This is a genomic window from Candidatus Chlorobium masyuteum (assembly GCF_011601315.1).
GTDB classification, from domain to species: Bacteria; Bacteroidota; Chlorobiia; order Chlorobiales; family Chlorobiaceae; genus Chlorobium; species Chlorobium masyuteum.
On record NZ_JAAORA010000005.1, the window covers coordinates 1 to 168,770 of the forward strand.

At 49.6% G+C, this 168,770-nt stretch carries 160 protein-coding genes, 3 tRNA genes, 1 other RNA gene and 4 pseudogenes; 74 read left to right on the forward strand and 94 right to left on the reverse strand.

Annotation, left to right across the window (positions count from 1 at the left end):
* Window positions 1-342: 342 nt before the first annotated feature.
* Entirely contained in the window at window positions 343-1,107 is a 765-nt protein-coding gene (gene bshB1, locus G9409_RS08960) for a bacillithiol biosynthesis deacetylase BshB1 (RefSeq protein ID WP_166808443.1), read from the reverse strand.
* An 86-nt stretch (window positions 1,108-1,193) separates the two neighbouring features.
* Between bshB1 and dut the strand changes: the two genes are divergently transcribed.
* Window positions 1,194-1,640 (forward strand): dUTP diphosphatase, encoded by a 447-nt coding sequence (gene dut / locus G9409_RS08965; RefSeq protein WP_166808444.1) that lies wholly within the window; start codon window positions 1,194-1,196, stop codon window positions 1,638-1,640.
* Window positions 1,641-1,679: 39 nt separating this feature from the next.
* Here dut and G9409_RS08970 read toward each other — a convergent pair.
* The 8 genes and pseudogenes from G9409_RS08970 to G9409_RS09010 all read right to left on the reverse strand — a co-directional run bounded on the left by G9409_RS08970 (window position 1,680) and on the right by G9409_RS09010 (window position 11,881).
* Window positions 1,680-3,144, reverse strand: a pseudogene (locus G9409_RS08970) (sigma-54-dependent transcriptional regulator).
* 146 nt (window positions 3,145-3,290) lie between these two features.
* Window positions 3,291-4,004, reverse strand: a complete 714-nt coding sequence (gene csmH / locus G9409_RS08980) for a chlorosome envelope protein H (RefSeq protein ID WP_235923286.1) — start codon at window positions 4,002-4,004, stop codon at window positions 3,291-3,293.
* A 119-nt stretch (window positions 4,005-4,123) separates the two neighbouring features.
* A pseudogene (locus tag G9409_RS12050) lies at window positions 4,124-4,243 on the reverse strand (integrase core domain-containing protein); the annotation flags it as partial.
* A gap of 223 nt (window positions 4,244-4,466) precedes the next feature.
* The gene (locus tag G9409_RS08990) at window positions 4,467-5,219 is read right to left on the reverse strand and encodes a response regulator transcription factor (RefSeq protein WP_166808446.1); all 753 of its coding nucleotides are present in this window, start codon (window positions 5,217-5,219) and stop codon (window positions 4,467-4,469) included.
* A 74-nt stretch (window positions 5,220-5,293) separates the two neighbouring features.
* Entirely contained in the window at window positions 5,294-9,103 is a 3,810-nt protein-coding gene (locus tag G9409_RS08995) for a PAS domain-containing sensor histidine kinase (RefSeq protein ID WP_166808447.1), read from the reverse strand.
* Window positions 9,104-9,592: 489 nt separating this feature from the next.
* Window positions 9,593-10,987 (reverse strand): B12-binding domain-containing radical SAM protein, encoded by a 1,395-nt coding sequence (locus G9409_RS09000; protein ID WP_166808448.1) that lies wholly within the window; start codon window positions 10,985-10,987, stop codon window positions 9,593-9,595.
* 55 nt (window positions 10,988-11,042) lie between these two features.
* The gene (locus G9409_RS09005) at window positions 11,043-11,300 is read right to left on the reverse strand and encodes a bacteriochlorophyll c-binding family protein (protein ID WP_166808449.1); all 258 of its coding nucleotides are present in this window, start codon (window positions 11,298-11,300) and stop codon (window positions 11,043-11,045) included.
* 92 nt (window positions 11,301-11,392) lie between these two features.
* Window positions 11,393-11,881 (reverse strand): hypothetical protein, encoded by a 489-nt coding sequence (locus G9409_RS09010; protein ID WP_166808450.1) that lies wholly within the window; start codon window positions 11,879-11,881, stop codon window positions 11,393-11,395.
* A 527-nt stretch (window positions 11,882-12,408) separates the two neighbouring features.
* Between G9409_RS09010 and G9409_RS09015 the strand changes: the two genes are divergently transcribed.
* From G9409_RS09015 to G9409_RS09040, 6 genes are all read left to right on the forward strand, one after another.
* The gene (locus G9409_RS09015; RefSeq protein ID WP_166808451.1) at window positions 12,409-12,636 is read left to right on the forward strand and encodes a chlorosome envelope protein B; all 228 of its coding nucleotides are present in this window, start codon (window positions 12,409-12,411) and stop codon (window positions 12,634-12,636) included.
* Between the two features lie 142 nt (window positions 12,637-12,778).
* Window positions 12,779-13,015: a hypothetical protein gene (locus G9409_RS09020; protein WP_166808452.1), complete on the forward strand. Its 237-nt coding sequence runs from the start codon at window positions 12,779-12,781 to the stop codon at window positions 13,013-13,015.
* Between the two features lie 171 nt (window positions 13,016-13,186).
* Window positions 13,187-13,426 (forward strand): hypothetical protein, encoded by a 240-nt coding sequence (locus G9409_RS09025; protein ID WP_166808453.1) that lies wholly within the window; start codon window positions 13,187-13,189, stop codon window positions 13,424-13,426.
* Between the two features lie 358 nt (window positions 13,427-13,784).
* Window positions 13,785-13,964 carry a hypothetical protein gene (locus G9409_RS09030; protein ID WP_328700132.1) on the forward strand — a complete coding sequence of 60 codons (180 nt, stop codon included), beginning with the start codon at window positions 13,785-13,787 and terminating at the stop codon, window positions 13,962-13,964.
* A gap of 186 nt (window positions 13,965-14,150) precedes the next feature.
* Complete coding sequence (locus tag G9409_RS09035; RefSeq protein WP_166808455.1) at window positions 14,151-14,651, forward strand: hypothetical protein; 501 nt, start codon at window positions 14,151-14,153, stop codon at window positions 14,649-14,651.
* Between the two features lie 182 nt (window positions 14,652-14,833).
* Window positions 14,834-15,763 carry a phosphatidylglycerol lysyltransferase domain-containing protein gene (locus tag G9409_RS09040; RefSeq protein WP_166808456.1) on the forward strand — a complete coding sequence of 310 codons (930 nt, stop codon included), beginning with the start codon at window positions 14,834-14,836 and terminating at the stop codon, window positions 15,761-15,763.
* A 353-nt stretch (window positions 15,764-16,116) separates the two neighbouring features.
* Here G9409_RS09040 and G9409_RS09045 read toward each other — a convergent pair whose 3' ends face one another.
* Window positions 16,117-16,668 carry an AidA/PixA family protein gene (locus tag G9409_RS09045; protein WP_166808457.1) on the reverse strand — a complete coding sequence of 184 codons (552 nt, stop codon included), beginning with the start codon at window positions 16,666-16,668 and terminating at the stop codon, window positions 16,117-16,119.
* 127 nt (window positions 16,669-16,795) lie between these two features.
* Window positions 16,796-17,314, reverse strand: a complete 519-nt coding sequence (locus tag G9409_RS09050) for an AidA/PixA family protein (RefSeq protein WP_006366984.1) — start codon at window positions 17,312-17,314, stop codon at window positions 16,796-16,798.
* Between the two features lie 33 nt (window positions 17,315-17,347).
* Here G9409_RS09050 and G9409_RS12120 point away from each other — a divergent pair, with 33 nt between their 5' ends.
* Window positions 17,348-17,482 (forward strand): hypothetical protein, encoded by a 135-nt coding sequence (locus G9409_RS12120; protein ID WP_268896868.1) that lies wholly within the window; start codon window positions 17,348-17,350, stop codon window positions 17,480-17,482.
* A gap of 195 nt (window positions 17,483-17,677) precedes the next feature.
* Here G9409_RS12120 and G9409_RS09055 read toward each other — a convergent pair whose 3' ends face one another.
* From G9409_RS09055 to G9409_RS09075, 5 genes are all read right to left on the reverse strand, one after another.
* Complete coding sequence (locus tag G9409_RS09055) at window positions 17,678-18,370, reverse strand: TIGR04283 family arsenosugar biosynthesis glycosyltransferase (RefSeq protein WP_166808458.1); 693 nt, start codon at window positions 18,368-18,370, stop codon at window positions 17,678-17,680.
* Complete coding sequence (locus tag G9409_RS09060) at window positions 18,352-18,960, reverse strand: TIGR04282 family arsenosugar biosynthesis glycosyltransferase (RefSeq protein WP_166808459.1); 609 nt, start codon at window positions 18,958-18,960, stop codon at window positions 18,352-18,354. Before G9409_RS09060 ends, G9409_RS09055 begins: the two co-directional genes overlap by 19 nt.
* The gene (gene arsS / locus G9409_RS09065; protein WP_166808460.1) at window positions 18,957-20,012 is read right to left on the reverse strand and encodes an arsenosugar biosynthesis radical SAM (seleno)protein ArsS; all 1,056 of its coding nucleotides are present in this window, start codon (window positions 20,010-20,012) and stop codon (window positions 18,957-18,959) included. Before arsS ends, G9409_RS09060 begins: the two co-directional genes overlap by 4 nt.
* A gap of 12 nt (window positions 20,013-20,024) precedes the next feature.
* Entirely contained in the window at window positions 20,025-21,386 is a 1,362-nt protein-coding gene (locus G9409_RS09070; RefSeq protein ID WP_166808461.1) for an FAD-dependent oxidoreductase, read from the reverse strand.
* Window positions 21,387-21,512: 126 nt separating this feature from the next.
* Complete coding sequence (locus G9409_RS09075) at window positions 21,513-21,704, reverse strand: hypothetical protein (RefSeq protein ID WP_166808462.1); 192 nt, start codon at window positions 21,702-21,704, stop codon at window positions 21,513-21,515.
* Window positions 21,705-21,964: 260 nt separating this feature from the next.
* Here G9409_RS09075 and G9409_RS09080 point away from each other — a divergent pair, with 260 nt between their 5' ends.
* On the forward strand, window positions 21,965-22,492 hold the full coding sequence (locus tag G9409_RS09080; protein ID WP_166808463.1) for an Lrp/AsnC family transcriptional regulator: 528 nt from the start codon (window positions 21,965-21,967) through the stop codon (window positions 22,490-22,492).
* 59 nt (window positions 22,493-22,551) lie between these two features.
* Window positions 22,552-24,696 (forward strand): glutamine synthetase III family protein, encoded by a 2,145-nt coding sequence (locus tag G9409_RS09085; RefSeq protein ID WP_006366990.1) that lies wholly within the window; start codon window positions 22,552-22,554, stop codon window positions 24,694-24,696.
* Window positions 24,697-24,753: 57 nt separating this feature from the next.
* Here G9409_RS09085 and G9409_RS09090 read toward each other — a convergent pair whose 3' ends face one another.
* The 11 genes from G9409_RS09090 to G9409_RS09140 all read right to left on the reverse strand — a co-directional run bounded on the left by G9409_RS09090 (window position 24,754) and on the right by G9409_RS09140 (window position 36,070).
* A complete protein-coding gene (locus G9409_RS09090; RefSeq protein WP_166808464.1) occupies window positions 24,754-25,173 on the reverse strand; it encodes a secondary thiamine-phosphate synthase enzyme YjbQ in 420 nt (139 codons plus the stop codon).
* 291 nt (window positions 25,174-25,464) lie between these two features.
* Window positions 25,465-26,586, reverse strand: a complete 1,122-nt coding sequence (cfa, locus tag G9409_RS09095; protein WP_166808465.1) for a cyclopropane fatty acyl phospholipid synthase — start codon at window positions 26,584-26,586, stop codon at window positions 25,465-25,467.
* Between the two features lie 189 nt (window positions 26,587-26,775).
* Window positions 26,776-28,551, reverse strand: coding sequence for an arsenical pump-driving ATPase (gene arsA, locus G9409_RS09100; RefSeq protein ID WP_166808466.1), 1,776 nt, complete (start codon window positions 28,549-28,551; stop codon window positions 26,776-26,778).
* Between the two features lie 56 nt (window positions 28,552-28,607).
* On the reverse strand, window positions 28,608-28,955 hold the full coding sequence (arsD, locus tag G9409_RS09105; RefSeq protein ID WP_166808467.1) for an arsenite efflux transporter metallochaperone ArsD: 348 nt from the start codon (window positions 28,953-28,955) through the stop codon (window positions 28,608-28,610).
* A gap of 628 nt (window positions 28,956-29,583) precedes the next feature.
* Complete coding sequence (arsB, locus tag G9409_RS09110) at window positions 29,584-30,633, reverse strand: ACR3 family arsenite efflux transporter (RefSeq protein WP_166808468.1); 1,050 nt, start codon at window positions 30,631-30,633, stop codon at window positions 29,584-29,586.
* 2 nt (window positions 30,634-30,635) lie between these two features.
* Entirely contained in the window at window positions 30,636-31,064 is a 429-nt protein-coding gene (locus G9409_RS09115; RefSeq protein ID WP_166808469.1) for an arsenate reductase ArsC, read from the reverse strand.
* A gap of 172 nt (window positions 31,065-31,236) precedes the next feature.
* Window positions 31,237-32,298: a permease gene (locus G9409_RS09120; RefSeq protein ID WP_166808470.1), complete on the reverse strand. Its 1,062-nt coding sequence runs from the start codon at window positions 32,296-32,298 to the stop codon at window positions 31,237-31,239.
* A 26-nt stretch (window positions 32,299-32,324) separates the two neighbouring features.
* Complete coding sequence (locus G9409_RS09125; protein WP_166808471.1) at window positions 32,325-32,624, reverse strand: thioredoxin family protein; 300 nt, start codon at window positions 32,622-32,624, stop codon at window positions 32,325-32,327.
* A gap of 198 nt (window positions 32,625-32,822) precedes the next feature.
* Window positions 32,823-33,158 carry an ArsR/SmtB family transcription factor gene (locus tag G9409_RS09130; protein ID WP_166808472.1) on the reverse strand — a complete coding sequence of 112 codons (336 nt, stop codon included), beginning with the start codon at window positions 33,156-33,158 and terminating at the stop codon, window positions 32,823-32,825.
* A gap of 226 nt (window positions 33,159-33,384) precedes the next feature.
* A complete protein-coding gene (locus G9409_RS09135; RefSeq protein ID WP_166808473.1) occupies window positions 33,385-33,948 on the reverse strand; it encodes a molybdopterin-dependent oxidoreductase in 564 nt (187 codons plus the stop codon).
* A gap of 118 nt (window positions 33,949-34,066) precedes the next feature.
* Complete coding sequence (locus G9409_RS09140) at window positions 34,067-36,070, reverse strand: TonB-dependent receptor plug domain-containing protein (protein WP_166808474.1); 2,004 nt, start codon at window positions 36,068-36,070, stop codon at window positions 34,067-34,069.
* 526 nt (window positions 36,071-36,596) lie between these two features.
* On the opposite strand from G9409_RS09140, the gene G9409_RS09145 reads away from it, so the two are divergent.
* Both G9409_RS09145 and G9409_RS09150 read left to right on the forward strand, forming a co-directional pair.
* Window positions 36,597-37,103: a hypothetical protein gene (locus tag G9409_RS09145; RefSeq protein ID WP_166808475.1), complete on the forward strand. Its 507-nt coding sequence runs from the start codon at window positions 36,597-36,599 to the stop codon at window positions 37,101-37,103.
* A gap of 19 nt (window positions 37,104-37,122) precedes the next feature.
* A complete protein-coding gene (locus G9409_RS09150) occupies window positions 37,123-37,938 on the forward strand; it encodes a type III pantothenate kinase (RefSeq protein WP_166808476.1) in 816 nt (271 codons plus the stop codon).
* On the opposite strand, the gene aroB is transcribed toward G9409_RS09150, so the two are convergent.
* Together aroB and G9409_RS09160 are read right to left on the reverse strand one after the other, a co-directional pair.
* The gene (gene aroB / locus G9409_RS09155; RefSeq protein WP_166808477.1) at window positions 37,911-39,011 is read right to left on the reverse strand and encodes a 3-dehydroquinate synthase; all 1,101 of its coding nucleotides are present in this window, start codon (window positions 39,009-39,011) and stop codon (window positions 37,911-37,913) included. The two genes, G9409_RS09150 and aroB, sit on opposite strands and share 28 nt — an antisense overlap.
* A 27-nt stretch (window positions 39,012-39,038) precedes the next feature.
* Window positions 39,039-39,614: a shikimate kinase gene (locus tag G9409_RS09160; RefSeq protein WP_166808478.1), complete on the reverse strand. Its 576-nt coding sequence runs from the start codon at window positions 39,612-39,614 to the stop codon at window positions 39,039-39,041.
* A 425-nt stretch (window positions 39,615-40,039) separates the two neighbouring features.
* Here G9409_RS09160 and G9409_RS09165 point away from each other — a divergent pair, with 425 nt between their 5' ends.
* The 11 genes from G9409_RS09165 to cobA all read left to right on the forward strand — a co-directional run bounded on the left by G9409_RS09165 (window position 40,040) and on the right by cobA (window position 50,802).
* Window positions 40,040-40,795, forward strand: coding sequence for a glutamine amidotransferase (locus tag G9409_RS09165; protein WP_166808479.1), 756 nt, complete (start codon window positions 40,040-40,042; stop codon window positions 40,793-40,795).
* A gap of 2 nt (window positions 40,796-40,797) precedes the next feature.
* The gene (locus G9409_RS09170) at window positions 40,798-41,622 is read left to right on the forward strand and encodes a DUF3298 and DUF4163 domain-containing protein (protein WP_166808480.1); all 825 of its coding nucleotides are present in this window, start codon (window positions 40,798-40,800) and stop codon (window positions 41,620-41,622) included.
* Between the two features lie 702 nt (window positions 41,623-42,324).
* Window positions 42,325-43,410, forward strand: coding sequence for a porin (locus tag G9409_RS09175; protein ID WP_166808481.1), 1,086 nt, complete (start codon window positions 42,325-42,327; stop codon window positions 43,408-43,410).
* A gap of 259 nt (window positions 43,411-43,669) precedes the next feature.
* Window positions 43,670-43,743: transfer RNA gene (locus G9409_RS09180), tRNA-Cys, on the forward strand.
* 396 nt (window positions 43,744-44,139) lie between these two features.
* Window positions 44,140-45,018, forward strand: a complete 879-nt coding sequence (locus tag G9409_RS09185; RefSeq protein ID WP_166808482.1) for a 4Fe-4S dicluster domain-containing protein — start codon at window positions 44,140-44,142, stop codon at window positions 45,016-45,018.
* Window positions 45,005-45,244 carry a sulfurtransferase TusA family protein gene (locus G9409_RS09190; protein WP_166808483.1) on the forward strand — a complete coding sequence of 80 codons (240 nt, stop codon included), beginning with the start codon at window positions 45,005-45,007 and terminating at the stop codon, window positions 45,242-45,244. The genes G9409_RS09185 and G9409_RS09190 overlap by 14 nt, the downstream gene beginning before the upstream one ends.
* A gap of 29 nt (window positions 45,245-45,273) precedes the next feature.
* Window positions 45,274-45,987, forward strand: coding sequence for a phosphoadenylyl-sulfate reductase (locus G9409_RS09195; protein ID WP_166808484.1), 714 nt, complete (start codon window positions 45,274-45,276; stop codon window positions 45,985-45,987).
* Between the two features lie 19 nt (window positions 45,988-46,006).
* Window positions 46,007-46,888 carry a sulfate adenylyltransferase subunit CysD gene (gene cysD / locus G9409_RS09200; protein WP_166808585.1) on the forward strand — a complete coding sequence of 294 codons (882 nt, stop codon included), beginning with the start codon at window positions 46,007-46,009 and terminating at the stop codon, window positions 46,886-46,888.
* Between the two features lie 320 nt (window positions 46,889-47,208).
* A complete protein-coding gene (locus G9409_RS09205; protein ID WP_166808485.1) occupies window positions 47,209-49,008 on the forward strand; it encodes a GTP-binding protein in 1,800 nt (599 codons plus the stop codon).
* A 71-nt stretch (window positions 49,009-49,079) separates the two neighbouring features.
* Window positions 49,080-49,532, forward strand: coding sequence for a precorrin-2 dehydrogenase/sirohydrochlorin ferrochelatase family protein (locus tag G9409_RS09210; RefSeq protein WP_166808486.1), 453 nt, complete (start codon window positions 49,080-49,082; stop codon window positions 49,530-49,532).
* Window positions 49,516-50,802: a uroporphyrinogen-III C-methyltransferase gene (gene cobA, locus G9409_RS09215; protein ID WP_166808487.1), complete on the forward strand. Its 1,287-nt coding sequence runs from the start codon at window positions 49,516-49,518 to the stop codon at window positions 50,800-50,802. Before G9409_RS09210 ends, cobA begins: the two co-directional genes overlap by 17 nt.
* A gap of 18 nt (window positions 50,803-50,820) precedes the next feature.
* Here the strand turns inward: cobA and G9409_RS09220 are convergent, their stop codons facing one another.
* The 5 genes from G9409_RS09220 to G9409_RS09240 all read right to left on the reverse strand — a co-directional run bounded on the left by G9409_RS09220 (window position 50,821) and on the right by G9409_RS09240 (window position 56,130).
* Entirely contained in the window at window positions 50,821-51,894 is a 1,074-nt protein-coding gene (locus G9409_RS09220) for a sulfate/molybdate ABC transporter ATP-binding protein (RefSeq protein ID WP_166808488.1), read from the reverse strand.
* A gap of 9 nt (window positions 51,895-51,903) precedes the next feature.
* Window positions 51,904-52,773 (reverse strand): sulfate ABC transporter permease subunit CysW, encoded by an 870-nt coding sequence (gene cysW, locus G9409_RS09225; protein WP_166808489.1) that lies wholly within the window; start codon window positions 52,771-52,773, stop codon window positions 51,904-51,906.
* 7 nt (window positions 52,774-52,780) lie between these two features.
* Window positions 52,781-53,614: a sulfate ABC transporter permease subunit CysT gene (gene cysT / locus G9409_RS09230; RefSeq protein WP_166808490.1), complete on the reverse strand. Its 834-nt coding sequence runs from the start codon at window positions 53,612-53,614 to the stop codon at window positions 52,781-52,783.
* A gap of 98 nt (window positions 53,615-53,712) precedes the next feature.
* The gene (locus G9409_RS09235; RefSeq protein ID WP_166808491.1) at window positions 53,713-54,732 is read right to left on the reverse strand and encodes a sulfate ABC transporter substrate-binding protein; all 1,020 of its coding nucleotides are present in this window, start codon (window positions 54,730-54,732) and stop codon (window positions 53,713-53,715) included.
* A gap of 390 nt (window positions 54,733-55,122) precedes the next feature.
* Window positions 55,123-56,130 carry a carboxymuconolactone decarboxylase family protein gene (locus G9409_RS09240; protein ID WP_166808492.1) on the reverse strand — a complete coding sequence of 336 codons (1,008 nt, stop codon included), beginning with the start codon at window positions 56,128-56,130 and terminating at the stop codon, window positions 55,123-55,125.
* A gap of 191 nt (window positions 56,131-56,321) precedes the next feature.
* On the opposite strand from G9409_RS09240, the gene G9409_RS09245 reads away from it, so the two are divergent.
* Complete coding sequence (locus tag G9409_RS09245) at window positions 56,322-57,626, forward strand: DUF1598 domain-containing protein (protein WP_166808493.1); 1,305 nt, start codon at window positions 56,322-56,324, stop codon at window positions 57,624-57,626.
* 152 nt (window positions 57,627-57,778) lie between these two features.
* Here G9409_RS09245 and rimO read toward each other — a convergent pair whose 3' ends face one another.
* The 10 genes from rimO to rsgA all read right to left on the reverse strand — a co-directional run bounded on the left by rimO (window position 57,779) and on the right by rsgA (window position 69,046).
* On the reverse strand, window positions 57,779-59,074 hold the full coding sequence (rimO, locus tag G9409_RS09250) for a 30S ribosomal protein S12 methylthiotransferase RimO (RefSeq protein ID WP_166808494.1): 1,296 nt from the start codon (window positions 59,072-59,074) through the stop codon (window positions 57,779-57,781).
* Window positions 59,061-60,194 (reverse strand): tRNA guanosine(34) transglycosylase Tgt, encoded by a 1,134-nt coding sequence (tgt, locus tag G9409_RS09255; protein WP_166808495.1) that lies wholly within the window; start codon window positions 60,192-60,194, stop codon window positions 59,061-59,063. Before tgt ends, rimO begins: the two co-directional genes overlap by 14 nt.
* A gap of 299 nt (window positions 60,195-60,493) precedes the next feature.
* Window positions 60,494-61,090 (reverse strand): hypothetical protein, encoded by a 597-nt coding sequence (locus G9409_RS09260; protein ID WP_166808496.1) that lies wholly within the window; start codon window positions 61,088-61,090, stop codon window positions 60,494-60,496.
* Between the two features lie 476 nt (window positions 61,091-61,566).
* Window positions 61,567-61,764, reverse strand: coding sequence for a hypothetical protein (locus G9409_RS09265; protein WP_166808497.1), 198 nt, complete (start codon window positions 61,762-61,764; stop codon window positions 61,567-61,569).
* Window positions 61,754-61,993 carry a hypothetical protein gene (locus G9409_RS09270; protein WP_166808498.1) on the reverse strand — a complete coding sequence of 80 codons (240 nt, stop codon included), beginning with the start codon at window positions 61,991-61,993 and terminating at the stop codon, window positions 61,754-61,756. The genes G9409_RS09265 and G9409_RS09270 overlap by 11 nt, the downstream gene beginning before the upstream one ends.
* On the reverse strand, window positions 61,986-63,113 hold the full coding sequence (locus G9409_RS09275; RefSeq protein WP_166808499.1) for a glycosyl hydrolase family 8: 1,128 nt from the start codon (window positions 63,111-63,113) through the stop codon (window positions 61,986-61,988). Before G9409_RS09275 ends, G9409_RS09270 begins: the two co-directional genes overlap by 8 nt.
* Window positions 63,110-64,615 carry a glycosyltransferase family 2 protein gene (locus G9409_RS09280; protein ID WP_166808500.1) on the reverse strand — a complete coding sequence of 502 codons (1,506 nt, stop codon included), beginning with the start codon at window positions 64,613-64,615 and terminating at the stop codon, window positions 63,110-63,112. Before G9409_RS09280 ends, G9409_RS09275 begins: the two co-directional genes overlap by 4 nt.
* 27 nt (window positions 64,616-64,642) lie before the next feature.
* Complete coding sequence (locus G9409_RS09285; protein WP_166808501.1) at window positions 64,643-66,853, reverse strand: tetratricopeptide repeat protein; 2,211 nt, start codon at window positions 66,851-66,853, stop codon at window positions 64,643-64,645.
* Window positions 66,854-67,114: 261 nt separating this feature from the next.
* The gene (locus G9409_RS09290) at window positions 67,115-67,834 is read right to left on the reverse strand and encodes a CsgG/HfaB family protein (protein WP_166808502.1); all 720 of its coding nucleotides are present in this window, start codon (window positions 67,832-67,834) and stop codon (window positions 67,115-67,117) included.
* Between the two features lie 150 nt (window positions 67,835-67,984).
* Entirely contained in the window at window positions 67,985-69,046 is a 1,062-nt protein-coding gene (gene rsgA, locus G9409_RS09295; protein WP_166808503.1) for a ribosome small subunit-dependent GTPase A, read from the reverse strand.
* A gap of 188 nt (window positions 69,047-69,234) precedes the next feature.
* Between rsgA and G9409_RS09300 the strand changes: the two genes are divergently transcribed.
* The 6 genes from G9409_RS09300 (at window position 69,235) to G9409_RS09325 (ending at window position 73,797) form a co-directional block, all read left to right on the forward strand.
* The gene (locus tag G9409_RS09300) at window positions 69,235-70,026 is read left to right on the forward strand and encodes a penicillin-binding transpeptidase domain-containing protein (RefSeq protein ID WP_235923288.1); all 792 of its coding nucleotides are present in this window, start codon (window positions 69,235-69,237) and stop codon (window positions 70,024-70,026) included.
* 256 nt (window positions 70,027-70,282) lie between these two features.
* On the forward strand, window positions 70,283-70,498 hold the full coding sequence (locus G9409_RS09305; protein ID WP_166808504.1) for an addiction module protein: 216 nt from the start codon (window positions 70,283-70,285) through the stop codon (window positions 70,496-70,498).
* Between the two features lie 52 nt (window positions 70,499-70,550).
* On the forward strand, window positions 70,551-70,757 hold the full coding sequence (locus G9409_RS09310; RefSeq protein ID WP_166808505.1) for a DUF2283 domain-containing protein: 207 nt from the start codon (window positions 70,551-70,553) through the stop codon (window positions 70,755-70,757).
* 235 nt (window positions 70,758-70,992) lie between these two features.
* Entirely contained in the window at window positions 70,993-71,280 is a 288-nt protein-coding gene (gene nadS, locus G9409_RS09315) for a NadS family protein (protein WP_166808506.1), read from the forward strand.
* 634 nt (window positions 71,281-71,914) lie between these two features.
* Entirely contained in the window at window positions 71,915-73,183 is a 1,269-nt protein-coding gene (locus G9409_RS09320) for an AAA family ATPase (RefSeq protein ID WP_208019702.1), read from the forward strand.
* Between the two features lie 14 nt (window positions 73,184-73,197).
* Window positions 73,198-73,797, forward strand: a complete 600-nt coding sequence (locus G9409_RS09325; protein ID WP_166808508.1) for an RloB family protein — start codon at window positions 73,198-73,200, stop codon at window positions 73,795-73,797.
* Window positions 73,798-73,891: 94 nt separating this feature from the next.
* Here G9409_RS09325 and G9409_RS09330 read toward each other — a convergent pair.
* Window positions 73,892-74,140: pseudogene (locus tag G9409_RS09330) on the reverse strand (GNAT family N-acetyltransferase); the annotation flags it as partial.
* A 361-nt stretch (window positions 74,141-74,501) separates the two neighbouring features.
* On the opposite strand from G9409_RS09330, the gene G9409_RS09335 reads away from it, so the two are divergent.
* The gene (locus G9409_RS09335; protein WP_407926797.1) at window positions 74,502-74,888 is read left to right on the forward strand and encodes a type II TA system antitoxin MqsA family protein; all 387 of its coding nucleotides are present in this window, start codon (window positions 74,502-74,504) and stop codon (window positions 74,886-74,888) included.
* A gap of 138 nt (window positions 74,889-75,026) precedes the next feature.
* Here the strand turns inward: G9409_RS09335 and G9409_RS09340 are convergent, their stop codons facing one another.
* The 5 genes from G9409_RS09340 to G9409_RS09360 all read right to left on the reverse strand — a co-directional run bounded on the left by G9409_RS09340 (window position 75,027) and on the right by G9409_RS09360 (window position 80,198).
* Window positions 75,027-76,151: a radical SAM/SPASM domain-containing protein gene (locus G9409_RS09340; protein WP_166808510.1), complete on the reverse strand. Its 1,125-nt coding sequence runs from the start codon at window positions 76,149-76,151 to the stop codon at window positions 75,027-75,029.
* Window positions 76,152-76,242: 91 nt separating this feature from the next.
* Window positions 76,243-76,572 (reverse strand): hypothetical protein, encoded by a 330-nt coding sequence (locus G9409_RS09345; protein WP_166808511.1) that lies wholly within the window; start codon window positions 76,570-76,572, stop codon window positions 76,243-76,245.
* A 347-nt stretch (window positions 76,573-76,919) separates the two neighbouring features.
* Complete coding sequence (locus tag G9409_RS09350) at window positions 76,920-77,789, reverse strand: UbiA family prenyltransferase (protein ID WP_166808512.1); 870 nt, start codon at window positions 77,787-77,789, stop codon at window positions 76,920-76,922.
* Window positions 77,790-78,047: 258 nt separating this feature from the next.
* Complete coding sequence (locus G9409_RS09355) at window positions 78,048-79,241, reverse strand: calcium-binding protein (RefSeq protein WP_166808513.1); 1,194 nt, start codon at window positions 79,239-79,241, stop codon at window positions 78,048-78,050.
* Window positions 79,242-79,511: 270 nt separating this feature from the next.
* Entirely contained in the window at window positions 79,512-80,198 is a 687-nt protein-coding gene (locus G9409_RS09360; RefSeq protein ID WP_166808514.1) for a TetR/AcrR family transcriptional regulator, read from the reverse strand.
* A gap of 166 nt (window positions 80,199-80,364) precedes the next feature.
* Here G9409_RS09360 and arsM point away from each other — a divergent pair, with 166 nt between their 5' ends.
* Both arsM and arsN2 read left to right on the forward strand, forming a co-directional pair.
* The gene (arsM, locus tag G9409_RS09365; protein WP_166808515.1) at window positions 80,365-81,198 is read left to right on the forward strand and encodes an arsenite methyltransferase; all 834 of its coding nucleotides are present in this window, start codon (window positions 80,365-80,367) and stop codon (window positions 81,196-81,198) included.
* Window positions 81,199-81,307: 109 nt separating this feature from the next.
* Complete coding sequence (gene arsN2, locus G9409_RS09370) at window positions 81,308-81,805, forward strand: arsenic resistance N-acetyltransferase ArsN2 (RefSeq protein ID WP_166808516.1); 498 nt, start codon at window positions 81,308-81,310, stop codon at window positions 81,803-81,805.
* 13 nt (window positions 81,806-81,818) lie between these two features.
* On the opposite strand, the gene G9409_RS09375 is transcribed toward arsN2, so the two are convergent.
* From G9409_RS09375 to G9409_RS09390, 4 genes are all read right to left on the reverse strand, one after another.
* Window positions 81,819-82,148 (reverse strand): tetratricopeptide repeat protein, encoded by a 330-nt coding sequence (locus G9409_RS09375; RefSeq protein ID WP_166808517.1) that lies wholly within the window; start codon window positions 82,146-82,148, stop codon window positions 81,819-81,821.
* A 109-nt stretch (window positions 82,149-82,257) separates the two neighbouring features.
* Window positions 82,258-83,085: a transglutaminase family protein gene (locus G9409_RS09380; protein ID WP_166808518.1), complete on the reverse strand. Its 828-nt coding sequence runs from the start codon at window positions 83,083-83,085 to the stop codon at window positions 82,258-82,260.
* Window positions 83,086-83,106: 21 nt separating this feature from the next.
* Entirely contained in the window at window positions 83,107-84,207 is a 1,101-nt protein-coding gene (locus G9409_RS09385; protein WP_166808519.1) for an alpha-E domain-containing protein, read from the reverse strand.
* Between the two features lie 20 nt (window positions 84,208-84,227).
* A complete protein-coding gene (locus G9409_RS09390; protein ID WP_166808520.1) occupies window positions 84,228-85,676 on the reverse strand; it encodes a circularly permuted type 2 ATP-grasp protein in 1,449 nt (482 codons plus the stop codon).
* A 318-nt stretch (window positions 85,677-85,994) separates the two neighbouring features.
* On the opposite strand from G9409_RS09390, the gene G9409_RS09395 reads away from it, so the two are divergent.
* On the forward strand, window positions 85,995-87,008 hold the full coding sequence (locus G9409_RS09395; RefSeq protein ID WP_166808521.1) for an NAD-dependent epimerase: 1,014 nt from the start codon (window positions 85,995-85,997) through the stop codon (window positions 87,006-87,008).
* Between the two features lie 151 nt (window positions 87,009-87,159).
* On the opposite strand, the gene lysS is transcribed toward G9409_RS09395, so the two are convergent.
* Both lysS and G9409_RS09405 read right to left on the reverse strand, forming a co-directional pair.
* A complete protein-coding gene (gene lysS / locus G9409_RS09400) occupies window positions 87,160-88,704 on the reverse strand; it encodes a lysine--tRNA ligase (protein ID WP_166808522.1) in 1,545 nt (514 codons plus the stop codon).
* 63 nt (window positions 88,705-88,767) lie between these two features.
* Entirely contained in the window at window positions 88,768-89,700 is a 933-nt protein-coding gene (locus G9409_RS09405; RefSeq protein WP_166808523.1) for a phytoene/squalene synthase family protein, read from the reverse strand.
* A 207-nt stretch (window positions 89,701-89,907) separates the two neighbouring features.
* On the opposite strand from G9409_RS09405, the gene hflX reads away from it, so the two are divergent.
* The 7 genes from hflX (at window position 89,908) to G9409_RS09440 (ending at window position 94,894) form a co-directional block, all read left to right on the forward strand.
* Window positions 89,908-91,212 carry a GTPase HflX gene (gene hflX, locus G9409_RS09410; RefSeq protein WP_166808524.1) on the forward strand — a complete coding sequence of 435 codons (1,305 nt, stop codon included), beginning with the start codon at window positions 89,908-89,910 and terminating at the stop codon, window positions 91,210-91,212.
* On the forward strand, window positions 91,193-91,609 hold the full coding sequence (ybeY, locus tag G9409_RS09415) for an rRNA maturation RNase YbeY (protein WP_166808525.1): 417 nt from the start codon (window positions 91,193-91,195) through the stop codon (window positions 91,607-91,609). The genes hflX and ybeY overlap by 20 nt, the downstream gene beginning before the upstream one ends.
* Before the next feature lie 21 nt (window positions 91,610-91,630).
* Window positions 91,631-92,170, forward strand: coding sequence for a hypothetical protein (locus tag G9409_RS09420; protein WP_166808526.1), 540 nt, complete (start codon window positions 91,631-91,633; stop codon window positions 92,168-92,170).
* A 308-nt stretch (window positions 92,171-92,478) separates the two neighbouring features.
* Window positions 92,479-92,931, forward strand: a complete 453-nt coding sequence (gene pal / locus G9409_RS09425; RefSeq protein WP_166808527.1) for a peptidoglycan-associated lipoprotein Pal — start codon at window positions 92,479-92,481, stop codon at window positions 92,929-92,931.
* A 207-nt stretch (window positions 92,932-93,138) separates the two neighbouring features.
* Window positions 93,139-93,360: a hypothetical protein gene (locus G9409_RS09430; protein ID WP_166808528.1), complete on the forward strand. Its 222-nt coding sequence runs from the start codon at window positions 93,139-93,141 to the stop codon at window positions 93,358-93,360.
* A 38-nt stretch (window positions 93,361-93,398) separates the two neighbouring features.
* Complete coding sequence (locus G9409_RS09435; RefSeq protein ID WP_166808529.1) at window positions 93,399-94,556, forward strand: pyridoxal phosphate-dependent aminotransferase; 1,158 nt, start codon at window positions 93,399-93,401, stop codon at window positions 94,554-94,556.
* 149 nt (window positions 94,557-94,705) lie between these two features.
* Window positions 94,706-94,894: a CPXCG motif-containing cysteine-rich protein gene (locus tag G9409_RS09440; RefSeq protein WP_166808530.1), complete on the forward strand. Its 189-nt coding sequence runs from the start codon at window positions 94,706-94,708 to the stop codon at window positions 94,892-94,894.
* Between the two features lie 58 nt (window positions 94,895-94,952).
* Here the strand turns inward: G9409_RS09440 and rnpB are convergent.
* From rnpB to rpmG, 4 genes are all read right to left on the reverse strand, one after another.
* Window positions 94,953-95,353: RNase P RNA component class A (rnpB, locus tag G9409_RS09445), an RNA gene on the reverse strand.
* A gap of 63 nt (window positions 95,354-95,416) precedes the next feature.
* Window positions 95,417-96,217 (reverse strand): zinc ribbon domain-containing protein, encoded by an 801-nt coding sequence (locus G9409_RS09450; RefSeq protein WP_006367119.1) that lies wholly within the window; start codon window positions 96,215-96,217, stop codon window positions 95,417-95,419.
* Between the two features lie 157 nt (window positions 96,218-96,374).
* Window positions 96,375-96,456, reverse strand: a tRNA-Leu gene (locus G9409_RS09455).
* A 67-nt stretch (window positions 96,457-96,523) separates the two neighbouring features.
* Window positions 96,524-96,706, reverse strand: a complete 183-nt coding sequence (rpmG, locus tag G9409_RS09460) for a 50S ribosomal protein L33 (protein WP_076789353.1) — start codon at window positions 96,704-96,706, stop codon at window positions 96,524-96,526.
* A 192-nt stretch (window positions 96,707-96,898) separates the two neighbouring features.
* Between rpmG and lysA the strand changes: the two genes are divergently transcribed.
* Window positions 96,899-98,152 carry a diaminopimelate decarboxylase gene (gene lysA, locus G9409_RS09465; protein WP_166808531.1) on the forward strand — a complete coding sequence of 418 codons (1,254 nt, stop codon included), beginning with the start codon at window positions 96,899-96,901 and terminating at the stop codon, window positions 98,150-98,152.
* A gap of 31 nt (window positions 98,153-98,183) precedes the next feature.
* Here the strand turns inward: lysA and metF are convergent, their stop codons facing one another.
* Window positions 98,184-99,053 (reverse strand): methylenetetrahydrofolate reductase [NAD(P)H], encoded by an 870-nt coding sequence (gene metF, locus G9409_RS09470; protein ID WP_166808532.1) that lies wholly within the window; start codon window positions 99,051-99,053, stop codon window positions 98,184-98,186.
* Window positions 99,054-99,118: 65 nt separating this feature from the next.
* Here metF and G9409_RS09475 point away from each other — a divergent pair, with 65 nt between their 5' ends.
* Window positions 99,119-101,353 (forward strand): ComEC/Rec2 family competence protein, encoded by a 2,235-nt coding sequence (locus G9409_RS09475; RefSeq protein WP_166808533.1) that lies wholly within the window; start codon window positions 99,119-99,121, stop codon window positions 101,351-101,353.
* A 17-nt stretch (window positions 101,354-101,370) separates the two neighbouring features.
* Here the strand turns inward: G9409_RS09475 and G9409_RS09480 are convergent, their stop codons facing one another.
* From G9409_RS09480 to G9409_RS09500, 5 genes are all read right to left on the reverse strand, one after another.
* The gene (locus tag G9409_RS09480; protein ID WP_166808534.1) at window positions 101,371-101,646 is read right to left on the reverse strand and encodes a hypothetical protein; all 276 of its coding nucleotides are present in this window, start codon (window positions 101,644-101,646) and stop codon (window positions 101,371-101,373) included.
* 25 nt (window positions 101,647-101,671) lie between these two features.
* Entirely contained in the window at window positions 101,672-102,238 is a 567-nt protein-coding gene (locus G9409_RS09485) for an NUDIX hydrolase (RefSeq protein WP_166808587.1), read from the reverse strand.
* 2 nt (window positions 102,239-102,240) lie between these two features.
* On the reverse strand, window positions 102,241-103,734 hold the full coding sequence (locus G9409_RS09490) for an ABC transporter permease (protein ID WP_166808535.1): 1,494 nt from the start codon (window positions 103,732-103,734) through the stop codon (window positions 102,241-102,243).
* A gap of 210 nt (window positions 103,735-103,944) precedes the next feature.
* Complete coding sequence (locus G9409_RS09495) at window positions 103,945-104,544, reverse strand: 50S ribosomal protein L25/general stress protein Ctc (RefSeq protein WP_166808536.1); 600 nt, start codon at window positions 104,542-104,544, stop codon at window positions 103,945-103,947.
* A gap of 31 nt (window positions 104,545-104,575) precedes the next feature.
* On the reverse strand, window positions 104,576-105,547 hold the full coding sequence (locus G9409_RS09500; RefSeq protein WP_166808537.1) for a ribose-phosphate pyrophosphokinase: 972 nt from the start codon (window positions 105,545-105,547) through the stop codon (window positions 104,576-104,578).
* Window positions 105,548-105,727: 180 nt separating this feature from the next.
* Here G9409_RS09500 and lpxD point away from each other — a divergent pair, with 180 nt between their 5' ends.
* Complete coding sequence (gene lpxD, locus G9409_RS09505; RefSeq protein ID WP_166808588.1) at window positions 105,728-106,783, forward strand: UDP-3-O-(3-hydroxymyristoyl)glucosamine N-acyltransferase; 1,056 nt, start codon at window positions 105,728-105,730, stop codon at window positions 106,781-106,783.
* A gap of 34 nt (window positions 106,784-106,817) precedes the next feature.
* Here lpxD and G9409_RS09510 read toward each other — a convergent pair whose 3' ends face one another.
* The 7 genes from G9409_RS09510 to G9409_RS09540 form a co-directional block, all read right to left on the reverse strand.
* Window positions 106,818-109,487 carry a glycoside hydrolase family 15 protein gene (locus G9409_RS09510; protein ID WP_166808538.1) on the reverse strand — a complete coding sequence of 890 codons (2,670 nt, stop codon included), beginning with the start codon at window positions 109,485-109,487 and terminating at the stop codon, window positions 106,818-106,820.
* 122 nt (window positions 109,488-109,609) lie between these two features.
* On the reverse strand, window positions 109,610-110,005 hold the full coding sequence (locus G9409_RS09515) for a DUF4440 domain-containing protein (protein WP_076789372.1): 396 nt from the start codon (window positions 110,003-110,005) through the stop codon (window positions 109,610-109,612).
* Window positions 110,006-110,209: 204 nt separating this feature from the next.
* A complete protein-coding gene (locus tag G9409_RS09520; RefSeq protein WP_166808539.1) occupies window positions 110,210-110,896 on the reverse strand; it encodes an OmpA family protein in 687 nt (228 codons plus the stop codon).
* Between the two features lie 289 nt (window positions 110,897-111,185).
* A complete protein-coding gene (locus tag G9409_RS09525; protein ID WP_076790809.1) occupies window positions 111,186-111,596 on the reverse strand; it encodes a universal stress protein in 411 nt (136 codons plus the stop codon).
* 1 nt (window position 111,597) lies between these two features.
* Entirely contained in the window at window positions 111,598-112,848 is a 1,251-nt protein-coding gene (locus G9409_RS09530) for an Nramp family divalent metal transporter (RefSeq protein ID WP_208019705.1), read from the reverse strand.
* Window positions 112,845-113,198 (reverse strand): nuclear transport factor 2 family protein, encoded by a 354-nt coding sequence (locus G9409_RS09535; RefSeq protein WP_166808540.1) that lies wholly within the window; start codon window positions 113,196-113,198, stop codon window positions 112,845-112,847. Before G9409_RS09535 ends, G9409_RS09530 begins: the two co-directional genes overlap by 4 nt.
* A gap of 200 nt (window positions 113,199-113,398) precedes the next feature.
* Complete coding sequence (locus G9409_RS09540) at window positions 113,399-114,604, reverse strand: helix-turn-helix transcriptional regulator (protein WP_166808541.1); 1,206 nt, start codon at window positions 114,602-114,604, stop codon at window positions 113,399-113,401.
* 470 nt (window positions 114,605-115,074) lie between these two features.
* On the opposite strand from G9409_RS09540, the gene G9409_RS09545 reads away from it, so the two are divergent.
* Window positions 115,075-115,350 (forward strand): hypothetical protein, encoded by a 276-nt coding sequence (locus tag G9409_RS09545; RefSeq protein WP_166808542.1) that lies wholly within the window; start codon window positions 115,075-115,077, stop codon window positions 115,348-115,350.
* Between the two features lie 156 nt (window positions 115,351-115,506).
* Here the strand turns inward: G9409_RS09545 and G9409_RS09550 are convergent, their stop codons facing one another.
* The 3 genes from G9409_RS09550 to G9409_RS09560 all read right to left on the reverse strand — a co-directional run bounded on the left by G9409_RS09550 (window position 115,507) and on the right by G9409_RS09560 (window position 117,388).
* Window positions 115,507-116,328 (reverse strand): fimbrial biogenesis chaperone, encoded by an 822-nt coding sequence (locus tag G9409_RS09550; RefSeq protein WP_166808543.1) that lies wholly within the window; start codon window positions 116,326-116,328, stop codon window positions 115,507-115,509.
* 140 nt (window positions 116,329-116,468) lie between these two features.
* Window positions 116,469-116,996 carry a hypothetical protein gene (locus G9409_RS09555; protein WP_166808544.1) on the reverse strand — a complete coding sequence of 176 codons (528 nt, stop codon included), beginning with the start codon at window positions 116,994-116,996 and terminating at the stop codon, window positions 116,469-116,471.
* A 68-nt stretch (window positions 116,997-117,064) separates the two neighbouring features.
* The gene (locus G9409_RS09560) at window positions 117,065-117,388 is read right to left on the reverse strand and encodes a hypothetical protein (RefSeq protein WP_166808545.1); all 324 of its coding nucleotides are present in this window, start codon (window positions 117,386-117,388) and stop codon (window positions 117,065-117,067) included.
* Window positions 117,389-117,579: 191 nt separating this feature from the next.
* On the opposite strand from G9409_RS09560, the gene G9409_RS09565 reads away from it, so the two are divergent.
* The 3 genes from G9409_RS09565 (at window position 117,580) to msrB (ending at window position 121,481) form a co-directional block, all read left to right on the forward strand.
* Window positions 117,580-118,059, forward strand: a complete 480-nt coding sequence (locus tag G9409_RS09565; protein ID WP_166808546.1) for a hypothetical protein — start codon at window positions 117,580-117,582, stop codon at window positions 118,057-118,059.
* A gap of 137 nt (window positions 118,060-118,196) precedes the next feature.
* Window positions 118,197-120,875 (forward strand): hybrid sensor histidine kinase/response regulator, encoded by a 2,679-nt coding sequence (locus G9409_RS09570; protein WP_166808547.1) that lies wholly within the window; start codon window positions 118,197-118,199, stop codon window positions 120,873-120,875.
* Window positions 120,876-121,037: 162 nt separating this feature from the next.
* Complete coding sequence (msrB, locus tag G9409_RS09575) at window positions 121,038-121,481, forward strand: peptide-methionine (R)-S-oxide reductase MsrB (RefSeq protein WP_166808590.1); 444 nt, start codon at window positions 121,038-121,040, stop codon at window positions 121,479-121,481.
* Between the two features lie 27 nt (window positions 121,482-121,508).
* Here msrB and G9409_RS09580 read toward each other — a convergent pair whose 3' ends face one another.
* Entirely contained in the window at window positions 121,509-121,862 is a 354-nt protein-coding gene (locus tag G9409_RS09580; protein ID WP_166808548.1) for a GTPase, read from the reverse strand.
* Between the two features lie 109 nt (window positions 121,863-121,971).
* The gene (locus tag G9409_RS09585) at window positions 121,972-122,754 is read right to left on the reverse strand and encodes a YoaK family protein (RefSeq protein WP_166808549.1); all 783 of its coding nucleotides are present in this window, start codon (window positions 122,752-122,754) and stop codon (window positions 121,972-121,974) included.
* Window positions 122,755-123,284: 530 nt separating this feature from the next.
* Here G9409_RS09585 and G9409_RS09590 point away from each other — a divergent pair.
* Both G9409_RS09590 and G9409_RS09595 read left to right on the forward strand, forming a co-directional pair.
* Complete coding sequence (locus tag G9409_RS09590) at window positions 123,285-124,271, forward strand: phosphate acetyltransferase (protein ID WP_166808550.1); 987 nt, start codon at window positions 123,285-123,287, stop codon at window positions 124,269-124,271.
* Window positions 124,272-124,310: 39 nt separating this feature from the next.
* On the forward strand, window positions 124,311-125,519 hold the full coding sequence (locus tag G9409_RS09595; protein ID WP_166808551.1) for an acetate/propionate family kinase: 1,209 nt from the start codon (window positions 124,311-124,313) through the stop codon (window positions 125,517-125,519).
* Window positions 125,520-125,582: 63 nt separating this feature from the next.
* Here G9409_RS09595 and G9409_RS09600 read toward each other — a convergent pair whose 3' ends face one another.
* Window positions 125,583-126,446, reverse strand: coding sequence for a thiamine pyrophosphate-dependent enzyme (locus G9409_RS09600; RefSeq protein ID WP_166808552.1), 864 nt, complete (start codon window positions 126,444-126,446; stop codon window positions 125,583-125,585).
* 14 nt (window positions 126,447-126,460) lie between these two features.
* Window positions 126,461-128,167, reverse strand: coding sequence for a 2-oxoacid:acceptor oxidoreductase subunit alpha (locus tag G9409_RS09605; RefSeq protein ID WP_166808553.1), 1,707 nt, complete (start codon window positions 128,165-128,167; stop codon window positions 126,461-126,463).
* Window positions 128,168-128,416: 249 nt separating this feature from the next.
* Between G9409_RS09605 and ygiD the strand changes: the two genes are divergently transcribed.
* The 3 genes from ygiD to G9409_RS09620 all read left to right on the forward strand — a co-directional run bounded on the left by ygiD (window position 128,417) and on the right by G9409_RS09620 (window position 131,390).
* Window positions 128,417-129,199, forward strand: a complete 783-nt coding sequence (gene ygiD / locus G9409_RS09610) for a 4,5-DOPA-extradiol-dioxygenase (RefSeq protein WP_166808554.1) — start codon at window positions 128,417-128,419, stop codon at window positions 129,197-129,199.
* A gap of 51 nt (window positions 129,200-129,250) precedes the next feature.
* Window positions 129,251-129,808: an NADPH-dependent FMN reductase gene (locus tag G9409_RS09615; RefSeq protein ID WP_166808555.1), complete on the forward strand. Its 558-nt coding sequence runs from the start codon at window positions 129,251-129,253 to the stop codon at window positions 129,806-129,808.
* 106 nt (window positions 129,809-129,914) lie between these two features.
* The gene (locus tag G9409_RS09620; protein WP_166808556.1) at window positions 129,915-131,390 is read left to right on the forward strand and encodes an adenosine deaminase family protein; all 1,476 of its coding nucleotides are present in this window, start codon (window positions 129,915-129,917) and stop codon (window positions 131,388-131,390) included.
* Window positions 131,391-131,413: 23 nt separating this feature from the next.
* Here the strand turns inward: G9409_RS09620 and G9409_RS09625 are convergent, their stop codons facing one another.
* Together G9409_RS09625 and G9409_RS09630 are read right to left on the reverse strand one after the other, a co-directional pair.
* On the reverse strand, window positions 131,414-131,752 hold the full coding sequence (locus G9409_RS09625; protein WP_166808557.1) for a type II toxin-antitoxin system PemK/MazF family toxin: 339 nt from the start codon (window positions 131,750-131,752) through the stop codon (window positions 131,414-131,416).
* The gene (locus G9409_RS09630) at window positions 131,737-131,973 is read right to left on the reverse strand and encodes a ribbon-helix-helix domain-containing protein (RefSeq protein ID WP_166808558.1); all 237 of its coding nucleotides are present in this window, start codon (window positions 131,971-131,973) and stop codon (window positions 131,737-131,739) included. The genes G9409_RS09625 and G9409_RS09630 overlap by 16 nt, the downstream gene beginning before the upstream one ends.
* A gap of 198 nt (window positions 131,974-132,171) precedes the next feature.
* Here G9409_RS09630 and G9409_RS09635 point away from each other — a divergent pair, with 198 nt between their 5' ends.
* Window positions 132,172-132,981, forward strand: coding sequence for a bestrophin-like domain (locus tag G9409_RS09635; protein WP_166808559.1), 810 nt, complete (start codon window positions 132,172-132,174; stop codon window positions 132,979-132,981).
* Complete coding sequence (locus G9409_RS09640; protein WP_166808560.1) at window positions 132,978-133,391, forward strand: nuclear transport factor 2 family protein; 414 nt, start codon at window positions 132,978-132,980, stop codon at window positions 133,389-133,391. The genes G9409_RS09635 and G9409_RS09640 overlap by 4 nt, the downstream gene beginning before the upstream one ends.
* A 315-nt stretch (window positions 133,392-133,706) precedes the next feature.
* On the opposite strand, the pseudogene G9409_RS09645 reads toward G9409_RS09640, so the two are convergent.
* Window positions 133,707-133,990 (reverse strand): annotated as a pseudogene (locus tag G9409_RS09645) (type II toxin-antitoxin system RelE/ParE family toxin).
* Window positions 133,987-134,175 carry a hypothetical protein gene (locus tag G9409_RS09650; RefSeq protein WP_040433416.1) on the reverse strand — a complete coding sequence of 63 codons (189 nt, stop codon included), beginning with the start codon at window positions 134,173-134,175 and terminating at the stop codon, window positions 133,987-133,989. Before G9409_RS09650 ends, G9409_RS09645 begins: the two are co-directional and overlap by 4 nt.
* A 409-nt stretch (window positions 134,176-134,584) precedes the next feature.
* Here G9409_RS09650 and G9409_RS09655 point away from each other — a divergent pair, with 409 nt between their 5' ends.
* The 9 genes from G9409_RS09655 (at window position 134,585) to G9409_RS09695 (ending at window position 143,770) form a co-directional block, all read left to right on the forward strand.
* The gene (locus tag G9409_RS09655) at window positions 134,585-134,896 is read left to right on the forward strand and encodes a hypothetical protein (RefSeq protein WP_166808561.1); all 312 of its coding nucleotides are present in this window, start codon (window positions 134,585-134,587) and stop codon (window positions 134,894-134,896) included.
* A 408-nt stretch (window positions 134,897-135,304) separates the two neighbouring features.
* Window positions 135,305-136,582, forward strand: a complete 1,278-nt coding sequence (gene dcm, locus G9409_RS09660) for a DNA (cytosine-5-)-methyltransferase (protein ID WP_166808562.1) — start codon at window positions 135,305-135,307, stop codon at window positions 136,580-136,582.
* On the forward strand, window positions 136,575-137,105 hold the full coding sequence (locus G9409_RS09665; protein ID WP_166808563.1) for a very short patch repair endonuclease: 531 nt from the start codon (window positions 136,575-136,577) through the stop codon (window positions 137,103-137,105). The genes dcm and G9409_RS09665 overlap by 8 nt, the downstream gene beginning before the upstream one ends.
* Window positions 137,026-138,345 carry an MvaI/BcnI restriction endonuclease family protein gene (locus tag G9409_RS09670; RefSeq protein ID WP_235923291.1) on the forward strand — a complete coding sequence of 440 codons (1,320 nt, stop codon included), beginning with the start codon at window positions 137,026-137,028 and terminating at the stop codon, window positions 138,343-138,345. Before G9409_RS09665 ends, G9409_RS09670 begins: the two co-directional genes overlap by 80 nt.
* Before the next feature lie 277 nt (window positions 138,346-138,622).
* Entirely contained in the window at window positions 138,623-139,873 is a 1,251-nt protein-coding gene (locus G9409_RS09675; protein WP_166808592.1) for a DNA methyltransferase, read from the forward strand.
* Window positions 139,866-140,507, forward strand: a complete 642-nt coding sequence (locus tag G9409_RS09680) for an MjaI family restriction endonuclease (protein WP_166808564.1) — start codon at window positions 139,866-139,868, stop codon at window positions 140,505-140,507. The genes G9409_RS09675 and G9409_RS09680 overlap by 8 nt, the downstream gene beginning before the upstream one ends.
* A 626-nt stretch (window positions 140,508-141,133) precedes the next feature.
* Window positions 141,134-142,054: a retron St85 family effector protein gene (locus G9409_RS09685; protein WP_166808565.1), complete on the forward strand. Its 921-nt coding sequence runs from the start codon at window positions 141,134-141,136 to the stop codon at window positions 142,052-142,054.
* Complete coding sequence (locus G9409_RS09690; RefSeq protein WP_166808566.1) at window positions 142,041-142,982, forward strand: retron St85 family RNA-directed DNA polymerase; 942 nt, start codon at window positions 142,041-142,043, stop codon at window positions 142,980-142,982. Before G9409_RS09685 ends, G9409_RS09690 begins: the two co-directional genes overlap by 14 nt.
* A gap of 569 nt (window positions 142,983-143,551) precedes the next feature.
* Window positions 143,552-143,770: a type II toxin-antitoxin system Phd/YefM family antitoxin gene (locus tag G9409_RS09695; protein WP_208019706.1), complete on the forward strand. Its 219-nt coding sequence runs from the start codon at window positions 143,552-143,554 to the stop codon at window positions 143,768-143,770.
* 158 nt (window positions 143,771-143,928) lie between these two features.
* On the opposite strand, the gene G9409_RS09700 is transcribed toward G9409_RS09695, so the two are convergent.
* The 4 genes from G9409_RS09700 to G9409_RS09715 form a co-directional block, all read right to left on the reverse strand.
* On the reverse strand, window positions 143,929-144,141 hold the full coding sequence (locus tag G9409_RS09700) for an addiction module protein (protein WP_328700135.1): 213 nt from the start codon (window positions 144,139-144,141) through the stop codon (window positions 143,929-143,931).
* 164 nt (window positions 144,142-144,305) lie between these two features.
* Window positions 144,306-144,509: a hypothetical protein gene (locus tag G9409_RS09705; protein ID WP_166808568.1), complete on the reverse strand. Its 204-nt coding sequence runs from the start codon at window positions 144,507-144,509 to the stop codon at window positions 144,306-144,308.
* Complete coding sequence (locus G9409_RS09710) at window positions 144,506-144,877, reverse strand: PIN domain-containing protein (RefSeq protein WP_235923293.1); 372 nt, start codon at window positions 144,875-144,877, stop codon at window positions 144,506-144,508. Before G9409_RS09710 ends, G9409_RS09705 begins: the two co-directional genes overlap by 4 nt.
* Window positions 144,878-145,167: 290 nt before the next feature.
* A complete protein-coding gene (locus G9409_RS09715) occupies window positions 145,168-145,458 on the reverse strand; it encodes a DUF2442 domain-containing protein (protein ID WP_166808570.1) in 291 nt (96 codons plus the stop codon).
* Window positions 145,459-145,749: 291 nt separating this feature from the next.
* Between G9409_RS09715 and G9409_RS09720 the strand changes: the two genes are divergently transcribed.
* Together G9409_RS09720 and G9409_RS09725 are read left to right on the forward strand one after the other, a co-directional pair.
* Entirely contained in the window at window positions 145,750-146,007 is a 258-nt protein-coding gene (locus G9409_RS09720; protein ID WP_166808571.1) for a type II toxin-antitoxin system Phd/YefM family antitoxin, read from the forward strand.
* Between the two features lie 55 nt (window positions 146,008-146,062).
* Window positions 146,063-146,632 (forward strand): 3'-5' exonuclease, encoded by a 570-nt coding sequence (locus tag G9409_RS09725; protein WP_166808572.1) that lies wholly within the window; start codon window positions 146,063-146,065, stop codon window positions 146,630-146,632.
* 165 nt (window positions 146,633-146,797) lie between these two features.
* Here the strand turns inward: G9409_RS09725 and G9409_RS09730 are convergent, their stop codons facing one another.
* Window positions 146,798-148,168: a metallophosphoesterase gene (locus tag G9409_RS09730; protein ID WP_166808573.1), complete on the reverse strand. Its 1,371-nt coding sequence runs from the start codon at window positions 148,166-148,168 to the stop codon at window positions 146,798-146,800.
* A gap of 91 nt (window positions 148,169-148,259) precedes the next feature.
* Window positions 148,260-149,681 (reverse strand): amidohydrolase family protein, encoded by a 1,422-nt coding sequence (locus tag G9409_RS09735; protein WP_166808574.1) that lies wholly within the window; start codon window positions 149,679-149,681, stop codon window positions 148,260-148,262.
* A gap of 499 nt (window positions 149,682-150,180) precedes the next feature.
* Here G9409_RS09735 and G9409_RS09740 point away from each other — a divergent pair, with 499 nt between their 5' ends.
* Complete coding sequence (locus G9409_RS09740; RefSeq protein ID WP_006366394.1) at window positions 150,181-150,552, forward strand: c-type cytochrome; 372 nt, start codon at window positions 150,181-150,183, stop codon at window positions 150,550-150,552.
* Window positions 150,553-150,631: 79 nt separating this feature from the next.
* Here the strand turns inward: G9409_RS09740 and G9409_RS09745 are convergent, their stop codons facing one another.
* Entirely contained in the window at window positions 150,632-151,186 is a 555-nt protein-coding gene (locus tag G9409_RS09745; protein ID WP_166808575.1) for a hypothetical protein, read from the reverse strand.
* 264 nt (window positions 151,187-151,450) lie between these two features.
* Between G9409_RS09745 and G9409_RS09750 the strand changes: the two genes are divergently transcribed.
* Both G9409_RS09750 and G9409_RS09755 read left to right on the forward strand, forming a co-directional pair.
* Window positions 151,451-153,349 (forward strand): ABC transporter ATP-binding protein, encoded by a 1,899-nt coding sequence (locus G9409_RS09750; protein ID WP_166808576.1) that lies wholly within the window; start codon window positions 151,451-151,453, stop codon window positions 153,347-153,349.
* A 291-nt stretch (window positions 153,350-153,640) separates the two neighbouring features.
* Complete coding sequence (locus G9409_RS09755) at window positions 153,641-154,348, forward strand: DNA alkylation repair protein (RefSeq protein ID WP_166808577.1); 708 nt, start codon at window positions 153,641-153,643, stop codon at window positions 154,346-154,348.
* 1 nt (window position 154,349) lies between these two features.
* Here the strand turns inward: G9409_RS09755 and G9409_RS09760 are convergent, their stop codons facing one another.
* Entirely contained in the window at window positions 154,350-156,548 is a 2,199-nt protein-coding gene (locus G9409_RS09760) for a prolyl oligopeptidase family serine peptidase (RefSeq protein ID WP_166808578.1), read from the reverse strand.
* Window positions 156,549-156,728: 180 nt separating this feature from the next.
* Window positions 156,729-157,778: an RluA family pseudouridine synthase gene (locus G9409_RS09765; RefSeq protein ID WP_166808579.1), complete on the reverse strand. Its 1,050-nt coding sequence runs from the start codon at window positions 157,776-157,778 to the stop codon at window positions 156,729-156,731.
* A 141-nt stretch (window positions 157,779-157,919) separates the two neighbouring features.
* On the opposite strand from G9409_RS09765, the gene lpdA reads away from it, so the two are divergent.
* The 4 genes from lpdA (at window position 157,920) to bchH (ending at window position 166,560) form a co-directional block, all read left to right on the forward strand.
* Complete coding sequence (lpdA, locus tag G9409_RS09770; RefSeq protein ID WP_166808580.1) at window positions 157,920-159,335, forward strand: dihydrolipoyl dehydrogenase; 1,416 nt, start codon at window positions 157,920-157,922, stop codon at window positions 159,333-159,335.
* Between the two features lie 213 nt (window positions 159,336-159,548).
* Window positions 159,549-160,739 carry a magnesium chelatase ATPase subunit I gene (gene bchI / locus G9409_RS09775; RefSeq protein ID WP_166808581.1) on the forward strand — a complete coding sequence of 397 codons (1,191 nt, stop codon included), beginning with the start codon at window positions 159,549-159,551 and terminating at the stop codon, window positions 160,737-160,739.
* Complete coding sequence (gene bchD, locus G9409_RS09780) at window positions 160,739-162,592, forward strand: magnesium chelatase ATPase subunit D (protein WP_166808582.1); 1,854 nt, start codon at window positions 160,739-160,741, stop codon at window positions 162,590-162,592. Before bchI ends, bchD begins: the two co-directional genes overlap by 1 nt.
* 137 nt (window positions 162,593-162,729) lie before the next feature.
* The gene (gene bchH / locus G9409_RS09785; protein ID WP_166808583.1) at window positions 162,730-166,560 is read left to right on the forward strand and encodes a magnesium chelatase subunit H; all 3,831 of its coding nucleotides are present in this window, start codon (window positions 162,730-162,732) and stop codon (window positions 166,558-166,560) included.
* Window positions 166,561-166,627: 67 nt separating this feature from the next.
* On the opposite strand, the gene guaB is transcribed toward bchH, so the two are convergent.
* Window positions 166,628-168,121 (reverse strand): IMP dehydrogenase, encoded by a 1,494-nt coding sequence (gene guaB, locus G9409_RS09790; protein ID WP_166808584.1) that lies wholly within the window; start codon window positions 168,119-168,121, stop codon window positions 166,628-166,630.
* Window positions 168,122-168,331: 210 nt separating this feature from the next.
* Between guaB and G9409_RS09795 the strand changes: the two genes are divergently transcribed.
* Window positions 168,332-168,422: transfer RNA gene (locus G9409_RS09795), tRNA-Ser, on the forward strand.
* Window positions 168,423-168,770: the final 348 nt, after the last annotated feature.

A 168,770-nucleotide genomic window follows, 5' to 3' on the forward strand; every position in this document is an offset into this window, starting at 1 on the left:
CACCTTTCCATGTCAGATCGACAGCCTCGGCGTTACTGAATCCGAGGGCCGCTGCAAGACCGACCATCATTGCTATTTTTTTCATGCTCTTTTGGGTTGGTTGATGTTGTGAGTACACAAAACTTTTTCGCATCATTTTTGCTCTCCAAACATACCATTAGTAGTGTTAAGGAATTGTTACGGGAGTGTTGCAGGATTGTGAACAAAAAGCGGAGAAGGGTGGAGTGTGATGTAACTTTCTGGTGGATTCAGAAATCGCTGTGAATAAAGAGGGCAATGCCCTGCTGCCTGCCGGTTTTTTTATCTGGCAGTACGGGAGGATCCGGAGGGTGAAAGCTGGTTTTAAAAAGTGGTTTTCGGGGGGAATGCGTTGCTGAAGGAGTTGATTGCCATGGTAGAGGAGAGCCTGAACCCTTCGCCGTAGGTGACGCCGATCTGCTCGCCGAAATAGCGGGCTCGTGCTTCCAGTCCGGTAAGAAACTCCGGACGTTTGATCAAGGTTTCCGGCTCTCCGGTTGTTCCTTCACGGTGGAATTGCGATGCAAAGGCAAGAACACCTTTGCGTGAAGCGGTAAAGGTTTCCGAAACATCTACAATCAGTTGCGGTTCAAGGTGTTTGAACTGGATGTAATAGAGCAGATGGTGAGGGCGGTGAGCTTCCTGGAGTGATCCGTTCAGGCTGGTTTCAAGCTGTTTCAGCCCGGCATAGTAACAGGCGTCAGTGACCAGTTTTGATGATTTCGAGTGGTCGGGATGCCGTTCATCCGGAGGGTTGCAGAAAACCACCTCCGGTCTGAAGGCTCTGATGACCCGGATGATACCGGCAAGGTTCTCTTCGGTGTAGAAAAGTTTCGAGTCTCCAAGGTCGAGGGTTGTGCGGCACTGGTAACCCATTACGGCGGCAGCACGATCGGCCTCAGCGCGCCTTGTTTCAGGAGTTCCGGTTGTTCCCATCTCACCTCTTGTCAGGTCGCAGACTGCAACCTGACGGCCTTCGCCGATGATTTTCAGCAGGGTGGCTCCGCATGAGAGTTCCACATCATCAGGGTGGGCACCGAAAGCAAGTGCATAGACCTTTTGAGCTGCTCTATCCGGTTCTCTTCTCATAATTGTAGTTATATTCTGACGATCTCGATTTGCTTATTCTCCACTACCCGGCTTGTCTTCTGCCGATAACCAAGAAAATCCCAACAATGCTGAAAGTAAAGATAGTTCGCCTTAACAAACAAGCAGTTCTTCCGCTTTATGCAACTGCCCACGCTGCAGGAATGGATATTTCAGCCTGTATTGAAGAGCCCCTCACCATCGAGCCCTTGACAACAGCACTGATTCCTTCCGGTTTTGCCCTTGAACTTCCGGAGGGGTATGAGGCACAACTCCGGCCAAGAAGCGGTCTGGCACTTCGATCGATGATCTCGCTGCCGAACAGTCCGGCTACCATTGATGCCGATTACCGTGGAGAGGTCAAGGTTATTCTCATCAATTACGGACGGGAGCCGTTTATTGTCCGCAATGGTGACCGGATAGCACAGATGGTCGTGGCAAAAGTCGAGAAAGTCTCATTTGAAGAGGTCAGTGAGCTTTGTTCAACGGCAAGGGGTGACGGGGGGTTTGGGCATACGGGAACCGGCAGGCAGTGAAGATTATGGCGGCAGCCCCCGGCTCGGGTGGGGGTTTGATCAGCCTGTTTTCAGATACTCAAGACCAAACTTGTCAAGCTTTCTGTAGAGCGTTGCCCTGCCGATACCAAGCATGCGGGCGGTTTTTGTAAGGTTGCCCTGTGAAGCCTTGTAGGCCTTGATGATCGCATCCCTCTCATGCTCTTCGAGCGAATAGGATATCTTGCTTGCCGCTTTCTGATCAGATAAAACAGGTTCGGCCAATTTTTCCGGTACGGTTTTCTCTGTGGCGTGCGTTCCGGCTGAACCCGGAATAAGAGCAGAGCGCAATGTTTCGATCAGGTTGCCTTTTCTGGTTACAGCAGCCCGCTGTACGGCATTTTTAAGCTCCCGTATATTACCCGGCCACTGATAGCCGTCAATACTGTCAAGCGCATCCGGAGCCAGTTGAAGCGATTCCAGATTGTTGGCACTTGAAAACTCGTCGAGAAAATGGCGGATGAGAAGCGGAATATCTTCGGGACGTTCCCTGAGGGGGGGGGATATACAGGGGAAACTCCTCAATGCGGTAGTAGAGATCCTCCCTGAAAAGATTGTTTTTGATTGCCTGTGAGAAATCCCGGTTGGTTGCCGAGATGACCCTGAAATTGACACTCTTTTCGCTTTTTTCTCCAACGCGCCTGATTTTTCTCTCCTGGAGAGCACGAAGCACCTTTGCCTGTACGTCTGAATCCATGTCTCCGATCTCATCAAGAAAAATCGTGCCGTTGTCCGCCTGCTCAAAAAAACCGGTAGAATCAGTGTTTGCTCCGGTAAATGAGCCTTTGACATGGCCGAATAGCAGACTGTCGGCAAGATTGTTGGAGATCGCTGCGCAGTTAACCGAAACAAACGGACCTTTTTTTCGTTTGCTGCCGTAATGAATCGCCTCGGCAAACAACTCCTTGCCGGAACCGCTCTCTCCGATAATAAGTACGTTCAGGTCGGTCTCCATGACCTGAATGACCTGCTCCATGGTATGTTTTATTACCGGGCTGGAACCGATAATTTTTCTGAACAGGTTCTGACTTTTCAGCTCTTTCTGAAGCAGCTGCACCTGACTTTGCAGGGAGGACTCCGCCAGTGCATTGCGCATGACAATTTCAAGCCTGTCGATGCTCAGGGGTTTGGTCAGGTACTCGAAAGCTCCGAGTTTAATGCATTTGACTGCATGGGGGATATCGTGTGAAGCCGTAATCATAATGACAGGCGTCACAATATTGTGCGCCTTCATGTGCAGCATCACTTCAAAGCCATCTTTCTTGGGCATGTTGATGTCGAGCAGAATGACATTCGGAGCCTGCTCTGTCAGGCATCGAATGCACTCCTCACCGTCCTCTGCCACGATGGGAACATAGCCCATTTTCTGGACAAAATGGCTGAGAATCCGGCGCGATGTATTGTCATCGTCAGCAATGAGCACAACACTTTTTTTGGTTGCTGCAGTCTTGCTTCCGGTATAGCGATTATATTGACCCTCTTTCAATGCACCTTTCGTTTGCCTGCTTCAGGGGATCAGGTTATCGCTTTGCTGTGATAGCCTAACCCCCCTCAAACCATTATTCATCAGAGATTTCCAACTCTTTCTGTACAGTTTTTCCTGCTCTGTTGCCCGGTATTGAGTTTTCGCGGTCAGATTTTCGGTTTCAATACTGGTGAGGGTGTTGATACTGGTGCCGGAGGCTTTGCTGCTGCTACAGGAGCCGCGGCAGGAGCCGGAGCTGATACAGGAGCAGCTGAAATTGCAGGTGCCGATACCGGTGCCGGGTTTTTAACTTCAGGAACAACCTCTTTCTGGGTGAAATGAATCTCCTTGACCTCTTTTTTGTGGCGATCTTCACTGCTGCCGATTTTTGCAGATGACATGGCATTGCCGACAAGTTGTCCAAGACCTGCACTTACATTGTCAAACAGGTTCTGTACCTGGCCGGAGCTGACTGTCGAGACTGCTGAATTCAGATTATCGAGCAGGTTTTTAAACAGTTTACCGAGTTCCTGAAACGAGCTCTGTACCTGTTCGGAGTTCAGTGTGGCGGTCACACCATCAATCAACTGTCCTGATACCGTGTTGACGTTATCGATCAACTTGCCCGAAACCGAATTGACATTATTGATGATGCCCTGTACAGGTTCGGATTTGATGGTAGTGGTAACACCGTCAATCAGTTGTTCGGTCGCTGAGCTTACTGTGGTGATAATGCCCTGGACGGATTCAATGGTTGAGTCAATCAGAATGCCGACATTGCCGATCAGATTGGCCATATCGCCGTTGCCGACATTGGACTCACTGCTTTTCTGTACAGCCGGTTTTGGTGCGCCCGCAGGCGTGTTCAGTTCTTCTGCCATAGTGGTATCTTGTTATAGGTAGATAATTAATTGTAATTACCGGAATATAAGAAATCTATTTACCAAGTCCGCCACCGTTGGATGTATTTTGACCGGGATTATGACGGACGTGCCCCCGTCTATAAGACCACTTCTTCTTTGTAAAAATTCGTTTGCTGAACCTGAAATTCTTCCGGTGTCAGCTTCCCTAAAGAACTGTGCGGGCGGATCGAATTGTAATCCGCCTGCATAGATGAAATGAAGAGCGGTTAGGATCATTTTTGGCTTTTGCCACTCTCCTTTTGCAAAAGAACTCCCCCTCTCTTTTGCTCGAACCATAGACTACAAGAGGATGCGGCGTTACAGCTAATAGAAAAAAGACGAAAAAACTTTGATTCCTGGCAGTATGGCCCTTTGTGGCAAGGATGTTGTGCTTTCGAGAGGGAGAAGATGCGGCAGAGTCAGTTGGAATTTACTCCGGATTTATTCGACGATGATTGGAGCCGAAAAACAGTACCCTGAACCATGGACAGTTTTAACGGGACTTTTATAGTCAAGCTTATCATTTTTACGTCGCAGGCGATTCACCAGTGCAACAAGGGCACGATTACCGGAATCATTATTTTTATAGTCAAGGGCCTTCAAAAGATCTTGACGCAAGATGATCGAGTTATTGGATACAGCCAGCACTTGCATGAACTCAAACTCCTTTGAGGTGAGTTTTATTTCATCACCGGACGGGGAACACAGCGTAGAGCTTTTGCGTATAAGTTTCCAGTACTTTTGTGCACTTTCTCTTACCGGTTCGGATTTTTTTATCTCATGATTGTTGGAGTGTTGTGCGTCAACACGTCCAAGAATACTGTTTATAGTTGCTGTGAGCTCGGAGAAGTCGACCGGTTTAACCAGATAGATATCCGCTCCGGATTTGTATGCATTAATTTTGCTTGACTGAGATGAATCTGCAGTCAGCATAATAATGCGCATATCGGTATTGTTTCGAATGTATTCAGCAAGCACCAAACCGCTCTGGTCCGGCAGGCCGATATCGATAATTACCAGTTGAAAAAATTGCTGTGAGAGGATCTGATAAAATTCCAGGGCGGACGCTGAAGCTGTAACTTCAAAACCGGTCAGTTGAAGGTATTCTATAATACTTTCACGGAAATCATTATCGTCTTCGACAATGATAATTCGTTTACCGTTCACGGTGGATGCAGATGAGGTTGTTTCCATATGTTAATATATCATAAATCTTAACATTTTAATGCTTTATACGGCTCTGTGGGCCGCCGGGGCAGAGTGTACAGCTACTCATTTTCGTGCATAAGAGGGAGGCGGACGGTTATTTCAGTAACTTTGTCAATACATGATAATGAAATCTGCCCGTTGTGCTGATCGATGATGTTTTTGACCAACCACAATCCAAGCCCTGCCCCGGCAGTGCCAACGGCGTTGCTTCCTCGTTTGTACTTTTCGAAAACGGTGCCCTCTTCTGACGGGGAGATTCTGTCAGACCTGTTGCGTATGCTTATGACCACTGCATTGTCTTTAATATGGCTATCCATTTCGATTGCTGATGCAGGAGGAGAGTACTTGCGGGCATTATCAAGCAGATTGAAAATGGCCAGTTTGATTTGAGACGGATCGCAATAAATTTCAGCATTGTCGAGCTGTCCTGTGTAAAGGATAGTGCGGTTATCCCACATATTACGGAACGACTCAACTTGCGAATCAACAAGCGGAGCAACCGGGAAAGGGACGGGTTCTAATGTTGTTTTTGACCCAATAACGCGGTTCTCCTCTAAGGCGATTTCCATCACCTCTACAAGTCGGTTAATAGCATTGTCAATCTTCTTTATGTGGCGGATATTCGGGTTATCGTCGCTTTTATTTTTAAACTTTATGATGTTGAGCTGGCCACGGATAATTGCCAGGGGAGTTCGGTACTCGTGAGAGATCATGTTGATAAAGTGGCGCAGATGTTCCATCTCGTCATGAAGCTGCTCGGTGCGCTCAGCGACAATCTGCTCCAACCGCTCAATGCTTAGCTGTTGCAACTCCTGCATCGTGATATCAGTCATCATCACCAGAATACACTCTCTGCCCTCAAGAGTAAAGTGCTCTCCGGAATAGAGTGCATGAACTATCTCTCCGCTTTTTTTTCGGAATGAAAGCGGTTTATTTAAAATCTTCCCATGTTCATTGAGCGTGGTGACATTATTTTCATAATCTTCGTCCTGCATATACACGCGGAGCTCTTTTATGGTTTTACCTATAACTTCTTCTTTTGTATATCCGAAAATTCGCAGCCACGCATTATTGACATCGAATAATTTGCCATCGTGAACATCAATGATAGCAATAGCAACAGGGGAGTGATCAAAGATCGTTCTGAATTTGAGCTCACTCTCCCTGAGTGCACTCTGAACCTTTTTTTGACCGGTGATATCCTGTACAATTCCTAAAACATGACCTGTGTCGTTCTGATGGTCATACCTGAATGCACCGGTAACGCTTATCCATCGTAACTCACCCTCCGCAGAGTGAATCCGGCACTCAAAACTATAGTTATTCCGTTCTTCAATCGCGTTCAGGATAAGAGCCTGTTTATCGGCGCGCTCTTCGGGTATGATATGATCGAAAAAGTTCTCAAGTGACCATACCGGCGGTATTGTTTCATAGCCGAAAATATGAGCGTGTTCAAGTGTCCGGGCTGTGTTGCCATCCTGAAGATTAAGGTCCCAGACCCCGATATGACTGTTTTCAAGAATGAAATTCAGCCTTTCCTGACTTCTTCTCAGCTCCTCTTCTATCTCTTTTCTCTCGGTTATATCGATAATGGTGCCGATGAAGCGTTCAACGTTTCCATCCCGGTCAAACAGGGGCATGCCTCGCGACATGAGCCAGCGTATGGAGTTGTTATCATAATAGATACGATATTCGCTATAAAGCTCGGTTTTATTTTCAGCGGCACTGGCCGCGGCAAGGATTGCCATCTCCCGGTCATCAGGGTGAATCGTGCTCGCCCAGAATTCAAAAGATGGTTTCGGGTTGTCCAGTTTCATCCCGTGTAACAGGCGGGCCTCTTCCGACCAGGTGTTCTCTCCTGTAATCAGGTTCCACTCCCATGTTCCGGCCCGGGCAGCTTCCAGTGCCTGTTTGAGGAGGTTTCTGCTCTCAACGATCTCCCGGTCTCTCTCTTTTCGCTCGGTAATGTCCATAACAGTACCGATGTAATGAGCAACCTGACCATTCTCATCCAGCAGGGGCATTCCTCGACACATGAGCCAGTGAATTGAGCCGTCAAGGTGACAGACCCTGTACTCCATGTTTATATCGATCTCTTTCTGAACTGCCGACATGACGTTCTGAAATGTCACTTCCCGGTCATCAGGATGCACGGTACTTGCGCAGAGCTTGTGCGTCCTGGCCATACTGTTAGGCTCCAGTCCGTATAACGCCCATACATGATCCGACCAGATAATCTTGTCGGCAGTGACGTCCCACTCCCAGACACCTGCATGCGTTGCATCCAAAGCAAATGAGAACCTTGTCTTGTTGGCGCTGAGTGCAAGCTCTGTCAGTTTCTGATCGGTTATATCGATGATTGTCCCGATATACCGTATCGCCTGACCGTTGTCATTGCATATCGGCTTGCCTCTGGAGAGGAGCCAGTGAATTGAACAATCAGGGTACAAGACGCGATATTCAATATTCAGTTCGGTTTTGTTGCGTGCCGCATCGCTAACCATCTGAATTACCTTTTCCCGGTCATCGTTATGAATGGACTTTGCCCAGAGTTCAAAAGATGGTGAGCCATCAGTACATTCGAGTCCAAATAACGGCCAGATTTCATCCGACCATATATTCTCATTGGTAGTCAGGTTCCATTCCCAAACACCTGCAGAAGCGGCCTTCAGTGCCTGATTCAGCCTCGTCTTGCTTTCGCTGAGCGCAATCTCCGTCTCTTTGCGTTCGGTAATATCGATAATGGTTCCGATGTAGCGAGTGACTGCTCCATCAGCATCGTGCAGCGGCATGCCATGTGATGTTAGCCAGTGTACGGAACCATCAGGGTGAATGACTCGATATTCAAGAGAGGCTGCACTTCCTTTACTGACAGCGTTCCGTATAATCCAGGCTGCCATTTCGCGGTCATCGGCATGTACGGTATCAACACAGAGCTGATTATTCAAAGGGAGACTGTTTTCCTTCAATCCGTACAATCTCCAGACCTGTTCAGACCAGCTCAGTTCATCGTTTTTTACGTTCCATTCCCAGATTCCTGAATGCGAGGCGTCCAATGCATAGCTGTAACGCATCTTGCTTTCGCGGAGTGCAATCTCTGAACGTTTGCGCTCGGTGATATCAATGCCGATGCAGAGAACGCAGGGCTGCCCATCAATGAATATTCTGCTTGTTCTGCTCAACAGCCATAATGTATCACTGCTCCCATGAGGGTGAACCTCTATTTCTCTGGCGTCCTCAATTCCGGAATCGAGAATTTCCATGATTTTTTTTCTGAGCATACCCATTTCTTCAGGGCAAAAGAATTCGCTTGCCTCAATGCAGGACTTTTCAGATTCCGGTTTACTGAAAAGCATATTCTCTGCATATTGATTTCCGAAGATCATCTTGAGGCTGGCATCCAGGATGATGACGGAAAAGGGAATCGCATCAAGAAGGGTTGTTTTGATAGAGCGCTCTTTTTGCAACTCCCGGAAAATCTGCTTCTGTTCGGAAATATTCTGAATGGTGATGAGCAGCCGGGTAATGCCCTCTTCCTGTAACGCTAACGGTGCGATGGTAACCTTTCTTATATCCCTGTCATCAGCAAAAACGACGCGTTTGCCGGTTCTGAGAACCTCTTCACTCCTTTCTCGATGATATATCGCCAGTTCCGGCAGATGAGCCACGTTTTTGATCAGATCGTAGACACTGGTGCCAATACACTCCTGCGGCTGCATGTTGAATTGGGTGGCAAACAGGCTGTTGGTATCAAGAATAACCCCTTTTTCATCTATGATATAGACGGCATCAGGAAGGGCTTCCAGCAAGGCGGAGAAGCCCGTCTCATCGGAACGGGTCCTGTCGGAATGGATATTGTTCGTATGCATCAACAAAGCAAGGTATTGGATTATGTTCCTGCAGTAGACCCCGGTTTTGCAGGATGCAGGGAATAATCGTAAGTAATATAAATGAAGAGCCGTTCGGAAATCACAGCTTATTCTGCTTACAATTCATACAAAAAATCGCTTTTGTAATATAATAACTGTAACAGGAAATAATGATTGATCATTAACTGACCGTCATCGAGGATGGGATAGTCGGTGTGGTGAAAACAGGAGCAGATGCCGGGTTTCAGTTTCCCCCCCGGATTATTGCCGCATACGCAAGCTCACTCGGACTTTTTCTGAGCAGAACTGTTGCCAATAAATTTGTTTAACAGTATTACTATAAGAACCCCGCCAAGAAAAAAACCAACAGGCGCAAAAAATGTCGTGTATTTTAATATTTCGCTATTCATGATTGTGGAATACCCGTCTTAGGTTAAGTAAGGTTATCTGAGAGTATCAGAATGTTTTGGCGTATTTTTATGAAAATTTTCAGAGAAACAGCTCGGGTTTAAGTGTTTTGGTGAACCGGTTCATTGCGTAGTTGGCAAGCCAGACCCAGTTCATCGGTTTGCCTTTCATGCGCTGCATAATTGCTCGTCCTTTGTAAACCTCTTTCTGAAGTTTGACAAAGTTTTCGAGCAGTTTTTCGCCCTTCATCTTGTTTGGCTCGAACATGTAGTGGTAGGTGTCGTACTTGTCCCAGTCGAAGTGACGGATACGGGGCTTCATCTCGTCGAAATAGGGGGTGCCGGGGAATGGGGTTACAAGAGAGAAGACCGGGAACTCAATCCGGTTCTTCATAATGAAATCGTAGGTGAGCTGGAAGCTCTCTTCGGTATCGTTGTCGAAGCCGAACATGAAGTAGCCCTGGATGGCAATGCCGTTCTTGTGGAGATTGTTCACAACACTCTCATAGTTTCCCAGCCGGTTTGACCCTTTATGGACGCTTTTAATCGTTTCCGGATTGAGCGATTCAAAACCGATGCTCAAGAGATCGCAACCGGAGCGTCCGGCCAGTTCGGCGACCTCCGGCTTGTCAAGAAAGTTCATGGAGATATTGGCGTTCCAGTGCACGCCGAGTTTTGCCATCTCTTCGAGCAGAGTAAAGAAGTACTGTGGTCTGAAGCTGATGTTGTCATCCATGAAGGAGAAGTTGATCTTCTCCTTGTTGAGTCTCTTTTGGTGATAGCGCATTTCGTCAAGCACCAGATCAAGCTCGCGGTAGCGGTAATTCTTGCCGTAGATTGTAGGTGTGGTACAGAAGTTGCACCCTACCGGACACCCCTTTGTTGCAAGGATGGGAATTCGTGAACTGTATTTTTTTGCCGAGGGAGAAGAGAGGGCGTAACTGAAATCAGGGTGGATCATGCTGCCCATCGGCTTGAGCTCTTTGGCACGGTAGATTGGCTTCATTTCGCCGTTCAGTACATCGGCGGCCAGCTCCGTCCAGATCGACTCTATTTCGCCGTAGACCACGCTGGTGCAGTGCGAGGCGGCCTCATCATGCAGCATGGTGGGATGAACCCCTCCAAGGATAACTATCTTGCCCTGACGCAGTGCAGCGTCACCGATCCGGTAGGCCTGTGATGCATTCAGCGTGCGAGAGGTGATGGCGACAACGTCAAATCCGGAAAAATCTTCAGGCACTTTGTCGCCGAGACGTTCATCAATAAAGGTTACATCAAAGAATTTTCCGACAAGGGAGGCAACCATGATCAGATTCAACGGCATGCTGACCGTACCGGAATCCACCATCATACTGGTCTTGCTTACAGGTTGAACAAGAAGCCACTTTTTCCTTGTTTGTTTTTCTGTTGTAATACTTTCGCGTGATTGCACAGTATAATTTTTCCGGGGAAGTATCGTCTTTTCTTCTTTCAGCATGCTAATCTGCTCTCTCTTCGTAATAGTTAATTCTGATAAATGCGAAGGTCAATCTTCAGGCGCCGAATCGTCTCTGGATTTCCTTTGATGGTTTTGCATAACCTGATTTCAAAGGGGAACTTCCACGGTAACTGCTGCTCATGGAGTTTCCACCATACAGATAGGGATATGCATTGGCTCCGAGCCTTTTGGTGCACTTGCCAACGTTTTCGAGATAATCACCGACAATCCACCACGTACCGTCAATGAATACTTCAACAAGTCGGCCATAAGCTTCTGCTCCTTGTACAAATGCGCCCTGGGTTTTGTTCATGATTTTTGAGGATATCGGTTTATGTTTTTGATTGTTTGTACAGAATTGAAAACAACTGAAGCATTGCTTGACAGGCATGCTTCAATCGTTCGTCAGGCAATTTTGTTGCCCCATATTGATCGATTCCAGAAAGTGTTTATAGCGTATTTTTTGATATAGTTTTCAAGCATATCGATAAGTTCATGCGCTGAACAATTGATGCTTTTTGCCTCAACAATCGCCATACACTCCTCGATACTGTTAGATGTCAGAACTCTGACGCGAAACACTTCATCAGCTTCAAGCTTTTCAATCAAGCCATTTGACTCTTCTGGTGTCATAACGTTATTGTTTGATTGTCTGATATTGTTTTCTGTTCCGGTTGAAAATCCACAGTGAGTGCTCTGACGCAATCTCAATAACTCATCACCACCGTCCCGGTTCTCTTTCGGATGCGTCCACAGTTCCGCTTGCCCTGATATGCGGCAGCTGTCGGAAGTCGGCGGCTCTGTTGTTGTATCTGTAGATATTTTAATAGGGGAACGGGAGCAGCAGGCCGGCTCCTTTTTTTGCTTTTGCAGCCAATTGAAGGACATAATCACTTCATCTTATTTTTAGGGGGATCACAAAAGGGAACAGCTATCAGGAGTTGTCCTCTGCCAGCCATTTTCTTTTTGAATTTAAAAAATATATTATTTTTATTATAAATGTCACAATAAATATAAGACAGTGTTCAATGTCCTTTGCAGCCTCTCTTTGTTGGTGGTTCTGCTTTGTGAAGTAAAGTTTTAGGGCCGATAATCAGTTTTTTATTGTCCTCTCGCTTCGTGTATTTATCGTGTAATATGTTACAAATATTACGCGATAAATGATTGTTGGTGTCGGGAGTGGCGAGTAGAATGAGCGGCTCTCCCAGGAGAACTATTCAGCAGGATTTCGAAATAGGGTTACAATTACTATCAGCAATCAGCCGAAACCGGGCAAAGGAAGCCATGGTAAAAGCCCGTCAGAAAGGATTATCAAATACCTTGAACGTATCGATATAAGCGATTATGTATATGAAAAATAACTAGTTAGAATTTTTCTGCAAAGTGTGTTCATATTCATTAATCAAACAAAAATAAAAGTCATGGCAAATGAAACTACTAACGAGGCTGTTAACGTGGTTAACAACCTCATGGATGTGGTCGGAAAGCTTGCTCAGCAGCAGATTGAGCTGATCACATGCGGGATCAAATCCGTGTCTGAGGCTATTGAGCCTTTAAGCAAAAATACTGCCGAACTTGCCGGTAATGTTATCAATGCATGTAATCAGATGTTGACAAGCGTAACAGAGTCAATAACACCCAATAAGTAAGGTGTTCAATTGAGTGGAAAGCACAGCATACTCTGGTATGTGGTGCTTTCCGTTATACTCTCATCACTATTCCTCACAACCTATGTCCGGTACAGAAATTTTATCATTAAAACTCCCGTCCGAAAGAGTTACAGGTCTGTCAATGATGGCTCCTGTGATCGGCTTGCCTCTTTTTCTTCATGCATTAAGCGGAGCTTTCGTTGCAGGCCTTGGCGCCGCCGCGATATCAACCGTCATGGCTCCTTTTGCAGGAAAGATTTTGCAGGCAACAAAGGGTATGCCTCTTTTACCTTCTTTTGATATCAAGCCTGCAATGCTTGAAACATCACTTGTTGAACATGTTCCGATTACGATCTCTGTCCAGGAGTCGGTAATCTGAACGTGGTGAAACGCTTAATTCTTGTGTTTAAGGCTGAAACAGAAGCGGCATGGGTAAGCGCTTTTTAAGATTCATGCAATGGTGCAGATAATCATTTTTCTTGTCAGGTAAAACTGTTCAAAAGATTATTGATTGTTGAATTTCCGAACGCTAATTATTGAAATAATAGCCATGATGATAAGACTTTTATGGATGGGTGCTGTAAAGGAAGCATGGGATTCATACATAAGAAAGTTAAACAGGGATATAATGCCTCAACGTATGGATATTCATCTCAGTCAGCAGATTACTATGGGGGGAACTCTCGAAGAGTTCGCCGAGATGGTTTTTACAGAGGGATTTGCTGCAGGTGAAAAGTATACCAAGGCTTTGATTCCAGGCAGCGGGAAACACGATCCGAGTATCAACTGAACAATATTATGGACCAGAATGATATAAGGCAATAGTTGTTCCATTTCAATAATTGAACATTAATCATTCTCCTGCATCATGTTTTCAGATAGAAGAGTCATGCGACAGTTTTGGTTTAGCTGGTATTGCTTGAAATGGCTGTTAATGAAGAGAGATTATGTCTACCATTTATTTTCAAGCAGAGGCCGAAAAGGCGAGCTGTTGTAATCCACACTATACTTATTGTTTATGGGTCTCATTTTGTCTATGAGATAAAATTCCGGCCATTTGAAATAATTTTTATACACAACACAAAGGTATTACAAAGGAGGTTGTCCATATGATTCCATCTAATCCAGCAAACTTAGTTAAAACAGCTGTGGGTGTAGCTGGGGGGACAGTATTAATAGCTCCGGTTGCCCTGCCGGTCTTTTCCGGTCTTGCCGGAATTGCCGTTGTAGGAGTCGGGATTTTTGCTGTTGGCTCGCTTGCTGTCAAGGCTGCGGGAGCAATCAAAGAGATAGGCAATCCATTGCAAGCCAAGAGCCCGCAAAGTTAACACGGATACAATCCCATAAATTTTCTGAATGGTGATGGTGTATGCATGTGTCCGTCAACGTCAATATCAGAAAGAATGTATTGGTGACCCGGAAAAACGGGGAGCAAAACAGGGGTGTTTCGATTTGTCAGGTACCCGGATTTTTAATCAGGCTAAATAAATACGAAAATGATGTTTCAAGAGAGTATGGTACTGCCCTCCCTCTACTCAAGGGATGATCAAACGCTCATTGAACGCTGGATACATCAGGGCCCGGCATACAGGGAAAATGGTAACCTTGACGATTCAAACAGAGTCGCAGAGATTGCACTCTCTTCTGTTCAGGGCCGGCTTCCTCAAGCTTCACTCGTACAGGAAGATGGTATTGTGGTTAATGGACGCAAACACTGGGATTGTCCTGTTCAGATGCGAAATAATCTTTTTGCTCCAATTCATATCTTTGAAATTAACCGCGACAATGCTCATGCCGGATTGTCATGTGTAGAAGCCTATTATGCTACCCTTCTGCCAGGTTACAATATTTACGCAGTTACCATCTCGTATGGTTCAGAAGATCCTGAAGGATTTTTTGATTTAGCTATCGGTTTTTTCCATGTTGACAATGTCGAACAGATTACTGCTGAAGCATCAAGGGTTATCCTGTCATGGTGGCAGGTTCGGTATCAGGAATTGAGTTGCAGCAGGTAGGAGGAGTTGTTCAATACGCTTTGATTGATGTTCCAACAGCTATTCGGTTATGATACGAGGTTTCCAGTAAAGTGAAAACGCCTGATGGAGTTATCCGATAACCTGATTTCATCGATTGATGCCTGCAACTTATTGTTGTGCATTACGTTCTGCGATACAGGAAATATAAGGAGAAATTCAAGTTGCATGAGATTCTGCCGTTAAGCTGGATAAGGATCCATGGTATCCGTCCAGTTTATCGGGACATCGCACTGCCGTTTTCCCGTACCCGATGGATTTCCTGTGCTGACATACCCTACGACTACACACTTCAGATTCTCTACGAAGACCTCTCTCGTTCATATCCTGACGGGTATGTTTTACGAGGATGTACTCCCTCAACCGGAACATTTTTTTTAGAGCGAAACTGCATGACACTGAGAACCGGAGCTGAAGCAGTTCTGGAGCTGAACAGAGCGCATCTGGAGAGAAAAACTGTTCGGAGTTCGCTCGTGAGGGGAGCCAGGCAGGGGTATGTGGAGGAAATTCAGATGAATGAAGCAAATCAACAGCTTTTTGAGCAATTTCGGTGCGAGACAAAACATGCACATAAACCGCAGCTCCGGTATCTGTTCAGGGAAAAACCTTCAGGAGTATGTCGCTGTTTCGTTTTTCGCGCTTATTCCGGTGAGTGGCTTGGGGCAATAACCCTTACACTTCGGGGTGAAATGGAGGTACACACTGAACTGATGCTCAGGCACAGGAGTGCTCCCGGAGATATCATGGAGTCTCTTGTCGCTGGCATTTTTGAAATTCTTAAACGTGAAGGATTTCTTGAGTGGAGCCTTGGAGAGGTGCCGTTTATGATGTTGATGCAGAATCCGGAAGAGCCGCTCACTCCCATGGAGCAACTTATGGTCTCTCTGGTTTCAAACTGGAAACATGTATATGACTTTGAGGGTCTGTACCGTTTCAAAAACAAGTTTGCGCCGCTATGGCGTCCTGTGATGCTTTGTACCAACAGTAATCTGTCGCCGTTCATGCTTGCTCAACTTGCTGTATCTATGGGCTTTACTGATATATTGACCCATGAGTCCCTTGGCATATTCCGTCAGAGTCTGATATCAGCCTGAAACGGTCATTTGCATTATTCTGTATCAGACTTCTGTTGCCTGTCTCTTGTTCTTATTTCAGAATGCCTTACGCGGAGCTTGATGTCGATTATAGTGTCACGCATACTGAGGTCATACGTTTTATTATTTGTCGGAAAATCTCGGTTGCTTCAATTTGTTTTGTCCTGTAGACGAATGCGCCAACAACCGGGAGCGGATGTCGATGGAAACGGTTTTGATGATCTGCGTTCGGGGCATCTGCCGGTGAAGGGAGGGTTCATTCGGTAATGACCCTATGCAAAAGCATATACGGTAAGGCGATAACGGTTCGGTTCGACCGGAGCCAGTTATTGGAAAAGTGTTCTGTGTTGTATTTACCAATGTTTCATCAAATGAATTTTCCGGGGTTCCCAGGAGTAATACCCGACAGTTTTCAGCTTCCCGTCAACAGCATTCTGCTCAACGATGTAAAAGAGCAGTTGAAAGTGATGTTTCCCGTATTTTTTAATCGGGAGCTCCCAGCATACACTCAGGCGTTGCGATTCAGTATAGTGCGTCGGGTCCGTTATGTCGGGAACCGGGTATAAACGGGAGGTCAGAACACCTGTTGGCTTTGTTTTGAGCCCTTGATTACCGGCATTGACAGGAACGGCCCCCTTTTCATCAAGCAGAATAACCTTGTAGAGCATTACATAACGCATATCGATGGCCGTGGTGCTGACACGCCAGCGGAGCACATCCTCAGTTCCTGCATTCAGTTCCAGACTATCCGAACCATGTCCGCGATGCACACTCTGCAAGGGTGCTGCAACCATAAACGCATCTTTTTGTGCAATTGCCGTTGGCGCAATGGTATCCTGGCTCGGATGCGGGTAGTGTTGGCGAAGCATGCCGGTGTCTACTACCATTTTGATATCAATAATCATTGGTGTTTACTCCTTGTTATGCATCGATCACTGCTATGGATTGGATAAAAGAGCTCCTTCTGTTCAACCAACTCTTATTCGATAAACAGTTGGTCACTCACGCCGGGAAGGCGTGAGTGACCGGTTTTTATCCGATAACATTGATAGTCGGATCCCAGTAGTAGTATCCGAAGGTGCTCAGTTTTCCGGTATTCGGGTCTTTGTTCACAATATAGAACCAGACCTGATAACCCTCGGTGCCCTGTATCAGTACTTCACAACTGAGGAAGACATCCGCCTGGGTGCTCGACGGCTGATAACTCGTTGGATTTCCGGGGTCGGGGATGGGTGTCGGGGGATAGGATACCCGCATGGCCGGAACGGTCGTGACCTCTTTTCCGCTGAACTTGACGATTTTGTAGATGATAGCCGCCTGATCGGTGTTTCCGCTCAGGGATTCTGAACGCCACCGGATGGTGTCATTGACCAGTGCGTTGATACTGAGATCTGCCGTAGCCTGTCCACTGGCCACAACGGCCTTTTGTGTCACCATGAAAACGTCAGCATGCTGAATACCTATCGGATTGCTGGCACTGCCTCCCCCCTTGTACTTCTCTTCAATGGTTACGGTGTCGAACATGACATCAATGTTGATGGTTTTTGACATAGTGTTAACCCTCCTCAACGGTTATGGATTGATGTGGACTCCTTTGATCAGACAACAAAGAGGCGAATCATGCAGCCGAACGGCAGAGGGCCGTTTCTTGCCGCTCCGGGATCCGGCATGGAGCTGTGCCTGCTGCTTGGATTGCTCTTTACGGAATATAATACGTAATAAAAATATAAATAATACGGTTAAATTATCTTTTTGGTGCGGCTGATGATAAGGGTTTTTGTGCCTGATTGAATGCTGAATGAGTATTAACACACGTTAATAAGTGCATTTACAACATATTTATCAGGAGGATTGGCAGTTTGATCAACGGGATTGACGGGTAGATTGGTCAGAGCTGCAGGGAGCATGCAGATACTATCTGATATTCTCCCGGTAGTAGCGCTTCAGGCTCTCCTGATCGGCACCGAAGGCGTGCATGAGATGGATGGCGGCGAAGTTTATCTGGAGGGGGATGATGCCGTTTTGCTGAAACTTTCTGGCCGATGTGGTCACCTCTGTTTCGAGGATATGGACGGGAGTGTGCGCTTCAATGCGACGGACCATATCGTAATCCTCCATAATCTGCATCACTTCGTCAAACCCGCAGATCTTTTCAAAGAGGCTTCGCTCGATAAAGAGTGACTGGTCTCCGCCACGGCAGACCGGCAGCGGAAACTGCGTGAACCATCCGAAGAGGCTCATCAGCGGATTTTCATCATCAAACCGCATCCTGAAACAGCCCGCTCGCCTTCCCTCACTGGCCGCCCTGCGGATATCGTCAGGGAAGGTTGCGGGAGGCAGGGTATCGGCATGCAGAAAGTAGAGGATCGACCCTTTGGCATGCCGTGCTCCGGTGTTCATCTGCACGGCACGCCCTTTGGCACTTCTGCACACCCTTACCGGAAAGCTGGCAAGAATTTCGGGAGTCCGGTCACTGCTTGCATCACTGACAATAATTTCAATATCCTGAGCTTCCCTGACAAGATTCAGGAGTCCCTTCATGGAGTCAGCGATCCCGGCCTCTTCGTTAAAGGTCGGGATGATTATACTTATGGGCACGGGGACCATAAGGTGCTGTTTTTCAGATCCTCCAGCGTATCAATGTCCGACAGCTCCCTGAGCTGCTTGAAGCTGATATTGAGTCGCAGGAGAATGTCTACACTCTCCTGAAGCACATCCGGGTTGCTCCACTCCCGTTCCGAAAAGAGTTCCGGTATTGCTTTTTTCATTCCGATCAGGTAAAAGCCGCCATCTTTTGCCGGCCCGATAACGGTGTCGGCGTGATCAAGTGCCGAAAATGCCTCTTCGATGATCTCCGTACTCAGTTCATGGCAGTCTGTTCCAATGAGTACAATACGGCGTGCACCGGTTGCAAACCCGGAACTGAGAGCGTGATGCATGCGCTCGCCAAGATCCGATCCCTGTTGACGACGGGCAACGCTTTCTTTGGTGAGGAGAAGATCTTCAGTAGGGATAAAGTCTGAAAAAAACAGCGCTATTTTTGCGTTTACCGATTTGGTGATTAATGCGGTATGGCTTCTGAGGGTTTCATAGATCTCAAGGGCTTTGTTATCCCCGATGGCGGCAGCCAGCCGTGTCTTGACCTTGCCGGGGATCGGGTTGCGGGTGAAGATGATCAGCAGTCGTCCGTTATTCATAAGAGTGACCCCTGACAGCTCGATCCCGCACCTGCACTGCACCCGTAACAGTGCTGCCCGAGGGTTATGGTGCGGTTCCGGAGTTTGGTCTCACTGAACTCGCTGATATGCTGCGGAGCCGGTTTTCTGGTCGGCAGATGAAGCATCTGGTTGAAATCACAATCGTAAAGTGTTCCGTCCCAGCCAACGGAAACGGTGGTTCTGCACATCATCTTTTCCACTGCAAGCGGATTGTAGCTTTTTTCGAGGAGCGTCATGTACCTGCAATACTCACCGCTTTCAAGCAGGTCGCTGAGAAAGCGGCTGATCGGCATATTGGTGATGGTGTAGAGATGGCTGAACACAATACCGAACTCATCGGCAAGATGCTTGCGGTACTCCTGTTCAAGCGCGGCCTGGTGACCGGGCAGCACCCGGCCCGGAGGGTTATAGACAAGATTGAGTTCAAGACCGCTCTCCTCCAGGCCGTAGCCGAGGCTGTTGAGCAGTTTGAGTGCTTCGATGGAGCGGTCGAATACTCCCGTTCCTCTGACCTGATCTACAACTTCGCGTGTAAAGCAGGGGAGTGATGCGATGATGTTTACCCGCTGCTCTTTGAGAAAATGCGGCAGAGCGCGGTACGTTTCGGTTGTTGTAAAAAGCGTAAGGTTTGAGCGAACAAGGATCTTCCCCTCAGGCAGGCATGCTCTGATCTTCTCAATGAACCAGAGGAATTCCGGGTTCATTTCCGGGGCGCCACCGGTAATATCAACGGTTTTAATGCTGCTTCCCTTCAGGGCTTCAAGGCAGAGCTCCATGGTGTTGCGTGTCATCATCTCCCGTCGATCCGGACCTGCGTCAACATGGCAGTGGCGGCAGAGTAGGTTGCAGGTGTAGCCGGTATTGATCTGCAGTACCTCAATCTCAGCCGGACGAAGCGGCGTGTATCCTGACCGGGCAACTCTTTTGGCAAAAGGAGGAATACCGCACTCGGTCTCTTCGAGCAGTTTTACCTGTTCGGCTGGCGGGGTCGCTGTTCCCGGACGGTGACGGGGTGAGGGTGACTTGTCCATAAACGTCTCCAATCAGCCTCCCAGCTTGCTGAGAAGCTTTTCTGCGACCTGCTTTCCACTCAGTGCAGCCCCCTCCATGGAGGCGAGGTATCGCTGATCGGTGTAATCACCGGCGAGAAAAAAGTTTTTTATCGGGCTGATCTGGTCCGGGCGGTACTGATCGACATCGGGTACAGCCTTGTATACCGAACGGGGAATTTTGACCAGTGTTGATTTAAGCAGTTTTGCATCACGGGATTTCGGGAAGCGGTCGTGAATATCGTTCATAACCATGCTGATGATGACCTCGCCCGGCATATCCATCAGGTTGTGGGCCGGAGCAAGAACAAGGCTCATGACGCTTCCTCCGTTTGCTGTTCCCATGCCCTTCTGGAAATCATCGGGGCAGGTCAGCGAGACGTCGGCAAAGGTTGCAAAGGTGGTGCCCTGCGAAAACATCAGATTATCGGTATCGGTAATCTTTCGGTCAAACCAGAGCTGGCAGTTTGCTACCGGGCTCCCCTCGAACTGGTGCAGATTGCGGAAGTAGTCGTGGGCCAGCCACTCGACCGGCAGTACGGTTTTAATGTTATGTACCGGAAGTGCTGAAATATAGGCGTCAGCCGTGATGGTATGGCCGTCGCGAAGCACAGCATGTTTAATGGTTTCGTCGCTGTTGAGCTCGAAGCGTCCCAGTTTTGCATCAACAAAAATCCGCCCGCCCTTGCTTTGTATATACTGCCGCATCGGTTCGATCATCGAATCACCGGGGTTTTTGCGGAAAAAACCGAACTTGGTTGCCGCGTAATCGGTGCCGAAATATTTGAATATGGTAATCATCGGCCGGGCGCTGATCACATTGGGCTCAATGAAGTTCATGGCAAGGGCAATGGCGCGCCACAGTTTCTGCAGTGAGTGTTCCGAGGCGCCTCTCAGGTGGTGCCATTCGGAGTAGGTCATGTGGTCCTGGCTGCGGAAATACTCCTCATTTCCGGCCAGGGCGGGGAAGAGGCCCTTGATGAGGGATATCTTGTCCCACATGGTGAGAAAGTCCGCCTGCAAACCTCCGACAACCTCAGCCCAGGGGCTTGGAAGGTTGGCTTTTTTGAAAAAGGATTGTTTTCCGTCACTTTCGGCATAGATAAGAGCGTGCTCTTTCCAGCTGTAGTTGTTTTCAGCACCTACATGCTTGAGATAGTGCTGGAGTTGTGAGTATCCGCCAAAAACGATATGCAGTCCCGACTCTACCGAATCCCCGTCGCTATCCTTCCAGACAGAGACCTTCCCGCCGAGCACTTTGCGTTTTTCATAAATCTCTACCGAATGGCCCTTATCGACAAGTTCTATTGCTGCACTGAGCCCTGCAACCCCTGCTCCGAAAATTGCTATTTTCACCGATTAGCTATGATTTTTATTGGAAAGGTACGTGGATTGCCTGATTCAGGCCGGGTAATATACGTAAAGATAGACCGATAACGAAAATCGGATCATACCGGCATTCGACAGGAGGAATTAATTGAGTTACCCTTTCAGGGCTCTGAGTGCCTTGTCAATTTCTGACAGTATTCTCATTCCGAGCCGGAATGATTCACTGACGAGAAAGCGCAGATCCTGATTTGCCGGGCGGCGCGGAACAGGCGGAAATCCTCTTTTTTCTACAGGCTTTCCTTGTATCGCATTGGTTTCAACCTTATTGTTCTCTCTTTCAGCCATGGAATAAAACAATAACTGATAACGGGTTTGAAAAAACCACCTCTTCCTGTGGACTCTTGGGGTGATTTGGATAAATTGCAAAAACAACCAAAAGAAAACAACCCGCAACAGTCTGCCATCGCATAAGTAGTTCTGTAATCGCTATTAGCCCTAAATAATTTAAGATTTTCGATGAAAAGGTTGTGAAATTTAAAGAAAATGGTTGTTTATTTCTTACAATTGTGTAATTTTCACTAAATTTGATAAAACAAAAACCGCTTATGTCCGGACATCTTGATCTGATTGATCTGAAAATCATCGAGTCTCTTGGTGAAAATGGCAGGGTTCGGTTGAGTGAGCTTGCTGAAGTGGTGGGCCTTTCCATACCATCAGTCAGCGAGAGGCTCGACAAGCTGCAGAAGAACGGCATTATCAAAGGTTTTAGCATGGAGGTTGATGAGCGGCAGCTCGGTTTTGACATTCATGCGTTTGTACGGGTAAGAATTGATTCATCCAAGCACTATAAATCATTTATGGAGCATGTGATGAAGGAAGATGAGATTATGGAGTGTTTCTCCGTTACCGGTGAAGGGTCGCATATTCTGAAGGTTATGACCCACAACACTGCATCGCTTGAGCAGTTTCTTTCAAGAATACAGAGCTGGCCGGGAGTTCTCGGCACCAACACCAGTTTTGTGCTCTCCCAGCTCAAGAAGAACAAAAAAATAAGTGCAGAGATTGTCCGCAGCAATCTTCAGGATCGTCAGGTTCTGATCACCTTTGATGAGAAGAAATCAAGAAAATCATAAGGCAATTTTTCATTTTTTCAGTAACAGGCAGTATCCAGCAAATCAACAAGGAGGTTCTCTTGAGCAGTGAAAGTAAAATTCCGGTATCCACTTACTTTGGTGCGATGACCTTTGATCAGAAAGCCATGCGTGCAAGGCTTCCCAAAGAGGTATTCACGGCATTGCAGGGCACCATCAAGGCAGGTAAAAAAATAACTGAGGAGATTGCCGGTGTCGTTGCACACGGCATGAAAGAGTGGGCGATGGAGAAAGGCGCCACTCATTACACCCACTGGTTTCAGCCGATGACCGGCTCCACGGCAGAAAAGCATGATGCATTTTTGTCGATTGACCGTGACGGCACACCGATCGAGCGTTTTTCCGGCGAACAGTTGATCCAGGGTGAACCTGATGCATCAAGCTTTCCGTCCGGCGGCATGCGCACCACCTTTGAAGCCCGTGGCTACACCGCATGGGATCCTTCAAGTCCTGCATTCCTTATGAAGGGCGGCAAAGATCTGACTCTTTGTATTCCGACCGTCTTCATCTCCTATAATGGCGAAGCTCTTGATGCCAAAACGCCGCTTCTGCGTTCCATGGATGCTGTAAGCAAATCCTCCATCAGGCTTCTTGAGACCCTTGGTGTCAGCGGTGTTTCACGCGTTAAAACCTTTGCCGGTTGCGAACAGGAGTACTTCCTGATCGACAGAAAATACTATACCGAACGTCCTGACCTTGTCATGTGCGGCCGTACCCTGCTTGGCGCTCTCCCTCCGAAAGGCCAGCAGCTTGAGGACCACTATTTCGGATCGATTCCCGACCGTGTTCTTGAGTTCATGCAGGATGTTGAGCACGAGCTCTATCTGCTTGGTATTCCGGCAAAAACCCGTCACAATGAGGTTGCACCCCATCAGTTCGAGATTGCTCCGATTTTTGAAGAGGCCAACATTGCCGTTGATCACAACCTGCTTGTCATGGAAGTGATGAAAAAGATTGCCGAAAAGAAAGGCTTTGCTCTTCTTCTGGCTGAAAAACCGTTTGCCGGCATCAACGGCTCAGGCAAACACAACAACTGGTCAATCGGCACCGATACCGGCATCAACCTGCTTGATCCGGGTGATACTCCTGAAAAGAACATTCAGTTCCTTGTTTTCCTTGTTGCCGTTCTTGGCGGTATCTACAAGAGAGCTGATATTCTCAGAATGTCTATTGCAAGCATGGGCAACGACCATCGTCTCGGTGCCAACGAAGCTCCTCCTGCTGTGGTTACCGTCTTCCTCGGCGAGCTGCTTGAGCGTGTGCTTGATGCAATTGAGAGCGGCAAGGTAGACCTTAAAACCGAAAAACAGGTGCTCAACCTCGGTCTGGCACAGGTTCCCGAGGTCAACAAGGACTATACCGACCGCAACCGTACCTCACCGTTCGCCTTTACCGGCAACAAGTTCGAGTTCAGGGCTGTCGGTTCATCACAGGCCGCTTCTGTGCCGAACATGGTGCTCAACACCCTTATGGCCGAATCGGTTGACCAGATGGCTGATGCGATTCTTGCCAAAATCAAGGCAGGAAAAGAGAGGGATTCAGCAATTCTTGAGACCCTCCGCGAGCAGATCACCGCAACAAAGGCAATCCGCTACCAGGGAGATAACTACAGTGAAGCCCTTCAGCAGTATGCGAAGGATAACGGTCTGCCTAACCTGAAGAACACTCCTCAGTCTCTCAGGGTGCTCCTCAAGAAGGATGTTCAGGATGTGTTTATCAAGTATGGCGTCCTGACTGCCGAAGAGACCAATTCACGTCTGCACATCCGTCTCGAGCGCTATGTCAAGGGTATCGATATCGAAGCCCGCACGCTCCAGCTTATGCTGAAGACCTTTGTTATTCCTGATGTTTCCGAATATCAGGGTGATATCGGCAGCTCCTTCAACAACCTGCTTGCTGCGGCAGAGGCTATCGGGCTTTCCGACAAGGCAATCAAGAGCCAGGCCGATCATCTCAAAAAACTGGCCGAAAACCTTTCGACCCTGATTGATTTGACCGGTGAGTTTGATGAGGCCGTTGAAAAGCTTGAGACGCTTGACAGCGAGTTTGATAAAGCGGATTACTGCGCCGACGTCCTGCTCCCATTCATGGTTAAAGTCCGTGAAGTTTCGGACAGGCTTGAGCTGATGGTTGACCGCAGCCGCTGGCAGCTTCCGACCTACTCGGAAATGCTCTTCGAGCACTGAACACAATCAGCATGAACAAACAAAAAAGGTCCGCACTTGCGGGCCTTTTTTGTTTGTCTACTCTCCGATGATTTTGATGAGCACCCGCTTTTTTCTCTTGCCGTCAAACTCGCCGTAGAAGATCTGCTCCCAGGTTCCGAAATGGAGCCTCCCTCTGGTGACGGCAACCATAACCTCCCGCCCCATGATCTGGCGTTTGTGGTGGGCATCGCCGTTATCCTCTCCGGTTCGGTTATGCTGGTAGCGGCTGAGCGGTTCATGCGGAGCCAGCTCTTCAAGCCATTTTTTGTAGTCCTGATGCAGTCCCGGCTCGTCATCATTGATAAAGACCGATGCGGTAATGTGCATCGCGTTGACGAGGCAGAGCCCCTCCTGAATGCCGCTCTCCTCCAACGCTTGCTCAACTTCGCCGGTGATATTGACAAAATCCATTCGTGCAGGTATCTCAAGCCAGAGTTCCTTGTGGTATGATTTCATGTTTTAAGAGGTGGTTAATTGAGGTGCCATGATGGTATTGGCCGTACGCGTATTCATTTCATCCCGGAAGTTACCATTTTGATTTGAGATCAAGCGCTATTTGCGATCACCCATATACCGCACGCTTCGTCTGGTGTTCAGTTGATCATTGCTGTTTTGCTCAAGGTATTGAGTAAAACTATTATCCTCCTTGAAACGAGTTGAATCAGAAAACGCTCTCAGTTTCGATCCCTGTGAACTCTTTGCCTGAACGGCATTCCGCGCAGAAGGATGGATGCGTAACGACACCCGTTACCTCGGAATGGAGTAGCTCGCTCTGACCCCATTTTTTGAAAGCAGCAGTTGCCATAACTGGTTTGTTCTCGATCTGAACCCGCCCGTGCAGCTCAAGAGATAGTACCGCCACATGCGCTGAAACGCTTCGTCGTAACGGGGTGGCAGCATGGGCCACTGCTTCTCGATATTCTCATACCACGCCATCAGTGTCCGGGCGTAATCATCATGGGTAAAGACATGCCAGTCTTCCAGCGTAAACATTGCCTCATAGCCTGATGCGATCTGGCTCGCTGAAGGAATGTTTGCGTTGGGAAAGATGTACTTGTTTGCCCATGGTTCAACGCTTGTGCTTGAGGTGTTGCCTCCAATGGTGTGCAAGAGCATCAAGCCATCCTCTTTCAGACACTCATGAGAAATTTTGAAATACTCCCGATAGTTCTTGTATCCAACATGCTCGAACATGCCGATGGAGTAAATCCTGTCGTAACTGCCCGTCATTTTGCGGTAGTCGACAACTTCGATGGTAACCGGCAGACCGGCACAATTTTCGCGGGCTATGGCAGCCTGCTCGGTTGAGACCGTTATGCCATGAACGGAAACGCCGTAGTGTTCAGCCGCAAATTGTGCAGCTCCACCCCATCCGCATCCGATATCAAGCACCTTCATTCCCGGTTTGAGCTGCAGCTTCTGAAAAATCAGATGGAGCTTCTTCTCCTGTGCCTCTTCAAGGTTATTCGCCTCTTTCCAGTAACCGCAACTGTAGAGCATCCGCTTGTCAAGCATTGCTTTAAAGAGGTCATTGCCGATATTGTAGTGCTTCTCTGCAACCCTGAATGCTCTTGAAGGGCGCTGCATATTGTATAGCTTGCTGATTACCTTCCCGATGAGCATGACAGGAGGGGAGAGTTTATGCTCCGCCCTTGAATCGATAACCCGGTAAAAAAACTCTTCAAGCCGCTCACAATCCCACCACCCCTCCATGTAGGCCTCACCCAGGCCAAGATTCCCCTGGGAGACAACGCGGCGATAGATTGCCGGGTTATGGATCCGGATATCCCACGCTCTCTCTCCCCCTATTTTGATATCGGCATCATCAAGGATGCGCTCAAACACGCTTTTGTAAAAGTCATTCAGCATGATGCGATGATTTTAGGGTGGATGAGTGTAAGTACGATGAAACAACGGTTTATCATTTTAATACGTTCAAACGGGGGGTGTTGAGTCACTTCACCGCTGGCAGATTGTCAGCTCAAGCAAGGGGGGGATTTGGTATCAAACCGGTTTGACCAGCAGCATTTTTTGATGAAGCCTGACTCTCCGGTTTTATCACTCAGCAAGGGTGCGGGACTCGCTACGGGTAAGTGCGCGTAATCGCTCCTCTCCGACCGGTTCTTTTGTCAGTAACGGGACAACAGCATATCTTTGCGCATGTTGTTGAGCTACAGCTTCAATTTCAGTCAGCTCTTTCTCTGCGCGTTCTCTCAAAAGAGGGGAGTGTGTCACAGCTGCAGCTACACTGTTGTTGATAATCCATGCCCATGGTTCAATTGAGGCCCGCCGCAAATCCTCCTGCAGGTTGGCTGCTTCAAGTACGGGCGTGGTTTCAGCAAGGGTTACGATCAGAACCTTTGTCTGATTCCGGTCCTGCATCTGCATCATTGGCGTGATATTCTGTTCTTTACTGTGACCTGCCTGACGGGTGAATTCACGGTGATAGGCTCCCGTTGCATCGAGCAGCAGGAGGGTGTGGCCGGTCGGGGCAGTGTCCATTACGACGAATTTTTTGTCAGCCTCTCCGATGATTCGGGAGAATGCCTTGAAGACGGCAATCTCTTCGGTGCAGGGTGATCGCAAATCCTCTTCAAGCATTGCCCGTCCTTCGCTGTCAAGCCCTTTTCCTTTGGAATCAAGCACTTCACGGCGGTAACGCTCGATTTCAATTTTCGGGTCAATGCGGCTCACCTCGAGATTTTCGAGTGGACCGGTAACGGTCTCGATGAGATGAGCTGCCGGATCGGAGGTGGAGAGGTGTACCGCAAGACCCCGATGAGCCAGTTCAACGGCGAGGGCAGCGGCCAGGGTTGTTTTGCCGACACCGCCTTTGCCCATGAACATAATGAGGCCGTGACCGTCGTCAGCAATTTTATCAACAAGCACCGAAAGAGGTGGTGCGGTGAAGGTGGCGTGCTCTTTTGCCGAATCCTGGAGTTGAACGAGCGGCTCGTTGAAGAGGTTGCAGAGCGCGACAAGCCCGACCATATTGAACGGCTTGAGCGCTATCTGATCTGTTGGCAGGGCTTTGAGCCGTTCAGGCATAGCACTTAATGCGGCCTGTTCTCTCATGACGATTGCGTTTGCAAGTTCGTCTTTTGCTGCCTCACCTTCAGGCAGTATGCCATTCAGGACGAGATAGTGCTGCGAGATGCCGATTGCCGAAAGCTCATCGCAGGTTCTTGCAACTTCACCAATGGCTGCCTGCTGGGCCCGGGAGACGAGAACCATGCGGGTTCGCAGGGGGTCGGCGAGTGCGTCAACGGCCTCTTTGTACTGCGTGCGCTGCTTTGCAAGCCCGGCCAGCGGGCCGAGGCATGAAGCATCCCCTTTTGCCTCTTCAAGAAAGCCGCTCCAGGCACCGGGAAGCTGGAGCATCCGGATGGTGTGGCCGGTTGGTGCGGTGTCAAAAACGATGTGGTCGTAGTCAAGAGAGAGCGCCCGGTCGGTCAAAAGGGAGGTGAACTCATCGAATGCTGCTATCTCGGTTGTGCAGGCTCCGGAAAGCTGCTCATCGATGGTGTTGAGCACGCTCTCAGGGAGCAGCCCCCGAACCGGCCCTATGATGCGTTCCCGATACTCCGCTGCCGATGCCTGAGGGTCAATTTCCAGAGCGTAGAGATTGGCAACCGCCGTGACGGGGGTGACCCGGTTGCCGATGGTGATACCGAACACCTGCCCGACGTTCGAGGCCGGGTCGGTGCTCACAAGCAGTACCCGTTGGCCGGATTCCGCAAGCTTGATCGCCGATGCGCAGGCAATCGAGGTTTTTCCAACCCCGCCTTTTCCGGTGAAGAGGAGGAAGCGGGGGGGATGATCAAGAAATTTCATCTGGGCAATTCTATTCGATCTTTAAGCCCCGGAGGGGCGAAATATTGGTAGCGCATTTAGCCGCAGCACGTTCCTGAACAACACGACTTTTCTTCGGGCGGCGTGTGGCCTGCCCAGCTGGAAAGTTCCGAGCGATTGGGGTAGCGGCCAGCCAGAACAAGCTTGCCATCAACAAGAATCAGCGGAAGCGCTTCATGCCCTGCATCGGCAAGGAATGCCTTGACAACAGGGTTTTCTGCAAAGGAGAGCGGCTCCTTGGCCAGATTGAATCGCTCGACGACAATGCCGTTCTGTTTTGCCCAATCCACATCAGCAGCAAAGTTGACCAGTGCCTGATCGACATCACTGCCGCACACCCCCGAGCTGCAGCAAAGCGCCGGATCAAAAACCTGAATACCTTTCATACTATAATCCTCCTGAAAAATAGTGAGTTAATCATGTGATAATAAAACCAGCCAGTTAAAACCCCACGAAACAGACGAAATCACACGAAATTGGGCCCTCTTCGTCCTTGCTGTCCCTGAAATCCCTGAAGTCCTTGCTCTCTTTTCAGAGCACCGCCCAACGCAGCAATCGAATCGCGCAACAGATTTACCCATCTTTCCTCCCGTGCAGTGCTATATATCGTCGTGAGCGTTTTGAAGGCAAGGCGGACGGAGCACAGAAGCCGGAGTGTACACGAGAGTACATGAGGACTTCGAGCACCGCCCAACGCAGCATTCGAATCGCGCACCAAATTTACCCATCTTTCCTCCCGTGCAGTGCTATAAATCGTCGTGAGCGGTTTGAGGGCAAGACGGACGGAGCGCAGAAGCCGGAATGTACACGAGAGTACATGAGGACTTCGAGCAACGCCCAACGCAGCAATCGAATTGCGCAACAGATTTACCCATCTTTCCTCCCGTGCAGTGCTATAAATCGTCGTGAGCGGTTTGAGGGCAAGACGGACGGAGCGCAGAAGCCGGAGTGTACACGAGAGTACATGAGGACTTCGAGCACCGCCCAACGCAGCAATCGAATCGCGTAACAGATTTATAGCACTGCACTAAAATATTTACTTTTAAACCATAGCGACACATTAACCAGCGCAATCAGAGCCGGCACCTCCACCAGCGGCCCGATCACCGCAGCAAAAGCCTCTCCTGAATTAATACCGAATACCGCTACGGCAACCGCAATGGCAAGTTCGAAGTTGTTGCTTGCTGCGGTGAACGCAAGTGTTGCGGTTTTTGAGTAGCCTGCACCAAACTTGCGTCCCATGTAGAACGAGAGCAGGAACATGATCACAAAGTAGATCAGGAGCGGGATGGCAATACGCACCACATCCATGGGGATTTTTACGATATACTCGCCCTTCAGCGAAAACATCACAACAATGGTGAAGAGCAGCGCTATGAGTGTGAGCGGGCTGATGCGGGGGATAAATTCCGTTTCATACCACTCTTTTCCTTTCAGACGCAGCAGGCTGAAGCGGGTGAGGAAACCGGCGATAAAGGGAATACCGAGATAGATAAAGACTGACATGGCAATCTCACTGATTGAGATATCAACGGCAAAGGAGGTGATGCCGAGCCACTTCGGCAGCAGGGTCAAAAATATCCACGCATAGAGGGGGAAAAAGAGCACCTGGAAGATCGAGTTGAATGCAACCAGTCCCGCGGCATACTCGGTATCTCCCTTTGCAAGTTCATTCCAGACGATGACCATTGCGATGCAGCGTGCAAGGCCGATCATGATGAGCCCGGCCATGTAGTGCGGCATATCCGAAAGCAGGAGCACGGCAAGCACAAACATCAGAATCGGACCTATTATCCAGTTCTGCACCAGCGAAAGGGCCAGTACTTTTGTGTTGCGGAAGACATCACCCAACTCCTCATATTTAACCTTTGCAAGAGGGGGGTACATCATGACGATCAGCCCTGCGGCGATCAGCATGTTGGTTGTGCCCGACTGAAAGATGTTCCAGAAGCCCGGAATGCCGGGATAAAGATATCCTGAGAGTACCCCGATACCCATGGCAAGAAAGATCCAGAGTGTCAGATAGCGGTCAAGAAACGAGAGCTGTTTTGCTGCAATAGCCATGGTTACCTGGTGGTTAAATTCTCGTTATAGAACTGCCTGAACCGCACATTGATCTCGTCACGGACGCGGCGGAATACGGCGAGCATCTCCTCTTTTGTTCCTGTTGCCTCAGCAGGATCATCGAAGCCGATGTGCAGACGGTGTTCCACCTTACCGGTAAACATCGGGCAGGACTCATTGGCGCCGTCACATACGGTAATGACATAGTCAAAAGCTCTGTCGAGAAACTCATCAACACATTTCGGCTGGTTCAGACTGATATCTACCCACTCTTCGCGCATCACCTTGATTGCCATCGGATGAACCGCAGCGGCCGGTTTTGTTCCGGCGGAAAAAACCTCAAGATTGGTGTCGAACGAACGGAGAAACCCTTCAGCCATCTGGCTGCGGCAGGAGTTTCCGGTACAGAGAATGAGAACTGATTTTGTCATGGTCAGTAGTAACAATTGTTAATAAAAATGAACGAAGTAATAGAATCGCGGAAAACTATTTATCTAAAGTGACCGCTATAAATTGTGCCCGGGAAAACCATCCAGATATTCTCTTTGTCCTTGCAGCCCCTGAAGTCCTTGTTCTCCTTGCTTTACCTGAATTCACTTACTTCTAAAGGATCACGTTAAACACAAACCCCACCATCATAATCCCGGCAGCAACAATACCGGCGAACACCGCAATCAGTTGAGGCTTCAATACCTTGCGCAGAATGATCATCTCTGGAGCCGAGAGGGCGATGACACTCATCATGAAGGCCATTACCGTACCGAGAGCAGCACCTTTACCGATCAGAGCCTGCACAACAGGCAGAATACCCGCCGCATTGGAGTACATCGGTACGCCGATCAGCACGGCAACAGGAACCGACCACCAGACGCTTTTACCCATCAGTGCAGCCATGAAATTCTCGGGTACGTAACCATGAATGCCCGCTCCGAGACCGACACCGAGCACAATATAGAGCCACACTTTGCCGACTATCTCCCGAACATGACGCACTCCCTCCCTGATACGAAAGGCGGGGCTCATTACTTCAACTTCCATCTCCGGGGACACCCTGTTCTCCTGAAGTTTCTGTACCCACTCCTCCAGAAAGCGCTCCATTTTGAGCTTGCCGATCACTATGCCTGCAATGATGGCAACAGCAAGACCCATTCCGGAGTAGAGAAGGGCGACCTTCCACCCGAACATGCCAAAGAGGAGCGCAAGGGCCACCTCATTAATCATCGGTGCAGAGATCAGGAACGAGAAGGTTACCCCGAGCGGTACTCCCGCCTGGAGAAAGCCGATAAAGAGCGGTACTGCCGAGCATGAACAGAAGGGGGTGACAATGCCGAGCGAGGCGGCCATAACGTTGCCGACCCCGGTACGCTTTCCCGAAAGCAGTGCCCTGGTCCTCTCTGCAGAGATAAATGTGTGTACAACGCCCATCACAAACACCACTGCCGTAAGGAGCAGCAGCACTTTGGGTACCTCATAGATAAAAAAGTAGAGCGCCTCTCCAAGAGGGTTAGCCCTGCTCATTCCCGCAAGTTGGAGCGCGAAATCGGCAAACCACTCCAGATTACTGTACATCAGCATCCAGAGGAGTGCAACAGCAACTACAGAGGCAACCCATTTCAGGTTTTCTTTGCCGTCGGCTTTGCGGGGTTGTTGTTCAGGGCTTTCCATAAAGGTTTATGATTGAGGTTTGCCGCTTAACAGCAGCCGCCGCTCTTTTTCTCATGGCTGCCATGGGTTCCGCAGCAGCAACCTTTCGCTTTTTCGTTGAGCATCTCCTTGATCTCTTCACGGGATGGAATTCTGCCCTTGCAGACAACAACTTCATCAACAACAAGCGCCGGTGTCGAAATGACGTTGTAGGCCATGATCTGCTGAATATCCTCAACCTTTTCAACCGAAGCATCAATGCCCTCAGCGGCAATAACAGCCTTTACAGCATCAACAAGTTGATTGCAGCTTGCACAGCCGCTTCCAAGTATTTTTACCTTTTTCATAGTGGTCTCTTTTTTTATGGTTATCGCAAATGAACGATTATTAATAAAAGGTGCCTCTATTTATTGTCGTGAGAAGCCCGAGGACAAGGCGGATGGAGCACAGAAACCGGAGTGTACACGGAGTACATGAGGATTTCGAGCACCACCCAACGCAGTAATCGGGTTTCGGAATAAATAAATAGAGGTGCCCATAAACTATCAACCGCAGTCACAGTTGTACTCCCTGTCAGCAATGAAAAACTTTCCAAAGAGCGTTGATGCCTTCTGCCAGTTCTCCCGGTCAATACAGTATTTGACCTTCGGGGGGTTAATTTCGCCCCGGATAAGACCCGCACTCAGGAGCGCCTTGAGGTGCTGCGAAATGGTTGACTGCGCCATGGGAATAATTTCCGTCAACTCGCCGGTAAAGCAGCAGGTCTGGCTGGCAAGCAGTTGGAGTATCTTTACCCGCACAGGGTGGCTGATCGCCTTGGCAAGAGAGGCAATAACCTCCTCCTCACTACTGTAATCAACAGTCAACAACGTTCTCTGCATGACTTTCTTTTTTTGTTATTTGTTCATCGCAAATATACGATGATGTACTTGAATAATCAAGAAAAAAACTTCTGAGCCCTGACGCTTTGACAATTGTCATGATTTTTGTATCGCTTAAAACCGGAATTTTTATTCTGTACGAACTTAAAAAAATATATCCCGGCGTCGGAGAAACGCCGGGAAGGTGTAAAGAGGAAAGAACAGGTAATGCAAACTGAAAACGAGGTTACTTGCACTGTGCAGTCGATGGAGCGAGATTGATTTTTGAAACCTCAATTCTGTCCACCCATTTTACGAGACGGGGTCCGGTTACCTTGTCGCTGAGACAGAAGAGTACAAAACGGCCCTCTTTTTCAATAGGTTTGCCATCCTCTTCAAATACCAGCAGAATGTCGTCGCCTGCTGCACCAAAATAAAGTTCGTCATAGGAAAACAGAACATTGTAACTGTCCGACGAACGGACAAGAATCTGGTACTCACCACGCTCGCGGGAGTTCGGCATCACAATTTTCGCTGTATCAAGAATGTCACGAAGAAGCACCCCCTTGAACGATTGCATGGTCTGGCGGGTTTCACCGGAAACGCAAACAATTGCAGCGTTCTTGCGTTCAGAAACATTCATTTTTTTTAGACTTTCGATAGTAATGGTGAATGGCTTTTCCACCAGCCCTGAAACCCTGACCGCTTCAGATTCACGCCACACTGCCTTTGCATGGGCAGAAAAAGGAGAAAATGTTAAGAGTAAAAGAGAGAGAACAACTGCATGTGACAAGATTTCGAATTTTTTCATGATGATTGTATTGAATGATTAAGGTTGATGGTCTTCGATTAAAACAGAACAGTGCAAGCCGACATTCCGGAGGGTTCCCCCTTGTGAAGCAAGGGCCTTCCTCCGGCTCTATCTCTCTCTATAACGAGTAGGTAATTGAAAGCACACCCTGACGGCCGGGCTCCGGATATCCTTCTGCAATGGCATAGTTGCGGTCAAATAGATTTTCAACTGCCGCCTGAACGGTGAACGCCGGAGTAAGAGCGGTATTTGCCCGCACATTGAGTAAGCCATAGGGAGTGGCGCCATACTTTCCGTCACTGGTGCTGAACCGTTGTGAGTTATATTCGGTCTCAAGCATGGCCCAACTGCTTCTGTTCAGGAAAAACTGGAGATATCCTGAAATCTTGTGCTTTGGCACATCGGTAAAATGCAATGAAGGGTTGGTGTTGTTTTTTCGGTCGATATAGCTGTAATCGACAACACTTTTTAACCATGAAACCGGCAGCCAGTCAACGGAGCATTCAAATCCGCTATAGGTTGCCTTCCCTGAGTTTTGTGACTGATAAACCCATTTGTTGTTGACAAAGGCAACATTATCCACCTGCTGAATGACATCACTCAGCCTGCTCACAAATACCGAGCTCTTTATTTTCAGCTTCTCAAGCGGCCGTATGCTGTAGTCGACAACATAGTTCACACTCATTTCAGGATTCAGAGCCGGATTTGGAAGCGCATTTCCGAGCTTATACGAGTAGCGGTCTTTAAGCGTCGGAAATCTGGTTGTTCTTGCCACTGAAGCGGTCACTTCCTGGTGATCATCAAGGTGACCGACAACAGCGAGCTGGTAGTTTGTGGCATGGTTATCCTCAAGAGGAAATGAGGTAATAACATTGTTTACCAGATCCTCGGCTTTTTTTGTCTGGCGATTGTCATGCCGCACCCCGACAATGACCGTGATATCCTCCGAGGCTTTCCAGCTGTTTTCTGCCGCAAGGGAGAAGGTGTTGTCTTCATAATTTTTCGGTATGTCGCCGGTATTGCCGATTTCATTATGCATATCATACTTGTCATGCAAGGCAACTTTCAGTGTGTTGCCCTCGAAGAGCTCACTGCCTGATTCGACCGATGCACCAAAAGTTTTGTCGTCATAACGGCTCGAAAATGCTTTGGCAGTTTTTTGGGTCGTATACGAGCCATCATCATAACTTTTCAGTGCATTGTAATAGTTGTCGAAATAGCTCCTTGTTTTCAGATAACTCTTCGCTCCCAGAGTCTTGCGGGTGATCAGGTAGATGCTTGATTTATCCCAGTCGGAAAATCTCCAGTACCGGACAGCCTGTGACGGGTTTATCCCGGTATAGACAGGAATTCCCTTGACCGCGTGCTGGGTGTCAACCGTCAGTGAATATTCATCACCGCTGTTCGGAGTGTATCCGACCTTAACCGAGCCCTTGAAGTCTTTGGTAGGTGAATTGTCTCTTGCATCGCCATCTTCATATTTAGTCGGAGCAAACGATCCTGACAGCGGCCAGAATTTGGTGTCGAGGGTTGAAAGAGCGGTCTGAACATACCAGCTTCCCTGATTGGAGCCAAGATTCAGGGATGCAAATTTCGATGCAATCCGGTTATCGCCGGTTGTCATTCCGCTTTTCAATGTGCCTTCGAATTTCCCTGCCGGTTTGCGGCTTACCATGTTGATGGCTCCGCCAAGTGTATTTGGCCCGAACAGCACGGAGGAGTAACCTTTTGAAACGGTAATTTCCGACAGATCAAACGTTGTAAACCGGTTGGGATCGATATAGCCGTCATAGGGAACATAAAGCGGAATGCCATCCAGATAGAGGGGCACCTGTCGCATATCAAATCCCCGGACATAAATCATCCCCTCATTTCTTGCCCCGACACCTCCTTTGGTTATTCCCGGTAGCAGACCAACTGCCTGTGTAATGTTTTTTTTGTCGTGCTGTGCCATTTCCGCGGCTGTTACCTTTTCTTTACCATCGCCTTTTTTTCCTGTGACGGTAATTAATCCGGCAGAAAAAACTTTTGAACCGAACGATGTTGAGTCTGATGGTGCAGGAGCAGCATGAGTCAGCTCCGGAGTTGCAAGAAGAAAGAAAAGTAGTGTGACTTTTTTCATGTTATGGTATGGATTGCGTTATGTTATAGATTACATAACGATGGTTAAAAAAATCGGGCGGAGCTGTGCATGACGATAAATTGTCGGGCTCACTTTAACTGTTATAAAAAGTCGTTACCTGTTTGAAATGTTGGATGATGATCGTTATGTATCTCAGGTTATAGCGTTATAGATGCAAGATGCGTGCCGGAATTGGCGTTTTAGTGCATTGCATGAGATGAAGGGATGAAATAAAAGGGCTAAAAGCCTTGCTATCACTGGGTATCAGTGAGGGTTTGATATTAATTTATTTTTGATCTGGTGGTGAGATGTTGTGAGTCAGTTACAATTTGAGTTACAAAATAGTCAACAAATATGTGGATATTTTTCGGATGTTACATGGGTGTAGAAAATAATGCTGCCGATGCATCGGGTAGTATTGTGCAATAAGCAGAACAAAAATATTGCCGCTTCACTCTCGCGATATTCTACCGGCTTTTTTTATCTTGCGTTGAGCTATTTTCTATGCAAAACAACCCCGACCGACATGCCAGAGGTTTTTAACTACCCCATGACCTATCCCTCATGGTGGATGGATTACTACTATCTTTTCACCTGGGCATTCGGCATGCTGCTGCTTGCTCTCGGGTGGGCGGTGTTTTTCAGGTTCGGAAAATTCTCCTACGGAGTTGACCTTGGCTGTCTTTGGAAATCGATCGTTCTCGTTCTCATGACTACCGTATCGCTCGGAGTTCCCAACTACTATAATACCCGATTTGTGGGGGAGCACGGGCAGGATGGTGACTCTGTGAAGCTCTCTCTCGACAAGGTGCTCTATCTTGATCGCAAGGGAGTTGAAAAGCAGTTGAAGCTTGCTGATGTGACAGCAATCTATCAGGAGAGCATCACCTACAATCCTCCTCCGAAAATCTTCATTGTTGCTGCAAAAAGCGCTGACAGGGACTCGCTCTTTATAACCAAAAATCTTCCTGGTTATGAGCGTTTGATCTCGGAGTTGACAAAGCGAACCGGTGTTCCGGCCAAACTGCGCTGATCGGCTTTTTTTGGAAAACATGATTAACAATCCTTACGGCCAACCGCCCTTTTCCGACAGCTTGCTGCTTGTTGTTGAAATTGGCAATACAACCGCTTCATTTGTGGTATTCAATGGTGAAGAGCTTCTTGAGGTGCACAAGGTGCCTTCGGAAACCCTCTCCACTCCTGATGATATCGACGGAGTGATTAAACCGCTTCTTCTCTCTTATCCAGAACTTTCAGATGCCGCGCTTTGCAGTGTTGTTCCCGCTCTCGATCCAGTGGTCATGAGCGCGCTTCAGCGCCGACTCGGGGGCAGAATGGTTGCTGTTACCTCTTCGCTCCGCTTACCCTTCAGGCTCTCTTATGATGCACCGGAAACTTTCGGCGCGGATCGTATAGCACTCTGTGCACTCAGTCGCAGGCTCTATCCCGAAGATGCGGTTATTGCCCTTGATATCGGTACCGCCATAACCGTCGATGTGCTTGGTTCTGAAGGGCTCTATCTCGGAGGTCTCATCATGCCCGGTCTTGACCTCATGGCCAGGGCTCTGAATGAACGGACGGCACGCCTTCCGCTTGTCTGTATGGACACCCCGACTTCGCTGATCGGGAACTCGACCGCAGAGTGTATCAGAAACGGGATTATCTGGGGGTGTGTATCGGGTATAGAGGGGCTGATCGGGAAGATTAAAACCCTTTTGCGAGAAAAGAGTGAAGCAGGGGAGCCGAAGGTGATTGTGACGGGCGGCAGCGCACCGCTGATTTCCGGACTGCTTGAATCTGATACGCTGCTTGAAGAGCTTGCCGTACTCAGAGGTACCCGTTATCTCTTTACCGTTAACGCCGAATAGAAGCCCTGAGCCCTGCTGATTGCTGTGAGTACCTTACTATCCTCAATGGTTGCCTCCAGAAGAAACGCCTCTCCGAGATTTTTCAGCAGCACAAAACGGAGCTTTTTATCCAGTTTTTTCTTGTCGGAGAGCATGTTATCAAGCAGCGAATTGCTGTCGATGTCAAGAAAACGTCGTCTGATCACACCCCTTGGAAACCGGAATTTCCCGAGTATTGAGAGCCCCTTTTCAAGCGACTTCGCATCAAGATAGCCGAGTGTATTGGATAAAAAGAGCGCACAGACCATACCGATGGTGACCGCTTCGCCGTGGCGCAGGTGACGGTACTCTGCGAGCTTTTCAAGCCCGTGGGCAAAGGTGTGACCGAAGTTCAGCGTGGCCCGAAGTCCACCGGTCTCCCTGAAATCTTTTTTGACAACCGCAGCCTTGATACCGGCACTGGTTTTAACCGCCTTGGTGAGGAATGGCTCCTTGAGTGCGATAATATCACTGAAATGGTTATCGATATAGGTGAGAAATGAGAGATCAGAGATAAAGCCGTATTTGACCACCTCCGCCATGCCTGAATAGATCTCCCGTTCCGGCAGGGTTGCAAGGTATGAGGGGTCAATCAGCACCAGCTCAGGCAGATGGAAGAATCCGATCAGGTTTTTGCCTAGCGGGTGATTGATGGCAACCTTGCCTCCAATCGAACTGTCGGTCATAGCCAGGAGGGTTGTAGGTAGCTGGATAACCGGGATGCCCCGGTAGTAGCTTGCGGCAATAAATCCCCCGAGATCACCCACGACGCCTCCGCCAACAGCCAGCAGGTTCCAGCTCCGGTCAACATCCGCTTCGATCATTTTGCCGAACAGGCGGTAAGCTGAATTGAAGCTTTTTGATGCTTCACGGGCAGGCACAGTCATCTCTATCCATTGAAACCCCTCCTCATCAAGCGTTTTCAGAATCCTGTCGCCATAGAGGTTGCGTGTATTTGCGTCAAACAGAACAACGGTTTTCCTTGAAAGCCCGTGGCTTTTGAACAATTTGCCGAGTCCGAAAGTAACCGGGGTTCCTGTAATTATTTTGCTCACTGCTATCTGTTTGATTATTGGTCGCCTCTATTGATCATTCTTGGTTGCGGATGCTTTGCGTATATACCGCTCTATTTTGCGGGTCAGCTCTTCAACGGTTGACCCGATCCGTTTTATATCGGTAAGCACATGTATATTCGCACTCTCATAACGCGTTTCACGTCCAAGAAGGATGGAGCTGATTTTTTCCTCAATCTCGTCCCGTGAGAGCTTCCTGTCGTTCTCGCCTTTCAGCAGAGGGCGGTCAGTTTTATTGCAGAGTCTTCTTGCGAGCGTTTTTGGTGATGATTTCAGGTAGACCAGAGTTCCTGACTCCTTGACAAGAGCATAGGAGCGTTCGTTTTCAAGGACACCGCCTCCGAGTGAGATGACAAGATTTGTTTGATTGACAAGTTCCTGCAGCGTTTGCAGTTCAAGCTCTCTGAAGCAGGCTTCACCCTCCTCACTGAAAATCCGGGTAATGGCTTTTCCTGCCCTTTTTTCGATGGTCTGATCGAGATCAACAAACTCATAGCCGAGAGAATTGGCAAGGAGTGGTCCGATCGTGGATTTTCCTGAACCGCTGAACCCGGTTAAAAAGATTAGTGAGTAGTTTTTTGTCACAGCTTACGGTCTGTTATGGGCACCCTTCTGCGGGCAGCTCTCTTTATTTGTTCCGAAACCCGATTACTGCGTTTGGCGGTGCTCGAAATCCTCATGTACTCCGTGTACACTCCGGTTTCTGCGCTGCCTTGTTCTCGAGCTTCTCACTGCCAATTCATAGAGAGCCCTGATATGATGCCTTGAGAATCATGCAAACGAAAAAGAAAATAAAGAAAAATCCGAACCTGCCGTTTGATGATTGCGGCAAATATAGAAAAAAAGGCACAATTTTTTGTGGTCACCGGAGGTGAGGGCACTCTGGTCACCCTATCTTGCACTATACGGCAGCATATTTTATTTAACTACATTGCAGTGATAACCGGAGTCTTTACAAAAAGCAGTGAATCCCGACAGTCTGGAAGAAGAGCGTAATCATAGATTTTTTCATGCAGAAACTTTACATCATCAAAACAGGTACAACTTTTGCCTCAACCCTTGAAACACTCGGTGATTTCGAAGAGTGGATCAACAATGCGCTTGGCATGATTCCTGTTCCGGTTGAAGTTGTTGATGCAGCAGGGGGGAGCGCACTTCCTTTACCCGATACATGCAGTGGTGTCATTGTGACCGGATCACATGCAATGGTTACCGATAACCTGGCCTGGAGTCTCCGGCTTGAAGCATGGATTCCCCTGCTTGTAGAAGCTTCGGTCCCTTTTCTCGGGATCTGTTACGGCCATCAGCTGCTTGGTCGCGCCATGGACGGAGTGGTCGGTTATCACCCCCTCGGCAGTGAGATCGGTACGGTTGACATTATGCTTGCTTCTGAAGCTCTCCATGATCCGCTTTTCAATGCTCTGCCTGATCGTTTTGCCGCCCATGCCACGCATGCGCAAAGTGTGCTGACTCTTCCGCCGGGAGCGGTCTCACTTGCATCCAGTCAGCACGATCCCTTTCATGCATTCCGGGTCGGAAGGGCCGCCTGGGGCGTGCAGTTTCATCCGGAATACAGCGCTGCGGTCATGCAGACTTATATTGCCGCACAGGCAGAGAGTCTAAGGAAATCGGGGCGGAATGTTGAGCAGTTGCTTCATGATGCAGCCGAGACTCCTCACGCCCGGAAGGTGTTGACCAATTTTGCTTCAATGCTGCATCGCAGCAATAATTACCGGAGTGCTTCATTAACCGCAAAAACGGGGTGATCATGAAAAGCTTCAGATATGCCACTTTTGCAGTTGCAGCTTCTCTGTTTATGACAACGCTCATCTTTTCTCCGGCATCTTGTGTCGAGCGTTCCGGCGGGAAGCGAGAGCTGCCGCTTGACTATTCGATGAAACGTGTTGAAAAGAGCTACAGTAATCGAAACAGTCCGGAAAAATATCCCACATACTGCCGTGCGAGCTATCCGCACTTCTCCGGCGGAGCGAATGCTGATTCGATCAACCTCAAGGTTCACTCCTATATTGCCGACAGCACGGGACTCCGACTCGATGAAGCGAAGGGAGGCGCGCACTCCATTGAAGCTCTTTCTGAAGCATTTCTTCGAGGCTATGAAGCCTTTCGAATAGAGCGTGCTTCCGGAGAAATTCCCTGGCAGTTTGATCTCAATGGCGCCGTACTTCTGAACCGTTCCGGAATTCTGACGCTTGATATCACCTTTTACTCTTTTACCGGCGGTGCGCATGGCATGAGCCATACGGAATATCTGGTGTTCGATACAAATAGCGGCCGGCGTATGGGGCTTGCTGATGTTTTTCTTCCCGGCTACGAAGTCCGTCTCAACGAGCTGGTTGACGGCCGGTTCCGGCAGTTGAAAGGGCTTTCGAAAACCGACCCGCTTGATGGAGAGGAGGGTGGGCTGGTTGAGAATGTCATTCGCTTCAATAAAAACTTTGCGGTCACCGACAAGGGGGTGCTTTTTCTTTATAATGTCTATGAAATAGCACCCTACGTCAACGGCTCTACCGAACTCAGTCTCACCTGGCGTGACTTAAAGCCTCTTTTACAACCGAGGTTCAGAAACTTCTGACAGGCACCCTGATGCTATAACGGAGAGCACTCTCATTTACCTCTTTTGTCATCCCGATTTTCCGCATGTCATCCCGAACGAAGAGAGGGATCTCACTCGGCTCGTGCAATGCTCCATCCAACGAGATCTCTCTTCGCGACTACGCAGCTCATCGGGATGACAGGGAATCGAGTGTCATCCCGTATTTACGGTATTTTTATGGTATATGCTTGCATTTTATGGCGATAGAGGGTTTTATTAGCCTTTGTCAATTGTCGTTCGCGCCAGTATCTGTCGGTTGAGCAAGGGTTGGTTATTGAAAATTTTCTGAAAGGATTAATCCGGTTCAATCGGGAATTGTAAAGAGCAGGTTGAAGAGAGGGAGAAGGTCGCAATCCCTACCATATTCAGGGTATTTTTATGGTATATGCTTGCAGATAAAGGAGATAATGGGTTATTTGTTCACAATTGTTAACGAAACAGAAAGCTAATGAACACACTTGTTTTATCACACAACAGCGTTGCCGGTTCGTCATGCAACTGTTGTTGTCTCCTCGGAGGGAGTGTGCTGCACGCTTCCGGATTTCTGCCTTAGTGCCCATGTTCAATCAGGCATAAAAGATGAAAACCGGCCGTCAGCATCAGTGACGGCTTTTTTATTGAAGTTTTTTACGTGAACCAGAACACCAGAACAAAACACATAACAACAAAGGGAGTAAAAAAATGAAAAAAATGTTATCTCTTGCCGCCATGTTTGCTGTACTGTCGTACGCATCACCGGCATCGGCAGAACTGAAAATAAGCGGTGACGCTTCAACCCGTCTGAGAGACGACTTCGGCAAGGCCAAAACAGCTGCAGGCGTTACAACCAATACGCAGGACCAGTATTTCCAGTATCGTGTTCGACTGAAACCCTCTGCCGATCTTGGTGATGGTTACTTCTTCAAGGGCTTGATTCAGAATGAAGGTGTTGCCGGCGGCTGGCAGACTATTGCAGCATCCAATACCGAGCGCAACAGCCTTGAGGTTTCACAGTTCTACTTTGGACGCAATCTTGAAAACAGCCATTATTCTCTTGGCCGCCTTCCGCTTGGAAGTCTTGATAACCCGATTCTGGATCTGACGCTTTACGCTATCCCGGGAACCGGCCCACAGGGTTCAAAATTATATGCTGTGGATACACCGATCTCCACAAACCACTTTGACCGTCTTTTTGGATTCAACTACGGGGTTAAGCTCGGTGGAGGCGAACTCAATGCTGTTCTTGTCAACTTTGACAACCTTTCATCGACGGCTACAGTCAATAAGGGGCTTTTGAATGACGGCTATGGTATCACTGCGAACTACAAAACCACACTGGGCGATGTAACCGTGGTTCCGCAGGCGTACTATACGATTACCCGCATATCGGATGGTCGCAGGCCATACTCCTTTGGTGGACAGGCCTTCATTCCGGTCGGGAAATCCAAAGTTGCACTCAGCGGTTTCTATACTGCCGACAAGAACACCTACCAGGCCACTAACTGGGATTACAGCGGCTATATCTTCAGGGTCAAGGGAGAGTCCGGTCCTGTTACGGCATGGGTTGACTACAACAGAACCAAAGACAAGTCTGCTGCAACCACGGTTGATTACGACAACCTCTTTGTCTGGGGATCATACAAGGTTAACGTGCATGAAGCGGCTACCGGAACTTTCAGCATCACGCCTACCCTTCGCTACCGTGCAAGCGGATCGCAGGCCGTCGGTGCCTCAAAGGCGACGAATGATCTGCTCCGGACAGAAGTTTATGCAACCGTAACCTTCTAAATGGCATCTCTATAAATTTATTCCGCGATTCGATTGTGTCGTTGGGCGGTGCTCGAAATACTCATGTACTCCTGTGTACACTCCGGTTTCTGTGCGCCGTCCGCCTCGCCCTCAAACCGCTCACGACAATTTATAGAGATACCTTCTTGTATTCTTTCACTCCGGCATCCGGGCCTCTGTCGCGGCAAAGTCATGTGGGGACTTTAATGGTGTGTGTGTGCATCTTCTCTTCAGAATGGCCCGGATGTTTTTTTTACCCGGCGATGTGGGTGAGTGGTCTAAGCCAAGGGTCTGCAAAACCCTTTTTCACAAGTTCGAATCTTGTCATCGCCTCAAGGAAACCTCTATTTAAGACTCATAAATAAAGGGTCCTGTTTTAACGTTTTGTGTTGTGTCGTGTAGTTCCTTTGCGCATCCGGGTGAGTTCAGAAAAGTGTAATCGGGTACATCTTTTCTCTATCCTGACCCGGATGTTTTTTTCTTCCTTTCCGTCATACCCTCTTTTCGACTCTTTTCCGGAGAAATTTCATGAAAAACCGTATCATGATTTGATAAACCTCCCCTTTATACCATATTTGCGGTATTTCCCTGGGTCAGGTTTGGAGATATGCCCCCTCTTGGCGTTTATTAACAATCGTTACGCTTTGCTGTTTTTGTGACTTCAGCCGGAAGAAGGATGGTGAGCGACCGGAACTTGAAATATTATAAACAATTAGAATCTCTGATAGCATGTCTGAACATGAGCTTGACCTGGCGGCTTTAAGCAAGGTTGGAATGATGCGCCAGAAGCAGCCTGATTATTATGTCATGCGGCTTAAAGCGGTTGCCGGTGATATGACAGCAGCTCAGCTTGCCTGTGTTGCCGGAGTTGCTGAAAAATTTGGCAAAGGGTTTGTGCATCTCTCCACCCGTCAGGGTATAGAAATCCATTACGTCCATCGAGACAACCTTGAAACTGCCCGGCTTGAACTCCAGAGTGCGGGTATCGAAATGGGAGCCTGCGGTCCGAGAGTCCGGGTGATTGTTGCCTGTCCTGGAGAGGAGACCTGCCGATGGGGTTCCATTGATACCAAAAAGATTGCACGGGAACTTGATACAAGATATTTCAAGCAGGAGACCCCCTCAAAATTCAAACTGGCGGTAACCGGATGCTCCAATAACTGCACCAAGGCCAATGAAAACGATATCGGCGTCAGGGGCGCCATCGAGCCAAAATGGGTGGCTGACCATTGCAACGACTGCGGGCTCTGCATTTCGACCTGTCCGGTAAGTGCCATTGAACGCAAGGATAGTGACGAAGGATATAGCTATGTCATAGATGAGAAGCGCTGCATCAACTGCAGTGTCTGCACCTCACTCTGCCCCTCGAACTCCTGGGTTATCGGCAGGAAAGGGTATACTCTCTATATCGGCGGGACCATGGGCAGAGTGCCCCGTTTCGCTTCTGTACTGAAAAAAATGGTTGAGAGCGAGGAGGAGCTTTATCTACTGATTGATAAATCCATAGCCCTCTACAGGGAGAAAGGGCGGAAAAAGGAACGCTTTGGCCATATGATTGACCGGATTGGTCTGGACGCCGTAAAGGAGGAGCTTCTTGGCAAACCCTGAAATAACAAAAACCCTTGATGTGCAGGGGATCTCCTGCCCGGTCAATGCAGTTCGCGTCAGGGCTGCCGTTGCAGAATTGAAGGGTGATGAACTGCTTGAGGTGCTCGTAGATGAAGGGGAAGCGGTTCAGCGCGTTGCCCGCACACTCAAGGATTGCGGCCACCGGATCGTCAAGGTTGAAAATCGTGGCGAAGGCGTGAGCGTGATTGTCGGCAAAAAACAATAGTTGCGGTACCTTTATAAACGAACCGAGTTATGAGCCAGGAAAAGATCGAACAATTGAGCACTGAACTCTCCGGCAGTTCACCCGAAGAGATATTGCGTGCGGCCGTCGCCTGTTTTGGCGCAGCAAATATGGCATTTGCATCAAGTTTCGGGGCCGAGGATCAGGTACTTACCGATATGCTGCAGAGGGAAAAACTACCGGTTCCGGTTTTTACGCTTGATACCGGGCGGCTTCATCAGGAGACCTACGATGTTTTCGATGCCACCAGAAAGCATTACGGCATCGAGATTGAAGCGCTTTTTCCCGATACGGCCGCTGTTGAATCGATGCTGGTGCAGCATGGTCCGAATCTTTTTTATGACAGCATTGAAAAGAGGCGCGAGTGCTGCCGTATACGAAAGGTGCAGCCGCTCAAAAAAAAGCTTTCAACAGTGAAGGCCTGGATATGCGGTCTTCGCCGCGAGCAGTCGGTCACCAGAACCGCTGTAGCTCCGATTGAGTGGGATGCCGCGTTCGGCCTCTACAAGATAAACCCGCTTGCCGAAGTGTCGGAAGAGTGGGTGTGGGAGTATATCAAAACGCACAATGTTCCCTTCAACAGGCTGCATGAAGAGGGCTATCCGAGCATTGGATGCGCACCCTGTACCCGGGCGGTCAAGCCGGGAGAGGATCTCCGTGCAGGACGCTGGTGGTGGGAGATTGCCGAGCACCGGGAGTGCGGTCTGCATCGTGAAAAACAGTAACTCTATCGAAAGCGAATCAATGGATCATCTCGACAAACTCGAAGCCCAAAGCGTCTATATTCTCAGGGAGGCATACCGGGAGTTTAAAAGCCTCTGCATGCTCTGGTCGATCGGCAAGGACAGTACCGTCATGCTCTGGCTTGCCCGAAAGGCCTTTTTCGGTCACGTACCAATTCCCCTTGTACACGTTGACACGCACTACAAGATTCCTGAAATGATCGAGTACCGTGACCGTCTCGCGCTGGAGTGGAACCTCAATATGATCTACGGTGAAAACCGTGAGGCGCTTGATCAAAAACTCACCTTTCCCGATGGCAACACCGACCGGCTCACCTGCTGCAAATATCTGAAAAGCGAAGCATTGAAGCACACCCTTTCGGGTGAGTGGCCGCGCTATCGTATGGATCATGAGCTCAAGCACTATGTTCAGGATGAGGGTAAAGAGCCCTATACCGGCGTTATAGCGGGAGTCAGGGCGGACGAGGAGGGGAGTCGTTCCAAGGAGCGCTATTTCTCTCCAAGGGACAAGGATAATGTATGGGATGTCGGCGACCAGCCGCCCGAGTTCTGGAACCAGTTCAAGACCGATTTCGCTCCCGGCACCCATGTGCGCATTCACCCGCTTCTCGACTGGACCGAGCTGAATATCTGGGAGTATATCGAGCGCGAAAAGATCCCCGTGGTCTCGCTCTACTTCAATCAGGGAGCAGGCATACGATACCGTTCACTCGGTTGTTACCCCTGCACCAACCCGGTTGAATCCGAAGCGCGAACACTGCCTGAAATCATTGATGAGCTCAAGAGCGGCAAGTTTTCAAACATAGCCGAACGCTCCGGTAGAGCCCAGGACAGTGAAGATGGAGGGGGGTTGGAGACGCTCCGCCGCGACGGGTACATGTGAAGTCACAGCTCTTGATTTGTTTCGCGATTTGATTGTCGTGAGAGGAGATCTCTCTCTGCGTTCGAGATGACACAGCCGAGGGGGTTCTGAATTTTGGATTGTTTTTTTCGGTGTCATCCCGAACAATCCTCATTGTCATTCTGAACAGTCCCCACTGTCATCCCGAACTGAAAGGAGGGATCTGATTGTCGTAAAAGGAGATCTCTCACGTTGTTCGAGATGACATAACAAAGAAGGGATTTCCTGGATATTTCTCTTCGTCCTTGCTGTCCTTTTGGTCCTTTGCTTTTATCGTTAAAATATTTTGATCAGTTCTCTTTATGAATGGACGTTCGCAGATGAATATTGTTATAGTCGGTCATGTTGATCACGGCAAAAGTACCGTGATAGGCCGGCTGCTTGCCGATACGGGATCACTGCCACAGGGCAAGCTTGAATCGGTCAAGGAGAGCTGCCGCAAAAACTCGAAGCCTTTCGAGTATGCGTTTCTGCTTGATGCGCTCAAGGATGAGCAGGCTCAGGGCATTACCATCGATATGGCCCGCTGCTTTTTCAACACCGAAAAGCGTGACTATATCATTATTGACGCTCCAGGCCATATCGAGTTTCTGAAAAACATGATTACCGGCGCATCCCGGGCTGAAGCGGCTCTGCTTGTGATTGATGCCCATGAAGGGATACAGGAGAACTCCAAACGGCACGGCCATATGGTATCCATGCTCGGCGTGAAGCATGTTACGGTGCTGGTTAACAAGATGGATCTCGCCGGATACAGCGAGGAGGTTTTTGAGCAGCTTAAAAAGGAGTACACGGCTTTTCTTGCCCAGATCAAGGTGACGCCGGTCAGCTTTATACCGGTCAGTGCCCGTGAGGGTGACAATATCGCTTCGCTTTCCGACCGTATGGAGTGGTACAAGGGAGCAACGGTGCTTGAGCAGCTTGACCGCTTTGTCAGCAGCAAGGAGCTTCAGGAACTGCCGTTCCGCTTTCCCGTGCAGGATATCTACAAGTTTACCCGGAGTGATGACGACCGCCGGATTGTTGCCGGAAGTGTGGCGGCAGGTTCAGTGCAGGTGGGTGATGAGGTGCTCTTTCTCCCCTCCGGCAAGCAGTCGGTCATCCAGTCGGTAGAGTCATTCAACACGCAGCCAAAACAGCGGGCGACAGCCGGTGAGGCAGCCGGTTTTACCCTCACAACCCAGATCTATATCCGTCCGGGAGAGCTTATGGTCAAGCCCTCCGAGCCCCAGCCGGAAGTGGGCAGCCGGTTCCGGGTGAACATCTTCTGGGTCGGAAGGGCTCCGATGATCCGCCAGAAAGAGTACAAGCTCAAGCTGGGTTCCGCTCGCGCTTCGGTCAAGCTGGCAGAGATCAGCAATACGCTTGACGCTTCGGATTTGAGTTACAGCAAGAGCAAGCAGCAGCTTGACTGCCGTGATGTTGGCGAGTGCATACTTGAAACGGCCCGTCCCATAGCCTTTGATCCGGCCTCTGCCAGTGAAACAACAGGCAGGTTTGTGATTGTTGATAATTATGAAATTTGTGGTGGCGGTATTGTTCTTGAAAATCTTTCGGCGGGCGAAACCCTGCTCCAGCAGCATATCCGCGATCGGGAAAATAACTGGGAGCCCGGGCTGGTGCACGTTGAGGAGAGGGTTGCTGCAAACCGGCACAAGGCGAAGTTTATTGTTTTTACCGGTGCACAGGGTACCGGGAAGCGTGCCGTTGCCAAAGCTCTTGAACGGGGACTTTTTGAAAACAGCCTGAATGCCTACTATCTTGGAGTAGCCAATATTGATCGCGGTCTTGATGCCGATCTTGGAACTCATGCCGACAGTGCCGGCGAGCGGCTGCGGCGGATTGGTGAGCTTGCCCGTATTCTTACCGATGCAGGGCTGATCTTTATTACCACGATTGATGATGCTGATGATTACGATATCGAAACCCTGAAGCAGCTGAACGAACCCAATGATATTCTCGTCATCAACCTGGGCGAAAACGGTTTTTCCCGATATCAGCCTGATTTTGAGCTTCCTGCAGGAGTGAATGTCGCTGACGCTGTAAGTCAAGTGGCTGATATTCTGAAATCACGGGAGATCATTATCGACTACCAGATATGAAGGCAACTTCATAGATTGGCGTGAGTCCCGATTCCGATGCAGTCGGGAAGAATCAATTAATAGTGCTACCGATGAGCTGGTTGCCGATATGCCTTAAGGTTGAAAATAAACAGGTGCTCATTCTGGGCGGAGGAAAAGCCGCCCTTGAAAAAATTCAGATGCTTCTCCGGTGTGACGTTCCGGTTACGGTAGTCGGTGAAGAGATTGATGACTCCATTCTGCAAAGCGGCTGTAACTGCCATCTCCGACCATTCCTCAGTGGTGACCTTGAGGGAGTTCTTCTTGTTTACGCCTGCAACCGTGACCGGGAGGTGAACCGTCTTGTAAAAGAGGAGGCCAACGCCCGCGGTATTCTGGTCAATACACCCGACGATCCTGAACTGTGCGATTTTATTACCCCGGCACTCTTTATTGACGGCCCCATGATGGTTGCCGTTTCGTCGGGAGGCACGGATGTACGAAAGGCTGTAGAGTGGCGGAACAGGATAAAAACATACTTCAGCACCCATGACCCGATATCCTGAGCCTCTCCGCCGTATAGTTGAGCATCTTGAGCACTCTCCTCTTGAACCATCCTGGTTTGCTGTTGACCCCTTCAGTTGCCTTCCGGTTGAGGATGACCTTTTTCAGGTTCTCTTTGACGGGCGCGGGGATGCACTTTTTATGCCGGCTCCAACACTTCCGAAGCACATACCCGAAGATCTTGAAATTGCAGCGCTGCTCTCCATCAGCAGTGGAGCGGATAAGAACGCCTCGCATCCTCTCCACTCCATGAGCGCTCTTGTTGTACGAAAGGATCGTGCTGATCTCAAGGTGCTCTTTGCCCCGCTTGATCTTCGCCGCAGCTACGGCAAGGTCTATTTGACCGGTGCCGGTGCCGGGAGCCGTGACTATCTGACACTGAAGGCTGACAAGCTCCTTCGTTCAGCCGGGGTGATCTTCTACGATGACCTTATTGATACAAGTCTGCTTGATGCCTATACGGCAGAAAAGGTTTACGTCGGCAAGCGAAAGGGGCTTCATCATGCCGACCAGGATGCCATTAACCGTCAGCTTTATCTTGCAGCAGTAAAAAAACAGATTGTGGTACGTCTAAAAGGAGGCGATCCGCTTATTTTCGGAAGGGGAGGCGAAGAGCTGGCCTGGCTGTGTGAGCGTCAGATTGATGTCGAAGTTGTTCCCGGTGTCTCAGCGCTGCAGAGTGCTGCGGCGTCAGCAGGAATCCCGCTTACCCAGCGGGGTCTCAGCGGAGGGGTGACCCTGCAGAGCGCCCATAATGTTCTCGGCGGAGGCACTCCGCGAACCCTGGTTTACTTTATGTGTGCCAGCAGGTTGATAGAGCTGCAGGCAAAACTCATAGAGGATGGGGTAGATGAGGATATACCGGTTGCTCTGGTTTTCAAGGCAGGTTTTTTTGATGAAGCGCTGACCATGACAACCGTCAGTCAAATGCATAACGCAGAGCAGGCCTCTCCACTCCTTGCCATAATCGGCCGGACAGCCGCGCTTTACAGGAAACGGTCAAAAATTCTCCACACGGGTGGTGATCCATACCGCTCTTTGCTCCCCGGAAAAATTGTACCCCTCGCCGATATTACAACCGGAGGGAAAACAGTGGGTGAAGCTGACCTGTCACTCTTTTCAGGGATTGTTTTAACCGATGCGGCGATGGTTGATTCACTGATTGCCGCGTTCGGTGCGTTTCCTTCGCATCTCGTGCTCTATGCCGAGGGTTCTCCGACTGCCGAAGCACTTCGAAACCGGGGCTACGGCAGCAGAGTTATGGAGGTATGAACGAGGATTGTTTGACGATCAGATTTCGTAATCGCCCGCAAAGACCTTGACCTTGTTGAAGGTGACAAAGACCTTGTCTCCCTTTTTGAGCTGGAGGTTTACGTAGAGCTCTCTGGGTATTTCAGCATCAATCGGCTGATCAAACCCTTCGCAATCAATATTCAGACCGATCTGACCGCCAAGCAGGCGGATTTCACGGATGGTGCCCTCAAGATCGTTTCCTTCACTCCTGATTTTGCTGATTCCTATCTCGTGAGGGCGTACAAAGGTCTGGCTTGTTTTTTCGGCACTGTTTTTCAGCTCATCAGGAGCATCAACACTGTGACCGCCAAGTGTTACCATCCCTTCGTGAACACGTCCGTGGAAGACGTTGACGTTACCAAGGAAGTTGTAGACAAAAGCGTTTGCCGGATGGTCGTAGACCTCCTGCGGCGTTCCCTGCTGTTCGATTTTCCCCTTGTTGATTACAACAATTTTGTCGGCCAGCTCCAGAGCCTCCTCCTGGTCGTGGGTGACGAAAATACTGGTGACATGAATTTCATCATGCAGTTTGCGAAGCCATCGGCGAAGCTCCTGGCGTACCTTGGCATCAAGCGCCGAAAAAGGCTCATCAAGCAAAAGCACTCTCGGATTGACCGCCAGCGCCCTTGCGAGGGCTACACGCTGCCGCTGACCACCCGAGAGCTGTGAAGGGTAGCGTTTGAGCGCCCACTCCATCTGTACGAGTTTCAGAAGATGCTCGACCCGATCCTTGATTTCGCTCCGCCCAGGGCGTTTGCCGCGCGGAAGCACCTTGAGGCCGAAGGCTACATTTTCATAAACAGTGAGGCGCCGGAAGAGGGCATAGTGCTGAAAGACAAAACCTACATTTTTCTCCCGAGGCGGCAGGTTGGTTGTGTCCTTGCCTTCAAGGATGATCTTTCCTGAATCAGCGGTTTCCAGACCGGCAATAATGCGCAGCAGGGTTGTTTTTCCGCATCCCGATGGCCCAAGAAGCGCAATAAGATCTCCCGAAGCGATATTAAGGCTGATATTGTCAATCGCCGTATAACCGGTGAATTTTTTTGTGATGTTCTGAAGTTCAATACCCATTGTCAGATCTTAATGTTGTGAGCTGTTTTTCTGAAACCTGTTTTCCATGAAAGCCTTGACAATTACCGTAGTCAGGGCGAGAAACACAAGCAGTGAAGCCACGGCGAACGATGCCGTGAAGTTGTATTCGCTGTAGAGAATTTCCACATGCAGCGGAATTGTGTTGGTCTGTCCGCGGATATGACCTGATACTACTGATACCGCTCCGAACTCACCGATTGCGCGTGCGCTGCAGAGAATCATGCCGTAGAGCAGACCCCAGCGGATGTTCGGCAGGGTTATTTTGCCGAATATCTGCCATCCTTTTGCTCCGAGTGTCAAAGCTGCCTCCTCTTCGTCGCGCCCCTGGGCTTCCATAAGGGGAATCAGCTCCCTTGCCACAAAGGGAAAGGTTACAAAGAGGGTTGCAATGACAATACCGGGTGTAGAAAAGATGATTTTGATTCCCTGCTCGCCAAGCCACGAGCCGAAAGGGGTTCGGCTGCCGAGAAGCAGCACAAAGATAAGACCGGCGATGACCGGAGAGACGGCAAAGGGAAGATCGAGCAGGGTTTTCAGCGCTGCTTTACCGGGAAAGCTGAATTTTGTGATTGCCCATGCCGCCGACACTCCGAAAAATGCGTTGAGAGGTACGACAATAGCTACGGTTATCAGCGTCAGCTTGACTGCTTCAATCGTGTAGGGCTCTTTTATCGCTTCAACATAGAACTCCCATCCTTTCTGGAATGCCTGGGAGAAGACGAGGCCGAGGGGCAGAAAAACAAACCCGATAAAAAAGAGCAGGGTAAGGCCGATGAGTAATATCTGCACCGGTACCGGGTCGGATATCTTTTTTCGTAAAACGGGAGGGTTTACCTGTGATGGTTCTGGTTTTAACATGGTGTGCTTAGCGATATTCTTTCTGTTGCCACTCCTGCACTGCATTCAGCAGAAGAATCATGGAGAATGAGATGACGAGCAGTACCAGCGCTACGGCTGAAGCTCCGTTATAATCGTACTGATCAAGTTTTGACATGATCATCAGGGGTGCAATCTCGGTTTTCATCGGCAGATTTCCTGCAATGAAGATGACCGAGCCATACTCGCCGATACCCCGCGCAAATGCAAGGGTTGATCCTGTGAGCAGTGCCGGAAAGAGATGAGGCAGGAGGATCTTTCTGAAGGTCTGCATGCGCGTAGCCCCGAGGCAGTGTGCCGACTCCTCTATCTCCGGCTCAAGCTCTTCAAGCACCGGCTGAAGGGTACGGACTACAAAGGGAAAACCGATAAAAATAAGCGCTATGACTATGCCTGTTGGTGAGTTGATCACCTCAATGTTCCATTTTGCTGTTATATCGCCAAGCCATCCGACGGGCGAGTAGAGGGTGGCAAAGCAGATACCGGCAACTGCGGTTGGCAGGGCAAAGGGAATGTCCACAAGGGCATCAAGCACCGCTTTACCGGGGAAACGGTAGCGAACCAGCACCCATGCAGTAAGAAGGCCGGCAACAGCATCAAAAAGGGCTGCGAAAAAAGCGGTTGAAAAACTCAGTTTGTAGGATGCAAGAACGCGGGGGGCAGTAACGGCACTCACAAAGGGCTCCCATCCCATGGGAATTGCGTTGAAGAAGATCATGCTCAGCGGAACAATCACAACGGCTGACAGGTAGAATACCGTGTAGCCCATCGAGAGCCCGAATCCGGGCAGAATGTTTCGTCTTTTTTTCTGGAAAATTCCCATTGTTCAAGTTAATAACTATACAAATATAGCGGAAATCGGGATATCTGCCGATATCCCGATTTCCGCCTGGAACTGCTTTTATCTAAGGTGAATCTTGATCAGGGAAGATAGATCTGATCGAACACACCGCCATCCTTGAAGTGGGTCTTCTGGGCTGTGCGCCAGTCACCGAAGAACTCTTTCAGGGTAAAGAGCTTGATTTTCGGGAAGTTCGCACCATATTTTTTCAGTGCGGCAGGGCTGCTCGGGCGGTAGTAGTTACTGGCAATGATCTCCTGTGACTGAGGCGTGTAGAGGAAGTTCAGGTATGCTTCAGCAAGTTTGCGCGTGCCGTGTTTGGCCACGTTTTTATCAACAACGGCTACCGGCGGTTCAGCAAGTATGCTTGTTGCCGGCGCTACGATCTCAAACTTGTCCGACCCGAACTCTTTCAGAATCAGGTGGGCTTCATTTTCCCAGGAGAGAAAGACATCGCCAAGTCCGCGCTGTGCGAATGTCAGGGTAGAGCCGCGTGCACCGGTGTCGAGCACAGGAACATTTTTGTATAAAGCCTTGACGAATGCTTTTGCCTTTACTGCTGAACCGGTCTGCTTCTGTTTGAAGCCCCATGCTGCAAGGTAGTTCCAGCGTGCGCCGCCCGACGTTTTCGGGTTAGGGGTGATCACTGATACACCCGGTTTTACGAGATCATCCCACCCTTTGATCCGTTTCGGATTGCCCTTGCGTACTACAAAGACAATGGTAGAGGTGTACGGGGTGCTGTTGTTGGCCAGTCTTTTCTGCCAGTTCGGGTCAATGAGTTTGCTGTCGGCAATAGCATCAATGTCATACGCAAGCGCGAGTGTTACAACATCAGCTTCCAGACCGTCAATGACCGCACGACCCTGTTTGCCTGAACCGCCGTGTGACTGGTCGATGGTGACCGTCTGACCTGTTTTGGCTTTCCAGAATTTGATAAAAGCAGCGTTTTCGCTCTGGTAGAGCTCCCTTGTCGGATCATAGGAGACGTTGAGCAGCTTGGCCGGTGCCAGTGCTGCCTCGGCTACAACGCCCGGAAGGCCCGAAGCAAGTAAGAGTGATGCCGCAAGTGTAATTTTTTTAGTCCAATTGAGATGCATAGTGATTCTCCCTGTAAAATAGTCTTGTTGGTGTTTTTAAAATTATAAATCCGGTAAAAAAAAAGCCGGTTCACTGCTGTATTCAGAACCGGCTCTGCACATAATTCCCTTCAGGAGCTATGGACAACAGCCGGACAAAGTATTGTTGTAATCTCTTTTCAGTTGACAGCAACAGCGCTCTTCAGAGCAAAATGGTGTATATGAAAAAATGCTCATTAATCCTCCGTTTCGTTCACGATTGTTAATAAAAATCAATATTTCCAAGCTTTCCAACTCTCTACCATAAAAATACCATAAATAGGGTACGCCGGACCGGGATTGACCCGGTATGAGCATGGTGTTCAGTGGAATTATAAAAGAGCACTATGATAAATTGTCGTGAGTGCCACCTTAAAGCCAGGAGCCTACTCGTTTGGCCGCCACAAAACTGCTCCACGCCAGGGCGGCAATAAGCCGGTCATCTCCGGGGAAGCTTGAGGAGAATGCCCTGACGACAGTTTCATCGACACGCCAGGGGGCAAGAGCTGTAAGGAGCGCAAGCCTTCCTGCGGCTTTATCCTTTTCTGTCAGATGAGTTATTGCCTCATCAAGCAAGATACTCGCCATTCCGGGGTCACTGCCGAACCAGTTCTGAACTGATGTATGTACTGCTTTGCGCACCTCAGCAGAGAGCGACCGCTCTCCTGATTTTTCGATGACGTGAGCAAAACGGGCAAATGCCGCGGAGATCACCGGGGAGGGTTCGGCCCATAGCATATCATCCGGCAGTACTGCTTCCGGAAGCAGCGCCAGCGAGGTACCCGGCGGTTTCAGGAGCCGGATAGCACCACCGAAAAACCATGCGGCCATCTGCATCGCCACCTTTTTCGGGAACCCGCTGCTAAAGGGGAGTGGAGAGTTGCCGAGCAGAATGGTGACCATCCGGTTGATATAGTGGAAAATAACTGCTGTGCCGATAAAGGCAGGTGCCTCCTTTGAACTGAAGGGGGGTGTTGCAAGGAGAGGTGAACCGGGGGTGCGGGTCGCTGCGGCCCATGCTGCAACATCGCGGAGGAACTCATCTTCTATCTGTTCGGGATCGTTATCTGCCAGAGCCTTCGAGAAGTCATGGCCTGAGGATTCAAGCAGCATGATGCGGTGGGCATCAAGGCAGTAAGGGCAGCGGTTGAGTGATGAGACAGCGGCGGCAACCACCTCTTTTGCATCCCTGCGTCCGCTACCGGCAAGCAGTGTTTCACGGGTTGCGATCCAGACTCCGGCAAGCAGCTCCGGAACCGGCAGGTGAAGGGTAAAGGGCTCAACCTCCGCTCCGAACTCCCGGCGAATCTGGCCGAGCACCTTTCCTGCAAGGGTGTCAGCGGAAAGAGTTGCCGAGGGTGTGATATACCGGATGCTCATGACGGTATTTGATTTGATATTTCTGAAACTCGTTCGGTCATCTCATTTCTCGTGTTGTTCTGAACCAGATAGAGAATGTGGAATGTATCCTGTTAACACTTTTTGATTATTCAGGATATGCCTCATGAACCAAAATGCAGGAGTGTATATTATATTTGTTCTGTGAACACATCTTCAAATAAGGAAAAGTAATGAAAATGCGGTTTTTTGCAGTAACGGTAATTGTGCTCTCATGTTTTCTGAGCTCATCTTTGGCATGGTGCCGGACCGGGGATGAAGCATCAATAAAGAGCCTCCGCACACCAGCTGTTGAACTGCCTACGAGGGCTATTTCCCTCAGGACTCTTCAGCAAAGGCTCGCGGATGACCAGAAAACAGGAGCTTATGATAAAAAACTGCTCTTGATGAATGACCTGACGACTGTTTCCGGCTATGTGTTCGATAACTCCACCAATGACCTGATCCTCATTGGGCGGGTTGAGGCAGGTCAGCCTCCGCTCCATCTGGAAGACTTTGTTGTGGCGCTCAGAAATACCTGGTTCAAATATGCTGTTCTGAAAGGAAATACCTATTACTACACCTATCCGGGCTGCTCTATTGATCCGGATCCACAGGTAATGAGGCGACTTCAGGACGTCGGGCAAAAGATTCTTGGGGCTTCTTCTCAAGCCGGCATTCAGGAGTGGCAAAGCACGTGCCGGTTACCACAGAGTGTGAGAGTTCTTGGAATTCCTTTTGATACGCATTTTGCTCAGGTAATGGTAAGTGCTGATTACGATATGAAGAGAGTGGTGGACGGGTCTGATTCATTGCAAATTCAGGGATTTTCCAGCTTGACGGATATAACTATGGCGAAAGCGAAGAGTGACATTATTCAGGGGAAGTCACTTTCAATTCCTCGTTCAAGTATGAACCGGTTCTGGTTCTATCCGGGAGAGAATGCTTTTGTGCAGGATCAGGGGATAATAACCATTAAAAACAGCCCTGTAACCCTTCTCTCTGAAGCAGAGTATATCGGTCAGAGCGGTAAGATTGTCGGGGTAGGACAGACCGATGCTTTTGCGGTCGAGTTCACCAGAAGTTTCACAACCCGGTACGCTGAAGTGGCTGAACTGCGGCCGATCTATAAAGAACTTGAAAATCTTTTTCGCTTTGTTGCTCTTGCCAAAATTATGAAAATCAAGTCCGCAGGTACGGAGTCGGGAGTGGATCTGGGGTATTTCCTGGACCGTTTTCAGCTTCCCTCAACATTGGTCAGCCGCCAGCTTCCAGGTCGTTCCAATGTCAGGAATTTCAGACATCGAAAAAAGATTAAGGGCGGCTATTCAACCATGCAGCTTTTGATGCCCAGTTGTGGTGGCGTTGGCATGAACATCGAAGTGAGCGATAAAAACTTCGTCAAGGATTCCTCAGGCAAACATGCAGAACTGAGGGATGAAGTGTTAGCAGCAAGACCCTCTTCAAATGCATTGTCATGGGATGTCCGGAAAAAATAGAGGTGAGGTTGAACAAGGATTTCCGGCTGTTTTAGAATCTTGTTTGATGCTCAGCTTTCTCCATTGTCATCCCGGGTAACTCCCATCCAGCGAGATCCCTCTTCGCGGCCGCGTCGGTTATCGGGATGACAATCCGGGTACAGGCACAAAACTTAAAGCGCCTCAACCACCCTTCCATGCAGCTCATAGGCGGCACTGTCGGTGATTTCAGCCATGCAGAATGAGCCGACCGTAACCGGCTGGTTATTGATGGTGAGCATACACTCGTTGTCAACCTCGGGCGCGTCATACTGTGTGCGGCCGAGAGCGGTGTCGCCTTCAATCTGATCGATCAGCACCTTGAGGGTTTTACCCTCGAATACCCGGTTGTTCTCTGCCGAAATAGACTCCTGCAGCTCCATCAGCTCGGCTACCCGTTCGCGCTTCTCCTCCAGGGAGAGGCTCTCTTCGAGCTTGTATGATGGGGCGTGCTCTTCGTGGCAATAGGGGAAGCAGCCGAGCCGGTCGAAACGGCTCTCCTCCACAAACTGCAAAAGCTCCTCGAACTCTTCACGGGTTTCGCCGGGATAACCGGCAATCATGGTGGTTCGCAGCCGGATGTCGGGATTTTTCTCCCGGATGGTTTCAATCAGCTTTATGGTCTCAGCTTTATTGATCCCGCGGTTCATTGAACGCAGGATGCGGTCGTTGCAGTGTTGAAGAGGAATATCGAGATAGTTGCAGATGTTCTCCCGCTGGCGCATGGTGTCGATCACCTCAAGCGGAAAGCCGACCGGGTAGGCGTAAAAAAGGCGGATCCAGTCGAACTCCATATCCGAGAGGCGGAGCAGCAGGTCGTTCAGGAGGGTTTTTCCTTCAAGGTCGTAGCCGTAGAGGCTGATGTCCTGCGCAATTACATTCAGCTCGCGCACTCCGGCGCTTTTCAGCAGTGCGGCTTCGCGCAGGAGCTGTTCGGGCGGCTGGCTTATGTAGCGGCCCCTGATTTTCGGAATTGAACAGAAGGAGCAGGCGCGGTTGCACCCTTCGGCAATTTTCAGGTAGGCGTAGTGAGGAGGCGTGAGCAGAGAGCGCCGGTCATAGAGTTCCTCGCGATAAACTGCCCCGAGAGCTGCAAGCACTTCAGGAAGCTCGCGGGTGCCGAAAAATCCGTCCACCTCCTCCATCTCTTCGTGAAGCTCCTTGCGGTAGAGCTCCGTGAGGCATCCCATCATGTAGACACGCTGAACCTTGCCATCAGCTTTTTTACCGATGGCGGCAAGCGTTTCAGCAATCGACTCCTCCTTGGCATCCTCGATGAATGCACAGGTGTTGATGAGAATGGTATCGGCCTCGTCAGCCGTTTCGGTAAAGGTGATGCCGGAGGCTTCGGCCTGCGCCATGAGCCGTTCGGAATCGACGGTGTTTTTGGAGCAGCCGAGGCTCAAGAGAAATACGTTATGCTTTGTCATTGTCATTGAATCGTTTCAGAAAATCATCCTTCCACTCCAGGAACGAGCCCTGCTGGATATGGGTACGGGCGGTTGCGGTAAGCCACATGAAGAATGAGATGTTCTGCAGGGTGCAGAGCTTGAGGCCGAGTATCTCTCCGACATTCAGGAGGTGGCGGATATAGGCGCGGGAGTAGTTGCGGCACACCTCGTTATCGAACCCTTCGTCAATCGACGAGAAGTCGGCTGCAAATTTTGCGGAGCGGAGGTTCATCTTGCCTTGGCGGGTATAGACTCTGCCGTTGCGACCTTCACGGGTCGGGATAACGCAGTCGAACATATCGACGCCCCGCTCGATGGCATTCAGGATGTTTTCGGGTGTGCCGACTCCCATCAGGTAGCGGGGCTTGTGCTCCGGCAGAAGGGTATGCGAAAGCTCAAGAATGCGGTACATCTCCGGAGCCGGTTCGCCCACCGCCATGCCGCCGATTGAGTAGCCGTCAAAATCCATATCGACGAGTGCCTTTATGGATACCTCCCGCAGATCGTCGTGAATACCTCCCTGCGTGATGCCGAACAGGTATTGATCATGGCCGTAGAGCGGGGAGGTTGCAGTGAACGCTTTTTTTGCCCTTTCAGCCCAGCGGATGGTGAGCTCTCCCGACTTTCGGATATACTCCTTTTCAGCCATGGAGGGGGGGCACTCGTCGAGCGGCATCATGATATCGCTGCCGATAATGCGCTGGGTATCCACCACGTTTTCAGGAGTGAACTGCTGCATGGAGCCGTCAAGGTGCGACTTGAAGATCACCCCCTCCTCGCTGATTTTGCGCAGCTCGGAGAGCGAGTAGACCTGGTAACCGCCGCTGTCGGTCAGGAGCGGTCCATCCCAGTTCATAAATTTATGGACACCTCCGGCTTTGAAGATAATATCGTTGCCGGGCTTCAGGTAGAGATGGTAGGTGTTGGCGAGAATAATATGGACGTTACTCTCTTTAAGCTCGTGCGGTTCAACCGATTTAACGCTGGCTCTGGTGCCTACCGGCATGAAAACCGGAGTAGGTATTGCGCCGTGAGCGGTATTGAGCACACCGCACCGTGCGGCTGAACGGGGGTCGGTCTGGAGAAGGGTGAATTTCATCTGTGTAGAAACATTAACCTGTTGCGCGCTTCGATAGCATCGTTGAGCGGTGCTCGAAATCCTCGTGTACTCTTGTGTCCACTCCGGTTTCTGCACTCCGTTCGCCTTGCTCTCAAACCGCTCACGACGGTTAACAGGACAATCAGAACCTGATAATAGGGATTTTGAACCTGTCAAGGTACCCAAAGCCCCGCACAAAACAAAGAGCGTCATAACGCACAAAAGCGCCTCGGGCAACCACCGGGACGCTTTCGCACTTGAAAGAACAAAAAATTAGCAGGATTACTTCGAACAGCCTGTTACTTGCAGCCGGCATCATCTACACAGCAGTAATTCAGATCAAGTTTTGCCGATAAGACCGAGCTGTCATCCTGAACGGCAAAACTGATTCTGTTACCCGTTACCATTGCTGCCGTAACTGGAACCGTAACCGTCTGTTGTTGCCCTACAGTGACAGTTGGAGGTATTGGATAGATATATTTCCACCATAGTTCTGTGCCATTTTTGAGAATATATGCTTTGTCATTGCCGGCATCATTCGAAGTATGGGAAATTCCTTTTTGCAGGGCTTTTACGGTAATGGAAAGTGTTCCCGATACAAACTGGCAGCACTTGCTCGGCAGTTTCCACTCAAACGTATGCTTTACGATTTTGTTTATGGTACTGCCACACATACCATCGAACTGTTGGTTCGGGCCTGGCGGGCGAAAATCAGGCGCGTATGGATAAGTTGGATTTCCACAGCCGATGTTCAAAGCGATATGCACCGGGTTTGGGCAGGGGATTTCTTTGAATGGCAAAATATTGCGATCAACGGACACTTCAGCATGAGCTGTTCCGACTAATGCCATACATAGTGCGACAGCCACAATTGCTAATTGTTTGATTCTTTTCATACGTTTCTCCTTTGTTCATTGAGGAGTTGCACTCCATTCCTGTAAACACAACTCCTGAGTTGTTAAGATTAAACCAGTCCGGAAAAAAGATTTTTCCGGACTGGTTTACTTGCTTACTGCTGGTGGTGATTGTACAGCGGCACTACAAAACTCTGAACAGGCAAGGCTTCCCTATCAAAGGGGTAATACGTAAATGATTCTTTTTTAATAGTATAAAATTACGTATAAATAGCATCAAAACAAAGCGTTCCGACATTTTGTCAGTCAAAGTATCAGTTTTTTGATGCTTGAAAGGCCGGGCTTGTGGGTGCATATTGCTGTTTTCAGATACGGCAACGCTACCGCAGCTATTTGAAAGGAGCTTGAATGTATGTTCTGCTACTATTTTTCACATTCTTTATACTGCAAGACGATTCTGAATTCTGGTCGGTACCCAAAGCCCCGCACAAAACAAAAAGCCGTTCCTTCCCTGAATCCTATTCTATAAACACAAGATCAATCATCTGCTGCACGATATCCATGTGGCGCTGCTCATCCGACGATATTCGCAACAGAGTCTGTTTGACCGTCTGATCCTCAACATTCTCGGCAATGGTTCGCACGACATCACGCTGAAGTTTTTCATACCTGCCCAGTGAGTCGAAAAAACCTCTCAGATCTTCATTAGTATACATTGGTATCGCTGTTTGATATTGAAACAACAAGGCTGTTGAGCATGGCTTCATGGAGTATTGAATCCTCTTTCAGGATATCCATAAGGTAGTGTAGTTTACCCAGTACCTCCCCATCGAGGCTTGACTGATTGAGCGCTATGCTCAGGTGTTTTGTAATCAGTGCAACAAGGGCCTCCTCGGAGAGCGCAGCCATCTTGAGCTTTTTGACTAACTCCTGTTTTTCAATCATTGGTTGCGGTTGTTTTTGTTATCTGAAAATATTCTGCCAGCCAGGCAAGGCTGTTTACATAGTAGTCGTCAGCTTCGTTGTAGTAGTATTCATCATTTTTCCGGTGGATAAAATCCCGGAGATGCTGCAGCATTTCCGGAGCGACAGAAGACTTTGCCGCCTCTGTTGCCGCATAGGCAGCGCAATAGAAAAGCGGGTTTTCCATGGAGGATTTTGTTGCGTCGCTACCGGAATAACCGGATACAATTTTGCCGTTTTCTCTGAACTCCTGCTCGAAAAATTCTGAAAACCTGCGCAGCACCTTCAGTGCCCGGTGATCATCGTTGAGCCGGTAATCCGCAGCAACCCGTAATGGCACTCTTACCGCATCCCAGCCATACACATTCTCTCTACCCGGCATAGGGAGAATATTTCCCTGCGGGTCAAGCGCACACCAGTCGGGTACCAGACCCGGCTTCCGGCTGCTCTTCTGAAGGCGCCCGAGCAGGTCATACGTTGTATCGACCAGCTCCATCCATCGGTTGTCTTCGGTGACCGCATAAAACAATTTGAAATGAGATGGTGCATAATAGGATGGGTTTTGGGGAACCGTTTCGGGAGTACCACCCCCTTCCCCGGCCGGCCAGGGGAGCAGATAGAGTCTGTTGTTAACCAGCACGGTCTCTTTGTCAAGAATACTCTGGAGTACCTTTCGGGCCAGGTCGAGGTAGTGTGATTCCTGCCAGGTGTGCCAGGCGAGCAGAAGGCTGTAGGCATAATCGATATCGGCGTCAGAAGCAGCAGTAGAATCGCTTACCCTGCCGTTTTCAAAATGCCATGCGAGCAGATCGTCTCCATGCGACTCCCTGCGTGAAAGCTCTGCTTTGCTCCATGCAAGACATTCGTCAAAGGTTTTTCTGTCATCCATCAGTACTGCGCGGAGCATGGCGTAAGCCTCACCTTCGGAGACTGTATCATTGCTGTTTTGCGGGCGGACTACCCGCCCTTCTGTAATGAACGTGCGTTTGTAATGAACCCATGAACCGCGAACGACCTCTTCGGGATCGACCGGCGCGGCGGAACAACTGCTCGACAGAAGCTGCACCAGAGAGAGGAGCAGGAGTGGTATAAGATTTTTCATTTTCGGTTGAAGTAAAATATCGATCCGAACATAAGAGCATGCAGCGCTATCCATACCATGTTCAGGGCAATTGCCACGGTCGGTTCTTCATAAAACCGGTAGGCTCCCCGGCTCAAGGCAACGAGATGCAGGGCAAACAATGAAAGCTGTATGGAGAGCGTTCTCAACGGAACATTTCTTGCGCCCTCCTTGGAGGTAATCTGGAACCCTTTTTTCCGGTTGAAGAGTACCTGCAATGAGGCCCAGACATAGACCGGCATCGTCATCATACTCAACATCTGCACCTTGAAAATATTACGTGCCGAATAGTTTTTCTCTCTCATACTTGAGTAATAGACCATAAAGGAGAGGAGGAAATAGGGCACAAAGGTCAACAGATAGACCTCCGGTGCCATAAAAAAGGAGGGGATGTTAAAAAAGATATACATGATCGGCCCGGCCATCAGGAAGAGATCAGCCCATCCGATAAAGTAGTAGCTGGAGCTGAGTGCGTACTCAAACCACTGGATCGGCCTGATCGCCTTGATGTTAGTAATAAAGAGCAGAAGAAGTTTTCGGAAGAGCTGAAAACTGCCCATGGCCCATCGGCTCTGCTGCTTGAAATATGAGCCCAGATCTTCGGGAGCCATACCGAAGGTGAATGCTTTGTTGTAGTAGAGTGACTTCCAGTGGTTTTTGTGCAGTTTCAGTGAGGTTGCAAAATCCTCCGTAACCGTATCCTCCTCAAATCCGCCTACATCCTCAAGCGCGCTCCGGCGGAGCACGACATTGGTTCCGCAGCAGAACATCGAGTCATGGGAGGATTTTGCTTCACAGACATACTCAAAAAAAACAGCCTGCTGTGCATTGGCCACGAGTGCTACCGGACTGACCTTTATATTGGTATAAAATTGCGGGGTCTGAACAAAAGAGAGGCGGTCATCACCCTCAAGAAATGGAAGCACTTTATCGAGAAACTGCGACATCGGGTTCTGGTCGGCATCAAACACGGCAATATATTTCTCCTTCATGGTTGCCATGAAGTCGTTGATCAATCCGGCCTTTGCCCCCCGGTTATTCGGACGGGTGAAGAGCTCAACGCCATACTCATCGGCAAGTTCTCTTGCTTCCTGTTTATACTGTTCAATCGAAGAGTCATCAAGCAGGTAAATTTTCTTGTTGGGGTATTCAAGGTTGATACAGGTAAGCAGGGTATCGGCAACAATGTGTTTTGGTTCATGTCGGGCAGGAATGACGATGGCGACGGAGGCATCCTCTCCGGGCTCTTTTTGAATCTGCTCCCTGACCGGTTTTTGATCACGCAGAATATTGAGGAAAAAAGCGAACGAGTGAACCATGAGAAAGGACTCTGCGCAAAAAAACAGTACGGCGAATATCTGCTCGAAGAGGTTGACTCTTGCATGGTAAAGCGAGAAGGTGCGGGCCAGAAGATAGAGGGTAAGCATAATTAACAGCACTACGATCTGGACCACAAATATTCTGGATTTATTGCTCTGCTTCATAGGATCGTCAAGTCTGGAAGTGGTTTTTTAAAAACTCCACAGAAGTTCACCTTGCAGCCGCCGGTCCTGATAGATCGACGCCGATGTATCCCATGTGTATTGATATTCCACCGATGAAGAGAACCGTTGGCTCCAGTCATGGTGGAACCCGGCCTGAACCTGGTGTGATACATTGCCTCCTGGCTCCAGACTCAGTCGGAAAGCCGACGAGAAATAGCTGTCGTTTCCACCCTGAAAAAGCTCCGCATTTTGAAAATGATGCCGCCATTCAATGCCTGCCGTATGCGTGACAAATGATGAGGGAGTCCAGTAGGTTTTGCTGTGCCGGTTGAAAGCATACTCCTGTATCCGGTAGCTTATGTTCAGCCGTTCCGGGTCATAGAGCAGGCGCGCAGTCAGATCCGCTCCGGCGGTTATGAGCCTATTGCCGTCGGAATAGAGGTCAAGGGCGTAGTCAGCTCCCGCACTCCAGCGATGGTATCCGTCATAGACTACCCGGCCCTGCCATCGGCTTGTCTGAAGATGGTTCCGGTATGTTGTAGAGTTTTGTATCACCTCTTCACGGTGGAACCCGAGGCCGAGATGAAGGTTATCAACCGGAGTGCTTACCGCCTCGGCGTATCCGGTTTGACTATCCTGCAAGCCATCAGAGTTCTGACGCCACCCTGAAGCCGCACGCAAAAGCATATCCGGCTGGTTGCGGTATTCAATGCCGAAGGTCAAACCCCGGCTTATGGGGGTCAGTGAGGTTTCATCAAAATGATAGAACCGGCTGTCGAGCTTCATAAACAGTGAAAGCTTATCCTGCACCTGACGGGAGAAGGTTGAGTAATAGCCGGAGAATGCTACATCGGTCAGTCGGCCTCCACTTATCGCTTTAAAGAACTCGGCGCCACTCTGAACCTGCGTCATGGATATGTACTGCCTTGTTTTCTCTCTGGCCGATATGGCCATCTGGTGATCAGGAACAGCGGCGAGCAGTTCGTCATAGGTTGAGGCAGCATCACTCCATCGGCCCTGCTGCATGGAGAGCTGGCCAAGGTCAAAGAGTGCTTCAGGGTTATCCGGTTCAGCCTGAAGCCATAGCTGATAGGCCGAAAGGGAGTGGCGGTAAGCATTACGGTAGTACTCCCGTTTGGCAGCAGCTTCTGCCTTGAGTGCCCGGTTTTCCGGATATGCCTGAATAGCTTTATCATATTCAGCAAGCGCGTTGTCGTATCGGGTCATCCATCCCAGTACCCGTGCTTTTTCGCGATAGTAGAGAGGGGAGGGATTTTCGGCGATCAGCCGGTCGTATGTGGCAAGGGATGTTTCATAATCCCTTTGCCAGCTCGAGACTTGTGCAATCAAAAGGAGCGCGTCAATGTTGCCGGGCTGAATCTGCAGAAGTTCGCGGCATACCTTTATCGATTCGGTATAGTTGCCCTCTGCCATTGCCACACCGGCAAGCCGGAGATAAAAGAGGGGGAGTTCAGGCTTTTTGCTGATCAGTTCGCGGTAAAGAGCAGATGCCCGGCCATACTCTTTCCGGGCAAAGGCAAGTTCGGCCTCGGCCTGAAGCACCTCGATATCACCGGGATAGCGTTCGGCAAGGGTTGTGATCACGGTAGCAGCTTCAGCCTGCTCCTTCATCGTCATGAGTGCATTGGCAAACGAGACCGCCTGCTTCCCGGGGAGTTTTCCTGCCTTCCAGAGCTCCCGATACCGGGTTACTGCCGGTTCAAATTGACGGTCGAGAAAGAGCAGGTCGGCATATTCTGCCTTGATGGTGTCGTTTCCACGACCGGCAGTGATAACCCCGCTGTAGAGCTGGAGCGCTTTTTGGCGGTTACCTGACCATTCAGCGGTTTTAGCTGCTGAAATGTTCAGCAGAGCATCATCAGGGTGACGCAGCAGAAGCCGGTCATAAAAAGGAAGGGCTTTTTTCGGTTGTTCCAACCCTTCATAAGCCCAGATCGCTTTTCTCTGGATATCCTCATCTTTTGGAAACCACACGAGCAGTTTTTGGATCACCGCCTCTGCATCACGGAACCGGCCACCCTTCAGGAGGGTATCCGCAAGTTCCCGTGTTTTCTGGCGGTCAAGAGAACCGTTACGGAACGCTGCCATGGATGGCACATTCCGGCGCAGGAGGGGCAGCGGTTCTGCCGAGAGCGATTGCCGTAATCCTGTTGCCGGAACTTCCATCACGGTCAAGCCGACCATGAGAGTCAAAAAGCTTGTGATCTTTGATTTCATGAACTCCGGATCATGTTTGAACCACAATAACCAACAGAGCACTCCATAATTTAAAGTACTAACAACAATACTTCAGCAATAATTCGTTTTGCATATCGCTTGGAGAAAGGGGGGAAAGCACGAGGGTACTGCACATTGCGGGAGTTTCAGGCTGGCTGTTTGCCCGGTCGATCTTGTGGATGTAACAGCATGCGGGAGGCTCAGGCAGGGTATACATAAACGGGGCGGCCTTTGTGAGCCGCCCCTTTGTTATCATGTCACTTAATCAAGCTGAATTGCACTTTTGGTCTTCTCTCTTCTGGATCTCTCCTTTGCGTTAAAGTTATCCATACAGCCACTATCCTTGCCCTCTACCAGAGAACACTCCAGATACTCGGTTATCTCCATGATACAGGCTCTGATGGCCTTTCCGACTGGTGTATTCTTGTACTGGCCAAGGTTGCCATTAAATCCGCCACTTGAAACTCCAAGGCTCAGACCACTGGATTTTGATGTAGCCTCTACCGTCCGGGCATCATAGATTTCGCCGGTTTCAACTTCAATCACCTTCAGATCGACAGCCATGTAAGCTTTGTCCTGTTTGCCTCCGAGGCTTATACCGCCGAAGGAGAGTCCACCTCCGCTGCCGCTTGTATTCTGCTCAAAAGCTGAAACGGTAGCAGCAACCAGATATTTGGCGCCGGTAATATTGCCAAGTTTCGATCTTGTTTTGGGGTTGACCCTTCCGGATGCCCCCAGATCCTGCTCCTGGATAACGGCATCAAGTTCCTTCCTTTCGAGTACCCGAAAACTGTTCGTCGATGCCAGCTCGGCAATAAGCATATCCTGCAGATCGGTTCCCACACTTCCACTCCACCAGCCTGCTGATGTGTGGTTGGTAAACCTTAACACGCCGATACGAGGCCTTTCTGCGGCATATCCTTGAGAAAAAAGCGAGAGGGAAAAAAGAAAAAGAGAGATCAGAAAAACTTTAATCCGCATGATGATTCTCCAGGGTTTTAGGGGGTTAAACAGAAAACCTGCAAAGTACTTATCATAAAGTATAACAGTAAAAAGAAAAACCAAAACAGGCAGGGAATACGAACCCCCTTAACTTTTACTTACTCTGTACTTTAACGCTTTTCATGGTGTTCATTTTTTCATGCTTTTCTTTGCACTCTTGATGAAGCGCCCGAATGCCCTGTCTTTTTTACGTTTCTCCAGATACGACATCTCATGGAACTCCGACTCTTTGCGGAGTTTCAGATAATTTGCATAGCGCTCTTCACTGAGTTCACCCTCCGCAATCGCCGAAAGAATCGCGCAGTCCGACTCCTCTGTGTGGCTGCAATCGGCAAAGCGGCACGATTCAGCAAGCTCAATGATATCTTCAAACCCTTTGTTGACGCCATCTCCGGCGCCGAGAAGGCCGAGCTCCCTCATGCCGGGTGTATCAATGAACATAACGCCGTTATCAAGCACGATGAGCTGCCGCCGCGTTGTTGTGTGTATGCCCTCTCCCGTTGCGCTGACCGCATTGGTATCAAGATCATCCCGTCCGGTCAGGTGATTGATCAGCGTTGTTTTGCCGACTCCGGATGAACCAAGCAGGCAGCAGGTTCGACCTGGTAGTAGGAGCTCGCGGAGTTCGTCGATACCGGCACCGGTGACGTTGCTGAGAGCAATAACTCTCGTTGTGATTCCGGCTGCTCTGACAGCCGCAAGCTTCTCCTCCAGCTCATCCCGGGAAATCAGGTCTGTTTTGGCAAGAATGACAACCGGCTCAACACCTCCGTCTGCGGCCATGACCAGATAGCGGTTCAGTCGTGCGAGATTAAAGTCAAAGTGGCATGACTGGACAATGAATGCGAGATCAATGTTGGCGGCAATCATCTGGTACTCCACCTCCGTTCCGGCACGCTTCCGGCGTAAACATGTTCTTCGGGGAAAGAGGGCGTGGATTATTGCCGAGGCACCGTCATTGTGATACTGCACGCTGACCCAGTCGCCGACACATGGCAGCTCAACCGATGACTCGATATGGAACGAGAAGCGTCCTGAAAGTTCAGCCGGAACCTCTCCGTGTTCACTCCTTATAATGAAGGAGTTTCGATCAACGGCCGTTACGCGGGCTATCTCCTTCCCACCGGGCGGGAGATCATCAATATGAGCCTGAAACCACTCGTCAAAGCCGAGTTCACTCAAATGTATCATAACCTTCTACCTGAAACTTTTCAGCTCGATCTGATAGATCCGGAAGAAACGGATCGTCAGGAAAAGCTGCAACCTGTTCTGAAATAAAGCTAAACAATAAACCATTCCGATCCGACCGTATCGTTTCTTTTTCCCCCGCTTTTTCATGAACTTTCCATAATGAAGCTGATACCCTTTCAGGATTGAATATGATGAAACTGCTGCTCCTCCTTCTGCTGCTTTTTCCTGCCCTTCCGGCGTGTTCGGAAGCGCAGGAGATTGACCGAAAGCTCTTCGGCGAATACGATACGGCGCTCGTGATCGTTAACCGCTCCGACGGCACCGTGACCGACGTGAATCCGGCGCTCAGTGCACGGCGAATCTCTCCCTGCTCGACATTCAAGATCTATAACACCCTGATCGGCCTCCAGCTCGGCCTGCTCAGGGGAGCCGACGACCCATGGTATACCTGGGACGGCGTGCACCGCGATATCGATGGGTGGAACCGCAACCTCACCCTCCGTGAGGCCTTTCGGGTTTCGGCAGTACCTTCGTTTCAGGCATTGGCAAGTGCGATCGGGCATGAACGAATGAAAAGGTATATCGACCGGATCGGCTATGGCAACAGGGAGATATCATCTGGGATTGACTCCTTCTGGCTTCCCCGACCGGGCAGAGCCGGACTACTGATCAGCGCGAGCGAACAGGTCGCACTGCTGAACAGGCTGCTCGACGGCAGGCTCCCCTTTTCCAAAAAGCACTTGAATACGCTGCGTGACATTATGCTCGTTGCAGAGAGCCCGAAAGGGAAACTCTACGGCAAAACCGGATCAGGAAGGAGTGCGGAGGGGAGAGAGGAGCTGGGATGGTTTGTCGGCTTTCTCGAAAGCGGGGGAGTTGAGTACGCGTTCGCCTGCAACATCACCGGCGGAGAGCACCCCTCGGGAAAAGCCGCCCGCACGATTATGGAAAGGGTGTTCAGCGCTCAGAATCTTCTGTAGGGAACCGCTATAAATTTGTTCCGCGATTCGATTACTTCTTTGGTCGGTGCTCAAAATCCTCATGTACTCCGTGTACATTCCGGTTTCTGCTCTCCGTCTGCCTTGTCCTCAAACCGCTCACGACAATTAATAGCGGTACCCTCTTGCTGCCGAGCGTGAGATACTGGCGGCACTCTGTTTGTCTTCTTCTGAAGATGTTGTTATTATGAAGTATTGGTAGCGTGCTGTGCTTTTTACATATAAATCTTTTCCTACGATGACGGCAAAAGATATTTACCAAAAGGCTTTGGCATTGACACCTCAGGAGCAGGCGGAGCTTGTCGATAAGTTGATCGCTCATCTCGATTTGCCGGATAAAACGATTGATGAGTTATGGCAAAAAGAGTCGGAGAGCAGGGTTGAGGCATACGACAATGGGCTTATAAAGTCACTCTCCCTCGGTGAGGTTCTTGAAAAGTATAAGAATCTTTGAGCAATGGATATCTGCGTCCTTGAAGTAGCTCACATCGAAAAAAGGTTAACCCATGAAAGTGAAATATTTTGAGGATACCGATACGGCCCTTGTGGAACTGATTGACAAACCGGTATTTGAAACTCGGGAGATCAGCGAAAATATCTTTATAGACATTGATGAGAAGGGAAATCTCATAAGCATGACAATTGAGCACGCCAAAGAAAATGCAGGGCTCTGGGAGTTCTCATACCAGGAAGTTCCCCGGAAAACCGCTTAACCGTTTTTTCTCCCAACTCTTTCAAATATTCTTCTCTTGCTTAACAACGTCCCGGAGTCTTTGTGATCTTCTTCTCTCATTTCTTGCTGGAAACCCGATAGCCGGGAAAACCCGGATATGCCGCTATTTCTGATAACCGCGTTCAGTAAAAGTGAGCAGGGAAACCTGAACAAATCACAGCGGAATGAGCTGGCCGGACTGACAAAAAATTTGGTTCAAAACTATAAGGGGAAAAATGGATAATGTGTTTGAAAGTATAAAAAAGGGTCTGCAAGAGGCTGTTGATTATTCTGAGGGAAAAAAGGTTCGGGTCAGGGTATTTCATCCGGAACCTGTCAACGTTAAAAGTATCAGGCATGGAACCCGCTTGACGCAGGATGAGTTTGCCGCCGCATTTGGTATCAGTGTTGCCACCCTGCGGCATTGGGAGAGGGGTGACCGCAAACCGAATGGTCCGGCGCTGGTGTTGCTCAACCTTGTTAAAAAAGCTCCCGAAACGGTCTTGCAGGTCTTGAACAGCTAAACAATCGGGGCTCGCCTCAGTCTTGAAGCTACTCGTTATGAACACCGCCCCGTAATTGGGCGTGGGTTCGATTCAGAGTTCATAATCTCTTCAACCTCTTTTCCGAGTCATTTCGCGTGATTCGTGGTTAAAAATCTTCCTTTTCTCTTCAATCCAAAATCCAGCATCCGGAATTCAAAATCATCTCATGTGTAGTGGGAGTAGTTGAAGTAACTATCGATGAAAATGGTGGTTATGAAGCCGCATTTTCGACGAATATTTTCATATCGAAGCGACTTTTCTCTGGCTTCTTCTGAAAATTTGCAGGAAATCTGTGTACTTTAAGGCTAATATTTTGTAGCGACAATATCATTCTTGCCAGTGGGTTACTGGTATAACGATAAGCTATTGGCATGTGTCGGGAGCAAGGGGTGATTTGCTTCTGTTGCCCTTGTTGCATACGTCCGTGAGGCGTGCCATATTTTCATTGAACAACATCACGAACTCCCCAGTAGGTAAAACAACAAAATTTTGTTTGTATTGACGCGATTTATCCTGATATTAGGAGAAAATATCTCCCAAAATAGGGCATACTATGTTAATTAACTTTACACTGAAAAATTGGGCGTCATTTCGTGACCAAACTACGTTTTCAATGATTGCGAGTCGCGAAAAAAATCACAGAGATCGCATTCCTTTTATTTCCAAGTACCCTATTCGAATTTTGCCAATATCTGCTATTTACGGCGGAAATGCTTCTGGGAAGACGAATTTTTTTAAGGCTTTTGAATTTGCTCGAAATCTTGTTGTCAAAGGAACACCTCTAGAGGGTATTATTCATGTGAATCAATTTCTTCTTGGTGATCAAATGGCATCCTTCCCGACTAGTTTTTCATTTGATCTACTAATTGATGAAGTCATATATACATTTAGTTTTTCCATATCCAACAAAGTCATCATAGAAGAAAAGTTAGTGAGGGTTACAAGTGGCAGTGAAAAAACACTGTATTCTCGCCAAAATAAAAAAATTCGTTTTGACAAAAGCCTTAAAAAAAATAATGCATTTTTAAATTATGCGTTTAAAGGAACGAGAGATAATCAGCTTTTTTTAACAAATTCTGTGTCACAAAAAGTTAAAAATTTCAAACCAGTTTACGACTGGTTTCACCAAGAACTTATACTTATTAGTCCCTATACTAATTTTGGGCCATTTGAAGTATTTTTGGATGAAGAAAACTCGCTCCGTAACAAGATGAATAATTATTTATCTGAACTTGATACAGGTATTTCTCATCTGAGCTCAGTTAATATCAAATTTGAAAATCTACCATTACCAGAGATTATAAAAAAAGATATTCAAGAAAAAATTAGTGATGAGAAAGGAATGAAATTTGTGGATGATGAAGATAATCGATTTATTATCAGATTAAAAGACGGTAAAATTGTTGCAAAAAAACTGGTAACTTCTCACAAGAGATCAGATGGATCTGAGACAAATTTTGAGATTGATCAAGAAGCAGATGGCTCAAAGCGATTAATCGACCTTCTTCCAGCGTTTATCGACATATCAGCAAAAAAATCGCATTCAGTTTTTGTCATTGATGAGCTTGATCGTAGTCTCCACACATTGTTAACCAGACGTCTTCTTGAAAACTTTCTTGGTACTTGTTCCATAGAAAGCCGTTCACAGCTTCTTTTTACAACTCACGATGTGTTGTTGATGGACCAGAACTTATTAAGACGTGATGAAATGTGGATTGCAGAACGTGATGTTGCAGGTGCTTCGACACTGAAATCATTCAGCGAATATAAAGATGTTCGTATTGATAATGATATTCGAAAAAGTTACTTGCAAGGAAGGATGGGTGGAATACCTAGACTGCTTATAAATGAGGTTCTTTCTTCTGATTCATGCGATAACTGATTATGCGATAAAAAATGAAATCGACTAAAAGTCATTTCCATCGGCCTCTCGGTGAGCAAAGATATAAAAAAATGTTTGTCATTGCAGCTGAAGGTGCAAGAACAGAAAATGAATATTTTGATTTATTTAACAATAATCAGGTAACAATTAAAATTACATGTCTAAAAAATAAAAATAAAAGTGCTCCAAAACAGATTTTATGTAAACTTACCAAATATTTATCCGTTGAAAAAATAAGGAAATCTGATGAGGCGTGGATTGTCGTAGATCGCGATAGATGGAAAACTGAAGATCTTAATGCACTATACCAGTGGTCTATAGAAAAAGAAAATTACGGTTTTTGTTTAAGTAATCCTAAGTTTGAATATTGGTTACTTCTTCATTTCGAGAATAGTAAGAGTATCTCATCTCCAAAAAATTGTGAAAATCGTTTAAAGCGTTATTTATTATCGTACGATAAGGGAATTGAAAGGTATAAATTCAATTCAGAAAATATTTTAATTGCTATCGAAAGGGCTAAAAAACGAGATATTGGAAGAACTACTAATTGGCCTGAAAATACAGGGACAACTGTTTATAAACTCGTTGAAAGAATTCTTGACTCAATTAACTGATCAATCAAGATTTAGTTCTAGTCGAAATAGATTGAATGCGGAGTTGTTTGAATTACGAAACAACGTTCCCGAGTATTCTAAAGTCGGCTCCGTTTCAAAGCTTTCCGGCGGAATCGAGTGCCGCGTAGATTGTTTTGAGTGGCAGCAAGAGAGTGTGCGGTGCATCCAGCAGAGGCAGGGCTCCGAAGCTGGCATACCAGTTCGCAACCCGATCATTTTTGGCATCAATGAGGAGAGCGACACCTCCAATCTGTAAAGATGCAAGAATGCAGCGTCGGCCTGTTGCAAGCAGTAACTGCCCGCCTAACCCCATCCCCTGAACGGATCGATCAACAGCTAAACGTGGTGGGGACGTTCATGATTTTCTGTATTTACCTTCCGATTATTACCATGAAGTGTGAGAGGAGAACGTTGTGGGTTGACTGCCATTGTCGCACAGCGGATAGTAATTGGCAGCTTTCGACAGATCAGAATCAGCAGACTTTAGATGATCGTTATACTATTTTTACGGAATTAGCCAAATTGATTAGATTATTCATATTGATATAAAAACATGCTGAATTGGAGAAGCGAACACCACATTACAGCCTCACCACTGTTCAAGCTGTTGTTGCCGACAAAAGCACCCGACCGTTTACTGTAACAGCATTGCGTGGGGGCTTGTCTATGGGATTGACTGTGGTGCAAAATGATGTGAGGTTATGATGACATGTCCTGTATGCGGCCATTCCGGGATGGTTGATAAAGTTCTTGATGAAACACTTGCTTATGGAGGGCAATCGTTAACCTTGCATGCAATGCGTGGACAGTTCTGTTCGCATTGTGGTGAAGGAGTTTGGGACGAAGAGAGCTATCGACGGTACACGGAGGCGCAGGAGGGCTTGATTCGTGCCGTGAAGGGTGATGTCGGGGCAGACATTCGCCGCATTCGTAAAAAACTCAATCTTACACAGGCAGAACTTGCATCTCTCTTTGGTGTCGGGAAAATGGCCTTTTCCAGATATGAGAGGGGTGAAAGCCGCCCGCCTGCACCACTGGTAAAGCTTTTGAAACTCATTGACCGCCATCCGAATTTACTTTCGGAAATGTGACCGGTTTGCGGCGGCAAAAGTGGGCGGTCTGGATGGTGAATGGGGTTATCGTGGATAGAAGACGACCAGGCCTAAGGAAAGGGTCAGTTAGAACTTTCTCAAAAGCATTCCGGTGTGATTGCTTTTGCTTAAACCACCTTATCCTTTCAGAACACTCTCGCCGATAATACTCATGAGCGGGGTTCCTGCAAGGTGATCAGAGAAGGGGATTCCTTCATTTCCGAGTGTATTGATAACCTCCAGAGCAACTCCAATCGAGGCTTTTTCCGAGGCGCAGAGAAATGCTCCCGGAGCGTTGTAGTCGCCTGTTGCAAAGTAGTTTGTGCAGCCGCACCAGTTCATGCAGTACTGGTTCAATTCGCAGGATGGGCAGGTGGCATTGGCGATTTGTGAGGCATCATGACTGCATTTTACCTGTGTCAGGTTGCTGCTGTTGATATTGCCAAGGCAGTGGGTCACGCCATCATCACTGCCGATAAGACGTTCACAGGGGTAGACATTGCCTGATGGAGCAAACGCAAACTCCCCCTTGCCCATTCTGCATTTCTCAAGCGGTTGATAGCCTCCTCTCATGATAACCGTAACCTTGCTGTCGATCATACTGATGTAACAGGGTGTTTCCTGCTTGTAGTAGTCGATATATTTTTCTCCGACAGCGCGGTAGAGTACCGGAAGCATTTGGGCGTGCTCCTTTGTCCATCGTGCTGAAATATCAGGGTTGAGATAGATGACTCTGACTCCGAGTGCGTAAAAATAATCGATCACCTCCGGCAGGTGTTGCAGGGTGTTTGGCGTGTAGACGGCATTAACGGGTAAAAAAGGAAAAGAGCGAAGCGCGTAACGGATATTCTTTTCAACCACGGTTGAGCTCCCTCTGCCATCCCTGAACACTCTTGAAGTGTCCTGGATATGGGGAGGGCCATCACAGCTTATGCCAAAAGGGAGTTGCAGGCGCAGAAGTTCATCGGCTATGGCGTCCGAGAAAATCGTACCATTGCTGACAATAAAAAAATTGACCTTGTCCGGATTATATCCACGGTGACTCCGGATCCGGCTCGATATTGCTTTGATCAGCTCAAACTCCAGCATGGGTTCACCGCCAAAAAATCCAATCTCGATGGTTTCATCTTCCGGAGTATGATGAAACATGAATTCGATGATCTTGTCGGCAGTTTCCAGGCTCATCACCTCTCTGTTTCTCGATATGTAACAGTAGCTGCATCCAAGGTTGCATTGCTGTGTCACCGCTATTGTGTATTTCATTGGGTAAAACAGGAAGAGTGGAAAAAAAGCAATGGCAGAGTTAAGCGATCTGCCATTGCTCTCAGTAAAACAGAGCTACCTTGTGGGCGCATTATTTGATTGCGTGAGCATCAACCAGACCATCAAAGGAGATCGATGGCCCTGTCGTCAGTTTGGTGCTCAACTCCTGCAAGAGTGGCGTTGTGAATTTTTTCCACTGTGCATCATCAAGCACATAGAGATCGCCTTTATAGTGCAGGTGCGGGTTTTTCAAGCCGCCCGGCCAGTGTTTGATTTTATCTATCGTAATTTTTGCACCGACAGGTTTCAATACTCCGGCAAGATCTCTTGTATGCTCCTCTAAAACAGCATTGGATATCTTTTCAAGAGCCGGGATTTTATTCTTTGCGATGAACTCTCCGATCAATTTTTCTTTTGGCAACCAAAAATCCGCTCGAATTCCGCTAAGCCACTGTTTAAAAATGAGTTGCATATTTTCCTCCTTTTGCATTGCTGATGATGAAAATTGCTGATGACTGTTGTGAGTGTGGTTCCCCCTGTCTGTTGAGACGGCTTTTGCTCATCCTGAATAAACGGGGAGGTATGGAGTCATGTATTCCGTTCTTTTTGTCGTGAGCACCTCCTCTCTCTTTGAGGTCTAACCGTGTTGGCTGATGAAGTAGTTGAAAGCTTCAAAATTTACCAAAATACACGCTGATTAACAATTATTAATACATCGAATGATCTTGTGAACTATGAGGAAACGGAAGGTCCGGATGATGAACGGGGCTATCTTGAATAGAAGGCGATCAGGCCGAAGGAGAGGAAGAGGACGGTGGCGAGGAGGATGGTGACGTCGCTGATTTTGCGCATGAATGCCTCTCTCTTCTCATTGTACAAACTGGCGATGACGATCACGGCCGCGTTGTTTGCGAGCAGGAAATAGGTTGATCCCGGAAGAAATTTCGTGAAGGTAAAGGTGAACAGGATGGCTCCGGAGATCACACTTGTGATGATGAGGAACTGTTTGGTATGCAGAAAGGAGAAGGTGTTGGCTATAGTTTTGATGCCGCTTGACAGATCGCCCCGGCGGTCGCGCATGTCCCACATGACCTCGATAAAAAAGGCGCAGATAAAGAGATATCCCCAGCAAATCCAGGCTTTCGGTGTAATCGGCTGACCGGCAAAAAAGAGGGGGAGCAGGATGATGGCGGTTGCCCAGTCGAGCGGAGGGGTAAGATTTTTGACAACGTAGATATCCTTCAGCCGTCGTGCTCCTTTCAGGCGACGGGAGAGAGTGGCGGGGAAGCATTTGTGGTTATAGAGAAATCCGATGAGGATGATCAGTGCCGTTGTCCAGAGTGCCGCAGAACCGAATTGCAGGGCGATAACGAGAGCAACAACCGGAAGCATCCAGGATGTTATGTAGGTGATAAACGCCTCGTTTTTCTGCGCATTTTTCAGCCCTTCAGGATCATTTGCAGCATCTTCCACGTCATCGGTGAGCCGGTTGTCCTGATAGATTGAAAAGGTGAGGATAAAGACGGTCAGCACAGCCCATCCATTAACCGGTATATTAAAATAGACCGACCAGCTTGCGGCCCCGAGCGAGGAGAGCACCGAGAGATGCAGTTTGTTTCTGAAGAAATAGTTCGGCATGTTTTCAGCCCCCTTCCCATTATCCGATCTTCGGGTATGTTTATCAGCAGGACACTTTTTATCTCAAAGTCTTTTCGTGTTTATTCCGTTCCTTTCATTTGTTCCGGAACCTTCTGTGCTTGAGAAAAATCAACAATAGAGATCAGCATATTATCCGTCTCCCCGACAGAGCAGAACCAGAGAGATGCTTCCATTCTGTCGGGTGCCTGAGGTGGCCACAGGCATAAAAACGGATTGTTTAATGAGGATGGAAGGAGGTTACAGTGTAAAGTTGTTAACGCTCAGGGTTGAGGCGGCTACACCTACAAGCGTAATCTCCAACTCAACCGTTGCCGTGTCGCCATCGGTATCCGCCCAGACTTTTGTGTTCCCTGCACCATCATCAAAATAGTTGATACCGTGCGCTGTAACGGTTGACGAGTTGGTCAGGGTAAATGCCTGAAGAGCAGCATTGAGCGGATCCGCATTGATTGCAGAGAAATCGAGCTTGTTACCGGCTGCGTCAAAGCTGTTGATGATGTCACCGGTATCACGCAGATCGAGGTAGCCAAATGTGGACGAACCACCTCTGCTGTAAAGCGTGTCCGCACCGTACCCGCCATAAATCGTATCAGCATTCGATACAGCGCCGTAGATAGTGTCATTGCCGCTGCCGCCATAGATGGTAGCCACACTGTTTTGATTGTAGATGGTGTCGTTCCCGGAACCGCCAGAGACCAGACCAGCGAAATAGTTGTAGATAGTATCATTGCCCGCCTGTCCATAGAGCGCCTGACTGCCCGTGTAACCATAGATACGATCATCACCAGCCAGTGCAACAATGGTGTTGTAAACAGGGGTACCGCTCAGGGAGTCATTTCCGGTTGTTCCGGTATGGGCGGAAGCCGGGAGCAGATCATCAAAGTCATTCGGATCACCGGTCAGGTTATAAGGAAGCGGGAGTTCGTCAATGTTCTGCACATTCACGGTGAGAGTATGCAGAGCGGTGCCGCCATGATTGTCGGAAACCTCTACATCAACCACATAGGTGTTGTCTCCACCAATATCTTGCGGATTCTCAAAGTCCGGTGCAGATGAGAAGGTCAATACCCCGTTGCTGTCGATTACAAACTGGGCGAAATCGGTACCGGCAGTTTGGGCAATGCTGTAGCTGAGTGTATCGTGAAGATCCACATCAATGGCATTCAGTGTCGTCACGGCTGTGTGGTGCTCAAAAATGTTGACCGATTCCGGGGTGTCGGGTACAAATGTCGGCGCATGGTTTACTGAGCCTCCGTGGTTATGCTCCCCATCATTCCGGTCTTCATGTTGATGGTCATGATGATCGTTATTGTTGAAGTGCGAATCATCATTCTCATGATTGCTCTCCCATTCGTGGTTGCCAATAATGAACCCGGCCTCACGGTCGATATCGGTAACTTTTGTACTAAAGGGGTTGTTGTTGGTGCTCATAACAGGTTTTGTTCAGGTTAATAAGAGTTAAAATGTCCGGATTTTAGGCATGTCAATAAAACACAGGTTTGGCCAATAAGCTGAAATCAATTACTGGTTTCAGTTTTTATGCGCATATACGGTGCGCATAGGTATGTAACGGTAATATTGGATACTAACCAGCAGGCTGGAGGAAAAACATATATAAAAAACAGGCGTTTTCCTATATGCGACAAAAAAATTATCTCCGGTTTTGATGGGTTTTTGGGAGAAACTTCTAAAACAAGAAGATTATTTGTCGGGGCAGCAGCCGCGGTCGATAAACTGGCTGTAAAAAGCCATCACGCTTCCCGCAGCATATTCACTCATGATTTTCTCCTCCATCTTTCGTCCGAAGACCGCTTCAAGAGTTGGGGTTGAGAGTATCCTGAAGAACTCATCCATCTTTTCCGGGGGGTAGGGCATATTGTTGTCAAGCCACCAGGTAAGGAGCGAGAGCAGCGAACTGACCAGATGGTGCGTTGTTATTTCAACAGGAACGGTCGAAGCAATGCTCTCTTTCATCATCTCCGTATGCGGCCCGATCAGAAGATTGTAGAGATAGCGGTGAAGGTATTTCAGGATCATCTCGCCGCTTTGTTTGCCCGCAATGGCCTTATAGAGTCTGTGATGCTTTCCGGTGTGACGGAAGAGTTCCAGCACGAAATTGACTGCCGGATCCCTGCCGGTTCTCTTTGAGGCCAGAAGGGCCTGCTGCTGCTCTTCAAAGAGGGTGCGCAGGTGATCGAAACTGGAGAGGAGCAGCTCATCCTTGTCACGATAGTGTGCATAGAAGGTTGAGCGGCCTACATCCGCCCGGTCAAGAATATCCTGCACGGTGACCGCCTCGTACCCTTTTTCCACAATCAGGGCCATAAGTGCCTCATGCATCAGCCTCCGCGTGCGGCTTATCCGCCGGTCCACCTTTTTTTCTTTCATAAATCATCTTTTTTGCCGGACGATACCGGTGCTTTTGTCCGGAATCGAACAATTGTCGAAACATTGGTTGTTGACACGCTCCTGAAATATAATTACTTTTTTATCGAACACCGTGTATGATAAAAAATATAATGTTCGATAAATGTTAAAGAGAAGGAGTGTAACCATGGAACAGAAAAGTATCAGGGATGCAGTTAAAGAGCGTTACGCTGCAACCGTCAAGAGGGGTAGCCTGTTCGGATGCTGTAAACCGTCGGGAGTAATGGAGCCGGAGTTTATCGAGTCGGCAAGCAGGGTTGCCGGTTATTCCGATACTGAACTGCAGAGCATACCGGATGGGGCAAATCTCGGCCTCGGATGCGGCAATCCGGTGGCGCTTGCCGTAATCAAGGAGGGTGATGTGGTGCTTGATCTCGGTTCGGGTGCAGGAGTGGATGCTTTTCTTGCCTCGAACAAGGTCGGTGAGAGCGGCCGTGTTATCGGAGTGGATATGACCCCGGAGATGGTTGAACGGGCCAAAGTGAATGCCCGGAACAACGGTTACCGCAATGTTGAGTTCCGTCAGGGAGAGATTGAGAATTTGCCGGTTGAAAGTTCAAGCGTGGACGTTATCATCTCGAACTGCGTCATCAACCTCTCAACCGACAAGGCAAAGGTATTTCAGGAGGCATTCCGCGTGCTGAAACCGGGCGGGAGTCTTGTGGTTTCGGACATGGCTCTGCTTGAAGAGCTGCCGGATTACCTCGGCAGTTCGCTTGAGGCTTACATCCGCTGCATTGCCGGAGCCATTCGCAAGGATGACTATCTCGATGCCATAAAGCGTGCGGGGTTTGAGGAGATAACGGTAGTCGGAGAGAGTCACTTTCCTGCGGAGTTGATTGCCGAACAGCCGATGCTCAAGGAGGTTGTCGCAACCATGAACATTCCAATCAGCGAGATTCAGCGGATAGGCGACAGCGTCGTGAGCCTGAAGGTTGCAGCGAAAAAGCAGCTGAATTGAGCAGGGTGAGTTTTACGCTCTCCAGTTTGCTGAAGTTTTCGGTTGATTGGGTTACCTTCAGGGAAGAAGAAACTCTGTCAAGCAATACATGAATTGCCGAAAAGAGTTTATGAATAATGATAATCCGGTTAACATGATTGAGGGCTCAACACCGTCGGAACGCATCATCTACTCTCCGGCTACTCCGGATGATCTGCCGATGGTGCAGGCTCTCCTCAAGGAAAACAGCCTTCCTTTTGAGGATGTTGGGGAGCACATGGATCATTTTATACTGGCCAAAGAGAACGGATTGCTGATTGCGTCGGCGGGGGTTGAACTGCTCGGAACTGATGGATTATTGCGCTCGGTTTGCGTTAGTCGGAAATGCCGGAACCGGGGTATTGCCGGTGAACTGTGCAGGCGTATGGAGGCCACTGCATACAGCGCAGGAGTGAAACAACTCTACCTCCTCACTACAACGGCAGAAGAGTATTTTGGGCGCAAGGGATACCGGGTTTGTTCACGAGAGAGTCTGCCTCCGGGAGTGCAGGGTACAGCCGAGTTCCGCTCGCTCTGTCCTTCATCCGCGGTCTGTATGGTGCGGGATCTTGATGGAGCTTCAGGATAATCTGGTTTTTCCCCTACCAGTCGTAACCGAAAAAACGGAGGATTCTCTGAGCCTGTCTGTCACCGAGTCGGGCGGCCTGCTTTGCATCTTCGATGGCTCCCTGTTTGTCGCCGAGCTTGCGCTTTGCAGCGCCGCGGCTCCCGAAGATTTTGGCAACGTCCGGCGCCAGCTCTGCGGCCCTGTTGTAATCCTCAATGGCGCCGGTATAGTCTTTCAGGTGATATTTTGCCTTGCCGCTCAGGTAGTACTCTTCTGCGGTCAGGGGTCCGGCGGCGGGTTCTGCTCCGGTGAGAAGAAGCACGAACAGAAGGATGGCGGTGCTGAATTGAACACTTCCTGACATGATCAATGGTGTCTCTGAATCTCCCCTAAAAGTCGGTTCCTGCTTTTGATCGTTATGGTATAATGTACTCTTCCTGCATGAATTCCCTTAAACGAATTTGGGGAGCTCCTCAGCTTTTCTCGTCCATTGAAGAGACCTTGACTGCAACGCTGAGCTTTTCGGTGGCATTGCCCTTGAAGGTTCCGCGTACCGGGGGAACGTCGCCATAGTCACGGCCTGAGCCGATTTTGATATAGCGCTCATCGACAAAGAGCGTGCTGTGAGTCGGATCCATGCCGATCCACCCTTTTTCCCTCCCGCAGTAGACTTCGCACCATGCATGGCTGGCCTCATCGCGTCCGTCGGGGGTGCTGCCTCCGAAGAGGTAGCCGCTGACGTAGCGGGCAGGAACGCCGAGGTAGCGGCAGGTGGCAAGCATGATGTGGGCAAAGTCCTGGCAGACCCCGCGCCCGAGAGCCATAACGACCGCACTGGTGCTGTGCACGTCGGTTACTCCGGGCTCATAGATGAAGGATTCGTTGATGTGGCGGCAGATCGATTCAGCAAGCTGGGCACTGTCTGAATTCGTGGCAAAACAGGTAGTAAAATCGCGGACGGCAGGGTCAAAATGGACATAACGGCTTTCGCAGGAAAAATCCATCAGGTAGATATCTTCATCATCGGCGGCAGAGGTGTTTCCAATACCGGTTTCCACAACGGATGTCGCTACAATTTTTACCCGTTTGTGACTCTGAAGGAGGTTGAAGTGGTTGACGCAGTTACCGTAGAAATCGGTGTATTCGAAAATAGTGGCAGGGGGATCAACCTGAAGCTTGAAGCTTGCACATCGCTGAGGCGCGGCGTGGTTGTTGCTCGGGTGGAGCCTTACCTCTGTTGCTGTTTCATAGATCGGGGTATCATACTCAAACAGGGTCGCGTGTTCAACTTTTAAAATCATTCGATTGGTGATTGTGTCGGTTTATTGCTGCTGCTGCTGCTGCTGCTGTTGAGCCTGGCTCCAGTTGGCTCGTCCGCCAGCCACTCCGGTAAAGGGAAGCGCTTCATCGGCATCCTGCGGTTCGATTTCCGGTGTATGATAGGCAAAATAGGTCAGGTGCACCTGTTCTCCAATTTTCACAAGCCGCTGTTCAAGATCGGCAAGATAGAGATGCAGTCCTTTTGAGTAGATATCCTCGATGGAGGTGTAGCTCAGTTCGGCCTCCATTTTGCCGATAAGCCGGTCGGCATTGTTGACATAGCGATGCCGGGAGCTGCCCGATATCCGCCAGAGTGCATCTTCAGCGGCAGTTACCGAAAAGTTTATACTGCGCGGGAAGCTGCGGTCAAGAATCAGAAAACGCAGGATGTTGTCGGGATCGATCTTTGAGAGATAGACCTTTCGAAATGCTTCAAGGGCACTGCAGCTTTTCAGTACCGCCATCCACTGGATGATATCCACCGAGCCGGCTACAATATCGGTTGAATCTTCACTCTCCTCCAGCGAACTGTGCAGTTCCGGCAACAGCATGTGATATTTTACATCGATCAGGCGGGCAATGTTGTCGGTTCGTTCAAGGTATTTGGCAATCTGGATGAAGTCCCACCCTTCGTTGTGCGAGAAGGTGTTGTCGGTAATGCCCTGAAAGAGATGGGATGCATTTTTGATCTCCTTGTAGAAGCTGTAGGGGTCGTTATGCACGAACTGCGGCGTGACACTCTGAAGATAGTGGTAGAGGTTGTTGACCTGCTCCCACATTTCGCTTGAAATACTCTCGATGATGCTGCGTGCATTCTCTCTTGCCAGCCCGATACAGGAGGTGATGGAGTTCGGATTGTTTTTGTTGAACACCAGGTAGTCGGTAACGGTATGGGCGTTATACTCCTTATAGAGATCATTGAAACGCTCCCTGTCGCTGGTGACAAGAATGAGCGCTATCCAGTAGTTCGGATTCTCGGTATGCGTGATGTTGTTGAGGTCGAGCAGCAGATTGAAATTGACGTCGAGAAACCTTGCGGTATTTTCCGCCCTCTCAAAATAGCGGCTCATCCAGAAGAGCGATTCGGCAACACGGCTTAACATGATAATCAGGTATTAATTATTTATTCGTCTACAACCCAGGTATCCTTGCTTCCGCCGCCCTGAGAGGAGTTTACCACCAGCGATCCGCGCTTGAGCGCTACCCTTGTCAGGCCGCCGGGGACTATGGTAACCGTTTTGCCGTACAATACATAGGGGCGAAGGTCGATATGACATCCGAAGATCTCGCTGTCATTAAAAAAGCTCGGATGGCGCGAGAGTGAAATGGTCGGCTGAGCAATATAGTTGCGCGGATTGGCAACAATCATCTCGGCAAACTTCTCCTGCTCGGCAACGGTTGATTCCGGCCCGATCAGCATGCCGTATCCGCCTGATTCATTGGCCGCTTTCACGACCAGCGTATCGAGGTTTTCGAGAATGTATTTGAGATGGGCCGGTTTGCTCGGCAGCCATGTCGGTACTATCTGCAGTATGGGATCCTCACCGAGATAGTATTTGATGATATCGGGTGTAAAGCTGTAGATCACCTTGTCGTCAGCAACACCTGCGCCGATGGCATTGGCGAGTGCAACATTCCCTTTACGGTAGGCGTTGATGAGACCGGCAACGCCGAGCTTGGAGTCGGGCCGGAAGACCAGAGGATCGAGATAGTCATCGTCCACGCGGCGATAGATGACATCGACACGCTCAAGGCCCCGGGTGGTTCTGGTATAGACCTTGTTGTTATTGACAACAAGATCCTTCCCCTCGGTCAGTTCAACACCCATCTGGCGGGCAAGGAAGCTGTGTTCGAAGTATGCGGAGTTGTAGATTCCGGGGGTAAGCACCACCACATTGGGTTCGTTTCTTCGCACGGGGCTGATCTCCTGCAGGGTTCGCAGCAGCTCTTGCGGGTAGTTTTCGATCGGCCGGATCTTGTATTTTTCAAAGAGTACCGGGAATGCCCGCTTCATCGCCTGGCGGTTCTGCAGCATGTAGGATACGCCGCTCGGGGTGCGCAGGTTGTCTTCAAGTACCAGATAGTTGCCCTCACCGTCACGGATAATATCGCTTCCGGTGACATGAATGTAGATGCCGAGCGGGGGATTGACGCCGACAAACTCGCGCCGGAAGTGCTTGCTGCCGAGAACCAGTTCCGCGGGAATCACCTTGTCCTTGAGAATTTTCTGGCCATGATAGATATCGTGCAAAAAGGCGTTGAGCGCTGTGATCCGCTGTATCAGCCCTTTTTCAATAGTCTGCCACTCGTTTGCCGGTACCACTCTCGGGATAAGGTCGAAAGGGAAAATCCGTTCTATGCCCTCCTCCACGCCGTAGACGGTGAAGGTAATGCCCTGGTTTCGAAAGAAGATGTTGACTATCTGCCGACGGGCCTTGATGTCATCCAGTGAAAACTGGCCAAAACGGTGAAGCAGTTTGTCATAGTGCTGCCGGGGGATTCCCTCTTTTGAAATCACCTCATCAAAAAACCGGGCGGGATCTGCTTCGTAGCTCTCAAAAAAGCGGGTCATACGGCTCTGTCGTCTCGTTGCTGTCAGTTCCAATTACTATACGGTATATACTTAAAAAAATTCGGATAATTATGATTATGACCTAAAAAAGTTACAAAATTGAAGAAAATTACATTTTTCTGTTCCTGTTGCTCCTGTCGTGCAGGCTTTATCTGAGTGTTGTTCTTCTCCTCTGACCGGTGCGAGTCAGGGCGTTGCCGGAACGGCAGGGGAGAGCTCCGCCAACACAGGTTTCGATAGTAATGGTATTATTCTTAAATTGAATTTCAGGCCGGCTATATATCTGCCCGTCATAACGCATTAAACGAAATACACGAAATGAAAATACTGGTAACCGGTGCTGCCGGGTTTATAGGTTTTCACGTCTGCAAGCAGCTGCTTGAAAGGGGTGAAGAGGTAACGGGCATTGACAACATGAACGATTACTATGATGTTTCACTCAAGGAGGCAAGGCTGTCGATGCTGCTTCCCTATGCTGGGTTCCGCTTTGTAAGGATGGATATCGCTGACCGCACCGCGATGGAAGAGCTTTTCCGGTCGGGCGAATTTGAAAAGGTGGTCAACCTTGCCGCACAGGCCGGTGTGCGCTACTCCCTGATCAACCCCCATGCCTATATCGAGAGCAACATTGTGGGGTTTACCAATATTCTTGAAGGGTGCCGTCATAACGGGGTGAAGCATCTTGTCTACGCATCCTCAAGTTCGGTCTACGGTGCCAACGAGACCATGCCCTTTTCGGTACATGACAATGTCGATCATCCGCTCTCGCTCTATGCAGCCAGCAAAAAGGCCAACGAGCTGATGGCCCACACCTACAGCCATCTCTACAATCTACCGACAACCGGACTCCGTTTCTTTACCGTTTACGGCCCCTGGGGCAGACCGGATATGGCACTCTTTCTTTTTACCGATGCCATAGTCAACAACAAACCCATCAAGGTTTTCAACTACGGCAAGCACCGTCGCGACTTTACCTTTGTCGATGATATTACCGAAGGGATTATCAGGACGCTCGATCACACTGCCGAGCCCAATCCCGAGTGGTCGGGTCTGAAGCCTGATCCCGGAACGAGCAGGGCTCCCTGGAGGGTTTACAATATCGGCAACAGCAATCCGGTCGATCTGATGGACTACATCAAGGCGATTGAAGATCAGCTTGGCAAAACCGCCGAAAAGGAGTATCTGCCGCTTCAGCCCGGCGATGTGCCCGACACCTATGCCGATGTTGATCAGTTGATGCAGGATGTTCACTACAAGCCCGAAACAACCGTTCAGGAGGGAATAAAGCGGTTTGTGGCGTGGTACCGGGAGTACTACAAGGTGAAGCTGTAAATAAGCACATTAGCTCGAATAGAGCTGCAATTCCGTTCAAGCCTCTCAAGCTCTTTATAGGACCCATAAGTCGTATGGGTCCTATAGGTCCTATGGAAGAATAAGAGTGCTATACCGGGGGCATAGTTAACCTGTGCCCCCGGTATTTTTTTTACTCCGGCTTCATGTGGGGGAAGAAGATGACGTCCCTTATGGAGTCCTGGCCGGTAATGAGCATAACCATGCGGTCGATGCCGATTCCGAGGCCTGCGCATGGCGGCATGCCGTACTCAAGGGCTCGAAGGAAGTCCTCATCAACAATCATGGCCTCTTCATCTCCGCGCTGGCGGAGTTTTGCCTGAGATTCAAGCCGTTCACGCTGAACAACCGGATCGTTCAGCTCTGAAAAGGAGTTACACACCTCTTTTCCGCCGACAATCAATTCAAAGCGCTCAACAATTCCCGGCTGTGAACGGTGCTCCTTGGCAAGGGGAGACATCTCGGTGGGATAGTCGGTGATAAAGGTCGGCTGAATAAGCTTTGGTTCTACAAACTCGCCGAATATCTCGTCGATAATCTTGCCGCTGCTGATTTTGGGATCGAGTTCAAGTCCGAGATCCTTGGCGACATTTCGAAGCTCCACCTCGGACTTCCCTCTGATATTCTTGCCGCTGTACTCTTCGATGGCGTCGATAATGCTCAGACGTTTGAACGGCGGTTTCAGGCTGATTTCGTTGCCGAGAAAGAGCGTGACCTCGCTCTTGTTGACCTCAAGCGCAGTGCGGTAGAAGAGCTCCTCGACAAGCTCCATCATCCAGTTGTAATCCTTGTAGGCTACGTAGAGCTCGACCTGGGTGAACTCGGGGTTGTGGAAGCGGTCGATACCCTCATTGCGGAAATCCTTGGCAAATTCGAAGACCCCGTCAAACCCTCCGACAATGAGCCGTTTGAGATAGAGTTCGTTGGCTATGCGCAGGTAGAGTTCCATGTCGAGCGCATTGTGGTGTGTCGTGAAGGGACGGGCAGCGGCCCCTCCGTATATCGGCTGCAAAATAGGGGTTTCAACTTCAAGCCACCCTTGTGACGAGAAGAACTGCCGCATGAAAGATACAACGGCACTCCGCTTGACAAAGGTCTGTCGGACTTCAGGGTTGACAATCAGATCAACATAGCGCTGACGGTAGCGCTGCTCGCGGTCGCTGAATGCGTCAAAAACCACCTTCTCGCCATCAACCTCCTTCTCCTTCGGAACAGGAATGGGGCGTAGCGATTTACTGAGCAGTTCAAATGATTCGGCATGAACCGAGATCTCTCCGGTTCTCGTTTTGAAGGTATAGCCTTTGACGCCTACAATATCACCGATATCAAGCAGTTTGAAGGTGTCGTAGGCCGTGTCACCCACTTCATCCTTTTTCAGGTAGATCTGGATTTTTCCCCTTGAATCCTGGATATGGAAGAACGATGCCTTGCCCATCTTTCTGATGGTCATGATTCTGCCTGCAACGGCAACCGGCTCTTTGGCCTCTTCGAGGAAGTTTGCAATAATATCCAGGGAGAAGCTGGTGACATCGAAATGGCATGGGTAGGGGTTTATTCCGGCGTCAAGAAGGTGCTGCCGCTCTTCAAGCCGGCGCTGCATCTGGTCGTTCAGTGAGAGCTGGGGCGTCTGGTCTGGTGTATGCTGGTTATCCGGATTCTGTGCGTTTTCCTTGCTCATGATTACTTTTGCCTTGAAATTCTGGAGGTGAAAAAATATGGTTGGTACAAAGCACCCCTTTCGTCAGGAGGCTATACGGGTTTTATACCAGACAAATGGAATGGTGCGGATTTTCTGATAGAAAGAGCGATAGGCGCGTTTTGAAAAGACATCGTATCCGTTTTTTTCTATCGCATTTAAAATGTTGCAGTAATTAATGCTGCTGATACCGACGGCAAAGCGGCTATGCTTTTCAAGCATGGGAATCCCTTTTTCAGAAGAGCGATAGTAGCTTCTTGCCCGCTCAATCTGAAACTTTATGAGATTCCGGAAGTTTTCATTATTGGTTTTCTTCATGAACTCCTCCTCTGAATAGTTGAAGCGGCGGAGATCTTCAAGAGGGAGGTAGATTCTTCCGCGGTCAACATCTTCCCCGATGTCGCGCAGGATGTTGGTAAGCTGCATGGCTATACCAAGTTCAATGGCGTGCTGCAGTGCCTGTTTGTCGCGGTAACCGAAAATTTCGGAAGTCATGAGCCCGACAACCGAGGCGACCTTGTAGCAGTAGACATAGAGCTCCTCAAAGGTTTCGAAGGGTTTGAACACAATATCCATGGCAACGCCGTCCATCAGGTCGAGCGGGTACTCTATCGGAATCGGGAAACTTTTGAGCGTATCCTGCCAGGCCATCAGGATAGGGTCATTTACACTCTCGCCGGCATAACAGGCTTTAAGTCTTGATTTCCACCCTTCAAGCAGGCGCTGAATCTCCTCTTTGGTAATCTGGCCGTTTGTCAGCTTCTCCTCGGCCATATCCACCAGATCGTCCACCGTGCGCAAGAGGGCGTAGATTGCAAATATCGGGTTCTGCTGCCTTTTTGGCAGAAAGAGGGTTGCAAGGTAGAATGTTTTTGCGTGATGCTGTGAAATCTGCCGACAGTATTGATAAGCGTTTTCAAGCGTTATCCTCTTTTCAGGATCCTTGATGGCAGTTTTTCCGTTATAGCTGTAGTTCATCTGACATCCGCGCTTATATTAGCCTGTTCCTGTCATCACAGCTCGTTTACCCGTTTACGGTATGCCGTGAAAGAAAAATGTGTAACTTTTTACGTAACGAGTTTGTTTACAAGAAGAGTTGTCAAGATAAAACAATGGTTGTAATATAGCAACATGCCAGGTTACAGATCGTTTTCATTTAAATAGTTACATAATTACATCCCCCTTTTGAATACTCTTCCTTCTGATAATAAACGGGAAAAGGCTGTTCTTGTCGGTCTCTGTTCCCAGCCTGAAACACCCCGCGCTCTTGTAGAGGAGTATCTTGCTGAACTGGCTTTTCTTGCTGATACGGCCGGTGCCGATGTCATTGAATCGTACATACAGGAGAAAAAAATTCGCGATCCGGCCTACTGCATCGGAAAGGGGAAGGTTGATGAACTGATTCCGTTTGTCAAAGAGCATGAGGTCGATCTTGTGATTTTTGATGATGATCTTACACCCGGTCAGGCCAGAAACCTTGAGCGGGCGCTTGAGTGCAAGGTGATTGACCGTACAGGTCTGATCCTGCAGATTTTTGCCATAAGGGCGCAGTCTGCCCAGGCCAGGATGCAGGTTGAACTTGCCCAGCTTGAATATATGCTGCCCCGCCTCTCCGGAGCCTGGACCCATCTTTCAAAACAGAAGGGAGGTATCGGCAGCAAGGGGCCGGGTGAGACCCAGATCGAGACCGACCGCCGTCTGGTCCGTAACCGAATCTCCCTGCTGAAAAAAAAGCTTCGCGAGGTTTCGCTGCAGCATAATACCCAGACCAGAGGCCGTCAGACGGTGCCGAGGGTTGCACTTGTCGGCTACACCAATGCCGGCAAGTCCACCCTCATGAATATTCTCTGTCCTGAGGCAGAGGCTTTTGCCGAAAACCGTCTTTTCGCCACGCTCGATACCAAAACCCGAAGGCTGGAGCTGAGTATCAACAAGCTGGTTCTGCTCTCCGATACGGTCGGTTTTATCCGTAAACTGCCGCACCATCTTGTTGAAAGTTTCAAGTCAACGCTTGATGAGGTCCTTCAGGCCGATTTTCTGCTTCATGTGATTGATATCAGTCATCCCGGCTTTGAGGATCAGATGCAGGTGGTGCGCGAGACCCTCAAGGAGCTTGGCGTTGATCATGAAAACTTCATTGAGGTGTTCAACAAGATCGATGCGCTTGAAGATCAGGAGCTCCTGAAGTCAATACGGGCTAAATATCCTGACGCGGTCTTTATTTCCGCAGCAAGGGGTGTGAACATCCCTGTTCTCAAGGAGATTATCGGAAAGTATGTTGCCCGTGACTACAAGGAGCGGAAAATTCTGACGCATGTCTCCAACTACAAACTGATCGGTTATCTTTACGAGAATACCGAAGTGATTGAGAAGCGCTATCTTGATGAGGATGTTGAACTGACCTTCAGGGTGCATAAAAACAGGATCAAACATATCGATGCACTTGTCGGTGCATCAGAACCACTCCACTATGACATTACAGATTCATAATACCACCAGAAGGGAGGTTCCCGAGCAGCTGCTCAGCGATGCTGTACTTCTGGTTCTTGAAACCGAAGAGTTTACCGTTGACTCTGTTGTCGGTGTCTATTGCGGCAATAAAATGATCCAGCGTATCAACCGGGAGTTTCTCGGCCATGACTATCCTACTGATACGGTCACCTTCCGGTACAGCAAGGATCGTGAAGTTGATGGTGAGTTTTATATTTCACTTGATGTTGTGCGGGAAAACGCCGCCAGATTTGATGCCGATTTTCTCCAGGAGCTTCTTCGCGTAACCATTCATTCGGCCCTGCATCTCATCGGCTACGATGATCAGTCGCCGGAAGAGAGGGCAGGCATGCAGGAGAAAGAGGCTTTCTATCTCGCCCGTCTTGCCCGGAACTAACCTGTTAAAATTTCCCGAATCATGAAGAGCAGCAACGATTTTGATTCTTCGCAGCCGAAACCGTCGTTCTGGCGCCGTTTTCTTCTTGTTACCACCATGCTTGTTATGCTGCTGCTTGCCGGCGGGATTGTTGTTGTTCGCTACCTTGGTGAACGAAAGCTGGACGAGCAGAGAGAGCTTGCCGGGAGCCGGTTTGTCGATTTGCAGCGTCAGGATATTGCCCTCTTTGCAGTTCCTCTTTCCTGGTCGGTCAGAAAGGAGCTTATCAAACAAAACTATGAGCAGATTGATGAGTATTTCAGTCAGCTTGTAAAAAGAAAAGGGTTCGGCTTGATCATGCTTGTTGATCCCTCCGGTACCGTCAGGGTATCGACAGACCGGAAAATTCAGGGGAGCTCTTTTTATCTTCGCTATCCCGGTTTCCGCCTTGATGCTCCGGGAACGGTATCGTATCGTGTCAGGGAAGGAGAAAGCCTCTACCTTGTTCCGGTCATGGGACTGAACGAGAAGATCGGTACCATTGCTTTTCTTTACCGGTACCGGACGTTTTCACTGCCCTGAGGGAGTTTTGGTCCGCCGCTGTTCTTCTGTTTTAACCCTGTGATTGCTTCGCTGGTCCCCCTTATGTAACTAAAGGGTTCCGGGTATCGTGAGGTATTTTCCCCGCTCATTCTCTGCGTTCAATTCCGGATAGGGCCCGCAATAGCCAACTATAAAGGAAAATATATTGAGAGGGGAAAATACATGCTTTTTTTTATAGAGTACAAAATAATTCCGATGAAAATATTAGATTAAAATGAAGATTTACTTTGTGGAGACAGTGTGAAGTTGAGTTCTTTTCATGCATTAACAATAAAAATAAAATAAAAATGAAAACAGTCAGCCCTTTATTCAAAACTCTGATAATTCCGGCAATGCTTTTGCTTGGAGCCTGCGGCAGTGAAAAGGAAGTTGCGGTTGCACCTCCTCCTCCCCCTCCGCCGGCAGTTGTTCCTGTTCTCGGTGATGTATTTTTTGATTTTGATAAATCAGATATTCGCACCGATGCGGTTGATCAGCTCAAGACCAATGCTCAGTGGTTACAGGCAAATCCCTCCCAAAAAGTGGTTGTTGAAGGCCATTGCGACAACAGGGGTACTGCCGAGTATAACCTTGCGCTTGGCGAACGCCGTGCAGCTGCAGCCAGAGATTTCGTTGTTAATCTTGGCACCGATGCCGCCCGTGTTAAGACGGTCAGCTATGGCGAGGAGAGACCATTTGCACAGGGAAACACCGAAGAGGCCTGGGCTCAGAACAGACGCGCTCACTTCGTTGGTGAATAAGAAGATCAGGGTGTAAACACACTCTTTGGGGCAGGCAGTGAAAATGCCTGCCCTTTTTTTTATCCATCAAACACCCTTTTCGTTGAATGTTCGATGGTTTGCACCCTCTTCATGTGCATTTTCCCTCTGTAACCGTATGGTTTCTTTTCTGATTTTGTAAGTTCTTCTGATTGCTACTTGCGAATTAACATTCAAGGAGAGGGTACGATGAACGACGTGAAAAATCAGGACGCAGAGAGAGTTGTAGTGACGGATATCCGCATGCCTTTCTGGTCCATGGTCCTGTTTATGGTGAAGATGGTTTTTGCAAGCATTCCCGCGCTTATTATTTTTTCAGCAGTGATCTCGTTGATCATGACACTCCTGATGACACTTTTCGGTACCATGTGGGGCTTTCACAGCGTGTTTCAGGAGGGCCCTTCATTTTAAGTTTCAGCACAGGAGTTTCTTCAAGCATAAAAAACGTTATGGCTCTTACCCTAAGCGAGCGTCACGGATGCGTGATGCAATCGGAAATCCGCAATATGTCGAATGAGTGCCGTCGCGTCGGCGGCATCAATCTTTCGCAGGGAGTCTGTGATACTCCTGTACCTGATATCGTTCAGGAGGGTGCACGGGAGGCGATCCGGGAGGGGGTGAATACCTATACCCACTATGCCGGTCTGTTGACTCTCCGGGAGGCTGTTGCCCAGAAGCAGAAACGATTTTCCGGAATCAATGTCGATCCCGAGTCGGAAATTATTGTCAGTGCCGGTGCGACGGGGGCGCTTTATTGTGCGTTTCAGGCCCTGTTGAACCCCGGAGATGAGGTGATTCTTTTTGAGCCCTTCTACGGCTATCATGTCAGCACGCTGCAGGCGTCGGAAGCCGTACCGGTCTATCTTCCTCTTCGTCTTCCCGACTGGTCGTTCAGCACTCATGACCTGGAGCATCTGGTGACGCCGCGAACGAAAGGGATCATTGTCAATACGCCGGCCAACCCCTCCGGAAAGGTCTTTACCACTGAAGAGCTTGAGCTGATCGCTCTGTTTGCGGAGCGTTATGATCTGTTTGTCTTTACTGATGAGATATACGAGCATTTTCTCTATGGCGGCCGGACTCACCACTCATTTTCCGCCCTCCCGGGCATGAAGGAGAGGACCATTACGGTATCGGGTGCATCAAAAACCTTCAGCGTCACCGGCTGGAGGATCGGCTATGCTCTCTGTGATGCGCGCTGGGCACAGGCTATCGGCTACTTCAATGATCTTGTCTACGTCTGTGCACCTGCTCCTCTCCAGATCGGCGTTGCAAAAGGATTGCTTGAGCTTGGTGACGACTATTACCGGGCACTTTCCGTTGAATATGAAGCGAAGCGGGACCTCTTCTGCCGTGCCCTTACACGGGCAGGGCTTGTGCCCTCCATTCCCGATGGCGCCTATTATGTGCTTGCCGATGTATCCCGTATACCCGGCAAGAGTGCCAAAGAGCGGGCCATGCACATCCTCCGGAAGAGCGGGGTCGCCAGCGTGCCTGCCAGTGCATTCTATCATGATGGCCGTGGCGAGTCGATGGTTCGCTTCTGTTTTGCCAAAGAGGATGCTGTACTGGAGGAGGCAGGCCATCGCCTTCAGATCCTGGCCTGAAGGGAAACTTTTTTCAGAGCGACGCCATCAACCATAAGAAGCGCAGCAGTACACTCTCTTTTTCTGACAGATGAAACCCCTCACCCCTCATTGTTGTTACCATTAACTGGCTCTCGGGAGTAGTTAACCAAACAGAAGAGGGAGTAGTAATGAATATTGTTGAAAGGGTATCCGTAGCCTGTCCTTACTGCGGAGAGCTTATGGAGCTTCAGGTTGATTGCTCGGAAGGGGATCAGGAGTTTCAGGAGGATTGTCCGGTTTGCTGCAAACCGGTCACCGTTTCGGTGGCATTTTCGGATAAAGGAATTACATCGGTGGAGGCCAGACCGGAAGAGTAGGCCGCTGAACGCAACTCCGGCGGATTCCGGATCGGATGGAGTTCGTTTCTAAAAAAAAGCTGAAACCGAAGCTGTAAGCCGAATTCTGTGGATTATCCGGAGTCCGGATAAAACTGCAGCCATTTATCTGATGCGGCTTACCCGAAAACTCTCCTTTCGGAATTGAACGGGCCGCTCTCTTTCCCCGGAGGGAAAAGTTTTCCTATTTAGCCTTGCTTCGGGGAGGTTTGCCAAGCGCAGTGCATTACTGCACTGCCTGGTGGTCTCTTACACCGCCGTTTCACCCTTACTCCGGCCGTCCGGAGCGGTCTGTTTTCTGTTGCACTCTCTGTGATAACCGGCTTGCGCCGTCATCCCCGGGCTTGAGCCTTTCGGCTCTCGACCGGCACCCTGCCCTGTGAAGTTCGGACTTTCCTCTGTGCGGCCTGATGCTGCACAGCGACTGCACACTTGCGGTTTCAGCAATTATAACAACTCTAATGGAACTGCGATCGTTCCGGCACCGGAGTGCCTCTCTTCTCCTTACAACTCGGCTTCTTCAAAAAGGCGCTCATGGACTACAATCCGGCCGCATGACTCGCAAAGATAGAAGCCACCCTGCACAATCATGGTGTGACGGTTGGTCGGAACCCTGGTATTACATCCTGAACAGGCATTTCTGTTCAGCCTGACGACTGCATTCTGCAGGGTGCCGCTTCTGAGATGGTCATATTTATCAAGCAGGCGTCTGGCCTCTTTGGTAATAAGTGCACGCTGAGCAGCAACCTTTTTCTTCAGGGAGTCAACATCCTCGGCGGTTTCAATAACAATTCCCTCCAGCTCCTCTCTTTTCTGTTCGAGCTGCCGGGTAAGATCTTCAAGCTGCTGCTGGAGAATATCGTCCGGCATCATCTCTTCTGAAATTTCGTCATAGCGGTTCTCGGTGATAAGCTGACGGCCTTTCTGCTGAATCTCCTGTGCACGCTGTTCTGCATGAGCAATGTCCTGAAGCTGGATTTCCGCCTGGGCTATCTCCTTCTCTTCATATTCAATCTGCTTGGAAAGTGCATCATACTCCTTGTTATTGCGGGCGAGTGTCTGCTTCTCCTTGAAGGATCTGATTTTGTCCTTGCACTCGTTGATGGTTTCATGGAGCTTCTGACGCAGTTTCAGGTGATCATCGGCAACTTTTTTGCGTGACTCGATCTGGCGATTGGTAAAGGCCAGGTCTTCATCAAGTGCGGTTATCTCCTCCGGGAGACCTTTCTGAAGGCTGACGATGCTTTCTATCTGGTTGTCAAGATGCTGTAGCCTGACAAGAAGGTTTATTTTGGTATGATCCACTACGGCTGATGGTTTGGATTGTTAAATCATAAAAAAAGCACCTTTTCCGGGAAAAGGTGCGCACCCTGCTGTGTATGTAAGAAAGCCTGTCTGATCGTTATCGATCGCAGAACATGTATTGTGTGATTTCATCTGCATATCGCGGTAGATTTTTTTGTGCCCGAAAGGAGACTCGAACTCCTACACCTTGCGGCGCGCGTCCCTGAAACGCGTGCGTCTACCAATTCCGCCATTCGGGCAATGCGTTATGCTTCAACCGGAGCAAAAAGCAGACTCTTTTCTGTCTTACGTGACGAATAGAGAGCGTTACTTGATCTCCTTGTGCAGGGTATGACGCTGCAGGTTGGGATTGTACTTCTTCAAGATAAGACGATCAGTCGTATTTTTCTTGTTTTTTGTGGTTGTATATCGTGAAACCGTTTTTCCTTCCTTTTTTGCTTCAGTGCACTCAAGGGTGATAACGATTCTGTTTTCCTTTCCTTTTGCCATGGTAACCCCGATCCGGTATAAGTTGTAAAGAGTTGTGAATATAAACCCTTCAGGGTGAATTTGCAAGTTAAGGGTTTTTTCTTTCCGTGATAACGTGAGAAAGAGTATTTTTAACCTGCCTCAGGGCAGAGCCCTTTGCGCCTTTGATCTGGAGTGTATCGCTATAAAAATTCAATAACCGGAACCAACACCGTGCTCGACAGTAATCTAATTCACTATAACGGCAGAACGCTCTCCTGTGACGGGATCTCACTTGAAAAGCTTGCCGACACCTTTGGAACCCCTCTTTTTGTGACCGCGGCAAAGAGTCTTGCCGGAAGTTACAGGGCTTTCGAGCATGCGTTTGCCGATTTGCCGCATTTTACCTGCTATTCAGTCAAAGCCAACTATAATCTGTCGGTTATCAGAACATTTGCTGAACTCGGTTGCGGATGTGATGTCAATTCAGGAGGAGAACTCTTCCGTGCCCTCAAGGCTGGGGTGGCAGCTGAAAAAATCATCTTTGCCGGAGTCGGCAAGAAACCTGAAGAGATTGCCTACGCACTCAAAAGCGGGGTGCTTATGCTCAAGGCAGAGTCGCTTTCAGAACTTCGCGCCATCAATCGTATTGCCGGGGAGCTTGAAGTCACCGCGAACATCGCAATCAGAATCAATCCAAATGTCACGGCCGAAACACACCCGTACATCACTACCGGTGACAGCAAGGAGAAGTTCGGTATTGATGAAGGGGAGCTTCCTGCAGTTTTTGCGTTGCTTCCCCAGCTGCAGAATCTCCGTCTGATCGGGCTGGATATGCATATAGGATCGCAGATATTTGATCCGGAATACTATGTGGCGGCAACCACCAAGCTGCTCGATATCTTCAGCGCCACAAAGGAGATGGGTTTCGGGGTTGCATATCTCGATATAGGCGGAGGGTTTCCGGTGACCTACGATCCGCTTAAACCGGCCACACCGATTGCTCATTTCGCCGAAAAGCTTATTCCGATGCTCAAGCCTGCCGGTGTTACGGTTATTTTTGAGCCCGGCCGCTCTTTTGTTGCCAATGCATCAGTACTGCTGACCAGGATTCTCTATAAAAAGCGGAATCATACCGGCAAGGAGTTTTTTGTTGTTGATGCGGGAATGACCGAGCTGATCCGGCCGGCGCTCTATCAGGCTCACCATGAAATTCTTGCCGTGACCAGTCATGAACAATCTGTTGTTGCCGATGTGGTCGGGCCGGTCTGCGAGTCAAGCGACTTTTTTGCCCGCCATCGTGAAATTGATGCGGCTGAAGAGGGAGAGCTGCTTGCAGTGATGTCCGCCGGTGCCTATGCCGCCGTTATGGGCAGCAACTACAATGGCCGGCTGCGTCCTGCGGAGGTTCTTGTCAATGGAAGCGAGGTGAAGCTGATCCGGAAACGTGAGACCTATGAACAGCTCATCCAGAATGAACTGCTCTGAGCTGGCCGGTTTCCGGGTTGAGAACAAAGGGTTACTGGTGAAGGTTGTTGAATATTCTGAGGGTCGCGTCAGCCATGTTGAGGGTGTAGAAATGCACACCCTTGATGTGGTTGTCGATCAGCTCCTGCACCTGCATGGTGGCCCATTCAATACCAACTGATGCCACCCCGGCGTCATCCGAAGCATTCAGTACCTTTTTCATGAGGGGAGCAGGAACTCTTGCTCCAAGTGCCAGTTCCGACATCCTGATCATACCCTTGCGTGTTGTAATGGGCATGATTCCCGGAATAATGGGTACCGTAATACCTGCAATGGTGCAGCGTTCAACAAAATCAAAAAAGTCGCGGTTGTCAAAAAAGAGCTGGGTAACAATATAGTCGGCTCCGGCATCAATCTTCTCTTTCAGATAGTCGATCTCCTGCAGCCGGTTGGGTGTTTCAGGATGACCTTCAGGAAATCCTGCAACGCCGACACCGATATCCGGATAGTTTGTTTTGATGAAACGGATCAGGTCGATGGCATGGGGAAAATCCTTGATTGCTTCAGCAAGTGTCGCCGTCCCGGCAGGTTTGTCTCCCCGCAGGGCCAGTACATTGTTGATGCCGTTATCGCGGTAGTTCTGCAGGATCGATCCGGTCTCCTCCCTGTCCGAACAGATGCAGGTAAGATGGGAGACAACGGTCAGGCCGGTTTCACGCTGGATTTTTGTAACCAGATCATGGGTTCTCGAACGGGTCGAACCTCCGGCTCCATAGGTCACGCTAACATAGGAGGGGTTGAGCGGCGAGAGTGCGGCAATGGTTTTGAAAAGGGTTTCCCACTCTTCGTCTTTTTTTGGAGGAAAGAACTCAAAGCTGAATACAGGTTTCAGGGCAGCGTCCAGAATATCTTTGACCAGCATGAAGAAGATGACGTTTAAAAGCTTTTTTGAAAAAGAATAATATACAAAACAATGATTTGCCGGAAGTGAAAAATATACAGAAGCCGGGGCAGTCAGAGCGCATCTGCCTGGCACCATATCCGGCTCTCCGGTTGCTTCTCGGCGTTATTCCGGGCATTCTTGCGGGAGTCTATCTGCCCTTTCCTCTTGAGGTATGGATTATCGTATGCGCAATCGCGCTTTTTACGCTCCTTGGCGGGCTCCTGTATGAGACAATCAAAAAGAGGGGCCCATTTCCTCTTTTCATCACGACGCTCAGCTATACCCTGTTTGTCTTTTTCTCATTTGCCGCCTGCAGTGACTTCCGTATGCATTATGCTCCCCGAAACGGTCTGCTCTCATTTACCGGCAAATCGCTGATCCTCTCCGGGCGTGTCGCCACTCGTCCGGCTACCGGTGAACATGGCACAGGCTGGATCATGGATGTGGAAGAGGTGTTTGCCGGCGGAAGAACCATAAAGCTCCGTGACAGGGTAAAGGTCTTTATGCGAAGCGGCGGTGATACCAGGAGTACTATTAGTTACGGAGATATGGTTCGGGTCAAGGGGCAGCTTGAGCTGATTGCCCCGGCCGCAAACAGGGGGGAGTATGATCCGCGAAGAGCGGCCCGCATGAAGCAGGTTTCAGTGCAGCTCTACTGTGCAGGCCCATGGATGGTGCAGCATGAAGGGGCGCCACAACTCAACGGTTTTGAGCGCTTCATTGTCAAACCGGTCGCGGATTATATCATGAAAAGTATTGAGGAGCTGATTCCCCCCGGTGAGGAGCGCCAGCTTGCAGCAGGAGTGCTTACCGGTGAAAAGGAGTACCTTCCTGAAGAGCTGTTCGAGGCATTCAGAATTACCGGTACGGCGCATATTCTTGCCGTATCCGGTCTCAATGTCGGGTTGCTTGTTCTTGCCATCCACATCTCGCTGCAGCGCCTGAAAGTCACTACTGCGGGGCGGTGGGTATCGTTTCTGCTTGCCGTGTTTATTCTGCTGGTTTACAGTCATGTTACCGGTAACTCGGCTTCCGTCAAACGTGCAGCAATCATGACGGCGGTGCTCATCGGCGGCGAGACGCTTGGAAGAAAAACGTTCTCCATGAACTCGCTTGCGCTTTCAGACGTTCTGATTCTTCTGTTTGACCCTCTTGATCTTCTCAGCCCCGGTTTTTTGATGACCAACAGCGCCGTTGCCTCAATTCTTCTGCTTTTTCCCCGTTTCACTCCGACGAACGGGCGTGGAGGGGGAGCTTTTCAGGCTGCAGGGCGTCTCCTGTTCTCCGGTTTTGCCGTTACGCTTGCAGCTGTTATCGGTGTCGCTCCGGTGATTGCCTTCTACTTCGGCACCTTTTCCCTGATCGGGCTTCTTGCCAATATTCCCGTGGTACTCTTCTCCACCCTTCTGATGTATGCACTTGTACCCATGCTGGTTGTAAACCTTCTCTCAGGGTACGCGGCCTCTTTTTTTGCTGAAAGCGCGGTTCTTTTTGCCCGGCTGACGCTCGAATCCGCGCTGGTTTTCAGCCGGGTACCTTTTGCTTCACTATCCTGGAAGCCGGATCTGCCGGAAGTTGCTCTCTACTACCTGATGCTCTTTTCCGCCCTCTTTTTTTTCACTCGAAAAGCGTGGGGCAGGCTTGCGATTTCAGTGCTTCTCGGGGCAAACCTGCTCTTCTGGTACTCATTTACCGTTCATATCCGTCCGGTTGCCCCCTTGCTTTTGACGGTTAATCTTGGCCGTAATCTGGTCACTGTTTTTTCCGTTGGCGGCAAAACCCTGCTCATTGATGCAGGGCGGAGTGCGAGCAGCTTCAAGCGTATCACGCAACAGCTTGAGCTCTATGGCCATGCCGCACCTGATGCAGCGGTTCAGTTTTACACCCCCGACTCGCTTGTATCGCGCCTCCCTGTTCAGCATCACATGCTTGAGGCGGAGAAGCTGCTTGCTCTTCCCGCCATGCTCATCATGCGCCCCCGGGAGAAGGTTCTGAAAATCCAGAGCAGACAGAGTTCACTCCTTGTTGTATCAGGCTCAAGCCGGTTGCAGGAATCGGAACTCTACAAGGCGGATTATGTTCTTCTCTGGGTCTATCGTTTTGCTGAAAAACAGCAGCAAGAGATTCGCTCGTGGCTCAACTACGCCCGGCCGAAACAGTGCATTCTGATTCCCGGCTCCTTTCTCTCCCGCACAGATCTTGCCGCTCTCAACCGGTTTGCCGCAGCACATCCCGGTCTCGAAGTCCGGAGTAAAAGCCGTCAGGTGGTGATACGGTAAGAGTGAGCCGGTTTGATTTATCTCCGCAGATCCCGGTTGAAGAGGGTGGTGCCGATGAGGCTGTCCACGATTTTTGCAATCTCTGCAGAGAGTCCGGGAGGGTTGAGCTTGCTGATGACCAGTGCAAGGGTGTAGATTTTACCTTCGAGCGGCAGGAATTTATTGACCACGACCACGTTGTCGTCCCGCAGCCGGCACTCTCCGCCAAGGAAGTTGCCTTTTTCATAGCGAAGGCTGTACCCGAACCCCTTTATGGCGCTCTCCAGCAGCGTGAGCTGTGCAGTTTTTTTCATGAACCCTCCTCTTTTATTAAGGTGTTCAGTGCTGTTTTGTCAGAAGGTATTTGAGTATCGGTGCAACATGCAGGGCCTGCAGCATAGAGCCGTCAAGTGCAATTGAGCGGAGTTCATCAAGGGATACGAGGTGCACACTGATCTCCTCGGTTGCATCGAGCTGCTGCCCTCCAAGCAGTTCAACCCCTTCGGCCAGCCAGGTGGAGGTGAGGTTGTTCTGCAGGGCCGGGTTCGGGCTGAGCTCCAGCAGCGGGCTCCACCTGCCGCCGCCGTACCCGGTCTCCTCGTGCAGCTCGCGCTTTGCTGATTCCATCAGTGATTCTCCCTGCTTGTCGTGAACACCGGCAGGCAGCTCATAGTTTACCCTGCCGATGCCGTGACGGTACTGGCGGATCAGAACGAATTGCTGCTCCGGGGTTACGGCAAGCACGTTGACCCACGGGGGGTACTCCCAGATGTAGTAGTCATCGATAACCCTGCCGTTGGGGAGCTGTACGGTGTCCTGGCGCATGGTGAGCCAGGGCTTCCGGTAGAGGTAGTTGGTGCCGAGGGTGTTCCAGGCCTGCGGATCGTCTTTCAGGGTGTTGTTCATCATTATCCTCTCATTCTCGGGTCGAGGGCGTCGCGCACACCGTCACCGATAAGGTTGAAGCAGACGACCGTAGTCAGGATGGCAACGCCGGGGAAGGTCGATATCCACCAGTAGTTCAAAAGGCTGTCACGCCCTTCATTGATAATGTTTCCCCAGCTTGGCGTGGGCGGCTGAACACCGAGACCGAGAAAGGAGAGTCCGGCTTCGGTGAGGATAATGCTGCCGATACGCAGCGTTGCCGCTATTATGACCGGAGTGAGGGTATTGGGGGCAAGATGGCGGAAGATGATTCTTGCATCCGAAAGACCCAGCGACTTTGCCGCCAGGATAAACTCCTGCTCCTTGAGCGAGAGCACCTGGCTTCTGACCATCCTGGCGACTCCCATCCATCCGGTGAAGGAGAGGGTGATGACAATCAGATAGATGGAGTTTCCGAAGGTGGCAATGATGATGAGAATAAGAAAGAGAGCGGGGAATGCGATAAGCACATCAACAATGCGCATCATGACCGCATCGATCCAGCCGCCGAAGTATCCCGAAGAGACGCCGATAACGGTACCAAGGGTTACGGAGATGAGCACAACAAGAAAACCGATCGAGAGCGAGATTTTCGAGCCGTAGATCACCCGGCTGAGAATGTCGCGGCCGTACTGATCGGTACCGAGGAGGAAGGTTCGGGTGATGACAAAATCCGGTTTCCCGCCGGCAACTCCGGATGCACCCTGTTTGACCGATCCCGCAAGTTCATGCAGGGCGATGGTTTTGGTGCGCATTCCCTGGAGATAGATAACCGAATCGCCTTCGATGCGGTACTCGTTGACAAACTTGATGGCATTGGGTTCATTACGCGTTTTCAACAGCTGCAGGTCGCTGATCAGGGAGTTGGTCAACGCAATGGTTCTGCCGCTTCCGCTCTGCATGGGTATTGCCAGGGTTTTCGGCTGCCTGAGCACCAGAGCATCAAGCTTTGAGAGCGGTGGCTGGTAGGCGGTAACCAGAAAGTCCTGCTGGTCATAGGGACTGAAGGGGGCAATGAAGGGTGCAAGGAATGCCGCCGAGTAGAGCACAAAAATCACCGCAGAGGCATAGAGCGCTATCTTGTGACGCATGAAGGCTCTGAGGCTTAATTTGCCGAGGCTTAACTCTTCACGTTCCTCTTGTATCTCTTCAGCACTCTTTTTTTGCAGAGCGTTACGGGCGAAAAGAGCAAGCAGGAGCGGAAGCACCACCAGGTAGATGGCTCCGATCCAGAACTCCAGAATATCCGTGGTGAAGATCTCCCGCAGTGCATCAGGTGCTGTAATGGAGAGGAGCGCGGCGGTATAGATTGAGCGGAAACTGATAACAACCAGATCGGACTGGATCACCATTACGATCAGAAACGCCGTAATGGAGAAAAAGAAAAAAAAGAGTTTTCCTCTGTTCTCTGTTCTGCCTTTACCGGCCTCAGGAATCCGGTCCGGACGGTTCGGGGAGCTGCCTCTGTTGTTTTTCAAGCTTCAGGTTGCTATCGGTGAATAATGCTTCAGCAAATGAGAGCCCCTGCTTGATCTTGCGATCGGGCAGAGCGGCACTCATAAAAGGGAAAAGAACAATATGGAGAGCACATAATCAAGTTATCAGCAAAAAAAAAGCTGCTTTTCCCTGAAAGAAAAGCAGCGTTGTATTCTTCATGCACCGGTCGATGAACAGCGGTTAAGCAGTACTCAGCTTGCCGGTGTTTCCGGCACTTCAGCAACTGCTTCGGTCTCTTTTTTCGATGCAAGGACCGTGATAACCGGAGTGTCGGGATCGTCACTGATGACGAGGCCGGCATAGGCGGTCATCGGGATCTCCCTTACATGGATGGAGTGGCCGATCTCAAGTGCTGTAACATCAACAATGAGGTGGTCAGGCATGTCTTCGGGTTTACCCTTGATGGTCAGTGCGTGGCGGATGATCTGCAGTTTGCCGCCCTTTTCGACACCGATGCTGTCACCGGAGACAGAAACCGGCACTTCCAGCTCAATGACCTCATCAGCCGCAAAGAGCTGAAAATCGGTGTGAATGATCCGGTCGGTTACGGGGTGGAACTGAACCTGCTTGATAAACGAACGTTTGATCTTGCCGTCAGGGAACTGAAGATCGATAATATGCGACTCGGCTGAGTGCACAAGCTTCTTCAGTGCAATCTCGTTGACGCTTACCGGAATGGTCTCTTCTCCTTTATGATAGATCACGGCGGGGACTATTCCATTCTTGCGAAGTTTTTCAGCGTCTTTCTTTTTGATGACGCGGGGCTCAACACCCAGTACAATGGTTTCCATACTCTTCCTTTATATCTTTTATCTCTTGTGTTTAATGACTGTTCGTAAGTTTCTGAAGAATATTCTTGCTGTCAAAGAGGCAGCTGACAGAGTCATCTTCATAAATACGCTTTATGGCCTCTCCAATGAGGTTGCTCACCGTGACCGTTTCAATTTTCGGAGAATAGTCATGACTGGTGATAACCGAGTCAGTCACAATAAGCTTCTCAAGCAGTGACGCGTTGATTCTCTCTATGGCCGGTCCGGAAAGAATCGGGTGTGTTGCTGCGGCATAAATTTTAAGGCCGCCGGCTTCACGGATGGCTTTTGCGGCATTGACAATGGTGCCGGCAGTATCGATCATGTCATCGACAAGCAGGACGTTTTTGCCTCTGACATCGCCGATGATGTTCATCACTTCAGCAACGTTGGCTGCCGGACGGCGTTTGTCGACAATCACCAGATCGGTGCCGAGCTCTTCAGCAAATTTTCTTGCAAGCTTTACTCCGCCGACATCAGGAGAGGCAACAACAAGGTTATCGCGGAACTCTCTTTGACGGATATCGTTTATCAGGACGACACTTGAGTAGAGGTGATCAAAGGGGATATCAAAAAAGCCCTGAATCTGCGGTGCATGCAGATCCATGGTCAGAATGCGGTTGGCTCCGGCTTCAGTAAGCAGGTTTGCCACGAGTTTTGCCGTAATGGCCACGCGGGGCCGGTCCTTTCTGTCCTGCCGTGCATAGCCGTAATAGGGCATGACCGCCGTGATCCTTGCGGCCGAAGAGCGTCTGGCTGCATCAATCATGATAAGCAGCTCCATCAGGTTGTCGCCCGGAGGGTTCGTAGACTGGATTATGAAGAGATCCGATCCTCTGATAGACTCGAAAAAGTTAACAGAGATCTCCCCGTCAGAGAAGTTTTCGACTTTGGCATTGCCAAGCGTCATGTCGAGGTACGATGCAATCTTTTCGGCAAGAGCCGGATTACTGCGCCCAGCGAAAATTTTAATGGGTTTTGCCATCGGGTCCTGCATTTTCAAATGAAAGGGATTATATTATGGCAGTGATTCAGTTTCCCGGTGTATCCCCGCTCTTTTTGTGCGGTTGATGATACGCTCAAGAGACTTCGAATATAAATAAAAAGGCTGAAAAATTAATTAATTATTTCCTCTTTCTAACGTTCGGTTAATTGCTTGAAAAATATGACTATTCAGGAGATCAGGGAGTACCTGCTCCGCTTTTCGGACTCGGTTGAACTGCTCGGCAGTGGTGAGGGGAAGATCACCGGTCCGGCCAAAATTGAACTTGCCGGCCCGGGGCAGGTAAGCTTTATAGCCAACGAAAAATATATCCGCTTTCTCTCCACAACCGAAGCCTCTCTGGTTATTGTGCATCCCTCGGTTTCTGTTGACGAGTTCACAGAAAAACGATCATTTCTCAAGGTCAGTGACCCCTATACCGCGTTTGTTTTTCTCCTGAAAATATTTGCTCCCCCCCGTGTTATAACCGCCCCCGGCATCGCGTCGAGCGCTGTTATCGGCAGCGGTACCACAATTGCTGACGGTGTATCAGTCGGTGAGTATGCAGTGATCGGCGATAACTGTTCAATCGGCCGTAACAGTGTTATCGGCTCGCATAGTGTGCTTCTGAACGGCGTAACGCTTGGTGAGGATGTTCTTCTTTTTCCCCGTGTCACCCTCTATGAAGGAACCGTTCTCGGCAACAGGGTGGTTGTACACTCAGGGAGCGTTATCGGTGCTGACGGATTCGGTTTTGCTCCCCAGAGCGACGGATCCTATGTGAAGATTCCCCAGATGGGTGTTGTCGAGATCGGCGATGATGTCGAGATCGGCGCGAACTCCACGATTGACCGGGCGACCATGGGCAGTACGGTGATCGGACGGGGAGTCAAGATTGATAACCTTGTTCAGATAGCCCATAACTGCAAGATTGGTGATGATACGGTCATTGCTGCACAGGCCGGGATTTCAGGCAGCGTAGTCGTTGGCCGTCACTGCCTTATTGGCGGGCAGGCCGGATTTGCCGGTCATCTTGAACTTGCCGACAATATTCAGGTTGCAGCCAAAACCGGTATCTCGAAATCCTTTCTGCAGCCGGGCACGGTTCTGCGTGGAACTCCCGCTCAGCCGATGCGTGATCAGTTGAAGCTTGAGGCGATGATGCGTAATCTTGGTGCGATGAAAGAGAAGCTTGACCTGCTTGATGCCGCGTTGAAAGAACGTAAATCAGACGCGTGATGACCGGATGGCCCCGTATTGTTCTATGCGGGGTTCAGTGCTCTTGCAGAGCGCTGTTCAGGTTCCAGTTATAGGGAAGGTATCGCACATGCAGTGATGAGAGGTGCTCTTCTATCCACCCTTTTTGCTCCTCCCCGACCCAGGGCAGCAGTGAAAGAATGATTTCCCGTCTCGTGCGGCCGAAATCTCCGCTGTACCAGTCGAAGACCGGAGAGAGCCGGAGTGTGTTGTGCTTCCTGTCAATCTCCATTCCCTGTCGATTGATAAAACTTCTTGCCGCCATATCAAGCTGCCGGTCGATGATCGCCGCATCATAGAACTCAACGGGCGGGCAGCTCGATGCCGCGCAGACCAGTGCAAAGTGGATGCGCGGATCGAACTGCTCAAGCATGAGCGCTTTTCGCGGATCGCTTTCAAGGAATGGTTTGTTCGGGAAAAAAGGGTGCGGACGGTTTATGCGGAGGATGCCGTGCTCAATGTCATCGGGCGAAAAGAAGATTCCACCGATCGTGTAGCCGATCCTGCCGAAGAAGTTGACGATTTCAAGTACCGAGCTTTGAATATTGAATTCAATGACTCCGTGAATAATGAGAATGTTGTAGATATTGATCCAGAACGCCTTTTTTTCCTCGTCGCTTTTGAGTGTTTCCGGTTTGAAGCTGTTGAGTGATCCTGCAAGCCGGAGATAGTGGAGGAACTCTCCGGACTGTTTCAGCGCCGCATAATTGATCACGCCCCTCTCTGCATTGAAAAATGCCCCCTGAAGTCTGCCCAGTGCCTGCTTCAGCCGGGCGCCGGTCTCGATGCCCGATTCCGGATCGCTCTCTGCTCTTTTGTTCAGCGTGACCTGGATGGGAAGAAGGTTCCGCAGCCTGTCGCCCCAGGAGGGCATCGTTACTGCTTTTTGCAGTTCAGGGTGTTTTCCGAGGATTGCCGATACCGCATTGATATAGCCGATATGGCTGAATGCCTGGGGGAAGTTGCCGAGCATCTCCAGCTTTTTGGTGTCAAACTCTTCCGAAAAGAGGCCGAGATGGTTTGATGCCGTGAGGGTTCTCTGAAGCAGCTCTCTTGCCTCATCGCTTTTGCCTGAAAGCGCAAGAGACTCCACCAGCCAGAAATTGCAGAGCACAAATCCGCCCTCCTCCCCTTTGAGTCCGTCTTCCGAGCGGTAGCGGAGCAGAAACCCGTTTTCCATAAGCCCGTTCCGGCATGCCTCAATGGTGCCCTGCACCCGTTTGTCATCAACAGGAAGGAACCCTGCAAGCGGAAGCAGAAGGAGGCTGGCATCCAGATCCGTTGAACCGTATTTCTGTACAAAACTGTTCAGTGCAGGGTTGTATCCTTTCTCCAGAATATCGTTCCTGATACGATCACGCTCCTCTTTCCAGCGCTCAACCGGGGCGTCAAAACCGAAACGGCGGGCTATGGTGATGCCGCGGTCAAGGGCAACCCAGCACATCACTTTTGAATAGACGAAATGATGCGGTCCGTTGCGTACCTCCCAGATGCCGTCATCGGGTTTCTGCCAGTTCTCTATGGCCAGCTCGCAGATGTTGCTGAAAAACGGCCAGAGCTCCTCGTCGATCTTCCCTGCGTAATCCGAGAGACGCAGAGCGCTCTCCATGACCTCTCCATAGATATCCCACTGGTTCTGGCGGTGGGCGTCGTTGCCGATTCTCACCGGTTGCGAATTGCGGTACCCCTTCAAATGGCCGAGTGTCTTCTCCCTGAGCCGTTCCTTTCCCTGCAGGGTATACATGATTTGCAGGTTACGACTGCCGTATTTCCGGTAGGTGAGCTGCAGCCAGCGAAGATAGGCATCCGCTTCGTTGATGTGACCAACGGTGAAAAGCGCTTTGAGCGTGAAGGATGAATCTCTCAGCCAGCTGAAACGGTAATCCCAGTTTCTTTCACCGCCCAAAGTTTCCGGAAGGGATGTCGTTGCCGCAGCGGCAATGGCTCCGGTCGGCTGAAAGGTCAGGAGTTTAAGTGCAAGCAGGGAGCGGTTGATCATCGGCATGAACTCTCCCAGATATGCGCACCGCTCCCCCAGGCAGTGATTTACCCACTCCTGCCAGAAGAGCATATTCTCTTCAAAAGGACAGGGGAGAGCCTCACCGGATTTCACGCTTCCAAAGAGGAGATCTATGTGAGCTTCACCGGGAGCTGCGAACCGGAGCTCAAGCGTGAGCGTGCCTGAAGTAATGCCGATCAGCGAGCAACGGCTGCATACTACGCTGAGCGTAAGCGTTCTGCGCCCGTAGCGGATGGTATAGCGGTTCTCTCCTGCCGGTGCTATTTCGGGCACCACTCTGGCAAAATCCGGTCGAGCCATCAACGTCAGGGTAAAGGCCATATCTCCCCTGACGACCCTCAGGCAGCGGTGGATGCGCTGTTGTGTTTCACTGTGCGCTCCGGGTTGTTTTACCGGCATGAAATCATAAAGCAGTGCTTCGGCCCCGTCAGTGGTGAATCTGCACGAGAGGATGTTGGTATTGGAGATATACTCCTGATGTGACGTGAAGGGCCCGGAGGGTTGCAGCGAGAAGAATCCCCCTTTTTCATCATCAAGCAGTGCGGCAAAGAGAGTCGGGGAGTCGAGCCGGGGCAGAGAACAGTAATCAATGGAGCCCTCTTTCGAGACCAGGGCGACCGTGTGAAGATCCCCTATAACTCCGTAATCGGCAATGCTTCTGTACATTTCCGCATTCCTGTTTTATCCGGCAGGGAGAAAGAGAAAAAAGCGCTACAGCAGATAATAACGAATTCCCGGAACACGGCACGCTGTTTCGTGCGGCATTGTTCCGGGAGGAGATACAACGGTCAGGAGAGATTCCTTGGAACCTGTGAGGAGTGGTGGTGAATGATAGGCTGCTCTCTTGAAATATCGACCATAAAGCTGAAGCGTGAAGGGAAGGAGAGCAGAACCTGGTCAACTTCGAACTCAAAGGAGTAGATCCCGCTGAGAGCAAAGAGTGTATCGCTCAGTGCCTGTTTTCTGAGTGCCTTGTTGTGGAGTCGAACACCAAGTCCATCCCTTGATGCGAGTTGTCCGAAATAGCCTTTTATACCCTCAGGGGTTGTGACGGTATGGGGGGAAAACGTCGGAACAAGAACCGCAGCTTCATCATACAGAGCCGCAATATCATCGGGACTTCCGCTGCAGACCCTTGAAACCCATTGAAAGAGAACCTCTTCAGCATTTTTGAAGTGTGTCATGGCAAGCACAATGTTTTTGATTCTGTTTGCTGCGCTGCGCTCTTGAGTGCAAGGCAGGAGCGGGTTGTATGGTCGGAAATGTAAGATTTTTTTATGTTCACCGCTATTAATTTATTCGGCGGTTTGACGGCCCGAAAAAAAAGCCTGAACGGGGTGCGTTCAGGCTTTTTAATGGTTCACTTCTTTCCGTGCAGGAAAAGGTTACTAATCCAGACGACCGGATGCAGCCTTCTGTTTGAGCTCCTCATTGGCATAGATCAGCACTTCAACACGGCGGTTACTCTGGCGGCCGTATTCCGTGTCGTTGGATGCCACAGGACGTGACTGACCGTAGCCGACAGGGGAGAGTCTGCGATCTGAAACACCGTATGCACTCAGCAGTTTGCCAACCGACTCGGCCCTTCTTTCGGAGAGCAGCTGGTTTGATGCTGCGCTGCCGGTATTATCGGTATGCCCTTCAATAACGACTTTGGTGTCATCGTAGCGGTTGAAAATCCGGGCAAGTTTTTCAATGTTTGCACGGCTGGTTGAGGATAACGTTGATGAGCCGGTTGTGAAGAGAATCCCGGAATCCATCGTTACCCTTATGCCTTCGCCTTCCCGTTCAACCTGCACGCCGTTGACTTCGTTGCGGATTTCAGCGGCCTGTTTGTCCATGTAGTTGCCGATCAAAGCTCCGCTTGCACCGCCGATGGCAGCGCCGATAAGGGCACCTTTGGCCCAGCTTCCGGTTCTGCTTCCGATAATACCCCCGATTACTCCGCCTGCGGTTGCGCCGATACCCGCACCACGTCCCGCATTGCTTGATGACTGGCAGCCCCAGGTCAGTGTGGTCATGGCGAGAATAAGCAGCAGTGCTACCGGTCTGGTGAGTTTTTGCAGATGTGTCATAGTTGTCTGTTGTTATGAATTAAAAAGAGAACAAAAGTATGAAAATAGTTCAAATGTGGTATCACAATAAACGGCCATCAGGATTTCCACATCACGACAAAACCGGCCTTTCGGGAAGTTGCTTTGAAATATAAAGAGATCCGGAATCTGTACATTATAATCACCATAGAGCGGCTTAAGTTCCTTGCATGCAGGAAGAAGGCGAATATAGCGGTTTTTTTTCTTCATTCACCTCTTTTTGAGGGGAGCGGCAAGGGGGAGGTAAAGGGGTGCCGGAATTCGCCTCCCGCTAACGATCGGAGTTGATCAGGAGCAGGGGGATCGTGATTTTTTTTCGAAGCGTTCTTGATACACTTCCAAAGAGAATTCTTTCCGGCAGCCGGTGGCCATGAGTCGCCATGGCAAGGAGGTCATACCCGTTCTCCTCTATTTCAGAGAGAATTTCATCCTCCGGTTCTCCACTTCTGATAATCACTCTCGCGTCAATGCCATCTGCCTGCATCTTCTCCCGGTAGCGGTTCAGCAGCGTGACAGCCTGCATTCGAAGGTCTCTGTCCTGATCGAGGGTATGGGAGTGGACAACATGCAGAAGATGGACCACTGAACCCGGTTCTGAAGCAAGTGATGACACATGCTCGATTACGGTCATGTCTGCATCAGAGCAGTCAATGGCTGTAAGGATATTTCTGTACCTGTGCATATCAGCTCCCTCCGGTAACCGTTGTGTAAAAAAAATAAAAGTTGAGGAAGATAACGATCGCCGCAATGAGAGATGCGGCGGCAAACTCCCTGTTCCGGCTTCTGAAACCACCCATTACATTGCTGTTTCGACAGAGAATCAAAAGCGAGAGAAGGGTAAAGGGAAGCTGTATGCCAAGCATGATCTGGCTGAAAATCAGCAGCCGGAAGGTGTCGGCAGTAAACAGAATGATCAGGAATGATGGTATAGAGGTGGCAAAGACGGCGCTGCGGTAAAGCCCGGTTCCGGGATCTTCCGGTTTGCCGAGAAACCCGGTCAATACATTAGCTTCAGCCATCGATGAGGTCATGGAAGATCCCACACCCGAAAAAACCAGAGCGATGGCAAAGAGTAATCCTGCCAGTTCTCCGGCGAGCGGTTTGAGTGTTGCCGATGCCTCTTCAATATTGTATACCTGAACCTGATTATGAAAAAAAACCGCCGCCGAAACAATAATCATTGATGAATTGACAACCCAGCCGAGAGTCATGGCCGAAATGGTGTCGATTTTTTCATACCGGAGCAGCTTCATTTTTTCCTGTTCCGATATTCCCCACTCTCTGCTGTGAATGACATTTGAATGCAGAAAAATATTGTGGGGCATGATAAGGGCGCCGAGAATAGCCATCGCCACATAGATGTTCTCCCTGCCGAGATGAGGAAGAACCAGTCCGGTCGTGACTGCCGCCCAGTCAGGCTTGACAATCAGGAGTTCGATAAGATAACAGAGGGTTATGACCCCGAGAAAACCGACAATGATTGTTTCTATCCGATGGTAGCGCTGGCTGGTGACGAGGAAAATTTTGAGAAAAACAGTGATGAGCACACCGGTCCAGACCGGTATGCCGAAGAGCAGTGAAAAACCGATCCCGCCTCCGAGAAGCTCGGCAATATCCGTGGCAATGCAGGCAAGAAGTACCGTGATGCCGAGAAAAGCGGTCACCGGTTTCGGAAAATGTTCGCGTATGTTGACCGCCAGCGATTTGCCTGTAGCTATGCCAAGCTTGGCCGCCATGTGCTGGATCAGAACAAGCATGAGTGTACTGAGTGTAACTACCCAGAGCAGCTCGTAGCCGAACCGTGATCCTCCTTCAATGTTGGTTGCCCAGTTTCCCGGATCGACAAACCCCACCGTAACCAGAAAGCCGGGACCAAGAAAGCCCAGCAGCTTGCTGAATGGCATACCTTTTTTGGCTCTTGAGCTGCTGATCATGCCGGCATCGCTTTTCGCAGATCCGTAGCGTCAAAAACCAGCCGGATGGCTTTAATGCGGTTGCCGGAAACAGTAAAGAACTCCGCTGTGCGGATAACACCAGCCGGGGTTGCTGTTTCGCAGTCATAGAGGAGAGCAGCGCCCTCTTTCTCGAAAAAGCTGTTCTGCAGGACTACACGGGTGGTCATCTGAGCAAACTGTTTCAGTGCAGCCAGAAAATCATCAGCATTTGAAAATCGCTCCATACTGCCCTGAAAATCAAGATCATCAGCCAGAAAAGAGCGAGCTGCGGCAAAATCACCGCATGTCCAGGCCTTGTGGTAGGCCTCTATCAGTTTACGGGTATCCATTGACTGCCTCCCCGATGGAAAAGGTTGTAAAAGCTGTGCGGGGGTCATTCCGGGTGCCGCACAAAAGCAGAACATACCATAGCTAAACACCAAACCGGGATGAAAAAATTCACAAAACGTGCAACCGGATGCCAAAAAAGAAAAAGCACTCTATCGTCACAACCGATAGAGTGCTTTTTGCAACTATTCAGCAGGGGAGTTCAGAAGGTAACGGCCAGCTCGGAAAGATAGGTCTTGATGGATTGATGTTTTCCAAGACCGAGCTTTTTATGCATTCTGTAACGGATGCTTTCCATACCCCGTGTTGATATGCCGACAGAACGGGCAATATCGCAGGTATCGTAGTTCATCTTTACAAGCAGGCTGATTCTCAGCTCCCGCTGGTTGAGGTTCGGATGTTTTTTCTGAAGTTTTGACAGAAATACCGAGTCATCTTCAGTCTGTTCGGTGTTCAGCCTTTTTTCAATGGTTTCGGTCTCTATAAGGCTGAGACAGGTGTCGGCAATTCCCTTTTTAACCTCTGTATCTATTGCAAGAGCATTTATCTGTGCAAGAATGTTCCGCAATTTGGTTGTTTTTTCGGCAATTGCAGTTGAAACCCGGGTGAGCTCCATATCCTGTGTTGCCAGCCTTGATTTAAGATCAGAGATCTCGGTTTTGAATTCGGTGACCGATTTTTTATTCAATTCCGCCTGTGCATTCATTTTTATAGTCATCTGGGTTAGTCGATTTTGAAGGTTGTGGGTAAGCTCTTGTAGTTCTTTTTCACAGTCAATATTTTTAGCGATGAGGTCAAGGCGAAGGGCTTCAATTGCTTTGAAAACCGTATAGTAACGGCTCTCCCCTGGTGGAAGCTCAATCGGCTCTTCAAGCAGGTTCAGCCACGACAATCTTGCAACAGCTCCAAGAAACCGATGTTCCTCCCTTCTCTCCTCGTCAGGGAGCTCCATTGAAGGCAGCACTCCTGATTTATATTCCCTGACTCTTTCAATAACCTCTTCATAGGTTCCGGCCTGAATGACGCACAGTTTTCCGGGTGCAATGGCGGCGAACGATTCGGTTATAATGCGCATTGACTCGGCGATATTGTAAAAACCTATAACCCCGAAAAAGGGACTCCAGTTAAAAAAGAGATCGGTAATCGCCAGTTTGTAGCGATAGGTAATACTTGTGGTATTGGCAAGGTCAAAGATGATATGAAACTCTCTGTTTTCGAGGCCGGCTTCCTGAAGAACAACCTGCAGCAGCTCAGCGTCCATGAAATCAAGAATCACATCCTTTTTTGACTCAATCCAGGTGTGAACGATATTATCATCAATCACCTCCATTCGCTTTGTATACCCGGCAGTCGGGTGTACACTTTTCCAGTTGCTGTTTTTTATGGTGCCCAGACTTGTTTCGCCCATAACAGAGAGGTGCCGTATTATTAACTTGTTATCGCTGTGGCGTATTAAGGTGAGTAATATCGGCTATTTTTTTGAATAAAAACAACTATTTCATCTATTTGCGAAATAAATTTTACTCTATTACGCCACAATACGTCTTGATGCTCCTCTTTGATACTGCATTGCTACAAGTCTCTCTTTCCAGTTAAAACACCATCTTTTCTTTATTAATTGCCCTATTATCACCTATTTTTACATCTGCATCTCTCTGTTTTATTTGATCTTCCCTCGCGAGCGATCCAATCCTGCTCATTGCTGACGCACAAACTCATCAACCGTCTCATCTTGAGTATTATAAAACGGTACTGTTCCCTTTTGATGAGAGGGGGGCTTTGGGTTTTTATACCTTTTTTTATGATTCAGCAGATCATTGGGTTATTTTTGACCGGTAACGCTGTGAGCTTCATGCAATCAAAACAGAACGGATCCCTATGCAGAAACAGAAGAGGTATGAGGCACTGGTTGAGCAGATTGTTGAGAGGTGGGCCGAGGGGAAGCCGGCAAATCAAATGCCGGGATCAACCTCAACAAAACCGTGCGGTTATTACCGGTTGACCAACTACCTGCTGGAGTATATGCTGCTCCATAACGCCTTCCCCGCCGGGGTTCATGCCATGCCGGAGGGACGTGATCGCTTCAATCAGGTCGAGCCATCTTTTCCGGTGGACTTTGATTCCCTGATCGGAGATGCGGAATTTCCCCTTTGAGGAGCTGACACTGTTTTTTTTTGCGCTCTCACTTTCTGTGCGGGTGAGCACCCGCTTCGTAAAGGGAAAGCACGAAAAGGAGTGCAATGAGCATCACCGACAGGATTGAAGCGTGCTTATTGCTGTCTGGAGTAGTGGCCTATGGAGGCGTATGGTTCAGCGGAAAATCTTTTCAACCTTTTCTCCATCAATGGTGCCGGTTACAATAACGGTGTATCCGGTTGGAATACCGGCAACCGGAAGCAGTGTCTTTATGGTTCGGCTGGTTCCGGCAAGTACCGGCGTTCTGTTCAGGCCGCCTGAAGAAATGAGCCCTGCCGGTTTTTTTTTGTTATGCGGCCAGTCAAGGTCAACGGGGAGAGATTTCAGCCCCGGAAACGACCCTTTTTTCCAGATCGTATAGTCTCCGTCAAACCGGGTGTGCACATTTCCCCGGTTTTCAATTTCGATATTCAGGATTCCTGAGGTCCGGTCAAGTTTCAGGCTTTTTAACGTGGCAGCACGCCGCACAGCTCCGGAATAGCCATAGATGCCTATGCCCTGGCGGAAGGTGACTTCTATTCCATCGCCGGATAGTGTCGGATAACTCTCTGTCAGATAGATGATTGCCCGGTGTTCACCGGGTTTGGTCACCGCATGCGGTTTGACTGAAAAATGAACAAGAGCCTCTTTGCCCGCTTCAACGGTAATTTTTTCAGGAGTGACCACTATCCATTGATCAAGCGACTCTGCTTCAGTCGGCACTGTTTTCAGGTTGTTCTGTTCGTCAATTGTCCAGTTCCGGACTGTTGCGCTCAGGCTTATAGGGCTATCACTGTTGTTCTTTAGCTGTATGGATTCACTGATCGGTCCGGAACCCAGCTTCAGCTCAAACATCTTTGGAGATACAAACAAATTATAGATATGATCGGCATGGAGTGACTGAGCGGAAAATGCGCCAGAGAGAAGAAGCAGGCAGATCGATACAATGTTTTTCATAGGGGCACCGCTTCAGTGATTTGTTTTTTCCTCTGCTGACCTGTATACGTGTCGGCAACAGGAGTGAGGAAAAGAGCGTGATACGGGATGCTCAGACTTTCCGGAGCAGCGAAAAACCGATTGAGGATGAGGCGGGCCTGTTAAATATGAGCAAAAGAGATGATCGTTTTAATGACTCCGCTGTAAGCGCCCCTGCTGGTTGCAGCAACCGGATAGATGATGATATCCACGACTTCCGACATTAACCAGTGCTTGTTGACATACGCCCTGGAGCGTATTCCTTTCGCTTCGATCCTGATTTTTACCGATGAGGATGGATCATCAATATTTGAAAAGACATCCGGTTTGCCGTTATTGCCGGTAACACTGTACTCTGTAGTGACTGCCGGCAGGTGATTGTCCGGCAGTTCCAGTTGCCATAACGGGTTTACCGTTCGAATGACGTGGATCTCTTCGGGTCTGGTTTTGTTCATCTTCCTTTCATCTTTTCCCTGCACATCTTCAAGGCGCAGCGAGGCAAGCGTTATTTCATCGGGATTCAGAACATCTGCTTTGGCCCATAGATGCGTAGCTGTTAAACCCTGAAACAGGAAAAGGATGAGGGTGACAAGCAGCCGAAGCCTTACGGTATGGCGTTCTGCTGTGGGTATTATGCAGGATTTTTTCATGACAGGAATAATCAACTTGACTATTTTATTTTCCTCACCCTGCGGCTGCACAGGCCACTGATGGTCATTCAGGGAGCCGGCACTGATGTAGTAGAGTCGGCAGGCGAAGGCATCGATTGTGACGTTGACGGGGGAGCGCTCTGCTTTATCGCCGTCTCTTTGCGGAGTTTGCTGAAGTACTGAATCAGGGATTCCGAGATGTTTACGGTAACTTTTGTCTGGACAGTGACGGAGTTTTCAGCAAAAACTTCCCCCATCCATGCCATGGAGGTGATGGCGAGCAGAAAAAAAATAGTTCTCGCTATGAGTGCGGCTTTAGCAGAAAGCATCATATCGGCATTTTCCGGGAAGTCGTCAGGGCCGCTATCCTCAATCAGGATTTCCGGCCACATACTGTTTGTATTCTAAAGCTACTACAAAATTCATTACTACCAAAAGAGGTGAAGGGTGCCGCCACGCAGAAGAGGAGCTGAAACGAACGCCCTGTAAGGGTTATGACAGCGCAGACTGGTAAGCATCTTTTCAATATTGTATTTTAGGGTATATCGTTATCCGTTCACCAAGAAACCCCGGAGATTATCCGATGGAGAGAGCCTCTCTGCTGCAACGTCTGCACGCAATTCAACAACCGACCCTTCTTGATGGCGGCTACTGGCGGCTGGGCCATACGCTTTTCATTGTAACCGCAAAGGGGCTGATTACGGTGGATTGCCGGGTGTATGATCCAATCCTCGGTCCGATTGAGTACAGTGAAAAACATTGCAGCTTGATCGCCGGGATTGCTGCCGAATGTGACACGCTTCAGGATAACAGCGACCTTGATCCTGATGAGAAACTCTTTCTTTTCAACAAGGGCAAACCTGCGGTGCAGTACTGGGCTTTTCAGCCGAAAGATGATGCTGCTCTTGATGAATACTCCTTTTCAAGTGAAAAATCCGAAATTGAGAGCGCCTTCATTAACCACTATCTCGGCGCTGAAATTGAAGCCTGGGATAGCATGGATGACAAATCACTGACTATGTGGGCTGGAAAAATTGAAAAACATGGCCGTACGGAAAGGTGAAGGGATTTATCATGAAAAAGCTGAAAACTCTTCCTATTTTGCTTCAGTAGGGACTCAGGCAGATGCTCTTCAGATGGTCACATGCTGAAGAGCATCTGTCGGTTCAGCCGGGATTTAACACGCCATTGAAATTTTCTATGCAGAACAGTACTCATAAGGGAGCGGAGAAGGAGCGCAATGCACAACAGCGCGAAAGCACACTCAATGCTGTTTTTGATGCCGTAGAGGAACCGGCGTTTATTATGGACCGGGAAGGGACCATTTTTGATGCCAATCAGGCTTTTGCCAGAGTATGTCATAAAGAGGTGCATGCGTGCATTAACGTCAATGCGTATGATTTACTTCCGCCTGAACTGGCAGCCGCCCGGCGGATAAAAGTTGAGGAGGTGTTTCGTTCCGGGAGGCGCATGATTTATGAAGATGAGCAGGAGGGCCATTGTTATCGAAATACGTTATACCCGATTGCCGGCCCTGATGGCAGGACGTCGCAGATCTATATTGTTGCGCAGGAGATAACCGATCTGAAGAGATCTGAAAGGGATGCGGAGACGATGCAGACTCTTTTTGGTGCGCTTAAAGAGGCGGTGCCCGGTGCCTTCTATATGCTTGATGCCGAAGGGCATTATGCTGCATGGAATGCTTATCAGCGGGATGTTGTGGTCGGCAGACCGGACGCTGAAATGGTCTCTTTCATTGCTCTGGATACCATTCATCCCGATGACCGCCCTAAGGTCGGAGAGAAAATGGCCAATATCATGAAGAGCGGTGTTGAGGAGAGCGATGAAGTGAGAGTTCTTATCCAGGGCGGTCCCCGGGTCAGATGGTTTCAGTTGTCCGGAAAGAGGATTTTTATCAAGGAGAAGCCTTTTCTTATCGGAGTCGGTACCGACATCACCGAGCACAAGATGAAGGAAGATGAAGCTCTACACAACAGCGAGGAGCGTTTCAGGAAACTGTTTGAAGAGCATTCCGCCGTCCAGCTGGTTTTTGATCCTCTTACAGGCAATATTATTGATGCCAACCATGCAGCCACAGCTTTTTACGGGTGGTCAATTGATGAACTTTGCCGCATGCATATCCGGGAGCTCGATACGCTTCCTGAAGAGGAGTTGAAACGCCTTATGGAGCAGAACCGGTTGTCGGAAAAAAATCAGTTTGCTTTTCAACACCGCAGGGCGGATAGTTCCATTCGCGATGTCGAGGTGTTCAGCTCGAATATCCAGGTTGGTGGCAGGGAGCTGCTCTATGCTATCGTGCATGACGTAACCGAGCGAAAAGAGGCGGAGCGGGAGCTGCAAAAACTGAGCGTTGCCTTGCAGCAAAGTCATGCCATAGTGGTTATTACCGATCTGAAGGGAGATATTGAATATGTTAACCCGGCATTTACCATCTCCTCCGGTTACAGCCAGGAGGAGGTAATCGGCAAGAATCCCCGCATTCTTCAGTCCGGAACCATGCCGCAGCGGGTATATGAAGAGCTCTGGCAAACGATTCTTGCCGGCGGTGTGTGGAAAGGGGAGATGTACAACAGGCGCAAAAACGGAGAGTTTTACTGGGAGTCGGCTGTGATCTCGCCGGTTCTGGATGAAGAGGGTGTTGTCACCAATTTTGTGGCGATCAAGGAGGATATTACTGAAAAGAAAAAATTGTGGAGCGAGTTGATTGCGGCCAAAGAGCATGCGGAGGAGAGTGACCGGCTTAAAACCGCCTTTCTTGCCAATATCAGCCATGAAATACGCACCCCGATGAATGGAATTGTCGGACTTTCAGAGATCCTGAAAGATCCTGATCTGTCAAAAGAGGAGCAGTCGCTCTATATTGATCTCATTGACCAGAGCTGTCAGCGTCTGCTTTTTCTCATCAATGACATCATTGATATTTCCCGGATCGAAGCCGGCAAGACCAACGTGAAGATCGGCAGGACGCCGGTCAACACTACGCTCCGTGATCTCCATGCCTTTTTCAAGCCCCTTGCAGAGCAGAAAGGGTTGCGCTTGAGCTGTACCTCCGGGTTGTCAGACAGTGAAAGTGTGATTGAGACAGACAGCACCAAGCTTACGCAAATTCTGACGAACCTGTTGCAGAATGCCCTGAAATTCACCAAAGAGGGGCATATTGACTTTGGTTATGCCCTCAATAAAAATACGCTTGAGTTTTATATTGCTGATTCCGGTATCGGAATATCGCCTGACATGCAGACGAAGATTTTTGAACGGTTCCGCCAGGCGGACAACTCCCTGACCCGTAACTATGAGGGTGCAGGTCTCGGTCTGAGCATTTCGCAGGCATATATTGAGATGCTTGGAGGCCACATCTCGGTCAAATCTATAGAAGGAAAAGGGAGCGAGTTTCTCTTCACCCTGCCATACAATCCTGCCGGTTTTGTGGAAACTGACGTTCAGCCTGTTGAAGTCAAACCCGACTATGGATCCTTGCCCGGGATGACCATTCTTATTGCTGAAGATGATGCCGTCAGTGGTATTCTGCTTGAGAAAACACTGCAATCCGAAAGCATAACGATCCTTTCCGCCGGCAACGGTCAGGATGCGGTGGAGCTTGTAAAAGCACATCCTGAGATCAGGCTTGTGCTTATGGATATCAAAATGCCGGTTATGAACGGTTTTGATGCGACCAGGCTGATCAAGCAGTTTCGGCCCGGGTTGCCGGTTATTATGCAGAGTGCCTTTACCTCAGAATCGGAGAGGGGAAAAGCGGAGGAGGCCGGGTGTAACTCCTTTATCACCAAGCCGGTGAACAAAGAGCGGCTGCTTGAAATGATTCATGCCGTGCTGAATCGTCAGCAGGATAAACCATGAGATTTTCTGAAGAACAACCTTTTGTTGAAAAGACCTTATTCCATGTTCCGGCATGCATATAAAACGAACGGTTCTTATCTTTCCTGTGTTTATGGAGAGGCGGCAAGTATTGGCTTGTAAAACGGAGTGCCATTGCCAACAGTTACTGATAAATCCAAAACCATGACCCGGAAGACTCAAACCGTCAATCCCTATTACTCCCGGAGTGATACTTCGAAACTGAATGTACCGGATGCCGAGTGGAAAGAACTGCTCTCCGGGGCACTCTTTGAGGTTGCGCGAAAAGGAGCTACCGAGCAGCCATTTACCGGAAAGTACTGGGATAATGAAGAGTGCGGAACCTACTTCTGCGCCATGTGCGGTAACACCCTTTTCCGCTCCGAGGCCAAGTTCTCCAGTTCATCCGGCTGGCCGAGTTTTTTAAAAACCGTGAGATCAAACAGTGTCCGGTATCGCAAAGAGAGTTCATTGGAGATGGAAATACTCTGTGGCCGGTGCGGCTCACACCTCGGTCACCTTTTCGATGACGGCCCCCCCCCCATGGGCCGCCGTTTTTCCGTAAACTCCATTGTACTTGAATTTGAAGCGGACTCTCTGCAACTATAAAGAGCAGCCCTGAGCGCTCTTCTCTCCTCACTCCTTTGGCGGAAGCTCTTTTTTTACTGCCGCAATAAGTGCCTCAAGATCGCCGAGCCGGTCAATCTCATTTTTTGAGAGCAGAATCTCGAAACTGTCACTCTTTTTCAGAATGAGCGGGTATTCAAAGCTGCGACTATATTTTTTTTCAAATTCATCGCGGTGCAGGAACTCCACAGGAACACCGATCGAGATGCGGAACGCTCTCCACGCATCCTTCTCGGTAAACGGGCCATGGGTCAGTTTGCAGAGACTGCAATCGTAGGTTTCGGGGTTGAGGATCTTATGGCCCAGATCGATCAGAGAGCTGAGCGGATTGCTGTCGGTATTGTAGACAAAGATGAGCGTCATAAGGGTAGAGCTTTACCATCTGTTGGACCGGGAGTGGTGAAATTCCAGTGAGCTTTACAGTACATAAACACCCCTGCTTCTCAAGAGTTCCCTTGATGCCGCCCCCTTGTCAATCCAGCCTTCCTGCAGCCCTTTTGCGTGCCACTCTGTAGAGGTAGCCCCGGAGATCGTCTATTGCCGGTACGACGGCGAGCAGGACAAGGAGGAGTGCAAGGGGGACAGTCAGCGCATAGCCTATCGCCTTGAAGCCGAGAGCGCCAAAAAGTCCGCCCCCAAAGAAGGAGAGCGTCAGCGTCACAAGCACCCTCAGCCGGTCCCGGTCAGCCACAACATCCTCCTCTGCTTCAAGGGTGTGGCGGTTCCAGTAAAAGAGTTTGCCGAGTTCAATTCCCATATCGGTAATGATGCCGGTCAGGTGGGTGGTTCGAATCACCGCGTTCGAGAGTTTGGTGATGACGGCATTCTGCAGCCCCATCATGAAGCAGAGCAGCATCACCGTAACCGGTACAAATACGCCGTTGATTGTGGAGAGCTGAGCGCCAAGCAGGCCGAAGGAGAGCAGGAGAAGCGCTTCAAGCAGGAGTGGAAAAGCAAACTCGCTGTGCAGGTGCCGCCGCCGCGCAAAGTTGACCATGACGGCTGTTGTTGCCGCACCGGCGAGAAAGGAGGATACGCCGCCGAAAGCACCGAGCGCAAGATCACGGTTGCCGAGAACAATGTTGTCGGCCATTGATGAGACCATGCCGGTCATGTGCGAGGTGTAGAGCTTCACGGCCAGATAGGCACCGGCATTGGTTGCTCCGGCCACAAAGGCGAGCGCGAAGCCGAGATGACGGTTTGTTTCCGTCGAACGTTTGCGCCCCGACAGGCGTCTGGCATACTTTATAGGCATAGAGAGGAGCGGGTCAGGTTTCGTTTCACGGGGGTGTCTTTCGGCAGCTTCGTCCGAATGAGTATAATTAAAAAATGAGTGTTTCTCATAATTTGCGCCGATGAGCAGCTCTTTACTTCTGCGTTCTCATGCTTTCAGCTATCCTCTTTTTGTTTTATCCGGCCATGCAGTGCTCTGCGTTCCTCTCAACGCAAGTGACCGCTCGATTTGGCTGATTACATCTTGTTTGCTCCCTGTTTCGCCATTACTGCTCTTTTGTTGTATCTGGTGCCGGTTTAAAAACCGGAAAACGGGCAATTACGTGAAAATCGTAAACGTTATACCCGCAACGGTATAACGGAAGCCGTAAAAGATTATGTATGGTCACATGCTGAACCTTTTGATGGTCGTTTCAGGTTACGGTGCCGTTTTGCTATGAGCTGCCGGAGGCTGATCAGACGGCCAAAGAGTCAGGGAACCGGATGCGGAGTTTCAGGGTTGTTAGAAGTGGCCGATGGCAGTTCTTTTCCCATGAGATCAGATCATAATTGATGACCGATACCTATCATATGTTTGCGAGTGATGAACCGCCCGAAATTCAGGTTCACTCCCACGATCGCTATCACGCAGTTTTGAAGGCATGTGCTGTTTTACCTCCCATTTTAACTGCCATTGTACATCCGGTTGATGAGTTTGTGCTCGCCTCTCTTGTCAATGCAGCGAAGGAAAATCTTATTACCCCTCTTTTGATAGGCCCTGCTGCGCGCATCCGGGACGTTGCCGAAAGAGCAGCGCTTGATATTTCTTCATGGGATATTATTGATGTCAAACACAGTCATGCCGCTGCCGAAAAGGCGGTTGAGCTGGCCGGAGCAGGCAGTGTTGAGGCCATCATGAAAGGCTCGCTGCACACTGAAGAGCTGCTCTCCCCGGTTGTGGCATCTGCTTCAGGTCTGCGAACGGAAAGGCGCCTCTCTCACTCCTATGTGATGGATACGGCAGGCTATCACAAGTGGCTCATCATTACCGATGCAGTCGTCAATATTGCACCCGATCTTTCTGTCAAGGCCGATATCTGCCGGAATGCTGCTGACGTCTGGCGTGCCTTGAGTGATGAATCCCGTCTGCCGAAAATCGCAGTACTTGCTGCCGTTGAGCTTGTTAATCCAAAAATGCAGGCGACGCTTGATGCTGCGGCACTCTCTAAAATGGCTGAACGCGCTCAAATTACCGGATGCATTATCGATGGGCCGCTTGGTTTTGACAATGCCATCAGCAGAAGTGCTGCCGAAAAAAAAGGAATTGTTTCAGCTGTTGCCGGAGACCCGGATATTCTACTCGCTCCGGATATTGAGGCTGCCAACATCCTTGCAAAGCAGTTGACCTTCATCAATCGAGCAGATGCGGCAGGGATTGTCATGGGTGGGCGAGTGCCGATCATCCTTGCCAGCAGAGCTGACGGTCAGCGAACCCGGATACTCTCCTGCGCGCTTGCTGTTTTGGTGCTTGAGGCTCGTCGTAGCGGGCGAATAAAATGAGTACGGGCGGCCATTACCGAATTTATTGCCAGGAGCGTTATGCCTCCCGATAAAAAAATCCTGACATTCAACACCGGTTCGTCCAGCATCAAGTTTGCCCTCTATATGATCGGTAAAGAGGAGCAGCTTGTTTTTTCCGGTTCACTGACCAAAATCGGTCAGCCTGAGGGCCGCTGCCTGGTTAACGACCGGGAGGGAAAGATACTCGCAAATGAGCGAATTGTTGTGCCGGACCATGCTGCGGCATGCCGCTATCTTTTCTCATGGTTGGAGTCGGAGTTTGCGGATCGCAAACCCGATGCGGTTGGCCATCGGATGGTTCACGGCGGCCCTTTGTACTTTACGCCACAGCCTGTGACCCCGGAACTTCTCACATCTCTTGATGCTCTGAGTCCTTATGCTCCGCAGCATCTTCCACCTGCACTCGATGCGCTCAGGTGTGCGGTGAAGCTTTTTCCCGCCGCCTTTCAGGTAACCTGCTTTGATACCTCGTTTCATTCAGCCATGCCACCGATTGCAAAGCTCTATGCACTTCCTGAATCCATACGGAATCGAGGGGTTCAGCGCTACGGGTTTCATGGACTCTCCTACGAATACATCCTTGGAGAGCTTGTGCGGCTTGAAGGGCCAACGATCATGAAGGAGAGGATTATTATTGCCCATCTTGGTCATGGAGCAAGCATGGCGGCAGTAAAGGAGGGCAGGAGTATTGAGACAACAATGGGATTTTCTCCGGCAGGCGGACTTGTGATGAGTACTCGTACCGGTGATCTCGATCCCGGTGTGATTTTGTTTCTGCTCGAAGAGGGAGTGTTGAGTCCGCAAGAGATCAAAGTGATGGTTACCAGGCGCTCTGGACTGCTTGGCGTTTCAGCTCGATCAGGCGATATGCGTGAACTGCTTGCGGCTGAGCAGAGTGATTCGTCAGCACGTGATGCTGTTGAGCTATTCTGTTACCAGGCGCGTAAATATATCGGAGCACTCTCTGTTGTACTTGGAGGGCTCGACAGAGTGGTGTTCAGCGGCGGTATAGGGGAGAACTCCACTGAAATCAGGTATCGCCTCTGCCAGGGGCTGGAGTTTCTCGGCATCAGGGTTGATGGGCGTAAAAACAGGAACAATAAAGCCGACCTGACAGATGAAAACGGAACGGTTAAGATAAGCGTCATCAAAACCAATGAGGAGCTGATGATTGCCCGCCATACCATGACGCTGCTGCGAGCGATGCGGCCTGAACAACGGGGGTGAATGCGCCCTCTTTTTGAACGGGCGCGGGTGATTCCGGCGTTTACTGCGGCATGCAGCTGCTCTTCAGCGGTAGGTATCAATCAGGTTTTGAAATGCCTTCTCATCCGGTGGTTTCTGCTTGTAGAGCGGGGTTTTGCCAACGCCGATAAGATCTTCGTAAAGTTCCCGCCCTTCACTCCGGAAGAACACTCCCAGCGGAAGTTTGCCCGTCGCGGTTGCCAGCCCGAAGGCGGCAGCACGATCTGTGGCGTCGTGACTCTCCGGCAGGTAGACGGTATTCTCCTTGAACCACTGGTAGGTGTTCACTTTATTGAAGACAACGCAGGGCTGGAAAACGTCAACGAGAGAAAATCCCCTGAAAGAGATTGCCTGCATGATCAACTTTTTGGTCTCTTCAACATCTCCGGCATAAGCCCGGGCAATGAACGGTGCGTTGAGTGCCAGCGCCACAGCAAGGGGGTTGAAGGGCTCAAGCATGACACCCTCAACCTGAACCGGAGTTGTCATTCCCCGCTGCGAAGTCGGAGAGGCCTGGCCCTTGGTGAGACCGTAGACCATGTTGTTGTGGACAATGACGGTGATATCCATGTTTCTGCGTATGGCGTGGATGAAATGGTTCCCCCCCTCTCCATACATATCGCCATCACCCGACTCCACTACTACGACAAGGTTCCTGTTCGACAGCTTTATGCCAAGGGCAGCGGGAAGTGCGCGACCATGCAGACCGTTGAACATATGAGCATTGAGATACTGAGGTGCTTTGGCTGCCTGGCCAATCCCTGAGACCATCACAAGATTTTTCCGGTCAACGGCGAGCTCATGCAGGGCCATCTTCACGGCACTCTGCAGCATGTAGTTTCCGCACCCCGGACACCATGCGACATCAGTAGTCAGGGGCATATCGAAGCGGGTCGGTGTTTTAGTCATGATCGGGTTCATTTTTACTCTATTAAGGCTTTTATCGCTTCTGCAACCTCTTCCACACTGAATGGCTGGCCCGTGGCTTTAACGATCCGGTGCGAAATGGTTCTGCCTGTATGAAGTGAGAGAAGATCGGCAAACTGTCCGGTAGCATTGTTTTCCATGACCACGAGTTTTCTCTTTTCAAGCAGTGGTTTTATCTCCGGATTGAGCGGGTAGGGCTGAGCAAAGTGGAGCCCCGCAAGCTTTTTGTTCCCGATCAGAGCAAGTGCCTCTTCAAGCACACCCCGGTTTGAACCCCAGGCTATCACCACGGTTGATGCCTCGCTGAGGCTGCCGATAATGGTGGGCATCAGTGCTGCGTCAGAGAGCGCTTTTTTTCGTTTCAGCCGCTTTTCAACCATGCTCTGCCTCATTTCAAAGCTCTCCGTAATGAGGCCGCTTTCATCATGTTCATCGGAGTCAACGCGAACCAGACCATCGCCATACCCCGGAACACCGCGTGGACTCAGACCGTCATCAGTGAAAGCAAAACGCTGGTAACCAGCTTTGGTTTTTATGATTGAACTTTCGAACGGAAGCCTTTTAATGTACTTGCGCTCAATGGTGGTGATGGCATCGAGCAGGAACTGATCGGTGAGCACAAACACGGGAATCTGGAAGCGGTTGGCAAGCCTGAATGCATGTTGCATCGATTCAATGAGCTCTTCGAGCGTGCCGGGCGCAAGGATGGCCCTTGCGAAATCACCGTGGCCGGCATGCAGTGCAAGGTTGAGGTCACCCTGTTCCGTGCGGGTAGGCAGACCTGTTGCCGGTCCGGGCCGCTGGCCGATATGAATAACAATTGGTGTTTCGAGCATGCCTGCCAGGCTCACTCCTTCCTGCATCAGGTCAAACCCGCCCCCTGAGGTAGAGACAACAGCTCGTGCGCCGCCATAGGAGGCTCCAATCCCGGCATTGATTGCAGCAATTTCATCCTCCGCCTGATCAACTACGATGCCGAATGTTTTCGATTTAGCCGCAAGAAACGTGAGCAGTCCGGTTCCGGGAGACATCGGGTAGGAGCTTATAAAATTGCAGCCGGAAGCGATTGCGCCGATGCCGAGCGCCGTATTGCCGTCCATAAGCAGGCGCCCGGAACTTCCGGATGCTGCCGGCGAAGGAAGGAGAATCGCTTTGTCAGCAGCGGTCCGGCGTCCGAAATCGTAACCGAGCTTTGCCGCAATTCGGTTTTTCGAAACGGTATCTTCTCCCTTTGCGGCAAACTGTTCACCGAGGTAATCGGTAAAGCGTTCAATCGGGAGGCCGATAATGCCGGAGACGATTCCTGCCGCTACCGTATTTGAATAAACAGGGCTGCCGGTTTCAACGGCAAACTTCCTGAAGGGGGTATCGATGTAGTGCTCATCCCATCTTTCAGCGAACTGCGTTTTTTCAGCAAATAGCAGTGTCCCGCTCCTGATGCGGCTTTTCAGGTGTTCTACAGCGAGCGGGGAGAGGGCAAAAAGCATATCGATGCGTTCCAGATAGGCGCCTCGTTTTTTGTCTGTAATCCTGATTTCCGTGGTATTGCACCCCCCGCGGATTCGCGACATGTACTCTGTGCAGGAGAATACGCAGTAGCCACTTTTATGAAGAATCCGGAGCAGCGTTTCCGTAACGGTCTGAAGACCTTGTCCGGCCTCTCCGGCAAAGACCATGGAGATATCGTGCAGATAGTGGTGCATGGGAAGTTGTTTACATTTGACGGACACTCTACATATAACCATCAATCTGCCCAACAAGTGCCGACGGGCCGGGAGATATCATCTGAATTGCAAGAATGATGGTCTCGTGTTATCAGCGGGCACTCTCTCTCTCTCTGCTGCCTTTGCGAGGTTTGTTCCGTTACGCAGAGTTCTTCTCGATCTGAGGAATCAATGAGGGCTCTTTCTTGTTGTTATAAACATTCGATTATCATATAAGGAGCGGAATCTATGCGTGTGGTTATGCCGGCTGTTTTTTTCGGACATGGAAGCCCGATGAATGCATTGCAATCAAACAGATACACCCAAAGCTGGCGTCGTTTTGGTCGCTCAATAGCCCGTCCGGAGGCAATCCTTGCCATATCGGCACACTGGTATCTTCCGGGCAGTGCGGTGACCGCCGGTCGGTATCCCGAAACGATCCATGATTTCGGCGGCTTTCCACCTGAACTTTACAGCGTAACCTACCCTGCTCCGGGAAGTCCAGAACTTGCCCGGAGGGTTCAGGAGCTTCTTCGGCCCCTTGAGGTGCGTTCTGATGAGCGGCGAGGGCTGGATCATGGAACATGGTCCGTGCTTGCTCATCTTTTTCCCGATGCAGATATTCCGGTTGTGCAGCTCAGTATCGACAGTACCATGAGCCCGGAGTTTCATTATGAGACCGGGCGGAGGCTACAGCCGCTGCGCGAAGAGGGGGTTCTCGTTCTCGGCAGCGGCAATCTTGTGCATAACCTTGCAGCATATGCCTGGGACAATATTGCAGAGCCGCCGTTTGACTGGGCTGCCAGGTTTGAGCATAAAGCACGCAAACTCATCATTGAAGGTCGGGGGCGTGAGCTTGTTGATTACCGGGATATGGGTGAGGATGCCCGGCTTTCGGTTCCGACTCCTGAACACTTTTTGCCGCTGCTTTATATACTGGCTTTGCAGAGAGAGGATGAACCGCTCAGCTTTCCGGTTGAGGGGATTGAGGGCGGATCGCTCTCCATGCTCTCGGTCTCTGTCGGCCGATAAGCGGATTGATTTCAGAACCGGATTGCCGGATAACGTAAAATGAAGAGGACTATGAAGGAATACAAGATTGCGATGATTGTCGGAAGCCTCAGAAAGGACTCCTTCAACCGTCAGCTGGCCAGCGCGCTTGTCAGGCTTGCACCTCCGGAATTCACGTTCAGCGATGTCGGGATCGGCGATCTGCCGCTCTACAATCAGGATGATGATAACCGGCAGGCGGAATCCGTTTTGCGATTGAAACGTGAAATTGCAAATGCCGACGGCCTTCTCTTTGTGACACCCGAGTACAACCGCTCAATTCCCGGTGTGCTTAAAAACGCCCTTGACCATGCTTCGCGGCCCCATGGGCAAAGTTCATGGTCAGGCAAGCCTGCCGGTATGATTGGCATCTCTCCCGGTACCTCAGGCACGGCAATGGCTCAGCAGCATCTGCGCAACATTCTGGTGGCTCTCGATGTGCCGACACTCGCCCAGCCGGAAGCGTTCATTCAGACTAAGGATGGACTCTTTGATGAAAAGGGCAATATCGGAGAGGGAAGCCGGCAGTTTCTGCAGAGTTGGATGGATCGGTATGCAGCCTGGATAAAACTGCACCTGTCGCATTCATGAAAAAGGTTGCGTGCTTTTCGTTATCGAATGCGCTTGAAATAAGTGTAAATTACCCTTCAAGTCCGCAAGCTGCTCTTTTTTCTCTCAACCTAACCGTGCTCTGGTTATGCATAGAAAATCAGCTCTCCTGATCATGCTCTGGATGTTTCTTCTCTCTGCAGCAACCCTGCATGCACGACCAAAAGATTCAGACTCATACAGCGCGACCAGGGCATACTATCAGAGGCTGATAGCTCCGGCAAAGCCCGATATTGCCGGACTTCGGCTCTTCTTTACCCTTATGCCGAAAGGGGGCGATATTCATCAGCACTTCACCGGATCACTCTACGCAGAGAACTATCTGGAGTGGATACAAAAAGAGGGATGCTGGATCAGCAAGAGTGACTATTCGGTTATAACGCCAAAGGATACCGACAGGCTGAAAGACACGGTTTCAGTGAAAAACCTGAGGAGCAACAGGGCTATGTGCAGTGACTTCTTCACGCACTGGTCTGACAAGGATTATGCCAATCACTATCATGATCAGCTTCCTCCGGACGCCCAGTTTTTCAATACCTTCATCTACTTTTCGAAAATTTTCAACAGTAACCGGAACTACTACCGGGAGGGGCTGCTGAAGCTCAAGGAACGGGCGAAAAATGAGAACGTTCAGTACCTCGAAACCATGTTTGTCTCTCCAGGTTATCAGAAGCCCGATCCGGTGTTTGACGTTCGTGCCAGAAGCGGTGTGATCAATATTGATAACAAAGAGTTCCGGGCCCTGCTTGACGGCTTTTACACCGCAATCACTCAGGACACCCTGTTCTATGACAAGGTTCATCAGTATCGTGAACTCGTGGATTCAAGCAGCAAGGGTCTTGATGACGAGAACTTTACGCTCCGCTTTCAGAGCTATGTTTCCCGGAATTCCGCCCCCTCGGTCTTCTTCTCCGGCCTCTCTACTGCATTTTATGAAGCCAATAAAAACAACGGGGTTGTCGGTGTCAACATTGTCAGTGCCGAGAACGATCCGGTTGCTCTCGGTGACTACCGGCTGCACATGCAGATGTTCCGGTACCTGAAAGAGAAGTATCCCCATATCAGAACCTCCATGCATGCCGGAGAGCTGGCATCAGGCATGGTACCGCCCGAAGAGATGAAATACCATATCGCAGAGGCTGTTTCGGTTGCCGGAGCCGCCAGGATTGGCCATGGAGTTGATATTGCCTATGAAACCGAAGCCCTCTCTACCCTGAAGCGGATGAAGGAGGCGCGGATTCCGGTCGAGATCAACCTTACCAGTAATGAGTTTATTCTCGGCGTAAAGGATGAAGCGCATCCGATCAGGATTTACACCGGCAGCGGTGTACCGGTGGTGATCTCCTCTGACGATCCCGGTGTTTCACGCAACTCTTTGACAGAGGAGTATGTGCTGCTTGCCAGCCGCTACCGCTACTCCTATGACGAGGTAAAGCGGTTTGCCGCAAACAGTATCAGCTACTCTTTCCTGAAACAGGATGAGAAGGAGAGGGGGCTGCAGCTCCTGCAGAAAAAATTTGCAGGATTTGAGGAGAAGATTGCCGACTTTGCCCGCCGCAATTAAAGGGGCTTTTAGCTCGTCAACTATCAATTGCTGATAATTTCATTCAGCCCTTCGATAACCCGGATTAATTCCTCCGGCGAAAGGGTTCCTATTTTACTTCCGATTCTCTCCACAGACAAGGTTCTGATCTGGCTGATCTTGACCCATGATTTTTTAGGAAGTGCCGCTGACTCAACCGCCATGGTGAGCGGAAATCCGGCTTTTTGCGGCTGACTTGTCAGAGCTACGGCGATAACGGTGCCTGATCGTTCGTTAAAGACGTTATGGCTGAGCACCAGAACCGGCCGGAGGCCGGATTGTTCATTTCCCCGGGTTGGATTAAGCTCAGCCCATCGGATCTCACCTCTCAGTATTCCGGCCATTGTTCTGTCTCCAGACCTTCATCAGCCAGTTTTTTTTCTTCAACCGGGTCAAGTTTTGCGCACTCTTCAGCAAGCGCTCTTCGCTCAATGCGATCGATTTTTTCATAAATCGCCTGTTGTATCGCCTGGCTGCGATTTGCGAAAACACTTTTTTCTACAAGCCGGTCAATTTTGATTACTGCCTGAGCGTCTATGGTGACGGCAATCTTTGTTTTTCCCATCGCTGCACTTTTTGAGTGATTATCATACCTTTAATCATACTATTTTCCTGTTGCAAAAACAAGAAGGGATAGTTAGCTCCGGGCGTTTAGCTGCGGGTGTAGCTCTGAATTTTTACTTATATTTCAATTATTGATCACTCTTCCGGGAGGGCTCAAAAAATGAGGAGAGGGTGAGCAACAACTGAAAACTTATCGGATATGACTTTTACCGTCATCATAGTTCTGTTGTTTGCCGCCCTTTTTTGCGGCATGATGCTCAGCACTGAAATCGGGCGCCGTATCGGCCAGAGAACCCTCCGTTGCAACCCTGATGGTCTGGCAAAAGGGATCGGCCCGGTTGAAGGCGCGGTGTTCGGCCTGCTTGGACTGATTATCGCCTTTACCTTTGCCGGTGCCGAGTCGCGTTTTGAAAACCGCCGCCAACTGATCACCGAGGAGGCCAATGCGATTGGCACCGCATACCTCCGTATGGATCTGCTTTCCCCGGATGCTCAGCCGGAATTGAAGGATCTTTTCCGCCGCTACCTTGACACCCGACTGGCGGTGTACCGCAATGTGGAGGATGCTGCAGCGACGAAAGCCACCCTTGAAAAAAGTGCAGTGCTGCAGGCAGAGATATGGAAGAAGAGTGTAGCTGACTGCGAAAGGCCCGGGGCAGCAAAGCATGCAGGTATTCTTGCGCTGGCCTCATTGAACACCATGATCGACATAACAACCACCAGAGCTACATCGCAGATTGATCATCCCCCGATCGTTATTTTACTGCTCTTTTTTTCCTTGAGTCTCATCGGCTCCCTGCTCGTCGGCTACAATATGTCAGTCAACGAGAGGCGGCACTGGCTGCATCCTGTCGCCTTTGCCGCGATTATTTCACTCACGGTATTTGTGATCCTTGATCTCGAGTTTCCGCGCAGAGGCCTCGTTCGTGTTGATCTGGCCGACAAACCCCTTATCGAACTTCGCCAGAGTATACTGGAGAGCCAACAATCAAACCAGACAGCTCCATGAAGAGCAATAGCCAGACCGCTTTGGAGGTGGTACTGCGATTCCTCAACAGCTACTCGAAAGAGGATGTCGAGGCCTGCCTCTCGGCCTTCAGCACCACAAGAGAGCTGATGCTGCTCGGCACGAACGATAACGAAGTGTTCAGCTCACTTCAGAATATCCGCGATGCCTTCAGCCGCGACTTCGCCAGTATGTCGAATATCCGCTTTGGAGATATCCGCCACAGCCATGTCGAATCCGGCGATACGCTTGCCACTGTTCTGGTTGAACTGCCTATCACCTTTGAGACGGAAGGGAAGCAGGAGCAGACGCTCTTCCGCTACGCCCTCACCCTCGTCAGTGAAAACGGTAACTGGAAAATCTGTGCCGGCATGGCCAGCGTCCCCTTCAGTGCCGGAACCTACTCCTTCTGAACCGGAGCACCGGGCCGACCCGTTTTTCAGCTTCCGATCTCTTTGGAACTTGATGCTGTTCGCTCTTGAATGAAACGAACAGGTATGGTATACCAGTATCCCTTTCGGAGTATATTCCTGAAATATACCTTGCGGGTTATATTTGAATCTCTTTTCAAAGGGTTAAAATGGCCATGGCCAACCGGATTTCCGGCTCAGGTTGCCGATTCGATTTTTAAAGGCATGAAACAAAGCGCAGCACAACTTTCCTGACCGTCGGGAGGAGCCCCGGTTTCTGACAGTAGTGAACACCGTCCCGGATTGCGGCTTGTGCCCTCAGCTTCGTAGATTCATAGCTCCATGAATGACCGCAAGAATATCAATTTGATTCAGCTTGATGTAGTAGATGATACGGTAGGGACCTTCAATCACTTCTCTGACCTGCTCCAGATCATATTCAGGAACGCTTCTGCCTGAAAAGGGATATTCGGCTATCTGTTTTGATTTTCGCGTAAGGCGATCAACCATGCGACGGGCATAGTCGGCAGAGTCTTGAGCAATGAAATTATAGATGGCATCGAGATGACCTGCTGCGCGGTATCTGTCCAGTGGACTTTCATTCCTGCAAGCCGTATTTGCCTCTTATCTCTTTCACCTCTTTTGTCCGACCTGCCTTACTGTCAGCTAACCCGCGCTCAATTGCTTCCCGAACATATATTTCATGCATCAGGTCATCCCATGTCGCATTCGCAGGCATGAGATCAATCAGTTTATGGGCTTCCTCTTTTTTCATGAGCGTTGACATATTTCACCTCCTGTCTGTTTCTGAAAGAGCAGCCTGGACAGCAGTTGAGACATATTCAGATGAATCTGCTGATATTGGCCAATCCTGCGAATCTCCAACTGCTACAAATAATATACAATCGGTAAATTAAAATCCTTTTTGGCTCTGCAGGGCCGACCTGTTTTTCAGCTCCAGAAGAGTGGCATATTGGCTGCCGTTGCAGCCGATGAATGTTGTTCCGGAATTTGTTTTTTGAGCAGTCAGGATGTGGTGTTTTTTTATCTTAAATTGAATAAAAACAGTAAAATAATTAATAAAAAAACGTAAAATATGTTATATTCTGGTTAGGGGAAAACGCGTTTATTGTATTGGGCTGTTGTTTCCTGTTTATCTGATTTGTGTTGCTTCTGAACAACCTGATTTTACTGAAATGATCAACAGAATTGAGACCATGGCGGATGTTGCTTTTTTCACAAAAGCAATAATTGATGAAGGCGTGAACCTTCATCCTGATACTGATTTCAGGGAGTATGTTAACCTCGTTACCAATGAGAATACCTACTCCGAAACAGAGGCTGAAAAGCGTAACGAGCTTATGAGCCAGGCTTTTGATGTGTGTGAGAAAAACGGTGTTGAAATTTACGATTTCATGTTTGAAATATTTCTCAAGGAAACAGGCCTTGACCAGTTTATTCCTCTGCCTTCGGCAATCCTTCCGGATGATTATTTCTCTCAGGGTTAATAATGCCGGATCAGTGAATTGTGTGTTGTGAAGAACTTCTGAAACAGATGAAAGCAGGGAGGATGAGAGAGGAGCCTGTCGGCATGCGCTTGTTCAGGCCTCTGCCACCTTTTTTGAATGGATGGGCACCCCGTTGCGTTAAACTTGTCTCCGGCAAGGTGATTTCCTTCTAAATCCTCATCCGCTCCTCAAAATCCATCAGGGCTTGTTCACTGGTCTCTGCAAGTGAAGTGCAGGCCCGATCTCCATCCGACAACGTTTGAGTGAAATAACTGACAAAGAAAAAAGAAGTTGCGCTTGTATTGTCCGTATTTCATTCTGACCCCTTCATGGTTTTTATGTTGACATTTGACGGTTATTGTTTATTATTGCCATAATGTCAAAATATTTCCCGTGGAGGCGAGTATCATGAATACCACCCAGAGCTTTTCATTGTTACGCCAGCAGGCGGGTTTGTCGATTGACAAAATTGCTCACATTACCGGGTACAGCCAGCGAGAGGTCTATCGCTGGGAGAAAAACGAGATAGTCCCCAGAAAACTGGTGCTTGACCAGCTCACAAGGATTGCCCAGCCTTTATCAACCTACGGCAAAGAGTCTTCAACCTTTACCTTCATTGATCTTTTTGCCGGTATTGGAGGCATGCGAAAAGCTTTTGAAGAGCTTGGCGGCAGGTGTGTCTTTACGAGTGAGTGGGACAAATACTCCCGTCAGACCTATCAGGCGAATTTTTCGTGTGATCACGAGATTGGTGGTGACATTACCAAAATTGATGCCCGCGACATCCCGTCACATGATATTCTGGTTGCGGGTTTCCCCTGCCAGCCTTTTTCAATAGCCGGAGTCTCCAAAAAAAATGCTCTTGGCAGACCTCACGGTTTTGCAGACAAAACCCAGGGCACCCTCTTTTTTGATGTGGCGAGAATTATTGAGTATCATCGCCCGAAGGCGATCCTGCTTGAAAATGTCAAGAATCTTCAGCGGCATGACAAGGGGAAAACATTCGATATTATCAAGGAAACTCTTGCCGAACTGGGCTATTATTTTGACTGGAAAATTATTGATGCCGGAAACTGGGTTCCCCAGCATCGCGAGCGGATATTTATTGCAGGGTTCAGGGAGGATTGCGGATTCAGCTTTGAGCGGTTTGATCTGCCGCACGGCAGCGAGCGCCCGGTCATAGAAACCATATTGCATCCTGAAAACGGCCTGGAAGATGAGGAACCACCCTATACTGTCGGCCCATTGGCAAGAATATCCGACCGCTACACCCTTTCGGATCATCTCTGGGAGTACCTCCAGAAGTATGCTGAAAAACACCGGGCAAAAGGCAATGGTTTCGGATTCGGCCTTGTCGGCCCCCATGATGTAGCCAGAACACTTTCGGCTCGCTATTACAAGGATGGTTCCGAGATTCTGGTGAAGCAGGAGGGGAAAAATCCCCGAAGGCTGACACCGAGGGAGTGTTCACGGTTGATGGGTTTTGATACACTTGATGGTAACAGTTTTATAATTCCTGTTTCTGATACCCAGGCTTACCGGCAGTTCGGAAATGCTGTTGTTGTGCCTGTTGTCAGGGCTGTTGCACGGTATATGCTTGAATACCTGATTGAAGGTGTTTCATCCGACCAGTTGCGTTTTGACTTTGGTGTCCTGATGTCTGAAAAAGCTGTTCAGTATGGCTGATGTTGTTTCACCGGAAACACGAAGCCGAATGATGTCCGGCATCCGGGCAGCGAATACCATTCCTGAAATGAGGATACGCAGAGGCCTTCATGCACGGGGGTTCAGATTCAGGCTTCATTGCAGTTCATTGCCGGGCAAGCCTGATCTTGTTTTTTCGAAGTATCGTGCCGTTATTTTTGTTCATGGATGTTTCTGGCATGCCCATGAGTGTGCTCTTTTCAAATGGCCGAAAACAAGAGAGGAGTTCTGGAAAGGGAAGATCGGCAAAAACAGGACCCGTGACTATGCTGTCATGGATGAACTTGCACGGCAAAGCTGGAGAGTTCTGATTGTCTGGGAGTGTGCTCTAAAAGGCAAGGGGCGCAGGCCGGTTGATGAGGTTGTTGATTCCTGTGCAGCATGGCTGCATTCAAACTCGACAAAACATGAAATCAGAGGGCAACATGAGATTATCGACATTGCAATCGATCATGCGAAACAAGGGTTGCCGGACGATCTACGCGAAGGTCCTCGCAGCAAATGACAACCGGAAGCAACAGGTCTATTTTGGCGGTGATTTCCAGGCTATCAACATTATTCCCTTTGCAACAATAGCTCCAGATCCAGCCAAGCCTCATATATTCAAGGCACCACTCGATTACTGGTGGCTTTCCGATGACGGAAGTTTACACAATGCTCCCCGAGCCCAACTTATACTCTATCCCCAATATCCGGAAGTAAGATTTTCCGGCTTCCTCCAGGGCTGTTCTGCCGCCCCCTCAGAGCTTATGGACGAGCGCCTGAGACTGGCCGGGCGCATCCTTTTTCTGGGGATATCTCCCGACGGCAGAATTATCGGTTATCTGTGTCACCCGGAGAGTGAACTTGCAAGGGAGTTTGCTTCTCTCGGAGAGCTGCCCCGAAGCGGAGTTTTTCTTGAACCCGGTACAGGAGCCGGAGTCCTTGATGAAAGATCGTTACTCATCGGGAAATTGAGAGAGATCCATCAGAAAGGCTGGATCCGGTCAAGAAAACTGGGCAGCAACGGTATTATCCTGCCCTGCGAAGCTCCAAATTGTGGCGGGATGACACTCGAAGCAGAACTGGATATCATTCCCAACAGCCGTTCTGAACCGGACTATCTTGGCTACGAAGTAAAGCAGTACAGTGTCACCAACTTTCAGAAGATAAACGGTGGAGTACTGACTCTCATGACCCCCGAACCGACGGGTGGTTACTACCGGAGTGCCGGTATTGAAGCGTTCATCAGGAAATTCGGATATCCCGATATGACCGGTGCCGCTGATCGTGGAGACAGGCTGAATTTCGGGGGAGTTCACAAAGTGGGGGAGTATCACCGTCTGACAAACCTTCAGATTGTGTTGAAGGGGTTTGACGCCATCAAGGGAAAGATCATCGATGCAACGGGTGGAATATCGCTGATGAACAGTGAGGGTGAAGAGGCAGCGGTATGGGGATATGCTGAAATTATGGCCAAATGGAACCGGAAGCACAACAAGGCTGTCTACATCCCGAGCCAGTGTTTACAGTCACCCGAACGGCAATACTGGTACGGCAACCTGATCCGTATCGGCACAGGAACTGATTTTTTGAAGTACCTGCAGGCTATGGCCGAAGGGAAGGTCTACTACGATCCGGGTATCAAACTTGAGAATGCATCAACCACTCCACGCACCAAACAGCGAAGCCAGTTTCGCATAAAATCATCCAATCTCCCTGCACTCTACCACAGCATGGATATTGTCGATTTGAATGAAGGATAGTTCGGATAGCATCGTTTTCTCACATTAAAGGTCATGCAGGAACCTCGAAAAAGCTTTTGAATCAGGGCCGTTGCCACCCCGCCGGAGGCTACAATCAATTCGTCAGTTCAAGAGGGGATAAATCCGCTGTTTCTTCTGAAAATTGCTATACTTTTGAAAAGTGCCGGTGATCTGGGCGATGCACCCAGATTACCGGTAACAGGTTTGATGGAATATTGTTAAGTAATTGAATAATTTGAAGACCAAGCACACAATAATAGATGGCGACAGTCGCGAGATGAATCTTGTTGGCGACAAGTCGGTTCACCTTGTGATCACCTCACCGCCATACTGGCAGCTCAAGGACTATGGCACGGACGCACAGATCGGTTTTCATGATAGTTACGAGAGCTATATCAACAATCTGAATCTTGTCTGGAAGGAGTGTGAGCGGGTGCTCTATCCGGGATGTCGTCTCTGCATCAACATCGGAGACCAGTTTGCCCGTTCGGTCTACTACGGCAGGTACAAGGTTATTCCGATCCGGACGGAGATTATAAAGTTCTGTGAGACTATCGGTCTGGACTACATGGGTGCGGTAATCTGGCAGAAGGTAACAACGACCAATACTACCGGTGGAGCTTCAATTATGGGGAGCTTTCCTTATCCGCGTAACGGTATTCTCAAACTTGACTATGAGTTCATCCTGATTTTTAAAAAACCGGGAGATGCTCCAAAGCCGACCAAAGAACAGAAAGAGCACTCGGCAATGACCACGGAGGAGTGGAACACCTATTTTTCAGGCCACTGGAACTTTGCCGGAGCAAAACAGGATGGTCACATTGCCATGTTTCCGGAAGAGCTTCCTCATCGTCTCATTAAAATGTTTGCTTTTCAGGACGATACGGTGCTTGACCCGTTTATGGGAAGTGGCACTACAGCTCTCGCTGCAAAAAATCTTGACCGAAACTCTATCGGGTATGAAATCAACCCCGAGTTTATCGAGATAGCCAAAACAAAGCTCAACAGCAACCAGCAGGATTTTGCCGGGACAGTATATGAGTTTCTGAATGACACGGTAACGGGTGACTTTGCCTCTGCGATTGAACAACTGCCTTACCGGTTTACTGACCCTCACAAGCTCGATAAAAAACTGGATCCGCGAAAACTCACCTTTGGTTCACGGATTGATAATACTGGTTCAGCACAGCGGGAAGAGCTGTTTACGGTCAGGGAGATTCTCAGCCCCGAGAAGGTGCGCTTATCCAACGGGTTGACGGTGAAACTGATTGGTATCAAGCAAGAGCCCTTTATGCACGACCGTGCTGTCGGCTATCTGGTTGAAAAAATTCAGGGAAAGCGGATATTCATGAAGTATGACCGGATGAAATACGACAGCGAGAATAACCTTCTCTGTTATCTCTACCTTGAAAATAAGACTTTCGTCAATGCGCATCTGATCAAAAGCAGGCTGGTCGGTATTGACAGCAGCTATGATTACAAGCAGAAGGAGAAATTTCTAACCCTGTCAGAACAACTCAATGGCTAAAGAGTGGATACTGAACAGCGCAATGAACCGCTTTCAGCTTAATTTCAAGCGAAACGTCGGACCAACTTCCGAGTCTATCAGAACGTGCGCACCCAAATCAGTCGAGGAGTGGCGAGAGTATTACTATGCCCATGTCAAGCCCGAAGAGCATATTGTTGATCTCGGGAAAAAACTCTACGTCAAGATAACCGAGGTGATTGCTGCGGAGGTTGAGGCGGTATCAGAAGAGGATTGCATCACCTACATGAAGCAGCTTGTCATTGACCGGACGTTTGATGGTTACATGACTGAAATCAAAACGGTTTATGGTCAACTGGAGCGCCAGCTCGGAGTGAAAATAGAACCGGCTTCTGACGAGTGGGACAGGTTGTTCAATGTTGACTTTTACATCAAGGCAGGGGAGAAGTTTATCGGACTCCAGATCAAGCCAATCTCGTTCAGTGGAGGAACACAGCTTCCCGAAATTTTCAAGGAAAAATCAATTCAGTCAGAGACTCACCAGCGATTCACCGAGAAGTTTGGCGGGAAGGTATTCTATATCTACTCGTATAAAAGCGGTGAGAAAAAAGAGATCTACAACAAGGATGTTATCGATGAAATCAAGGCTGAGATGAGCAGGCTTGGATTGGTATGATGTTCTCATTTTTCTGTGTCAGCATTCTCGCCTATTGAACAACATCCAGTAATCTGCTTGAATACCCAGAGAGTTGCCGTGTACTTCAGCTCCAGAGGAGCGGCATCTTGGTAGCCGCAGTAAGTCGATGAATACCCCCTCCTATTTTTCCCGCTTCAGCATATGCAGACATCTTCATCTTTAAACCAACCATCCCAAGTCTGATACAGCCTGATATTATGGCAAGATCGCTATAGAATACATGGTATGTTTCGGCAGGGGAGATGCCAGCGCACAGCTCAGATGCAGAGGGAGCTGTTGAGGTAACTGTCAATGAAGATGGCGGTTATGAAGCGACCATTTTAACGAATATTTTCAAAAAGAGACTTTTCTCATGCTTTTGCTGATAAATCGCAGGAAATCTGTGTGTTACAAGGCTATTATTTTGCTTTGCTGCTTGTAATGAAGTGAATAAGTCAGTAATATCCTTTTAATGCCTAGTGATTATGGGTTAAAGCCCATCGGATGTGAGTCACATTCCGCCTTATTTTTTTAGCTTACTGGCGAGGCCTCTCTAACAGGAACGCGCTGGTCAGCGTGTTCCTGTTAGAGAGGCCTCGCCTTGCTTAAAGTAGGCTATTTTTTATATGTTAAGAGAGATTAAAACCAAGAAGTTGTTACAAGAGAATCTCAGTTCTCTTGTTTTTGCATTTAACAATACGAGGGTTTTTCATCCTGTTAATGTTTCTAAATTTGTGTTTTTATGTGGGGCAAATCAATCGAAAAATATAATATCCGAAAGACGTAAGGCTCTTCTCGAATTTGCTAGTAAAAAATTACCGCATACTCAGTTTTTTCTCGCCGAAAAAGTATTTAATACGCTTAAAAACGAAGAACATAAGGGAAATGTTCTTGAGATTGAAAACCTGATATCAGCTTTTTCAGATTATATAATTATTATTCTTGAAAGTCGAAGCGCCTTTGCAGAACTTGGCGCTTTTGCTAATAAAGTCCTTTGCGGTAAATTAATTGTTATTAATGATTTGAAGTTTAAAAATGAAGAATCATTTATCAATGAAGGCCCTATAAAATTTATTGAAGAGTACTCTGGAGCAGATCATGTTATATACTACAAAATGAAAGATGATGGCGTTCATAGTTTAGATGCGATAGGCGACATATATAACGAAATATATGAGTTTTTAAAAGATCCGATTAAGAGCGTAAATACTCCAGTTAATCTTGATGCATGTAATCCCGCTTTGTGTTTTAACAAAGATTCCGCAATGTTTCTTCATGATCTTATTTACATCTCAGGGCCAGTTCAACATAAGGAATTGATCGAAATACTGATATTGCTTTTCGGTAAGCAAAATTTTAATAAAGTAAAGCATTTGTTGGCTATTCTGTCATCGTTTGGTTCTGTTGAAAGAAGTTCAAGTGGTTTGTATCGAAGTAAAATAAATGATACATATTACAAATATAACTTTGACTTAAACAAGATTATTTCGTCTTTTAGAAACTATATGCTCAAATATTATCCTGAGAGGATATATGCATATTCGTGATGCTATCGCTATAGATCTTAGTGTTCCCGTGTCTATAGTGGACGAGGCATTGAAAGAGTCTCGCATTTATGTTAAAAAATTCACTTTGCCTAAGAAGAGTGGTGGTTCAAGAGAAATATTTCATCCCTCCAAGAAGTTAAAAACCGTACAGTATTGGTTGATTTTCAATATTTTAAGCAAATTACCAATACATAGTTCAGCAGTTGCATATCGAGATGGAATTTCAATATTAAATAATGCAAAAAAACATTGCCATAATCGTTTTTTTCTTAAACTTGATCTTAAGGAATTTTTCCACAGTATTGTTTTTAGTGATTTGTTGCCGTTAATTGAGGATTGGTATCAAAATATCAGTGTTGATTGGGTTTTTGGACCCGAAGAAAAAGATTTGATAAGAAAATCTTGTTTTTATAAAGAAGATCGACTTGCTATTGGATACCCTTCATCACCAGTGATTAGCAATGTTGTTATGTATCAGTTTGATCTTAATGTTGAGAGTCTTGTGTCTTCGGGACGTTTTGGAGATGTTTGTTATACTAGGTACGCTGATGATCTCATATTTTCTACGGATAAAAAAGGTGGCTGTAAGGTTTTGTTGAGGGAAATATCCGATTTAATTGGACGTCATAAATCTCCCGATATTACTTTAAACTCCGCCAAGACCAGACTTGGCAGTAGTACTGGTGGCACAGCTTCAGTTACCGGATTAAAGGTTTGCAATAATGGATATATTACAGTTCATAGAAAACAAAAAGATCATATTAGACTATTATTGAGTTTATATGCTAAGGGTGAATTGAAACCTGATGAATATCGATCTTTATTGGGCCATTTGGCATATTGTCATTATGTTGCTCCTTCTTTTTATTCCAGATTAGCACAAAAATATTTTAAAGAAATTCATGAACTCCGTGCCAGCGTATTCTGAATGGATGCTGGCGGTTATGGTCATAATTTTCTGTATTTACTTTCATTTTCCACCTGCTCAAATAAGGTATTGCTTTTGCGTGGTTATATCTGATTCCACCGGTATTCTCTCTCCACCACCATCCTACGGGACGACATTCATTCCGTTCAGTTACGCGAGTTAACCCCTGCCGGGTCATGACTCAGGATATCCTCGGGGTCGGCATGATATAAATGTATTCCTCTTCAATTCCCGGTTATTATTTGCAGGCGATTACCCTGTGTGCACATGAGTCGAAGTCATAGCAGTGTTAAGCGAAAGCGTCAACCCTCGTGATTATTGGTTCCGGATGAAGGTCAGGGTAAAGAGTGAAGATGGCCTTGAGTTGTCGACACTTTGTCGACAACTGAAATTGAAATCTGCTGACGGGAAAATGTGTGCTTTAATGGAATAAACTTCGAACACATTTTTACATTGTATTTGCAGAACGAATGATGAGGTGTTGACGGTTCAACGTTTACCGGAAAACGTGTTCGAAATTGCTGGAATCACCAGTGCTATCGTATAAAACACAGAAAAGAGGCATACCGATGATTACCGCCAGAAAAATTATGCGCCTTAACCCTCAAATCATAGAAAAAGGGGGGAAAAAAGAGTTTGTTGTTTTGCCCTATGAAGAATATCAGGCAATAGAAGAGCTGATGGAAGATTATATGGATCTGATTGATCTTCGGGAAGCAAAAGCCGAAGGGCATGATCAATCATCTGTGCCACTTGATGAGGTGATCAAAGAGCTGAAAAAAGGCTGATATGCGATGAGCAAATCATTCTCAAACAGCTATCGGATATCATCAACCTTGTACCTGCCTCTGTGCCCAGCGTGAAGACTTTTCTAAAGTTACGGTTCAATCGGAGGGGGATTTCCCGAGCCAGGTGTTACGATTGCCGGGTAGCGCTCGGCTGATTCTCATTCGAATCTTTTTCGAAGTTCGGATTTCGCTTGATGCCATTCCACAATCTGCTCTTGGCCTGCGCTCAATCGATGTTCAGTTTTCCGCAAAGCGTTATTGTGCCAGTCTGGAGCTTCTAATGACTCTTTTTCATGCGTCAGATCTTCCCATATGGCTTCCATGACTCTCGGTTTTTCTGCCCGCGAAAGATGAATATTGTGGGACGACACTCATTCCTGTCAGTTACGCGAAACCCCTTACCTGCCATTTTTTCGAAAATCGAAAACGCCTCGTTATTAAGCTCTAATGCCTTCTGAACTATTTGCCGGAGAGGAGCTGATTCCGGTTGCTGTTTTGTTTGAAAAAGGCTACTGGCCGACTGTTTTATGCTGTTTTACCTGGAAGGGAAAACGTCGTTGAAGAATGTATCCTTGTCGAGAGTATCCTGCCAGTTGCGATGGCGTTTTACGCTTTCAAGCTTCTCTTCCTTAGGCAGAGACAAATATCTGACAGCATTGGCATAGCCAAGTTCCTTGAAAAGAATTTCAGTGACCTTTTTGATCAGATCTTTATCGGGCATTAATTTTGTGATGCTCATAACAGTTCCTCCTTTTCGCAAAACGCTACTGGATTACCTACCCAGATTGCCGGGGTAATGGTTTTGCTTTTCTTTGCAAATTTATCGTCACAGGTAATCAATTCCGCTTGAAATGACTCGGAATACGCCAGATGAGCTGCATCAGCAATTCCAAGGCCTTTGCTTACAAAGAATTCAGCCCGATTCCTGGTCAAAAGAGTATTGTGCTCTGAACGGCTTTGAGTTTTCGCTATCAAATAGAGTAACTCTGCTCGTTCAACTTCATTCGCTGTTGCTTCAATTTCTTTCAAATGGACAGGTGACCAAACAAGTTGAAATTTACTTTTCTCCACAGCCGACAAAATTAAGTGAACAGCCGAGGTTTCCATACGGACTCTCAAGTAGGTCTGGTCGTCGTAAGGCCTACAAAGGGTACAGACGTCAAGGTATATCTTTCTCGGCATCGCGTTCCTTTCTTGTAAATATATTCAGAGTTATCACAAATGACAATCATTATTCCGGGTTGCGGGGCGCTATCGACTAACTTGAGGTGATTAAAGAGCTAAAAAAAGGCTGATACAGGAAGATGAACTCAGGTGCACCAAATGGATTCTATCCCCAAGATGGAGGCCATCGCTGACGGAGGCAAATCCGAAAATGGTTATTTCGTTATTGACGGCTAAGACTGTTCAACTTTGCGCATCTGGGTTGCAAAGGTTTCGACGTGTTCATCCCATGCGTAGAGCAAGTCAGGGTCAAAGTCCGCTCCATTTGGCCATACGATTGTTCCTGCTTCATCGTCAACAATCGCTTGTCTGAAAAAGTCATGATTGCGTAGCGGTTCATAGAGTTCACCATACAAAACAGGTTCCAGATTGATTTCCTTTACCGTACCATTATCGAAATGGATACGCAATGAACAGTGGTCGAGAATATCAATGGCCAGGACCTTTATAAATTTATGTTGCATCGTGCGATATCGTGTTGAATTAACGGAGCGGCTCTATTTTGACCGGGGCCTTTCCATCCTGTAACAGATCCCAGTCGGTCAAAAGTTCAAACTGATGAATCTCAGCCCAGACCCGGGAAAATTGTGGGACGACATTCATTCCACTCAGTTACGCCAGTTAACCCCGGAGGGTCGTGACCCGGCACTCAAACGACCAACGCAGGTTGCAGTATGGGATGAGGGGAGTTATCCGGAATTGGGCTATATTGCTGAGAATTTGTACACTATAGTGATACTTAAAGAGAGATAATCATGATTGCAATAAGTACTACAGAGTTGAGGCGTAACCTCCGGAAATACCTTGATATCGCAAATAAGGAACGGGTAATTATCCAGTGCGGGAAGAGCGAAACCTATGAAATTATCCCTGCCCGTAAAATGAGCGATACCGACCGTTATTTTTCGGATCCCAAGGTTGTTGAGCATTTACAGCGCTCTCTTCAGCAGGTAGAAGAGGGTAAAACTATGGTGCTCAAAAAATCAGATATCAAAAATCTTCTACAATCGTAACAGTCCACCTTCTTTCTGTTTACGGCCATTATGACGACCGATAACATAATAACCCATGTACCTACTCTTTGATACGGAATCAACGGGTCTGCCGCGAAACTGGAAGACTCCGGTGACGGACCTGAACAACTGGCCGAGGCTTGTGCAGTTGGCTTATCTCTCTTTTGATGGAGACGGCAATCAAACCGGATCGGGGAACTATATCGTCAAGCCGGAAGGGTTTTCTATTCCGCCGGAGGCTTCCGCAATTCACGGGATAACGACCTCGCAGGCATTGGCTGAAGGGCTGGAGCTGAAGCGTGTGATGGAGGAGTTTTATTCCGAGGTTGAGAGGGCGGAGTGGATTGTGGCTCACAACATGAGCTTTGACGAAAAGATTCTCGGGGCTGAGTTCCTGCGGCTCGGTATGCCGAACATCATGCCCGCGAAGAAGAAGATCTGCACCATGCAGGAATCGGTCGATTTCTGTGCCATCAAAAATTCTTACGGAAACAAGTGGCCCAAACTCTCCGAACTCCATCAGAAGCTCTTCAACTGCGATTTTCAGGAGTCCCATAACGCATCGGTTGACGTAGCCGTCACCGCCAAATGCTTTTGGGAACTCAAACTCCTCGGCGTTATCTAAGCATTCTCTCCCCGGTGAGGGACGATATTTACCGAATTATTCAAAGGGCGAACAACGGCGATAACTGCCCGCCTAAGCTCATAACCTTAATGGATTGATTAAACGCAAGCGGCCAATCATAAAAGAGCTGCACTTCATGATTGGCCGTTGAAGGAAATAACCCGCTTACTTTTTGACGCTCGTCAGGGTTTCTGTGGCCAATTGCGTTATCGTTCCGTCAGGCAAATAACGATAAAGAGTGACAGATTCGGCTGAAATACCGCTTTTCCCGGGTGTTACAACCACAAAAGTCATGATCGGGATATCGTTTTTATCGACCTTGCTGTCAATCCATGTTCCGGAATTGGCGTAAATCTTTTTTGCTTCCTTGTCATTCTCCTTGTCCTTTTGGAAGGGAATAATTTTTGCATCGTGAGTGTGTCCAAAGATGACAATGCGCTTGTCAGAACCTGAATTGGTAAAGTATTGAATTCTTGCCTGGTCATCCGTCTCACTGTTTGAATCGGCCTTTGTGATTGCTGTATCTACCGGTATATGAATAGCCACATTGTTGTGCGTCTGCCTGTCTTCCCATATTTTTTTCGTTGCAATTCTCTTGAACAACGTGACATCGATAACGCCTTTTTTCACCTGAGGCACGAGGTCGTTGATTGAATAGTTTAACGTATAGCCGTCAATGTTGGTTTTTATGATCTTGTCATTCAAACCCTCTTTTATCGGGAACATCTTCATGAGATTGTACCATTGCTGCCAGTATTCATACATCAGAGTTGGCTGGCTGCCGGGAGGTATTATCGGCAGGATTCCGCCCGGAGGCTTTGGCTTGCCTTCTTTCACTGATTGCGTCGCAATGCGAGTAAAAAAATAGCCCGGAGGCAATATGGAGCCCTTTGCAATGGCCCGGTTTGAGAAGGGGTCAGGTGCACAGAAAAAATTGTAACGATGCCCGTGTTCGATAACTATCCCGGGGTGTCCGAGGGGAGAGTATGAACCCAGACCCTGAACATCCCTTGCCTGCGTTATTCCCGGCAGGATACTCTGAACATCGCCGGCTGTAATCAGCAGATCGTGATTTCCCGGCACATAGGTAACCTTGATCCTGCGCTCGTTGATAATCTGCTGAAAAGCATTGATCACCGGTTGATTGTTGTGTGCCAGGGCAGTGACAAAATTACGCTGAGTTCCCCCCCTGAACGTTTCAACATCTGCGGGAATGAACCATTCATCAATAAGATCTCCGGCTATGACCAGCTCCCTTACAGCGGGAGATTGCCGGACCTGGTTCAGAAAGCGGACGAGGGGCTGACGGTTTTTGTTACACTCGGCATAGCTGTCATCGATACCTAAATGGATGTCGCTGATGCAGACGATCTGGCCTTTCTGATTGTACGGGTTGGGAATTACTGTTGTTGCATGCTTAAGGGGCGTTCCATTGCCTTTAACCGAATTTTCAGCGGCCTTAACCTCAAGCCAGCTGCAGCAGCTGAGAATGGCGGTAAACGCGATGAGGAAAAGCCTTACGGGTGATTTTTTCATGGTTAAGCGTTTATGGTTGGTTTATTGCGCCGCTTCTCTCTCCCTGCACCAAAAAATCCTGAGCTCTCTGGCGCAGGGGAGAGGTTATTCATTACAGTCGGAGAAATGCCGCAGCATTATCTCCTGCCATGCGGGAGTTAATGCCGGTATAATGGTTGAAGTACTCCTCAAGTCTCTCATTTGTCATGATGATCATAACAAAATCAGTGCCGAACATAAGGCGCTCCTCAACAATCGGGTGTTGTTTGATTATGGCCTCGATCTCCTGAAGCGAAACATCGGGGCAGTAGGCTATGTCGGCGTAAACGTTCTCGAATCGCTCCATCAGGCTGATGATCTCTGCTGTCCAGTTATCCGGAGCTGATGAGCCCCGGGCGGCGGCACAGGCTTTGATATGATCCGATCCGCCGAAATGGGCGAAATTGATGCGCAATTTGCTGAACTCGCTGTTTTCAAGCACTTCAAGCCAGTTTTGCGGTCTGGCAAAAAAGAGACTTTGAGCGGTATCTCCCTCATGAACCCGCTTAACTGTTGTTTCGTCAAATAGTACGTTCACCACAGTTCCGTCTCTCTTCCGGCTCAGGGTGCTGATTGTGCCGCACTTTGACTGGAACCCACCCGGGGAGGTGTGGCAGGTAATGGGGATATCGTGCTCAATGCAGAGTTTGTAGACAGGATAGAGGTCGGGATGGGAGGGGAGGTATCCGAGAGGACAGTAGAGTTTTACTCCCTGGAATTTACCATCGATTACCTGCTCTTTTACAAGCTGCTCGATTCCGATACGCCGAGGGTCAACGGCCAGAAACGGGAAAACGGTTTCAGGGCTCTTTTTTTTAAGATCCATCAGGGCTTTCAGGTGTTTGCGATACCCCCTCGTCATCTGGACATCGCTGCGGGCAGTCAGCCCTCTCGTTTTGGGCTCTTCACCGGTACCGGATTTAAACTCTCTGATTACGCGGTCAAGCTCCGCAGCAACAGGGGCTGTGCTTGTTGCTTTCAGATCAAGAGCGCGCTCGTTCCGGGAAACCCGCTCTGCACAGGCACGGAGAACCTTTTGTTTCATCTCCTCCGCAAATTCATCAAATGAGTACTGTTCCTGCTCGGCGATCAGCGACGGGGAAAAAGCCGCCCTCTTTTTTTCTGCGGGCAATTTCAGGAGTTTTGATTTCTGCTTACAAGAGGTGCCGTTATCAAACATAAAAAAAATGTCCATCATCAGCGGCGCGGTAATCAACGGCCTGGAGGGTTTCCACTGACTCGCGGTATAGCAGTGCTGTTCATAGTTGTAATTCTCTTCAGGGCTTCTGATGATGGCTGCAAACAATGAGGCGACGTAGTTGATGAGCTTTTCCAGCTCTGGAGGGATGATATTAAGGGCTTTCAGTCTGAGCTGTTCATCCTGTTTATATGGGTAATGGTCATGCAGCCATCTCCATCCGATTTCGAGAAGTTCTTCGAAGGCAAAAGCACCGTTAAAAAAATGGCAGTGAACATCAACGTTTCCGGTCTGCATACTTGCCGCCTTAATGATTCAGTGTGTTGATGGATGTGCTCATATCCGCCTTTGTCCGGGCGAGCCGGATTGCATTCGAGGGGCATGGCGTGTCAAGAGAACAGCTCCGTTCCTGTACATGAAATGCAACACTCAGAAAGCCTTTTCTTCCGGCTTACTACTACAAAATATGTAATTGGTCTGTTTTGCGGAAGTATAAATTCTGTATATGCGCTTCACCTTACCCGTTTATACACTCTATTTACGTTTGCCTGACGATTTTCTCCCCCCGGTTTGATTTTTGTGCATTTTTTAGTCTCCCGTTAATCCCCTCTTAATCTGGCGGTTTTAAATTGTTAACAGTTGAAAGATGATCTATGCTGTGACAGACGAATGAATACGAGCGGAATTGATGAACATCCGGGGGGTTTTGTTTTTTTCGACAGTGTCGGCACAACGCGGAATAAACAGAACCCCCTATTTTTTGCAAGAGAATCATGAAAAAAATAGGGGAGGAGTGATGATGAAGAGGGTAATAAGAGCTGTTGCGTTGCTTTTTGCCTGTATCGGGTTTGCCCGGCAGGCAGAGGCTCAGGAGATGACCCTGGCGATGTTATCGTCGAAATATAACCTTCCACAAGGTCAGGAGACCTACAACCGGGCTTGTGGAGTCTGTCATGATAACGGTGTGATGAATGCACCGAAAGTTTGCAACGTAGCTGATTGGCAGCCACGGATGGCGCAGGGTATGCAGGCGCTCATCAATCATGCTATTGATGGCATCAATACTATGCCTGCAAAGGGGGGAATGGAATCACTGACTCTTGCCCAGTGTTCCGATGCTGTTGCTTATATGATGTCACTGTGTGATATAACAGTGGCCAAAAAATAGCAAAGTATCTTGCTCGGCTCAGTTCCCTGGAGGTTTTACCGCCGTGAAAAGACAAAGGCTTTTCACGGCTTTTTTGTTTCTACTGCAGAGCCCTGATTTTGTCAAAAACCGGTTTATGCGGGTGATTGAGCAGCTCCTCTTCATTTTCGGGCAGGGTGACATGCTTTGCTACGATTTCAAGCATGCGTTTGTCGAGATGCTGTGCGATGTCGAGCATGCGGTCGAGCCGGTTTTTGAGTTCGCTGAGAATGAACTTCTCGGCACTGTTTTTTTTCATTTTCTCAAGAATCTGAGCCATAACCGGAGCTTCAAGATGAAGTGAAACCTCATTGAAGTACTCTATCGGAAGGTCATTGGCATAGCCAACGGCCTGATCAACTCCCATCTTGCCGCATACACCGGCGGCTATCCGCGGTTTGATATGATCGACCATCAGTGGAATGACGACAAAATTCGGGATATACTTGACGATCATCCCTATGGCGTTATAGAGCTCCTCAAATCCGTCGGTCTTGTGGCTGACCAGCGTCTCAGCCCAGGAGAGTATCTGCTGCTGCTGGCTGAACGGAAGCTGGCGCAGTACCTCCGGTACGGGAATATTGGTCCAGGCCAGCGATTTTTCCAGTTCACTCATAGTGGTTCAATTCTTGCTTAGTGGAGGTCTGTGGAATGTCTTGTGTATTGCGAAGTTGATAAAAAAAACAGAGAACAGGAAACAGGAAAATCAGGGATGGTTATCCTCCATCAGCTTAAGGCTGCCAGGGCGGGAGGAAGGGGTAGAATTACATGGAAACAAAACTGAAAGCATTGGTTATATTCCACCCTTTGCAAGATAATAAGGCGACACTATACAGGTGTAGCGATGCCGCAATGATAATATAAGGAACGGTGAAAAGGTATGGTGCTCTTAACAGTTGAAGGATTACAGAAAAAGTATGGTTTGAAACATCTTTTTACCGATGTCTCATTCGGTATAGATGACCGCGACAAGATAGGGATTATCGGGGCGAACGGCAGCGGAAAGAGTACGCTGCTGAAAATTCTTGCCGGGGTGGAAACTCCCGATAAAGGCAAGGTGATGGTGGCAAACCAGAAGCGGATTGCCTATCTCCCCCAGGACTCTCCCTTCGATCCGGATGATACGGTGCTCGAAGCCATTCTGAAATCGAGCGATAAGGTCATGGATCTTATCTATGAATATGAGGTTGTCTGCAAGGAGCTTGAGACAAAACACAGCGAGGATCCCTCGCTGATAGACCGCATGAGCCAGCTTGCCCATGAACTCGACGTCTGCGGAGCCTGGGAGCTGGAGTCGAATGCCAAGACGGTGCTTGGCAAGCTTGGTCTTTATGACCTGGAGGCTAAAATGGGCACCCTTTCCGGCGGTCAGCGCAAGCGGGTAGCCCTTGCCCATGCTCTCGTTGTGCCGAGTGACGGCCTGATACTTGATGAGCCGACCAACCATCTCGATGCCGACAGCGTTGAGTGGCTTGAGCAGTATATCCGCCGCTACCAGGGTGCCGTGCTGCTTATCACCCATGACCGATACTTCCTCGACCGCGTAGCGACACGCATGCTTGAGCTTGACGGTCATACAGCTACAACCTATACCGGAGGGTACTCAAGCTACCTGCAGCAGAAGGCCGAGCAGGAGGAGCAGGCAATACGCGATGACCGCAAACGCCAGGCTCTTGTGCGTCAGGAGCTTGACTGGATGCGCGGCGGCTGCAAAGCCCGCACCACCAAGCAGAAAGCCCGCATGCTGCGTGCTGAAACATTTGTCTATGCACCGAAAAAGGAGAAGCAGAAAGAGCTTGAAATCGGCTTCGGCGCGGGACGGCTCGGTGACAAGATTATCGAGTTTCACAAGGTCTCGAAATCCTATGGCGACAAACTGCTGCTGCACGAATTTGAATACCACCTCCAGAAGGGAGACCGCATCGGCATTATCGGGCCGAACGGTTCGGGCAAAACAACCCTTTTTGATATGATTACCGGGCGCGTCAAACCCGACAGCGGCCATATCGATATCGGCAAAACCGTCAACATCGGCTATTACGATCAGCAGAGCAGGGGACTGGATGACAGCAAGCGGGTTATTGAGTTCATTCAGGAGGAGGCTGAGCAGATCAAGCTGAAGGATGGAACGGTCTTTTCGGCGGCCAGAATGCTTGAGCGTTTTCTCTTTGCCCCCTCAACCCAGTACAGCTATATCCGTACGCTCTCGGGCGGAGAGCGCCGCAGGCTCTACCTGCTCAAGCAGCTTATCGGCTCTCCCAATGTGCTGCTGCTTGACGAGCCGACCAACGATCTTGATATTCCCACGCTCCGGGTGCTTGAGGACTACCTCGACACCTATCAGGGGTGCCTCATTGTGGTCAGTCACGACCGCTATTTTCTTGACCGTACTGTTGAGTATATCTTTGCCTATGAAGCCAATGGCACGGTACGCCGCTACCCCGGCAACTATACCGTCTATCTTGATATGAAGGCTGCTCTGGCGGAGAAGGAGAAGGATGACAGGAAATCGGGATCGAAAGAGCAGCAGAAGATTCTTCCGGTGGTGTCGGCAAAGCCGAAGCAGAGCCGGCTCGGCAGCAAGGAGAAGCGTGAACTTGAACAGCTTGAAAGCTCCATTCATGAGGGCGAAACCCGGCAGTCGGAGATAGCGGCCAAACTTGCTGCAGCCGGCAGTGATTTTGAGCTGCAGCAGAAGCTGGGAACCGAACTGCAGGAGCTTCAGAAGCAGCTTGAGAGGGAGATGGCCAGGTGGACGGAGTTGGCGGAACTGGCCTGAGCTCTCCGCTCTACATCTGTTGCGCGATTCGATTACTTCGTTGAGCGGTGCTCGGAATCCTCATGTACTCTTGTGTACATTCCGGTTCCTGTGCTCCGTTCGCCTCGTACTCAAATCGCTCACGACGATGTAGAGAGGAGCCCTTGAGCTCTCCGCTCTACATCTGTTGCGCGGTGCGTGTTCGGCTTGTTGGACGAGATGGACATCATGGACACCATGAACTGCGAGGTGAAGGGTTTTTGAACCGGTCACGGCGATGTATAGAGGTTACTGTAACGGAAAGAGAGGAATATGCTGACAGCTGAAGCTATATCCGCCCGGCTTGAACTGCTGGGCGATCCCCAGGCGGCATGCTTTGCCTTGAGGTTTTTCAAAACCGGGTCCGGAGAGTACGGCGAAGGGGATCTCTTTCGCGGTATTCGGGTTCCTGTTTTGAGAAAGCTTGCCCCCGCACTGGACAACGTGCCTCCGGAGGAGGTGATCCGTCTGCTTGCTTCTGCGTTTCATGAAGACCGTCTGCTTGCCCTTCTTTTGCTTATCCGCCGTTTTCGCAAGGCTGACGGTGTTGAACAGGAGAGGATCTACAACAGCTATCTGGCCAATACTCTCCACATCAACAACTGGGACCTGGTTGATATTTCGGCGGAGCACATTGTCGGCTCTTTTTTGCGCAATCGTGACCGGGCGCCACTCTACCGGCTTGCTGTTTCGGAGAGCCTCTGGGAGCGCAGGATTGCCATCGTCTCAACCTTTCATTTTATCCGCTGTAATGAGTTTCACGATACCCTTGCGATAGCAGGGATGCTGCTCAACGACCCGGAGGAGCTGATTCACAAGGCTGCAGGCTGGATGCTCCGTGAGGTCGGCAAGCGGGATCAGCCCGCAGAGGAGGAGTTTCTGCGGGTGCACTGCCGCAGGATGCCGAGAGTGATGCTGCGCTACGCCATTGAACGGTTTGAGGAGGGGAAGCGGCAGCGATATCTCAAGGGGCTGGTGTAGCTCACTTTATCTGAAACTCCGGATGACCGGTCTGCCAGAGGGCGAAACTGAGAACATCAGCCAGGGTTTCAAACTCCCGTGTTTTGGTATTACCCATGCCGTGACCGGCTTTGTCGTCGGCAAAAAAGAGTACCGGTTTGCCTGAACGTGTTGCCTTTTGCAGTCGTGCGGCAAACTTTCCCGGCTGCCATGCCGCTACTCTCGGGTCGTTCAGTCCGGTGGTGACAAGCGCCGCCGGGTAGGCGACACGCTTTTTGATGCTGAGATAGGGGTCCATCTCGATGAGAGCCATACACTCCCCCGGATTTTTGATGGTGCCGAACTCCGGCACGTTGACCGGGCCGTTGGGAGTCTCCTCTCCCCTCAGCGGGTTCAATGCACCGACCTGTGCAATCACGGCCGCAAAGAGATCAGGTCGCTCGGTCATGGCTTTTCCTACAAGAATTCCCCCTGCACTGGCTCCGTTGATGGCGATTTTTCCGGCGCCGGTATACCCTTCGGCTTTAAGATACTCTGCACAACTGATCAGGTCTTTCCATGAGTTTGATTTGGTGGTTTTCATGCCGTCGGTGTGCCACTGGTTGCCAAGCTCTCCGCCGCCTCTGACATGAGCAAAGGCAAGTACCCCTCCCCGTATGGTCCAGAGCAGCATATCAGGACTGAAAAAGGGGGTTATGGACCTGCCGTATGCACCGTATCCATAGATAAATGCCGGATTTTTTCCGTCTCGTGCAACCCCTTTGCGGTAGATCACAGAGAGCGGCACCCTGACGCCGTCGTGTGAGGGAACCATCAGCTCTTCAACTACAAGATCCCGGTACTCGGGGTACTCTACCGGAGAGGAGAGTGTCTCTTTGCGGAACTCATGTTTTACACTGTCGAAGCGGTAGCGGCTGCTGTTGTGACTCCATCCGGCAATGATCACCCAGAGATCGGGGAAGCGGAACCCTTTTGATGAGAGATGGATGGTACCCGTTTTGAAGGGAAGTTCCAGCTCCCCTGGCGCAGCACCCGGAGTAAACTCCTTGCGGAAAAGCCCGGCCTCGACACCGTGGCGTGAGTGTGTAAAGTAGATCGCATCACTGCAGAGGGCGAATGAGGTGAGCAGAGCGGTGGAGTCTTCGGGCACAACCGTTTCAGCATGCTGAATGTCGGGATTGCTCAGCGAAGTTTTCAGCACGGTGAACCGGGGGGCATTTTTGGGGGTGTAGAGGTAGATGTCGTTTTTGGTGACGGCAAAATCATGAATTTCATCCGAAGGCTGAAAGAGACTCTTCCAGCTGATTTTCTTTTTTGATAATTCGGAGACAGGGGCATAGTAGATGGTGAGCCGCCGTTCCACGCTTGAGACATTGGCAAAAAGGTAGCCGCTTTTGTCTTCATACTCAACAGCAGGGATCTCTTCGCTTTTGATATGCAGTTCCGGATTGAGCGTGCGTGATAATATCTCCCGGTCGTTGGAGGGGTTGCTCCCGATCCGGTGGAGCAGGGTTTTGCTGTCGCTCTGGGGATTCTGGCCGGATTGTGTAACCGGCCGCAGGCGATTATAGAGAAAGCCGCTGTTATCCGGCAGCCATGACGGAGAGGCAAACCTGCAGCGGTCGATTCTTTCGGGGTAGAGTTTTTTTGCGGCAACATCCATGATGAGGAGGATGCTGTTCTCGGAGCCGTCGGCCGAGACGGCAATGGCCACCTTTGAGCCGTCATTGGAGGGGTAGAGTGCGCTGATTACATACTCTTTTCCGCTTTTTGCAAAGTATTTCCGGGCATCAAAGAGCAGGCGCTCCTTTCCCTCAAACCGGTCGCGACAGTAGAGTCTGCCGGTTTCATCCTCCGGCCGCTCCTTAAGATAGAAGTAGCGGTCGTTGTCGGTAATGGTGAGGTTGTAGACTTTTGATGAACGACGGTTGTCGAACTCATGCATTTTTTCGACGAGCGAGCTCCTTCCGGGGATGCTTTGCAGTGTTTTCCGGGAGGTTTCCGACTGTACTCTGAACCACTTCTGCACCAGTGGATCGCCGGTATTTTCAAAGGAGCGGAAGGGGTCGGCAACTTTTATCCCGTAGTACTCCTCAACCAGATTCTGTTCGAGAGAGGAGAAAACATCCTCTTTCGGAGCTGCGGCTTCAAGAGAGGAGTTTGTAGCCGCGATGAACAGCAGCAGGGTTGCGAGGCGGATGAGCGAGCAGCGTAGTGTCATTATTGTCGTGCAGGTCTTAAAGTGGTTAAGCCGTCCACTCATCAACTGTTTCTGTTTTCACAGCTTCAGAGGCGTTATACTCAAAGAGAGCATTGAGCGGCCGGGATTAATTACGCCCGCAAAAGAGCGAGGCGGCAGTAAGGAAAGAATAGCCTTATCAATGAAAAAATACAAACCGCCTCAGCGGGAGTTTGCCTCCACAACCGCTCTGATTTTTTCAATTGCACTCTGCATGTCTTCGGGCAGCGGGGCGGTAAAGGAGAGCGGCTCACGGGTGGTCGGCTGGTGAAAGGAGAGTGTTGCAGCGTGCAGGGCCTGGCGCGGGAGCAGTTCGAGGAGGTTCCGGACGAACCCTTCACTCCGGCTGAACGGGAGCGTGCGGAGCGCTGCTCCGCCATAGGTTTCGTCACCGAGAATCTGGTGGCCGAGGTGCTGCATGTGAGCTCTGATCTGATGGGTTCTGCCTGTATGGAGGGTCAGCGAGAGCAGGGAAAACCAGTGAAGGTTTTCTGTTACAAGGTAGTCTGTGATTGCGGTTTTCCCGTCTTTGCCTTCGAAAGCAAAGTTGGCCATTACCTTCCGGTCCTTTTTCGAACGTCCGATATTGGTTGTTATGGTGCCGGATAGCGGTTCAGGCACTCCCCAGACAATCGCCTTATAGATTTTTACTACCTGCCGGTCAGCAAACTGGCGGGCAAGACGGTGAAGGGCCGTGGGATTTTTTGCCACAATGATGAGTCCCGAGGTGTTCTTGTCGAGCCGGTGCACGATACCCGGCCGGAGAGATGATTTGTCAAGCTCTTCAGCCCCGATGCCGATGTGGTGGAGGATGGCGTTTGCCAGTGTGCCGGTCCAGTTGCCGAAGGCCGGATGGACCACCATCCCCGGCTTTTTGTTGATCACCATCAGATCATCATCTTCATAGATGATATCGATCGGGATATCTTCAGGAGCCAGCTCAGGGGCCGGGGGGCGCAGAAAGGTGATCTGGATGGTATCGCATGACTTGATGCGGTAGTTCGATTTGACCCTCTTTTCATTGACCAGCACCCGTCCCTCTTCAATTGCCTCCTGTACCTTGTTGCGAGTCGCGTTTTCAACCTGCCGGGTCAGATACTGGTCGATGCGCATCGGCGTCTGGACACGGCTTACCTGCAGGGTAAGTTTTTTCGGTTCAAGCGGGAGTGGATCCGGCTCTGTGGATTCGTTTTTTATCGGCTGATTTTGCATTTTGTGAAACTTGAACGCGTCCTGCGGTAATGCCTGTTACAATAAACGGTGCTCCTGACTGCCGCGGAAATTGCCTGTAGAGCCGGTGCGGCAGATTTACTGAAGTGTCCACAAGTATACTAAAACCATACCACATCTTCTATGCATTCCACGCAACAGTTGCCTGAAGCGGAGGTTCTCAGGGTAGACCTGGCTGTAATCGGTTCCGGTCCAGGCGGTTATGAAGCGGCTCTTCGCGGGGCAAAGGCCGGCATGAAAGTCTGCATCATTGAAAAAGCAGCTCTCGGCGGTGTCTGCATCAACTGGGGCTGCATTCCTACCAAAGCACTGCTGAAGAGCGCTGAACTGTTTGAGTCGCTTAAAAATCCCGGCACCTTTGGTTTTTCGGTGAAAGAGGTCTCGATTGATCTGGCCGAAGCGATAAAACGGAGCCGCAATGTGGCGCTGAAAATGTCGAAAGGTGTGGCATTCATGCTTCGCCGTAGTGAGGTTGAGGTGCTGCAGGGCGAAGCGCGCTTCAGCTCGCCGAACGATCTTGACGTTTATCGTGAGGGTACGCGAGTCGCCAGAGTCCATGCCCGTCATATCATTATCGCATCCGGATCCCGTCCCCGCCTTTTTCCCGGTCTTGAGCCGGACGGCAACCATATTATTACCAGCCGTGAGGCTCTTGCCATGAAATCGCTTCCCGGCTCCATGATTGTGGTCGGCGGCGGTGCTATCGGTGTTGAGCTCGCATGGTTTTATGCTATGGCCGGAACCGCGGTGACTCTGGTGGAGATGATGCCCCGGCTGCTTCCCCTTGAAGATGAAGAGATCTCTGCCGTGCTTCTGCGTTCTTTTCAGAAAGCGGGGATCACGGTTGCTGTAGGAGCGAAACTGGAGGGTGTCAAAGCAACGGGGGAGGGGGTTACCGCTCTCCTTACCGTCGACGGCCGGGAGCCGCAGCCTCTCAGTGCCGACTATCTTCTTGTTGCAATAGGCGTAACCGGTAATTGCGCCGATCTCGGCCTTGAGCATGCCGGAGTGGAAAGTGCACGGGGATTTGTGGTGACAGACCCGCTCTGCCGGACAGCCGCCGGGCATATATTTGCTATCGGGGATGTCCGTGGCGGGATGCTTCTTGCGCACAAGGCTTCGGCTGAAGCGGCAATTGCCATCTCGGCCATAAAGGGCGGAACACCGGAGCCCCTTGAGGACTCGATGATCCCGCGCTGTGTCTATGCCGAGCCGTCGGTCGCAAGTATCGGTCTCAGTGAAAAACAGGCTGAAGAGCGCGGTTACAGCGTCAAGGTTGGCCGCTCAATGTTTGCCGCATCCGGAAAGGCCAATGCGTATGGAAATCTTGAAGGTCTGGTAAAGCTGGTATTCAATGCCGCCGATGACCGTCTGCTCGGTGCCCACCTCATCGGGCACGGAGCGGTTGAGCTGATCGGGGAGCTGACGCTTGCCCGCCGCCTGGAGGTTACGGCCGGTCTTCTTGCCGGAACGGTTCACGCGCATCCCACCCTGTCGGAGACAATCAGGGAGGCGGCGGAGAGTGTGCTGCAGGAGTGACCAATAAAAAAATGGCACAAAAAAAACGCGGAGTTGCGCTGTCGGATAAAAAACTCTCTGTGCATCCGCTCCGTTTATGAAAACCATTTTCTATTGTCTTTCTAAAAGCATAAATTCAATGTTTATTATCAAAACTCATTAAAAAACAGTAAACCTTTTTCTGTGAATGACTTCTCGGTTCATGGAGCAAGGGTACCAACCAAACCTTCTATTATGACTCAGACTGACAAGGCTGGAACGAAAACTGCTGCTAAAAAAGCTCCTGCAAAGAAAGCTCCTGTGGCAAAGGCTAAGGCGGGTTTAACGGTAATTGCGGCTCCGGAACCGAAAAAAGCAGCGCCTTCTGCTGCAAAGAAGAAGTCCGGTCTTGCCTTTCCTTTTACGGCTATTGTCGGTCAGGAGGAGATGAAGCTCAGTCTGATCCTCAATATCATTGATCCCCGGATCGGTGGAGTGCTGGTTATGGGTCACAGAGGTACCGGAAAAAGTACCACGGTGAGGGCTCTTGCCGAAGTGCTTCCTTTTATTGACAGGGTCAAGGATGATACCTACAATCGCACGGTTGAACAGTATCTTGAGGGTGAAGAGAACAAAAAAGGGAAGGCGGCCATAGATCCGGCATCCCTGCAGACAGAGAAAATTCCGGTTCCGGTCGTTGACCTTCCGCTTGGTGCTACCGAAGACCGTGTCTGCGGTACCATCGATATCGAACAGGCGCTTACCAGCGGTGTAAAAGCGTTTGAGCCGGGTCTTCTTGCCCAGGCAAATCGCGGGTTCCTCTACATTGACGAGGTCAACCTGCTTGACGACCATCTTGTTGACGTTCTGCTCGACGTTGCCGCCAGCGGCAAAAACGTGGTTGAACGCGAAGGTATCAGTATCCGCCACCCTGCACGCTTTGTGCTTGTCGGTTCCGGTAACCCTGAAGAGGGCGAGCTCCGCCCGCAGCTTCTTGACCGTTTCGGTCTGCATGCCCGCATCATCACGATTCTTGATGTTGCCAAAAGGGTCGATATTGTCAAACGCCGTCGTGAGTTCGATGAGGATCCGGATGCGTTTATGAAAAAGTACAACCGCGAGCAGCAGAAGCTTCAGAAAAAGATCCAGCAGGCAAAAGAGCTGCTTCCTGAAGTTACCATGGATGACAGTGTACTGACCGATATTGCAAGGCTCTGTATGAACCTCGGCATTGACGGTCACCGCGGTGAGCTCACCATCACCCGTACCGCCCATGCCCACGCAGCTTTCCTCGGTCAGAAGGTAGTAACCATGAAGCATGTAAAGGAGATTGCCGGTCTCTGCCTGCGCCACCGTCTGCGCAAGGATCCGCTTGAGACCCTTGATGCCGGTGAAAAAATTGATCGCGAGATCGCAAAAGTCCTTGGAGAAGCGGAAGCAGTATAATGATAGCTTTTACCGATATTGTAGGAATGGATCTGGCCAAGAAGGCGCTTATGCTTCTGGCCGTTGATTCTTCTCTTGGCGGTGTAGTGATTCCCTCGGCTGTAGGGTCGGGAAAGTCGACCATTGCCAGAGCATTTGCCCATATTCTCCCCGAAGGAACCCCCTTTGTGGAGCTTCCCCTGAACGTCACCGAAGACCGCCTTATCGGCGGTGTTGACCTTGAGGCAACCCTTGCCACCGGCGTGCGCGTTGTGCAGCATGGCGTGCTTTCGAAGGCTAACGGAGGGGTGCTCTATGTTGACTCCATCAGTCTGCTTGACAGTTCGGCGGTATCGCACATCATGGATGCCATCTCGCGCGGCGAGGTGCTTGTCGAGCGTGAGGGCCTCAGTGAGGTTCATCCGGCAAAGTTCATGCTGGTTGGTACCTACGACCCTTCAGACGGAGAGGTCCGCATGGGTCTTCTGGACCGGATAGGGATCATTGTTCCTTTCACCGCCCAGAACGACTACCGTGCACGCAAGAAAATTGTCAACACGGTGCTCGGCAAGCGGGATGCGGAGGATACCCAGGATGAGCTCAACATGCTTACCGGCTTTATCCAGGCCGCCAGGGAGCAGCTGCCGCATGTCTCAATTACCAAAGAGCAGGTGCAGGCACTGATTCAGACGGCGATCAGCCTCGGCGTTGAGGGTAACCGTGTCGATATCTTTACGGTCCGTGCCGCCATCGCCAGCGCCGCTCTGGCACAGCGAAGCGACGTTGAGGATGAGGATATGAAACTGGCCATCAAGCTGGTACTCATTCCCCGTGCTACCCGGATGCCCGAGAGGGAAGCCGAGGCCGAAGAGATGCCACCCCAGGAGGAACCGCCGCCGGAGGATCCGGATGCCGAGGATGAGAACTCCCAGGCTGATACTCCGGATGCTGAAGCCGAGGAGGAGCAGAAGGATACTCCCGATATGATCGAGGAGTTGATGATGGATGCTGTTGAAATGGAGCTGCCGGACAACATTCTCAATATTTCGCTCGCATCCAAAAAGAAGGCTACCACCGGAAGTCGCGGTGAAGCGCTCAACAACAAGCGTGGCCGTTTTGTAAGATCCCAGCCCGGTGAGATGCGCAGCGGAAAGGTTGCGCTTATTCCGACCCTGATTTCAGCCGCCCCATGGCAGGAGACCCGCCGTCGCGATAAAAAGATGGCAGGCAGGCCGAAAACCGCCCTTATCATCACCAAGGATGACGTGAAGATCAAGCGGTTCCGCGACAAGTCGGGTACGCTCTTTATCTTTATGGTTGATGCTTCCGGCTCCATGGCGCTGAACCGCATGCGCCAGGCCAAGGGTGCGGTGGCAAGTCTTCTGCAGAATGCCTACGTGCATCGTGACCAGGTTGCCCTGATCTCGTTCCGCGGCAAACAGGCCCAGGTACTGCTCCCTCCTTCGCAGAGCGTTGATCGTGCCAAGCGCGAACTTGACGTGCTTCCGACAGGTGGCGGTACACCGCTCGCCTCAGCCCTCTATCTCGGATGGGAGACGGCCAAACAGGCCCGAACCAAAGGGGTAACCCAGGTGATGTTTGTGCTTATTACCGACGGACGCGGCAACATAGGGCTTCAGGCCGCCTTTGAACCGGACGCTGAAAAGGCATCCAAGGAGATGCTTGAAAAAGAGATCGAATCCCTGTCGCTCTCCATTCAGGCCGATGGTGTTGCTGCTATTGTTATTGATACCCAGATGAACTACCTCTCAAGGGGTGAAGCACCCAAGCTTGCCCAGAAACTTGGCGGACGTTATTTCTACTTGCCGAATGCAAAAGCTGAACAGATCGTTGAGGCGGTTTCAAGCTTCTGATTTCCGAAGACCTTTCCGGCTTATTCTGCCGGAAAGGTCCTATGCGGAACTATTCCCCTACTTTCATACATTTAAGGTAGTAGTATCATGCAGTTATTATTACCGCACCATGTGTATTTCACCTACCTCATCCTGCCATGTCAAATCGTCGTAAAATTGTCGCAGTTGTAGGCCTTGAGCAGTACAATGCCGGCCTATGGAGAAAGATCAAGGGACTTCTTGACAGTGAAGCCGAGCTTACCCAGTTGAGTGATATTGATCTCGAAAAGCAGTACCCTGAAGCGGCAACAGCCATTCAGGAGGCCGACTGTGTTTTCATGAGCATGATCAATTTCAAGGAGCAGATTGACTGGTTTAAAAAACAGCTCGAACTTGCGACCAACGAGAAAACCATCTTTATTTTTGAGTCGATGCCCGAGGCCATGGCGCTCACCAAAGTCGGAAGCTATTCGGTTGGTGACGGGAAGGCAGGTATGCCGGATATGGTGAAAAAGGTGGCGAAAATGCTGGTCAAGGGTCGTGATGAAGATGCGCTTTACGGTTATATGAAGCTCATGAAGATCATGCGCACCATTCTGCCGCTTGTGCCCAACAAGGCCAAGGATTTCAAGAACTGGCTGATGGTCTACTCCTACTGGATGCAGCCGACTCCGGAGAATATTGCCAACATGTTCCGCCTGATTCTGCGTGAATATTTCAATGAGCCGGTAACCGTTGGTGCGATCGTTGATGTTCCGAATATGGGACTCTATCATCCTGATGCGCCTGACTATTTCAAGGATGTCAAGAGTTTTAAGAACTGGTCAAAAAAACGCGGCATAAACTTCGACAAGGGGCAGAAAATCAGCATTCTCTTTTTCCGGAAGCACCTTATCCAGGAAAAGACCTATATCGACAATACCATACGTGTGCTTGAAAAACAGGGAATTCATGTATTTCCTGCATTTGTCATGGGTGTAGAGGGCCATGTGCTGGTGCGTGACTGGCTGATCAAGGAGAAAATCGACCTTCTGATCAACATGATGGGGTTTGGGCTTGTCGGAGGGCCGGCGGGTTCCACCAAGCCGGGAACTGCCGCAGAGGCGCGTCAGGAGATCATGGAAAGGCTTGATACTCCCTATATTGTTGCCCAGCCGCTCCTGACCCAGGAGTTTGAGTCCTGGAAGGAGCTCGGTGTCTCTCCCATGCAGATGACCTTTACCTACGCTATTCCGGAGATGGATGGAGCAATCTGTCCGGTTATTCTCGGTGCGTTGCAGGATGGCAAGATCGAGACCGTTCATGAGCGTCTCGAGCGCCTTGCACTGCTTTCCAAACAGTGGCTCCGTCTGAGGGCAACGGAAAACCGTGATAAAAAGCTTGCATTTGTTGTCTATGACTATCCTCCCGGTCTTGGTAAAAAGGGAACGGCAGCGCTGCTTGACGTTCCAAGATCACTCTTTTCTATTCTCCAGAGTCTCAAAAAGGCAGGATACAATGTCGGACAGCTTCCGGAGAGCCCCGAAGCACTCTTTGAGGCGATTGACCGGTCAACCGATTACCAGATTCAGCAGAACAAGCCTGATGCACTTAAGGTCAATTCGGAAAAATTCAGGGAGCTCACCTCTTCACGGGAGCGTGAGCGCATTGAGGCGCGCTGGAATGGCTTCCCGGGTGATATTGTCCCCATGGGAACGGATGATGTGTTTATCGGAGGCATGCGGTTCGGAAATATCTTCATCGGTGTACAGCCCCGCATGGCGGTTCAGGGTGATCCGATGAGGTTGCTTTTTGACAAGGAGAACACACCGCACCATCAGTATATCGCCTTCTACCGCTGGATCAGCCGTGAGTTCGGGGCTCATGCCCTTGTTCATGTCGGTATGCACGGTTCGGTTGAATGGATGCCGGGTCTTCAGACCGGTCTTACCGGTGACTGCTGGCCTGACGCTCTTTTGGGTGAGGTGCCGCATTTCTACATCTATCCGGTCAACAACCCCAGCGAGTCGACCATTGCAAAACGGCGCGGTCTTGCCACCATGGTATCCCATGTGGTGCCGCCACTGGCCCGTGCAGGCCTCTACAAGGAGCTTCCGGCACTTAAAGAGCTGCTTGCCGATTATCGCGAGCGCTTTTTGGGCACAGCCCATGAGGGGAGTATGGATGGTTCAGGTGTTGAAGAGGCTATCATGCAGAAAGCAGAGCTGCTCAACCTGACCGATGACTGCCCGAGAAGGGAGCAGGAGGGGTTCGGGGATTTTGTCAGCAGGCTTTACAGCTATGTGGCTGAGCTTGAAAACCGGCTTATTTCCAATTCTTTGCATGTTTTCGGTGAGGCAAGTCCGCTTGAGTCGCAGATTATCACGATTACTGAAACCCTCAAGAATCGTGGTGAGGATGGCAGGACCCTGCCCACTATTCTTATGAAATCATCCGGCAAAAACGGCCATTACGGCAGTTATGAGGAGGTCAGTCTTCGCTCAAGACAGGGAGATGAAGAGGCTATCATCATGCGCGAGTGGATTGAGCAGGCGTGCCGCGATTTTGTACAGCAGGTATTCTTTGACCGCAAAAATGCAGCGGGCGCTTTTGCATCTATTACCGGCGGCACGCAGCTTCCGGCTGAATATGCGCCCTTTATTGATCAGCTCACCATGGATGGCGGCAAACTGCTCTACGCGCTGCGCGATAATACCGGTGAGATGAGTGCGCTGTTGCGGGTTCTTGACGGTCGCTACATCGCTTCAGGTCCCGGCGGCGACCTGGTGCGTGACGGTGTCAGCGTGCTTCCTTCGGGCCGCAATATTCACTCCATTGATCCGTGGAGAATTCCCTCTGAACTTGCCTTCAAACGCGGGACGCTCATTGCCGACAGCATCGTCAAAAAGCATCTTGAGGAAAACGATGGACTCTATCCGGAGACTATAGCCCAGGTGCTCTGGGGGCTTGACACCATTAAAACAAAAGGTGAGGCGGTTGCCGTGGTTATCAGGCTGCTTGGCGCAGAGCCGGCCTATGACGCGTTCGGCAAAATCAGTCACTACAGTCTGGTGCCGCTTGAAAAGCTCGGTCGTCCGAGAATCGATGTGCTTATGCAGCTCAGCCCGATTTTCCGTGATGCTTTCGGTCTGCTTATGGACCAGCTTGACCGCCTTGTCAAGGAGGCAGCCAAAGCCGATGAGCCGCATGAGATGAACTATATCAAAAAACATGTCGATGAAGCGCTTGCTACCGGTGTGGAGTTCGACAGTGCAACCGCCCGTCAGTTTACCCAGTCTCCCGGCGCTTACGGTACCTATGTTGATGATATGGTTGAAGATTCAGCATGGGAGACCGAAAACGATCTTGATGACCTCTTTATCCGCCGCAACAGCAGCGCATACGGCGGTGGAAGAAAAGGGGAGAAGGAGACCGAGATCCTGCAGAAACTGCTCGGTTCGGTTGACCGGGTTGTCCACCAGGTTGACTCGACCGAGTTTGGTATTTCCGATATCGATCACTACTTCTCCTCATCCGGATCCCTGCAGCTTGCTGCACGGCGACGCAATACAAAGGGGGGAGACATCAAGCTCAACTATGTGGAGTCATTCACCTCCGATATCAAGGTTGATGATGCCGAGAAATCGCTGCGTATCGAGTACCGTTCAAAACTGCTCAATCCGAAATGGTTTGAAGGGATGCTCAAGCACGGCCACAGCGGTGCAGGCGAAATCAGCAACAGGGTGACCTATATGCTCGGCTGGGACGCGGTAACCAAAAGCGTTGATGACTGGGTCTACAAAAAAACCGCAGAGACCTATGCGCTTGATCCCGAGATGAGGGAGCGCCTTGCAACCCTGAATCCGCAGGCGATTAAAAATATTGTAGGCCGCATGCTTGAAGCCCACGGCAGGGGAATGTGGAAAGCCGATCAGGATATGATCAGTGAACTGCAGGAGATCTATGCCGACCTTGAAGACAGGCTGGAAGGCATGAGCGACGATAAATAGTTTGAAAAGAATTTTATAGGACCTCTATGACTTAAATGACATATAGGTCCTATAAAAAATGGAAGCGTTACATCGAGGTAGAGTAGTTGGGGGCCTCTTTGGTGATTTTGACATCGTGCGGGTGGCTCTCTCTGAGTCCGGCAGAGGTAATTCGCACAAACTTTGTGGCTGTTTTCAGCTCTTCAATACTCCTGACTCCGCAGTATCCCATTGCCGATTTAAGCCCGCCGATCAACTGGTAGACCACTTCGTCAAGCTGTCCTTTGGAAGGAATCCGGCCTTCAATACCTTCCGGTACATACTTTTTTGACTCCTTTGATGCATCCTGAAAGTAGCGGTCACTGCTTCCCTCCGGTTCGCTCATGGCTCCGAGAGAGCCCATTCCGCGATAGGTTTTGAATTTCCGTCCTTCATAGAGAATGGTCTCCCCCGGACTCTCATCGGTTCCGGCGAAAATACTTCCGATCATAACGGAATCTGCTCCGGCAGCAAGGGCTTTGGCTATATCACCGCTGTATTTGACACCGCCGTCGGCAATGATGGGTGTATTGCTCTTGGCAGCCTCTTCCGCGCAGTTTATGATTGCCGTCAACTGAGGCATGCCGACACCGGCAACAATGCGGGTGGTACAGATGCTTCCCGGTCCTATTCCTACTTTAACACAGTCGGCACCGGCTTCGATCAGGTCTCTTACCGCTTCAGGTGTGGCGACATTACCGGCGATAACCTGCAGATCGCTGTAGACCTTCTTGATTGCGCGAACCGTATCAAGCACCGCCTTGCTGTGCCCGTGTGCGGTATCTACGGCGACAACATCAACACCTGCATTAACCAGTGCCTTGACCCGATCAAGGGTGTTCTCGCGGATCCCTACGGCAGCACCGACCCTGAGATGACCCTGACTGTCCTTGCAGGCATTGGGAAACTGTTTGCGTTTCTGCACATCCTTGAAGGTTATCAACCCTTTCAGGTTGCCCTCACTGTCGGTAATGAGCAGTTTTTCAATTTTGTTGAAAAGCAGGATCTCTTCGGCTTTTTCAAGATCAACATCCTCTCTGGCGGTAATGAGGTTTTTGCTGGTCATGATGCTCGCGATCTTTGCATCCAGTTCCGGTTTGATGCGAAGATCCCGGTTTGTGACTATTCCTTTAAGAATCTGTGAGCTATCGCCCTCGAATTTCGGGCGGGCAATCACCGGTATTCCTGAAATGGAGTGACGAAGCATGAGGTCAAGAGCATCCTGCATGGTTGCGTCTTCATAGAGGGTAAACGGGTTGCGGATAATGCCGCTTTCAAACCGTTTGACCCTGGCCACTTCGCGAGCCTGATCTTCAATCGAGAGATTTTTATGGATAATACCGATACCGCCTGAACGGGCAAGTGCAATGGCAAGATCTGACTCCGTCACCGTATCCATTGCTGCGCTCACCAGAGGGATTTTAAGCGTAATGGTTTTGGTGAGCCGGCTTGAAACTACTGTTTCCTTTGGCAGAACACTGGAATATGCAGGGATAAGAAGAACATCGTCAAAGGTCAATGCTTCATAGAGAATCTTCATCATTGGCAGCATGGTTAAGGGATTGCGGCAAAATCAATTTTGCCAATTTACAAAAAGTGAGCGTAGAATGACAATCTTAATCACGCTAAAGAGCAACCGGAAAATGGCGGATTTGAATGAGAAGCCCTCAAAAAGCGCTTATTGAAAGATATATCAGTAACAGAATGCTTTTGAAAATCTAAAATAGAGTGTAAATTGCAGGCCTTTTAATACGGAGAGGTCGCATAGTTGGTCTAGTGCGCTCGCCTGGAAAGCGGGTAGGGTGTCAAAGCCCTCGAGGGTTCGAATCCCTCCCTCTCCGCCAGAAAAAAGAACCACCGGAACAGATTACGTGTGGTTGTGTTATTTGTGATTGAGGAAATGAGGAGGGATGAGAACCCGGTAAGAGGCGTTCGACAAATGGGCCGCGTGAGCGGAACATTTGGACGGCGACCGAAGTGGAGCCGCCCCGCAGAGCGGGGTGAGAAGCAAAGCTTCGAATCAATCCCTCCCTCTCCGCCAGAAAAAAGAACCACCGGAACAGAGTACGTGTGGTTGTGTTATTTGTGATTGAGGAAATGAGGAGGGATGAGAACCCGGTAAGAGGCGTTCGACAAATGGGCCGCGTGAGCGGAACATTTGGACGGCGACCGAAGTGGAGCCGCCCCGCAGA

Bases quoted from the DNA above. Each gene is read 5' to 3' on its own strand.
- bshB1 (WP_166808443.1), bottom strand. From the start codon at position 1,107: ATGAGAAGAGAACCGGATAGAGCAGCTCAAAAGGTCTATGCACTTGCT.
- dut (WP_166808444.1), top strand. From the start codon at position 1,194: ATGCTGAAAGTAAAGATAGTTCGCCTTAACAAACAAGCAGTTCTTCCG.
- csmH (WP_235923286.1), bottom strand. From the start codon at position 4,004: ATGGCAGAAGAACTGAACACGCCTGCGGGCGCACCAAAACCGGCTGTA.
- G9409_RS08990 (WP_166808446.1), bottom strand. From the start codon at position 5,219: ATGGAAACAACCTCATCTGCATCCACCGTGAACGGTAAACGAATTATC.
- G9409_RS08995 (WP_166808447.1), bottom strand. From the start codon at position 9,103: ATGCATACGAACAATATCCATTCCGACAGGACCCGTTCCGATGAGACG.
- G9409_RS09000 (WP_166808448.1), bottom strand. From the start codon at position 10,987: ATGCTGAAAGAAGAAAAGACGATACTTCCCCGGAAAAATTATACTGTG.
- G9409_RS09005 (WP_166808449.1), bottom strand. From the start codon at position 11,300: ATGAACAAAACCCAGGGCGCATTTGTACAAGGAGCAGAAGCTTATGGC.
- G9409_RS09015 (WP_166808451.1), top strand. From the start codon at position 12,409: ATGGCAAATGAAACTACTAACGAGGCTGTTAACGTGGTTAACAACCTC.
- G9409_RS09020 (WP_166808452.1), top strand. From the start codon at position 12,779: ATGATGGCTCCTGTGATCGGCTTGCCTCTTTTTCTTCATGCATTAAGC.
- G9409_RS09025 (WP_166808453.1), top strand. From the start codon at position 13,187: ATGATGATAAGACTTTTATGGATGGGTGCTGTAAAGGAAGCATGGGAT.
- G9409_RS09035 (WP_166808455.1), top strand. From the start codon at position 14,151: ATGGTACTGCCCTCCCTCTACTCAAGGGATGATCAAACGCTCATTGAA.
- G9409_RS09045 (WP_166808457.1), bottom strand. From the start codon at position 16,668: ATGATTATTGATATCAAAATGGTAGTAGACACCGGCATGCTTCGCCAA.
- G9409_RS09050 (WP_006366984.1), bottom strand. From the start codon at position 17,314: ATGTCAAAAACCATCAACATTGATGTCATGTTCGACACCGTAACCATT.
- G9409_RS09055 (WP_166808458.1), bottom strand. From the start codon at position 18,370: ATGGTCCCCGTGCCCATAAGTATAATCATCCCGACCTTTAACGAAGAG.
- G9409_RS09060 (WP_166808459.1), bottom strand. From the start codon at position 18,960: ATGAATAACGGACGACTGCTGATCATCTTCACCCGCAACCCGATCCCC.
- arsS (WP_166808460.1), bottom strand. From the start codon at position 20,012: ATGGACAAGTCACCCTCACCCCGTCACCGTCCGGGAACAGCGACCCCG.
- G9409_RS09075 (WP_166808462.1), bottom strand. From the start codon at position 21,704: ATGGCTGAAAGAGAGAACAATAAGGTTGAAACCAATGCGATACAAGGA.
- G9409_RS09080 (WP_166808463.1), top strand. From the start codon at position 21,965: ATGTCCGGACATCTTGATCTGATTGATCTGAAAATCATCGAGTCTCTT.
- G9409_RS09090 (WP_166808464.1), bottom strand. From the start codon at position 25,173: ATGAAATCATACCACAAGGAACTCTGGCTTGAGATACCTGCACGAATG.
- cfa (WP_166808465.1), bottom strand. From the start codon at position 26,586: ATGCTGAATGACTTTTACAAAAGCGTGTTTGAGCGCATCCTTGATGAT.
- arsA (WP_166808466.1), bottom strand. From the start codon at position 28,551: ATGAAATTTCTTGATCATCCCCCCCGCTTCCTCCTCTTCACCGGAAAA.
- arsD (WP_166808467.1), bottom strand. From the start codon at position 28,955: ATGAAAGGTATTCAGGTTTTTGATCCGGCGCTTTGCTGCAGCTCGGGG.
- arsB (WP_166808468.1), bottom strand. From the start codon at position 30,633: ATGGCTATTGCAGCAAAACAGCTCTCGTTTCTTGACCGCTATCTGACA.
- G9409_RS09115 (WP_166808469.1), bottom strand. From the start codon at position 31,064: ATGACAAAATCAGTTCTCATTCTCTGTACCGGAAACTCCTGCCGCAGC.
- G9409_RS09120 (WP_166808470.1), bottom strand. From the start codon at position 32,298: ATGGAAAGCCCTGAACAACAACCCCGCAAAGCCGACGGCAAAGAAAAC.
- G9409_RS09125 (WP_166808471.1), bottom strand. From the start codon at position 32,624: ATGAAAAAGGTAAAAATACTTGGAAGCGGCTGTGCAAGCTGCAATCAA.
- G9409_RS09130 (WP_166808472.1), bottom strand. From the start codon at position 33,158: ATGCAGAGAACGTTGTTGACTGTTGATTACAGTAGTGAGGAGGAGGTT.
- G9409_RS09135 (WP_166808473.1), bottom strand. From the start codon at position 33,948: ATGAAAAAATTCGAAATCTTGTCACATGCAGTTGTTCTCTCTCTTTTA.
- G9409_RS09140 (WP_166808474.1), bottom strand. From the start codon at position 36,070: ATGAAAAAAGTCACACTACTTTTCTTTCTTCTTGCAACTCCGGAGCTG.
- G9409_RS09145 (WP_166808475.1), top strand. From the start codon at position 36,597: ATGCCAGAGGTTTTTAACTACCCCATGACCTATCCCTCATGGTGGATG.
- G9409_RS09150 (WP_166808476.1), top strand. From the start codon at position 37,123: ATGATTAACAATCCTTACGGCCAACCGCCCTTTTCCGACAGCTTGCTG.
- G9409_RS09165 (WP_166808479.1), top strand. From the start codon at position 40,040: ATGCAGAAACTTTACATCATCAAAACAGGTACAACTTTTGCCTCAACC.
- G9409_RS09170 (WP_166808480.1), top strand. From the start codon at position 40,798: ATGAAAAGCTTCAGATATGCCACTTTTGCAGTTGCAGCTTCTCTGTTT.
- G9409_RS09175 (WP_166808481.1), top strand. From the start codon at position 42,325: ATGAAAAAAATGTTATCTCTTGCCGCCATGTTTGCTGTACTGTCGTAC.
- G9409_RS09185 (WP_166808482.1), top strand. From the start codon at position 44,140: ATGTCTGAACATGAGCTTGACCTGGCGGCTTTAAGCAAGGTTGGAATG.
- G9409_RS09195 (WP_166808484.1), top strand. From the start codon at position 45,274: ATGAGCCAGGAAAAGATCGAACAATTGAGCACTGAACTCTCCGGCAGT.
- cysD (WP_166808585.1), top strand. From the start codon at position 46,007: ATGGATCATCTCGACAAACTCGAAGCCCAAAGCGTCTATATTCTCAGG.
- G9409_RS09205 (WP_166808485.1), top strand. From the start codon at position 47,209: ATGAATGGACGTTCGCAGATGAATATTGTTATAGTCGGTCATGTTGAT.
- G9409_RS09210 (WP_166808486.1), top strand. From the start codon at position 49,080: ATGAGCTGGTTGCCGATATGCCTTAAGGTTGAAAATAAACAGGTGCTC.
- cobA (WP_166808487.1), top strand. From the start codon at position 49,516: ATGACCCGATATCCTGAGCCTCTCCGCCGTATAGTTGAGCATCTTGAG.
- G9409_RS09220 (WP_166808488.1), bottom strand. From the start codon at position 51,894: ATGGGTATTGAACTTCAGAACATCACAAAAAAATTCACCGGTTATACG.
- cysW (WP_166808489.1), bottom strand. From the start codon at position 52,773: ATGTTAAAACCAGAACCATCACAGGTAAACCCTCCCGTTTTACGAAAA.
- cysT (WP_166808490.1), bottom strand. From the start codon at position 53,614: ATGGGAATTTTCCAGAAAAAAAGACGAAACATTCTGCCCGGATTCGGG.
- G9409_RS09235 (WP_166808491.1), bottom strand. From the start codon at position 54,732: ATGCATCTCAATTGGACTAAAAAAATTACACTTGCGGCATCACTCTTA.
- G9409_RS09240 (WP_166808492.1), bottom strand. From the start codon at position 56,130: ATGAGCATCCGGTATATCACACCCTCGGCAACTCTTTCCGCTGACACC.
- G9409_RS09245 (WP_166808493.1), top strand. From the start codon at position 56,322: ATGAAAATGCGGTTTTTTGCAGTAACGGTAATTGTGCTCTCATGTTTT.
- rimO (WP_166808494.1), bottom strand. From the start codon at position 59,074: ATGACAAAGCATAACGTATTTCTCTTGAGCCTCGGCTGCTCCAAAAAC.
- tgt (WP_166808495.1), bottom strand. From the start codon at position 60,194: ATGAAATTCACCCTTCTCCAGACCGACCCCCGTTCAGCCGCACGGTGC.
- G9409_RS09260 (WP_166808496.1), bottom strand. From the start codon at position 61,090: ATGAAAAGAATCAAACAATTAGCAATTGTGGCTGTCGCACTATGTATG.
- G9409_RS09265 (WP_166808497.1), bottom strand. From the start codon at position 61,764: ATGTATACTAATGAAGATCTGAGAGGTTTTTTCGACTCACTGGGCAGG.
- G9409_RS09270 (WP_166808498.1), bottom strand. From the start codon at position 61,993: ATGATTGAAAAACAGGAGTTAGTCAAAAAGCTCAAGATGGCTGCGCTC.
- G9409_RS09275 (WP_166808499.1), bottom strand. From the start codon at position 63,113: ATGAAAAATCTTATACCACTCCTGCTCCTCTCTCTGGTGCAGCTTCTG.
- G9409_RS09280 (WP_166808500.1), bottom strand. From the start codon at position 64,615: ATGAAGCAGAGCAATAAATCCAGAATATTTGTGGTCCAGATCGTAGTG.
- G9409_RS09285 (WP_166808501.1), bottom strand. From the start codon at position 66,853: ATGAAATCAAAGATCACAAGCTTTTTGACTCTCATGGTCGGCTTGACC.
- G9409_RS09290 (WP_166808502.1), bottom strand. From the start codon at position 67,834: ATGCGGATTAAAGTTTTTCTGATCTCTCTTTTTCTTTTTTCCCTCTCG.
- rsgA (WP_166808503.1), bottom strand. From the start codon at position 69,046: ATGATACATTTGAGTGAACTCGGCTTTGACGAGTGGTTTCAGGCTCAT.
- G9409_RS09300 (WP_235923288.1), top strand. From the start codon at position 69,235: ATGATGAAACTGCTGCTCCTCCTTCTGCTGCTTTTTCCTGCCCTTCCG.
- G9409_RS09305 (WP_166808504.1), top strand. From the start codon at position 70,283: ATGACGGCAAAAGATATTTACCAAAAGGCTTTGGCATTGACACCTCAG.
- G9409_RS09310 (WP_166808505.1), top strand. From the start codon at position 70,551: ATGAAAGTGAAATATTTTGAGGATACCGATACGGCCCTTGTGGAACTG.
- nadS (WP_166808506.1), top strand. From the start codon at position 70,993: ATGGATAATGTGTTTGAAAGTATAAAAAAGGGTCTGCAAGAGGCTGTT.
- G9409_RS09320 (WP_208019702.1), top strand. From the start codon at position 71,915: ATGATTGCGAGTCGCGAAAAAAATCACAGAGATCGCATTCCTTTTATT.
- G9409_RS09325 (WP_166808508.1), top strand. From the start codon at position 73,198: ATGAAATCGACTAAAAGTCATTTCCATCGGCCTCTCGGTGAGCAAAGA.
- G9409_RS09335 (WP_407926797.1), top strand. From the start codon at position 74,502: ATGACATGTCCTGTATGCGGCCATTCCGGGATGGTTGATAAAGTTCTT.
- G9409_RS09340 (WP_166808510.1), bottom strand. From the start codon at position 76,151: ATGAAATACACAATAGCGGTGACACAGCAATGCAACCTTGGATGCAGC.
- G9409_RS09350 (WP_166808512.1), bottom strand. From the start codon at position 77,789: ATGCCGAACTATTTCTTCAGAAACAAACTGCATCTCTCGGTGCTCTCC.
- G9409_RS09355 (WP_166808513.1), bottom strand. From the start codon at position 79,241: ATGAGCACCAACAACAACCCCTTTAGTACAAAAGTTACCGATATCGAC.
- G9409_RS09360 (WP_166808514.1), bottom strand. From the start codon at position 80,198: ATGAAAGAAAAAAAGGTGGACCGGCGGATAAGCCGCACGCGGAGGCTG.
- arsM (WP_166808515.1), top strand. From the start codon at position 80,365: ATGGAACAGAAAAGTATCAGGGATGCAGTTAAAGAGCGTTACGCTGCA.
- arsN2 (WP_166808516.1), top strand. From the start codon at position 81,308: ATGAATAATGATAATCCGGTTAACATGATTGAGGGCTCAACACCGTCG.
- G9409_RS09375 (WP_166808517.1), bottom strand. From the start codon at position 82,148: ATGTCAGGAAGTGTTCAATTCAGCACCGCCATCCTTCTGTTCGTGCTT.
- G9409_RS09380 (WP_166808518.1), bottom strand. From the start codon at position 83,085: ATGATTTTAAAAGTTGAACACGCGACCCTGTTTGAGTATGATACCCCG.
- G9409_RS09385 (WP_166808519.1), bottom strand. From the start codon at position 84,207: ATGTTAAGCCGTGTTGCCGAATCGCTCTTCTGGATGAGCCGCTATTTT.
- G9409_RS09390 (WP_166808520.1), bottom strand. From the start codon at position 85,676: ATGACCCGCTTTTTTGAGAGCTACGAAGCAGATCCCGCCCGGTTTTTT.
- G9409_RS09395 (WP_166808521.1), top strand. From the start codon at position 85,995: ATGAAAATACTGGTAACCGGTGCTGCCGGGTTTATAGGTTTTCACGTC.
- lysS (WP_166808522.1), bottom strand. From the start codon at position 88,704: ATGAGCAAGGAAAACGCACAGAATCCGGATAACCAGCATACACCAGAC.
- G9409_RS09405 (WP_166808523.1), bottom strand. From the start codon at position 89,700: ATGAACTACAGCTATAACGGAAAAACTGCCATCAAGGATCCTGAAAAG.
- ybeY (WP_166808525.1), top strand. From the start codon at position 91,193: ATGACATTACAGATTCATAATACCACCAGAAGGGAGGTTCCCGAGCAG.
- G9409_RS09420 (WP_166808526.1), top strand. From the start codon at position 91,631: ATGAAGAGCAGCAACGATTTTGATTCTTCGCAGCCGAAACCGTCGTTC.
- pal (WP_166808527.1), top strand. From the start codon at position 92,479: ATGAAAACAGTCAGCCCTTTATTCAAAACTCTGATAATTCCGGCAATG.
- G9409_RS09430 (WP_166808528.1), top strand. From the start codon at position 93,139: ATGAACGACGTGAAAAATCAGGACGCAGAGAGAGTTGTAGTGACGGAT.
- G9409_RS09435 (WP_166808529.1), top strand. From the start codon at position 93,399: ATGGCTCTTACCCTAAGCGAGCGTCACGGATGCGTGATGCAATCGGAA.
- G9409_RS09440 (WP_166808530.1), top strand. From the start codon at position 94,706: ATGAATATTGTTGAAAGGGTATCCGTAGCCTGTCCTTACTGCGGAGAG.
- rpmG (WP_076789353.1), bottom strand. From the start codon at position 96,706: ATGGCAAAAGGAAAGGAAAACAGAATCGTTATCACCCTTGAGTGCACT.
- metF (WP_166808532.1), bottom strand. From the start codon at position 99,053: ATGCTGGTCAAAGATATTCTGGACGCTGCCCTGAAACCTGTATTCAGC.
- G9409_RS09480 (WP_166808534.1), bottom strand. From the start codon at position 101,646: ATGAAAAAAACTGCACAGCTCACGCTGCTGGAGAGCGCCATAAAGGGG.
- G9409_RS09485 (WP_166808587.1), bottom strand. From the start codon at position 102,238: ATGAACAACACCCTGAAAGACGATCCGCAGGCCTGGAACACCCTCGGC.
- G9409_RS09495 (WP_166808536.1), bottom strand. From the start codon at position 104,544: ATGGAAACCATTGTACTGGGTGTTGAGCCCCGCGTCATCAAAAAGAAA.
- G9409_RS09500 (WP_166808537.1), bottom strand. From the start codon at position 105,547: ATGGCAAAACCCATTAAAATTTTCGCTGGGCGCAGTAATCCGGCTCTT.
- lpxD (WP_166808588.1), top strand. From the start codon at position 105,728: ATGACTATTCAGGAGATCAGGGAGTACCTGCTCCGCTTTTCGGACTCG.
- G9409_RS09510 (WP_166808538.1), bottom strand. From the start codon at position 109,487: ATGTACAGAAGCATTGCCGATTACGGAGTTATAGGGGATCTTCACACG.
- G9409_RS09515 (WP_076789372.1), bottom strand. From the start codon at position 110,005: ATGACACACTTCAAAAATGCTGAAGAGGTTCTCTTTCAATGGGTTTCA.
- G9409_RS09520 (WP_166808539.1), bottom strand. From the start codon at position 110,896: ATGACACATCTGCAAAAACTCACCAGACCGGTAGCACTGCTGCTTATT.
- G9409_RS09525 (WP_076790809.1), bottom strand. From the start codon at position 111,596: ATGCACAGGTACAGAAATATCCTTACAGCCATTGACTGCTCTGATGCA.
- G9409_RS09530 (WP_208019705.1), bottom strand. From the start codon at position 112,848: ATGATCAGCAGCTCAAGAGCCAAAAAAGGTATGCCATTCAGCAAGCTG.
- G9409_RS09535 (WP_166808540.1), bottom strand. From the start codon at position 113,198: ATGGATACCCGTAAACTGATAGAGGCCTACCACAAGGCCTGGACATGC.
- G9409_RS09540 (WP_166808541.1), bottom strand. From the start codon at position 114,604: ATGGGCGAAACAAGTCTGGGCACCATAAAAAACAGCAACTGGAAAAGT.
- G9409_RS09545 (WP_166808542.1), top strand. From the start codon at position 115,075: ATGCAGAAACAGAAGAGGTATGAGGCACTGGTTGAGCAGATTGTTGAG.
- G9409_RS09550 (WP_166808543.1), bottom strand. From the start codon at position 116,328: ATGAAAAACATTGTATCGATCTGCCTGCTTCTTCTCTCTGGCGCATTT.
- G9409_RS09555 (WP_166808544.1), bottom strand. From the start codon at position 116,996: ATGAAAAAATCCTGCATAATACCCACAGCAGAACGCCATACCGTAAGG.
- G9409_RS09560 (WP_166808545.1), bottom strand. From the start codon at position 117,388: ATGTGGCCGGAAATCCTGATTGAGGATAGCGGCCCTGACGACTTCCCG.
- G9409_RS09565 (WP_166808546.1), top strand. From the start codon at position 117,580: ATGGAGAGAGCCTCTCTGCTGCAACGTCTGCACGCAATTCAACAACCG.
- G9409_RS09570 (WP_166808547.1), top strand. From the start codon at position 118,197: ATGCAGAACAGTACTCATAAGGGAGCGGAGAAGGAGCGCAATGCACAA.
- msrB (WP_166808590.1), top strand. From the start codon at position 121,038: ATGACCCGGAAGACTCAAACCGTCAATCCCTATTACTCCCGGAGTGAT.
- G9409_RS09580 (WP_166808548.1), bottom strand. From the start codon at position 121,862: ATGACGCTCATCTTTGTCTACAATACCGACAGCAATCCGCTCAGCTCT.
- G9409_RS09585 (WP_166808549.1), bottom strand. From the start codon at position 122,754: ATGCCTATAAAGTATGCCAGACGCCTGTCGGGGCGCAAACGTTCGACG.
- G9409_RS09590 (WP_166808550.1), top strand. From the start codon at position 123,285: ATGACCGATACCTATCATATGTTTGCGAGTGATGAACCGCCCGAAATT.
- G9409_RS09595 (WP_166808551.1), top strand. From the start codon at position 124,311: ATGCCTCCCGATAAAAAAATCCTGACATTCAACACCGGTTCGTCCAGC.
- G9409_RS09600 (WP_166808552.1), bottom strand. From the start codon at position 126,446: ATGACTAAAACACCGACCCGCTTCGATATGCCCCTGACTACTGATGTC.
- G9409_RS09605 (WP_166808553.1), bottom strand. From the start codon at position 128,167: ATGCACCACTATCTGCACGATATCTCCATGGTCTTTGCCGGAGAGGCC.
- ygiD (WP_166808554.1), top strand. From the start codon at position 128,417: ATGCGTGTGGTTATGCCGGCTGTTTTTTTCGGACATGGAAGCCCGATG.
- G9409_RS09615 (WP_166808555.1), top strand. From the start codon at position 129,251: ATGAAGGAATACAAGATTGCGATGATTGTCGGAAGCCTCAGAAAGGAC.
- G9409_RS09620 (WP_166808556.1), top strand. From the start codon at position 129,915: ATGCATAGAAAATCAGCTCTCCTGATCATGCTCTGGATGTTTCTTCTC.
- G9409_RS09625 (WP_166808557.1), bottom strand. From the start codon at position 131,752: ATGGCCGGAATACTGAGAGGTGAGATCCGATGGGCTGAGCTTAATCCA.
- G9409_RS09630 (WP_166808558.1), bottom strand. From the start codon at position 131,973: ATGGGAAAAACAAAGATTGCCGTCACCATAGACGCTCAGGCAGTAATC.
- G9409_RS09635 (WP_166808559.1), top strand. From the start codon at position 132,172: ATGACTTTTACCGTCATCATAGTTCTGTTGTTTGCCGCCCTTTTTTGC.
- G9409_RS09640 (WP_166808560.1), top strand. From the start codon at position 132,978: ATGAAGAGCAATAGCCAGACCGCTTTGGAGGTGGTACTGCGATTCCTC.
- G9409_RS09650 (WP_040433416.1), bottom strand. From the start codon at position 134,175: ATGTCAACGCTCATGAAAAAAGAGGAAGCCCATAAACTGATTGATCTC.
- G9409_RS09655 (WP_166808561.1), top strand. From the start codon at position 134,585: ATGATCAACAGAATTGAGACCATGGCGGATGTTGCTTTTTTCACAAAA.
- dcm (WP_166808562.1), top strand. From the start codon at position 135,305: ATGAATACCACCCAGAGCTTTTCATTGTTACGCCAGCAGGCGGGTTTG.
- G9409_RS09665 (WP_166808563.1), top strand. From the start codon at position 136,575: ATGGCTGATGTTGTTTCACCGGAAACACGAAGCCGAATGATGTCCGGC.
- G9409_RS09670 (WP_235923291.1), top strand. From the start codon at position 137,026: ATGAGATTATCGACATTGCAATCGATCATGCGAAACAAGGGTTGCCGG.
- G9409_RS09675 (WP_166808592.1), top strand. From the start codon at position 138,623: ATGAATCTTGTTGGCGACAAGTCGGTTCACCTTGTGATCACCTCACCG.
- G9409_RS09680 (WP_166808564.1), top strand. From the start codon at position 139,866: ATGGCTAAAGAGTGGATACTGAACAGCGCAATGAACCGCTTTCAGCTT.
- G9409_RS09685 (WP_166808565.1), top strand. From the start codon at position 141,134: ATGTTAAGAGAGATTAAAACCAAGAAGTTGTTACAAGAGAATCTCAGT.
- G9409_RS09690 (WP_166808566.1), top strand. From the start codon at position 142,041: ATGCATATTCGTGATGCTATCGCTATAGATCTTAGTGTTCCCGTGTCT.
- G9409_RS09695 (WP_208019706.1), top strand. From the start codon at position 143,552: ATGATTACCGCCAGAAAAATTATGCGCCTTAACCCTCAAATCATAGAA.
- G9409_RS09705 (WP_166808568.1), bottom strand. From the start codon at position 144,509: ATGAGCATCACAAAATTAATGCCCGATAAAGATCTGATCAAAAAGGTC.
- G9409_RS09710 (WP_235923293.1), bottom strand. From the start codon at position 144,877: ATGGAAACCTCGGCTGTTCACTTAATTTTGTCGGCTGTGGAGAAAAGT.
- G9409_RS09715 (WP_166808570.1), bottom strand. From the start codon at position 145,458: ATGCAACATAAATTTATAAAGGTCCTGGCCATTGATATTCTCGACCAC.
- G9409_RS09720 (WP_166808571.1), top strand. From the start codon at position 145,750: ATGATTGCAATAAGTACTACAGAGTTGAGGCGTAACCTCCGGAAATAC.
- G9409_RS09725 (WP_166808572.1), top strand. From the start codon at position 146,063: ATGTACCTACTCTTTGATACGGAATCAACGGGTCTGCCGCGAAACTGG.
- G9409_RS09730 (WP_166808573.1), bottom strand. From the start codon at position 148,168: ATGAAAAAATCACCCGTAAGGCTTTTCCTCATCGCGTTTACCGCCATT.
- G9409_RS09735 (WP_166808574.1), bottom strand. From the start codon at position 149,681: ATGCAGACCGGAAACGTTGATGTTCACTGCCATTTTTTTAACGGTGCT.
- G9409_RS09740 (WP_006366394.1), top strand. From the start codon at position 150,181: ATGATGAAGAGGGTAATAAGAGCTGTTGCGTTGCTTTTTGCCTGTATC.
- G9409_RS09745 (WP_166808575.1), bottom strand. From the start codon at position 151,186: ATGAGTGAACTGGAAAAATCGCTGGCCTGGACCAATATTCCCGTACCG.
- G9409_RS09750 (WP_166808576.1), top strand. From the start codon at position 151,451: ATGGTGCTCTTAACAGTTGAAGGATTACAGAAAAAGTATGGTTTGAAA.
- G9409_RS09755 (WP_166808577.1), top strand. From the start codon at position 153,641: ATGCTGACAGCTGAAGCTATATCCGCCCGGCTTGAACTGCTGGGCGAT.
- G9409_RS09760 (WP_166808578.1), bottom strand. From the start codon at position 156,548: ATGACACTACGCTGCTCGCTCATCCGCCTCGCAACCCTGCTGCTGTTC.
- G9409_RS09765 (WP_166808579.1), bottom strand. From the start codon at position 157,778: ATGCAAAATCAGCCGATAAAAAACGAATCCACAGAGCCGGATCCACTC.
- lpdA (WP_166808580.1), top strand. From the start codon at position 157,920: ATGCATTCCACGCAACAGTTGCCTGAAGCGGAGGTTCTCAGGGTAGAC.
- bchI (WP_166808581.1), top strand. From the start codon at position 159,549: ATGACTCAGACTGACAAGGCTGGAACGAAAACTGCTGCTAAAAAAGCT.
- bchD (WP_166808582.1), top strand. From the start codon at position 160,739: ATGATAGCTTTTACCGATATTGTAGGAATGGATCTGGCCAAGAAGGCG.
- bchH (WP_166808583.1), top strand. From the start codon at position 162,730: ATGTCAAATCGTCGTAAAATTGTCGCAGTTGTAGGCCTTGAGCAGTAC.
- guaB (WP_166808584.1), bottom strand. From the start codon at position 168,121: ATGATGAAGATTCTCTATGAAGCATTGACCTTTGACGATGTTCTTCTT.